This is a genomic window from Streptomyces sp. NPDC017529 (genome assembly GCF_044329785.1).
In the GTDB taxonomy this organism is placed as follows: Bacteria; Actinomycetota; Actinomycetes; order Streptomycetales; family Streptomycetaceae; genus Streptomyces.
Map to the genome: position 1 here is coordinate 318,140 of NZ_JBIRJY010000003.1, position 200,523 is coordinate 518,662.

At 72.5% G+C, this 200,523-nt stretch carries 158 protein-coding genes, 5 tRNA genes and 1 pseudogene (1 of these 164 running past the window's edge); 59 read left to right on the forward strand and 105 right to left on the reverse strand.

Going from position 1 to position 200,523, the window contains the following annotated elements; translation table 11 throughout:
• Together ACH4K4_RS08780 and ACH4K4_RS08785 are read right to left on the reverse strand one after the other, a co-directional pair.
• On the reverse strand, positions 1 to 829 hold the 5' portion of the coding sequence (locus ACH4K4_RS08780) for an enolase C-terminal domain-like protein (protein WP_398165810.1). 515 nt of this gene lie to the left of the window's left edge; the window shows 829 of its 1,344 coding nt (coding positions 1–829); its start codon is at positions 827 to 829; its stop codon lies beyond the left edge, outside the window.
• 34 nt (positions 830 to 863) lie between these two features.
• Positions 864 to 1,538, reverse strand: coding sequence for a flavin reductase family protein (locus ACH4K4_RS08785; RefSeq protein WP_398165812.1), 675 nt, complete (start codon positions 1,536 to 1,538; stop codon positions 864 to 866).
• A 172-nt stretch (positions 1,539 to 1,710) separates the two neighbouring features.
• On the opposite strand from ACH4K4_RS08785, the gene ACH4K4_RS08790 reads away from it, so the two are divergent.
• Positions 1,711 to 2,505 (forward strand): HAD family acid phosphatase, encoded by a 795-nt coding sequence (locus tag ACH4K4_RS08790; RefSeq protein ID WP_398165814.1) that lies wholly within the window; start codon positions 1,711 to 1,713, stop codon positions 2,503 to 2,505.
• A 24-nt stretch (positions 2,506 to 2,529) separates the two neighbouring features.
• On the opposite strand, the gene ACH4K4_RS08795 is transcribed toward ACH4K4_RS08790, so the two are convergent.
• From ACH4K4_RS08795 to ACH4K4_RS08805, 3 genes are all read right to left on the reverse strand, one after another.
• Complete coding sequence (locus ACH4K4_RS08795; RefSeq protein ID WP_398165815.1) at positions 2,530 to 3,435, reverse strand: ribonuclease Z; 906 nt, start codon at positions 3,433 to 3,435, stop codon at positions 2,530 to 2,532.
• A gap of 22 nt (positions 3,436 to 3,457) precedes the next feature.
• Positions 3,458 to 3,814 (reverse strand): histidine triad nucleotide-binding protein, encoded by a 357-nt coding sequence (locus tag ACH4K4_RS08800; protein WP_398165816.1) that lies wholly within the window; start codon positions 3,812 to 3,814, stop codon positions 3,458 to 3,460.
• A 222-nt stretch (positions 3,815 to 4,036) separates the two neighbouring features.
• A complete protein-coding gene (locus ACH4K4_RS08805; RefSeq protein ID WP_398165817.1) occupies positions 4,037 to 4,768 on the reverse strand; it encodes a hypothetical protein in 732 nt (243 codons plus the stop codon).
• Positions 4,769 to 5,019: 251 nt separating this feature from the next.
• Between ACH4K4_RS08805 and ACH4K4_RS08810 the strand changes: the two genes are divergently transcribed.
• A complete protein-coding gene (locus tag ACH4K4_RS08810) occupies positions 5,020 to 5,448 on the forward strand; it encodes an OsmC family protein (protein ID WP_398165819.1) in 429 nt (142 codons plus the stop codon).
• Between the two features lie 113 nt (positions 5,449 to 5,561).
• Here the strand turns inward: ACH4K4_RS08810 and ACH4K4_RS08815 are convergent, their stop codons facing one another.
• The 4 genes from ACH4K4_RS08815 to hrcA form a co-directional block, all read right to left on the reverse strand.
• Positions 5,562 to 6,305: a 16S rRNA (uracil(1498)-N(3))-methyltransferase gene (locus tag ACH4K4_RS08815; protein WP_398165821.1), complete on the reverse strand. Its 744-nt coding sequence runs from the start codon at positions 6,303 to 6,305 to the stop codon at positions 5,562 to 5,564.
• Positions 6,302 to 7,459 (reverse strand): nitronate monooxygenase, encoded by a 1,158-nt coding sequence (locus ACH4K4_RS08820; RefSeq protein ID WP_398165822.1) that lies wholly within the window; start codon positions 7,457 to 7,459, stop codon positions 6,302 to 6,304. Before ACH4K4_RS08820 ends, ACH4K4_RS08815 begins: the two co-directional genes overlap by 4 nt.
• A 156-nt stretch (positions 7,460 to 7,615) precedes the next feature.
• The gene (gene dnaJ, locus ACH4K4_RS08825) at positions 7,616 to 8,752 is read right to left on the reverse strand and encodes a molecular chaperone DnaJ (protein ID WP_398165823.1); all 1,137 of its coding nucleotides are present in this window, start codon (positions 8,750 to 8,752) and stop codon (positions 7,616 to 7,618) included.
• Positions 8,753 to 9,769 carry a heat-inducible transcriptional repressor HrcA gene (gene hrcA / locus ACH4K4_RS08830; protein WP_398165825.1) on the reverse strand — a complete coding sequence of 339 codons (1,017 nt, stop codon included), beginning with the start codon at positions 9,767 to 9,769 and terminating at the stop codon, positions 8,753 to 8,755. It abuts the gene before it with no gap.
• Between the two features lie 251 nt (positions 9,770 to 10,020).
• Between hrcA and ACH4K4_RS08835 the strand changes: the two genes are divergently transcribed.
• A complete protein-coding gene (locus ACH4K4_RS08835; protein WP_398165826.1) occupies positions 10,021 to 10,755 on the forward strand; it encodes an MBL fold metallo-hydrolase in 735 nt (244 codons plus the stop codon).
• 28 nt (positions 10,756 to 10,783) lie between these two features.
• Positions 10,784 to 11,611 carry a DUF3097 domain-containing protein gene (locus ACH4K4_RS08840; RefSeq protein ID WP_398165828.1) on the forward strand — a complete coding sequence of 276 codons (828 nt, stop codon included), beginning with the start codon at positions 10,784 to 10,786 and terminating at the stop codon, positions 11,609 to 11,611.
• A 15-nt stretch (positions 11,612 to 11,626) separates the two neighbouring features.
• Here ACH4K4_RS08840 and ACH4K4_RS08845 read toward each other — a convergent pair whose 3' ends face one another.
• From ACH4K4_RS08845 to ACH4K4_RS08865, 5 genes and pseudogenes are all read right to left on the reverse strand, one after another.
• Positions 11,627 to 12,217 (reverse strand): Uma2 family endonuclease, encoded by a 591-nt coding sequence (locus ACH4K4_RS08845; RefSeq protein WP_398165829.1) that lies wholly within the window; start codon positions 12,215 to 12,217, stop codon positions 11,627 to 11,629.
• Positions 12,218 to 12,337: 120 nt separating this feature from the next.
• A complete protein-coding gene (locus ACH4K4_RS08850) occupies positions 12,338 to 12,544 on the reverse strand; it encodes a hypothetical protein (RefSeq protein ID WP_398166331.1) in 207 nt (68 codons plus the stop codon).
• An 82-nt stretch (positions 12,545 to 12,626) separates the two neighbouring features.
• Positions 12,627 to 12,929, reverse strand: a pseudogene (locus ACH4K4_RS08855) (Uma2 family endonuclease); the annotation flags it as partial.
• Between the two features lie 112 nt (positions 12,930 to 13,041).
• Positions 13,042 to 14,274, reverse strand: coding sequence for a radical SAM family heme chaperone HemW (gene hemW, locus ACH4K4_RS08860; RefSeq protein WP_398165831.1), 1,233 nt, complete (start codon positions 14,272 to 14,274; stop codon positions 13,042 to 13,044).
• Between the two features lie 55 nt (positions 14,275 to 14,329).
• Entirely contained in the window at positions 14,330 to 16,324 is a 1,995-nt protein-coding gene (locus ACH4K4_RS08865) for a SpoIIE family protein phosphatase (protein WP_398165833.1), read from the reverse strand.
• 296 nt (positions 16,325 to 16,620) lie between these two features.
• Between ACH4K4_RS08865 and ACH4K4_RS08870 the strand changes: the two genes are divergently transcribed.
• Both ACH4K4_RS08870 and ACH4K4_RS08875 read left to right on the forward strand, forming a co-directional pair.
• Positions 16,621 to 20,757, forward strand: coding sequence for a HAMP domain-containing protein (locus ACH4K4_RS08870; protein WP_398165835.1), 4,137 nt, complete (start codon positions 16,621 to 16,623; stop codon positions 20,755 to 20,757).
• Positions 20,754 to 21,353: a two-component system response regulator gene (locus tag ACH4K4_RS08875; RefSeq protein WP_398165837.1), complete on the forward strand. Its 600-nt coding sequence runs from the start codon at positions 20,754 to 20,756 to the stop codon at positions 21,351 to 21,353. Before ACH4K4_RS08870 ends, ACH4K4_RS08875 begins: the two co-directional genes overlap by 4 nt.
• Positions 21,354 to 21,449: 96 nt before the next feature.
• Here ACH4K4_RS08875 and ACH4K4_RS08880 read toward each other — a convergent pair whose 3' ends face one another.
• The 3 genes from ACH4K4_RS08880 to lepA all read right to left on the reverse strand — a co-directional run bounded on the left by ACH4K4_RS08880 (position 21,450) and on the right by lepA (position 26,109).
• The gene (locus ACH4K4_RS08880; RefSeq protein WP_398165838.1) at positions 21,450 to 23,339 is read right to left on the reverse strand and encodes an AMP-dependent synthetase/ligase; all 1,890 of its coding nucleotides are present in this window, start codon (positions 23,337 to 23,339) and stop codon (positions 21,450 to 21,452) included.
• Positions 23,340 to 23,674: 335 nt separating this feature from the next.
• Entirely contained in the window at positions 23,675 to 23,962 is a 288-nt protein-coding gene (locus tag ACH4K4_RS08885; RefSeq protein WP_398165839.1) for a hypothetical protein, read from the reverse strand.
• Between the two features lie 278 nt (positions 23,963 to 24,240).
• Positions 24,241 to 26,109 (reverse strand): translation elongation factor 4, encoded by a 1,869-nt coding sequence (gene lepA, locus ACH4K4_RS08890; RefSeq protein ID WP_398165840.1) that lies wholly within the window; start codon positions 26,107 to 26,109, stop codon positions 24,241 to 24,243.
• Between the two features lie 192 nt (positions 26,110 to 26,301).
• On the opposite strand from lepA, the gene rpsT reads away from it, so the two are divergent.
• Both rpsT and ACH4K4_RS08900 read left to right on the forward strand, forming a co-directional pair.
• Entirely contained in the window at positions 26,302 to 26,568 is a 267-nt protein-coding gene (gene rpsT / locus ACH4K4_RS08895; protein ID WP_398165841.1) for a 30S ribosomal protein S20, read from the forward strand.
• A 377-nt stretch (positions 26,569 to 26,945) separates the two neighbouring features.
• Positions 26,946 to 27,896 (forward strand): hypothetical protein, encoded by a 951-nt coding sequence (locus ACH4K4_RS08900; protein ID WP_398165842.1) that lies wholly within the window; start codon positions 26,946 to 26,948, stop codon positions 27,894 to 27,896.
• A 25-nt stretch (positions 27,897 to 27,921) separates the two neighbouring features.
• On the opposite strand, the gene holA is transcribed toward ACH4K4_RS08900, so the two are convergent.
• Positions 27,922 to 28,905 carry a DNA polymerase III subunit delta gene (gene holA, locus ACH4K4_RS08905; protein ID WP_398165843.1) on the reverse strand — a complete coding sequence of 328 codons (984 nt, stop codon included), beginning with the start codon at positions 28,903 to 28,905 and terminating at the stop codon, positions 27,922 to 27,924.
• 72 nt (positions 28,906 to 28,977) lie between these two features.
• Here holA and ACH4K4_RS08910 point away from each other — a divergent pair, with 72 nt between their 5' ends.
• Positions 28,978 to 29,223 (forward strand): hypothetical protein, encoded by a 246-nt coding sequence (locus ACH4K4_RS08910; RefSeq protein WP_398165844.1) that lies wholly within the window; start codon positions 28,978 to 28,980, stop codon positions 29,221 to 29,223.
• 19 nt (positions 29,224 to 29,242) lie between these two features.
• Here ACH4K4_RS08910 and ACH4K4_RS08915 read toward each other — a convergent pair whose 3' ends face one another.
• A complete protein-coding gene (locus tag ACH4K4_RS08915; RefSeq protein ID WP_398166300.1) occupies positions 29,243 to 30,037 on the reverse strand; it encodes an arylamine N-acetyltransferase in 795 nt (264 codons plus the stop codon).
• Between the two features lie 140 nt (positions 30,038 to 30,177).
• On the reverse strand, positions 30,178 to 30,663 hold the full coding sequence (locus ACH4K4_RS08920; RefSeq protein ID WP_398165845.1) for an RrF2 family transcriptional regulator: 486 nt from the start codon (positions 30,661 to 30,663) through the stop codon (positions 30,178 to 30,180).
• A gap of 181 nt (positions 30,664 to 30,844) precedes the next feature.
• Here ACH4K4_RS08920 and ACH4K4_RS08925 point away from each other — a divergent pair, with 181 nt between their 5' ends.
• Positions 30,845 to 32,410, forward strand: coding sequence for a PstS family phosphate ABC transporter substrate-binding protein (locus ACH4K4_RS08925; protein ID WP_398165847.1), 1,566 nt, complete (start codon positions 30,845 to 30,847; stop codon positions 32,408 to 32,410).
• Here the strand turns inward: ACH4K4_RS08925 and ACH4K4_RS08930 are convergent.
• From ACH4K4_RS08930 to leuS, 5 genes are all read right to left on the reverse strand, one after another.
• The gene (locus ACH4K4_RS08930) at positions 32,313 to 34,901 is read right to left on the reverse strand and encodes a ComEC/Rec2 family competence protein (protein ID WP_398165848.1); all 2,589 of its coding nucleotides are present in this window, start codon (positions 34,899 to 34,901) and stop codon (positions 32,313 to 32,315) included. The two genes, ACH4K4_RS08925 and ACH4K4_RS08930, sit on opposite strands and share 98 nt — an antisense overlap.
• Positions 34,898 to 35,833 carry a helix-hairpin-helix domain-containing protein gene (locus tag ACH4K4_RS08935; RefSeq protein ID WP_398165849.1) on the reverse strand — a complete coding sequence of 312 codons (936 nt, stop codon included), beginning with the start codon at positions 35,831 to 35,833 and terminating at the stop codon, positions 34,898 to 34,900. The genes ACH4K4_RS08930 and ACH4K4_RS08935 overlap by 4 nt, the downstream gene beginning before the upstream one ends.
• 367 nt (positions 35,834 to 36,200) lie before the next feature.
• Complete coding sequence (locus tag ACH4K4_RS08940; RefSeq protein ID WP_398165851.1) at positions 36,201 to 37,046, reverse strand: DegV family protein; 846 nt, start codon at positions 37,044 to 37,046, stop codon at positions 36,201 to 36,203.
• Positions 37,047 to 37,219: 173 nt separating this feature from the next.
• Complete coding sequence (locus ACH4K4_RS08945) at positions 37,220 to 37,963, reverse strand: hypothetical protein (protein WP_398165852.1); 744 nt, start codon at positions 37,961 to 37,963, stop codon at positions 37,220 to 37,222.
• A gap of 168 nt (positions 37,964 to 38,131) precedes the next feature.
• Positions 38,132 to 41,005, reverse strand: coding sequence for a leucine--tRNA ligase (gene leuS / locus ACH4K4_RS08950; protein ID WP_398165854.1), 2,874 nt, complete (start codon positions 41,003 to 41,005; stop codon positions 38,132 to 38,134).
• A 377-nt stretch (positions 41,006 to 41,382) separates the two neighbouring features.
• On the opposite strand from leuS, the gene ACH4K4_RS08955 reads away from it, so the two are divergent.
• Positions 41,383 to 42,327 (forward strand): hypothetical protein, encoded by a 945-nt coding sequence (locus ACH4K4_RS08955; protein WP_398165856.1) that lies wholly within the window; start codon positions 41,383 to 41,385, stop codon positions 42,325 to 42,327.
• On the forward strand, positions 42,324 to 43,856 hold the full coding sequence (locus ACH4K4_RS08960) for an NADH-ubiquinone oxidoreductase-F iron-sulfur binding region domain-containing protein (protein ID WP_398165858.1): 1,533 nt from the start codon (positions 42,324 to 42,326) through the stop codon (positions 43,854 to 43,856). Before ACH4K4_RS08955 ends, ACH4K4_RS08960 begins: the two co-directional genes overlap by 4 nt.
• 117 nt (positions 43,857 to 43,973) lie before the next feature.
• Here ACH4K4_RS08960 and ACH4K4_RS08965 read toward each other — a convergent pair.
• Positions 43,974 to 44,046, reverse strand: a tRNA-Ala gene (locus ACH4K4_RS08965).
• A 164-nt stretch (positions 44,047 to 44,210) separates the two neighbouring features.
• Here ACH4K4_RS08965 and ACH4K4_RS08970 point away from each other — a divergent pair.
• On the forward strand, positions 44,211 to 45,515 hold the full coding sequence (locus ACH4K4_RS08970) for a glycosyltransferase 87 family protein (RefSeq protein WP_398165859.1): 1,305 nt from the start codon (positions 44,211 to 44,213) through the stop codon (positions 45,513 to 45,515).
• Positions 45,516 to 45,579: 64 nt separating this feature from the next.
• On the opposite strand, the gene ACH4K4_RS08975 is transcribed toward ACH4K4_RS08970, so the two are convergent.
• The 9 genes from ACH4K4_RS08975 to ACH4K4_RS09015 all read right to left on the reverse strand — a co-directional run bounded on the left by ACH4K4_RS08975 (position 45,580) and on the right by ACH4K4_RS09015 (position 50,716).
• Positions 45,580 to 45,813, reverse strand: coding sequence for a hypothetical protein (locus ACH4K4_RS08975; RefSeq protein ID WP_360122434.1), 234 nt, complete (start codon positions 45,811 to 45,813; stop codon positions 45,580 to 45,582).
• A gap of 3 nt (positions 45,814 to 45,816) precedes the next feature.
• Positions 45,817 to 46,050, reverse strand: a complete 234-nt coding sequence (locus ACH4K4_RS08980; RefSeq protein ID WP_398165861.1) for a hypothetical protein — start codon at positions 46,048 to 46,050, stop codon at positions 45,817 to 45,819.
• A gap of 160 nt (positions 46,051 to 46,210) precedes the next feature.
• Positions 46,211 to 46,283: transfer RNA gene (locus ACH4K4_RS08985), tRNA-Ala, on the reverse strand.
• A gap of 128 nt (positions 46,284 to 46,411) precedes the next feature.
• Positions 46,412 to 47,065, reverse strand: a complete 654-nt coding sequence (locus tag ACH4K4_RS08990) for a histidine phosphatase family protein (RefSeq protein ID WP_398166302.1) — start codon at positions 47,063 to 47,065, stop codon at positions 46,412 to 46,414.
• On the reverse strand, positions 47,062 to 47,496 hold the full coding sequence (gene rsfS, locus ACH4K4_RS08995; protein ID WP_360123266.1) for a ribosome silencing factor: 435 nt from the start codon (positions 47,494 to 47,496) through the stop codon (positions 47,062 to 47,064). Before rsfS ends, ACH4K4_RS08990 begins: the two co-directional genes overlap by 4 nt.
• A 155-nt stretch (positions 47,497 to 47,651) precedes the next feature.
• Positions 47,652 to 49,472, reverse strand: coding sequence for an LCP family protein (locus ACH4K4_RS09000; RefSeq protein WP_398165863.1), 1,821 nt, complete (start codon positions 49,470 to 49,472; stop codon positions 47,652 to 47,654).
• Positions 49,473 to 49,532: 60 nt separating this feature from the next.
• Entirely contained in the window at positions 49,533 to 50,162 is a 630-nt protein-coding gene (gene nadD, locus ACH4K4_RS09005) for a nicotinate-nucleotide adenylyltransferase (RefSeq protein WP_360122442.1), read from the reverse strand.
• Positions 50,163 to 50,214: 52 nt separating this feature from the next.
• Entirely contained in the window at positions 50,215 to 50,391 is a 177-nt protein-coding gene (locus tag ACH4K4_RS09010) for a hypothetical protein (RefSeq protein ID WP_398166333.1), read from the reverse strand.
• Positions 50,392 to 50,548: 157 nt separating this feature from the next.
• Complete coding sequence (locus tag ACH4K4_RS09015) at positions 50,549 to 50,716, reverse strand: hypothetical protein (protein WP_398165864.1); 168 nt, start codon at positions 50,714 to 50,716, stop codon at positions 50,549 to 50,551.
• A 139-nt stretch (positions 50,717 to 50,855) separates the two neighbouring features.
• Between ACH4K4_RS09015 and ACH4K4_RS09020 the strand changes: the two genes are divergently transcribed.
• The gene (locus ACH4K4_RS09020) at positions 50,856 to 51,968 is read left to right on the forward strand and encodes a M48 family metallopeptidase (protein ID WP_398165866.1); all 1,113 of its coding nucleotides are present in this window, start codon (positions 50,856 to 50,858) and stop codon (positions 51,966 to 51,968) included.
• Here ACH4K4_RS09020 and ACH4K4_RS09025 read toward each other — a convergent pair.
• The 13 genes from ACH4K4_RS09025 to ACH4K4_RS09085 all read right to left on the reverse strand — a co-directional run bounded on the left by ACH4K4_RS09025 (position 51,931) and on the right by ACH4K4_RS09085 (position 69,904).
• Positions 51,931 to 53,031, reverse strand: coding sequence for a hypothetical protein (locus ACH4K4_RS09025; RefSeq protein WP_398165868.1), 1,101 nt, complete (start codon positions 53,029 to 53,031; stop codon positions 51,931 to 51,933). The two genes, ACH4K4_RS09020 and ACH4K4_RS09025, sit on opposite strands and share 38 nt — an antisense overlap.
• Before the next feature lie 127 nt (positions 53,032 to 53,158).
• Entirely contained in the window at positions 53,159 to 53,782 is a 624-nt protein-coding gene (locus tag ACH4K4_RS09030) for a hypothetical protein (RefSeq protein WP_398165870.1), read from the reverse strand.
• 83 nt (positions 53,783 to 53,865) lie between these two features.
• Positions 53,866 to 55,134: a glutamate-5-semialdehyde dehydrogenase gene (locus ACH4K4_RS09035; protein ID WP_398165872.1), complete on the reverse strand. Its 1,269-nt coding sequence runs from the start codon at positions 55,132 to 55,134 to the stop codon at positions 53,866 to 53,868.
• 153 nt (positions 55,135 to 55,287) lie between these two features.
• Positions 55,288 to 55,791 carry a hypothetical protein gene (locus ACH4K4_RS09040; protein WP_398165874.1) on the reverse strand — a complete coding sequence of 168 codons (504 nt, stop codon included), beginning with the start codon at positions 55,789 to 55,791 and terminating at the stop codon, positions 55,288 to 55,290.
• Between the two features lie 354 nt (positions 55,792 to 56,145).
• Complete coding sequence (gene proB, locus ACH4K4_RS09045; RefSeq protein WP_398166304.1) at positions 56,146 to 57,243, reverse strand: glutamate 5-kinase; 1,098 nt, start codon at positions 57,241 to 57,243, stop codon at positions 56,146 to 56,148.
• A gap of 214 nt (positions 57,244 to 57,457) precedes the next feature.
• The gene (obgE, locus tag ACH4K4_RS09050) at positions 57,458 to 58,894 is read right to left on the reverse strand and encodes a GTPase ObgE (protein WP_398165876.1); all 1,437 of its coding nucleotides are present in this window, start codon (positions 58,892 to 58,894) and stop codon (positions 57,458 to 57,460) included.
• Between the two features lie 141 nt (positions 58,895 to 59,035).
• Complete coding sequence (gene rpmA, locus ACH4K4_RS09055; protein ID WP_398165878.1) at positions 59,036 to 59,293, reverse strand: 50S ribosomal protein L27; 258 nt, start codon at positions 59,291 to 59,293, stop codon at positions 59,036 to 59,038.
• Between the two features lie 14 nt (positions 59,294 to 59,307).
• Entirely contained in the window at positions 59,308 to 59,628 is a 321-nt protein-coding gene (gene rplU / locus ACH4K4_RS09060; RefSeq protein ID WP_360122475.1) for a 50S ribosomal protein L21, read from the reverse strand.
• A gap of 226 nt (positions 59,629 to 59,854) precedes the next feature.
• Positions 59,855 to 63,811 carry a ribonuclease E/G gene (locus ACH4K4_RS09065; RefSeq protein ID WP_398165880.1) on the reverse strand — a complete coding sequence of 1,319 codons (3,957 nt, stop codon included), beginning with the start codon at positions 63,809 to 63,811 and terminating at the stop codon, positions 59,855 to 59,857.
• 250 nt (positions 63,812 to 64,061) lie between these two features.
• Positions 64,062 to 64,805 carry a TIGR03936 family radical SAM-associated protein gene (locus ACH4K4_RS09070; RefSeq protein ID WP_398165882.1) on the reverse strand — a complete coding sequence of 248 codons (744 nt, stop codon included), beginning with the start codon at positions 64,803 to 64,805 and terminating at the stop codon, positions 64,062 to 64,064.
• A 78-nt stretch (positions 64,806 to 64,883) separates the two neighbouring features.
• Entirely contained in the window at positions 64,884 to 66,068 is a 1,185-nt protein-coding gene (locus ACH4K4_RS09075) for a hypothetical protein (protein WP_398165883.1), read from the reverse strand.
• Between the two features lie 106 nt (positions 66,069 to 66,174).
• Positions 66,175 to 68,100: a TIGR03960 family B12-binding radical SAM protein gene (locus tag ACH4K4_RS09080; RefSeq protein ID WP_398165885.1), complete on the reverse strand. Its 1,926-nt coding sequence runs from the start codon at positions 68,098 to 68,100 to the stop codon at positions 66,175 to 66,177.
• 145 nt (positions 68,101 to 68,245) lie between these two features.
• Positions 68,246 to 69,904: a CHAD domain-containing protein gene (locus ACH4K4_RS09085; RefSeq protein WP_398165887.1), complete on the reverse strand. Its 1,659-nt coding sequence runs from the start codon at positions 69,902 to 69,904 to the stop codon at positions 68,246 to 68,248.
• A gap of 293 nt (positions 69,905 to 70,197) precedes the next feature.
• Here ACH4K4_RS09085 and ACH4K4_RS09090 point away from each other — a divergent pair, with 293 nt between their 5' ends.
• From ACH4K4_RS09090 to ACH4K4_RS09100, 3 genes are all read left to right on the forward strand, one after another.
• A complete protein-coding gene (locus ACH4K4_RS09090; protein WP_398165889.1) occupies positions 70,198 to 71,580 on the forward strand; it encodes a family 2B encapsulin nanocompartment shell protein in 1,383 nt (460 codons plus the stop codon).
• Entirely contained in the window at positions 71,567 to 73,306 is a 1,740-nt protein-coding gene (locus ACH4K4_RS09095) for a SufS family cysteine desulfurase (protein ID WP_398165891.1), read from the forward strand. The genes ACH4K4_RS09090 and ACH4K4_RS09095 overlap by 14 nt, the downstream gene beginning before the upstream one ends.
• Before the next feature lie 131 nt (positions 73,307 to 73,437).
• On the forward strand, positions 73,438 to 73,905 hold the full coding sequence (locus ACH4K4_RS09100; protein WP_398165893.1) for a hypothetical protein: 468 nt from the start codon (positions 73,438 to 73,440) through the stop codon (positions 73,903 to 73,905).
• A 10-nt stretch (positions 73,906 to 73,915) separates the two neighbouring features.
• Here ACH4K4_RS09100 and rodA read toward each other — a convergent pair whose 3' ends face one another.
• From rodA to ACH4K4_RS09145, 9 genes are all read right to left on the reverse strand, one after another.
• On the reverse strand, positions 73,916 to 75,124 hold the full coding sequence (rodA, locus tag ACH4K4_RS09105; protein WP_398165894.1) for a rod shape-determining protein RodA: 1,209 nt from the start codon (positions 75,122 to 75,124) through the stop codon (positions 73,916 to 73,918).
• On the reverse strand, positions 75,121 to 77,262 hold the full coding sequence (gene mrdA, locus ACH4K4_RS09110) for a penicillin-binding protein 2 (RefSeq protein WP_398165896.1): 2,142 nt from the start codon (positions 77,260 to 77,262) through the stop codon (positions 75,121 to 75,123). Before mrdA ends, rodA begins: the two co-directional genes overlap by 4 nt.
• On the reverse strand, positions 77,259 to 77,978 hold the full coding sequence (gene mreD / locus ACH4K4_RS09115; RefSeq protein WP_398165897.1) for a rod shape-determining protein MreD: 720 nt from the start codon (positions 77,976 to 77,978) through the stop codon (positions 77,259 to 77,261). Before mreD ends, mrdA begins: the two co-directional genes overlap by 4 nt.
• Positions 77,979 to 77,981: 3 nt before the next feature.
• Positions 77,982 to 78,914: a rod shape-determining protein MreC gene (gene mreC, locus ACH4K4_RS09120; protein WP_398165898.1), complete on the reverse strand. Its 933-nt coding sequence runs from the start codon at positions 78,912 to 78,914 to the stop codon at positions 77,982 to 77,984.
• A 175-nt stretch (positions 78,915 to 79,089) separates the two neighbouring features.
• Positions 79,090 to 80,109 carry a rod shape-determining protein gene (locus tag ACH4K4_RS09125; RefSeq protein WP_003985182.1) on the reverse strand — a complete coding sequence of 340 codons (1,020 nt, stop codon included), beginning with the start codon at positions 80,107 to 80,109 and terminating at the stop codon, positions 79,090 to 79,092.
• Positions 80,110 to 80,399: 290 nt separating this feature from the next.
• Entirely contained in the window at positions 80,400 to 80,813 is a 414-nt protein-coding gene (ndk, locus tag ACH4K4_RS09130) for a nucleoside-diphosphate kinase (RefSeq protein ID WP_398165899.1), read from the reverse strand.
• Between the two features lie 224 nt (positions 80,814 to 81,037).
• Positions 81,038 to 81,397 carry a DUF4233 domain-containing protein gene (locus ACH4K4_RS09135; protein ID WP_398165901.1) on the reverse strand — a complete coding sequence of 120 codons (360 nt, stop codon included), beginning with the start codon at positions 81,395 to 81,397 and terminating at the stop codon, positions 81,038 to 81,040.
• Positions 81,398 to 81,399: 2 nt separating this feature from the next.
• The gene (locus tag ACH4K4_RS09140; RefSeq protein ID WP_398165902.1) at positions 81,400 to 82,938 is read right to left on the reverse strand and encodes a bifunctional folylpolyglutamate synthase/dihydrofolate synthase; all 1,539 of its coding nucleotides are present in this window, start codon (positions 82,936 to 82,938) and stop codon (positions 81,400 to 81,402) included.
• A gap of 59 nt (positions 82,939 to 82,997) precedes the next feature.
• Positions 82,998 to 84,446, reverse strand: coding sequence for a peptidoglycan D,D-transpeptidase FtsI family protein (locus ACH4K4_RS09145; protein ID WP_398165904.1), 1,449 nt, complete (start codon positions 84,444 to 84,446; stop codon positions 82,998 to 83,000).
• Positions 84,447 to 84,733: 287 nt separating this feature from the next.
• Between ACH4K4_RS09145 and ACH4K4_RS09150 the strand changes: the two genes are divergently transcribed.
• Positions 84,734 to 85,936, forward strand: coding sequence for a hypothetical protein (locus tag ACH4K4_RS09150; RefSeq protein WP_398166305.1), 1,203 nt, complete (start codon positions 84,734 to 84,736; stop codon positions 85,934 to 85,936).
• Here the strand turns inward: ACH4K4_RS09150 and ACH4K4_RS09155 are convergent.
• Positions 85,902 to 88,541 carry a valine--tRNA ligase gene (locus ACH4K4_RS09155; protein ID WP_398165906.1) on the reverse strand — a complete coding sequence of 880 codons (2,640 nt, stop codon included), beginning with the start codon at positions 88,539 to 88,541 and terminating at the stop codon, positions 85,902 to 85,904. The two genes, ACH4K4_RS09150 and ACH4K4_RS09155, sit on opposite strands and share 35 nt — an antisense overlap.
• A gap of 159 nt (positions 88,542 to 88,700) precedes the next feature.
• Here ACH4K4_RS09155 and ACH4K4_RS09160 point away from each other — a divergent pair, with 159 nt between their 5' ends.
• Positions 88,701 to 89,597 carry a hypothetical protein gene (locus ACH4K4_RS09160; RefSeq protein ID WP_398165907.1) on the forward strand — a complete coding sequence of 299 codons (897 nt, stop codon included), beginning with the start codon at positions 88,701 to 88,703 and terminating at the stop codon, positions 89,595 to 89,597.
• A 96-nt stretch (positions 89,598 to 89,693) separates the two neighbouring features.
• Here the strand turns inward: ACH4K4_RS09160 and clpX are convergent, their stop codons facing one another.
• The 5 genes from clpX to ACH4K4_RS09185 all read right to left on the reverse strand — a co-directional run bounded on the left by clpX (position 89,694) and on the right by ACH4K4_RS09185 (position 94,579).
• Positions 89,694 to 90,983, reverse strand: a complete 1,290-nt coding sequence (clpX, locus tag ACH4K4_RS09165; RefSeq protein ID WP_030020546.1) for an ATP-dependent Clp protease ATP-binding subunit ClpX — start codon at positions 90,981 to 90,983, stop codon at positions 89,694 to 89,696.
• A gap of 162 nt (positions 90,984 to 91,145) precedes the next feature.
• Positions 91,146 to 91,829 carry an ATP-dependent Clp protease proteolytic subunit gene (locus ACH4K4_RS09170; protein WP_398166306.1) on the reverse strand — a complete coding sequence of 228 codons (684 nt, stop codon included), beginning with the start codon at positions 91,827 to 91,829 and terminating at the stop codon, positions 91,146 to 91,148.
• Between the two features lie 68 nt (positions 91,830 to 91,897).
• The gene (locus tag ACH4K4_RS09175; protein WP_030643979.1) at positions 91,898 to 92,500 is read right to left on the reverse strand and encodes an ATP-dependent Clp protease proteolytic subunit; all 603 of its coding nucleotides are present in this window, start codon (positions 92,498 to 92,500) and stop codon (positions 91,898 to 91,900) included.
• Between the two features lie 324 nt (positions 92,501 to 92,824).
• Entirely contained in the window at positions 92,825 to 94,213 is a 1,389-nt protein-coding gene (gene tig, locus ACH4K4_RS09180) for a trigger factor (protein ID WP_398165909.1), read from the reverse strand.
• Between the two features lie 289 nt (positions 94,214 to 94,502).
• A tRNA-Pro gene (locus ACH4K4_RS09185) sits at positions 94,503 to 94,579 on the reverse strand.
• 169 nt (positions 94,580 to 94,748) lie between these two features.
• Between ACH4K4_RS09185 and ACH4K4_RS09190 the strand changes: the two genes are divergently transcribed.
• Together ACH4K4_RS09190 and ACH4K4_RS09195 are read left to right on the forward strand one after the other, a co-directional pair.
• Positions 94,749 to 94,822 (forward strand) — tRNA-Gly (locus ACH4K4_RS09190).
• Between the two features lie 225 nt (positions 94,823 to 95,047).
• Positions 95,048 to 95,425: an arsenate reductase family protein gene (locus tag ACH4K4_RS09195; protein ID WP_398165910.1), complete on the forward strand. Its 378-nt coding sequence runs from the start codon at positions 95,048 to 95,050 to the stop codon at positions 95,423 to 95,425.
• A gap of 44 nt (positions 95,426 to 95,469) precedes the next feature.
• Here the strand turns inward: ACH4K4_RS09195 and ACH4K4_RS09200 are convergent, their stop codons facing one another.
• A complete protein-coding gene (locus ACH4K4_RS09200) occupies positions 95,470 to 95,664 on the reverse strand; it encodes a hypothetical protein (RefSeq protein ID WP_398165912.1) in 195 nt (64 codons plus the stop codon).
• Positions 95,665 to 96,948: 1,284 nt separating this feature from the next.
• Here ACH4K4_RS09200 and ACH4K4_RS09205 point away from each other — a divergent pair.
• Positions 96,949 to 98,148: a cation:proton antiporter gene (locus tag ACH4K4_RS09205; RefSeq protein ID WP_398165913.1), complete on the forward strand. Its 1,200-nt coding sequence runs from the start codon at positions 96,949 to 96,951 to the stop codon at positions 98,146 to 98,148.
• Between the two features lie 32 nt (positions 98,149 to 98,180).
• Here the strand turns inward: ACH4K4_RS09205 and ACH4K4_RS09210 are convergent, their stop codons facing one another.
• On the reverse strand, positions 98,181 to 99,323 hold the full coding sequence (locus tag ACH4K4_RS09210; protein WP_398165915.1) for a PP2C family protein-serine/threonine phosphatase: 1,143 nt from the start codon (positions 99,321 to 99,323) through the stop codon (positions 98,181 to 98,183).
• 127 nt (positions 99,324 to 99,450) lie between these two features.
• Between ACH4K4_RS09210 and ACH4K4_RS09215 the strand changes: the two genes are divergently transcribed.
• Positions 99,451 to 100,680 carry a GNAT family N-acetyltransferase gene (locus ACH4K4_RS09215; RefSeq protein ID WP_398165917.1) on the forward strand — a complete coding sequence of 410 codons (1,230 nt, stop codon included), beginning with the start codon at positions 99,451 to 99,453 and terminating at the stop codon, positions 100,678 to 100,680.
• Positions 100,681 to 100,701: 21 nt separating this feature from the next.
• On the opposite strand, the gene ACH4K4_RS09220 is transcribed toward ACH4K4_RS09215, so the two are convergent.
• Together ACH4K4_RS09220 and ACH4K4_RS09225 are read right to left on the reverse strand one after the other, a co-directional pair.
• The gene (locus ACH4K4_RS09220) at positions 100,702 to 101,511 is read right to left on the reverse strand and encodes an Fpg/Nei family DNA glycosylase (RefSeq protein WP_398165918.1); all 810 of its coding nucleotides are present in this window, start codon (positions 101,509 to 101,511) and stop codon (positions 100,702 to 100,704) included.
• Positions 101,512 to 101,588: 77 nt separating this feature from the next.
• The gene (locus ACH4K4_RS09225) at positions 101,589 to 102,077 is read right to left on the reverse strand and encodes a ribose-5-phosphate isomerase (protein WP_398165920.1); all 489 of its coding nucleotides are present in this window, start codon (positions 102,075 to 102,077) and stop codon (positions 101,589 to 101,591) included.
• A gap of 204 nt (positions 102,078 to 102,281) precedes the next feature.
• Here ACH4K4_RS09225 and ACH4K4_RS09230 point away from each other — a divergent pair, with 204 nt between their 5' ends.
• Complete coding sequence (locus ACH4K4_RS09230) at positions 102,282 to 103,778, forward strand: amino acid permease (protein WP_398165922.1); 1,497 nt, start codon at positions 102,282 to 102,284, stop codon at positions 103,776 to 103,778.
• On the opposite strand, the gene ACH4K4_RS09235 is transcribed toward ACH4K4_RS09230, so the two are convergent.
• Positions 103,739 to 105,286: a protein kinase gene (locus ACH4K4_RS09235; protein ID WP_398165923.1), complete on the reverse strand. Its 1,548-nt coding sequence runs from the start codon at positions 105,284 to 105,286 to the stop codon at positions 103,739 to 103,741. The genes ACH4K4_RS09230 and ACH4K4_RS09235 overlap by 40 nt on opposite strands.
• Before the next feature lie 166 nt (positions 105,287 to 105,452).
• Between ACH4K4_RS09235 and ACH4K4_RS09240 the strand changes: the two genes are divergently transcribed.
• A complete protein-coding gene (locus ACH4K4_RS09240; protein WP_398165924.1) occupies positions 105,453 to 106,208 on the forward strand; it encodes a hypothetical protein in 756 nt (251 codons plus the stop codon).
• Positions 106,209 to 106,311: 103 nt separating this feature from the next.
• On the opposite strand, the gene ACH4K4_RS09245 is transcribed toward ACH4K4_RS09240, so the two are convergent.
• Positions 106,312 to 106,911, reverse strand: a complete 600-nt coding sequence (locus ACH4K4_RS09245; protein WP_398165925.1) for a biotin transporter BioY — start codon at positions 106,909 to 106,911, stop codon at positions 106,312 to 106,314.
• A gap of 311 nt (positions 106,912 to 107,222) precedes the next feature.
• Here ACH4K4_RS09245 and ACH4K4_RS09250 point away from each other — a divergent pair, with 311 nt between their 5' ends.
• The 3 genes from ACH4K4_RS09250 (at position 107,223) to ACH4K4_RS09260 (ending at position 111,214) form a co-directional block, all read left to right on the forward strand.
• On the forward strand, positions 107,223 to 108,635 hold the full coding sequence (locus tag ACH4K4_RS09250) for an amino acid permease (RefSeq protein WP_398165927.1): 1,413 nt from the start codon (positions 107,223 to 107,225) through the stop codon (positions 108,633 to 108,635).
• A gap of 240 nt (positions 108,636 to 108,875) precedes the next feature.
• Positions 108,876 to 110,354 carry an amino acid permease gene (locus ACH4K4_RS09255; RefSeq protein ID WP_398165928.1) on the forward strand — a complete coding sequence of 493 codons (1,479 nt, stop codon included), beginning with the start codon at positions 108,876 to 108,878 and terminating at the stop codon, positions 110,352 to 110,354.
• Positions 110,355 to 110,572: 218 nt separating this feature from the next.
• Positions 110,573 to 111,214 carry a superoxide dismutase gene (locus ACH4K4_RS09260; RefSeq protein WP_398165930.1) on the forward strand — a complete coding sequence of 214 codons (642 nt, stop codon included), beginning with the start codon at positions 110,573 to 110,575 and terminating at the stop codon, positions 111,212 to 111,214.
• A 149-nt stretch (positions 111,215 to 111,363) separates the two neighbouring features.
• Here the strand turns inward: ACH4K4_RS09260 and ACH4K4_RS09265 are convergent, their stop codons facing one another.
• Positions 111,364 to 112,020, reverse strand: a complete 657-nt coding sequence (locus ACH4K4_RS09265) for a DsbA family protein (RefSeq protein WP_398165931.1) — start codon at positions 112,018 to 112,020, stop codon at positions 111,364 to 111,366.
• Positions 112,021 to 112,122: 102 nt separating this feature from the next.
• On the opposite strand from ACH4K4_RS09265, the gene pepN (ACH4K4_RS09270) reads away from it, so the two are divergent.
• Positions 112,123 to 114,705 (forward strand): aminopeptidase N, encoded by a 2,583-nt coding sequence (pepN, locus tag ACH4K4_RS09270; protein ID WP_398165933.1) that lies wholly within the window; start codon positions 112,123 to 112,125, stop codon positions 114,703 to 114,705.
• A 178-nt stretch (positions 114,706 to 114,883) separates the two neighbouring features.
• Entirely contained in the window at positions 114,884 to 115,930 is a 1,047-nt protein-coding gene (locus ACH4K4_RS09275) for a hypothetical protein (protein WP_398165935.1), read from the forward strand.
• A gap of 35 nt (positions 115,931 to 115,965) precedes the next feature.
• Here ACH4K4_RS09275 and ACH4K4_RS09280 read toward each other — a convergent pair whose 3' ends face one another.
• Entirely contained in the window at positions 115,966 to 117,717 is a 1,752-nt protein-coding gene (locus ACH4K4_RS09280; protein ID WP_398165936.1) for a TIGR03767 family metallophosphoesterase, read from the reverse strand.
• 378 nt (positions 117,718 to 118,095) lie between these two features.
• Here ACH4K4_RS09280 and ACH4K4_RS09285 point away from each other — a divergent pair, with 378 nt between their 5' ends.
• Both ACH4K4_RS09285 and ACH4K4_RS09290 read left to right on the forward strand, forming a co-directional pair.
• On the forward strand, positions 118,096 to 121,425 hold the full coding sequence (locus tag ACH4K4_RS09285) for a S8 family serine peptidase (protein WP_398165938.1): 3,330 nt from the start codon (positions 118,096 to 118,098) through the stop codon (positions 121,423 to 121,425).
• A gap of 83 nt (positions 121,426 to 121,508) precedes the next feature.
• A complete protein-coding gene (locus ACH4K4_RS09290; protein ID WP_398165940.1) occupies positions 121,509 to 122,540 on the forward strand; it encodes an aspartate-semialdehyde dehydrogenase in 1,032 nt (343 codons plus the stop codon).
• 71 nt (positions 122,541 to 122,611) lie between these two features.
• Here the strand turns inward: ACH4K4_RS09290 and ACH4K4_RS09295 are convergent, their stop codons facing one another.
• Together ACH4K4_RS09295 and ACH4K4_RS09300 are read right to left on the reverse strand one after the other, a co-directional pair.
• Complete coding sequence (locus ACH4K4_RS09295; RefSeq protein ID WP_398165942.1) at positions 122,612 to 123,133, reverse strand: DUF1203 domain-containing protein; 522 nt, start codon at positions 123,131 to 123,133, stop codon at positions 122,612 to 122,614.
• 65 nt (positions 123,134 to 123,198) lie between these two features.
• Entirely contained in the window at positions 123,199 to 123,789 is a 591-nt protein-coding gene (locus ACH4K4_RS09300) for a Uma2 family endonuclease (RefSeq protein WP_398165944.1), read from the reverse strand.
• Positions 123,790 to 123,925: 136 nt separating this feature from the next.
• Between ACH4K4_RS09300 and pepN (ACH4K4_RS09305) the strand changes: the two genes are divergently transcribed.
• Positions 123,926 to 126,502 carry an aminopeptidase N gene (gene pepN, locus ACH4K4_RS09305; RefSeq protein WP_398165946.1) on the forward strand — a complete coding sequence of 859 codons (2,577 nt, stop codon included), beginning with the start codon at positions 123,926 to 123,928 and terminating at the stop codon, positions 126,500 to 126,502.
• Between the two features lie 170 nt (positions 126,503 to 126,672).
• Here pepN (ACH4K4_RS09305) and alc read toward each other — a convergent pair whose 3' ends face one another.
• The 7 genes from alc to ACH4K4_RS09340 all read right to left on the reverse strand — a co-directional run bounded on the left by alc (position 126,673) and on the right by ACH4K4_RS09340 (position 134,734).
• Positions 126,673 to 127,830: an allantoicase gene (gene alc / locus ACH4K4_RS09310; RefSeq protein ID WP_398165948.1), complete on the reverse strand. Its 1,158-nt coding sequence runs from the start codon at positions 127,828 to 127,830 to the stop codon at positions 126,673 to 126,675.
• Between the two features lie 117 nt (positions 127,831 to 127,947).
• Positions 127,948 to 128,913: a LysR family transcriptional regulator gene (locus tag ACH4K4_RS09315; protein WP_398165949.1), complete on the reverse strand. Its 966-nt coding sequence runs from the start codon at positions 128,911 to 128,913 to the stop codon at positions 127,948 to 127,950.
• Positions 128,914 to 128,948: 35 nt separating this feature from the next.
• Positions 128,949 to 129,923, reverse strand: a complete 975-nt coding sequence (locus tag ACH4K4_RS09320) for an acyl-ACP desaturase (protein WP_398165951.1) — start codon at positions 129,921 to 129,923, stop codon at positions 128,949 to 128,951.
• A 181-nt stretch (positions 129,924 to 130,104) separates the two neighbouring features.
• On the reverse strand, positions 130,105 to 130,347 hold the full coding sequence (locus ACH4K4_RS09325) for a hypothetical protein (RefSeq protein ID WP_398165952.1): 243 nt from the start codon (positions 130,345 to 130,347) through the stop codon (positions 130,105 to 130,107).
• A gap of 80 nt (positions 130,348 to 130,427) precedes the next feature.
• On the reverse strand, positions 130,428 to 132,134 hold the full coding sequence (locus tag ACH4K4_RS09330) for an alpha-L-fucosidase (protein WP_398165953.1): 1,707 nt from the start codon (positions 132,132 to 132,134) through the stop codon (positions 130,428 to 130,430).
• A gap of 138 nt (positions 132,135 to 132,272) precedes the next feature.
• Positions 132,273 to 134,432 carry a 4-alpha-glucanotransferase gene (gene malQ / locus ACH4K4_RS09335; RefSeq protein ID WP_398165954.1) on the reverse strand — a complete coding sequence of 720 codons (2,160 nt, stop codon included), beginning with the start codon at positions 134,430 to 134,432 and terminating at the stop codon, positions 132,273 to 132,275.
• Positions 134,432 to 134,734, reverse strand: coding sequence for a hypothetical protein (locus ACH4K4_RS09340; RefSeq protein WP_398165956.1), 303 nt, complete (start codon positions 134,732 to 134,734; stop codon positions 134,432 to 134,434). The genes malQ and ACH4K4_RS09340 overlap by 1 nt, the downstream gene beginning before the upstream one ends.
• Positions 134,735 to 135,467: 733 nt before the next feature.
• Between ACH4K4_RS09340 and ACH4K4_RS09345 the strand changes: the two genes are divergently transcribed.
• On the forward strand, positions 135,468 to 138,623 hold the full coding sequence (locus ACH4K4_RS09345; protein WP_398166307.1) for a beta-N-acetylglucosaminidase domain-containing protein: 3,156 nt from the start codon (positions 135,468 to 135,470) through the stop codon (positions 138,621 to 138,623).
• A 137-nt stretch (positions 138,624 to 138,760) separates the two neighbouring features.
• On the opposite strand, the gene ACH4K4_RS09350 is transcribed toward ACH4K4_RS09345, so the two are convergent.
• Positions 138,761 to 139,297 carry an HNH endonuclease gene (locus ACH4K4_RS09350; RefSeq protein ID WP_398165958.1) on the reverse strand — a complete coding sequence of 179 codons (537 nt, stop codon included), beginning with the start codon at positions 139,295 to 139,297 and terminating at the stop codon, positions 138,761 to 138,763.
• Between the two features lie 276 nt (positions 139,298 to 139,573).
• Between ACH4K4_RS09350 and ACH4K4_RS09355 the strand changes: the two genes are divergently transcribed.
• The 5 genes from ACH4K4_RS09355 to ACH4K4_RS09375 all read left to right on the forward strand — a co-directional run bounded on the left by ACH4K4_RS09355 (position 139,574) and on the right by ACH4K4_RS09375 (position 145,140).
• Positions 139,574 to 140,644, forward strand: a complete 1,071-nt coding sequence (locus ACH4K4_RS09355) for a mechanosensitive ion channel domain-containing protein (protein WP_398165959.1) — start codon at positions 139,574 to 139,576, stop codon at positions 140,642 to 140,644.
• Between the two features lie 79 nt (positions 140,645 to 140,723).
• Positions 140,724 to 141,260: a (2Fe-2S)-binding protein gene (locus ACH4K4_RS09360; protein ID WP_398166309.1), complete on the forward strand. Its 537-nt coding sequence runs from the start codon at positions 140,724 to 140,726 to the stop codon at positions 141,258 to 141,260.
• Complete coding sequence (locus ACH4K4_RS09365) at positions 141,257 to 142,273, forward strand: FAD binding domain-containing protein (protein ID WP_398165960.1); 1,017 nt, start codon at positions 141,257 to 141,259, stop codon at positions 142,271 to 142,273. The genes ACH4K4_RS09360 and ACH4K4_RS09365 overlap by 4 nt, the downstream gene beginning before the upstream one ends.
• A complete protein-coding gene (locus ACH4K4_RS09370; protein ID WP_398165962.1) occupies positions 142,270 to 144,420 on the forward strand; it encodes a xanthine dehydrogenase family protein molybdopterin-binding subunit in 2,151 nt (716 codons plus the stop codon). Before ACH4K4_RS09365 ends, ACH4K4_RS09370 begins: the two co-directional genes overlap by 4 nt.
• Positions 144,421 to 144,507: 87 nt before the next feature.
• Positions 144,508 to 145,140 carry an SUKH-4 family immunity protein gene (locus tag ACH4K4_RS09375; RefSeq protein ID WP_398165964.1) on the forward strand — a complete coding sequence of 211 codons (633 nt, stop codon included), beginning with the start codon at positions 144,508 to 144,510 and terminating at the stop codon, positions 145,138 to 145,140.
• Here ACH4K4_RS09375 and ACH4K4_RS09380 read toward each other — a convergent pair.
• Both ACH4K4_RS09380 and ACH4K4_RS09385 read right to left on the reverse strand, forming a co-directional pair.
• Positions 145,134 to 145,331 carry a DUF397 domain-containing protein gene (locus ACH4K4_RS09380; protein ID WP_398165965.1) on the reverse strand — a complete coding sequence of 66 codons (198 nt, stop codon included), beginning with the start codon at positions 145,329 to 145,331 and terminating at the stop codon, positions 145,134 to 145,136. The two genes, ACH4K4_RS09375 and ACH4K4_RS09380, sit on opposite strands and share 7 nt — an antisense overlap.
• Positions 145,328 to 146,212 carry a helix-turn-helix domain-containing protein gene (locus tag ACH4K4_RS09385; protein WP_398165967.1) on the reverse strand — a complete coding sequence of 295 codons (885 nt, stop codon included), beginning with the start codon at positions 146,210 to 146,212 and terminating at the stop codon, positions 145,328 to 145,330. The genes ACH4K4_RS09380 and ACH4K4_RS09385 overlap by 4 nt, the downstream gene beginning before the upstream one ends.
• Positions 146,213 to 146,368: 156 nt before the next feature.
• Here ACH4K4_RS09385 and ACH4K4_RS09390 point away from each other — a divergent pair, with 156 nt between their 5' ends.
• From ACH4K4_RS09390 to ACH4K4_RS09455, 14 genes are all read left to right on the forward strand, one after another.
• Complete coding sequence (locus ACH4K4_RS09390) at positions 146,369 to 146,800, forward strand: ATP-binding protein (RefSeq protein ID WP_398165969.1); 432 nt, start codon at positions 146,369 to 146,371, stop codon at positions 146,798 to 146,800.
• A 131-nt stretch (positions 146,801 to 146,931) separates the two neighbouring features.
• Positions 146,932 to 148,071, forward strand: coding sequence for an ROK family transcriptional regulator (locus tag ACH4K4_RS09395; protein ID WP_398165971.1), 1,140 nt, complete (start codon positions 146,932 to 146,934; stop codon positions 148,069 to 148,071).
• Positions 148,072 to 148,175: 104 nt separating this feature from the next.
• Positions 148,176 to 149,516: an ABC transporter substrate-binding protein gene (locus tag ACH4K4_RS09400; RefSeq protein ID WP_398165973.1), complete on the forward strand. Its 1,341-nt coding sequence runs from the start codon at positions 148,176 to 148,178 to the stop codon at positions 149,514 to 149,516.
• Positions 149,517 to 149,528: 12 nt separating this feature from the next.
• Complete coding sequence (locus ACH4K4_RS09405; protein WP_398165975.1) at positions 149,529 to 150,479, forward strand: carbohydrate ABC transporter permease; 951 nt, start codon at positions 149,529 to 149,531, stop codon at positions 150,477 to 150,479.
• A 6-nt stretch (positions 150,480 to 150,485) separates the two neighbouring features.
• A complete protein-coding gene (locus ACH4K4_RS09410; RefSeq protein ID WP_398165976.1) occupies positions 150,486 to 151,394 on the forward strand; it encodes a carbohydrate ABC transporter permease in 909 nt (302 codons plus the stop codon).
• A gap of 7 nt (positions 151,395 to 151,401) precedes the next feature.
• The gene (locus ACH4K4_RS09415) at positions 151,402 to 152,688 is read left to right on the forward strand and encodes a 6-phospho-beta-glucosidase (protein ID WP_398165978.1); all 1,287 of its coding nucleotides are present in this window, start codon (positions 151,402 to 151,404) and stop codon (positions 152,686 to 152,688) included.
• 47 nt (positions 152,689 to 152,735) lie between these two features.
• On the forward strand, positions 152,736 to 153,701 hold the full coding sequence (locus tag ACH4K4_RS09420) for an N-acetylglucosamine kinase (protein ID WP_398166311.1): 966 nt from the start codon (positions 152,736 to 152,738) through the stop codon (positions 153,699 to 153,701).
• Between the two features lie 326 nt (positions 153,702 to 154,027).
• Positions 154,028 to 155,473 (forward strand): hypothetical protein, encoded by a 1,446-nt coding sequence (locus ACH4K4_RS09425; protein WP_398165979.1) that lies wholly within the window; start codon positions 154,028 to 154,030, stop codon positions 155,471 to 155,473.
• A 20-nt stretch (positions 155,474 to 155,493) separates the two neighbouring features.
• The gene (locus tag ACH4K4_RS09430; protein ID WP_398165980.1) at positions 155,494 to 156,489 is read left to right on the forward strand and encodes a glutamate ABC transporter substrate-binding protein; all 996 of its coding nucleotides are present in this window, start codon (positions 155,494 to 155,496) and stop codon (positions 156,487 to 156,489) included.
• A 257-nt stretch (positions 156,490 to 156,746) separates the two neighbouring features.
• On the forward strand, positions 156,747 to 158,093 hold the full coding sequence (locus tag ACH4K4_RS09435; RefSeq protein ID WP_398165981.1) for a hypothetical protein: 1,347 nt from the start codon (positions 156,747 to 156,749) through the stop codon (positions 158,091 to 158,093).
• Positions 158,090 to 160,978 (forward strand): tetratricopeptide repeat protein, encoded by a 2,889-nt coding sequence (locus tag ACH4K4_RS09440; RefSeq protein WP_398165982.1) that lies wholly within the window; start codon positions 158,090 to 158,092, stop codon positions 160,976 to 160,978. The genes ACH4K4_RS09435 and ACH4K4_RS09440 overlap by 4 nt, the downstream gene beginning before the upstream one ends.
• Position 160,979: 1 nt before the next feature.
• Positions 160,980 to 162,746, forward strand: a complete 1,767-nt coding sequence (locus ACH4K4_RS09445; protein WP_398165983.1) for a protein phosphatase 2C domain-containing protein — start codon at positions 160,980 to 160,982, stop codon at positions 162,744 to 162,746.
• Positions 162,747 to 162,944: 198 nt separating this feature from the next.
• Positions 162,945 to 164,327, forward strand: a complete 1,383-nt coding sequence (locus tag ACH4K4_RS09450; RefSeq protein ID WP_398165985.1) for a VWA domain-containing protein — start codon at positions 162,945 to 162,947, stop codon at positions 164,325 to 164,327.
• 51 nt (positions 164,328 to 164,378) lie between these two features.
• Positions 164,379 to 166,208, forward strand: coding sequence for an FHA domain-containing protein (locus ACH4K4_RS09455; protein ID WP_398165986.1), 1,830 nt, complete (start codon positions 164,379 to 164,381; stop codon positions 166,206 to 166,208).
• A 15-nt stretch (positions 166,209 to 166,223) separates the two neighbouring features.
• On the opposite strand, the gene ACH4K4_RS09460 is transcribed toward ACH4K4_RS09455, so the two are convergent.
• Positions 166,224 to 167,321 carry a methyltransferase domain-containing protein gene (locus ACH4K4_RS09460; RefSeq protein WP_398165988.1) on the reverse strand — a complete coding sequence of 366 codons (1,098 nt, stop codon included), beginning with the start codon at positions 167,319 to 167,321 and terminating at the stop codon, positions 166,224 to 166,226.
• Between the two features lie 74 nt (positions 167,322 to 167,395).
• Here ACH4K4_RS09460 and ACH4K4_RS09465 point away from each other — a divergent pair, with 74 nt between their 5' ends.
• Positions 167,396 to 167,800, forward strand: coding sequence for a globin (locus ACH4K4_RS09465; RefSeq protein WP_360122701.1), 405 nt, complete (start codon positions 167,396 to 167,398; stop codon positions 167,798 to 167,800).
• 48 nt (positions 167,801 to 167,848) lie between these two features.
• On the opposite strand, the gene ACH4K4_RS09470 is transcribed toward ACH4K4_RS09465, so the two are convergent.
• The 7 genes from ACH4K4_RS09470 to ACH4K4_RS09500 all read right to left on the reverse strand — a co-directional run bounded on the left by ACH4K4_RS09470 (position 167,849) and on the right by ACH4K4_RS09500 (position 177,403).
• A complete protein-coding gene (locus ACH4K4_RS09470) occupies positions 167,849 to 168,625 on the reverse strand; it encodes a hypothetical protein (RefSeq protein ID WP_398165989.1) in 777 nt (258 codons plus the stop codon).
• Positions 168,622 to 169,026: an acyl-CoA thioesterase gene (locus ACH4K4_RS09475; RefSeq protein WP_398166312.1), complete on the reverse strand. Its 405-nt coding sequence runs from the start codon at positions 169,024 to 169,026 to the stop codon at positions 168,622 to 168,624. The genes ACH4K4_RS09470 and ACH4K4_RS09475 overlap by 4 nt, the downstream gene beginning before the upstream one ends.
• 42 nt (positions 169,027 to 169,068) lie before the next feature.
• Positions 169,069 to 170,733: an energy-dependent translational throttle protein EttA gene (gene ettA / locus ACH4K4_RS09480; protein ID WP_398165991.1), complete on the reverse strand. Its 1,665-nt coding sequence runs from the start codon at positions 170,731 to 170,733 to the stop codon at positions 169,069 to 169,071.
• Between the two features lie 278 nt (positions 170,734 to 171,011).
• Complete coding sequence (locus ACH4K4_RS09485) at positions 171,012 to 172,427, reverse strand: LAETG motif-containing sortase-dependent surface protein (protein ID WP_398165993.1); 1,416 nt, start codon at positions 172,425 to 172,427, stop codon at positions 171,012 to 171,014.
• A 323-nt stretch (positions 172,428 to 172,750) separates the two neighbouring features.
• Positions 172,751 to 173,281 carry a single-stranded DNA-binding protein gene (locus ACH4K4_RS09490; protein WP_398165995.1) on the reverse strand — a complete coding sequence of 177 codons (531 nt, stop codon included), beginning with the start codon at positions 173,279 to 173,281 and terminating at the stop codon, positions 172,751 to 172,753.
• Between the two features lie 178 nt (positions 173,282 to 173,459).
• Positions 173,460 to 175,694: a GTPase gene (locus ACH4K4_RS09495; protein WP_398165996.1), complete on the reverse strand. Its 2,235-nt coding sequence runs from the start codon at positions 175,692 to 175,694 to the stop codon at positions 173,460 to 173,462.
• Positions 175,691 to 177,403, reverse strand: a complete 1,713-nt coding sequence (locus ACH4K4_RS09500; RefSeq protein WP_398166314.1) for a dynamin family protein — start codon at positions 177,401 to 177,403, stop codon at positions 175,691 to 175,693. Before ACH4K4_RS09500 ends, ACH4K4_RS09495 begins: the two co-directional genes overlap by 4 nt.
• A 312-nt stretch (positions 177,404 to 177,715) precedes the next feature.
• On the opposite strand from ACH4K4_RS09500, the gene ACH4K4_RS09505 reads away from it, so the two are divergent.
• Positions 177,716 to 177,788, forward strand: a tRNA-Arg gene (locus ACH4K4_RS09505).
• Positions 177,789 to 177,832: 44 nt separating this feature from the next.
• Here ACH4K4_RS09505 and ACH4K4_RS09510 read toward each other — a convergent pair.
• On the reverse strand, positions 177,833 to 178,447 hold the full coding sequence (locus tag ACH4K4_RS09510) for a DUF1707 domain-containing protein (protein WP_398165998.1): 615 nt from the start codon (positions 178,445 to 178,447) through the stop codon (positions 177,833 to 177,835).
• Positions 178,448 to 178,754: 307 nt separating this feature from the next.
• On the opposite strand from ACH4K4_RS09510, the gene ACH4K4_RS09515 reads away from it, so the two are divergent.
• Positions 178,755 to 179,987: an acyltransferase family protein gene (locus tag ACH4K4_RS09515; RefSeq protein ID WP_398166316.1), complete on the forward strand. Its 1,233-nt coding sequence runs from the start codon at positions 178,755 to 178,757 to the stop codon at positions 179,985 to 179,987.
• Positions 179,988 to 180,116: 129 nt separating this feature from the next.
• On the opposite strand, the gene ACH4K4_RS09520 is transcribed toward ACH4K4_RS09515, so the two are convergent.
• The 7 genes from ACH4K4_RS09520 to ACH4K4_RS09550 form a co-directional block, all read right to left on the reverse strand.
• Positions 180,117 to 180,326, reverse strand: coding sequence for an MbtH family protein (locus tag ACH4K4_RS09520; RefSeq protein WP_398165999.1), 210 nt, complete (start codon positions 180,324 to 180,326; stop codon positions 180,117 to 180,119).
• A 140-nt stretch (positions 180,327 to 180,466) separates the two neighbouring features.
• Positions 180,467 to 183,358, reverse strand: a complete 2,892-nt coding sequence (locus tag ACH4K4_RS09525; protein ID WP_398166000.1) for an FtsX-like permease family protein — start codon at positions 183,356 to 183,358, stop codon at positions 180,467 to 180,469.
• 5 nt (positions 183,359 to 183,363) lie between these two features.
• Positions 183,364 to 184,203, reverse strand: coding sequence for an ABC transporter ATP-binding protein (locus tag ACH4K4_RS09530; protein ID WP_398166318.1), 840 nt, complete (start codon positions 184,201 to 184,203; stop codon positions 183,364 to 183,366).
• 228 nt (positions 184,204 to 184,431) lie between these two features.
• Positions 184,432 to 185,055: a GTP-binding protein gene (locus ACH4K4_RS09535; protein ID WP_398166002.1), complete on the reverse strand. Its 624-nt coding sequence runs from the start codon at positions 185,053 to 185,055 to the stop codon at positions 184,432 to 184,434.
• Complete coding sequence (locus tag ACH4K4_RS09540) at positions 185,036 to 185,398, reverse strand: DUF742 domain-containing protein (RefSeq protein WP_398166004.1); 363 nt, start codon at positions 185,396 to 185,398, stop codon at positions 185,036 to 185,038. Before ACH4K4_RS09540 ends, ACH4K4_RS09535 begins: the two co-directional genes overlap by 20 nt.
• Before the next feature lie 73 nt (positions 185,399 to 185,471).
• The gene (locus tag ACH4K4_RS09545; protein WP_360122739.1) at positions 185,472 to 185,879 is read right to left on the reverse strand and encodes a roadblock/LC7 domain-containing protein; all 408 of its coding nucleotides are present in this window, start codon (positions 185,877 to 185,879) and stop codon (positions 185,472 to 185,474) included.
• Between the two features lie 2 nt (positions 185,880 to 185,881).
• Complete coding sequence (locus ACH4K4_RS09550; RefSeq protein WP_398166006.1) at positions 185,882 to 187,702, reverse strand: sensor histidine kinase; 1,821 nt, start codon at positions 187,700 to 187,702, stop codon at positions 185,882 to 185,884.
• A 411-nt stretch (positions 187,703 to 188,113) separates the two neighbouring features.
• Here ACH4K4_RS09550 and ACH4K4_RS09555 point away from each other — a divergent pair, with 411 nt between their 5' ends.
• Positions 188,114 to 188,728: a TetR/AcrR family transcriptional regulator C-terminal domain-containing protein gene (locus tag ACH4K4_RS09555; RefSeq protein ID WP_398166007.1), complete on the forward strand. Its 615-nt coding sequence runs from the start codon at positions 188,114 to 188,116 to the stop codon at positions 188,726 to 188,728.
• A gap of 201 nt (positions 188,729 to 188,929) precedes the next feature.
• On the opposite strand, the gene ACH4K4_RS09560 is transcribed toward ACH4K4_RS09555, so the two are convergent.
• Both ACH4K4_RS09560 and ACH4K4_RS09565 read right to left on the reverse strand, forming a co-directional pair.
• A complete protein-coding gene (locus tag ACH4K4_RS09560) occupies positions 188,930 to 190,009 on the reverse strand; it encodes a rod shape-determining protein (RefSeq protein ID WP_398166009.1) in 1,080 nt (359 codons plus the stop codon).
• A 205-nt stretch (positions 190,010 to 190,214) separates the two neighbouring features.
• Complete coding sequence (locus ACH4K4_RS09565; RefSeq protein ID WP_398166011.1) at positions 190,215 to 192,386, reverse strand: FUSC family protein; 2,172 nt, start codon at positions 192,384 to 192,386, stop codon at positions 190,215 to 190,217.
• A gap of 404 nt (positions 192,387 to 192,790) precedes the next feature.
• Here ACH4K4_RS09565 and ACH4K4_RS09570 point away from each other — a divergent pair, with 404 nt between their 5' ends.
• Complete coding sequence (locus tag ACH4K4_RS09570; protein ID WP_398166013.1) at positions 192,791 to 193,807, forward strand: alpha/beta hydrolase; 1,017 nt, start codon at positions 192,791 to 192,793, stop codon at positions 193,805 to 193,807.
• A 49-nt stretch (positions 193,808 to 193,856) separates the two neighbouring features.
• Here the strand turns inward: ACH4K4_RS09570 and ACH4K4_RS09575 are convergent, their stop codons facing one another.
• From ACH4K4_RS09575 to ACH4K4_RS09585, 3 genes are all read right to left on the reverse strand, one after another.
• The gene (locus ACH4K4_RS09575; RefSeq protein WP_398166014.1) at positions 193,857 to 194,342 is read right to left on the reverse strand and encodes a hypothetical protein; all 486 of its coding nucleotides are present in this window, start codon (positions 194,340 to 194,342) and stop codon (positions 193,857 to 193,859) included.
• Positions 194,343 to 194,510: 168 nt separating this feature from the next.
• Entirely contained in the window at positions 194,511 to 195,311 is an 801-nt protein-coding gene (locus tag ACH4K4_RS09580) for an ABC transporter permease (RefSeq protein ID WP_398166320.1), read from the reverse strand.
• A 116-nt stretch (positions 195,312 to 195,427) separates the two neighbouring features.
• Entirely contained in the window at positions 195,428 to 198,277 is a 2,850-nt protein-coding gene (locus tag ACH4K4_RS09585; RefSeq protein ID WP_398166015.1) for an alpha/beta fold hydrolase, read from the reverse strand.
• 210 nt (positions 198,278 to 198,487) lie between these two features.
• Between ACH4K4_RS09585 and ACH4K4_RS09590 the strand changes: the two genes are divergently transcribed.
• Entirely contained in the window at positions 198,488 to 199,723 is a 1,236-nt protein-coding gene (locus ACH4K4_RS09590) for a styrene monooxygenase/indole monooxygenase family protein (protein WP_398166017.1), read from the forward strand.
• A gap of 60 nt (positions 199,724 to 199,783) precedes the next feature.
• Here ACH4K4_RS09590 and ACH4K4_RS09595 read toward each other — a convergent pair whose 3' ends face one another.
• Entirely contained in the window at positions 199,784 to 200,263 is a 480-nt protein-coding gene (locus tag ACH4K4_RS09595; RefSeq protein ID WP_398166018.1) for a GNAT family N-acetyltransferase, read from the reverse strand.
• Positions 200,264 to 200,523: the final 260 nt, after the last annotated feature.

The following is a 200,523-nucleotide window of genomic DNA, read 5'->3' on the forward strand; positions in this document are numbered from 1 at the left end:
GGGCGGTGGTGGCGGCGGGGTCCTCCAGGTATTCGAGAACGTCCCGCAGTTCGTGGGCGACCTTCAGGGATGTCGCGACGCTCCAGGCGCCGTTGGGGTCCAGGCGCAGGGGGTGGCCGGGGAAGGCCGCGGCCAGGGCCCGCACCGCGGCGATCTCCTGTGCGGGCTCGAAGACCCCGCCCTTGAGCTTGAAGGAGCCGAAGCCGTACGTGTCGCGGAAGCGGCGGGCCTGGGCCACGATGCCGGGCGGGTCGAGCGCCGCGCCCCAGTCGTCGGGTTCGCCGCGGCCGCCGGGGTGCCCGGCCCAGCGGTAGAAGAGATAGGCGCTGTAGTCGACACGGTCGCGGACCTTGCCGCCGAGCAGGGCGTGCACGGGCAGGCCGGCGAGCCGGCCCCACGCGTCCAGGAAGGCGACCTCGAAGCCCGAAAGCACGGACAGCCGCAGCTTGTCGGCGGTCTGTACGCCGCGCAGGCCGCCCGCGCCGACGTCCCCGGCCCCGGTCGCGGCCGGGGAATCCCCGCAGACCTCGGCCGCGAGCCGCGGCAGCGCGTTCAGGTCCGTGACCGGGCGGCCGGTCAGCGCGTCGGCCAGGGGGCGGGCGAGGTCGAGGTACTTCGTGTCGCCGTAGGTCTCGCCGAGGCCGGTCGCGCCGCCCGCCGTGGTCACTTCGACGATCAGGCGGGGCGTGTAGGGCTGGTGGACGCCTTGGGTGTTCAGCAGCGGCGGGTCGGCCACGAGGACCGGGGTGAGGCGGATGGCGGTGACGGCGGTGGAGGCTGCGGCCTCACGCGACGCTCCTGTCTGTGTATGTAGACATGATCCGTCCATGGGAACGGAGCGTAGGGACGCGGGGCGACGGGCGTCAATGGGCAGCCGCCGCGGGACCGTCACCGCCGCGGGGCGTCCGGGTGCGGTACGAGTGGCCCAGTTCCGGACCGAGCCCGAAGTAGTGGCGGAAGTTGTAGACGAGCGGGCTCCAGGCGGCGGGATCGATGTGATCGGTACCGGGCACGACGATGCGCGAGTCGGCGTGGACCGTGCACACGGCGGCCTCGACGATGACGAAGTCGCCGGAGAGGTCCGGCCGCACCCGCTCGGCGCGGGCCTCCAACTGGAGCGGGCATTCGGCGACGCGCGGCGGGCGTACCAGGCGGGACGGCGTAGCGGTCAGGCCGGCCGCGGCGAACTTGTCCGGCTCGTAGCGGCAGCCCGCGGGCTTGCCCGGGGGCACCGGGTCCCGGCCGGTGAGCGGTGCCAGCCGCTCCACCGCCGGCCACAGGCCGGGGGCGGGCAGGCTGAGCACCAGGCCGGGGCGGCTGGCGAGGTTGCGCGCCGTCTGCCCTTCGCGGCCCAGCCCGAGCACGACCGTCTGCCCGAGCGCCCAGGCGGAGGAGACGGGGGCGAGGTTGGCCGAGCCGTCCTCGTTCTCCGTCGACAGGAGGGCCACCGGTGTCCCGAAGTACAGGACGCTCGGCGCGATCTCCAGGTGGGTGGCGGCCGTCTCCGTGCGCGTGCCGCCGGCAGGTGCTGTGTTCATGGCGGGGAGCCTAGAAGCCGGTCTTTTCGGCGGAGGCCGAAGCGATCACGCGGGACGGAATCAATCATTCCGGCCCCAGCCTTTACCAACCGTTGAATCTTCGCGCGTAGATGACCGCGTAAACGCTCTGTTAAACCTAGGTGGCCCCCACCGGTTCACCTAGGAGCAGCACATGCGCCACCCCCTCCTCTCCCGCCGCCGGGTCCGCCTCGGCGCCGCGGCCGTCACGGCGGTCGTCGCCGGCACCGCGGCCTTCGGCGTCGGCCAGGCCACCGCCGAGCACTCCGTGCCGCGCACGGACAAGGAGATCCCCAACCTCACCCAGGTGCAGGACCGGATCAAGGCGTACTACGGCGACACGGTGACCGCGGACGGGCAGCACTACGCCTCGCCGAACAGCAACTACGCCAAGCAGGTGCGCGGCATAACCGACTCGGCCCGGCGCTACCTGGCCAAGGCCGCCGACAAGCACCACCACGGCAAGAAGCCCGCCATCGTCCTGGACATGGACGACACCACGCTGCTGACGTACAACTACGAGCTCCAGGTCGGCTTCCACCACACCGAGGCGGCCCAGGACAAGTACCTGGCGAGCACCGACATGAAGCCGGTCTTCGGCATGGACCGCCTCGTCAACTGGGCGCACGGCAAGGGGTACGAGGTCTTCTTCGTCACCGGCCGCAAGGAGGCGCAGCGCGAGTGGAGCGTGCGCAACCTGAAGAACGTGGGCTACGGCGTCCCGCTCGACCGCTCCCACGTCTACCTCAAGGACAAGAAGAACCCGCCCGCCTACCTGCCGTGCGGCGCCAACTGCTCCACCGTCGAGTTCAAGTCGGGCACCCGCAAGCACATCGAGTCGCGGGGCTACGACATCGTCGCCAACTTCGGCGACCAGTACAGCGACCTGAACGGCGGCTACGGCGACAAGACGTTCAAGCTGCCCAACCCGATGTACTTCCTGCCCTGACCCGCCGAAGGGGCGTGCGCGTCCTCAGGTGCGCTTGGGCACCGGGACGCGCATCAGGTCGCGGGCGATGGTCAGTTCGCCCGCGAAACCGGCCGCGCGCGCCTGTCGCTCGAATTCCGCGGGGTCCGAGTAGCGCTGGGAGAAGTGGGTGAGGACCAGGTGGCGTACGCCCGCTTCGGCGGCGGCACGCGCCGCCTGGCCCGCCGTCAGGTGCCCGTGGTCCGCCGCGAGCCGCACGTCCTCGTCGAGGAACGTCGACTCGATGACGAGCAGGTCACAGCCCTCGGCGAGCGCGTGCACCCCGTCGCACAGGCGGGTGTCCATGACGAACGCGAAGCGCTGGCCGCGCCGGACCTCGCTGACGTCGTCGAGGGTGACACCGTTCAGTTCCCCGTCGCGCTGGAGCCTGCCGACGTCCGGCCCCGCGATGCCGTGCGCGGCGAGCCGCTCCGGCAGCATCCGGCGCCCGTCCGGCTCGACCAGGCGGTAGCCGTACGACTCGACCGGGTGGGAGAGCTTGCGCGCCTCCAGGACGTACGACGGGGTACGGGCCAGCACCCCGTCTGCGGCCACCGGCTCCTCGGCCAGCTCGACCGTCTCGCGGTAGGCGGTGGCGTACCGCAGCCGGTCGAAGAAGCGCCGACCGCTCGCCGGGTAGTGCGCGGTGACCGGATGCGGCACCCGGTCCAGGTTGATGCGCTGGATGACCCCGGCGAGCCCGAGCGAGTGGTCGCCGTGGAAGTGCGTGACACAGATCCGGTTGAGGTCGTGCGCGGCGACCCCGGCGCGCAGCATTTGGCGCTGCGTCCCCTCGCCGGGGTCGAACATGATGCCCTCGCCGTCCCAGCGCAGCAGGTAGCCGTTGTGGTTGCGGTGCCGGGTGGGCACCTGGCTGGCGGTGCCGAGGACGACGAGTTCGCGTACGGACAAGGTGCCGTGACTCCCGACCCGGTCAGACCAGGCGCTGGAGGTCGCGGCCGCCCAGGACGTGCGCATGGGCGTGGAAGACGGTCTGGCCCGCGCCGGGGCCGGTGTTGAAGACGATCCGGTAGCCGGTCGAGTCGACCTTCTCGTCGGCGGCCACGGCGGCCGCCTCGCTCAGCACCTCGCCGGCGATCCGCGGCTCGGCGGCGGCCAGCTCGCCCGCGTTCGGGTAGTGCACCTTGGGGATCACCAGGACGTGCGTCGGCGCCTGCGGGCTGATGTCCCTGAAGGCGACGGTCGTCTCGGTCTCCCGCACGATCGTCGCGGGCACCTCGCCGGCCACAATCTTGCAGAACAGGCAGTCGGCCTGCGGTTCTCCCGCCACCGGTGGGCTCCTCCCGGGTCGTCGGCCGGTACGCGGCGGCTCGGTGTCCAGAGCCGGCCCGTACCGCGCCGTGTCGCGTCACCATCACGTCTACGGGTCCGGATGTTACCGGGCCGCCCGCGCGGGGCGGGGCGGCGGCCGGTCCGGAGGCCGGTGACGGCGGTGTGCGCGGCCGACGGGAGACGGCCGGGGGTGGTCGGGAGGGGGTCGGCTGGCGGTCGGCTAGTGGTCGGCGGCCCAGGTGTGCTGCTGGTCGCCGGAGTGCTGGTCCTGGTTGCCGTCCTGGCCGTCGTGGCCGCCGTCGTCGTGGCCGTGGCCGTCGTTGCCCTGCCCGTCGTGTCCCTGCCCGTCGTCCGAACAGGTGTCGCTGGGCGACGGGTCCGGATCGGGGTCGGGGTCGGGATCCGGGGTCGCCGTGACGGTGACCGTCACGGGCGGCGTGCCCGGCGGCTCGCCGGTCGGGTGACCGCTGCTGGGCGGTTGGACCGTGTGCGTGACCGTCGGGCGCGGATTGCCGGTCGGCTCGTCCGCGGCACAGTTGCCGAGCACGCCCACCTGGAAGACGACCTGCCCGGCGACACGCGCGGTCAGCGAGCCCCGTACGCAGCGCCCGTCGACCTCGGAGGTGACCCGGCCGGTGATGGTGATCTTGCTGCCCCGGGCGGTCTGGCCCTGGCAGTCGACGGTGGCGACCGACTTCTGCCGCGCCGTGGCCGTCGGGTTCACCGTCGCCCGCTGGTCGCCTTGCAGCGTCGCCGTACAGCTCAGCCAGCTCACGTTCACGCCGGCGCTCTCCAGCGCCTGCGTCCCCGCCTGGTCGGTGGTGATGGCGATCGACGCGGTGTTCAGCCCGCCGACCGGCTCGCACGCGGACACCGCGACGACCGCCGCGCCCGCGGCACCCACCGCCGCCAGCAGCCTGCCGCGCCGGCCCCCGCCGAGCCGGGTCCCCACGCGCGGCGCCCGCCCGGTCCGTACGTGCCGCATCCGCCCGTGCCCTGCGTCTCGTAAGCGCCCCATGGCCCTCATGCCCGGCAGCTTCCCACCGCCGCACGCGGACCGACAGTCCCGGCTCGGCCAGTGTGCGCGGCGGCCCGCGCGGACCGCCGCGTTCCGCCCGTACGCGTCCCGCCGCGGGCACCGCCGACTTCACTAAGCTGATCCCCACAGGCCGTCATTTCGCCCACCACCAGGAGTTATCCGCCATGGCAACCACCCGCACCGCGAACACCCACTGGGAAGGCAACCTGCTGGAGGGCAAGGGCAGCGTCGCCCTGGCATCCTCCAACGTCGGCACGTTCGACGTGAACTGGCCGGCCCGCGCCGAGCAGCCGAACGGCGTCACCAGCCCGGAGGAGCTGATCGCGGCGGCCCACTCGTCCTGCTACTCGATGGCCTTCTCGCACGGCCTCGCGGGCAAGGGCTACACCGTCGAGGCACTGGACACCCAGGCCGACGTGACCTTCCAGCCGGGCGAGGGCATCACCGGCATCGTGCTGACCGTCAAGGCCAGCGTGCCGGGCCTCTCCGAGGCGGACTTCCAGGCCGCGGCCGAGGACGCCAAGAAGAACTGCCCGGTGAGCCAGGCGCTGGCCGGCGTCAAGAACATCACCCTGAACGCCGAGCTGGTCTGAGCCTTCGGGGGCCCTTGGAGGGCCTCCGGGGTCCTTTCAGGAACCTTCAGGGCAAGAAACGGCGGCCCGCGACGCCAGACGCCGCGGGCCGCCACCCGAACCGGACTTCGCCGTCAGCTCCAACGCCCCGTACGGCCCAACAGCAGCGCCGTGGCCGCCGTACCCGCCGTGGACGTCCGCAGCACGCTCCAGCCGAGCCGGTACGCCTTGGCGCCCGCCTCCTCGAAGGCCGCCAACTCCTCCGGGGACACTCCGCCTTCGGGCCCGACCACGAGCACGATCCGCCCGCTGCCCGGCAGTTCGGCGGAGGCCAGCGGCGCACTCCCCGCGTCCCGGTCCTCGTGCAGCACGCCGGCGAAGTCCGCCTCCGCGAGCAGCGCCGCCACCCGCTTGGTCGACATCAGGTCGGTGACCTCGGGGAACCGCAGCCGGCGCGCCTGCTTGCCCGCCTCGCGGGCCGTGTTGCGCCACTTGGCGAGGGACTTCGCGGCCCGCTCGCCCTTCCACTGCGTGATGCACCGCGACGCGGCCCACGGAACGATGCCGTCCACACCGGTCTCCGTCATGGTCTCCACGGCGAGTTCGCCACGGTCGCCCTTGGGCAGCGCCTGCACGACGGTGATACGCGGGGCGGGCTCCGGCTCGGTCTGCGCACCGGTCACCTCGACGACGAGCCGGTCCTTGCCCTCGGCGGCCCGCACCACGCCCACCGCGCCGCTGCCGCGCCCGTCGGTCAGCACCACGTCCTCGCCCGCGCGCAGCCGGCGCACGGAGACCGCGTGCCGGCCTTCCGGCCCGTCCAGCACGGTCTCGCCCAGCCCGGGAACGCTTTCGACGAGGAACACCGGCGCCGTCACAGCGCACCTCCCAGCTCGCCCGGGAACCCGTGCCCGGCCTGATGGCCCTGCTCTTCCCGCGGACCCGCGTCGGGCGTGCCCCCGGAGGCCAATCCGGCACGCGCCGCGTCCAGTTCGGCCATCAGCACCTCGACCAGCTGCGCGGCCGGCAGCTGCCGCGCCATCCGGTGCCCCTGCCCCGCCCACAGGGCCATGCCCTGCGCGTCGCCGGTCCTGGCGGCTGCCTTGCGCAGGCCCGAGGTGAGGTGGTGCACGGCCGGATACGCGGCGGGGGCGTACGGGCCGTGCTCACGAAGGAAACGGTTCACCAGACCGCGGGCCGGACGCCCGGAGAAGGCCCTGGTCAACTCCGTACGGGTGAACAGGGGGTTGGTCATCGCCTGCTTGTGCAGGTCGTTGGCGCCCGACTCCGGAGTGACCAGGAACGCCGTACCGAGCTGCGCCATGGACGCGCCCGCCGCCAGCACCGCGGCGATCTGCGAGCCGCGCATCAGGCCGCCCGCCGCGACGACCGGTATCTGCACCGCCTCGCGGACCTGCGCGACCAGCGACAGCAGCCCGAGCCCGGCACCGGTGCCGTCGGCGTGCGGGTCGTCGCGGTGGGTGCCCTGGTGGCCGCCGGCCTCGACGCCCTGCACACAGACCGCGTCCGCGCCGGACCACTGCGCGGCCTGCGCCTCGGCCGCCGTGGTGGCGGTGACGATCGTGTACGTACCGACCTTGGCGAACCCGTCGAGGACCTCACGGGACGGACAGCCGAAGTGGAACGAGACGACCGGCACCGGGTCCTCCCGCAGGATGGCCAGCTTCGCCTCGTACCCGTCGTCGGCGCCGCCGTACGGATCGACGTCGTCCAACGGCGTTTCGTACCAGGCCGCCTCGCCCGCGAGCTGCTCGCGGTAGACCTCGACGGCCACGTTGTCGGCGAGCGAGGGCTGCGGCATGAAGAGGTTCACGCCGAAGGGCCGGTCGGTCAGCCCGCGCAGCTGCTTGATCTCTTGATACATGCCGTCCGCCGTCTTGTACCCGGCGGCCAGGAAACCGAGCCCGCCGGCTCCTGAGACGGCGGCGACCAGCTCCGGGCGGGCGACACCGCCTGCCATGGGGGCCTGCACGATCGGATAGCGACAGAGATCGGTCAGCGCTGTGGGCATGCCCACATCGTGTCACGCCGACCGCGGGGGGCCGAACCGGGGCCGGACGCGCCAAGATCAAACACGTCCGGCGATCAGGGCACTTCGGACGGAACGCCGAACGGCGGCCGGACCGAGGAGCCCGACCGCCGTTCGCCTGATACCACTACCGGGCGCCTAACGCCCGTTGAACGCGTCCTTCAACCGCGAGAACAGCCCCTGCTGCCCGGGCTGGAACTGGCCTGTCGGGCGTTCCTCGCCGCGCAGCTTGGCGAGCCGCCGCAGCAGCTCCTCCTGCTCCGCGTCCAGCTTCGACGGCGTGATGACCTCCACGTGCACGATGAGGTCGCCGCGCCCGTTGCCGCGCAGGTGCGTGACGCCGCGCCCGTGCAGCGGGATCGACTGGCCGGACTGCGTGCCCGGCCGGATGTCGATCTCCTCTATGCCGTCCAGCGTCTCCAGCGGGCACTTCGTGCCCAGCGCCGCCGCCGTCATGGGGATGGTGACCGTGCAGTGCAGGTCGTCGCCGCGCCGCTGGAAGGTCGGGTGCGGCAGTTCGTGGATCTCCACGTACAGGTCGCCGGCCGGACCGCCGCCCGGGCCGACCTCGCCCTCGCCCGCGAGCTGGATGCGGGTGCCGTTGTCCACACCTGCCGGGATCTTGACCGTCAGCGTGCGGCGCGACCGGATGCGGCCGTCGCCGGCGCACTCCGGGCACGGGGTCGGCACGACCGTACCGAACCCCTGGCACTGCGGGCACGGCCGCGAGGTCATGACCTGGCCCAGGAAGGACCGGGTGACCTGCGAGACCTCGCCGCGGCCGCGGCACATGTCACAGGTCTGCGCCGAGGTGCCCGGCGCCGCGCCCTCACCCGAACAGGTCGTACAGACGACCGCCGTGTCCACCTGGATGTCCTTGGTGGTCCCGAAGGCCGCCTCGTCCAGTTCGACGTCCAGCCGGATCATGGCGTCCTGGCCGCGCCGCGTACGGGACCGCGGTCCGCGCTGCGACGCCGTGCCGAAGAACGCGTCCATGATGTCGGAGAAGTTGCCGAAGCCCGCGCCGAAGCCGCCGGCCCCGCCGCCGCCACCCGCCTGCGAGAGGGGGTCGCCGCCGAGGTCGTAGACCTGCTTCTTCTGCGGATCCGACAACACCTCGTAAGCGGCGTTGATCTCCTTGAACCGCTCCTGGGTCTTGGGATCCGGGTTCACATCCGGGTGCAGCTCGCGGGCCAGCCGCCGGAAAGCCTTCTTGATCTCGTCCTGCGAGGCATCGCGTCGTACGCCCAGGACCGCGTAATAGTCCGTGGCCACTTACGACTCCGCCAGGATCTGTCCGACGTAACGTGCCACTGCGCGTACCGCTCCCATCGTTCCGGGGTAGTCCATGCGGGTCGGTCCGACCACGCCGAGTTTGGCGACTGCCTCGTCGCCCGAACCGTAGCCGACCGCGACGACCGATGTGGACGTCAGGCCCTCATGAGCATTCTCATGCCCGATGCGTACGGTCATGCCGGAGTCCTTGGCCTCCCCGAGCAGTTTGAGGAGCACCACCTGCTCCTCAAGGGCCTCCAGCACCGGCCGGATGGTCAGTGGGAAGTCGTGCCCGAAGCGCGTGAGATTGGCGGTACCGCCGATCATCAGCCGCTCTTCGGTCTCCTCCACGAGAGTTTCCAGCAAGACCGACAGGACTGTCGAGACCGTCCCCCGGTCCTCCTGCTCGAAGGACTCCGGAAGATCCTGCACGAGCTGCGGCACATCCGTGAAACGCCGGCCCACCACACGGCTGTTCAACCGCGCGCGCAGGTCCGCCACGGAAGTCTCCCCGAACGGCGCCGGGCAGTCCACCATGCGCTGCTCGACGCGACCGGTGTCCGTGATCAGGACCAGCATCAGCCGGGCCGGGGCCAGCGACAGCAGCTCCACATGGCGCACCGTGGACCGCGTCAGCGACGGGTACTGCACGACGGCGACCTGCCGCGTCAGCTGCGCCAGCAGCCGTACCGTGCGCCCCACCACGTCGTCCAGGTCGACGGCGCCGTCCAGGAAGTTCTGGATGGCCCGCCGCTCGGGGCTGGAAAGCGGCTTGACGCCCGCCAGCTTGTCGACGAAGAGGCGGTAGCCCTTGTCCGTCGGGATGCGTCCCGCGCTCGTGTGCGGCTGGGCGATGAAACCCTCGTCCTCCAGCGCCGCCATGTCGTTGCGGACCGTGGCGGGCGAGACACCGAGCTGGTGCCGCTGGGTCAGCGCCTTGGAGCCGACCGGCTCCTCGGTGCCGACATAGTCCTGGACGATGGCGCGCAGCACCTCGAGCCTGCGTTCACTGAGCATCGCGCACACCTCCAGTCCGGCCGTTCCACCGGCGCGCGGCCGGGTTCTTCCGGGTCGTCTTCCCTGGCACTCATCAGGTCCGAGTGCCAGACCCTGACCAAGTGTACGGCCGGGTCACCTGGGCAGGGCAAGGGCGGAGGTACCGGAACCGTGCTCCCGGCGCATACGAAAGACGTACCGCGGACGTAGCCGGGCAGCCGGGAACCCCGGCCCGGCGGGCAACGCTATCGCGATGCGGCTAGCGTCTCGGTATGCGTACGACATGGGAGGAAGCCGGGTGGGAACGGCTCGGCACGGGCGTCGGACGCCGCCGGATGCCCGGCTGGGACGAGACGGTCGGCGCCGTCGTCGGCTCCACGGGCGTGCTGATCGTCGACACCGGCGCGACGATCCGCGACGGGGCCGAGCTGCGCCGGCAACTGCGCGCCATCGCGGGCCGGGAAGTGACCCACGTCGCACTGACCCACCCCCACTTCGATCACGTCCTGGGCACCGCGGCCTTCGCCGGAGTCCAGGTCTACGGCGCCGCGGGCCTCGACGAATACCTGCCGCGCGCCCAGGACGACCTGCGGCGCAGCGCCGTCTCGTACGGCGTGGACCCGGACGCCGCCGCGGAGGCCGCCGACGTCCTCGTCCACCCGCACCACCTCGTCTCCGGCGAACGCGCCCTCGACCTCGGGGACCGCCAGGTCCTCCTCGCCAACGCCGGCCCCGGCCACACCGCGTACGACCTGGTGGCCGTCGTCCCCGGCACCCACGGCTCACCCGACGTCGTCTTCTGCGGCGACCTGGTCGAAGAGTCCGGCGAGCCGCAGGCGGGCACCGACGCCGTGCCCTCCCGGTGGCCGGCCGCACTGGACCGGCTGCTGGCCCTCGGCGGGGAGGACGCGGTGTACGTACCCGGGCACGGGGCCGCCGTGGATGCCCGATTTGTCCGTGACCAACGCGACGCACTCAGCCGTCGCTTCGGCGTGTCGCGCCACTGACCGGCCATCCCTTCTTATCGTCTGTCCAATGCGCAGCAGACAGTACGGACCGGACCTCACCCCGCCGTGGAAGAAGCAGCAGCCGGCCCCCGAGGTCGCGGCGGAGCCGGACCTCGTCGTCGAAGAAGCCGTCACCGGATTCTGCGGCGCGGTCGTCCGCTGCGAGAAGACCGCCGAAGGCCCGACCGTCACCCTCGAAGACCGCTTCGGCAAACACCGGGTCTTCCCGATGACCCCGCGCGGCTTCCTCCTGGACGGCAAGGCCGTCACCCTCGTACGGCCCGCCGCCCGCCCGGCCACCCGCGGACCGGCCCGCACCGCCTCCGGCTCCCTCGCCGTCCCCGGCGCCCGCGCCCGCGTCGCCCGCGCCGGGCGCATCTATGTGGAAGGCCGCCACGACGCCGAGCTGGTGGAACGCGTCTGGGGCGACGACCTGCGCATCGAGGGCGTCGTCGTCGAATACCTCGAAGGCGTCGACGACCTCCCGGCCATCGTCCGCTCCTTCTCCCCCGGCCCGGACGCCCGCCTCGGCGTCCTCGTCGACCACCTCGTCCCCGGCTCGAAGGAGTCCCGCATCGCGGCCTCGGTCACCGACCAGGACGTCCTGGTCGTCGGCCATCCGTACATCGACGTCTGGGAAGCGGTGAAGCCGTCCTCGGTCGGCATCCCGGCCTGGCCGTCCGTCCCCCGCGGCCAGGACTGGAAGACGGGCGTGTGCCGGGCTTTGGGCTGGCCGGAGAACACGGGCGCGGCCTGGCAGCACATCCTCTCCCACGTCCACTCCTACAAGGAGCTGGAGCCGGCGCTGCTGGGGCGGGTGGAGGAATTGATCGACTTTGTTACGGCGCCGGGGTGAGGTGCGTCGGTTTCGTTACGGGTGGGAGTGGGGTTTGGCGTCGGGGAGCTTCCTGAACCTGTCGGTGCCCAGCTCGACGCCGAGCAGGTCCAGCGGCACGGGATCGCCGAACTTGGTGATGCGCTGCACCGCGTAATCGGCGTCCTCGCCGCTGCCGACCGGCTCGGTGAGCAGGACGCACTGGCCCATGACGGGGTCGATGATCAGGTAGGCGGGGATCTTGCCGGCGGCGTAGATGTTGCGCTTCAGCCCGTAGTCACGGTCGACGCTTGTCTTGGAGACGACTTCGACGAGCAGGGTGATCACCTCGGTCGGCATGAGCCGCCCGGACTCCGGACCGGCGTCGATCTCCAGGACCACGAGGTCGGGCTGAGGCTCACTGATCTCTTCGAGGATGCCGACGTCCTGGGTCTGCAGACGCTCCCAGCGGTCACTCGGGATCTGATCCTGGACATTCTGGACGATCCGGTTGTGGACCATGTCAGGCCCGGCCATCATCACAATTTCCCCCCGCAGGAGCTCCGTCTTGAATCCCTCGGGAACCTCAAGTTCCTCGAAGAAAGCGACGAGGGGGTGAGTGGTCGGTCGGTCATCCACAGCCGTCATCTCCGTGGTCCTCCGCTTCACGCCGTCGCCATGAGTACGACAGCAGGCTAGGCAGCAGCGTAGGCCGGTCCGCGTGGCAAGCGCATGATTCACCCTGGTGAGTGATCAGCGCACGTCAGGTCAGCGCGGCCGACGATAACGCCTGATGCCGGGGAGTGTCGGGAACTCGCTGGTATCCAGCGTGACATCCAGCAGCTTCAGGGGCACGGCCTCGCCGAACTTGCTGATCCGCTCGACCCGGTAGTCGGCGTTCTCGCCCTCGCCGTACGGTTCGGTGAGCAGGCGGCACTCGGCCACCGTCGGATCGATGATCAGGTAGGCGGGCACCTTGCCCGCCGCGTAGACGGAACCGCTTGACGCGGTAATCGTGGTCGACGCTGGACCGGGAAACGACCTCCAAGAGGAAGGTCACCACCTCTGCCGGGATCAGGCGGCCCGGCCCCGCGAAGGCGTCCCGCGGCAGTACCACCAGGTCGGGCTGTGGCTCACTGGTCTCCAGCGGGAACGAGACGTCTTGTGTCTGCTTACGCTGCCAACGCCGGTACGGAATGTGGTCCGCCACGGACTCGACGATGTCGTTGTGGACCCAGTCGGGCCCCGCCGTCATCACGATGTCCCCTCTGAGAAGCTCCGCTTTGTACCCCTCCGGAACTTCCAGTCGACGGAAGATCTCGGTGGCATCGGTGATCAGCCGGTCATCCACAGCGGTCATCCACAGCGGTCATCTCCGTGGTCCTCCACATCCGCCGCGTACGTTGGCGGCAGCCGATGGACAGGGTAGGCAGTTGTCCGGGACTACGGCGGGCATTCACCCCGTCGAGTGATCAGTCCACCAGATCCCGCACCACCGCGTCCGCCAGCAACCGCCCCCGCAAGGTCAGGACGGCCCGGCCGGCCTCGTACGGGCCGGGCTCCAGGAGGCCGTCGGACAGAGCGCGGGCCGCGGCCTTCGCGCCGGCCGGGGCGAGGAGGGAGAGCGGGCAGCCGGCCGCGAGGCGGAGTTCGAGGAGGATGCGTTCGACGCGGCGGTCCTCGTCGGAGAGGAGTTCGCGGCCCGCGCCGGGTGACCGGCCTTCGCCGAGCGCCTGCGCGTACGCCCCCGGGTGCTTCACGTTCCACCACCGCACGCCGCCGACGTGGCTGTGCGCGCCGGGACCCGCGCCCCACCAGTCCGCGCCCGTCCAGTACAGCTCGTTGTGGCGGCAGCGGCCCGCCTCCGTCGTGGCCCAGTTGGAGACCTCGTACCACTGGAAGCCGGCCGCTGACATCGCCTCCTCGGTGATCAGATAGCGGTCCGCGTGCACGTCGTCGTCGGTCATCGGGACCTCGCCGCGCCGGATCCGGCGGGCCAGCTGGGTGCCCTCCTCGACGATCAGCGCGTACGCGGAGACGTGGTCGGGCGCCGCGCCGAGCGCCGCGTCCAGCGTGGCCCGCCAGTCGTCGTCGGACTCGCCGGGCGTGCCGTAGATCAGGTCGAGGTTGACGTGCTCGAAGCCCGCCGCGCGCGCCTCGGCGACGCACGCTTCGGGGCGGCCCGGTGTATGCGTACGGTCCAGGATCTTCAGGACGTGCTGCCGGGCGCTCTGCATGCCGAAGGAGATCCGGTTGAAGCCGGCCTCCCGGAGTTCGGCGAGGTAGCGCGGGTCGACGGACTCCGGGTTGGCCTCGGTGGTGATCTCCGCGCCGTCCGCCAGCCCGAACTCGTCACGGATCGCGGCAAGCATCCGCCCGAGGCCGGCGGCGGGGAGCAGGGTGGGCGTGCCGCCGCCGACGAACACCGTCTCGACCGGCCGCGGGTCGTCGCCCAGTACCTTGCGCGCCAGCCGGATCTCCTCGGCGACGGTGTCCGCGTAGTTCTCCCGCGAGGCGAGCGCGCCGCCCGAGCCGCGCAGTTCGGTGGCCGTGTACGTGTTGAAGTCGCAGTAGCCGCAGCGCGTCGCGCAGTACGGCACGTGCAGGTAGAACCCGAGGGGCCGGGCGGCGGCGCCGGTCAGGGCGTGACCGGGCAGCGCCCCGTCCTCGGGCATGGGCTCACCATCGGGGAGTGCGGAAGGCATGCCTTCCATTGTCCGGCATGCGGCGGGAACCGCGGGCGGCCCCGGGCCGGGCCCGCTAGCGGGCCCGTGTCGCCTGGAGGACCAGCAGTGCCAGGTCGTCGTCGGGCGGCGTGGCCGCGAACGTGTGGACCGCCTGCCGGATGTGTTCGGCGATGGCGGCGGCTCCCAGGCCGGTGCAGGTGGCGAGGTGGCCGGCCAGGCCGTCATCGTCGTCGAACAGCCGGTCGCCGGAGCGCCGCTCGGTCACTCCGTCGGTGACGCACAGCAGTGTCTCGCCGGGTGCCAGGTCGAAGGTCTCGCTCTCGTACGAGGTCTCCTCCACCACGCCGAGCAGCATCTGCGGCGCCGCGGCGGTCCGTACCGTGCCGTCCGCGCCCAGGACCAGCGGCAGCGGGTGGCCGGCGCTGGCCAGGGTGCACCGGGCGCCCGCCGTGCCGTCGGTGTTCGGGACGAGTTCGCCGTAGAGGAGGGACAGGAAGCGGGTCTGTTCGCCTTCGTCGCGCAGTTCGACGGAGGGTTCCAGCACGCTGCCGGCGGCGGCGATGGCCGCGGTGACGGCCGCCACCGAGTCGGCCGCCTCGCGCGCCATGGTCTTGTTGAGGCGGTCGAGCACCTCGCCGACGCCGAATCCGTCGCGTGCGAGCAGCCGCAGGACGGGGCGGGCCAGGCCGGTGACCGCGGCGGCTTCCGGGCCGCTGCCGCAGACGTCGCCGAGGGCGAAGCACCAGCGTCCGTCGCCGGCCGCGAACAGGTCCCAGAAGTCGCCGCCGGCTCCGGCGCCCGCGCGCGGTTCGTAGACCACGGAGGACTCCAGGCCGGGGACGACGGGGCGGCCCCTGGGGAGCAGGCGGCGTTGCAGGACCTGGCTGATCCGTTCCTGGTTGCGGTAGGCGCGGGCGGTGGCGACGGCGCGGGCGACCCTGCGGGCCAGGTCCTCCATCAGGCCGACGACCTCGTCGGGGAAGCGCATCAGCCCGGCGCGGCCGATCAGCAGTGCGCCCTGGCTGCCGCCGGCGACCAGCGGGCAGGCCAGCGCGGCGCCGCCGGGTCCGTACCCGCTCGGCTCTTGGGGCCAAGGCCAGGGCACCGCGCCGCCCGCGGTGTCCGTCTGCGGGGCGGGCAGTACGGGCGGGTCCTTCTCCAGGGCCATGCGCAGCCCGTCGATGCGGCTCTCGCTGGAGTGCCAGACACGGGCGAGCCGCGGTGCTTCGCCCGCGCCGTCCCGGCCGCCGTGCAGCCACACCGCGCACCAGTCGGCGAGGCGCGGTACGACCAGCTGGGCGGCGAGCAGCGCCACCTGTTCCTCGTCGAGCTGTCCGGACAGCAGGTCGGACGCCTCGGCGAGGAAGGACAGGGCGCCGTGGTTGATCCAGTCGGCGTCGGAGCGCCGGGTGGCCGGGCGCCGGGGCGCGGGGGCCAGCAGTTCGGCGGCGCGGAGGCCGTGCTGGAGGTCGATGTCGTCGCGGGAGAAGCGGGCGGCGGGCCCGTACTCCGGGTGTGCGGTGCCGGGCAGGAGCCGGAACCACACGGTCTTGCGGTCGCGCCGGTAGGTGATGCCCCAGGAATCGGCGACCGCGCCGACCAGTTGCAGGCCGTGGCCCCTGCTGTCGGACGGCGAGGCCGCCTGGCGTCCGCGTACGGCGCGCGCCGGGTGGTGGTCGGACACCTCGACGACCACCGCGGCCCGCGTGCCGTCGTGCTCCAGGCGGCACACCAGCTCGACGGCCGTGCCCGCGTGCACCACGACGTTGGTGACCAGCTCGCTGACCAGCAGGACGGCCTCGTCGGTGAGGCGGTCGCCGAGTTCGCCGGCGCCGGGCAGGGACCGGGTGCGCCAGTCGGCGAGGGCGGTCCGTACGAACCGGCGCGCGGCCGCGACGGCCTGCGGGCTGCCGGGCAGGCTGGAGCGGTGGACGTTGTCCCGTCCGTCGCGCGCCGGCCCGGCGGGCGTGCTCCCGGGTCCCTCGGCAGGCGTGCTCCCGGATCCCTCGACGGCCGCCGGGGGCTCGCCCGGACCCCTGCCGCCGGCTGTGTCCGCGTCACGAGCCACCGGCCCGCCCCCTTCGGAAAATCCGCCGGAAAGTGTCTCGCGGGTTCTGCCCGAAGCCGCTTCGGAGACCGGATCCGGGTCCGTGCCGGGGCCGGCTTCGGTGGAAGCCTCCGCGGGAGCCGTCGCCCCGCCGGGCGCGCCGCGGCCGGTAGAGGCTGCCGCCGCGTCCCTGTCTGACGAAGTTGTCGTTCTCATTGAGCAACTCCCGAGCAGTTCCGCAATAGCGCCGAATACGCCACTCCCAGAGTGACAGACTGAGCGCACCCATAAGCACCGAGTTACTGAAGTGGGGAGACATGGCGGTCGATTCGGCAGTGCCCCGAGTGTCTCTGGAACCGGGTGGTGGTCAGGTGCGCGTGGCTGATCTCCGCCCACTTCTGACCGCCTTGACCTCGATGTCGGCCGGGGATTTCCGTACCCGACTCCCGGTGGCGCAGGAAGGCGTCCTGGCGGAGCTCTCCGCGGCCTTCAACCAGATAGCGGCCCGCAACCAGCACCTGTCCGACGAGTTGTTACGCCTGCGCTCGGAGGTCGTACGCCAGGGCAGGCTGGACGAACGGATGTCCGCCAGCCCAGGGCCCGGCACCTGGGCCACCTCCGTACAGGCCGCCAACGCCATCATCGACGCGCTGGTCATCCCCACGACCCAGGCCACCCAGGTGCTGGACGCGGTGGCGGGCGGCGACCTGACCCTGCGGGTGGACCTGCACGACGGCAACCGCCCGCTGCGCGGCGACCGCCGGCGGCTGGGCCGGGCGGTGAACCGGATGGTGGACCAGCTGTCGCTGTTCACCGGCGAGGTGACCCGGGTGGCCCGCGAGTCCGGTACGGAAGGCCGGCTCGGCGGGCGCGCCAAGGTGGCCGGGCTGTCCGGGAGCTGGCGCGATGTGACCGAGGCGGTCAACACCATGGCGGCCAGGCTGACCGCCCAGGTGCGCGACATCGCGCTGGTGACGACGGCGGTGGCGCGCGGCGACCTGACCCGGCAGGTGACGGTCGAGGCGGCCGGCGAGCTGCTGGAGCTGAAGCTGACCGTCAACACGATGGTCGACCAGCTCTCCGCCTTCGCCGACGAGGTCACCCGCGTCGCCCGCGAGGTCGGCACGGAGGGGCAGCTGGGCGGGCGGGCCCAGGTGCGCGGCGTGTCGGGCGTCTGGAAGGACCTCACCGACAACGTCAACTTCATGGCGTCCAACCTGACCAGCCAGGTGCGCAACATCGCCCAGGTGACCACGGCGGTGGCCAACGGCGACCTCAGCCAGAAGATCACGGTGGACGCGCGCGGCGAGATCCTCCAGCTGAAGCTGACCGTCAACACGATGGTCGACCAGCTGTCCGCCTTCGCCGACGAGGTCACCCGCGTCGCCCGCGAGGTCGGCACCGAGGGGCGGCTCGGCGGGCGGGCGCACGTACGCGGCGTGTCGGGCGTCTGGAAGGACCTCACCGACAACGTCAACTTCATGGCCGACAACCTCACCTCCCAGGTGCGCAACATCGCCCTGGTGGCGACGGCGGTCGCGGAGGGCGACCTGGGGCGGAAGATCACGGTCGAGGCGAAGGGCGAGATCCTGGAGGTGAAGTCGACGATCAACACGATGGTCGACCAGCTGTCCGCCTTCGCCGACGAGGTCACCCGCGTCGCCCGCGAGGTCGGCACCGAGGGCAACCTCGGCGGTCAGGCGCAGGTCCGCGGCGCCTCCGGCGTCTGGAAGGACCTCACCGACAACGTCAACTTCATGGCGTCCAACCTCACCTCCCAGGTGCGCAACATCGCGCAGGTGACCACGGCGGTGGCCGACGGCGACCTGTCGAAGAAGATCACGGTCGACGCGCGCGGCGAGATCCTGGAGCTGAAGGACACCGTCAACTCGATGGTGGAGCAGCTGCGGGCGTTCGCCGATGAGGTCACCCGCGTCGCCCGCGAGGTCGGCACGGAGGGCAACCTCGGCGGCCGGGCGCAGGTCCGCGGCGCCTCCGGCGTCTGGAAGGACCTCACCGACAACGTCAACTTCATGGCGTCCAACCTGACCACGCAGGTGCGCAACATCGCGCTGGTCGCCACCGCCGTCGCCCAGGGCGACCTGTCCAAGAAGATCGACGTGGACGCGCGCGGCGAGATCCTGGAGCTGAAGACGACGCTCAACACGATGGTCGACACCTTGTCGTCGTTCGCGTCCGAGGTCACGCGCGTCGCGCGCGAGGTCGGCAGCGAAGGGCGGCTCGGCGGCCAGGCCCGGGTCGAGGGCGTGTACGGCACCTGGAAACGGCTGACGACGAACGTCAACGAGCTGGCGTCGAACCTCACCACCCAGGTGCGGGCCATCGCCGAGGTGGCCTCCGCGGTGGCCGCCGGCGACATGACCCGTAACGTCACGGTCGAGACCCAGGGCGAGGTCGCCGAGCTGCGCGACAACATCAACCTGATGGTCTCCAACCTCCGCGAGACCACCCGCGCCAAGGACTGGCTGGAGTCGAACCTCGCGCGGCTGGCGGGCCTGATGCAGGGCCACCGGGACCTGATGGAGGTCGCCGACCTGATCCTGCGGGAGCTGACGCCGCTGGTGAACGCCCAGTACGGCGCCTTCTTCCTGGCCGACACCGACCGCGACGACCTTCAGCTGGCCTTCATCGCCGGGTACGGGTCGTCCCTGGACACCACGATCGACACGCCCGGCTCCATGGACCACGGGCTGGTGCGGCAGGCCGCCCTGGAGAAGAAGCGCATCCTGGTGGAGGAGGCACCGCCCGACTACATCAAGATCAATTCCGGGCTGGGTGAGGCCAATCCGGCGACCGTCGTCATCATCCCGGTGCTCTTCGAGGACCAGACGCTGGGCGTCATCGAGCTGGCGTCCTTCTCCCGCTTCTCCGACGTGCACCTGGCGTTCTTCGACCAGTTCGTGAACACGATCGGCGTGGCCATCAACACCATCGTCGCCAACTCCCGTACCGAGTCCCTGCTCGGCGAGTCGCAGCGGCTGGCCCGCCAGCTCCAGGAGCGTACCGACGAGCTCCAGCGACGGCAGGCCGAGCTCCAGCGCTCGAACGAGGAGCTGGAGGAGAAGGCCGCGCTGCTGGCCAGCTCGTCCCAGTACAAGTCCGAGTTCCTCGCGAACATGTCGCACGAACTGCGCAACCCGCTGAACTCGCTGCTCATCCTCGCCCGGCTGCTCGCCGACAACCCGGACGGGCACCTGAACGAGCAGGAGGTGCAGTTCGCGATCACGATCCACCGGTCGGGGTCCGACCTGCTCCAGCTGATCAACGACATCCTGGACCTGTCCAAGATCGAAGCGGGCCGGATGGACGTCCGCCCCAAGCGGCTGCCGCTGATCAAACTGCTCAACTACGTCCACGACACCTTCCGGCCCATGACCCTCGACCGCGGGCTGGCCTTCGAGGTGTCGGTGAGCGAGAACGTGCCCAAGGAGCTGTTCTCCGACGAGCAGCGCCTCCAGCAGGTGCTGCGCAACCTGCTCTCGAACGCGGTGAAGTTCACCGCGTCCGGCAAGATCGACCTGCGCGTGGACCGGGCCGACGGCGACGGCTCGATCGCCTTCACCGTCACCGACACCGGCATCGGCATCGCGCCGGAGAAACTGCCCGTCATCTTCGAGGCGTTCCAGCAGGCCGACGGCACCACCAACCGCAAGTACGGCGGTACGGGCCTGGGCCTGTCGATCAGCCGGGAGATCGCGGGGCTGCTCGGCGGCCGGATCACCGCGAGCAGCCGGCCCGGCATCGGCAGCGTCTTCACCCTTCACGTCCCGGTCGAGTGCCCCGGGTACGGGGACCCGATGGACGGCCCGGCAGGCGTCGGCGAGCAGCGCCCGGAAGGCGCGCTGCAGCTGGCGAAGACGCCCCGGCACCACCCGCGCTCCGGGCCGCCCGCCCCGCGCGACGAGGCCCCGTGGCCGACCACCACCCGCCTGGAGGACTGGGTGAACGGCCCCACGGGCGCGCTGCTGTCCGGCTGCCAGGTCCTGGTCGTCGACGACGACATCCGCAACGTCTTCGCACTGACGAATGTGCTGAGCCGGGTCGGCATGCGGGTGCTCTACGCCGAACACGGCCGGGAGGGCATCGAGATGCTGGAAAAGAATCCCGGTATCAACCTGATCCTGATGGACATCATGATGCCGGAGATGGACGGCTACGAAACCATTCGCGCGATCCGGCGCACGCCCCGTTTCGCGAAACTGCCCGTCATCGTCCTCACTGCGAAAGCGATGCCCGGCGACCGCGAGAAGTCCCTGGAGAGCGGAGCCAACGAGTACGTCCCGAAACCCGTCGACGTCGACCGCCTGCTGTCCGTGACCGTCGATCTCCTGTCCCAGCACGGCTCAGGCACGCCGGCCCTGGGCGGTGAACCAGGTAAGCAAGACCCCGACGCGACCTCCCAGAGGTCCCAAGGCACCGAAGGCCCATCATGACCCATGCAACCGATATCGGCGCTGCGGCCGGAACCGACGACCGGGCAGGCATTCTTCTCGTCGACGACATGGAGGACAACCTCGCAGCCCTCGAAGCGGTCCTCGGGTCGCTCGGCGAGCCCCTGGTGCGGGCCCGCTCCGGGGAGGAGGCGATGAAAGCACTGCTGCGCCAGGAATTCGCGGTCGTCCTGCTGGACATTCTCATGCCCGGAATGGACGGCTTCGAAACCGCGTCCAACATCAAGCGTCTCGACCAGACGAAAGACATTCCGATCATTTTCCTGACCGGGACCGACAGCGATTCCGGTTTCGCCTTCCGGGGCTATTCGACCGGCGCGGCGGACTATCTCACCAAGCCGTTCGACCCCTGGGTGCTGCGCGCCAAGGTGAACGTCTTTCTCGATCTGCACAGAAAGAACCGGCAGCTGCGCCGGCTGATAAAGCAGGACCACGCCCGTATGGCGGAGTTGGCGGACCGTATTTCCGAGATCGAACGGCAGCTTTCCGGCAGCGACCGGCCCGGCGAGCGGGACCTGGGCCCGAGCGTGGCACGCATGGCGGAATCGGTACGGGCGCTGGGACGCGGTCGACCGTGACGCGCCCATCGCGTGTGCAACGAGTGCGGGCCACGGGCGCGGTCGGTACGGCCGCCGGACCGCCGGCGGCCGTACCGACTACGCCCGTGGCGTCCGTCACGCCTCGCGCGCGCCCTCGTACATCTCCTCCAGCAGGTCCTTGAAGGCCCGCTCCACCACCGGCCGCTTGACCTTGAGGCTCGGCGTCACTTCGCCGTGCTCGATGTCCAGGTCGCGCGGCAGCAGCCGGAACTTGCGGATCTGCTGCCAGCGCTGGAGCCCCTCGTTGACCCGCTCCACATAGCCCTCGATCAGCTCGCGGGTCCGCGCCGCGCCCACGACCTCGGCGTACGTCATGCCCTTGAGGCCGTGCTCGGCGGCCCAGCCCATGATCGTCGGCTCGTCGAGGGCGATCAGCGCGGTGCAGAAGTTCCGGTTGGCGCCGTGCACCAGCACGTTGGAGACGAACGGGCAGACCGCCTTGAACTGCCCCTCGACCTCGGCCGGTGCGATGTACTTGCCGCCGGATGTCTTGATCAGGTCCTTCTTGCGGTCGGTGATCCGCAGATAGCCGTCCGGGGACAGTTCGCCGATGTCGCCGGTGTGGAACCAGCCGTCCGACTCCAGCACCTCGGCCGTCTTCTCCGGCAGCCCGTGGTAGCCCTCCATGATGCCGGGCCCGCGCAGCAGCACCTCGCCGTCCTCGGCGATCCGCACCTCCGTGCCGGGCAGCGGCTTGCCGACCGTGCCGGTGCGGTACGCCTCGCCCGGGTTCACGAAGCTGGCCGCGCTGGACTCGGTGAGCCCGTACCCCTCCAGGATGTGGATGCCGGCGCCGGCGAAGAAGTAGCCGATCTCGGGAGCGAGGGCGGCGGAGCCGGAGACCGCGGCGCGCAGCCGGCCGCCGAAGGCCTCGCGCAGCTTGGCGTACACCAGCGCGTCGGCGATCTTGTGCTTGGCGGCGAGCGCGAAGGGGACGGAGGCGTTGCCGGTGCGGCGGAAGTTCTCCTGGGAGGCCTTGGCGTACTCCCGCGCCACGCCCGCCGCCCACTGGAAGATCTTGTACTTCGCGGCGCCGCCCTCCCGGGCCTTGGACACCACACCGTTGTAGACCTTCTCGAAGATCCGCGGTACGGCCGCCATGTAGGTCGGCCGCACCACCGGCAGATTCTCGATGATCTTGTCGACCCGGCCGTCCACCGCGATCACATGCCCGACGGAGATCTGCCCGGCGGTCAGCACCTTCCCGAAGACGTGCGCCAGCGGCAGCCACAGGTACTGCACGTCGTCCTCGGTGACCAGACCGGTGGCCTGGATCGCCCGCGCCATGTACGACCAGCAGTCGTGCGGCAGCCGTACGCCCTTGGGCCGGCCGGTGGTGCCGGAGGTGTAGATCAGTGTGGCCAGCTGGTCGGCGCGCAGCGCACCGACCCGCTCCCTGACGCAGTCCGGGTTCTTCTCCAGGTGGGCCGCGCCGCGCTTCTCCAGCTCGGCGAGGGAGAGCACCCAGTCCTCCGGATCACCCTCGGCGGACTGCGCGGCGGCCTCGTCGATGACGACGACGTGCGCCAGCTGAGGCAGCTCGGCGCGCTTCTCGCGGGCCTTGGCGAGCTGGGCCGCGTCCTCGGCGATCAGCACCCGGCTGCCGGAGTCGGCGAGGATGTACGCCGTCTCGTCGGCGTTGGTGCTGGGGTAGACGGTGGTGGTGGCCGCGCCGGAACACAGCACGCCGAGGTCGGCGAGGATCCACTCGACGCGCGTACTGGACGCGAGCGCCACCCGCTCCTCGGGCCGCACGCCCAGCGACATCAGCCCGGCCGCCACCGCGTACACCCGCCGGGCGGCATCGGCCCAGCTCAGCACCTTCCAGTCGTCGGGTCCCCGGCCACTGGCGGACGGCACCGGGTAGCGGTACGCCTCGTGGTCGGGGGTGGCTGCGACGCGCTCCAGGAAGAGGGTCGCCACGGAAGGTGGCCGGTTCTCGATCAGCGTCTGGGTGTCCGTCACGGCATCCTCCGGGGCCCGCTACGTTGCTGGTGACTCGCGAGTAACCTTCGAGCAGTGATCAGACTAGAGCGCGTGGGGCCATGGCGTAAGGGGCTGCGCCCGACTGGTTCAGGATGTGACCAGTGCGATGAATGCGCCGTACATATTTCGGCCGCTGCGGGGTGAACCGGAGGCAGCGGAGCACGGTGGACAACGGTGATGCCAGCCGTTTTCCCGTGCCGGGGGGGCCGGGCCCGGGTGCGGTGCGCAAGCCGTTACGGCACCGGTTCCGATCGGGGAAAGACGCGCCGCCGCCCGCGTTCCGGTAGGCGGGACCGCGGGCGGAGGGCGGTGGGTCAGCGGCGCAGCGAAGCGGACTGGATGCCGATGCCCGATGCGTTGGGCGCGTTCACCGCGGCCGAGTCGCCGACCAGCGCGCCGGTCTGCTCGTCGCCCCGCAGCGCACCGTTGATCTTCTTCAGCTCGCCGCCGAGCGTGGTGACGGCCCGGTGCGTATCGCCGACCGTTCCCGTGAGCCCGCTCCTGAACTTGTCCGCCCCCGTCTGATCGGCGAACGCGGGTGCGGCGATGCCCACGGACAGCGCGGCACCGGCCAGGAGCGCGGCGGCCTGGGTGTACTTCATGTGTGTCCCTTTCTGGCGCGGCCTCCACGGCGGCACGGCACTCATGCCGCCCGGACGCCCCCTGGGCCGCCCGGAACACCGCTGCCACCCACGTCAACGGCGCGGGGCGCATCCCGGCAACCGCCTGGCCGCCGATATTTCCGGCCGACCGCCCGGATGCCGCCCGGATGCCGTACGGAAGGCGCACGGCACGTCGAAAGGCGTACGGCACGCGCCTACGCGAACCGGGCGCCCACCCCGAGGGGTGGACGCCCGGTCGGCGACGGCAGGGACCAGGGCTACTTCTTGCCCTTGGAGTCACCGTCGGAGTCGGAGGACAGCACGGCGATGAAGGCCTCCTGGGGAACCTCCACGCTGCCGACCATCTTCATCCGCTTCTTGCCTTCCTTCTGCTTCTCCAGCAGCTTCCGCTTACGGGAGATGTCACCGCCGTAGCACTTGGCGAGCACGTCCTTGCGGATCGCGCGGACCGTCTCACGGGCGATGACCCGGCTGCCGATGGCGGCCTGGATCGGCACCTCGAAGCTCTGCCGCGGGATCAGCTCGCGCAGCTTGGCGACCAGCCGCACGCCGTACGCGTACGCCTTGTCCTTGTGGCAGATCGCGGAGAACGCGTCGACCTTGTCGCCGTGCAGCAGGATGTCGACCTTGACCAGGTCGGCGGCCTGCTCGCCGGTGGGCTCGTAGTCCAGCGAGGCGTAGCCGCGGGTCTTGGACTTGAGCTGGTCGAAGAAGTCGAAGACGACCTCGGCGAGCGGGAGGGTGTAGCGGATCTCGACCCGGTCCTCGGAGAGGTAGTCCATGCCGAGCAGGTTGCCGCGGCGGGTCTGGCACAGCTCCATGATGGCGCCGATGAACTCGCTGGGCGCCAGGATGGTGGCCCGTACGACCGGCTCGTGGACCTTGTCGATCTTGCCGGTCGGGAACTCGCTCGGGTTGGTGACCTCGTGCTCGGCCCCGTCCTCCATGTCCACGCGGTAGACCACGTTGGGGGCGGTGGCGATCAGGTCGAGGCCGAACTCGCGCTCCAGGCGCTCGCGGATGACCTCCAGGTGCAGCAGGCCCAGGAAGCCGACGCGGAAGCCGAAGCCGAGGGCCGCGGAGGTCTCCGGCTCGTAGACCAGCGCGGCGTCGTTGAGCTGGAGCTTGTCCAGGGCGTCGCGCAGCTCCGGGTAGTCGGAGCCGTCGAGCGGGTACAGACCGGAGAAGACCATCGGCTTCGGGTCCTTGTAGCCGCCCAGCGGCTCGTCGGCACCCTTGCTGAGCTGGGTGATGGTGTCGCCGACCTTGGACTGGCGGACGTCCTTCACGCCGGTGATCAGATAGCCGACCTCGCCCACGGACAGGCCGTCGGCGGCCTTCATCTCCGGCGAGTTCGTGCCGATCTCCAGCAGCTCGTGGGCGGCGCCGGTGGACATCATCTTGATGCGCTCGCGCTTGCTGAGCGTGCCGTCGACGACCTTCACGTACGTCACGACGCCGCGGTAGGCGTCGTAGACCGAGTCGAAGATCATCGCGCGGGCGGGAGCGTCCTTGACGCCGACCGGGGCCGGGACGTCGCGGACGACCTTGTCGAGCAGCTCGGGGACGCCGACGCCGGTCTTGGCGGAGACCTTCAGGACGTCCTCGGGCTCGCAGCCGACGAGGTTGGCCAGCTCCTTGGCGAACTTCTCGGGCTGCGCGGCCGGCAGGTCGATCTTGTTGAGCACCGGGATGATCACGAGGTCGTGCTCCATCGCCAGGTACAGGTTGGCGAGGGTCTGGGCCTCGATGCCCTGGGCGGCGTCGACGAGGAGGATGCAGCCCTCGCACGCCGCGAGGGAGCGCGACACCTCGTACGTGAAGTCGACGTGGCCCGGGGTGTCGATCATGTTGAGGATGCGGGTCGCGCCGGCGTCCTCGTCGGTCGGCGCCCAGGGCAGCCGGACGGCCTGGGACTTGATCGTGATGCCGCGCTCGCGCTCGATGTCCATGCGGTCGAGGTACTGCGCGCGCATCTGCCGCTGGTCGACGACGCCGGTCAGCTGGAGCATCCGGTCGGCGAGCGTGGACTTGCCGTGGTCGATGTGCGCGATGATGCAAAAGTTACGGAGGAGAGCCGGGTCGGTACGGCTCGGCTCCGGCACGTTCGTAGGGGTCGCGGGCACGCAGGGTCCATTCAGAGAACGCGGGTAGGCGGGACTCGGTTGTTTTTCGTCTCCCCCATGGTCCCATGCGCGGCGGCTCTGGTCCGGTTTGGGAGGCCGTGAAGCCTGCTGGTAGCCTGGTCCACTGCGCTTTGTGCCCTCTCTCGTGCGAGGCGCGACTCGAAAATCCAACGAACCTGAAAAGGCTCTTTCGTGGCGAACATCAAGTCCCAGATGAAGCGGATCAAGACCAACGAGAAGGCTCGTCAGCGCAACAAGGCTGTCAAGTCCCAGCTCAAGACCGCGATCCGTCGTACCCGCGAGGCCGTGGAGGCCGGTGACCTGCAGAAGGCCACCACCGCCGTCGTCGAGGCGGGCAAGAAGCTCGACAAGGCCGTCAGCAAGGGTGTCATCCACAAGAACGCCGCCGCCAACAAGAAGTCGGCGCTGGCCAAGAAGGTCGCCGGCCTCAAGGGCTGACCTCTTCTCGACGCTTCACTGCCGGTGAGGATCCAGCGGCCCCTCTCTCCGCTCCTTCCGGTGCACCACCGCGCCGCACACGGCCTGCGTTCGCCACGCGGGTGCGGCGCACACACAGCTTGAGACTCAGGACCTCACGGTCACCCTTCCCCAGGGTGACGTGGGGTTCTTTGTCGTTCGACGCGGGGTTCTCCGTCGTTCGACGCGGGGTTCTCCTCGTTCGGGGCTTGGGCCCACGGAAAGGGACCGGCCCTGGGGGCGCACTGACGGCATCGGGGGCGCGTGTGCCGTAGCGGGGTGGTGCCGGTCGTGGTGAAGGCGTGACGTGGGGAACTTTTCGGCCGTGGTCGCCGTTCCGGTCGGCTACGCTGCCGCGCATGTCGATTCCGGGGGATCAGCACAATCCCTACGCACAGCCCCAGCAGCCCGCTCCCGCCCAGCCGCCCTCTCCCCCGCCGTCACCGTCCACCGCCCAGCAGGGGCCGGGCCCGGGGCCGTACGGGCCGGGGGTGCCGCAGCAGAATCCGTACGCCCAGGCTCCCGGCGCGGGTGGCGCCTACGGGTACCCGGCGCCGGGCGGGCCGCAGCAGCCGGGGGCGGCGCCCGGACCCGGCGGGTTCGACGGCGCCGGTGGCCCGGGCGGTCCGGACGGCAGGGGTGCGGGGCACTGGCTCTGGGCCTTCGGCGGGGCCGTCGCCGCGTCGGCCATGGGCGGCGCGGTGCTCTTCGCCGCCGGCGCCTTCGGGGACGCGCGGCCCGATCCCGACCTGGCGGGCTACTCGTACACGTCCGACCTGTGCCATCAGACCTCGTTCACGCCGTTCGAGAGCTCGAACTACAAGATCAAACCGGCCGGCGGTTCCGCTTCCGGCTCGTCGGGCACCGCCGCGCAGAACCCGCAGTACAGCGGCGTCCAGCAGGGCTCCCTGGACTCGATGTGGTGCAACGCCGAGCTGAAGCCGTCGGACGCGAGCAGCAGCGACTACTCCTCGACCTGGGTCTACAGCACGGCCACCCTGCACAAGAAGACCGACCCGTCGGCGGAGTTCGCGGACAGCTACCGCGCGTACGAGAGCCAACGCAGCTCGATCGCGTACAAGGTCACGTCGGTGCCGGGCATCGGCGACGAGGCGTACCTGGTCAACCGGACCGACGACAGCAGCGGCGCGTACGTGATCCTCGGCGTCCGCGACGGCTGGGCGACGTACCAGATCACCTGGTCGAGCTACACCTCCCGCAGCGGCTCGGCGAAGCCGCCGACGACCGAACAGGTCTCCGGGATGCTCAAGACCAGCGCTACGGAGACGCTGCGGAAACTGCGGGGATGAGGGGATGGAGGGGGCGGCGGACCGGTCAGCGGGAGCGGGCCGCGCGGGCGATGGTGACGACGGCCTTTTCGAGCGCGTACTCGGGATCGTCGCCGCCGCCCTTGACGCCCGCGTCGGCCTCGGCCACCGCGCGCAGCGCCGTGGCGACGCCATCCGCCGACCAGCCCCGCATCTGCTGCCGCACCCGGTCGATCTTCCACGGCGGCATGCCCAGCTCACGGGCGAGATCGCCGGGGCGGGCGCCGCGCGGCGCGGAGGCCAGCTTGCCGATGGCGCGGACGCCCTGGGCCAGCGCGCTGGTGATCATGACGGGGGCGACGCCCGTCGACATGGCCCAGCGCAGCGCCTCCAGAGCCTCGGCGGCCCGGCCCTCCACGGCCCGGTCCGCGACGGTGAAGCTGGACGCCTCGGCCCGGCCGCGGTAGTAGCGGCCGACGATGGCGTCGTCGATGGTGCCCTCGATGTCGGCGACCAGCTGCGAACAGGCCGAGGCCAGCTCGCGCAGATCGCTGCCGATCGCGTCGACCAGCGCCTGGCACGCCTCGGGGGTGGCGGACCGCCCCGCCGTACGGAACTCGCCACGCACGAACGCGAGGCGGTCCGCGGGCTTGGTCATCTTGGCGCAGGCGATCTCCCGCGCACCCGCCTTGCGTGCGGCGTCGAGCAGGCCCTTGCCCTTGGCACCGCCGGCGTGCAGCAGCACGAGGGTGATCTCCTCGGCCGGGGCGCCGAGGTACTTCTTGACGTCCTTGATCGTGTCGGCGGACAGGTCCTGGGAATTGCGGACCACCACGACCTTGCGCTCGGCGAACAGCGAAGGGCTGGTCAGCTCGGCCAGCGTGCCGGGCTGGAGCTGGTCGGGGGTGAGATCCCGCACATCGGTGTCCGCGTCGGCGGCCCGGGCCGCCGCCACCACCTGCTGCACGGCGCGGTCCAGGAGCAGGTCCTCCTGGCCCACGGCGAGCGTGAGCGGTGCGAGCGGGTCGTCGTTTGCTGTCTTCCTGGCCATCGCGCTACAGCATCCCACGGCCCACTGACAGCGGAGTTCGGTCCCCGGCCCCTTCTGCCGGACAATGATCCGGTGAGCGATGTACGACATGTCCTGGTGCTGCCCGACCGCGACTGTGCGGAGGAGGTCGCCGAAGCGCTGGCCGAGCGCTTCGGCGTCGCGGAGGAACCCCAGCTCGTACGGGACGCCCTGGCCGGCGAGGACGACGCGGAGGACGCCCAGTGGCTGGTGGTCGTCGAGGACCCGACGGGCCGCTACGACCCCGAGCAGCTGGACGCCCTGGCCGACGAGTACGAGGGCTGGCTGGAGGCCGAGTAGCGCCTGTCAACGGCGCCCGTCAGCAGCGCGGCGCCGGTATCCGGTCCAAGGTGATGCCGAAGTGGCTGCGGTAGGCGGGCAGCACCTCGTCCTCGGTCAGCTCCCGTTCGTCGCGGCCGCCGTCGGCGCCCGTGGTCACGAGCGTACGGCCGGAGAGCGTGACGCGCCCGTGCTCCGTCAGCCGGGAGCAGACCAGGGACCGGGTGAAGGGCGACTCCGGCGAGGTGCGGTGGTACCAGCTGCTCGCCTCGAAGTCGGCCAGTGCGCGTGGACGCGCTTCCAGCCGGTACTGCGGCCGTCCGTCCCGCAGCACGTCGAGATCGCCGTCGGCGGTCTCCTCGATACGGAACACCCCGGCCGGGTCCGGCTGTTCGGCGCGGCTGCCGAGGCGCAACGGGTGGTGGCTGTTCCGGCCGAAGCCGATGTCGGCGAGCCACGGCCCGTCCTGGCCGTCGGCGGTGTGCACGCGCAGCGCGAGGTGGTCGTACGGGATGCCGGGCCCGTCCGGTCCGAAGACCCGGGCGGCGAGGAGTTCGACCCGGTAGCCGAGGGCGCGCAGGAGGGCGGCGAAGGCTCCGTTGAGTTCGTAGCAGAAGCCGCCGCGCGAGGCCCCCACGATCTTGTCCACCAGCGTCTTGTAGTCGAGGACCACGTCTTCGCCGAGGTGTACGGACAGGTTCTCGAAGGGGACGGCCCGCAGGTGCCGCAGGTGCAGGTCGCGCAGCGCCGCGGCGTCGGGCACGGCCGGGCGGGTGGCACCGATGCGCCGGAGGTAGGCGTCGGTACGCGCCCGGCCGAGCGGCTCGGCACGCATCCGCTCGGCGTCCGAGGGCCGGGCGTCGGGCACTTCGCCGCCGGGCGGAGGCGCCGATTGGGGCTGTTGGCGTGCTTGTGGGGTTTGTTGGGGCTGTTGGGGCGGCTGATGCTGTTGGGTCCGCGGTTGCTCGGGGGCCATCAGGTGCCCGTCCTCTCGGTCGTGAACCAGCGGCGGGTGCGGTCCGCCGCCGATGCCGGGGCGCCGGCCAGGAGGTCGGCGACGGTCTGCTGGGCGAGCTCGCGGCGCCAGGCCAGCTCGGCCTTGCGCATCGCGGTGGAGATGCCGCAGGGGCCGCGGAAGTCCCGCGCGGGCGCTGCCGAGCCGGAGCCCTGGCGGCGGATCTCCGTACAGCGGAAGGCGTCCTCGGTGCCCTCGATGGCGGCGACGACGTCCATCAGCGTGATCCGCTCGGGGGGCCTGGCCAGCCGGAAGCCGCCCCGGGCGCCGGGGGTCGAGGTCAGGACGCCGGCCCGGGCCAGGGCCTGGAGGCGCTTGTTCAGGTAGGCCGGGGGCAGGTCGAACGAGGCGGCCAGCCTGGCTGTCGGCACCGGTCGGTCGTCGCCGACCCAGGCCAGGGTCACACAGCAGTGCAGGGCCCACTCGACGCCCTCGCTCATCCTCATATTTCTGGAGTTTACAGATCCTGATTCCAGGGCCGCGCCGCCGTCGCGGGCCCGCTTCCGGCACGGGCCGTGCGGACGGCGGATGAACCTCTGGTGACGGAACGCCGAAGCCGTCCCGGGCAGCCCCCCGTGTCCCTACATTGCAGGCATTCCGCCGTCCGATCAGCTGTGCGAGGTAGCCGTGACCCTGCCGGACACCGAGACGCTCCTCGCCGCGGCCGGGCTCCTCGCCACGGCCGCGCTCTGGGCGGTGGAACGGTTTCTGCCCGGCCGCAAGCGCATCGGCTACCGCGTCCAGATGGACACCGCGATCGGGATGAACCCCCGGGACGCCCACAGTCTCGTGCAGCTGCGGCTGCTCCGCCGGGACCAGGAGATCACCGATGCCACGCTGGCGCTGCTGCGGTTCGAGAACGACGGCGGCAAGGACATCGTGCGCCAGGACTACCAGGAGCCGCTGACGGTCGAGTTCACCGGGCGCACGGTCATCGGCGTGGAGGTGCCGGACGCCAACCCGCCGGACCTCGTGGGCATGCTGACCCGCAACGGCGGCGGCCTCCGGCACAGCGGAGGCCGCCTCGTCGTGCCCAAGGTGCCGCTGAACAAGCGCAATCACTTCAAGCTGCTGGTGCTGCTGTCGGCGGACGACGACAGCGGCGGCAGCGGCAGTGACGGCGGTGGCAGCGGCGGCGACGGCTCGAACGGTGGCGCCGGAGGCCGCCGTTCGCACGACGTCGTCGTCGGCGGGTTCATCAGCGGCGGGCGGATCCGGCGCAACACGCAGCGCTGGGGCCCGCGCAAGCTGAGCCTCGGTCTCGGAGGCGTGTGCATCATCCTCGTCGGCCTGCTGGGCGGGCTGCTGCTGAACGGGCATCCGGCGACGGCGGGCGGGGAGTGCGCGACCGGGCGGCTGACCGTCGACGGCTCCTCCGCCTTCGCGCCACCGATGCGGGAGATCGCCCAGCAGTACGAGGCGCGCTGCCGGGGCGCCGAGATCGTCGTGGCGGAGAGCGGCAGCCTCGCCGGGCTGGGGCGGCTGAGCAAGGCGGGGAAGGCCGCGCCGGGCGGCAACCCGGCCTTCCTCGCCGTCTCGGACGTGGCCGCGCCGTCCATCTACCAGGAACTGACGGGCCGGCCCGTCGGGATCGTCCTGCTCGGTCTCGTCGTGAACGAGCGGACCGGTGTCGACAACCTCACCTCCGAACAGGTCCGCGGCATCTACGACGGCCGGTACACCAACTGGAAGCAGCTCGGCGGCAAGGACCTGCCGGTCCGTATCGTCGGCCGGGACGCGGCCTCGGGCACCCGGCGGGCGTTCGAGACGTCCGTGCTGCGCGGCTCGGAGCCGGGCACGGTGTCTTCGTACGACTGCAGCGGCAAGGACCGGGACGCGGCGGCACGCGTCACGCGCTGCGAGGTGAACAGCACCGGCAGCCTGCTGGACGCGGTCGGCCGCGTGCCGGGCGCGATCGGATACGCGGAGGTGTACGCGGCGGCCAAGCACCCGCGGGTGACGGGTGTCCGGCTGAACGGGCGCGAGCCCGACATCGAGTGGGGTGGACAACGCGACTATCCCTTCTGGACGGTGGAGTACCTCTACGCGTACGGGCAGCCCGAGGACGGCTCCCTCGCGGCGAAATTCCGGGTGTTCACGGACTCCGACACGGCGAAGAACGTCCTGCGGAAGTACCGGCACGTGCCCTGCGCCGACCAGTCGGGCGTCCCGGCCTCCGCCTGCCGCCCCTGACGGTGGTGGTGAGCCGGTCCCGGCCGCCCACCACCGCGATGGCGCCGTCGGTATCCGTACGCAACACCCTGGCCCCCTGGGAACGCAGCGCCTGGACGGTACGCGGCGCCGGATGGCCGTACGGATTGCCGGCGCCGCAGCTGATCAGGGCGACGCGCGGCGCCAGGCGGCGTATCAGCTCCGGGTCCTGGTAGGCGGAACCGTGGTGAGCGACCTTGAGAACGTCGACGGCGGACAATTCGGGATGTTGCGTCAACAGGGCTTGCTGAGCGGCCGGTTCGAGGTCGCCGAGGAGGAGGAAGGTCAGGCCGGCGATGCGCAGCAGCAGCGTGACGCTGGCGTCGTTGGGGCCCTCGACGGCACGGGACGCGTAGCCGGTGTGGTGGGGGCCGGGTGCGGGTGGCCAGAGGACTTGCCAGGTCAGCGCGCCGGCACTGCGCTGCTCTCCCGGCGCCGAACCGGTCACCGGAACGCCCGCTGCCGCTGCCGCGCGGTACACGAAGGCGGCCTGGCCGAAGGGCTCCTGAAGGGTCGTGGTCTCGATGGCGCCGACCGAACGGCCGCGCAGCACACCGGGCAGCCCGCTGACGTGGTCGGCGTGGAAGTGCGTCAGGACGAGGAGCGGGATCCGGCGTACCCCCAGGTCGGTCAGGCAGCGGTCGATGGCGGCCGGCTCCGGGCCGGTGTCCACGACCAGGGCCGTGCTGTCCCCGGCGGCGATCACCAAGCCGTCACCCTGCCCCACGTCGCACGCCACCGCGCGCCAGCCCGGGGGCGGCCAGCCGGTGATGACGCGGGCGACCGGGGCCGGCCGCAGCACGGCCAGAAGCAGCGCCAGCACGCCGAACACGCACAGCCAGGGCCGGCGCGGCAGCCGGCGGCCGACCAGGACGAGTGCCACCGTGACGGCCGCGAGCAGCAGCGCGCCGCCCCAGCCGCCCGGCCAGCCGAACTCCGCGCCGGGCAGCCCCGCTCCCGTGCGGGCCACACCGGCGATCCACTCGGTGGGCCAGCTCGCGCACCATGCGAGGGCGTGCGCGAGGGGCGGGACGAACGGCGCGGTGGCGAGCGCCGCGAAGCCCAGGACGGTGGCCGGGGCCACGGCCAGCTCGGCCAGCAGGTTGCAGGGGACGGCCACCAGGCCGACGCGGGCGGCGAGCATCACGACGACGGGCGCGCAGACCGCCTGTGCCGCGGCCGCCGCGGCCAGCATCTCGGCGATGCGGGGCGGCACCCCGCGGCGTTGCAGGGCGGCGCTCCAGCGCGGGGCGAGGGTGAGCAGGGCGCCGGTGGCCAGGACGGAGAGCAGGAAGCCGTAACTGCGGGCCAGCCAGGGGTCGTGGAGCACGAGGACCAGGACCGCGGCGGCGAGCGCGGGGACGAGGGAACGGCGGCGTCCCGTACCGATCGCGAGCAGGGTGATCAGGCCGCAGGCGGCGGCACGCAGCACGCTGGGGTCGGGGCGGCAGACGATGACGAAGGCGAGCGCGATCGAGCCGCCCACGAGGGCGGTGGTGCGCAGGGAGAGGCCCAGGAGGGGCGCCAGGCCGCGGCGTTCGGCCCGTACGGCGAGGTGGGGCGGGCCGATGAGCAGCACCAGGAGGATGGTCAGGTTGCTGCCGGAGACGGCGAGCAGGTGGGTCAGGTCGGTGGCGCGGAAGGCGTCGTCGAGGTCGGGCGGTACGCGCGAGGTGTCGCCGACCACCAGGCCCGGCAGGAGGGCGCGGGCGTCGGGGCTCAGGCCGTCGGTGGCCTCGCGGAGGCCCGCCCGCAGGCCGCCCGCGAGCCGTTGCGGGGCGTCGGGCGGACCCACCACGTGCGGGCCGGCGCCGGCGGTCACCCGCAGGACCGCGGCGACCCGGTCGGACGACAGGGCGGACGGCGCCGCGCGGGCCGCGATACGGACGCGGGTCGAGGGCAGGAGCCGCTGCCAGGCAGGGAGCTTCTTCGCCCGTTGCACGACGACCAGGACAGGGGTGCGGACAGCGGTGACCGCGCCGTCCGGGGCGGTGACGCGCACGGCATCGGCGGGGAACACGAGGGCGGCGGGGGCCTGTTGGGCGCCACGCACCCGTGGTCGGGTCAGGCGCGGGTCACCGGTCAGCTCCACCTCGGCCGTGACCTTGGCGTACCCGTGCGCCAGGCCCGGCAGGGGGCCGCGCCGTACGTCCGCCGCGTGCAGCGCCGCCGACGCGGCCCCCGCGGCGGCGCTCAGCAGCACCGCGGCGAGGGCGACCAGCACCCCGGCGGTCCGCCGGTCCGGACGCCGGGCCGCGCCGAGCGCCACGAGCGCCGCCAGGGCGCCGGCCACCGCGCAGCCCGCCGCCACCGCACCGCCGGACCATCCCAGCGCGAGCGCCGCCGCTCCCCACGCCGCGAGCGCGGGCCCCGCCAGGCGGAGATCGACGGCCGTGCCCTCCGGGCGCGGGTCGGCGGCGCCGTACGGCGAGGAGGCCGCGGCGTGGACGGCGGCGCGGCGGGCGGTGGTCATGGCTGGACCAGGGGCCGCAGGTCGGCGAAGCGGCGGTCGCCGATGCCGTTGACGTCACGGAGCTGGTCCACAGAGGTGAAGCCGCCGTGCGCGGTGCGGTACTCGATGATGTGCCGGGCCAGGACGGGGCCGACACCGGGCAGGCCGTCGAGCTGTTCCAGGGTCGCGGAGTTCAGGCTTACAGGAGCGGCGGCTCCGGCGCCCGCGCCACCAGGCGTTCCGGCACCCCCGGAGGATGCGCCAGAGCCCGCTCCGGCTGCCGCACCCGGCGCCGCCTGTCCGGGCGCCGGCGCGCCCACGACGATCTGCTCGCCGTCGGCCAGCAGCCGCGCCCGGTTCAGCCCGCGGGTGTCCGCGCCGTCCACGACGCCGCCCGCCGCCCGCAGCGCGTCGGCGACCCGGGCGCCCGGTGGCAGCCGGTGGATGCCGGGGTGGTGCACCTTTCCGACGACGTCGACCACGAGGAGCCTTCCGGCAGACGTCGGCGGCGGCCCGCCGGACGTCGGCGCGGGTGCCCGCGGCTGCGGAGCGGGGGCCGGGCCCGGGGCCGCGGTCGGCGCGGTGTGGGCCGCCGGGGCTCGTACGGGCTGGGGCCGCGCCGACCAGAAGTGGTGGGCCGCGAAGGCCGCCGCCACCACGAGCACCACGACGAGCGCGACGAGCGCCTTCGGGTCGGTCGCGCATCTCGACTGCACCCACAGCGGCAGCCGTTCCCGCACGGCGAGCCGTAAGCGGGCAGCAGGCCCGGGGCCCGGGTCCCCCGCAGGACCCCCCGCAAGACCAGCCGGCACGTCCGCATCCGGCTCGCGCGCGGACGACTCTCCCGCACCCGTCTCGCCCGCGTCCGGCACGTCCGCGTCCGGCACGTCCGCGTCCGGCACGTCCGCGCCCGGCGGCCCCCGGAACAGCGCCTCGGCCCGCGCACGCGCCATCGCAGCGGTCTCGGCCCGCCGGGCGGCCCGCCCCCGCACCTTGGGCCGCACGCCCTCCCGGCCGCCCGAGCCGAAGTCAGGGTCCGAGCGGGGATCGGAGTAGAGGGTGGAGTGGGGGGTGGAGTGGGGGCGGGGGAAGAGGCCGGAGGTAGGGCCTGAGGTGGGGCCGGGATCAGGTCCGCCGGGAGTGGCAGGGCCAGGATTTTCGGTTACGGAGAGTGATTTCTGCGTCATGCCCCACGACGTTAGGCACCTCGCGCGAATTCCGCTGCGAGCCGTCAATTCCCGTGGAAAACCCGCCGGTTGTGGATATCCGCGTCACCCGAAGGAGGCCCTCCGCACCCTCGCGACCGTACTCCCCCTCCCCCTAACGCGGCGATACCACCGCTCCCAGCAACCCCGGCCCCGTATGCGCGCCGATCACCGCCCCCACCTCGCTCACGTGCAGTTCGACCAGCCCGGGTACCCGTTCCCGCAGCCGCTGGGCCAGTGCGTCCGCCCGCTCGGCCGCCGCGAGGTGGTGCACGGCGATGTCCACCGGCCCCTCCCCCGCCCGGTCCGCGGCGATCTCTTCCAGCCTGGCGATCGCCTTCGACGCCGTGCGGACCTTCTCCAGGAGTTCGATCCGGCCCTCGTCGAGCTTGAGCAGCGGTTTGACGGCCAGCGCCGAGCCCAGCAGCGCCTGGGCCGCCCCGATCCGACCGCCCCGCCGCAGGTAATCGAGAGTGTCGACGTAGAAGTAGGCGGACGTCTGCTCGGCGCGCTTCTCCGCCGCGGCGACCGCCTCGTCCAGATTGCCGCCGGCCTCCGCCGCCTCGGCCGCCGCCAGGGCGCAGAAGCCCAGCGCCATCGCGACCATGCCGGTGTCCACGACGCGCACCGGCACGGGAGCCCCCTTGGCCGCCAGCACCGCCGCGTCGTACGTACCGGAGAACTCCGAGGACAAGTGCAGGGAGACGATGCTCTGCGCGCCCGCTTCCGCGATGTCCTCGTAAGCGGCGGCGAAGGTCTCCGGGCTGGGCCGCGAAGTCGTCACGGAGCTGCGCTTCTGGAGCGCCTGGGCGACCGATCTCGCCGAGATCTCGGTGCCCTCCTCCAGGGCCTGGTCCCCGAGGACGACGGTCAGCGGCACCGCCGTGATCCGGTGGTGCTCCAGTGCCGCCCGCGGCAGGTAGGCCGTTGAATCGGTGACGATCGCGACATGGCGGGACATGACTGGGAGGTTATCCGGGGATCCGGGCGCCCGACAGTGCGGGCCCCTTTCAAGATCCCATAGGAATGGTCAAAGGTGTGCCGTGAGCAGCCGCCCGGCCCGTAACCGCCCGGCCCCTCACCGCCCCGCCCGTCACCGCCCGGCCCTCTGGCCGGCTCCTGCTCTCGTCGCCCTCAGGTCGTCCGCTCCGTACGCGGCGCCTTCTGCCAGGGGTACGCGGGCTGCGTACGCGCGTCCCGCGCCGTGATGGCGGGAGTCTCCTCCTCGGCCGGCCCCCACCCGGCAGACGCCGCGGGCGAGCCACCGGACGCGGTGGACGCACCGGCCCCGGACGCCCCCGCCTCCGGGGCCTTGAGGCGGTCCTCCAGCGGCTCCTTCGCCCAGTGCCGCAGCGCGCCGGCCTCCATGTCGATCTGCTCGCCCAGCGCCGCCAGGTCGTCGTCGGCGAACTGCCGGGCGCGGTCCCTGGCCGCCCACCGCAGCGACTCGGCGGAGTGCGTGATGCGCTCCGTGCGCTCCCGCAGCTCCGGCAGCCGGGCCGTGACGCTGGTCTTGTCGGGCTCCCGCTCCAGCCGCTTCAGCTCGTCGTCCAGCTCGTGGCCGTGGGCGCTGAGCCGCTCGAAGAGCCCCAGGGCCTCCTTCAGCGAGGCGTCATCGGCAGCGCCGGCGTGCAGCACGTCCTGGGTGGCCCGCATCGACGTGCGCAGCGACAGCCGCAGCTGTGCCAGCTCCCCTGCGACGCCCGGCTGGGTGAGCTGCCGGGCCTTGAGGGTGGTGTCCTCGACGGTCCGGCGCGCCTGCGCCATCCCGCGGTCCACGCCGCGCTTGGCCGCCTTGACGGCCTTGACCGTGACGAAGACGCCGGCCGCGACGAACAGCAGGAAGAGGAGCCCGAAGATCGCGGCGACGGCTTCCATGGTTTCTCCTCGTCGTGACGACGCATGGTGGCGATGGCGCCGGGGGCCCGGCTCTTCCACCGTAAACGCAGCGGGCAGGTCGGGGGTTCCCTTCGAACCCCCAACCTGCCCGTAGTGGTCATCCCTTAGCCACGCCCCGCGAAGGGCTCAGGCCGCGGAAACGGTGTCTCACGCGGGAACGATGTTCACCAGCTTCGGCGCCCGCACGATCACCTTGCGGATGCCCGCGCCGCCCAGCGCCGCCACGACCGCCGGGTCGGCCAGCGCCGCCGCCTCCAGGTCCGCGTCGGTGACCGACGGGGAGACCTCCAGGCGCGCCTTGACCTTGCCCTTGATCTGCACGACGCAGGTCACGGTCTCGTCGACCACGTACGCCGGGTCGGCGACGGGGAAGTCGCGGTGGACCACGGAGTCGGTGTGGCCCAGCTTGCGCCACAGCTCCTCGGCGATGTGCGGGGCCAGCGGCGCGACCAGCAGCACCAGGCGCTCGGCCACCGAGCGCGCGACCGGGCCGCCCGCCTTGGTCAGGTGGTTGTTCAGCTCCGTCACCTTGGCGATGGCGGTGTTGAAGCGCAGGTTGGCCAGGTCCTGGCCGACGCCGTCGATCGCCTTGTGCAGCGCGCGCAGCGTGTCCTCGTCGGGCTCCGCGTCGACGACGGTGACCTCGCCGGTCGCCTCGTCCACGACGTTGCGCCACAGCCGCTGCAGCAGGCGGTACTGGCCGACCACGGCGCGGGTGTCCCACGGCCGCGAGACGTCCAGCGGGCCCATCGCCATCTCGTACAGGCGCAGCGTGTCCGCGCCGTACTCCGCGCAGATCTCGTCCGGCGTGACGGCGTTCTTCAGGGACTTGCCCATCTTGCCCAGGACGCGGCTGACCTTCTCACCCTGGTAGTAGAACGCGCCGTCGCGCTCTTCCACCTCGGCGGCCGGTACGGCGATCCCGCGGCTGTCCCGGTAGACGAACGCCTGGATCATGCCCTGGTTGTAGAGCTTGTGGAACGGCTCCGAGGAGCTGATGTGGCCCAGGTCGTGCAGCATCTTGGACCAGAAACGCGCGTACAGCAGGTGCAGTACGGCGTGCTCCTGGCCGCCCACGTACAGGTCGACGCCGCCGGTCGGCTGGCCCTCGCGCGGGCCCATCCAGTACTGCTCGATCTCCGGGTCGACCAGCGCCCGGTCGTTGCCCGGGTCGGTGTAGCGCAGCTCGTACCAGCAGGAACCCGCCCAGTTGGGCATGGTGTTGGTCTCGCGGCGGTACTTCTTCGGGCCGTCGCCCAGGTCCAGCTCGACGTTGACCCAGTCCTCGTTGCGGGACAGCGGGGTCTCGGGCTGGGTGTCGGCGTCGTCCGGGTCGAAGGTGCGCGGCGAGTAGTCGTCGACCTCGGGCAGTTCCAGCGGCAGCATCGAGTCGGGCAGCGCGTGCGCGACGCCGTCCTCGTCGTAGACGATCGGGAACGGCTCGCCCCAGTAGCGCTGCCGGCTGAACAGCCAGTCGCGCAGCCGGAAGTTGACGGTGCCCTCGCCGATGCCCTCGGCCGCCAGCCACTCGGTGATCTTCACCTTGGCGTCCGGGACGGTCAGGCCGTCCAGCGAGATGTCCGCGCCGGACGAGTTGACCAGCTTCGCTTCGTACGAGTCGAAGGCGTCGTCCCAGGTGGCGGGGTCCTGGCCGCGGTCGTCCGACGGCTCGACCACGCAGCGCATGGGCAGCTCGAAGGCCCGCGCGAAGGCGAAGTCGCGGCTGTCGTGCGCCGGGACGGCCATGATCGCGCCGGTGCCGTAGCCCATCAGCACGTAGTCGGCGATGAAGACCGGGACGCGCTCGCCGCTGACCGGGTTGGTCGCGTACGCGCCGGTGAAGACGCCGGTCTTGTCCTTGGCCTCGGCCTGCCGCTCGACGTCCGACTTGGCCGCGGCCTGCTTGCGGTACGCGGCGACGGCCTCGGCCGGGGTGCCGTACCCACCGGTCCAGACCTCGTGGGTGCCCTCGGGCCAGACGTCCGGGACGATCGAACGCTCGCCGGAGACCAGCTCGTGCTCGGGCGCCAGCACCATGTAGGTGGCGCCGAACAGCGTGTCCTGGCGGGTGGTGAAGACGGTGATCTTGTCGTCGCCCACGGGGAAGTCGACGCGGGCGCCCTCGGAGCGGCCGATCCAGTTGCGCTGCTGCAGCTTGATGGCGTCCGGCCAGTCCAGCCCGTCCAGGTCCTCCAGCAGGCGGTCCGCGTAGGCGGTGATGCGCATGTTCCACTGGCGCAGCTTGGCCTTGAAGACCGGGTAGTTGCCGCGCTCGGACCGGCCGTCGGCGGTGACCTCCTCGTTGGCCAGCACGGTGCCCAGCCCGGGGCACCAGTTGACCGGCGCGTCCGAGGCGTACGCCAGGCGGTACTCGCCCAGGACCTCGGCGCGCTCGGCGGCGCTCAGCGCGCTCCAGGGGCGGCCGTCCGGAGTCTCGCGCTCCCCGGCCTCGAACTGCGCCACCAGCTCCGCGATGGGGCGGGCCTTCTTCGCGTCGGTGTCGTACCAGGAGTTGAAGACCTGGACGAAGATCCACTGCGTCCACTTGTGGTACGCCGGGTCGATCGTCTCGATCGAGCGACGCCGGTCGTGGCCCAGGCCCAGCCTGCGCAGCTGGCGCCGCATGTTGACGATGTTGGCCTCGGTGGAGACCCGCGGGTGCGTGCCGGTCTGCACGGCGTACTGCTCGGCGGGCAGGCCGAAGGCGTCGAAGCCCAGGGTGTGCAGCACGTTGTGGCCGGTCATCCGCAGATGACGGGCGTAGACGTCGGTCGCGATGAAGCCCAGCGGGTGGCCCACGTGCAGGCCGGCGCCCGAGGGGTACGGGAACATGTCCATGACGAACTTCTTGGGCTTGGCCACCAGCTCCGGGTCACCCGCCAGGTCGCCCTTCGGGTTCGGGGCCTCGTACGTCCCCTCGGCCTCCCAGAAGTCCTGCCAGCGCGCCTCGATGTCGGCGGCCAGCGCTGCCGTATAGCGGTGCGGCGCTGCCACCTCGGCAGCCGAAGTCGTCTCGCTCATCGTCCTCAAAGCTCCATCGGTCGTCTCTGCCTGCGGCACCTGCGAAAACTGCGAATCCTGCGGAAACAAAAAGACCCCTCGCACAGGAGGGGACGCCGCGCCGATGCCGACCGGAAGCTCACCGGTCGGTACTGGTCAGCGCGGCCCGCTAAGCAGAAGGCGTACGGCACGCATGGCGTCAGGGTACCGCAGGGGGCGCCGGGCCCGCTTGGAGTACCGCCCCGGGGCCCGGGGGCCGCACCCCGGCGACGGCGGGCTCCGGGAGGCGCGCGGCCCGCGTGACGGGCCGACGACCGACGGTAGCAGCGCGCCGCCCCGCGTCACCCGGCTTACGGAAAGCCCGCCTCCCCGGCCCCGTGCCCCCCTACTTTTCCCGCATGCGACCCCACCGCAAGAGCCGCACCCCCGGATCGCGCCTCCCCGGCTTACCCCGCCCGGGACTGTGGCGCCGCCGCGCGAGCCCCTCGGACCGGGTCCCCGGCCCACGCCGTCCCGGCCCCCCGGTCACGGTCCGGGGCCCGCGCCGCTGGCGCCGCCCCGCCCTCGCCGCCGGAGCCGCCACCGCCCTGGCCCTCACCCTGCTCGCCGGCACCGGCCCCCTGCGCGGCTTCCTCGACTTCACGGGCGGCGTGCTGACCCTCGTCTCCCTCACGGCCGCCGTCGTCTGGGGCCTGGTCGCGGCGGGCCGGACGGTCCTGCTGCCCCGCAGCCGGCTGCTCGCCCAGGGCGTCCACCGGGCCGTGGCCACCGCCTCGCTCGGCTTCCTGGTCCTGCACATCGCGGTCAAGACCGCCGAGGGGCACGCCCGCGCCCTGAACGCGCTGCTCCCTTTCTCCGGCACGCCCGCCCCCGACGCGTCCGTGCTGATCGGTTTCGGCGCGGTGGCCGGGTATCTGATGGTGCTGGCCGCCGCGACCGGCGCACTGCGCAGCGCGTTCGCCGGGAAGGGGCGCGCTTCCGAACGTTGGCGCGCCCTGCACGCCTGTGCGTACCCGGCCTGGTGCCTGGCGCTCCTCCACGGCCTCAAGTCGGGGCGCAGCCCTTCGGGCTGGGTCACCGCCGGGTACGCGCTGTGCCTGGTGGCCGTCGCCGCCGCCCTCCTGGCCCGCGCCTTCCTCCCCCGCGTACTGCGCGCGCGGCTGCGCGCCCGTACTGCCGCGCCCCCGCCCGCCGCGCCCCCGGGGCCGCCGCTTCCGAGCCCGCCGCCCCTGGAGAGCGGGCCGCCCCCTTACGGAAGGCACGCCTTCCATCCCGGCTCGCACGCCCTCCACCCCGCCTCGCACGCGCTCCGCCCCGCCTCGCCCGGCCGGCCCCGCCCGTGACCGGCCCGCTCCCCGACGTACCGCCCGTGTACGTCCTCGGCCTGCCCCGGCTGACCGCGGGCTTCGACCAGGCCGAACGGCTCGACCGCCGCGCACACCTGCTCGCCCACGGCTCGCCGCCGGCCCTCCCCGGACACCGGCTGGCCGAACTGGCGGACGCCATCGCGCTGCGCGGCCGCGGCGGCGCCGGCTTCCCGCTCGCACGGAAGCTGGAGGCGGTGGCCCACCACGCGCGGCGCTCGGGCGTCCGGCCCGCGGTCGTCGTGAACGGCTGCGAGGGCGAGCCCGCCTGCCGCAAGGACACCGTCCTGCTGTGTCGCGCGCCACACCTCGTCCTGGACGGCGCGCTGCTCGCCGCCGACGCCCTCGGCGCCCGCACCCTGGTCGTCGGCGTGACCAAGGACACGGCCGAGACGTCCGTACGGGACGCGCTGGCCGAACGCGGGCTGAGCGACCGCCGGCGCGGGCGGTCGCTGCGCGCCCGGCTCGTGCGCGTACCGGAACGGCTGGTCTCCGGCGAGGCGTCCGCGCTGATCCGGGCGGCCGAGGGCGGCCCCGCGCTGCCGCCGGGGCGGCGCGTGCGGGCCGCCGAGTCCGGGCTCGGCGGTGCGCCCACGCTCTTCTCCAACGCCGAGACGTTCGCCCAACTCGCCGTCGCGGCCCGGCTGGGCGCGCACCGGTACGCCTCCACGGGGGCGCCCCACGAGCCCGGCACCCTGCTCCTGACCGTGTCCGGCGCGGTGCCCTCCCCCGCCGTCGTCGAGGCGCCGAGCGGGGTGCCGCTTCCGTACGTCCTCCAGGTGTGCGCCGCCGACCCGGCTCCCGGCGGCGTCCTGGTGGGCGGCTACCACGGCGCCTGGCTGGACGCGCCGACCGCGTACGGGGCGGTCGTCACCCGCGAAGCGCTCGCGGCCCTCGGCGGGGCGCTCGGCGCCGGCGCGGTGCTGCCGGTGCCCGCCGGCAGCTGCCCGCTGGGCGAGACCCTGCGCGTGGCGCACTGGTTGGCGGCCGAGTCGTCGGGACAGTGCGGACCGTGCCGGCTCGGCCTGCCCGCGCTGGCCGGCGCGCTGGCGGCCACCCTGTCGGGCGGCGGCCAGGAGACGCTGGAAGCGGTACGGCGCGCCGCGCAGGCCGTGCGCGGGCGCGGCGCGTGCAAACACCCGGACGGTGCCGCGCGGTTCGTGCTCTCCGCGCTGGACGCCTTCGCCGACGACCTCGCCGCGCACGCCCTGGGCGGCTGCGGGCGGGAGACCGCCGGTGTGCTGCCGCTCCCGGCCCCGGAAGCGGCCGACGCGGCCGAGGGCACGGGCGCCGGGAACCCGCCGGCCGCCGCGGACCGGCTGGCGGTGGACTGGACCCTGTGCGAGGGCCACGGGCTGTGCGCGAAGCTGCTCCCGGAGGCCGTACGCCTCGACCCCGACGGCTATCCGGTGATCTCGGACACCGTGCTCCCGGGGCGGCTGCGCGGCCGTGCCCAACGGGCCGTACGCCGCTGCCCCGCACTCGCCCTCAGGCTGGAGAAGTCCTGAACTGGAAAAGCCCTGATCCAAAGAAGCCCCGAGCTGGAGAAGTTCTGGCGGCCGCAATGCGAAGATCCCGCCCGGTCGCATCGACCGGACGGGATCCCGTGGACATCAGTCCTTCTGTGGAGCTAAGGAGAATTGAACTCCTGACCTCCTGCATGCCATGCAGGCGCTCTACCAACTGAGCTATAGCCCCTTGCTGTGTTCCGCTTCGGTTTCCTTCCGGCTCCCCGCTGCGGCATCGCCTACATTACACGGACCTCCCCGCCTTCTGCCAAATCGATTGCGGGCGGCCTCCTGGGGAGGGCGCGATGTACTGTCGGCGAGCCGTGCCCGATTCGTCCTGGGGAGCCGTACGCCGTGACCGCGCTGGAGCTGGAAGAGTCCGCTGCACCCCGCGGCCCCGCCCCGCTGAAGAGCCTCGCCCGCCGCCGTCCCGTACTGCTGGCGGTGATCGGCTGCCTGGTCTCCTTCGCCGCCTTCTGGACCGCGCAGCGGCTGGCCCACGTGACGATGATCGACCTCATGGTCTACCGCGCCGAGGGCTGGACCGCGCGCAACGGCGAAGACCTCTACGACATGGTGGCGACCTCGGCGAACCTGCCCAACACCTACCCGCCCTTCGCCGCGCTGCTGTTCACGCCGCTGACACTGGTCGGCGTACCGGAGATGCGCACGCTCGCCACGCTCGGCAACCTCCTGCTGATGGTCGCCGTCGTACACCTCGGCCTGCGGCTCGCCGGCCGCCCCCAGCGCGTTCCGCCGCTCGCCGCCGCGCTGTCCGTGGCCGCGCTGCTGGTCTGGTGCGAGCCGGTGTGGACGACGCTGCGCTACGGGCAGATCAACCTGCTGCTGGCCGTGCTGGTCCTATGGGACCTGACCCGCAAGGACACCAACCGGTGGGCCGGCGTCGGCATCGGCCTGGCGGCCGGCATCAAGCTCACCCCGGCCCTGTTCGCCGTCTTCCTCGCGCTGGCCGGGCTCGTACGGGCCTGGCAGCGGCTGCGGGCGGGCGCGGGGCCGCGGGCGGCGTGGAACCCCTGGCTGCGGCAGGCCGCCGTCGCCTGCCTGACCTTCCTGGGCACCGTGGTGCTGTCGGCGCTCGTCCTGCCGCACGACTCCCGGCGCTTCTGGACGGAGATCATCTTCGCCGCCGACCGGGTCGGCGAGGTGGAGATCACCGCCAACCAGTCGCTGCGCGGCGCGCTGGCCCGGCTGCTGCACACCCACGACCCCGGCCTGTGGTGGCTGGTGGCCGCGGCCGCCGTGGCGGTCTGCGGACTGGCCGTCGCGGTCGCCGCGCTGCTGCGCGGCCGCCGGGCCTGGGCCGCCGTCGCCTGCGCGGTGACCGCCCTGCTGGTCAGCCCGATCTCCTGGTCGCACCACTGGGTGTGGGGCGTGCCGATGCTGGTCCTGCTCGGCTCGGAGGCCATCGGCCGCGGCGGCTTCGGCAGCCGGGCCGGCAAGCGGTGGTGGGCGGGGACGCTCGCGATGGGCCTCCTCTTCTGTTCGTTCGCGCTGTGGTTCGTGCCGCACCGCTACCACCAACACGAGGAACTGCACCAGAACGGCGGCCAGATGCTGCTTTCCGGGATCTACCCGATCGCCGGCCTGGCCTTCCTGGCGCTGACCGCGGTCCTGCTGCGGCGCGAGCACACGGAGTAGACGGGCCGTCAGGCCCGGTCGCGGGAAGGGGCGTCGCGGGGAGCCGGGGCGCGGGGAGCCGGGCTCAGGCGGTCGCGAAGGAATAGAAACGCTTCAGCGTGCAGTGCTCGTCCAGCAGCCGGCCGTAGATCGGCTCACCGTCGAGTTCGCGGTACGTCTCGATCGGGTCGCCTTTTATGACGAGGGCCCGCGCGCACTCCTCGCACCAGTACTGGTAGTCGGAGTTGACCGGCTCCATGTCCCGGACGATCGGCGTCCCGCTGCCGCACCAGTCGCATTTCCTGCTGTGAGCGCCCATCCGTCAGCTCCAGCTGTGGCCGCAGGCCGTGCAGACGAACGAGATGCCGCCGTTGTCGCCCAGCACCTGCGCCACGTGGGGCGAACCGCAGGAAGGGCACTGGAGCACGGCGCCGGCCGTGCCGTGCGCTTCGAGGCGGGCGAGGCGGGGCGCGGCTTCCGGCAGCGGGGCGGCACCCCGCACCGGGGAGGGGGCATCGAGAAGGCCGTCGACCTCCTCCATGATGCTCGTGGGCATCGCGTTTTCTCCTCCCCTGCCGGCGCCGTCCGAATTCTGCCACGGACCGCCGACCGGGTCAGTCCCGCCGCCGTACCGGTTCCGGTATCCGGCGGCACCCGCAGGACCAGGTAACAAATGATCCCGCCCCCCAGTGTGGGAGACGGGATCATCCGAGGTGTGGAGCTAAGGAGAATTGAACTCCTGACCTCCTGCATGCCATGCAGGCGCTCTACCAACTGAGCTATAGCCCCGGGTCTTGTTCCGCTCCTCCGGGGTTTTCCCCGGCGGCGCCGCGAACAAGAAGAACTTTAGCCTGCGACCTGCCCAGATGTGAAATCCGGTCCCTCCGGCACCCCGGCGGGGCGGTCCGCGGGGCCGCTCAGTCGTCGTCGCCGAGCACCGGCTCCGGCAGCGTCCCGGCGTTGTGCTCCGTCAGGCGCCAGCCGCGGGCGCCCTCGCCGAGCACGGACCAGCAGCAGTTCGACAGGCCGCCCAGGCCCTCCCAGTGGTGGGACTCCAGGCCCAGCAGCCGCCCGATGGTCGTACGGATCGTGCCGCCGTGGCTGACGACGACCAGGATGCCGCCGTCGGGGAGCTTGTCGGCGTAGCGCTCGACGACCGGGGCCGCGCGGTCGGCGACCTCGGTCTCCAGCTCGCCGCCGCCGCGCCGTACGGGCTCGCCGCGCTTCCACGCCGCGTACTGCTCGCCGTACTGCGCCACGATCTCCTCGTGGGTCAGGCCCTGCCAGGAGCCCGCGTACGTCTCGCGCAGCGCCTCGTCGTACGTCACCTCCAGGCCGGTGACGGCGGCCAGCTCACGCGCCGTGGCGGCGGCCCGCCGCAGGTCGGAGGCGATGATCGCGTCCGGCTTCAGGGCCGCGAGCAGCCGGGCGGCGCGCCGCGCCTGCGCCACGCCCTCGTCGGTCAGCTCGATGTCCGTGGAGCCCTGGAAGCGGCGCTCCAGGTTCCAGGCGGTCTGTCCGTGCCGCCACAGGACTATGCGGCGGCCCCTGCCGCTCGTCGTGCCGTTCAGCTCAGGTCTCCGTCCTGCTCGGCGGCGGTGGCCTCGGCGTGGGCAGCGGCCTTGCCGCGGGTGGCCTTGGCCTCCTCGGGAAGGTCCAGCTCCGGGCAGTCCTTCCAGAGGCGCTCCAGGGCGTAGAACACGCGCTCTTCGCTGTGCTGGACGTGGACGACGATGTCGACGTAGTCGAGCAGCACCCAGCGGGCCTCGCGGTCGCCCTCGCGGCGCACCGGCTTGGCGCCCAGGTCCTTGTTCAGCCGCTCCTCGATCTCGTCGACGATCGACTTGACCTGGCGGTCGTTGGGGGCCGAGGCCAGCAGGAAGGCGTCGGTGATGGAGAGCACGTCGCTGACGTCGTACGCGATGATGTCGTGCGCGAGCTTGTCGGCGGCCGCCAGCGAGGCGGCCTGGATGAGCTCGATGGAGCGGTCGGTGGCGGTCACAATCCAGCTTTCGGGATCGGCGGTCAGGTACTCACCAAGGGTCTCACGGACCGCCGACACTGCCCGCGGGCTTTTCGGTAGGCCCCAGGTCGACGCTCTGACCAGGGGCGGGGCCGGGCCGGGCGCGCTGGTTCGCGGCTGCGGCCCGGCACCCCTCAGCCCTTGTAGTCCTGGCCCAGGACCACCGTCAGGTCCGCGTTCGCGGCGCCCTTGCCCTGCTTGACCGCGCCGGCCGGCAGTCCCAGCGTCTTCGCGGCCTCCTCGGCCTTCGCCTTCTGGGCCGCGTCCGCGTACGTCACCTCGGAGGTGGGCCTGGCCGCCGCGGCGGTGCCGCCGTCGACGAACGAGTAGCCGCCGTTGACCAGGGCGATCCGCGCCTTCTGGGCCGCGTCCTTCTTGCCGGTGGCGTTCTGGACGCTGATCCGCGGGGTCGAGCCGGGGTCGGTCTTCTTGACCGTGCCGCCCAGCACCTCCTTGACCACGTTCGCGGACGCCTGCGGGCTGAGCGTGCCGTCCTGCTGCACCGGCAGCAGCGTGGTCCCGTAGGCGCCGGCCTTCGCCAGCTCGGCGCGCTGGGCGAGCGAGCTGCCGAGCTGCGCCTCGGTGAGCGGCGGGTCCAGCACCTGGAGCAGCGACTTCACGGTGGCCGTGGCGCCGTCCACGTCGCTGGAGACCTTCTTGAGCGTGGCCTGCATGACCTGCCCGAAGCGCTCCAGCTGCTTGGTCTGCGCCTCGCCGGCCCCCTGGTAGGTGGCGTAGGCGACGGCCGCCTGGCCGTTGAGCTCCTGCGCCTTGCCCTGCTTGACCAGGGGGTTGTCGTCCTGCTTGGCGCCGGGGACGGTGGCGTCGGTGTCCACGGTGATGCCGCCGGTCGTCTCGACCAGGTTTTCCAGGTACGGGGTGTCCAGCCGCCAGCTGGCCTTGATGTCGGCGCCGAGCAGCGTGTTCAGGGCCTCCCTGGTGGGGTCGATGCCCTGGTCCTTGACGGACTTGGCGAGCGTGGTGGCGCCGCCGTCCTCGGTGGAGACCGCGAGGTTGTTGGGCAGGAGGACGGTGGTGCCCTTGTGGGTGCTCTCGTTGTCCACGAGAAGGGCGGTGCTGGTGTTGCCCTTGGGGTCCTTCAGGTGCACGACGAGCACATCGCGCTTCTGCCCCGCGCCCCCGGCCTCCTTGCCCGCCTCGGCGCCCGCGAGGCCCGGCAGTTTGCCCGCCCACCACAGGTAGCCGATGCCGCCGAGCAGCAGCAGGACCAGCAGCACGATCAGCATGACCTTGCGGCTGCGGCCGCGCCGCTTGGCCTCCTCGCGCCGCTCGGTGCGGCTCTCGGTGAACTTCAGCCAGTCGATGACGTCTTCGGTTTCCTCGGCCGGCTCCTCGATGAACGAGAACTGCTCGGTGCGGTAGTCCGTGCCGCCGCCCGCAGCCGGTCCGGAGCCCGGGGAAGCCTCGGAGCCCCGGGACGGTGCCCGGTCCCCGGTGTCCGGCGCCCCGCCGCGCGGCGCCTGCTGCTGCCCGTACTGCTGGTGCTCCGGCTCCTGGTAGGGCACCTGCTCGTACGAGGGCTGCGCCGACTGCTGCGGGATCCACCCCTGCTGCTGTTGCTGTTGCTGTTGCTGTTGCTGTTGCTGTTGCGGCGGCATGCCGTGCTGCTGCGGCGGCTGCTGCTGCGTGTACGGGTCGTACTGCTGCTGGGTGTACTGCGTCTGCTGCGGAATCTGCTGCTGGCCGTACGGGTCGTACTCGTACCCCTGGTGTCCGGCGCCGGGCTGGCCCTGCTGTCCGCCGTACGGGTCGTAAGGCGCCTGCCCGGCGTACGGGTCGTAGCCGACCGGCTGCCCGTACTGGTCGTAGGTGACCTGCTGCGGCGCCTCCTGGTACACCGGCTGCCCGTAGGCGTCGTAGGTGTACTCCGGCTGCCCCTGCCGCTCGTGGGCATACGGGTCCTGCGGCACGTACGGGTCCTGTCGGTCGTTCACCGGTGCCCCTTTCCGTCAGCCCCGTCGGCGGTCGTCGTCAGCGGCCGTCTTCAGCAGATGTCAGCGGCCGTCGTGGCCGGCCGGGTCCTCGCGGTACAGGTGGCGCTTGTCGATGTAGCGCACGACACCGTCCGGCACGAGGTACCAGACCGGATCCCCCTGGGCGACGCGCGCCCGGCAGCCGGTCGAGGAGATGGCCAGCGCCGGCACCTCGACCAGGGACACCGCACCTTCGGGGAGCCCGGGGTCCGCCAGTATGTGCCCGGGCCTGGTCACCCCGATGAAGTGGGCGAGCGAGAACAGTTCCGGCGCGTCGTGCCAGGTCAGGATCTGACCGAGCGCGTCGGCGCCGGTGATGAAGAAGAGATCCGCGTCACGGTGCAGGGCGTGCAGCTCCCGCAGCGTGTCGATGGTGTACGTCTTGCCGCCGCGGTCGATGTCGATGCGGCTGACGGAGAACTGCGGATTGGACGCGGTGGCGATGACCGTCATCAGGTAGCGGTCCTCGGCCGGCGACACCGTCTTGTGGCTCTTCTGCCACGGCTGGCCCGTGGGTACGAAAACGACCTCGTCGAGGTGGAACTGGCTGGCCACCTCGCTGGCGGCGACCAGGTGTCCGTGATGGATCGGATCGAAAGTTCCGCCCATCACTCCGAGCCGCCGCTTCACGGGCCCTGTCTGCTCTCCCATGCGTGCAGACCCTACTGGGCCGCGCGGGGTGCCGGGGTCCAGGTTCCCGCGCTCAGCGGTCGCGGTTGAAGCGGGTGGTGATCCAGAGCAGGAGAAGCAGGGCAATCAGGGCGCCGCCGCCCGTGACGAACGGGTTGAGGCTTTCGTGGTTGCCGCCCTTCTGACCGCCTTCGGCGAGGGTGACCAGGTGCTGTGCGGTGGTGTGCAGGCTCATCGTCGGCAGGACCAATCCGGGATGGGAACGGACAGAGACTTCCGCCACATCGTATGCGTGAGCCCGTCCGACTCTCACGCCGACTCCGCCGGGAGGGCGCCCGCCGCCCCGCGGCGGCGGTCACGGCCGGGCACCGGAAGCGGACGGAACGCCTCCGGACCGGGCCCGCGGATCAGTCCCGGTCGTCGTCGCCGCCCTTGCCGTAATTGCGCAGCAGCACCCACGCGAGGAACGCCGCGCCCAGCACGCCGACGATGAGGACGGTACGCAGGATCCATCCCGGGCCGTCGGTCTTCGAGGTCTCCGCCGCGGCGGCGAGCAGCACGCTCGTGTTCGGCATGGCTGATGCGCTCCCTTTGTACGGGCATGTGGGCATGTGCGGCCCCGGTGCGCTCGCCAGCGTACGCCTGAGCATCCAAATGGCTGTCAGCGGCGTCCTCTAGTCTGAATCACACGCAGTCGAACAGGGGGAGGCCCCAATGACGGAGAGCCCAGGCGGCAGCGAGCGCGTACCGAGCCGGGACCGCAGGCGGTTCCCGGGGATCTCTTCCCGCGCCTACGAGCACCCCGCGGACCGCTCCGCGCTCGTGGCCCTGCGCAAGCTGAGCGGGTTCGACACCGTCTTCAAGACGCTGAGCGGCCTGCTGCCGGAGCGCAGCCTGCGGCTGCTGTTCCTGTCGGACTCGGTGCGGGTCGGCGACCAGCAGTTCGCGCACCTGAACGACATGCTGCGGGACGCCTGTTACATCCTGGATCTGGAGAAGGTCCCGCCGATGTACGTCAACCAGGACCCGGTGCCGAACGCCATGTGCATCGGCCTGGACGAGCCGATCATCGTCCTGACCACCGGCCTCGTCGAGCTGCTCGACGAGGAGGAGATGCGTGCGGTCATCGGCCACGAGGTCGGCCACGCGCTGTCCGGCCACGCCGTGTACCGCACGATCCTGCTGTTCCTGACGAACCTGGCGCTCAAGGTCGCCTGGATCCCGCTCGGCAACGTCGCGATCATGGCGATAGTGACGGCGCTGCGCGAGTGGTTCCGCAAGTCGGAGCTGTCGGCGGACCGGGCAGGGCTGCTGGTCGGGCAGGACCTCCAGGCCTCCATGCGCGGCCTGATGAAGCTGGCCGGCGGCAACCACCTGCACGAGATGAACGTGGACGCGTTCCTCAAGCAGGCCGAGGAGTACGAGGCGGGCGGCGACCTGCGCGACTCCGTGCTGAAGATCCTGAACATGCTGCCGCGCAGCCACCCGTTCACCACCGTGCGGGCGGCCGAGCTGAAGAAGTGGGCGGCCAGCCGCGACTACCAGCGCATCATGGACGGCCACTACCCGCGCAGGGACGAGGACAAGGACACCTCGGTCTCGGACTCCTTCCGCGAGTCCGCCGCGCACTACGCGGAGTCGGTGCGCAACAGCAAGGACCCGCTGATGGGCCTGGTGCGCGACATAGCCGGCGGCGCGGGGGACCTCGGCGGCAAGCTGCGCGACACGGTCTTCCGCGGCGGTTCGCGGCCGGGCGGTGGCACGGGCGGCGCCAACGGGTCGGACGGTGCTAACGGGCCGGAGGGACCTGGTCCGGCGGGGAAGTAGCCGCCAGCTTCCCGCACAACCCCGTGTTCGACCGGCCGCGGGCGTACGGGTCGGTGCCCTGCGGCCCGTCGCCCGAGGCGCGCTGCCCGGCGAGCAGCGGGCGCAGCACGCCCGCCGCGTCGGCGGAGCAGGACATCGGCCCCGCCTGGAGGTTGCTCTCCAGCACCTCCAGGCGGTGTTCGTCCAGGTCGTCGCGCCGGATGCGGAAGCTCATCTCGCGGCGGACGGTGAACAGCGAGGCGGCCGGGGCCTGTTGGGCCTCGCCGCTCTTGGCGGTGGCCGGGCGCAGCGCGTAGGCGAAGGTGAAGTCGGCGCTCACCTCCAGGGCGTCCGGGCCGACCTCGGCGACCGAAAGGGTGCCGCTGACCCGCACGTTGGGGTCGGCCAGCGCCACCTGGGCCGGGTCGAAGCGGAGCAGCCAGCCGGTGGCGGCGTGCCGCCCGTCGTCGGCCGGGTGCGCCAGGCTCCGGTCGAACTGGTCGAGTTGGCTGGGGGTCAGGAGCAGGCCCACCGGCCGTACGGACCCTCCCGTCAGGGTGGCCGGGTCGATCGAGGAGCGGACCAGGTAGTCCTTGGCGAGGGACAGGGCGGAGACGACCTGGCCCTCGGAGAAGTGCTCGGTCCGTTCGACGGTGGGCAGGTTGACGCCCGCCGCGCCGATCCGGTACTGCGCGGCGGGGCTGCGCGCGAAGAGGTCGGCCGGTTTCCCGCCCGGTACGGCACCGGTCGGCGCCAGCGGTACGACCGTGGCCCTGAGCGGCTCGGCCGCCACCGGTTCGGGCGGCTTGTACGGATGGCGGATGCCCAGGTAGATCGCGGTGCCGAAGGCGATCACGATCAGTACGGCGAGGAGGACGGCCTGCCGGGCGCCGCCGAGCCGCGCCCAGGCGTGCCGGGACCGTACGGCCCGTGCGTGGTCGCCCATGCGCTCCCTCGCGGAGTACTCCTGAAGACGTGCAGCCCGTACGAACGATTCGTCGAAGACGACGGATCGGTATTCGTCCTCCCCGCCTCCCGCGGCGCCCTCGGGGGTCCCTTCGGGAGGGTCACCAGCACCGGCCATACCACAAGAGTAGGTCCGGGGAGCCGTCGGTAAACGCGCTGGTACGGGACAAGTTGCGGGTACTTTTTCGGAGCCGCGCCACCCACTTGCCGCGAAACGGGGCGCACCGACCGGCGCACGGAAGCGGTCAGCGGGCGCGCGGCGTGGCCGCCGCGGGCGGCGGCTCCGACTCGACGGACGCGGACGCCGACGGCGGGACGCTGGACCGGGCGGGCGGCACGCCGTCCACGCCGCTGGTCGCGGGCGGTGGTGCCGGGTCCTGGGGGCGTCCGCCGGACGCGCCGTGGTAGACCGCGGAGAAGGCGAGCGCGACCAGGCCGATGCCCATGACGACGGCGAGCAGCCAGGCCACCGGGCGGTGCCAGCGGAGGCTGCCGCGGTACGGGCGCAGGGCACCGCCGTAGGGCCCGTACGGGCCATGGGAGCCGTACGCGTTGGGGTCGGCGCCGTATCCGCGGCCGAACCTGCGGCCGGCGGCGCGGCCCGGTACGTCCGGCGCGGAGTCGTCGGTGCCGTCCGGATCGGTGCCGTACCCGGGGCGGGCGCGGGCCGCGTCGGCTTCGGCGCGGGCCTGTGCGGCGGCCAGCATCCGCTCCACCGCGGTCGGTTCGTGGAAGCGCGCGGCCCGCACGAAGTCCTCGTCGAAGGCCACGGAGGCGAAGTCCTCGTCCGCTGCCCCGTGGCTCGGCTGGCTGTGCTCGTCGGGCTCCTCGCCGTCCGGGAACGGCTTGCCCCCCACGTCGTCCGGCACTCGTCCAGACTAACCCCGGCCGCCCGATCCGGGCAGGGAGTAGGGGAATTCGGCCGCGGCCCGCGGTCGCGGGCCGCGGTTGCTCAGCGCGTGTGCCCGTCCCCCGTGACGACGTACTTCGTCGAGGTCAGCTCCGGCAGGCCCATCGGCCCCCGGGCGTGCAGCTTCTGCGTCGAGATGCCGATCTCGGCACCGAATCCGAACTGGCTGCCGTCCGTGAAGCGGGTGGAGGCGTTGACCGCGACCGTGGTGGAGTCGACGAGCTGGGTGAAGCGGCGGGCCGCGGCCTGCGAGGTGGTGACGATCGCCTCGGTGTGACCGGAGGACCAGCGCCGGATGTGCGCGACCGCCGCGTCCAGGTCCTGCACGACGGCCGCCGCGATGTCGTACGAGAGGTACTCGGCCGCCCAGTCCTCGTCCGTGGCGGGCGCGACCAGGCCGGGCCCGGCCTGCTGCCAGGCCGTGTCGCCGTGCACGACCACCCCGGCCTGGGTCAGCGCCTCCAGGGCCCGCGGCAGGAACGTCTCGGCGATGCCGGCGTGCACCAGGACCGTTTCGGCGGCGTTGCACACGCTCGGCCGCTGCGCCTTGGAGTTGATCAGGATGTCCAGGGCCATGTCGATGTCGGCGTGCTCGTCCACGTAGACGTGGCAGTTTCCGGTGCCGGTCTCGATCACCGGGACGGTGGACTCCTCCACGACCGTACGGATCAGCGAGGCGCCGCCGCGCGGGATCAGCACGTCGACCAGGCCGCGCGCCCGCATCAGCTCGCGCACCGAGTCCCGGCTCTCCCCCGGCACCAGCTGGACGGCGTCGGCAGGCAGCCCGACGCTCGCCACCGCGTCCCGCAGGACCTCCACGAGCGCGCTGTTGGAGGCGTAGGCGGAGGACGAGCCGCGCAGCAGTACCGCGTTGCCCGCCTTCAGGCACAGCGCCGCGGCGTCCACGGTCACGTTCGGCCGCGCCTCGTAGATGATCCCGACGACGCCCAGCGGCACGCGTACCTGCCGCAGGTCCAGGCCGTTGGGCAGCGTCGAACCGCGCACCACCTCGCCCACCGGGTCGGGCAGCGCCACCACGTCGCGGACGTCGGCGGCCATCGCCGTGACCCGCTCGGGGGTCAGCGTGAGCCGGTCCACGAGGGACTCGCCGGTGCCCGCGGCCCTGGCCTTGGCGATGTCCCCGGCGTTGGCGGCGACGATTTCCTCCGTGCGGGCCACCAGGGCGTCGGCGATGGCGAGCAGCGCGCCGTCGCGCGCCGTGCGCGGCTGCGGCGCCAGGACGGCCGCCGCTTCCTTGGCGCGCCGGGCGGTCTCGATGACGGGTGAGGAGTGCGCTGAGTCGCTGGTCATGGCGGAAAGCCTAACCGGGCGGCGGGCCGCGGCCGCGCCGCGTTCCGACCCGCGGGACGCCGGCCCACCGGTACGGGCCCGCCGGGGCCCGTACGCGGACTCCTCAGGACGGGTGCCGCCCGCACCGGCTCAGCACGGCGCGCCCCGGCCGGTTCAGTACGGGTGCACTCCCACCGGCGAGGCGGGCGGCGGACCGTACCCCTCCGCGACGCGCTGGTGGTACGTCTCCCGGCCGATGACCTCCAAGCCGACGATCTCCCACGGCGGCAGTCCGGCCGTGGAACGGTGCTCGCCCCACAGGCGCAGCGCGACCGCCGCCGCGTCGTGCAGGTCCCGGGCCTCTTCCCAGTAGCGGATCTCGGCGTGGTCGTTCGCGTAGCGGCTGGTCAGCAGGAAGGGGTGGTCGTGCGCGAGCTGTTCGAGCGCCCGCCGGACCTCCTGCAAGGGGGCTTCGGCCCCCGAGACGCTGAGGGTGACGTGCCAGAGCCGCGACGCCTCGTGCCGGTCCGCCGCCGGCCGCTCGTGCACCGCCCCGCCCGGCCCCGCACGGTCCTCGGACCCGGCCCCGGTCCCGCCGGCCGGCCCCGCGGTCCCGACGCTGGTCAGTGTGCGCTCCGCCATCCCTCGGGACAGCGCCCCTGGGCGCCCTCGTCTCACCGGCGGCCTCCTGTTATGCGTATCGCTCCGCTCGCGCGGGGGCGGAGCCGATCGGTGCTGTCTGCCTTCGCTGGTGCCGGAACGCTGCCGGACGCGCCGCCGCGTGCGGGCCGCTCCGGGGCACCGCGGGTCGCGCTGCTCCGGGCCCCTGGCCGCGGGCGGCGCCCGGCAGTGGTCCGGCACTGCTGTGGTGTGGCGCGCGCTCGCGCGCCGCGGACGGCGCTCCCCTGACGGCGTCCCCGCAACAAAGTTGACCAGTCCGCGGGCCGTCGCGGGGCCGTTTTCGAGAAGGTCTCCGTGGAAAGGCTGGTCTTTGGACCTTTCTCCCCGCTTGTTTTCTGGTTGTGACGGCCGTCAGTGGTGCAATACGACCAGATCGTCGCGGTGCACGACCTCGCGCTCGTACGCGGGGCCCAGCTCGCGGGCGAGGTCCCGGGTGGAGCGGCCGATCAGCCGCGGCACCTCCCGCGCGTCGAAGTTGACCAGGCCGCGCGCGACGGCCCGGCCTGCGGTGTCCCGCAGTTCGACCGGGTCGCCCGCGCTGAACTCCCCTTCGACCGCGGCGATGCCCGCCGGCAGCAGCGAGGAGTGCCGTTCGACCACCGCCTGGACGGCCCCGTCGTCCAGGACGAGCGCGCCGCGCGGCGTGGAGGCGTGTGCCAGCCACAGCAGCCGGTCGGCGGAGCGGCGCCCGGTGCGCAGGAAGTGGGTGCCGGTGGGGCCGCCGGACAGGGCGTCGGCGGCGTGTACGGCGGAGGTCAGCACGACCGGGATGCCGGCCGCGGCGGCGATCCGGGCCGCCTCGACCTTGGTGACCATGCCGCCGGTGCCGACGCCCGCGCGGCCCGCGCTGCCGATCGAGACGCCCTCCAGGTCGCCGGGGCCGCGTACCTCGGCTATGCGGGAGGTGCCGGGGGTGCTGGGGTCGCCGTCGTAGAGACCGTCCACGTCCGAGAGGAGCACGAGCAGGTCGGCCCGGACGAGGTGGGCGACCAGAGCGGCCAGCCGGTCGTTGTCGCCGAAGCGGATCTCGTCGGTGGCGACGGTGTCGTTCTCGTTGACGATCGGCACGGCGCCCATGGCCAGCAGCTGGTCCAGCGTGCGGAAGGCGTTGCGGTAGTGGGCGCGGCGGCTGGTGTCGTCGGAGGTCAGCAGGACCTGGCCGACGCGGCGCCCGTAGCGCGCGAAGGAGGCGGTGTAGCGGGCGACCAGCAGGCCCTGGCCGACGCTGGCGGCGGCCTGCTGCCGGGCCAGGTCGCGGGGCCGCCTGTCCAGGCCCAGCGGTGCCAGGCCGGCCGCGATGGCGCCGGAGGAGACCAGCACGATCTCCTTGTCCTGGTGCTTGGCCAGCACGTCCACCAGTGCGTCCACCCGGTCCGCGTCCAGGCCGCCGCTCGCCGTGGTCAGCGAGGACGAACCGACCTTGACCACGATCCTGCGGGCGTCCGTCACGTCCTGCCTTGCGCCTGCCACCTGCGTACCCCTGTGCTCGCCTGTCACCGCCGCGTACGGGAGATTCCGTACGGGTGTTTCCGTACGCCCGCAAATCTACGGCAGCGGGGCGGCCCGGCGCCCGGCGGAACCCCGTGCGGGCTGCCGGGAGGCCCCGGCAACGCGGCAGGCCCCCGGTGCTCCCGGGGGCCTGCCGCGTACGTGTAGCCGTGCGTCAGAACGGGCGGAAGTCCTCGTACTCGCCTTCCGCCTCGTCGCGGGCCGCCTCGCGGTCCCGGCGGCGCTGCGCGGCGGGGCGCGGCGCCTCCATGCGGTGGTCCTCACCGCGGCGGCCGAGCATCTCCGCGCCCGCCGCCATCATCGGCTCCCAGTCGAAGACGACCGCGTTGTCCTCGGGGCCGATCGCGATGCCGTCGCCGGCGTGCGCGCCGACCTTGCGCAGCTCGTCCTCGACGCCGAGGCGGTTGAGCCGGTCGGCGAGGTAGCCGACGGCCTCGTCGTTGTTGAAGTCGGTCTGGCGCACCCAGCGTTCGGGCTTCTCGCCACGGACGCGGAAGAAGCCCTCGCCCTCCGGGGTGACCGTGAAGCCCGCGTCGTCCACGGCCTTCGGGCGGATGACGATGCGGGTGGCCTCCTGGACGGGCTTGGCGGCGCGGGCCTCGGCGACGATGCCGGCCAGCGCGTACGACAGCTCCTTCAGGCCGGTACGGGCGACGGCCGAGACCTCGAAGACGCGGTAGCCGCGCTCCTCCAGGTCGGGGCGGATCATGTCGGCCAGGTCCTGCCCGTCCGGGATGTCGATCTTGTTGAGGACGACCACCCGCGGCCGGTTGTCCAGGCCGCCGTACTGCGCCAGCTCCGCCTCGATGACGTCGAGGTCGGAGACCGGGTCGCGGTCGGACTCCAGGGTCGCGGTGTCCAGGACGTGCACGAGCACCTCGCAGCGCTCCACGTGCCGCAGGAACTCCAGGCCGAGGCCCTTGCCCTGGCTGGCGCCGGGGATCAGGCCCGGCACGTCCGCGATGGTGTAGACGGTCGAACCGGCCGTCACCACACCGAGGTTGGGCACCAGGGTGGTGAACGGGTAGTCGGCGATCTTCGGCTTGGCGGCCGAGAGCACCGAGATGAGCGAGGACTTGCCGGCGCTCGGGTAGCCGACCAGCGCGACGTCCGCGACGGTCTTGAGCTCCAGCACGATGTCCCGGGCCTCGCCGGGCTCGCCGAGCAGCGCGAAGCCGGGGGCCTTGCGGCGGGCGGAGGCCAGCGCGGCGTTGCCGAGGCCGCCGCGGCCGCCCTGGCCCGCGACGAAGGTGGTGCCCTGGCCGACCATGTCGGCGAGCACGTTGCCCGCGCGGTCCAGGACGACGGTGCCGTCCGGGACCGGCAGCACCAGGTCCTGGCCGTTCTTGCCGGCGCGGTGGTCGCCGGCGCCCGGCTGGCCGTTGGTGGCCTTGCGGTGCGGGTGGTGGTGGTATTCGAGGAGCGTGGTGACGTCCTGGTCGACGACCAGGATCACATCGCCGCCGCGGCCGCCGTTGCCGCCGTCCGGGCCGCCGAGCGGCTTGAACTTCTCGCGCATGACGGAGGCCACGCCGTGGCCTCCGTTACCCGCGGCGACATGCAGCTCGACGCGGTCCACGAAGGTGGTCATGGTGGGGTGCCTCCAGATACGACGGGAATGTCTCTGTACTAACACGCCAAGGGCGGACCGGCCTTCCCGCGTACTGCGGGGAGAGGCGGTCCGCCCTCGGAGTGGTGCTGCCGAGCTATCGCTCGATGCTGAGGAAGTGGGTCACTCAGCGATCGGGACGATGTTCACGACCTTGCGGCCACGGTTGGTGCCGAACTGCACCGCGCCCGCAGCCAGGGCGAACAGGGTGTCGTCGCCGCCGCGGCCGACGCCCGTGCCCGGGTGGAAGTGGGTGCCGCGCTGGCGGACCAGGATCTCACCGGCGTTGACGGCCTGACCGCCGAAGCGCTTCACGCCGAGCCGCTGAGCATTGGAATCGCGACCGTTCCGAGTGGACGATGCGCCCTTCTTGTGTGCCATGTCTCCTCAGTCCCTTACTTCGCCGGAGCGTCGATGCCGGTGATTTTCAGCGCGGTGTGCAGCTGGCGGTGGCCGATCCGCTTCTTGTAACCGGTCTTGTTCTTGTACTTCTGGATCCGGATCTTGTCGCCCTTGTGGTGGTCGACAACCTCGGCCTGGACCTTCACGCCGGCCAGGACCCACGGGTCGCTGGTGACCGCGTCACCGTCGACGACCAGCAGCGTGGAGAGCTCGACGGAGTCGCCGACCTTGCTGGTGGAAATGCGGTCTACCTCGATGACGTCGCCGACAGCAACCTTCTGCTGACGGCCGCCGGTGCGCACGATCGCGTACACGCGGAACTCTCTCTCGCTAGGAACGGGACCTCTGATGCCAGCCGCTCACACGGGTTCGTGACGATCCCGTGGAATCCGAGGGACGAGCGGCCTCTCCCGGCGGGCCGGGAGGTGTTTGCTCAGTGGTTTGGCGTACTTACACACGCCGATGGCCAAGGTTACGGGGCCTTGACCAGGGGGTCAAACCGGCCCCGGGCCGCGTACGGCCCGGGGACACGGTCCGGCCTCAGTCCTCCGTCGAAGCCGACACCGACGAGGCCGGGGCCTGCTCGGCGGCGGCGGTCTTCTTGGCCGCCGCCTTCTTCGTCGTGGCCTTCTTCGTGGTGGTCTTCTTCGCCGTGGCCTTCTTGGCGGTGGTGGTCTTCTTCGCCGCCGTCTTCTTGGCCGTGGCCGTCTTCTTCGCCGCCGTCTTCTTGGCGGGCGCCTTCTTGGCCGTCTTCTTCGCCGCGGTCTTCTTGGCGGGCGCCTCCTCGGCGGCCTCCTCGGCGACCGGCGCCGCCCCGGCGTCGTCGGCGGGCACCTCGGCAGCGGCCTCGGCGACCGGTTCGGCGACGGGCTCGGCGGCCGGCTCCGGCGCGGCCTCCGCCACCGGGGCGCTCGCCTCGGCAGCGGCCTGCTCCGCGTCCTCGGCGGGCTTGGGCGAGCCCGCGGGCGCGGACGCCTTACGGGTCGCACGGCGGCGCGGACGGGCCGGCGCGGGCTCGGCGGCCGGCTCCGGTGCCGCGACGGGCTCCGGCTCGGCGGCCGGCTCCGGTGCCGCGACGGGCTCCGGCTCGGCGGCCGGCGCGGGCTCGGCGGCCTCCACCACGATCGCGGCGGCCTCGGACGCCTTGGGCGCGCCCGCCGGGGCGGACACCTTGCGGCTGGCGCGACGGCGGCCACGGCCGCGTACGCCACCGGCCGCCGCCTCGGCCTCCGCCGGGCTGCCGAACCACTCGTCGGTGTCGGCCACCGCGGGCTGCAGCTCGGCCTCGGTCACCGCGACCGGCTCCAGCTCCGGGTGCTCGTGCTCGTCGTGGTGCTGGTGGTCGAGTTGCGCGCCGTTGCCGGCCGCGCCGGACTTGCCCTTCTTCTTGCGCTTGCCGCCGCCACCGCCGCCGACCGAGGACGGCTGGTCCATGTGGACGATGACGCCGCGGCCGTTGCAGTGCACGCACGGCTCGGAGAAGGACTCCAGCAGGCCCTGGCCGACCCGCTTACGGGTCATCTGGACCAGGCCCAGCGAGGTGACCTCGGCGACCTGGTGCTTCGTACGGTCGCGGCCCAGGCACTCCAGCATCCGCCGCAGCACCAGGTCCCGGTTGGACTCCAGCACCATGTCGATGAAGTCGATGACGACGATGCCGCCCAGGTCGCGCAGCCGCAGCTGGCGCACGATCTCCTCGGCCGCCTCCAGGTTGTTCCTGGTCACGGTCTCTTCGAGGTTGCCGCCCTGGCCGGTGAACTTTCCGGTGTTGACGTCGATGACGACCATGGCCTCGGTCTTGTCGATCACCAGCGAACCGCCGGAGGGCAGCCAGACCTTGCGGTCCAGCGCCTTCATCAGCTGCTCGTCGATGCGGTACGTCGCGAAGACGTCGACGTCCGAGGTCCACTTCTGGAGGCGGTCGGCCAGGTCCGGCGCGACGTGCGCGACATAGCCGTGGATGGTCTCCCACGCCTCTTCGCCGCTGACGATGACCTTCGAGAAGTCCTCGTTGAAGATGTCGCGGACGACCCGGACGGTCATGTCCGGCTCGCCGTACAGCAGGCTCGGCGAGCTGGTGGAGCCCGCCTTGGCCTTCTTCTGGATCTCCTCCCACTGCGCCTGCAGGCGCTCCACGTCGCGGCGCAGCTCGTCCTCGCTGGCGCCCTCGGCGGCGGTACGGACGATGACGCCCGCGTCCTCGGGGACGATCTTCTTGAGGATCTGCTTCAGGCGCGACCGCTCGGTGTCCGGCAGCTTGCGGCTGATGCCGGTCATCGAGCCCTCGGGCACGTAGACCAGGTAACGGCCCGGCAGCGAGACCTGGCTGGTCAGGCGGGCGCCCTTGTGGCCGATCGGGTCCTTGGTGACCTGCACCAGCACGGACTGGCCGGACTTCAGCGCGGTCTCGATGCGGCGCGGCCCGTTGGCCATGCCGAGCGCCTCGAAGTTGACCTCGCCCGCGTACAGCACGGCGTTGCGGCCCTTGCCGATGTCGACGAAGGCGGCCTCCATCGACGGCAGGACGTTCTGCACCTTGCCGAGGTAGACGTTGCCGACGTACGACGTCGACTGCTCCTTGTTGACGAAGTGCTCGACGAGCACGTTGTCCTCAAGGACGCCGATCTGGGTGCGCTCGCCGCTCTGGCGGACGACCATGACGCGCTCGACGGCCTCGCGGCGCGCCAGGAACTCCGCCTCGGTGATGATCGGCACCCGGCGGCGGCCCTGCTCGCGGCCCTCGCGGCGGCGCTGCTTCTTGGCCTCCAGGCGGGTCGAGCCCTTGATGGACTGGACCTCGTCGGACGGCTCGTCCTTCTTGCGGGGCTCGCGGACCTTGACGACCGTACGCTCCGGGTCGTCGCCGCCCTGCGGGGCGTCCCCGTCACCGAGGTCGCCGCTGCGACGGCGGCGGCGACGGCGCCGGCGGCTGCTGCTGGAGCCGCCGCCCTGCTGGTCGTCGTCCTCGTCGGCGGACGCGGCCTGCTCGGCCGGCTCCTCCGCCGCTTCCTGCTGCCCGGCGTCGGACTGCTGGTCCTCGCCGGCCTGCTCGTCGCTGCCGTCCGCGGCCTCGCCACGGCGACGGCGGCGGCCGCCGCGACGGCGGCGGCGGGACGGGCGGTCGCCCGACTCCTCGTCGCCCTGCGCGGCCTCGCCGCGCTCGTCCTCGGTGTCGTCCTCGTCGTCGTCCTGGATGTCCTGGGTGTCCTGGACGTCCTGGACGGGCTGCTGCTCGGCGGCGGGCTGCTGCTCGGGCTCGGCGGCGCCCCGGCGGCGACGGCGGCGGCCGCCGGCCGCGGGCTGCTCGTCCTGCTCGGCGGCGGGCTCCTCGGCGGCCTGCTGCTCGGCGGCGGCGGCCGCCGCCGCGGCAGCGGTCTCCGGCGTCTGGAACATGGGCTCGGTGAAGACCGGCGCCTGGAAGACGGCGGTCGGCGGGCGCCGGTCGCGGCGGCGGCCACCGCGGGCCGGCTCCTCCGGCGCGGGCGCTTCCTCGGTACGCGCCTCGGCGGCGGGCTGCTCCTGCTGCGCGGGCTCGGCGGCGCGCTCGCCACGGCGGCGGGCGCGGCGGCGCGGCGCGTCACCGGAGCCGGACTCGGCGGCGGGCTCGGCCGGCTTCTCGGCGGCCTCCTCGGCTTCGCCGGTCTGCGGGGAGCCCGCGGGGGCGGTCGCCTTGCGGGTGGCGCGGCGGCGGGAGCGGGCGGGCTTGGTGTCCTCGGCCGGCGCGGCGGGCGCCGCCTCCGGGGCCTCGGCGGTCCCGGCGGCCGCCTCGTCCGCCTCCTCGTCCTCGATCACGGCCTCCGCCGGCGCCTGCGCGCTCTGCGGCTCGGCGGCGCCCTGCGGCTCGGCGGCGCCCTGCGGCGAACCGGCCGGGGCCGTGGCCTTGCGAGTGGCGCGGCGGCGGGAGCGGGCGGGCTTGGCGTCCTCGGACGCGGCCGGCTGCTCCGGCGCCGCGGGCTGCTCGGACACGGCGGCGGGCGCGGCGTCCTCGTCGGCGGCCTGCGGCGCGGCTGCCTCCGGCGCCTCGGCGGCCGGGGATCCGGCCGGTGCGGAGGCACGGCGGGTGGCGCGGCGGCGGGGCCGGGCGCGGGGCGCCTCGTCCTCGGCGGCCTGCGGCTCTTCCGGGGCCTGCGGGTCGGCCTGTGCGGCGGCCGGCGCCTCGGCGGCGGGCTGCGCGGCCTCGGCCGGCTGCGGTGCGCCGGCGGGCGCGGTGGCCTTGCGGGTGGCGCGGCGGCGCGTACGGGCGGGCTTGGCGTCCTCGCCGGTCACGACCGTGGAGGCGGCGCCGTCAGCGTCCTGCGCGGCGCTCGCGGCCGTACCGCTGTCCGCGGGCACCGCGCTCTCGGCGGGCGCGTCCGTCGTCGCGGTGACCGGCGGTCCGGCGGGCCGCGAGGCGGCGCGGCGACGGCGGCGCGGCGGCAGCGTGTCGCTGGGGGTACTGCCCTCGGAAGTCTGTTCCGAAGGGCCGCTGGGTTCGTTGGGCTCAATGGGTTCGAGCATGCGGGCGGTTCTCCCGTCACGCTCCCGGGCGCCACGCCTGGATCCGGACGCGGCCCGCGTGAAATGCGCGGTGCCGCGCTCCGGGGCGCGGGCGCCGCACGGGAGCTGTCGTCTCGCTCGCCGGGCCCGGCTGTCGGGGACCGGCGAAAGTCTCCTGGTCAGTGCGTCTGCCGGACCGGGGTGGCTCCCTGGTTGATCGGCGACGCGACGACGGCGGTCCTACGCAGGACCGTCCGGCGCCTCGCGGCACTCAGCCGGCGGCCGTAGTCGAGCCGGCCTCGGCAGCATCGCGGTCGGGCGCGAGCGGGTCGGTCACCGCGCCGGTCTCCTCATCGAGCAGCCCCTGCGCCAGCCTGGTCACCGCTGCGGGGACCGGCGGCGCCAGGTCGGCCGCAGCTCGGAGGCCGGACAGGACGTCGTCGGGTCGTACGGCAGGTGTCAAATGCCGAACAACCAGCCGCAGTATCGCACAGGCTTTGCCGTCCGGCCTATCGCCCTCGGGGGCGGCGGCTTCGAGGCGGGCGACCGCGGCCCGCGCGTCGAAGGTCCGCATGCCGTTCTTCGTACGGCGTTCGACCTGCACCTCCTCCGCGGCGAGGAAGAGCTCCACGGCGCGCGCCGCGTCGGCGGGCTCGACCCCGTCGAGCCGCAGCTCCCACACCGAGGCCTGGAGCCGGTCGGCGAGCCCGGAGGTGTGGGCCTCCACCGCGTCGGTGATGTCCAGACCGGTCGGCAGCGACTCGTTCAGCAGCTCTTTGAGCGGTGCCGGATCGCGGCGCTCGGTGAGCTGGATCTCCAGGTACTCGGCCTCGCTGCCGGTACCGGTCGGCGCGGCGTTGGCGTACGACACCTTGGGGTGCGGGGTGAAGCCCGCCGAATAGGCCATGGGGACCTCGGCGCGGCGCAGCGCCCGCTCGAAAGCGCGCTGGAAGTCGCGGTGGCTGGTGAACCGGAGGCGGCCGCGCTTGGTGTAGCGCAGTCGGATGCGCTGCACCGCCGGTGCGGGCGGCGGGCCTTCGGGCTGTCGCTTGCCCAGTGTTACTTCTCCTTGGTGTGAGGGCGCTGCCGGACGTCACCCCCGCGGAGGCGGGGACACGTCGCGCCCGGACGTCTTACCTAGAGTACGTGCCCGCGGTGCCGCCGGTTCCCGCCGGGGCTCCGGCACCGCGGGGCGCTCCGGCCGCCGCGGCGCCCCGAACAGCGCCCGCCGGATCTCCGCGCGGGTCTGCCGGACGGAGAGCCGGGCGGCGCCCAGCGCCCGGCGTACGGACCGGCCCGCCTCCCGCGCCGCGCCGCGCACCGGGCGCCACAGGCCGTCGCGGACGGCGTGGCCGACGGGCGTGAGGACCGTGCGGTACGCCCAGCGGAACGGCTCGACGAAGACCCACCGCAGGAGTGTGCCGAGGAACCGGCCGACGGCCCGGGAGAGGTACCCGGCCACCCGCCAGCAGTGCGCGAACGCGGCGCCGGTCTCGCGCGCCACGACCGTCACGGCGGTGCCGACCGCCCGGCCCACGGGAGCCAGGACGTAGCGCCACACCGCGACGGCCGGCGCGACGACCGTCCACCGTACGAGCGCGGCCACGGCGGCCCCGATGCCGCGGGCCGTCCAGGCGATACCGCGCCCGACCGGTGCCAGTATGTGCCGGTGGAACCACCGGGCGGGCAGCACGATCAGGTGACGGCCGAGCCAGGCCAGCCCCGCGCCCAGTCCGCGCACCAGCCGGGCGAAGCCACCGCCGAGCCACCTGAAGGTGTGGCCGGCCGGAGTGAGGACCCAGCGGTGGAACCAGAGCGCCGGCGCCACGATCAGGTGGCGCACCAGCCAGGCCACGGCCACCCCGGTCGCCACACCGGCCGGCACCAGCACGTACCTCCAGAGGGCAGCCCAAGGCCAGTAGAAGAGCGCCTTGGCCAGCCAGGCCAGCGCCGTGCCGAAGGCCCGCGCGGTCCAGGCGATGCCGTGCCCGACCGGGGTGAGGAGCCAGCGGTACACCCAGGCCAGCGGCGCGACGACCAGGACGTGCCCCAACCAGGACAGCCCGCGCCGTACGGGACGCAGTACGCCGCGGTGCAGCGCCCGTCCGCAGGCGGCGAGCGCGTCCCACACCATGCGCACCGGCACCACGAGCACCAGTACGACGATGCGCACGGGCAGCCGGACCAGCCGCGTCAGGCAGCCCTCCCCCGGTTCGTGGCGATCGGGCACCCGGCGGCGCTCCGGCTCCTTGGACAGCGAAGGCCCGGTGGGCTCCATACGGCTTTCTCCCCCTCGCGCCCGTTATGGGCACGGTCGTACACGTGCCACGGCCCGGCCTCCGCGTCACCGCGGAGACCGGGCCGTGGTACGTACCGGAACGTGCTTACTTGACGACCGTCAACGGCAACAGCTTCTTGCCCGTGGGGCCGATCTGGATGCTGGTGTCCATCTGCGGGCACACGCCGCAGTCGAAGCACGGCGTCCAGCGGCAGTCCTCGACCTCGGTTTCGTCGAGGGCGTCCTGCCAGTCCTCCCAGAGCCAGTCCTTGTCCAGGCCGGAGTCGAGGTGGTCCCAGGGCAGGACCTCCTCGTAGGTGCGCTCGCGGGTGGTGTACCAATCGACGTCCACGCCGTACTCCGGCAGCGTCTCCTCGGCGGCCTTCATCCAGCGGTCGTACGAGAAGTGCTCGCGCCAGCCGTCGAAGCGGCCGCCGCCCTCGTAGACGGCGCGGATGACGGCGCCGACGCGGCGGTCGCCGCGCGAGAGCAGGCCCTCGACGATGCCGGGCTTGCCGTCGTGGTAGCGGAAGCCGATGGAGCGGCCGTACTTCTTGTCGCCGCGGATCTTGTCGCGCAGCTTCTCCAGCCGCGCGTCGGTCTCCTCGGCGGACAGCTGCGGCGCCCACTGGAACGGCGTGTGCGGCTTGGGCACGAAGCCGCCGATGGAGACGGTGCAGCGGATGTCGTTGGAGTTGGCGACCTGGCGGCCCTTGGCGATGACGTTGACCGCCATGTCGCCGATCTGGAGGACGTCCTCGTCGGTCTCGGTGGGCAGGCCGCACATGAAGTACAGCTTCACCTGCCGCCAGCCGTTGCCGTAGGCCGTGGCGACCGTACGGATCAGGTCCTCTTCCGAGACCATCTTGTTGATGACCTTGCGCATGCGTTCGCTGCCGCCCTCGGGGGCGAAGGTCAGTCCCGAGCGACGGCCGTTGCGCGTCAGCTCGTTGGCAAGATCGACGTTGAAGGCGTCGACGCGGGTCGACGGCAGCGACAGGCCGATCTTGTCTTCCTCGTACCGGTCGGCGAGCCCCTTGGCGATGTCGCCGATCTCGGTGTGGTCCGCGGAGGACAGCGACAGCAGGCCGACCTCCTCGAATCCCGTGGCTTTGAGGCCCTTGTCCACCATCTCGCCGATGCCGGTGATGCTTCGCTCCCGCACGGGGCGCGTGATCATGCCGGCCTGGCAGAAACGGCAGCCGCGGGTGCAGCCACGGAAGATCTCGACCGACATCCGTTCGTGGACGGTCTCGGCCAGGGGGACGAGCGGTTGCTTCGGGTAGGGCCACTCGTCCAGGTCCATGACGGTGTGCTTGGACACCCGCCACGGGACGCCGGAGCGGTTCGGCACGACGCGCGAGATGCGCCCGTCGGCCAGGTACTCCACGTCGTAGAACTTGGGGACGTACACGCTGCCGGTCTTCGCGAGGCGGAACAGCAGCTCGTCGCGCCCGCCGGGACGGCCCTCGGCCTTCCAGGCGCGGATGATGTCGGTGATCTCCAGCACGGCCTGCTCGCCGTCACCGATCACCGCGCAGTCCAGGAAGTCGGCGATCGGCTCCGGGTTGAAGGCCGCGTGGCCGCCCGCGAGGATCAGCGGGTGGTCCTCCGTACGGTCCTTGGCCTCGATCGGGATGCCCGAGAGGTCCAGGGCGGTGAGCAGGTTGGTGTAGCCCAGCTCGGTGGAGAAGGAGACGCCGAGTACGTCGAAGGCGCTGACCGGGCGGTGCGCGTCGACGGTGAACTGCGGCACCTTGTGCTCGCGCATCAGCGCTTCGAGGTCCGGCCACACGCTGTACGTGCGCTCGGCGAGCACGCCCTCGCGCTCGTTGAGGACCTCGTAAAGGATCATGACGCCCTGGTTGGGCAGCCCGACCTCGTAGGCGTCCGGGTACATGAGCGACCAGCGCACATCGCAGCTGTCCCAGTCTTTGACGGTGGAGTTGAGCTCTCCACCGACGTACTGGATGGGCTTCTGGACATGCGGGAGAAGCGCTTCCAGGCGCGGGAAGACCGTCTCGACAGGCATCGCGGCGTCTTTCATGAGCTGGCAGGGGTGACCATCCAGCGTACCCCGGGAAAGCGGCCCTGTTGACGGGCACCGCCCTGATGGGCAAGGGGTGACGGCGCCGGGACGGTGGGTCACCGGGCCGGGCGGCCCGCGCCCCGGGGCGTCATCCGCGCAGTTTCCTGCGGTGCGCCGGCTTCGACGCCTTGCGCCACACCTCGGGCAGCTCCCGCTCGCGGGCGGCCGCCGCCGCTTCCTCCCGCCCGTAGAGCAGGCCGAAGCTGAACCCGCCCTCGCCCGCCCCGTGCGCCTGTACGGCAAGATCGCGCAGCGCCTCCCGTGCCACCACGCTGTCCTGGTGATCGCCGAGCAGCTGTTGCACCTTCTTCATGCGCTTGGCGAACTTCTCCGCCGGGCCGCCCAGCGCCGGCGTCGCCGCCTCCGCCGCGTACCGCACCCGCTTGGCGGCCTTGCGGGCGCCGTGCAGCGCCTCGTCGCGCGCCGGCCCGGCCGGGGCCTCCAGGGCGGCCGCCATCCGCCCGGCGAGCCGCCGGTAGTCCTTGAGCACGGCCTTCGCCATCGGCTTCGCCGGCGGCCTGGCGGCGGCCGGGCGCAGCGGCGGGTCCGCCACGAGCGCGTGCAGGCTCTCCAGCAGTGCCAGGTGGCGCGGCCCGTCCAGCACCGCGATCAGCGCCTGCCGCGAGCCGAGCCGCCGGCGCTGCGACCACAGGCGCAGCCGCGCGGCCACCGGGCCGATCCGCAGCTCCCTTGGCAGGTCCGCGAGCCCGGCGCGCAGCCGGTCCACCAGCACCTCGCGGTCCCGGTCGACGCCCAACTCCGCCGCCAGCCATTTGAGTTCACCGCCGACGGGATCGGTCGCCGAGCGGTCGAGCAGTGCGTCGTAGGAGCGGAACGCGCTGCGCAGGCGGCGGGTGGCGACGCGCATCCGGTGCACCGAGTCGGGCAGGTCGCGGCGGACGGCGGGGTCCAGTTCGGTGATGGTCCGTACCTGCTCGCCGACGTAGGCGAGGACGACGTCACCGGCCGTGCGGGGTTCATCGCGGGGCTTGCGGGATGTGCCGGGCTTGCGGGACCTGCCGGCTTGCGCGCGGGTGATCCCTTCCCGCGTGGGCTCTTCGTGCGTGGCCGCTTCGTGCGTGGTCTCGGCCAGGGCGCGGGCCAGCTTGGACTCCGAGCCGGCGGGGCGTACGCCCGCGGCCGCGAAGACCTCCTCGACCGCGTCCAGGAGCCCGGGGGCCCCGTCCCCCACCAGTTCCACCTCTATCTCGCGCCACCGGACGCCGACGGTCGTGCGGCCCGGCCCGTCCGGCCGGCCACCGCCGTCCGCCCGGCCTCCAGTGCCCGCCCGGTCTTCGGTGTCCGCGCCGTCCACCCGGTGCGCCACCACCTCGTCCACCGCCACCTCGGCGAGCGGCGTGCCCCGGGCGTCCTCCAGGACCCGCAACGTGCGCCGGGTCCGCAGGTGCACGAGCGGCGCCAGGCGCGCGCCGCGCACCCGCGAGCGCACCAGGGCCGCGAGCTTGTGCGGCAGCCGGTCGGCCAGGGGCATCCGCACCTCGTCCCGTACGCCGGGCGCGACCGGCAGTTTCAGGTGCCAGCCCGCGTCGCCGCCGCCGGTCCGCCGCCGCAGGGTGATGCCGTCGGCGGCGAGCCGTTGGTCGGGGGTGTCGTAGTAAGTGGCGGACAGGACGACGGTGCCCTGTTCCGCGATGGCCGCGACCCCGGCGACGCCGGTCAGGTCGGGCAGCCGGGTGCTGTCGTCGGCCTCGTACTTCCGCTCGATTTCCCGCACGGTGTCCGCCATGGATCGAATCTAGCCGCGTATGGGGCTGTGAGGCAGTGCTCCGCAGGCCGTTCGCCGGACGCCGTGTGGCGCGGCGACGGGGTTCCGGGCTGGCCACGGGGCACCCCGTCAAAATCCGTTCATGCCTGCACGAACACTGGCTAATGCCGGATAGCTCCTTTCCGGCCGGTTGCGGAAATACGCCGTCTTGCCGTCGGCAGTTGCCGCTCGGACGATCGGTCCCTCATCCCGTGCGGACCGCGGCGGCCAGGAGGGCCGCGGTGCGTCCGCGCGCCCTTTCCCATGGAGGAGCGATGACCACTCCCAACGGCCGCCAGAGCCTCAGTCCCGATGCGGCACGGCAACTCGCCACCGCCACCAAGACCACGCCCCAGATGCGCGGCATCACCCCGCGCTACCTGCTGCGCGCCCTGCCCTGGGTGGACGTCGAGGCCGGCGTCTACCGCGTCAACCGCCGCCGTACCTTCATCCTCGGCGACGACCGGATCAGCACCTTCTCCGAGGGCGACAGCCACCGCATCGTCCCCGAGGACCTCAGGGAACTGCCGTTCCTGCGGCAGGCCGACGAGGGACAGCTGCGCGAGCTGGCCGAGGCCTGCGACGAAGTCACCTTCGAGGCCGGCCAGTTACTGTGCTCCGAGGGCGACAACGCCGACCGGCTCTGGGTGCTCGTACGCGGCCGCGCCGAGAAGCGGGTGACCGGCCGCTACGGCGAGGACGCGCTGCTGGAGATCGTCGGCGACGGCCAGTTCTTCGACCTGGAGGCCTGGGCCAAGGGCGAGTCGCAGCCGTACCGGGTGCGCACGCTGACCCCCGGTGTCGCGCTGTGCATCAGCCGCGCCAAGCTGGCCGAACTGGCCGAGCGCGACGAGTCGTTGCGCACCTCGATGGAGTCCTACTGTTCCGGCGAGATGCCGACGCCGGGCGCCGAGGCGCCGGTCGACCTGGCCTCCGGGCACGTCGGCGAGCCGGTGCTGCCGGGCACGTACGTGGAGTACGAGGACACGCCGCGCGAGTACCACATGAGCCTCGCCCAGACCGTGCTGCGCGTGCACACCCGCGTCGCCGACCTCTACAACCAGCCCATCGACCAGACCCGCGCGCAGAGCAACCTGACCGTCCACGCGCTGCGTGAGCGGCAGGAGTCGATGATGCTCAACCACCCGGAGTTCGGCCTGTTCAACCAGGTCGCCCCGGGCATGCGGGTGCAGCCGCGCACCGGCGCGCCGACCCCGGACGACCTGGACGAGCTGCTGGCCAAGGTGTGGAAGCAGCCCGCGTACTTCCTCGCGCACCCCCGTGCCATCGCCGCGTTCGGCCGCGAATGTACCCGCCGGGGTGTGCCCCCGGTGACCGACACCCGGTTCGGCAGTCCGCTGCTGACCTGGCGAGGCGTGCCGCTGCTCCCGTCCGACAAGGTGGCGATCAACGGCGCGGGCACGACGGAGATCCTGCTGATGCGGGTGGGCGAGGCCGAGCAGGGCGTGGTGGGCCTGCGCCCGAGTTCGGTACCCGACGAGGCCGAACCGGGCCTGTCGATACGGAACATGGGCGTCGACCAGAAGGCGATCACCTCGTACCTGGTCACGGCCTACTTCAACACGGCCGTCCTGGTGGAGGACGCCCTCGCCGTACTCCAGAACGTCGAGGTGTCCAAGTACCATGACTACTCCTGACGTCACGGGGCTCGCGGCGCCGCTGAGCGACCTCCTGGGCACGGGGACGAAGGACACCGAGACCGGCGTGGCCGGTACGCCCGGCACGGCCGCCGACCAGGTGGCAGCGGCTCCGGCCGCCGGCACGAGTACGGGCGTGGCGCCTGCCACGGGCGCGGCTCCGGGCGCGGGGGCGACCGTCGTACCGGCCGCCGCGATGGCGGGTCTGCCGGGCATGGCCCCGGCACCGAGCGCGGGTTCCGCCGAGGGCGGCGCGGCGCCGACCGCCGTTCCCGGCCAGGCCTCCGCCCTGAGCGGCGCGCTGCCGGTCACCGTTCCCGGCCAAGTGACCGCGCTGACCGGCGCGGTGCCGACCACCGTTCCCGGCACCAGCACCGTACCGGCACCGGTCCCTGCCGAAGCACCGGCCGCGAGCGCGGCCCCCGCCGAAGCACCGGCCGCCACCACGGCGGCCGTCCCGACGGCCACCGCCCCGCCTTCCGCCCTCCAGTTCCCCGGCACCCAACGCGGCGCCTTCTCCCCCGAGATGGCGCGCCGGGACTTCCCGATCCTGCACCGGCTGGTCAACGGCCATCCGCTCGTCTGGCTCGACAACGGCGCCACCACCCAGAAGCCGCGCCAGGTGATCGAGGCCGTGACGGCCTTCTACGGTTCGGCCAACTCCAACATCCACCGCGGCGCCCACACCATGGCCCGCGACGCCACCGCCCTGTACGAGGCGGGCCGGGCCGCCGTCGCGGACTTCCTGGGCGCCCCGTCCCCCGAAGAGATCGTCTTCGTGCGCGGCACCACCGAGGCGATCAACCTCGTCGCGCAGACCTGGGGCCGGGCCAACCTGGGCCCGGGGGACGACATCCTCGTCCCCGTGCTGGAGCACCACTCCGACATCGTCCCCTGGCAGCAGCTCGCCGCCGAGACGCACGCCCGGGTGGTGCCGGTGCCGCTGCTGCCGGACGGGCAGATCGACCAGTTCGCCTACTCCGACCTGCTCTCCACCCGCACCCGGCTGGTGGCCGTCAGCCATGCCTCCAACGTGCTCGGCACCGTCCCTCCGGTGGCGGAGATGACGGCGCTGGCCCACCGTTACGGCGCCAAGGTGCTGGTGGACGGCGCGCAGGCAGTGGCCCACTTCCCGGTCGACGTACAGGCCATGGACGCCGACTTCTACGCCTTCTCCGGTCACAAGCTGTTCGCGCCCACCGGCATCGGCGCGCTGTACGCCAAGCCCGAACTGCTGGCGTCGATGGCGCCGTGGCAGGGCGGCGGCAACATGATCGAATCCGTTTCCTTCGACCGCACGACGTTCGCGCCCGCACCGCACACCTTCGAGGCCGGCACCGGCCACATCTCGGGCGTGGTCGGGCTGCTCGCCGCCCTCGACTGGCTGTCCGGCTTCGACCACGAGGCCGTCGCCGCGTACGAGGCCGACCTGCTCGCCTACGCCCGCCAGGCCCTGGCCGCCGTGCCCGGACTGCGACTGCTGGGCGACGCCCCGGACCGCATCGCGGTGCTGTCCTTCACCCTCGCGGGCCACGAACCGACGGCTGTCGCGCAGGCCCTGGACGAGTTCGGCATCGCCGTCCGCTCAGGTCACCACTGTGCCCAGCCGGCCCTGGCCCACTACGGCCTCGACAGCGCCGTACGCGCTTCCCTCGCCCTCTACAACACCCCCGAGGAGGTGGACCGGCTGGCGGCCTCCCTGCTGCACATCCAGCAGGCTTCCTGACGCACACGCCCACGGGCGCCCGCCCCGCCACGGGAGCGGGCGCTCCGCCGTGACCGGACCCCGCCCCACTCCGGCCCCCGCCGCTCGGTACAGTGCGGTCTTCGGTTCGCGCAGTCATGGCAGGGGGAACGATGCTCGCGCATCTGACGGACACGGCACGGCAATTGGCCGCTGTGCTGTGGCAGGAATACACGGTCTACCGGGACCGGACGGGCGGTGTGGTCATACGGGGCGAGCACGTCCAGCGGTGGATCAGCCTGTCCGCCACCGGCACGCGCGACGAGGTGCTCATACGGGTGGGGCGCATCCTCGACGGCGGTACGAGCGCGCCCGCGCGGGCCGAGACGGTGCGGCAGCTGTCCAGCGGTACGGGCGAACTGGCCGCCGCCTGCCGTCGGCTACTGGCCGACATGGCGGCCGACGCGGCCGTACCGGCGGCCCCGTACGCGCCGCGGCCCGTCCGGCCGCAGCAGCGGCCGGTACGCAAGAAAGCGAAGGCGAGGGTCGCCCTGTGGGTGCTGCTCGCCACCGTGGCGAGCGGCGCGGTGCTCGCCGCCCTCGTCGCCTACAGCTCCTACAGCGCCGCGGCCGGCCACTGAGGAGCCCCGGTCAGGCCGACACCGGCCGTTGCGCGTGGATGGACTGGAGCAGCCCTATCGCGATCCAGACCGCGAACATGGACGTGCCGCCGTACGAGACGAACGGCAGCGGCAGCCCGGTGACGGGCATGATGCCGAGCGTCATGCCGATGTTCTCGAACGCCTGGAAGGAGAACCAGGCGATGCAGCCCGCGGCGACGATCGTGCTGTACAGCTCGCTGGCCTCGCGCGCGATGCGGCAGGCGCGCCACAGGACGACGCCCAACAGGACGATGATCAGACCGGCACCGAGGAAGCCGAGTTCCTCGCCGGCGACGGTGAAGATGAAGTCGGTCTGCTGTTCCGGCACGAACTGGCCGGTGGTCTGGCTGCCCTGGAAGAGGCCGGAGCCGGTCAGCCCGCCGCCGCCGATCGCGATGCGCGCCTGGTTGGTGTTGTAGCCGACGCCCGCCGGGTCCAGGCTCGGGTTGGCGAAGGCGGCGAACCGGGCGATCTGGTAGTCGTCCAGCAGGCCCAGCTGCCAGACGGCCACGCAGCCGATGACGCCGGTGCCCAGCAGCCCGAGGACCCACCGGTTGGAGGCTCCGGAGGCGAGCAGTACGCCGAGGATGATGGCGCCGAGGACCATGACCGAGCCGAGGTCGGGCATCAGCATGATGATGGCGACGGGGACGGCGGCCAGGCCGAGGGCCTGGACGACGGTGCGGTGGTCGGGGTGCGGGCGGTCGCCCGCGTCGACCCGGCCCGCCAGGATCACCGCCATCCCCAGCGTGATCGTGATCTTGGCGAACTCGGCGGGCTGAAGGGAGAGCCCGCCGGGGATGGCCAGCCAGGAGCGGGAGCCGTTGATCGTGGCACCCAGCGGGGTGAGGACGAGCAGGGCCAGCACCAGCGAGAGGCCGTACAGGATCGGTACGGCCCCGCGCAGGGTGCGGTGGCCGAGCCAGATGGCGCCGGCCGCCAGGGTCAGCCCGATGCCGGTGTTGAGCAGGTGGCGCAGCAGGAAGCCGTACTCGTCGCCGTGGTTGAGTTCGGTGCGGTTGCGGGTGGCGGAGAAGACCAGCACCGCGCCGATCAGGGACAGGGCCATGGCGGACAGCAGCATGACCCAGTCCAGCCGCCGCAGGACCGAGTCGCGCGCGGTCAGCTTGCCCCAGGCGCCGCGGTCGGGGCTGTAGCGGCGCACGGTGAAGCGGCCGGCGGCGGACGAGCCGGTCACCGCTCCCGCCTCCCCGCCGCCGCGGTCGGCTGCGGCGCGGCGGCGGGCTTGAGGGGCTGCGCCTGGATCGTGCCGTCGCCCAGGATCCTGGGCAGCCCGGTCTGCGGCTTGGGCAGCAGCGCCGCCTTCTCGTCGATCTTGCCCTTGTCGTCCACCCCGTAGAGCGCGTTGTAGATCTTGCGGACGGCGGGCCCCGCCGACCCCGAGCCCGTACCGCCCTGGGAGATGGTCATGACGATCGTGTAGTCCTTGGTGTACGTGGCGAACCAGCCCGTCGTCTGCTTGCCGTGGACCTCGGCCGTACCGGTCTTGGCGTGCATCGGGATCTTGTCCTGCGGCCAGCCCTGGAAGCGCCAGGCGGCGGTGCCGCGGGTGGCGACGCCGGCCAGCGCGCCGTCGATCTGGGCCAGGGTCTTGGCCGTCACCGGCAGCTTTCCGTGCGACTTGGGCTCGATGGTCTCGATGTGCTTGCCGTCGGGGCTGACGATGGCCTTGCCCACGGTCGGGTTGTAGAGGGTACCGCCGTTGGCGATCGCGGCGTAGATCGTCGCCATCTGGATCGGGGTGACCTGGGTGTCGCCCTGGCCGATGGAGTAGTTGACGGAGTCACCCGCGCGCATCTTCATGCCGGACTCGCAGTTCTCCTTGGCGATCTTGGAGACGTAGTCGTCGCCGGTCTTGCCCTGCTTGCACCAGCTGTCCTTGTTGGCCTCCCAGTACCGCTTCTTCCACTCGCGGTCCGGGACGCGGCCGGTGACCTCGTTGGGGAGGTCGATGCCGGTCTCCTTGCCGAGGCCGAACTGGTGTGCCGTCTTGTAGAACCAGTCCGCCGGGTTCCTGGGCTTGTTGCCGCCGTCCTTCTGCCACTGCTGGTAGGCGAGGCTGTAGAAGACGGTGTCGCAGGAGACCTCCAGCGCCCGGCCGAGGTTGATCGGGCCGTAGCCCTTGGACTCGAAGTTCTTGAACTGCTGGTTGCCGATGTAGAAGGCGCTGGAGCAGTTGTAGTTGCTGTCGAAGTCGTAGCCGGCGTTGACCGCGGCCGAGGCGGAGATGACCTTGAAGATCGAGCCGGGCGCCGACTGGCCCTGGATCGCGCGGTTGAGCAGCGGGTAGTTGGAGTCCTTGCCGGTCAGCCGCGCGTAGTCCTTGCCGGAGATGCCGCCGACCCAGGCGTTGGGGTCGTAGGACGGGTTGGAGGCCATGGAGACGACCCGGCCGGTCTTGTTCTCCATGACGACCACGGCGCCCGCGTCGGCCTTGTAGTTGGTGCCGGTGTTCTTGTCGTGTGTGTCGCGGGCGTCCTTCATCGCCTGGGCGAGTTCCTTCTCCGCTATGGCCTGGACGCGCGCGTCTATGCTCGTGACGACGTTGGAGCCGGGGACCGCCTTGTCGCTCTTGGCCTTGCCGATGACCCGGCCGAGGTTGTCGACCTCGTAGCGCGTCACGCCGGCCTTGCCGCGCAGGGCACTGTCGTAGGTGCGCTCCAGCCCGGAGCGGCCGATCTGGTCCGAGCGCAGCAGCGGCGAGCGGGTGTTCTTGGCCTTCTGGATCTCCTCGTCGGTGACCGGTGAGAGGTAGCCGAGGACCTGGGCGGTCTCGGCCTGGCCGGGCGCGGCGTAGCGGCGTACGGCGGTGGGCTCGGCGGAGATGCCGGGGAAGTCCTCGGAGCGCTCGCGGATCTGGAGGGCCTGCTGGGTGGTGGCCTCGTCGGTGATCGGGATGGGCTGGAAGGGCGAGCCGTTCCAGCAGGGCTGCGGGGTCTTGGCGTCGCAGAGCCGGACCTTGTTGCGGATCTCCTGCTCCGTCATGCCCAGCACCTTGGCGAGCCGGCCGAGCACGGCCTTGCCGTCGTCCTTCATCTTCAGCAGGTCGGTGCGGCTGGCGGAGACGACCAGGCGGGTCTGGTTGTCGGCGAGCGGGATGCCGCGGGCGTCGAGGATGGAGCCGCGGGTGGCCGGGTCGACGACCTGCTGGACGTGGTTGTTGCGGGCCTCGTCGGCGTATTCGCGGCCGTTGCGGATCTGGAGGTACCACAGCCGGCCGCCGAGCGTGAGCAGCAGCGAGAAGACCAGGATCTGGATGGCGACCAGGCGGATCCTGACGCGTGAGGTGCGGCCGGTCTCCGGAATGTTGGTCACAGTCGCTTGACCCCCTTGATGCGTCCTGCCTTGTTACGGGCCGGCCTGCCGAGCAGCCCGCCGCGCTGGCCGCCGATCCGGGTCTGCTTGGACGGGAGGGTGGTGCGCATCGAGCGGCTCGCCTTCAGGCCGGTGCCGGAGCCGAGCCAGCCGTAGGCGCTGCGGCCCTTGCCGGAGCCGCCCTGGCCGCCCGCGGCGTCCGCGGCCAGCGGATCGTGCTCCGTCCTGCGGGCCAGGGCCATGACCAGCGGTACGACGAACGGGGCGAGCAGCAGGTCGTAGAGCGTGGCGGTGAACAGCAGCCCGACCAGGCCCACATGGCGGGCGGCGGAGTCGCCCACCAGCGAGCCCACGCCGGCGTACAGCAGCGTCGAGCCGAGGGCGGCGCCCACCACGACGACCAGCGGCATGGTCGCCGAGCGGTGCTGCCCGGAGTCGGGTTTGGTCAGCCCGGCGACGTACCCGATGACGCAGAGCACCAGCGCGTACCGGCCGATGGCGTGGTCGGAGGGCGGCGCCAGATCGGCGAGCAGCCCGGCCCCGAAGCCGAGCAGGGCGCCGCTGACGTGCCCGTAGACGAGGGCGAGGCCGAGGACGACCAGGAGCAGCAGGTCCGGTGTGGCGCCGGGCAGCTGGAGCCGCGCCAGCACGCAGACCTGGACCAGCAGGGCCACGACCACCAGCGCGGCCGAGAGCAGGATCCTCTTGATGCGCATCGGTCAGCTCCTGGGGGAGGCGCTCGCGGTGGGGGTGGCCGTGACGGTGACCGTCGGCGTCGGCTTGGGCTTGGCGGGCTTGGCCGGCAGGACCGTGTCGCGCGGGTCCTCGCGGGGCGCCTGCACCACGACGCCGACGACGTCCAGCTGGGAGAAGCCGACGAACGGGCGTACCTGGAGGGACCGGGTCAGGTCGCCGTTGGACGGATCGACCTTGACGACCCGTCCGACCGGGACGCCGGGCACGAACGGCTTGTCGGCGCTGGAGCCGAAGGTGACGAGGCGGTCGCCGTTCTTCACCTCGGCCTTGCCGTTGAGGAGCTGCACCCGCAGCGAGTCGCCGCCCTGGCCGGTGGCGAAGCCGATCTCGTTGGTCTTCTCCATGCGGGTGCCGACGGTGAAGTCCGGGTCGTTGGCGAGCAGGACGGTGGCGGTGGTGTTGCCGACGGTGGTGACCCGGCCGACCAGGCCGTCCCCGTTGAGGACCGTCATGTCGCGGGCGATGCCGTCCTGGGAGCCGGCGTCGATGGTGACGGTCCAGGAGAAGCCCTGCGCGGCGCCGATGGCGATGACCTGGGCGCCCTTGATGCCGTACTGGCCGGTGCCGGCGGTCTTGAGCATCTTGTCCAGCTCGGCGGCACGGTTGCGGTTGCGGTCGGAGGAGCCCAGCTTGGCCTTGAGGGCGGCGTTCTCCCGCTCCAGGGCGCTGATACGGGTGTGCCGCTCGCCGGAGTCCCGTACCGCGCCGACGGCGTTGCCCACCGGGTCGACGACCGTGGCGATGCCGCTCTCGACCGGCCCGAAGACCGCGGCGGCGGCCTGCCGGGCACCGGCGAGCGGGGACCGTTCGCCGCCGCGGATGTCCACCGTGATCAGCGCGAACGCGATCGCGACCAGCAGCACCAGTAGCAGCCGGCTCTCTCGTGTGTCCCTCACGTGCGGCGGCCGTGTCCTTCCTCGTAGGACCGGCCGGCTGCGGGCCCGCGCCGGTCGCGCTGGGGAGTGCGTTGTGCCTTTATACGCAGTGCTCGCCTGTTGGGGCGTGGTGCCTGTATATCAACGATCCGCCGTACGGACGATCAGCCGCCCGTACGGCGGAATGTCGGGTTCCTCAGCGGCGCGGCTGGGAGTCCAGGACCTGCTGGAGCGCCTCGAACTCCTCGACGCACTTGCCGCTGCCGAGGGCCACGGAGTCGAGCGGGTCCTCGGCGATGTGGATCGGCATGCCGGTCTCGCGGCGCAGGCGCTCGTCGAGTCCGCGGAGCAGGGCGCCGCCGCCGGTGAGCACGATGCCGCGGTCCATCACGTCGCCGGAGAGCTCCGGCGGGCACTTGTCGAGCGTCGTCTTGACCGCGTCGACAATGGAGTTGACCGGTTCCTCGATGGCCTTGCGCACTTCGGCCGCCGAGATGACGACGGTCTTGGGCAGTCCCGAGACCAGGTCCCGGCCGCGGATCTCGGTGTGCTCGTCCTGTTCGAGGTCGTACGCCGAACCGATGGTGATCTTGATGCTCTCGGCGGTGCGCTCGCCCAGCAGGAGGCTGTACTCCTTCTTGATGTGCTGGATGATCGCGTTGTCCAGCTCGTCGCCGGCCACCCGGATCGACTGGGCCGTGACGATGCCGCCGAGCGAGATCACGGCGACCTCGGTGGTGCCGCCGCCGATGTCCACGACCATGTTGCCGGTGGCCTCGTGGACCGGGAGCCCGGAGCCGATCGCGGCGGCCATCGGCTCTTCGATGATGTGCACCTGGCGGGCGCCGGCCTGGGTGGACGCCTCGATGACCGCGCGGCGCTCGACCCCGGTGATACCGGAGGGGACACAGACGACGACGCGCGGACGGGCGAGATAGCGACGCTTGTGGATCTTGAGGATGAAGTAGCGGAGCATCCGCTCGGTGATCTCGAAGTCGGCGATCACGCCGTCCTTCAAGGGACGCACCGCGACGATGTTGCCGGGAGTGCGGCCGATCATCTTCTTCGCCTCGGCGCCCACGGCGAGGATGCCGCCGGTGTTGGTGTTGATGGCCACGACCGACGGCTCGTTGAGGACGATCCCACGACCCCTGACGTACACCAGCGTGTTGGCGGTCCCGAGGTCGACAGCCATGTCACGGCCGATGAACGACATGTTGTTCCCCATGAGGATACGTCTGGCCTTCCCAACTGGAGCGAATGCTTACTTGAGGTCGGCAGGTGTGGTGCGCCGGGGCGCGGAAGCTCCATCGTAGTCACGAAGTCCCCACCGCTCGAACGCGGTGCGGGGTTCCTTCGCCATTGTCAGCGGAACACGTACCCGCCCCCCTTAATGGTGACGTCGTGTCGCGCTGATGCGTTCCCCCGTTCGGAGAGCGTATGCCGCGGGGCGACCGGCGGTTTCGCGGTCGCCCCAGGTCATCGAGGGTCGGGGCGGACCGGGGGTCAGCCCAGACCCGGGAAGAAAATCTTGATCTCCCGTTCGGCGGACTCCTCGGAGTCCGAGGCGTGGACGAGGTTCTCCCGGGTGATGGTCCCGAAGTCCCCGCGGATCGAACCGGCGGGCGCCTTGATCGGGTCGGTCGGGCCGGCCAGCGCCCGTACGCCCTCGATCACCCGCTCGCCCTCGACGACCAGGCTGACCACCGGGCCCGACGACATGAACTGCACCAACGGCTCGTAGAAGTCCCGGCCGACGTGCTCGGCGTAGTGCTGCTCCAGGATCGCGCGGTCCAGCGTACGCAGCTCCAGCGCGCTGATCGTCCAGCCCGCCTTCTTCTCGATACGGCCGAGAATCTCACCGACCAGGCCGCGGCGGACCGCGTCGGGCTTGAGAAGGACGAGCGTGCGCTGGCTCACGGAGGGGCTCCTTGCGATACGGACGACATCGGCAGGTGCCCTGAGGCTACATGGGTGACGGCGTTGGGCTGTACGCGGTACCGGGGGCGAATCACCTGATCCGGACGGGTGGTGCGGCCGGACGGGTGAACGGGTGCGGGCGGATTCCGCACGCGCGTGCGCAGCTGCCCGGAAAAGACGTCCGGGCCGGGTGCGTCCGCACCCGGCCCGGTTCGTTCCGGTCTCTACGCCACGCCCGGCCGCGGGCCCTCCTCGGCCTGCGCCGCCCAGCGGGCCTTCGCCTCGTCGATCTTGCGGCCGAAGTGCACCGAGGCCCACCACAGGGCGGCGAAGACCGCGCCGAGGAAGAACATCGTCGTCACCACGAAGCCGCTGGCGATCAGCGCGGCCTGTAGGACCCAGCCGAGCTGCACACCGCCGGGGCGGGTGAGCACACCGCACAGCAGGACACACAGCAGCATGGCGACGCCGCTGACCGTCCAGACCGTGGCCGTGGAGTGCCCCGAGGTCTGCATCGCGACCAGTCCCGCGAAACCGATCACGAAGAACTCGCCGATCAGCGTGCTCGCACACAGCGTGCGCATGGTCAGTTCCTTCCCAGGAGCAGCCGGGCCTCGCCGACCGTGATCACGGAGCCGGTGACCAGCACGCCCGCTCCGGAGTACTCGCCCTCCTCCTCGGCGAGGGTGATCGCCGCCTCCAGCGCGTCGTCGAGCCGGGGCTCGACCTGTACGCGCTCGGCGCCGAAGACCTCCACCGCGACGGCCGCCAGCTCGTCCGGGTCCATGGCGCGGTGGCTGGAGTTACGGCTCACCACGACCTCGGCGAAGATCGGCTCGAAGGCTTCGAGCACCCCCCGCACGTCCTTGTCCGCGCTCGCGCCGACCACGCCGACGAGTCGGCTGAAACCGAACGCCTCGGTGACCGCCTCGGCCGCGGCCCGCGCGCCCGCCGGGTTGTGCGCCGCGTCCAGGATGACGGTCGGGCTGCTCCGTACGACCTCCAGGCGGCCGGGGGAGGCCACCGAGGCGAAGGCGGAGCGGATGGTGTCGATGTCCAGGGTGCGGGCGTGCTCGGAGCCGATGCCGAAGAACGCCTCCACCGCGGCCAGTGCCACCGCGGCGTTGTGCGCCTGGTGGGCGCCGTACAGCGGCAGGAAGATCTCCTCGTACTCGCCGCCCAGGCCGCGCAGCGTCAGCAGCTGGCCGCCGACCGCGACCTCGCGGCTGAGGACGCCGAACTCCATGCCCTCGCGGGCGACCGTGGCGTCCACCTCGACCGCGTGCTTGAGCATCACCGACGCCGCGTCCACCGGCTGCTGCGCCAGGACGACGGTCGCGTCCTTCTTGATGATCCCGGACTTCTCGCCCGCGATCTTCTCGGGCGTATCGCCGAGGCGGTCGGTGTGGTCCAGCGAGATGGGCGTGACGACGGCGACGTCCCCGTCGATCACGTTCGTCGCGTCCCAGGTGCCGCCCATGCCGACCTCGACGACCGCGACGTCCACCGGGGCGTCCGCGAAGGCCGCGTACGCCATCGCCGTCAGCACCTCGAAGAACGACAGGCGGTACTCCTGCCGGGCGTCGACCATCTCCACGTAGGGGGCGATGTCCTGGTACGTCTCGATGAAGCGCTCGGCCGAGATGGGGGCGCCGTCCAGGCTGATCCGCTCGGTCACCGACTGCACGTGCGGGCTGGTGTACCGGCCGGTGCGCAGGTCGAACGCGGTCAGCAGGGCCTCGATCATGCGGGCGGTGCTGGTCTTGCCATTGGTGCCGGTGATGTGGATGGACGGATAGGCGCGCTGCGGCGAGCCCAGCACGTCCATCAGCGCCTCGATGCGCTGCACCGACGGGTCCAGCTTGGTCTCGCCCCAGCGGCCGGCCAGCTCGGCCTCCACCTCGCGCAGCGCGCGGTCCACCTCGGGGTCGGCGGGACGGGCGGGAATGCCGTCCCCCTGAGGCGGGCCCGCCTGCGCGCGCAGGGTACGGCTGCCGGCCTCGATCACGGCAAGGTCGGGGTCCCGGTCGGTCTCGGCCTCCACCATCTCCTCGAAGGGGTCGGCCTGGCCGTCCGGGCCGGGGATCGGGTCGGGGTCGTCGTTCTGGGGGCGGTCGTCGCTCACGGGACCCAGTCTACGAGCCACCACCGACACCGGCGGGCGGCGGCCTGCGGCCGGGGCCGCTACGACAGCGCCGCCTTCATCATCGCCTTCGCCACCGGGCCCGCCAGGCCGCCGCCCGAGATCTCGCTGCGGGCCGCGTCGCTGTCCTCGACCATGACCGCGACGGCCACCTGGTGGCCGTCGCCGTCCTTGGCGTAGGAGACGAACCAGGCGTACGGGGTGCCCTGGTTGTCCACGCCGTGCTGGGCGGTGCCGGTCTTGCCGCCGACCGTCAGGCCGTCGATCTTGGCCTTGGAGCCGGTGCCCTCGTCGACGACGGTCTGCATGGACGACTGGAGCTGCTCGGCGGTGCGCTGCGAGACGGCCTTGCCGTACTTCTCCGGCTCGTACTGCTGGAGCGTGTTGCCGCCGCCGTCGGTGAGCTTGTCCACCATCTGCGGCGTCTGGAGGTCGCCGCCGTTGGCGATGGCCGCGGAGACCATCGCCATCTGGAGCGGCGTCGCGGTGTCGTCGAACTGGCCGATGCCGGACAGCGCGGTCTGCGCCTTGTCCATGCCCTTCGGGTAGAGGCTCTTGCCGGCCCTGACAGGCGTGTCCAGCTTGCCGTCGTTGAAGCCGAACTTCTCGGCCTGCGCGCGGACCTTGTCCTGGCCCAGGTCGGCGGCCATCTTGGCGAAGACGGTGTTGCAGGAGTACTGGAGCGCGGTGCGGATGGTCGCGTTCTTGCAGGGGGCGGAGGCGCTCTCGTTCTTCAGCGTGGTGCGCGTGTTGGGGAGGACGTACGGGTCGGGGCTGTCGGTGGCCTCGTCGACGGACGAGTAGAGGCCGTTCTCCAGGGCGGCGGCCGCGACGACCAGCTTGAAGGTGGAGCCGGGCGGCAGCGGCTGGCGCAGCGCCCGGTTGATCTCGGGGTGGTTCTTGTCGGCCGACAGGTCCTGCCACGCCTTCTGGTCGCCGCTGCCGGAGCCGGCGAACTTGCCCGGGTCGTAGGACGGGGTGCTGACCATGCCGAGGATCTTGCCGGTGGCCGGGTCGAGGGCGACGGCGGCGCCGGTCTTGCCGCCGAGCGCCTCGTATCCGGCCTGCTGCACCTTGGAGTCGATGGTGGTGGCGACGTCGCCGCCCTTGGGGCGCTGGCGGGTCAGCGCGTCGCCCGGGTTCTGCAGGCGGCTGTCGGAGCCGTCGAGGAGGTCCCCGTACAGGCTCTCCAGCTGGTTGCTGCCGAAGATCTGCGAGGTGAAGCCGGTGACGGGGGCGTAGAGCGGGCCGTTCTTGTACGTGCGCTTGTTCTTGAGGGTGCCGTCGGTGGCGGCGGAGCCAGTGACCGGCTGCCCGTCGACGAGGATGTTGCCCAGCGGGTTCGCGTACTTGGCTATGGATACGCGTGGATTGTGCGGATCGTCCGAGAAGGTGGACGCCTTGGCGCCCTGCAGCCAGGTGACCCACGCCAGCAGCGCGAGTATCAGCAGGATGCAGAAGACCGAGACACGGCGCAGGGGCTTGTTCATGGGTGGCGCGGCTCCTCGTCGGTGGACGGCGCGTGCGGCTGGATACGTACGCTTCGCTCCCGTTTGCGGGCCCATGCTCCACCGTCTCGATGAGAGCCCGATGAGAAAGCGGTACGGGCCGCTCCACCGTGACGCACGCCTCTGATCGCCGCTCCGGGGCAACGCACCACCCCCCTCCCGTCCTCTTCACCGGCGGGCTCTGTGAGCCTTGACCGAGCCGAAGATCGTAAAAGACCGATCGTCAGAGACCGGAAGAGGGAAGCCGCGTGCCGGCAATCAGTCAGCGGATGCACCTGGTGCTGCTCTCCGCGTGGACCGTGCTGTGGTTCGTCGTGGTCGAGCCGAACGGGGGGTTCTCCTGGCACTACCTGCGCACCGGCGGCGAGCTGATCTACCAGGGCTCCTCCGGAGACGGCACCGGCGGCCTCAACCTCTACGCCCACCACCCCGAACTCCAGATGGGCCCCATCAGCTTCCTGGTGGCCGGCCTGTTCAACCCGTTCCCCGAGCACACCGGGCAGTTCCTGGCCGCGGCCCTGATGTCGCTGCTCGGCCTGGTGATCGTGGTGCTGGCGGGCCGCAGCGCCGCCTGGCACTTCCTGGGCACCGGCACCAACCACCAGCGGCTGCGGCAGCGCGTCCTGATAGCCGGCCTGGCGTTCATCCCGATGTGGATCGAGGTCTCGGTCCGCTTCGGGCACCTGGACGACGTGCTCGCGCTGTTCTTCACCGCCCTGGCCGTACGGGCGGTGACCCGCGGCAACGCCGCGCTGACCGGTGTCTTCCTGGCCCTCGCGATGGACTCCAAACCGACGGCGCTGGCCTTCGTACCGCTGCTGCTCGCGCTCCCGAGGGAGAAGTGGCTGCGCGCGGGGCTGTGGCTGGCGGGTCTGGTCGCGGTCGCCTGGCTGCCGTTCTTCATCGGTGACATCCATTCGTTCTCGGCGGCCAAGTTCGCCATCCCCAACCATCCGGCCTCCGCGCTGCGCTGGCTGGGCGTGGCCGATCCGGAGACGCCCGGCTGGGACCGGCCCGCGCAGTTCGCGCTGGGCCTGCTGCTGGGCTGCCTGGCGGTGTGGCGGGGGCGCTGGGCCGCCGTCGTCCTGCTCGGCGCCAACGCGCGCATCGTCCTGGACCCCAGCGTCTACACGTACTACACCGCGTCCGTGCTGCTCGGCACGCTGCTGTGGGACGTCATCGGGCAGCGCCGGCTGGTGCCGTGGTGGAGCTGGCTGGCACTGCTGGTCCTGTACGGCAGCGTCTTCGTGGTGCCCGACGACTCGGCGCGCGGCCTGATCCGCCTGGCCTTCGTCGCGGTGTCGACGGCGTACGTCCTGCTCTGGCCGGTGCGGGAACGCGGCGACCGGCGCGGCTCCGGACGGCGCAGGCCCCCCGCCCGTAAGGACGAGGGGCCTGCGGAGAGCTACGCGCCGGGGACCGCCCCGGCGCCCGGCGTCACGCCTTGGGCAGGGCCGCCAGCTGCGCGCTGATGCGCACGATGTCGGCCTCGGCCGTCTCCAGCCGCGTACGGATCTTGGCAACGACGTGCTCCGGGGCCTTGCCCAGGAACGCCTCGTTGCCCAGCTTCCCGTTGGCCTGCGCCTTCTCCTTCTCGGCGGCGGCCAGGTCCTTCGACAGCCGCTTGCGCTCGGCCTCGACGTCGATGGCGCCCGACAGGTCCAGCGTCACCGTCGCGCCCGCGACCGGCAGGGAGGCGGTGGCGGTGAAGTCCTCGCCCGCGGGCTGGAGGCGCAGCAGCGAGCGCATCGCGGCCTCGTGGGCGGCGAGCCGTGTACCGGCCAGGTCCAGCCGGGCCGGGACCTTCTGGCCGGGCTGCAGGCCCTGGTCGGACCGGAAGCGGCGGACCTCGGTGACGACCTGCTGGACCGTCTCGATCTCCCGCTCGGCGGCCGCGTCGCGGAAGCCGCTGTCGGCGGGCCACTCGGCGATCACCAGGGACTCGCGGCCGGTCAGCGTCGTCCACAGGGTCTCCGTGACGAACGGGACGACCGGGTGCAGCAGGCGCAGCGTGACGTCCAGGACCTCGCCGAGGACCCGGCGCGAGACGTCGGCGGCCGGGCCGCCCGCCATGAACGTGGTCTTGGACAGCTCGACGTACCAGTCGAAGACCTCGTCCCAGGCGAAGTGGAAGAGGGAGTCCGACAGCTTGGCGAACTGGTAGTCGTCGTAGTACGCGTCCACCTCGGCGACGACCGTGTTGAGCCGGGAGAGGATCCACCGGTCGGTCGCCGACAGCTGTTCGGCCGGGGGCAGCTCGCCCTCGACCGTCGCGCCGTTCATCAGCGCGAAGCGGGTGGCGTTCCAGATCTTGTTGGCGAAGTTGCGCGAGCCCTGGACCCAGTCCTCGCCGATCGGCACGTCGGTACCGGGGTTGGCGCCGCGGGCCAGGGTGAAGCGGACGGCGTCCGAGCCGTACTTGTCCATCCAGTCCAGCGGGTTGACCGCGTTGCCGAAGGACTTCGACATCTTCTTGCCGCGCTCGTCGCGGACCATGCCGTGCAGGGCGATGGTCTTGAACGGCGGGGTGCCGTCCATCGCGTACAGGCCGAACATCATCATCCGGGCGACCCAGAAGAAGAGGATGTCGTAGCCGGTGACCAGGACCGAGTTCGGGTAGAACTTCTCGACGCTCGGGGTCTTCTCCGGCCAGCCGAGCGTGGAGAACGGCCACAGGCCGGACGAGAACCAGGTGTCCAGGACGTCCGTGTCCTGCGTCCAGCCCTCGCCGGTGGGGGCCTCGTCGTCCGGTCCGACGCAGACGACCTCGCCGTTCGGGCCGTACCAGACCGGGATGCGGTGGCCCCACCACAGCTGGCGCGAGATGCACCAGTCGTGGAGGTTGTCGACCCAGCCGAAGTAGCGGGACTCCATCTCCTTGGGGTGGATGTCCACCTTGCCGTCGCGGACCGCGTCACCGGCGGCCTTGGCGAGCGGGCCGACCTTGACCCACCACTGCATGGACAGCCGGGGCTCGATGGTCGTCTTGCAGCGCGAGCAGTGGCCGACCGAGTGGGTGTACGGGCGCTTCTCGGCCACGACGCGGCCCTCGGCGCGCAGCGCGGCGACGATCGCGGAACGGGCCTCGAAGCGGTCCAGGCCCTCGAAGGGGCCGTGCGCGGTGATCACGCCGCGCTCGTCCAGCACCGCCAGGTTGGGCAGGTCGTGCCGGCGGCCGATCTCGAAGTCGTTCGGGTCGTGGGCCGGGGTGACCTTGACCGCGCCGGTGCCGAACTCCGGGTCGACGTGCTCGTCGGCGACGACCGGGATGCGGCGGCCGGTGAGCGGCAGCTCGATCTCCGTGCCGACCAGGTGGCGGTAGCGCTCGTCGTCGGGGTGGACCGCGACGGCGGTGTCGCCGAGCATCGTCTCGGCGCGGGTGGTGGCCACGACAATGCTCGCGTCGCCCTCGCCGTACCGGATCGAGACCAGCTCGCCGTCGTCGTCCTGGTACTCCACCTCGATGTCGGAGATGGCGGTCAGGCAGCGCGGGCACCAGTTGATGATGCGCTCGGCGCGGTAGATCAGCTCGTCGTCGTAGAGCCGCTTGAAGATCGTCTGGACGGCCTTGGACAGGCCCTCGTCCATCGTGAACCGCTCACGCGACCAGGCGACGCCGTCGCCCAGGCGCTTCATCTGCCCGGAGATCTGCCCGCCGGACTCGCCCTTCCAGCGCCACACCCGCTCGACGAACGCCTCCCGGCCCAGGTCGTGGCGCGAGGCGCCCTCCTTGGCCAGCTCGCGCTCGACGACGTTCTGGGTGGCGATGCCCGCGTGGTCCATGCCGGGCTGCCACAGCGTCTCGTAGCCCTGCATCCGCTTACGGCGGGTGAGGGCGTCGATCAGGGTGTGCTCGAAGGCGTGCCCGAGGTGGAGCGAGCCGGTGACGTTCGGCGGGGGGATGACGATCGTGTACGGCGGCTTCTCGCTCTTCTCGTCCGCCTCGAAGTACCCCCGCTCTACCCAGCGCTCGTACAGCGGCCCCTCTACCTCGGCCGGCGCGTACTGGGTCGGCAGTTCAGTGGGGCTGCTGTTCGGCCCGCCGTTTTGGGGGCTCTGCTGAGTGTTCGCGGTCACGACGCTCAGTGTACGGGCGTGGATGTCGCGGTCTCGAATCGGTTTGGCCCCCGGGGCTCCGGCAGGCCGTCGCGTCGTACAGGATGTCGGCAACGCACGCGATCAACGGTTACCGGCGCCATCGGACGCCGTCGGATGTACACGAGGGGAACCCGCTCCATGAGCTTCCACCAGCCGCCTCCCGGCCCGTACGGCCAGCCGCCCCAGCAGCCCGGCCCGTACGCCTACCCCCAGCAGGGCGGCCCGGTCCCCCCTCAGCAGCCCTACGGCTATCCGCAGCAGGCCCAGGCGCCCTACGGGCACCCGCAGCAGCCTCAGCCGCCGTACGGACAGCAGCCGCAGTACGGGCAGCAGGCTCCTTACGGACAGGGCCCGCAGGGCGGCAAGGGCAAGGGCACGAAGATCGTCCTCAGCGTGCTGGCGGTGGCGGTCGTGGCGGGCATCGGCGTGGGCGCGTACTTCGCGTTCGGTCCGGGCGGTGACGTGAAGCCTTACACGATGGAGTTCCCGGAAAAGCTCCCCGGGAACGACGCCGGCAGAGCAGACTTCGGCAAGGTCGCGGGCAAGGACGAGAAGAAGGACGTGTCCAACGACACGAAGACCAAGGCTCTCAGCATCACCGAGGGCACGGGCGTCTCCGCCAGTTACATGAACGCCGAGAAGCAGCAACTGACCATCAACGGCACCTACGGCAAGGTCGCCGACCCGAAGAGCGCGGTGAACAAGCTCTTCGCCGACCTGGAGAAGCAGACGCAGGAGTTGCAGTCCAAGGGCGGCGGGAAGATGGAAACGCTCACTCCGGTGACGGAGTACTCCCCCAGCGGGTTCGACGGCGCGGTCCTGAAGTGCAAGTCGACGAAGTACTCGGTCGAGACGGACGTCCTCGACTCCGCGACCACGACCACCGTGTGCATCTGGGGAGACTCCAGCGCGGTGACCGCGGTCATCAACACGGCGGTGGACGCCCGCACCCAGACCACCGGTGTGGCCAGGACGGCCCCGCAACTGGCCGAGTGGACCCAGGAAATCCGCGACGCCGTCCGCCGCGAGAAGTAGCCACGGCCGGGAGAAGCAGCCACAAGGGGCCGCCCCGCGACCGGTGGTCGCGGGGCGGCCCCTTGTGTCAGCCGTCCGTGCGGGGGGAACGGACGGCTACGCGCTCTTCTCGTGGTGCTCGCCCGACTCGCCGCCGCGGTTGCGCGGCACCAGCGTCGGGTTCACGTTCGAGTGCACGACCTCTTCGGTGATGACGACCCGCGCCACGTCCTTGCGCGACGGGACCTCGTACATCACCGACTGCAGGACCTCTTCCATGATGGCGCGCAGGCCGCGCGCGCCGGTGCCGCGCAGGATGGCCTGGTCGGCGATGGCCTCCAGCGCCGGGCGGTCGAAGTCCAGCTCCACGCCGTCCAGTTCGAACAGGCGCTGGTACTGCTTGACCAGTGCGTTGCGCGGCTCCAGGAGGATCTGCAGGAGCGCCTCGCGGTCCAGGTTGTGCACCGAGGTCAGGACGGGCAGCCGGCCGATGAACTCCGGGATCATCCCGAACTTCACCAAGTCCTCCGGCATGACGTCCTGGAGCTGGTCCTTGGACTCGATCTCCCGCTTGGAGCGGATGTTGGCGCCGAAGCCGATGCCCTTGGCACCGGACCTGGCCTCGATGATCTTCTCCAGGCCCGCGAACGCGCCGCCCACGATGAACAGCACGTTCGTCGTGTCGATCTGGATGAACTCCTGGTGCGGGTGCTTGCGTCCGCCCTGCGGGGGCACCGAGGCGGTGGTGCCCTCCAGGATCTTCAGCAGGGCCTGCTGGACGCCCTCGCCGGAGACGTCACGGGTGATCGACGGGTTTTCGCTCTTCCGGGCGACCTTGTCGATCTCGTCGATGTAGATGATGCCGGTCTCGGCCTTCTTGATGTCGAAGTCCGCGGCCTGGATCAGCTTGAGGAGGATGTTCTCCACGTCCTCGCCGACATAGCCGGCCTCCGTCAGCGCCGTCGCGTCGGCGAAGGCGAACGGGACGTTGAGCATCCGGGCGAGCGTCTGCGCGAGCAGGGTCTTGCCGGAGCCGGTGGGGCCGAGCAGCAGGATGTTGGACTTGCCGAGCTCGATGCCGTCGTCGCCGCCGCGCGCGCCACCGTTCTCACCCGCCTGGACCCGCTTGTAGTGGTTGTAGACGGCTACCGAGAGCGCCTTCTTGGCGGGCTCCTGGCCTACGACGTAGCTCTCCAGGAACTCGTAGATCTCCCGGGGCTTGGGCAGTTCCTCCCAGCGGACCTCGGAGGTCTCGGCGAGCTCCTCCTCGATGATCTCGTTGCAGAGGTCGATGCACTCGTCGCAGATGTACACACCAGGTCCCGCGATGAGCTTCTTCACCTGCTTCTGACTCTTCCCGCAGAACGAGCACTTGAGCAGGTCGCCGCCGTCACCGATGCGTGCCACGAGGTGCTTCCCCTTCGCCTGGGATCCGCATTGCTCCGCGGACCCGGGTGCTTGCCTATCGACGGTACCTTGCCGGGCCCCCCGTACGGGCCCCCCTTGGACCGACTCGGTCAACCCGGTCCAAGGGGGCGTGTCTCCGGCTCACTTCGCGACGGGTCGCGATCAGACCGAGGCGGCCGTCTTACGGGTCGAGACGATCTGGTCGACCAGACCGTACGCCAGGGACTCCTCGGCGGTCAGGATCTTGTCGCGCTCGATGTCGTCACGGATCTTCTCGATCGGCGTGGTCGAGTGCTTGGCCAGCATGTCCTCCAGCTGCGTACGCATCCGGAGGATTTCGTTGGCGGCGATCTCCAGGTCGGACACCTGGCCGCGGCCGGTCTCGCTGTACGGCTGGTGGATCAGCACCCGGGCGTTGGGCAGCGCCATCCGCTTGCCGGGGGTGCCGGCGGCGAGCAGCACGGCCGCGGCGGAGGCCGCCTGGCCCATGCAGACCGTCTGGACGTCGGGCTTGACGAACTGCATCGTGTCGTAGATCGCGGTCAGCGCCGTGAAGGAGCCGCCGGGCGAGTTGATGTAGATCGAGATGTCCCGGTCGGGGTCCATCGACTCCAGGCACAGCAGCTGCGCCATGACGTCGTTGGCCGACGCGTCGTCGATCTGCACGCCGAGGAAGATCACGCGCTCTTCGAAGAGCTTCGCGTACGGGTCGTACTCGCGCACGCCCTGCGAGGTGCGCTCGACGAAGCGCGGCACGATGTAGCGGGACTCGGCGGGCTGGCCCTGGAACTCTGCCTGCGGGGCGTCGTGGCGCTCGTAGAGGCTACGGCCGGAGAAGTTGTTCATCTGGAGGTTCACCGTCCTGGTGGCGGTCAAAGGGGCTGGAGTCGGCTGCGTGGCGAGTCGTCCGGGGCTCAGGCCCCGGTGCCGCCTCCGCCCGGAACGCCGGCCGCCGTGGTCATGACGTCGTCGATGAGGCCGTACGCCTTGGCCTCCTGCGGGTCGAACCAGCGGTCCCGGTCGGAGTCGCGGGTGATCTGCTCGACGGTCTGACCGGTGTGCTGGGCGGTCAGCTCGGCCATGCGCTTCTTGGTGTGCAGCAGCCGCTCGGCGTGGATCTTGATGTCCGACGCGGAGCCCGCCAGGCCCGCGGAGGGCTGGTGGATGAGGATCTCGGCGTTCGGCAGCGCGAAGCGCTTGCCCGGGGTGCCGGCGCTCAGCAGGAACTGGCCCATCGAAGCGGCGAGGCCCATGGCGATGGTGACCACGTCGTTCTTGATGTACTGCATGGTGTCGTAGATCGCCATGCCGGCCGAGATCGAGCCGCCCGGGCTGTTGATGTAAAGGAAGATGTCCTTGTCCGGGTCAGCGGCGAGGAGCAGCAGCTGCGCGGTGATCTTGTTGGCGATGTCGTCGTCGACCGGCTGGCCGAGGAAGATGATCCGCTCGCCGAGCAGCCGGTTGTAGACCTGGTCGCCGAGGCCACCGAAGGTCGGCTCAGCGGCGGCGGAAGGCATCGGGATCGTCACGTGTCCACCTGCTCGTTGTCGGACGGCCCAGGGCCGTCTCAGCGTCGTCTTCTGGGGCGGGGGGAGGGCGCGGCGTGCTCCGCCGGCGCCGTTTCGGCTACTCCCCTGCCCTCGTATCTACGGACCCTAACGCGCTGGTCGGCGGGCGCCATCCCGCATTGTCAACTGTTCGCTGTGAGCGCAGGCTCACGGGGCGCCCGCGGGCCCGGATGACATACGGGTCCGAACACGCGGGCGTGCGCGTTCGGACCCGTACGTACTACTGGTGCTGCGTGGCGGCCGGAGCCGCCGGGCCGCCGGAGCGGCCGGGGATCAGCCCTCGGACTTCTCCGCCTTCTCGGCGTCGGTGCCCTCGGCCTCGGAGGCCTCGACGGTCTCGGCCGTCTCGTCCTCGTCGTCCAGGTCCACGACCTCGCCGTTGGTGTCCTTGACCGTGGCGGCCTCGACGACGACCGCGAGGGCCTTGCCGCGGGCGACCTCGCCGACGAGCATCGGCACCTGGCCGCCCTCGACGACGGCCTGCGCGAACTGGTCGGGGGACATGCCGGAGGACTGCGCGCGGCGCATGAGGTGCTCGGTGAGCTCCTCCTGGCTGACGTTCAGCTTCTCCTTGTTGACCAGCTCGTCCAGGACGAACTGGGTCTTGATGCCCTTCTCCGCCTGCTCCTTGGTCTCGGCGTCGAACTCTTCCTCGGTCTTGCCCTGGATCTCCAGGTACTTCGCGAGGTCCAGGCCCATCTGGGCGAGCTGGTGGTTGACCAGGTTGTGCTTGCGGGTCTCGATCTCGTCCGCGAGCAGCTTCTCCGGCATCGGGACCTCGACCAGCTTCAGCAGCTCGTCGAGGACCTTCTCCTGCGCCTGGGTGGCCTGGTCGTACTTCTTCATCTGGCCGAGGCGCTTGGCGCTGTCGGCACGCAGCTCCTCCAGCGTGTCGAACTCGCTCGCCAGCTGCGCGAAGTCGTCGTCCAGCGCGGGCAGCTCACGGGCGGCCACGGCGGTGACGTCGACCTTGACCTCGGCCTCCTTGCCGGCGGCCGAGCCGCCCTTCAGCTCGGAGGTGAAGGTGGCGGACTCGCCGGCCTTCAGGCCCTTGACGGCCTCGTCGATGCCGTCCAGCAGCTCGCCGGAGCCGACGGTGTAGCTGACGCCCTGGGCGACGCCGTCCTCCAGGACCTCGCCCTCGACCTTGGCCTCCAGGTCGACGGTGAGCACGTCGCCGTCCTCGGCGGCGCGCTCGACCGGGGAGGTCGAGGCGAAGCGCTCGCGCAGCTGCTCGACGGACTTGTCGACGTCCTCGTCCGACACCTCGATGGCGTCGACCTCGACCTCGATGCCGGAGTAGTCCGGGATCTCCAGGGCCGGGCGGATGTCGACCTCGGCGGTGAAGGCCAGCAGCTCGCCGTCCTTCAGCTCGGTGATGTCGACCTCGGGCTGGCCGAGGACGTTCAGCTCACCCTCGTTGACCGCCTCGGTGTAGAACTTCGGGAGCGCGTCGTTGACGGCTTCCTCAAGCACGGCGCCGCGACCGAACCGCTGGTCGATGACTCGGGCCGGGATCTTGCCCTGGCGGAAGCCCTTCACCGTGACCTGCTGGTTGATCTTCTTGTACGCCGCGTCGAGGCTGGGCTTGAGCTCCTCGAAGGGCACCTCGACAGTGAGCCGAACCCGGGTCGGGTTCAGGGTCTCCACGGCGCTCTTCACGGTTCGGTCTCCTTGGGGCTGACTTCTGGGGTTCTGCTTGAGATCTGCCGGCGCCTGGAGCCCAGGCGCCCTGCGGACCGCGCCCGGGAGAAAGACACACGGGCACGCAGCTTGCATAGTAACCGCAAGCGGGTTGGCACCCGCAATGTGATCTTGATCGGCCCTTTACGGACCCGGCCGGCGGCGGCCGCGCACGCCCCTCGGGCGGCCCGCGAGAACCCCGGGAACGCCGGGCGGCCGGCCGCGCGAACGCGCCGGGCGCCGTACGGCTGACCGGGAAGAACATGACTGGTCGGGGTGGCCGGATTCGAACCGACGACCTTCCGCTCCCAAAGCGGACGCGCTACCAAGCTGCGCCACACCCCGTCGGTGCGACACGTAGGGTACATGGCCGCGGACGGAACGGCTGCCCGATATCCGTAGGGCGGCCCCCGGCGCGGGGCGCGGCGGCCGAAGATCGGGGCGGGGTGTGCGGCGGGCCCCGGCGACCCGCTACGATGCACAGCGTGCCGCGGTCACCCGACCGGCGGCGCACGCGGGCGTAGCTCAATGGTAGAGCCCCAGTCTTCCAAACTGGCTACGCGGGTTCGATTCCCGTCGCCCGCTCCAGATGGTTCAGAGCCAGGTCAGAGATCCTTCTCGACCTGGCTCTGAGTGTTTTCCGGGACAGGGGCCGGCCGATGGCCGGAAGACGGTACGTCGCCCGAAGCGGTACCGGGCGCTGAAGCGGCAGGCGCGGGCCGCGGCCCGCCCGGCACAGCCGCAAACCGACGGTTCTTGTCATCTCCTGACCAACTCCGACCACTCCCCGGCGCGCCTCACTAAGGTGGCGGCATGGAGATCTGGCTCAATCCCGCGTGTTCCAAGTGCCGTTCCGCCGTGGACCTGCTCGATGCGGAGGGGGCGCGCTACACCGTGCGCCGGTACCTCGAACAGCCGCCGACCGCGGCGGAGTTGCGGGAGGTGCTGGCCCGGCTGGGGCTGGAGCCCTGGGACATCACGCGTACGCAGGAGGCCGAGGCCGAGGAGCTGGGGCTCGCCGGGTGGGAGCGCACGGACGCCGCGCGCGACCGGTGGATCGAGGCGCTGGCCGCGCGGCCGCGGCTGATCCAGCGGCCGATCATCACGGCGGACGACGGCACCGCGCTGGTGGGACGCAGCGAGGAGGCCGTAAGGGAGGCGGTCGCGCGGAGCGGACGCGACGACCGCTGACACAGGTCGGGGCCCGTGCGCCGTGGGCGCGGGGAGCGCGGGCCCTAGAAGCTGATGTTGTTGATCGTTTGGGCCACCGAGTTCAGGAATCTGTTGATGGACGGGGCGATGCCCGTGGACGCGAGGAAGAAGCCGAAGAGGATGGCGACGAGCGCCGGCCCCGCCTTGATCGACTTGCCGCGTATCAACACGATCAGAATGATCCCCAACAGCAGCACGACGGACAGGGAAAGAGCCACAACTGATCACACCCTCGGTCGGAACGCCTGGCCGGCCCCGGAAGTGTGCAGCCGCGCACACCCCCGCTCGGCACCATCGTGCCACCAACTCCCTGCCCAGTGGAGGCGGGTGGCGAATCATCGGCCAAGCCTTTGCCCGGACGCCGGACGGCCGTGATCCGGACGGCGCCCGGACTGCGGTTACCGGCGCCGGAATTCGGCCCCCGGCCGGGTTTCCCGTGGCGGCCTGATCTCGCCGCGGCGCGTGGCCGGAAGGCGTCGCATCCGTTAACCGCCCCCTGCGCGCACGTGAATTCGGTCGGCGCGGCCGCAAACGGTCGCCGCACGGATCGAGGGACAAACCGCCCGTGAAGCGGACATCACCGCCGCGACTGCCGCCGGGCACATGCCTTCCATAGGCGGATGTCGTATGCCGAACCGGGCATGAACCGCTCCCCCGGAAAATGCCCGTACCTTTACCGGGATCACCCGCCGAGCGACGCCGGGACAGGAACTCTCAGCACATTCCCCGTTCCTTTTGCATTTCCCGGGCGAGGTTTTATGCAATGTGCCGTCCACCACCAGGGTGCGGCAGGTATTTCCCGCCGCACCTCCCCTACGACGCGTGTCTTCCCCGGCCTCCGGCGCCGCGGGCACGTGCGCGCCGGCCCCTGCGACGGGCGCCCCGGAGCCGGGGAGGCGGCCCGCCGCGACGGCCGGACGCGACGCCTTCTTCGGCAATGCGAAGTGTCTGGCGATCGCCCTGGTCGCCATGGGGCATTCGCGGGAGCCGCCGACCGGACGGAGCCGCAGTGCGGCGGCGCTCCACCTGGCGGTCCACGCCTTCCGCACGCCGGCGTTCATCGCCACCCCCGGTAATTTCTCGCGGGGTTTCGATCTGCGTGAGACCGGCCGCAACGGGCGCTCCAGTTTCTGCCGTTCTTCGCGGTGAAGCCGGCGACGGCGTGGACCTTCAGGGAGAACCCGCACTGACGCTTTTCGGGCGGTCCGGTCGCCCGTATGGCCGTACGGAGCTGGGGTGAACCTGGGCCATGAGGGCCGCCGGTGGCCGGGCGGCGGGGAAAAACCCGGGCAGGGCTCTCGTCGGGGGCCCGGGAAGGGCCCGGCGACGGGTCGGAGAGGGAGCGGTCGGAGAGCGGGCAGGCCGGCGGTCCGGACGGGCGAAGAAGCCCGAAAAGTCGTTTGGTAAACTAACCATTAACGCTTTCTTGACTCCCCCTTGACCGAACACCGTCCGGCCGAACCTCTGGAGGAGCCATCGGACACGCAGAAACCCTCCTCGCGATGGGCGGGGCCTTCCTGGCCGCCGCCGTCCTCGCCCGCCTGGGCAGCCGCATCGGGCTCCCCACCATCCCCTTGTTCATCCTGGCCGGCATACTGCTCGGCCCGCACACCCCCGGCATCTCGCTGGTCGACGACCCGCACGAGCTGGAGATGCTCTCCCTGCTCGGCCTGGTGCTGCTGCTCTTCTACCTCGGCCTCGAATTCCACATGGACGACCTCAAAGAGGGCGGCCGGAAGATGGCCGTCGCCGGGGCCGCCTATCTGGCGCTGAACGTCGGCGCCGGCCTCGTCTTCGGCTTCCTGGTCGGCTGGGGCACCTCCGAGGCGCTCGTACTGGCCGGGGTGCTCGGCATCTCCTCGTCGGCGATCGTCACCAAGGTCCTCATGGACACCGGCCGCCTGGGCAACCCCGAGACCAAGCCGATCCTCGGCATCATCGTGGTCGAGGACATCTTCCTCGCGCTCTACCTGGCCGCCCTCCAGCCGGTGATCTCCGGTGCCGACTCGATGGCCTCGGCCGCCCTCGACGCGGGCAAGGCGTTCGGCTTCCTGCTGCTGCTCGCCGTGATCGCCCGCTGGGGCACGCGGGTGATCGGCAAGCTGATCGCCACCAGGGACAACGAGCTGCTGGTCATCTCCTTCCTCGGCGCCGCCGTCTTCGTGGCGGGCGTCTCGGAGTGGTTCGGCGTCGCGGACGCGATCGGCGCCTTCATGGTCGGCCTGATGCTCGGCAGCACCAGCTCCGGCAAGCGGATCATGGAGCTGGTGCATCCGCTGCGGGACGCCTTCGGCGCGATCTTCTTCTTCGCCTTCGGGCTCTCCATCGACCCCGGCGACCTGCCGTCGGTGGTGTGGCCGGTGCTGGTCGCGGTGGCGCTGACGCTGGTGATGAACGTGGTCGCCGGGCTGGTCGCCGCCCGCATCTACGGGTTCGGGCCGCGCCCGGCCGCGAACATCGCCACCGCGCTGCTCGCCCGCGGCGAGTTCGCGCTGATCCTGGCGACGATGGCGGCGGGCGCCGGGCTGGACGAGCGGCTGGCGCCGTTCATCGCCGGATACGTGCTGATCCTGGCCGTACTGGGGCCGCTGGCCGCCGGGCGCGCCGCGTGGCTGGCGCGGATGCTGCCGGGCGGCGGCCGGGCGCCGGACGCCCCGGCCGGCGGCGCCGAGCCCGCGCCCTCGGCCGCCGGGCGGGGGTGAACCTCACGGCCGCCGCGGGCCCACCGTACGGTTCAGTCGCGGCAGATCAGCAGCAGCGCGCGGTCGTCGTTGACGTCCTTGGCCACGGCTTCGATCAGATGCCAGGCCGCGCCGGCGAAGCCGCAGGCCACATAGCGGTCGGCTTCGCCGGTCAGCCGGTCGATGCCCTCCGCGATGTCCCGGTCGGCGGCCTCCACCAGACCGTCCGTGAAGAGCATCAGCACGTCCCCCGGGCGCAGCGTCCCCTTGACCGGGTCGAACTGCGCCCCGTCGTACACCCCGAGCAGCGGCCCCTCCGCCGCCTTCTCCTCCCAGCGGCCGGTGCCGGCCGAGAGCTGGAGGGCGGGCAGGTGCCCGGCGGACAGCAGTTCGTAGTCGCCGGACTCCAGGTCCAGGACGAGGTGGATGGAGGTGGCGAAGCCCTCGTCCCAGTCCTGGCGCAGCAGGTAGCCGTTGGCGGCGGGCAGGAAGCCGTGCGGCGGCAGCGAGCCGAGCAGGCCGCCGAAGGCGCCGGACAGCAGCAGCGCGCGGGAGGCGGCGTCCATGCCCTTGCCGGACACGTCGGTCAGCACGACTTCGAGGATCTTGCCGTCGTGCGTGCGGGAGGCGACGACGAAGTCGCCGGAGAAGGACTGCCCGCCGGCCGGCCGCAGCGCCATCTCGCGGTGCCAGCCGGCCGGCAGTTTGGGCAGCTTGCTCTGGACGCGGATACGTTCGCGCAGGTCGAACAGCATCGTGCCGCCGCGCCGCCACGGCACGCCGACCCGGCTGCGGAACTGCGCGATCAGCAGTCCGGACAGGCCGACGGCGGCGACCACCAGGACCGTACCGGGGGTGATCCGGTCGCGCCCCTGGTCGTACGGGCCCAGCAGGGACGCCTCGACGATCAGGGCGGCGGCGGAGGTGCCGTACAGGGCGAGCAGGTTGGCCGGGCGCAGCAGCAGTCCGCCGGCGATGACCGGCAGGACCAGGGCGGTGGGCGCGATCCAGTCGGGCCGCCAGATGGTGCCGCAGGCGATGGCGGGAATGGCGATCAGGAGGGCCACCAGGGCGATCCAGTCGGAGCCGTCGCCGCGGAAGTAGTCGACCCCGGCCTTGCGCACGCCGATGCGGACCCGGTGCATCGCCTTGCGCCACCGGGCCGTCAGGGAATCCGCTCCCGTGCTGCTCGCCATTGTTCTGGGACCTTATCCACCCGTTCGGCGGCGCGTCGATTCGCGGCACGCCGCCTGGCGCAATCGCCAGGAATCGGCGTTCGAAAAGCGGTCGCGCTGGCGGAAGGCCGCCTGCTACCCATGGCACATGACGACAGAGTTACGGCAGCTGTGTCCGGACGACTGGGCCGACTGGTACGGGAGGCTGGAGCGCGCGTTCGGCGGCCCTCCCGAAGCGGCCGACGAACGTGAGCTGTGGCGGCGGCTCGGCGAGCCGGAACGCTGCATGGACGTGCGGGACGGCGGCGAGACCGTCGGCACGGCGGGCGCGTACTCCTTCCGGCTGGTGGTGCCCGGCGGGGCCGTGCTGCCGGCGGCCGGCGTGACGCTGGTCAGCGTGCAGCCGACGCACCGGCGGCGCGGAATCCTGCGCGACATGATGCGCCACCAGCTCGCCGACGTGCGGGCCCGGCGCGAGCCGCTGGCCGTGCTGACCGCCTCCGAACCGGCGATCTACGGACGGTTCGGGTACGGCACCGCGTCCGAGGCGGTGAGCCTGTCGCTCGACACGCTGCGGCTGTCCGTCGCCGTGCCGGCGGGCGCCGAGGACGTACGGCTGCGGCTGGTCGGCCCGGAGGAGGGGCTGGCGGACTGCGAGAAGGTGTACGAGCGGCTGGTCACCGGCCGTCCCGGGATGCTCGTTCGGCAGCCGGGCTGGGAGCGGCTGCCGCTGCTCGACCCGGAGGCCGACCGGGACGGGGCGGGGCCGCTGCTGTGCGTGCTGGCCGAGGTGGCCGGCCGGGTGCGCGGCTACGCGCGCTACGCCGTCAAGGCGGCCTGGGACGGCGGCGGCCCGGACGGGACCGTGGTCGTGCGGGACGTCGAGGCGCTGGACCCGGTCGTCTACGCGGCGCTGTGGCGCTACCTGTTCGGCATCGACCTGACGTCGAAGCTGACGGCGCGCAACCGGCCCGCCGACGACCCCCTGCTGCATCTGGTCGACGACATGCGGCGCTGCCGGATCGCGGTGCGCGAGTCGCTGTTCGTGCGGCTGGTGGAGGTCGGCGAGGCGCTCGCCGCGCGGACGTACGCGACGCCGCTGGACGTGGTCCTCGACGTGGCGGACCCGTTCTGCCCGTGGAGCGAGGGCCGGTGGCGGCTCACCGGCGACGAGAAGGGCGCCTCCTGCGAGCTGACCACGGACGCGGCCGACCTGGCGCTGTCCGTCAGGGAGTTGGGCGCGGCCTACCTGGGCGGCTTCACGCTGGCGGCGCTGGCCGGGGCGGGGCGGGTGCGCGAACTGCGGCCCGGGGCGCTGCGGGAGGCGTCGGTGGCGTTCGGGACGCAGCTCAAGCCCTGGCTGCCGCACGGGTTCTGAGGGCGGGCCGGGGCGCGGGACCTACTTCGGCTGGCAGGTGGGGCACCAGAAGAGGTTGCGGTTGGCGAGGTTCGCGGTGTGGATCTCGGAGCGGCAGATGTGGCACGCCTGGCGGGCCCGGCGGTAGACGTAGACCTCGCCGCCGTGGTCGTCGACGCGCGGCGGGCGGCCCATGGCCTCGGGGAGGTGTTCGTCGCGGACCGTGTCGATGCGGTTGTGCCGGACGCCCTCGCGCATGAGGACGACCAGGTCCGCCCAGATCGCGTCCCATTCGGACCGGTGTAGATCGCGGCCTGCGCGGTACGGGTCGATGCCGTGCCGGAAAAGGACCTCGGCGCGGTAGACGTTGCCGACGCCCGCGATCACCTTCTGGTCCATCAGCAGCGCGGCGACGGACGTACGGCTGCGCGAGATCCGGTCCCACGCCCGCTCGCCGTCGTCCTCGGCGCGCAGCGGGTCGGGGCCGAGCCGGTCGTGTATCGCCTGCTTCTCGGCGTCGGTGATCAGCGCGCAGGTGGTGGGCCCGCGCAGGTCCGCGTGGGCCGTGTCGTTGGCCAGCCGCAGCCGTACGGTATCGGTGGGCGGCGGCGCCGGGGCGTCACCGAAGGCCAGCTTGCCGAAGAGCCCGAGGTGGATGTGGATCCAGCCGGCGGGCCCGAAGCCGAGGAAGAGGTGCTTGCCGTGCGCCTCGGCGGTGGCCATGACCTGGCCGTCGAGCAGCGCCGCGCCGTCGGAGAACTTGCCCTGGGGGCTGCTCACCCGGACGGGCGCGCCCTCGAAGAGCGCACGGTGGTCCAGCGCGAGGCGGTGGATCGTGTGCCCCTCGGGCATGGGTCGGTGCCTCCTCGGCGAGGTGGGACGGCGTCCGCCCGCGCCGGCGGGGGCGCGGGCGGTACGGGTGGGTGGGCTCAGCCCTGCTGCGGGTGGTGGGCCGGGATGTCCGGCAGCTCGCCGGTGGTCTCGTAGCGGGAGAGCATCTCGATGCGGCGGGTGTGCCGCTCCTCGTCGGAGTACGGCGTGGCCAGGAACGCCTCGACGAACTTCGTCGCCTCGTCCCGGGTGTGCATCCGGCCGCCGACCGAGATCACGTTGGCGTTGTTGTGCTCCCGGCCCAGCTTGGCGGTCTCCTCGCTCCAGGCCAGCACCGCCCGTACGCCCTTGACCTTGTTGGCGGCGATCTGCTCGCCGTTGCCCGAGCCGCCGATGACGATGCCCAGGCTGTCCGGGTCGGCCGCGGTCCGCTCGGCGGCGCGCAGGCAGAACGGCGGGTAGTCGTCCACGGCGTCGTAGATGTGCGGGCCGCAGTCCACGGGCTCGTGGCCGTGGGCCTTGAGCCAGTCGACGAGGTGGTTCTTCAGTTCGAAACCGGCATGGTCGGAGCCGAGATACACGCGCATGTCCCGAGTGTTGCACGTGAGTGTGGCCTGCCGGGCCCGGGGTAGGTGTCGCCGGGCCCTCCTGCCGCCATACGTGCGGTGTACACGCGGTGACGTGCGGAAATGAGATCCACGCAACGATCCGGATTCAGATCTTCCAAAACGGCCGTTAACGCAGTTCTAATGCGGGGACTCGACACCGAGAACCACAGAAGGACGGTGCACATGGGCGCGCATCCGCCGACCATGAACGCGGGCAAGGCGGCCGGCGACCCCGGCAGCCCCGGCGGAGGCCAGTCTCCCGGCGGTCTTCAGGCAGGTCTCAAGAACCGCCATCTGTCGATGATCGCCATCGGCGGCGTGATCGGCGCGGGCCTGTTCGTGGGCTCCGGCGCGGGCATCGCGGCCGCCGGGCCCGGCATCCTGATCTCGTACGCGCTGACCGGCCTGCTGGTCGTCCTGGTGATGCGGATGCTGGGCGAGATGGCCGCCGCCTCCCCCACCTCCGGCTCGTTCTCCGCGTACGCGGACCGGGCGCTGGGCCGCTGGGCGGGCTTCACCATCGGCTGGCTGTACTGGTTCTTCTGGTCGGTCGTGCTGGCCGTCGAGGCGACCGCCGCCGCCGGGATCCTCACCGGCTGGGTCCCCGCCGTCCCGCAGTGGGCGTGGGCGCTGCTGGTGATGATGGTGCTGACCGGCACCAACCTGATCTCCGTCGGCTCGTTCGGCGAGTTCGAGTTCTGGTTCGCCGGGATCAAGGTCGTGGCGATCGTGGTCTTCATCGTGGTCGGCGCGCTGGCGATCTTCGGGCTGCCGCCCGGCGACCACGCGGTGGGCCTGGCGAACCTGACCGGCCACGGCGGGTTCCTGCCGAACGGGCCCGGCGCGATCCTCTCCGGCATGCTGCTGGTGGTCTTCTCCTTCATGGGCAGCGAGATCGTCACCCTGGCGGCGAGCGAGTCGCCCAACCCGGTGCAGGCCGTCCGCAAGGCCGTCAACAGCGTCATCTGGCGGATCGCGCTCTTCTACCTCGGCTCGATCGCGGTGATCGTGACGCTGCTGCCGTGGGACGACCCGGCGCTCGACAAGAGCCCGTACGTGGCCGTGCTCAAGTCGCTGGACATCCCGGCGGCCGGCACCGTCATGGACGTCGTGGTGCTCACCGCCGTGCTGTCCTGCCTGAACTCCGGCCTCTACACGGCCTCCCGGATGGCGTTCTCGCTCGGTGAGCGCGGCGACGCGCCGAAGTCCTTCGCCCGGGTGAACAAGGGCGGCGTCCCGGCGACCGCCATCTGGGCGTCGGTGGCCTTCGGCTTCGTCGCGACGATCTTCAGCTACACCTCGAAGGACACCGTCTTCGAGTTCCTGCTGAACTCCTCCGGCGCGGTGGCGCTCTTCGTCTGGCTGGTCATCTGCTTCTCCCAGCTGCGGATGCGCAAGGTCATCGAGCGGGACATGCCGGAGCGGCTGACCGTGCGGATGTGGCTGTACCCGTACCTGACGTACGCGACGATCGCGCTGATCCTCTTCGTCGTCGGCTACATGTTCTACAACCCCGACGGGCGCAAGCAGATGGTGCTGTCGGTGGTCGCGGCCGCGGTCGTGCTGGTCGTCGGGCTGGTGCTGGACCGGCGGCGGCGTGCCGCGGGCGGCGCCGGTGCCGTGGACGGCGGCCCCGAAGGTCAGGCGGACGTGCGGAAGGACTCCTTGACCCGCTCGTAAGCACGCAGGGCGGCGGCCTCGGCGGAATCCAGGTACCAGAGGTTGAGCTGACAGGTCCGGCCCCCGGTACGGAAGCCGAGCTGCCGCCCGTGCGCCGGTTTGCCGTCGCGGGTGTAGGCGAACTCCCAGACGACGGCGGGGTACCCCTGGAAGGTGGTGCGCCCCAACCGGATCCTGCGGTAGCCCGGCACGTCGTGCTGCTGCGCCTCGTACTGCTGCCAGACGGTCAGCAGGTCGCCGCCGGAGGACGGGTCCTGCCGGGCCGAGATCAGGGTGGAGCCGTCCTTCGTGCTGTACGTGACGTGGCTGGTGGATTCCTCGGTGCGGTTCCAGCCCGCGGGCGGCACCCAGCTGAAGCCGTTCTCGGCACGGCGGGGGCCGGACGTCGCCGCCGGGCCGCCGCCGGCGGTGCCCGTACCGGTGCTCGCGCTGGTGGCCGGGCTGCTGCCGGCTCCCGCCCCGGTCGCACCGCCGGGGCCCGCGCCCTGCGTCGCGACGAGGATCACCACGACCGCGACGGCCGACGCGAGGACGCCACCGGCGGCGAGCAGGGCGTGGCGTGTGCGGCGGGGACGGGCGGGCGGGGCCGCGGGAGCGGACGGGGGTGCCGGGTCGGGGCCGGGGGCCGTACGGGCCTCGGGGGCTGCGACGGGAACCGCCCGTTCCGGTGCCGCGGCCGGTGCCGGGTCGGCCACCGTGGGCGTACGGACGTCCACGACCTCCGCCGAGTTCACCGGTGCCGTCGGGTTCGCCGCCGCGGCCCGGCGGACCAGCGGATCGAGGCTCGCCTCGACCTCGTCGAGCGTGGGACGCGCCTCGGGCGCCTTGTCCAGCAGGGCGGTCAGCACCTCCCGCAGCGGGCCGGCGACGGGCGGAATGGCGGGCTCCTCGTGCAGCACCGCGTGCAGGGTGGCGAGCGTCGTGGCGCGGGCGAACGGCGACTGCCCGGCCACCGCGGCGCACAGGGTGGCGCCCAGCGACCACAGGTCCGAGGGCGGCCCCTGCTCCCGGCCCGCCACCCGCTCGGGCGCCATGTAGTCGGGGGAGCCGATGAGCAGCCCGGCCATGGTCAGCGCGGCGGCGTCCTGCATCGCCGCGATGCCGAAGTCGGTCAGCACGACCTCGCCCCGGTCCCCGAGCAGGACGTTGCCCGGCTTGATGTCCCGGTGCAGTACGCCCACCGCGTGCACCTCGCGCAGGGCGCGGGCCAGGCCGGTGCCGACCCGGGCCGCGGCGGCCGGGTCCAGCGGGCCGTCCTGGGCGAGGATCCGCTCCAGGGACCGGGCCTCGACCAGCTGCATCACGATCCACAGCCGGTCCCCCTCCTCGGCCACGTCGTGGATGCGCACCACGTTCGGGTGGTCGATTCGGGCGGTGGCGCGCGCCTCGCGCAGACTGCGCTCGCGCTGCACCACGGTCTCTTCGCCGGCACGTTCGTCGATACGTATTTCCTTGACGGCGACCGGCCGGTCGAGAATTTCGTCGCGGGCGCGCCAAACCCGTCCCATTCCGCCGCGTCCGATCAATTCCAGCAGGCGGTAGCGGCCGGCCGCCAAACACCCGGGCCCCACCTCGCTCGCATTCCCCACCATGCCCAGCCCCCACAGCACCCGCGGAATCTTGTGGTACCCATCAAATACCTCGGCAGAGGACGGGGAAAAGGGGGGTTCGAGAATGTACACAACTCGGCAGGGAAAGCGTGCGCTCGTGGTGGCCGCCCTGGCGGCCGCGCTGGCGCTGCCGGCCGGTTCGGCGGCTCTCGCGGCCGAACCAGTACCCGGCAGCAGCGAGGGCGGCAAAGCCGGCCCGAGCGCGCCGGCCGGTTACCGGGTCGGCACCGAGCTGCCGGAGCGTATTTCCGTCAGCAACAGCACCGGGGAGACCAAGCTGACCGCCAAGGTCACCAACAAGGGGGCCACCGGCACCGGCGCCGTCCGGCTGACGGTCGCCGGTTTCCAGGGGCTGACGGTCAAGAACGTGGCGGGGTGCACGAAGGTGCCCGAGTCCCGGCTGCCGGAGGGCGCGAACAGCGCGTACTCCTGCGCCATCGGTTCCTTGGCGAGCGGAAAGAGCAAGTCTTTCGACGTCACCGCGCATTTCGACCTGAAAAAGCAGGGGCAGATCTGCCTGCCGGTGACACTGGGAAACACGGAAACACTGTTGTGGCAGCAGGGGCCGGTCAATTTCGGGACCACCAAGCCGGTGCCCGACGCGCCTGACACCCCGCTGATGCTGAACACCGTGAACGTGCCGGCCGGCGCGTCGTCCGCCTCGCCCGGCCCGTCGGAGTCCGGGTCCACGGCTCCCGCGGAGCGGCTGCCCGAGACGGGCAGCCCGTCGGTGCTGCCGCTGGCGGTCGCCGCCGCGGCGCTGCTGGTCCTCGGCGGGGCCGGGGTGTGGTTCACCACCCGCAGGGCGACCCACAGGTAAGCACGGGCCGTACGCCTGCGGAACGCGGCCGGGCCCCGCACCGCCACGCGAGGTGGTGGTACGGGGCCCGGTCCGGTTCCGTACGGAGGGACGGCGCGCGGCGTCAGCCGCGGCGGCCGAGCAGCTTCCAGGCCGTGGGCAGCGCGCCCATCGCCAGGGCGGCCTTGAGGGCGTCGCCGATCAGGAAGGGGACCACGCCGGCCGCGACCGCCTGGCCGAAGGACATGCCGGTGCTCAGGGCCAGGACGGGCACGCCGATCGCGTAGATCAGGGCGGTGCCGGCCGCCATCGTGCCGGCCGTGCGCAGCGCGCCGCGGTCGCCGCCGCGGCGGGCCAGCGCGCCCACCACGGTCGCGGCGAGCAGCATGCCGAGGACGTAGCCGAAGGTGGCGCCGCCCGCGCCGGAGGCGCCGTTCGCGAACCACGGCAGGCCCGCCATGCCGAGCAGCGCGTACAGGGCCAGCGACAGGAAGCCGCGGCCCGCGCCGAGCGAGGCGCCCACGAGGAGCGCGGCGAACGTCTGGCCGGTGACCGGGACCGGGGAGCCGGGGACCGGGACGGCGATCTGCGCGGCGATGCCGGTGAGCGCGGCGCCGCCGGCGACCAGCGCGGCGTCGCGGACACGGGCGCGGGTGGCGCCCGCCGCGGGCAGCAGATCGGCGAGGACCGTACCCGGCCTGGTGGTTGCGTCGGCAGTGCTCATCGGAACTCCGCGGGTGTGAGGTGAGGCGGGGACAGACTAGGGACGCGATGACGTTAGTCCAGCGCCCCCGGGCCGATCATCGTGTGGCGGCGACAAAGGCGCAATGGTGTCCTTGGAAGGTTCCGAACAACGTCCGGACCTTCAAGGTGTCCGGGCCCGTCAGCGGTCTTCGCAGGTCACGTGATGCTCATCACGGCGGGCTCCCCGGACGGGCGTGCATTTTGTGGTAGCGAGCGGCGGGCGGGGAAACTGGGGGGACAACGCGGGACCCTGTGGGGATCCCCCAAAGACCTTTGCGAGAGTACGAGCCCATGCACGACGCACCCACCGCCACCGGAACGCCACCGCCGGCCGACGGCGCCGGCGGGCGAGAACCGCTGTCCACCGGGCTCAAGCAGCGCCACCTGACCATGCTGGGCCTGGGCGGGGTGATCGGCGCGGGCCTGTTCGTGGGCTCCGGCGCGGGCATCGCGGTGGCCGGTCCCGGCATCGTGCTGTCGTATCTGATCGCGGGCGCGCTGGCCATGCTGATCATGCGGATGCTGGGCGAGATGTCCTCGGCGATGCCCGCTTCCGGCGCCTTCTCGGTGCACGCGGAGCGCGCGCTCGGCCGCTGGGCGGGCTTCAGCGTGGGCTGGCTGTACTGGTTCCTGCTGGTGGTGGTGCTGGCGGTGGAGGCCACCGGCGCGGCGCAGATCGCCAACGGCTGGGTGCCCGCCGTCCCCCAGTGGGGCTGGGTGCTGATCTTCATGCTGGTCTTCACGGCGGCCAACCTGGCCGCGGTGAAGAGCTTCGGCGAGTTCGAGTTCTGGTTCGCGACGCTGAAGGTCGCCGCGATCGTGCTGTTCCTGGTGCTCAGCCTGCTCGCAATCTTCGGCGTACTGCCGGACACCGACCCGGTCGGGCTGGCGAACCTGACGGGCCAGGGCGGCTTCCTGCCCAACGGCTGGCAGGGCGTGGTCTCCGGTGTCCTCGCCGTCGCCTTCGCCTTCGGCGGCCTGGAGGTCGTCACCATCGCCGCGGCCGAGTCCGACGACCCGGCGCGCAACGTGGCGCGCGCGGTACGCAGCGCGGTGTGGCGCATCCTCTTCTTCTACGTGGGCTCGATGCTGGTCATCGTGACCCTGTTGCCCTGGTCCTCGATGCAGCCGGGCAAGAGCCCTTACGTCGCGGTGCTGGACAGCATCGGTGTGCCGGGCGCGGGCCAGATCATGAACGTGGTGGTCTTCGTGGCGCTGCTGTCCGCGCTCAACGCGAATCTCTACGGTTCGTCGCGGATGGTCTTCTCGCTGGCCGAGCGGGGCGAGGCGCCGCGCTCGCTGCTGAAGGTGACGGGCGGCGGGGTGCCGCGCCGGGCCGTGCTGTCCTCGGTGGCCTTCGGCTTCGTGTCGGTGCTGCTCAACCTGCTGTGGCCGGACACGGTCTTCCTCTACATGCTGAACGCGGTCGGCGCGGTGCTGCTGTTCGTCTGGGGCCTGATCGCGGTCTCGCAGCTGCGGCTGCGGCGGCAGATCGAGCGCACCGCGCCGGAGAAGCTGACCCTGCGGATGTGGGGGTTCCCCTATCTGACCTGGGTCGCGCTGGCGGCCATGGCGGCGGTGCTGGTGCTGATGCTGACCGACGACGGGGCCCGGCCGCAGTTGCTGTGGTCGGCCGCGGCGACCGGCGCGGTGCTGGTGGTCGCGGGCGTACGGGAGCTGCGGACGCGGCGCTCCGGCGGCTGACGGGCGCCCGTCGCGCCTCCACGGGGCAGCGCGGCAGGCCGGAATCGGCCGCCCCGCTTCCGCCCCGGAAACACCCTGGGTCACGACGCACAACGGCGTGAATACGACTGGTCACGATCACGTCTGAATACCGAACAACTGCTGCACGACTGTTGCCCTCAGCGGACACCGACACTCAAACTGAGCGCGTTTTCCGACGATCGTCTCGCTCCGCTCTCACTTAACGGGACAGGTACGACCATGAATCGGACACCTTCGTCCACCACGCCCGAGCGCGAGCGCACCGGCCAGGCTTCGGGCCCGGACGGCACCGGCGCCGCGGCGGGCCCCGAGTCCGGCGCCCCGTTGTCCAACGGGCTCAAACAGCGGCATCTGTCGATGATCGCCCTCGGCGGCGTGATCGGCGCCGGGCTGTTCGTCGGCTCCAAGGAAGGCATCGCGGCGGCCGGCCCCTCGATCGTGCTCGCCTACGCCGTCTCGGGCTGCCTGGTGATGCTCGTGATGCGGATGCTCGGCGAGATGGCGGCGGCCCGCCCCGCCTCCGGCTCGTTCTCCGTGCACGCCGGGCGCTCGATCGGCCCGTGGGCGGGCTTCACCACCGGCTGGATGTTCACCGCGCAGCTCTGTGTGGCGGTGGCCGCCGAGGCGATCGGCGCCGCCGGGATCATGACCGGCTGGTTCCCGGACACGCAGCCCTGGATGTGGGTGCTGCTGTTCATGGTGGTCTTCTGCGGCGCGAACCTGGCCGCGGTCAGCAACTTCGGCGAGTTCGAGTTCTGGTTCGCCGCCCTGAAGATCACCGCGATCGGCATCTTCCTCGTCCTGGGCCTGCTCGCCATCTTCGGCGTGCTGCCCGGCACCGCCGCCCCCGGCGCCGCCCACCTGACCGGCGACGGCGGCTTCCTGCCCAACGGCTCGGACGGCCTGGTGATCGGCCTGCTGGCGTCCGTGTTCGCCTACGGCGGCCTGGAGACCGTGACGATCGCCGCGGCCGAGTCCAAGGACCCGGTGCGCGGCGTGGCCCGCGCCGTGCGGACGGCGATGTGGCGCATCGCGCTGTTCTACGTCGGCTCGATGGCGGTCATCGTGACCGTCATCCCGTGGGACAACGCGGACATCGCGAAGAACGGCCCGTACGTCGCGGTGCTGGACTACCTGCACATTCCCGCGGCCGGCCAGATCATGAACGTCGTCATCCTGATCGCCCTGCTGTCCGCGATGAACGCCAACATCTACGGCTCCTCCCGGATGGCGCACTCCCTCTCCGCCCGCGGCCAGGGCCCGCGCTTCCTGCGCACGGTCAGCGGCGGCGTGCCGCGCCGCGCGGTGGTCCTGTGCTCCGCCTTCGGCTTCCTCGCGGTGCTGTTCAGCTACTGGTGGCCGGAGACCGTCTTCCAGTGGCTGCTCAACATGGTCGGCGCGGCGATCCTGGTGGTGTGGGGCTTCATCGCCGTCGCGCAGCTGCGGATGCGCCGCCGGCTGGAGCGCGAGGAGCCGGGGAAGCTGGTCGTGCGGATGTGGCTCTTCCCCTTCCTGACGTGGGTGGCGCTGGCCGGTGTGGTCGCGGTGCTGCTGCTGATGCTGCGGGACGAGAACCAGCGCGTCCAGCTGTACTTCACCGGCGGATTCGCGGTGGTACTCGTCGCCGTCGGCCTCGTCAAGCAGCGAATGGCGCGTCAAAAGGCGGCGGAGCACGGCACGATGACACCATCGCAGTAAGGCTTACCTAACTGAATTCGCCGTAGTGCGGTAAGCCTTACCTCACTAAAGCGGCCGCTCTTTTCGGAGGCGGTGCCGGACCTCGGACCGAGGTCGGGCACCGCCTCCTTCTTTTGGCCCAGACCCCGCCCCACGGCGGTTTCGTGATCAGTCATGCTGGTAGCGTGCAGTTGCAAGTCGATTGCAATTAAAGGTCGTAAGCAGCTGGAGGGCTCGACATGGCCACCTACAATCTTCCGGAACTTCCGTACGACTACGCGGCGCTCGAACCCGTCATCAGCCCCGAGATCATCGAGCTGCACCACGACAAGCACCACGCCGCCTACGTCAAGGGCGCCAACGACACCCTGGAGCAGCTCGCCGAGGCGCGCGACAAGGACCAGTGGGGCTCGATCAACGGCCTGGAGAAGAACCTCGCGTTCCACCTCTCCGGCCACATCCTGCACAGCATCTACTGGCACAACATGACCGGTGACGGCGGCGGCGAGCCGCTGGACAAGGACGGCGTGGGCGAGCTGGCGGACGCCATCGCCGAGAACTTCGGCTCCTTCGCCAAGTTCAAGGCCCAGCTGACCAAGGCCGCGGCCACCACCCAGGGCTCCGGCTGGGGCGTGCTCGCCTACGAGCCGATCACCGGCCGCCTCATCGTCGAGCAGATCTACGACCACCAGGGCAACGTCGGCCAGGGCTCCGTCCCGATCCTGGTCTTCGACGCCTGGGAGCACGCCTTCTACCTCCAGTACAAGAACCAGAAGGTGGACTTCATCGAGGCGATGTGGCGCGTCGTCAACTGGCAGGACGTCGCCAAGCGCTACGCGGCCGCCAAGGAGCGCGCCAACGTCCTGCTGATCGCTCCCTGATCTCCGGGACACCCGATGGGCGTCCTGCCTCGTGATCGTCTTCTCAACCTTCACCCGGCAGGCGGATAACGGAACGGCCCCCGCGAGGACAGGACTCACGGGGGCCGTTCTGTATGCGCCGGCGCTTCCGCGCCCGGCGGCGCGCCGGCTCAGCCGAAGACCGGCCCTTGCGTCCGCGTCCGCTTGATCTCGAAGAAGCCCGGGATGGACGCGACCATCAGCGTGCCGTCCCACAGCTTCGCGGCCTCCTCGCCCTTGGGCGCGGGAGTGACGACCGGCCCGAAGAAGGCGATCTGCGCGCCGTCGGAGCCGGGGACGGCGATGACCGGGGTGCCGACCTCCTGGCCCACCAGGTCGATGCCCGCCTGGTGCGAGGCGCGCAGCTCCTTGTCGTACGCGTCGGTGTCCGCGGCGTCGGCCAGCTCCGCCGGCAGCCCGGCCTCCTCCAGGGCGGCCGTGATCGTCTCCTTCGTGCGCGGCAGGCCCTGGTTGTGGAAGCGGGTGCCGAGCGCGGTGTAGAGGCGGGCGAGCGCCTCGGGGCCGTGCTGCTGCTCGGCGGCGGTGCACACCCGCACCGGGCCCCACACCACGCCGCCGGGGCGGTTCTTCTCGCGGTACTCCTCCGGCAGCTCGTCGAGCTTGTCCTCGTTCAGCACGCCGAGGCTCATCACGTGCCAGCGCACCTCGACCGGGCGCACCTTCTCCACCTCCAGCATCCAGCGGGAGGTCAGCCAGGCCCACGGACACGACGGGTCGAACCAGAAGTCGGCCGGGGTCTTCGCGGTGCCTGCGGCGTTCTCGGACATCGTCTCTCCTTCTGGAGCGGTTCGGTGGACGCTTCAACCGACCGGCGGCGTGCCATGATTCCCAGTGTTCGATACACGAGACGAGGACGAGGGAGTCGCGTCGTGCCCGGTGAGAATCTGTCCCGAGACGAGGCCCGGGAGCGGGCCGGCCTGCTGAGCGTCGACGGGTACGAGGTGGCGCTGGACCTGCGCTCCGCGACCGGGGAGGGCGAGGCGGCGCGGACCTTCGGCTCGCGCACCACCGTGCGCTTCCGGTGCGCCAGGCCCGGCGCCGCCTCCTTCGCCGACCTCGTGGCACCGTCCGTCACCGCCGTCACCCTCAATGGCCGCGAGCTGGACCCGTCCGAGGTCTTCGACGGCACCCGGGTCGCGCTGGCGGACCTGGCGGCGGAGAACACCCTCGTCGTCGACGCGCGGTGCGCGTACAGCCGGACGGGCGAGGGCCTGCACCGCTTCGTCGACCCCGAGGACGGCGAGGTCTACCTCTACACGCAGTACGAGCCGGCCGACGCGCGCCGGGTCTTCGCCAACTTCGAACAACCCGACCTGAAGGCTCCGTTCCGCTTCGAGGTGACCGCACCCGCGGACTGGGTGGTGCTCAGCAACGGCGCCCAGGTGGGCGAGCCCGTGGACGGCACGTACCGGTTCGCCGAGACGCGGCCGATCCCGACGTACATCACGGCCGTCGTCGCCGGCCCGTACCACTACGTCTCGGACACCTACCGGCGCACCCTCGACGACGGCACGGAGCTGGAGATCCCGCTCGGCGCGCTGTGCCGCAAGGGGCTGTCGCGGCACTTCGACCCCGCCGACATCTTCACCGTCACCAAGCAGGGCCTGGACTTCTTCCACGACCACTTCGACTACCCGTACCCCTTCGGGAAGTACGACCAGGCGTTCGTGCCGGAGTACAACATCGGCGCGATGGAGAACCCGGGCTGCGTCACCTTCCGCGAGGAGTTCGTCTTCCGCGGCAAGGTGACCGACGCGTCCTACGAGCGCCGGGCCAACGTCATCCTCCACGAGATGGCGCACATGTGGTTCGGCGACCTGGTCACCATGCAGTGGTGGGACGACCTGTGGCTCAAGGAGTCGTTCGCCGACTTCATGGGCGCGCTGTCGCTGGTGGAGGCGACCCGCTTCACCAACGGCTGGATCACCTTCGCCAACAGCCGCAAGGCCTGGGCGTACCGCGCCGACCAGCTCCCCTCCACCCACCCGGTCACGGCCGACATCCGTGACCTGGAGGACGCCAAGCTCAACTTCGACGGCATCACGTACGCCAAGGGCGCGGCCGTCCTCAAGCAGCTGGTGGCGTACGTCGGGCGGGACGCGTTCCTGGAGGGCGCGCGGCGCTACTTCAAGCGGCACGCCTACGGCAACACGCGCCTGAACGACCTGCTGTCCGTCCTGGAGGAGACCTCGGGACGCGACCTGGCCGCCTGGTCGCGCGCCTGGCTGGAGACGGCGGGCGCCAACGCGCTCACACCGCAGGCGACATACGACGCCGAGGGCCGGATCACCGAGCTGAGCGTCCTCCAGGAGGCGACCCCCACGCACCCCGAACTGCGCCCGCACCGGGTGGCCGTGGGGCTGTACCGGCGGGAGAACGCGGACGGCGCGCTGGTGCGCTACGCCCGCGCCGAACTGGACGTCACCGGGCCGCGCACGGTGGTCACCGAGCTGACCGGCGCCGACCGCCCGGAGCTGGTCCTGGTCAACGACGACGACCTGACGTACTGCAAGGTCCGCTTCGACGAGCGGTCGCTGGCGACGCTGCGCGGCCACCTCGGCGAGCTGACCGACCCGCTCGCGCGGGCGCTGTGCTGGTCGGCGCTGTGGGGCCTGACCCGCGACGGGCTGATGCCCGCCCGCGACTACCTCGGCCTCGTACTGCGCTTCGCGGGCCGCGAGTCGGACATCGGCGTGCTCCAGTCGCTGCACGCGCAGGCGCGCTACGCGCTCACCCACTACACGGCGGCGGACCACCGCGACCAGGCCGCGCGGGAGCTGGCGCAGGGCGCGCTGCACGAACTGCGGCTGGCCGGGCCCGGCAGCGGGCACCAGCTGTCCTGGGCGCGGTTCTTCTCCTCGGTGGCCACCACGGCGGCCGACTTCCAGCTGCTCCAGGGCCTGCTGGACGGCACCGCGAAGATCGACGGCCTGGAGGTGGACCAGGAGCTGCGGTGGACGTTCCTGGAGCCGCTGGCCGCGCACGGCGCCGCCGACCGGGCCGCCGCCGACGCCGAACTGCGGCGCGACAACACCGCCTCCGGCCGCCGCCACCACGTACGCTGCCTGGCCGCCCGGCCCTCGGCCGAGGTCAACGCGCGCGCGTGGGCGGACGTGGTGGAGTCCGACGAGCTGTCCAACGCCCTGGTCGAGGCGACGATCTCCGGCCTCGTCCAGCCGTCGCAGCGGGAGCTGCTGGCCCCGTACGCGCCGAAGTACTTCGACGCCATCGAGCGCGTCTGGCGCGAGCGGTCGATCGAGATCGGGATGGCCGTGGTCCGGGGGCTGTTCCCCATCCTCCAGGGCGACCAGGAGACGCTGGACGCGGCGGACGCCTGGCTGACCGGGCACGCCGGGGCCCCGCCCGCGCTGCGGCGGCTGGTGTCGGAGTCGCGTGACGACCTGGCGCGGGCCCTGCGCGCACAGACCTGCGACGCGCAGGCCGCGCGGTAGCCGGGCCGTCCGTGCGGGCACCCGGCCAGGCGTACGGGTGCCCGCTCAGCCCGGCCCCGGCCCGAACCGGTCGTTTTCGGCAGTCGAACTCCCGTACTTTAGTGCGGCGTTGTCCGGATTTGTCGACGGGCGTGTAACAGGCGTTAGGAGGCGGCGCGGCAGCGGGAATGGCCCGGGCATGAACCACACTTCCCCAACCTCCGGCGGGGAGTCCCCCACCCCGCTCTCCCCCCGTACCCTCCACAGCCGCAACGGCGCCGGGCCGCGCGTGCTGACCAGCCGGCAACTGCGCGAGCACGGCATCGGCGCGGCGGAGGCCGCCGAGCGGTGCCGCCCCGGCGGCCCGTGGCAGCAGGTGCTGCCGGGCGTGCACCTGCTCCACCCCGGCCCGCCCACCAGCGAGGAGCGGCTGCACGCCGTCCTGCTGTACGCGGCGAGCCGGGTCCCCGACGTGCCCGCGCAGGGCGGCGGCGCGCCCGCGGAGGAGGCGATGATCACCGGGCTGGCGGCGCTGGCCCTGCACCGCTTCTCGGCCGCTCCCCCGCTGCTCTCGCTGGACCGCATCCAGGTGCTGGTGGCGCGCACCCGGCGGCTGCGCACGACCGGCTTCGCGCAGGTCGTCCGTACGCCGGTCATGCCGGTGCCGCAGCGGGTCACCGGTGTGCCGGTGGCCCCCGTCCCCCGGGCCCTGGCGGACGCCGTCGGCGGGCTCACGGACGCCTGCACGGTCCGCCGGCTGCTGACCGAGGCGGTGCGCGGCGGCCACTGCGAGGCGACGGCGGTGGTGCGGGAGCTGAGCCAGGCGCGGCTGCTGAACCAGCCGCACGTGGTGGACGCGGTGGACGCGCTGCTGGCCGAGGGCCGTGCGATGGCCGAGGGCCGGCTGTACGAACTGGTGCGGGAGTACGGCCTGCCCGACCCGCTGTGGAACGTGGACCTGCGGCTGCCCGGCGGTCCGCACCTGGGCGGGGTGGACGCGTACTGGCCCGAGCAGGCGGTGGCCGTGGAGATCGACGCGCGGGCGCCGCGCCCGGAGGAGGACGAACTCTGGTCGCAGCACGCCCGCAAGCGCGAGCACTTGGAACAGCTGGGCCTCACCGTCGTCCACGTCACCCCGCGCAAGCTGCGTGACGCGCCCGAGCAGCAGGCCGCGGTGCTCCGCACGGCTCTGATGGCGGCTGAGGACCAGGACCCGGGGGCGTACGTGGTGGTGCTGCCGCGCTAGGGGAGTGGCCCCGCAGGAACACCTGCGCACACGGCTCAGTGCCGCTTCAGCAGCAGCTCGGTGTTGCGGTCGCCCGGATTCCCGGCGAGATCGCCGCGCGCCCCGGGGGCGTTGCAGGACAGCTCGCGGTAGAGCGCGGCCAGGCCCCGCTGCGAAAGGTCGCCGGCGTCCGCGCGGTGCGGCGCGCGGGACTCCACGAGCGTGGTGAACAGGGACAGCGTGCCGTCGCGGTTGTCCGTCACCTCGACGACCCGGGCCAGCTGGGGGAAGTCGATGTGCGAGGCGGTGGTGACCTCCCAGAAGGTGCCGTGCGGGGTGATGGCGTTCCGGTGGCTGTGGCCGTTGATCCAGGCCAGCACGTTGCGGTGCCGGGCGAGCAGGGCCACCAGTTCCGCGCCGCCGTGCCGCCGCTCGGCCGGCCGGGAGGGGTCCGGGCGGGTGTTGTCCATGGAGTCGCCGGTGTGGTGGCTGAAGACGAGGACGTTCTCGTGGCGGTGCGTCCGCAGGGCCCGGTCGAGCCAGCGCAGCTGCCCCGAGCCGATCGAGCCGGTGTGGTGGCCGCCGGGGTCGGTGGTGTCGAGACTGACGCCCACCACGTCCTCCGCGATACGGAACGTGTAGTACAGCCGGTCGGCGGCGAGGTCGGCAGCGGTGTAGCCGTGGCCGTGCGGTCCGGGACCGGTGTACGCGGGGTCCAGGTGGGCGCGCAGGTACTCGGCGCGGGTGAAGGGGACGCGGCGCTCGTCCGGGGTGACGGAGCGCGCCCGTCTCCCGTGCGCCGCCAGCAGCCGCCCGAACTCCCGCCGCTCGGCGCCGGATCCGCCGCGCACCGCCCGGTAGGCCCGGATCGCCTCGTCGGGCGGCAGCACTTCCAGCTTGCGCGCGCCGGTGGCGACCTCGGCGAGAAACGGGTCGTCGGGGGCGCAGCAGCCGCCCGGCAGCGAGTCGTGGTTGCCGACGGTCGAGTACCAGGGCAGGTGCAGGCCGGGGCTGGTGACCGTACGGGTCGCCGCCTCCAGGAAGCCCGGCACGCCGGGGAACCCGCGCAGCTTGTCCGCGTCGCGCAACGCGCTGTCCGGCTGCCAGTAGAGCGGGTGGCCGCTGTTCTGCACGCCTTCGTAGTGCCGGGGGTCGCCGGAGTTGGGGGTGATCCGCCCGCCGCTCATCGCGGTCAGGAACCAGTCCAGTTCGATGCGGGAGTTGTTGTCCGTGTTGTCGCCGGTGGTCATCGCGAAGGACAGCGGCGCGCCGGTGGCGGGCCCGCCGGGCAGGCTGTTGATCCGCTCGACGAGCGAGACGGCCCCGGCGACCGACAGCGCCTCCTGCGGCCGCCAGGCGCCCGCGGCCCGTACCCGCAGGTACTCGTGCCGCAGCGGGTTCTGCACATCGACCACGTGCAGGTCGGTGAGCTGCACGAAGGACGCCAGGACGGTGCGCCGGCCGGCCCGCCCCGGCCGCGCGTCGGCGAGTTCGCACCGTACGACGCGGTCCCAGCCGGGACCCTCGGCGAGCCTGCGGTACCCGGCCGTGCCGAGTGGGGTGGACACCGAGGCGAGGGTGGTGCCCTCGGTATAGGGCACCGGGGGCACGGGCAGCGGAGCGATGGGTTCCGGTGCGACGAGGGGCGGGGCGGGACTGTCCGGCGCGGCGGTCGGTGCGGCGTCGGTCCCGTAGGCCAGCGCGAGGGCGGTGGTCGCGCCGACGGCACCGGCGGTGGCGAGGAAGGCGCGGCGGTGCACGTCGGGGGCGGTGGGGGCGGTGGGGGCGGCGGACCGTGTACGGGGCATGGGCGAGCTCCCTGGTACGGACGGGCAGCGGCGGGGGCAGCGCGGAACCCCCGCAACTGCTCCCCTCACCAGGGAGCGTTGGCAGCCGTAATGGACCTCGGGTGAACCGTGCGGCAACGCCGTCCGCCGATCGCCGGACAGGGATCACAGCGGCCGGCGATGGTTACCGGGCCCTCGGGCCAGGGGCGGGCCGAGGTCACCGGAGGTTCATTTCACGGGGTAGGCGGGCGGCCCGGAGCGGCCGGGCGCCGGACACACAGCCCGCGCCAATGTTCACAACCTTGTGATCACAGGCCTCCCCAAACACCGTCCCCTTACGTCATATTGAACGGTCATACAGGTCCGATTTCCGGACCCTTCACCTTGAAGAGGTGTGCCATGACCCCCGACACCCCCCGTCCGGCCGCCGGCCGGGCCAGACGCACGGCCCGGCTCGCGGCCGTCGCGGCCGTAGCGGTCGCGACCGCGGCCGGGCCCGTACTGGCTGCCGGACCCGCCCTCGCGGCGGACGGCGACGACGCCCGAATATCCGCCGGCGCCGCGTCCGTGCCGAAGCCCTCGCGGGACAAGCTCGGTTCGCAGGACGCCGAGCTGCTCGCCAAGGCCAAGGCGGGCGGCGCCCGGTTCGTCTCGATGATGCTGGCCACCGCGCCCGGCGCCACCGAGCAGGCGGCCGCCGGGCTGGACTCCCTGAAGGGCGCCTCCGTCGGGCGTACGGACGACAAGCTCGGCTACGTACGGGCCACCGTGCCCACCGCCCAGGCCGACGCCGCCGTCGCCCGGATGCAGAAACTGTCGTCCGTGCACGCCATCGACCTCCGGCAGGAGATCAAGCTCCCGGACCCGCGGCCCGGCGCCGGCAGCAGTGCCAAGGGCAAGCCGCAGGCCGGAAGTTACCCGGCGCCCGGCAAGGACACCCCGGCGAAGAACCCCTACCAGCCGGCCTTCGAGACCGGCGCGGTGGACTTCGTCCGTGACCACCCCAAGGCCGACGGCCGCGGCGTGACCATCGGCATCCTCGACTCCGGCGTGGACCTGGCGCACCCCGCGCTCCAGAAGACCACCACCGGCGAGCGCAAGATCGTCGACTGGGTGACCGCGACCGACCCGGTCGGCGACGGCGACCAGACCTGGCGCCCGATGACCACCGCCGTCTCCGGCCCCTCCTTCACTTACAACGGCCGGACCTACAAGGCGCCCGAAGGCTCGTACCGCATCAGCACCTTCGCCGAGGCCGCCACCACCGGCGGCGACATGAAGGGCGACCTGAACCGCGACGGGGACACCACCGACCGCTGGGGCGTGCTGTACGACCCGGCCGCCGGCACGGTCCGGGTGGACCTGAACGACAACGGCGACTTCACCGACGACGCCCCCATGAAGCCGTACAAGGACGGCTTCGACGTCGCCTACTTCGGCACCGACAAGCCGGACACCCCGATCGCCGAGCGCATCCCCTTCACGGTGGAGATCCGCAAGGACGTCCCGATGGACCCGCTCGGCGGGGACTGGGCGGGCAAGAAGGCCGACTTCGTCAACATCGGCGTCGTCGAGTCGGAGCACGGCACGCACGTCGCGGGCATCACCGCGGCGAACGGCCTGTTCGGCGGGAAGATGAACGGCGCGGCGCCCGGCGCCAAGCTGGTCTCCTCGCGCGCCTGCACCTGGAGCGGCGGCTGCACCAACATCGCGCTCACCGAGGGCATGATCGACCTCGTCACCAAGCGCGGTGTCGACATCGTCAACATGTCGATCGGCGGCCTGCCCGCGCTGAACGACGGCAACAACGCGCGCGCCGAGCTGTACACCCGGCTGATCGACACCTACGGCGTCCAGCTGGTCATCTCGGCGGGCAACAGCGGCCCCGGCGCCAACACCATCGGCGACCCCGGCCTGGCCGACAAGGTCGTCAGCGTCGGCGCGTCCGTCTCGAAGGAGACCTGGGCGGCCAACTACGGCTCGGCCGTGACGCGCAAGTACGCCATGCTCCCGTTCTCCTCCCGCGGCCCGCGCGAGGACGGCGGCTTCACCCCGGTCATCACCGCGCCCGGCGCCTCCGTCAACACCATCCCCACCTGGGAGCCCGGCGGCCCCACCGCCGAGGCGGGCTACCAGCTGCCGCCCGGCTACGCCATGCTCCAGGGCACCTCGATGGCCGCACCGCAGGCCACCGGCGCCTCGGCCCTGCTGCTGTCCGCCGCGAAGCAGCAGCGCGTCGCGCTGCCCCCGGCGAAGCTGCGCACCGCGCTGACCTCGACCGCCAAGCAGATCAAGGGCTTCCAGTCGTACGAGCAGGGTGCCGGCCTGATGGACATCCGCGCCGCCTGGTCCGCGATCCGTGACGGCGCCGCCGCCCATGAGTACACCGTCCGCGCCCCCGTGAAGACGGCCCTGTCCGACTACCTGAAGACGCCGGGCTACGGCACCGGCCTCTACGACCGCGAGGGCGGCCTCAAGGTCCGGCAGTCACGCACGTACGAGGTGACCCTCACCCGCACCACCGGACCCGACCGTCCCGTCCGCCACGAGCTGGACCTGATCAACAACGACGGCACCTTCGACCTGCCGGACGAGGACGGCGCGGTCTGGCTGCCGCTGAACCAGCCGGTGACCGTCGAGATCACCGCCAGGCCCCGCACCGCCGGCATCCACAGCGTCACCCTGGACCTGGACGACCCGCGCACCGAGGGCGTGGACCGCAAGATCCTCGCCACTGTCGTGGCCGCCGAACCGCTGGCCGCGCCCACCCACGCGCTCGCCGCGTCCGGCACCGTCCAGCGCAACGCCACCACCTCCCACTTCATCACCGTCCCCAAGGGCGCCAAGGCCCTTGAGGTCTCGATGAGCGGGCTCGCCGCCGGCAGTCAGACGCGCTGGATCGCCCTCACCCCGCAGGGCGTCCCGGCCGACCCGACCGGCACCCCCAACTGCTACCCGAACTACCCCAACCCCGCCAACACCTGCGACCCGACGCGGCGCACCTACAAGAACCCCGCGCCCGGCGTCTGGGAGCTCGAAGTCGAGTCGCGGCGCACCTCGCCGCTGCTGGACAACCCCTACACGGTCACCGCGTCCGCGCTGGGCGTCACCTTCGACCCGGCCGTCCGCGTCCTGCCGGAGGCCAAGGCCGGCACCCCGGGCCCGGTGACGTGGAAGGTCGCCAACGCCTTCGCCGCCGTCGAGGGCACCCTCAAGGGCAGCGAGCTGGGCTCGTCCCGCACCGAACGCCCGACGGTCAAGGAGGGCACGTCGCAGCGGTACGAGGTCGTCGTGGGCGACGGCGTGTCCCGCCTGGACGCCGCGATCGGCGCGCCCGCCGACACCAAGGCCGACCTCGACCTGAGCGTCCTGCTCGGCGGCAAGGTCGTCGCGTCGTCGGCGACCGGCAGCTCGGACGAGGCGGTCAGCATCGCCAAGCCCGCGCCCGGCACGTACACCGTCGTCGTGGACGGCTTCGCGGTCCCCGCCGGCAGCACCGCCTACGACTACCGTGATGTGTATTACTCCCCCGCGCTCGGCAGCCTCAAGACGGACGAATCGAAACAGGTGAAGCTGGGTAGCGGCACATCGACGCAGGTCACGGCCGAGGTATCGGTCGCGGGACCAGCTCCCGAAGGACGCGCCTTCTTCGGGGAGGCCCGGCTGCTGACCGCTTCCGGAACGGTCGCGGGCAGTGGCAGCGTGCGCATCGAAAAGGTCGTGTCGTGACGGCCTGAGATAGTGGACAGTAACGGGGCGGGTGCCCCAGCCGGCACCCGTTCCGCTGCTGTACGTACCGAACAAGGAGTGCCATGAGGATCGGAATCGTCGGAGCCACCGGTCAGGTCGGCGGCGTGATGCGGGGCATTCTCGCCGAGCGGAACTTCCCGGTGGAGCAGCTGCGACTGTTCGCCTCGGCCCGCTCCGCCGGGCGTACGCTCCCCTGGCAGGACACCGAGATCACGATCGAGGACGCGGCCACCGCGGACTACTCCGGCCTGGACATCGTGCTCTTCTCCGCCGGCGGCGCGACCTCCAAGGCGCTGGCCCCCAAGGTCGCCGACGCGGGCCCGGTCGTGATCGACAACTCCTCCGCCTGGCGGATGGACCCCGACGTCCCGCTGATCGTCTCCGAGGTCAACCCGCAGGCGATCTCCGAGCGCCGCAAGGGCATCATCGCCAACCCGAACTGCACGACCATGGCCGCCATGCCGGTGCTGCGCCCGCTGCACGCCGAGGCCGGGCTGACCGCGCTGGTCGTCGCCACCTACCAGGCGGTGTCCGGCAGCGGCCTGGCGGGCGTCGCCGAGCTGGACGAGCAGGTACGCAAGGCCGTCGAGCAGGACGCCACCAAGCTCACCCACGACGGCTCGGCCATCGACTTCCCCGAGCCGGACAAGTACGTCCGCCCGATCGCCTTCAACGTGCTGCCGATGGCCGGCTCCATCGTCGACGACGGTCTGAACGAGACCGACGAGGAGCAGAAGCTCCGCAACGAGAGCCGCAAGATCCTGGAGATCCCGGGCCTGAAGGTCTCCGGCACCTGCGTGCGCGTCCCGGTCTTCAGCGGCCACTCGCTCCAGGTCAACGCCCGTTTCGAGCGCGAGATCTCTCCCGAGCGCGCCAACGAGCTGCTGGCCGGCGCCCCCGGCGTCGCCCTCTCGCACGTGCCCACCCCGCTCCAGGCCGCCGGCCAGGACGCGTCCTACGTGGGCCGCATCCGCAGGGACGAAACGGTCGACCACGGCCTGTCCCTGTTCCTGTCCAACGACAACCTGCGCAAGGGCGCGGCCCTCAACGCGGTCCAGATCGCGGAGCTGGTCGCGGCGGAACTGCGCGGCTGAGACGTTTCCGCAGATGCCGAGGGCCCGTACGGATCTTCCGTACGGGCCCCGAGGCATATCCGTGCGTACGGCTACGGCCGCCGCGCCTCGAAGTGGAAGCACCCGTATTCGAGGGCGCGCACGTGCACCAGCACCACGTCCGGCTCGACGAACGCCTCCGCGAAGGCCGCGTCGAACCCGGCCTCCGCATCCTCCGGGATCTCGAAGAACCGCCCGCCCACGATGTGCCCGTCCGCGTCGTACCGCCGCAGCGTCCGCAGCGCCCCCGGCCGCGCGAAGGGGTATCCCGTGCGGTTGCCGTCCGGCCCGCCGCACTCCCCGGCATGGATGAACACCGGTCCGCACTCGTCGTAAGCCCCCGGCCGCACCCGCCGCTCCTCGGCCCACCGCCGAAGCGGCGCGTACGAGACGAGCGCGACCCGCTCGCCTTCCCTGATGGGCCGCAGACAGCAGCGCAGCGGGCTGCCCACGCTGTCCACGTGATCGTTCGCGCTCCCGGCGGCGAATGCCTCCATGACCCGCCCGGAGTCGTCCGAGACGCGCAGTTCCTTGAGGGCCGCTTCGGGGATGGGGAGAGGTGGGTACGTCGTCATACGTACAGGGTGGGCGTGCATCCGGCCCGTTTCCGGCGGGAATCGGACGTGGAGGTGGGGCGGGCCTACGGCAGCTTGGGCGGGTACGGCTTGAACCGCGTGGTGTCGACCGCGAACGAGAACGGCTCGGGCAGCGGCACCGGGTCGCCGAACCGGTACGGGTCCACCCGGCGGTAGCTCAGGTGGTCCGGCTCCGAGTACAGCTCGATCATGCACTCGTTGGGGTCGATGAGCAGGTAGAGCGGGATGCGGCTCATCGCGTACCAGAAGCGCTTCTTGATGTAGTCGCTGTCCCGGTCGGAGGAGACGACTTCCACGACGAGGTCGACGCGGTCGGCGGGGAGGGGGTTCGGGTTGTTGCGGACCGCTTCCTCGGTGGTGATCGTGAGATCGGCCTTGGGCTCGAAACTGGAAATTTCGGAGACGAGCGCCTGCTCGGGCAGCACCATCCTCCCCTCGCTGATCATCTGCGCGGTGAGCAGAGCAACGATGTAGTTGTGGAACGGTGCTGCCGACGCCTGCATAACGATCTTTCCGTCGATGAGCTCGATCTTGAGCTGATCCAGCTCGGGGATCTTCTCCAGAAAGCGCAGCAGCTCGTGGCCCTTCTCGGCCCGCATGATGTCCTCAACAGTGTCGTGATGCATCAGGGTCATCGCGGCGCCTCCTTTCAGCCGGAGCGTAAGGTCGGCGGCCGCTCTGGAACGCACGATATCCGCCGTTGCCCTCTATCGGGTGATCCCGCGCCGCGTGGAAGGATGGCCCAAAGTCCGAAGCGAAGGAGATGAACGGGTGCCTGGCACGAATCTGACCCGCGACGAGGCGCAGCAGCGGGCGCGGCTGATCAGCGTGGACGCGTACGAGATCGATCTGGACCTCTCCGGCGCGCAGGAGGCGGGCGAGGGCGGCACCTACCGGTCGGTGACCACGGTGCGGTTCGACGTCGCCGAGGCGGGTGCGGAATCGTTCATCGACCTGGTGGCGCCGACCGTGCGCGAGGTGGTGCTCAACGGTGAGCCCCTGGACCCCGGCACGGTGTTCCAGGACTCCCGGATCGCGCTGCCGGGGCTGCGGGAGGGCCGCAACGAGCTGACGGTCGTCGCGGACTGCGCGTACACCAACACCGGCGAGGGGCTGCACCGCTTCGTCGACCCGGTCGACCAGCAGGCCTACCTCTACACGCAGTTCGAGGTGCCGGACGCCCGCCGGGTGTTCGCCAGCTTCGAGCAGCCGGACCTGAAGGCGACGTTCGCCTTCACCGTGAAGGCCCCCGAGGGCTGGAAGGTGATCTCCAACTCGCCGGCGCCCGAACCGCGGGACAACGTGTGGCACTTCGCCCCCACGCCGCGGATCTCCACGTACATCACCGCGCTGATCGCCGGCCCGTACCACAGCGTGCACAGCACCTGGGAGGGCGAGGGGCGCTCGGTGCCGCTGGGCATCTACTGCCGTCCGTCGCTGGCCGAGCACCTCGACGCGGACGCGATCTTCGAGGTCACCCGGCAGGGCTTCGACTGGTTCGAGGAGCAGTTCGACTACGCGTACCCGTTCGCCAAGTACGACCAGCTGTTCGTGCCGGAGTTCAACGCGGGCGCGATGGAGAACGCGGGCGCGGTGACCATCCGCGACCAGTACGTGTTCCGCTCGAAGGTGACGGACGCCGCGTACGAGGCGCGTGCCGAGACCATCCTGCACGAGCTGGCGCACATGTGGTTCGGCGACCTGGTCACCATGGAGTGGTGGAACGACCTGTGGCTGAACGAGTCGTTCGCCACGTACACCTCCATCGCCTGCCAGGCGGCGGCGCCCGGCAGCCGGTGGCCGCACGCCTGGACCACGTTCGCCAACTCCATGAAGACCTGGGCGTACCGGCAGGACCAGCTGCCCTCCACGCACCCGATCATGGCCGAGATCCGCGACCTGGACGACGTCCTGGTCAACTTCGACGGCATCACGTACGCGAAGGGCGCGTCCGTCCTCAAGCAGCTCGTCGCGTACGTCGGCAGGGACGAGTTCTTCCAGGGCGTCCAGGCGTACTTCAAGGCGCACGCCTTCAAGAACACCCGCCTGTCCGACCTGCTCGGCGCGCTGGAGGAGACCAGCGGGCGGGACCTGAAGACCTGGTCGAAGGCGTGGCTGGAGACGGCCGGCATCAACATCCTGCGCCCGGAGCTCCAGGTCGCCGAGGACGGCACGGTCACCTCCTTCGCCGTGCGCCAGGAAGCCCCCGCGCTGCCGGCCGGCGCCAAGGGCGAGCCGGTGCTGCGGCCGCACCGCATCGCGATCGGCTGCTACGACCTGAAGGACGGCAAGCTGGTCCGTACGAACCGGATCGAGCTGGACGTGGACGGCGAGCGCACCGAGGTGCCGTTCCCGGAGAACACGCCCCGCCCGGCCGTCATCCTCCTCAACGACGACGACCTGTCGTACGCCAAGGTCCGCCTGGACGAGGACTCCCTGCGGGTCGTCACCGAGCACCTGGGCGACTTCACCGAGTCGCTGCCGCGCGCGCTGAGCTGGGCGTCGGCGTGGGACATGACGCGGGACGGCGAGCTGCCCACCCGCGAGTACCTGGAACTGGTGCTGTCGGGCATCACCAAGGAGTCCGACATCGGCGTCGTGCAGTCGCTGCACCGGCAGGTGAAGCTGGCCCTGGACCTGTACGCGGCCCCGGACTGGCGGGAGACCGGCCTCGCGAAGTGGACCGAGGCGGCGCTGGAGCAGCTGCGGGCCGCGGCCCCCGGCAGCGACCACCAGCTGGCCTGGGCCCGCGCGTTCGCCGCCGCGGCCCGTACCGACGCACAGCTGAACCTGCTCCAGAGCCTGCTGGACGGCACGCAGGAGATCCCGGGCCTGGCCGTGGACACCGAGCTGCGCTGGTCGCTGGTGCAGCGGCTGGCCGCGACCGGCCGCGCCGACGAGAAGGTCATCGAGGCGGAGCTGGAGCGCGACCGGACCTCGGCGGGCGAGCGGCACGCCGCGGCGGCACGGGCGTCCCGGCCGACCGCCGAGGCGAAGGCGGAGGCCTGGGCCTCGGTCGTGGAGAGCGACAAGCTCCCCAACGCGGTGCAGGAAGCGGTCATCGGCGGCTTCGTCCAGACCGACCAGCGGGAACTGCTGGCCCCGTACGCGGAGAAGTACTTCGCCGAGGTCAAGGGCGTCTGGGACGCGCGCAGCCACGAGATGGCGCAGCAGATCGCGGTCGGCATGTACCCGGCCCTCCAGGTCTCGCAGGAGACCCTGGACGCGACCGACGCCTGGCTCGCCTCGGCCGCTCCGAGCGCGGCCCTGCGCCGCCTGGTGACGGAGTCCCGCTCCGGCATCGAACGCGCCCTGAAGGCCCAGCGCGCGGACGCGGCAGCGGCGTGACGGCCGTGCGGCGCTGAGGAATGGCGAGACGCCCCGGGCCGGTCGGCCCGGGGCGTCTCGCTCCCCCACATGGTGACGCCCGGCAGGCGGGCGCATAGTGTGCTGCCGCCTGCCGGGCGGGGTGGTGGCGCGCGGTCGGCCCCCCTCCGGCCGGCCCCGCGCGGGGTGTGTCAGCCGTTCAGGTCGTCGAAGCGGCGGACCAGTCCGGCGCGGCCCTCGTCGGTGAGGTCGCCGTACAGGCGCAGCCGGGCGAGGCCGCCGTCGGGGAAGACGTCCAGCCGTACGTGGGTGGCGGTCACCGTGCGCGGGAGCGCGAAGCGGTGCGGGGTGTCGGGCTGGAGCCTGGTCTGCGGCAGGATCTCGAACCAGGCGTCGGCGTCGGCCGGGTCGGCGGTCTGCGCGTCGCATCCGTAGAGCGCCGCCCAGCCCGCCGCGTTGCCCTTCAGGTACGCGGTGTCGAGTTCGACGGCGCGTATCTCGCCCTGTGCGGCGAGGCGGAACCGTACCCAGTCGTTGGTGTCGCGGACGCGGCGGCGGCGGTTCTCCCAGCCGTCATCCATCTTGCGGGACAGGTCGGGCTGGATGAGCTGCGCGGGCGAGGAGTAGAAGCGGTCGGAGGCGTCCTCTACGGTGCCGCCGTTCAGGACGGACAGCAGGTCGACGGTGCCGAGCACGTCCAGCCAGGCCGGGTCGGGCACGACCTCGCCGTGCACCCGCAGCCGGGCGATGCCGCCGTCGGGGTGCTGCTTGAGCCGCAGGTGGGTGAAGCGGCGTTCGGCGGTGACCTCGAAGCCGTTGGCGGCGTGGCCGCGTACCGGCGTGCGCGGGACGATCTCCTCCCACTTCACGCCGTCGGCGAGCAGGTCCTCGGGTCCGGGGCTGCCGGGGACCGAGGTGGCCTCGACGGTGATCTGCTGCGGGTAGTTGCCGCGGAAGTGGGCGGTGTCGACGATGACGCCGCGGACGACGCCGGGGGCGGCGAGGCGGATCAGCGCCCAGTCGTGCTCGTCGTCGGTGGGGAAGGGGTGCGCGCCGTCGGCCCCGCGCCGCCGCCGGGTCTCCCAGCCGTCCATGATCTTGCCCTTGTGGCCGAAGCGCTCCGGGTCGAACACCGCGGGTCCCGGCTTGAGCAGGTTCTCGCGCTCGGCGAAGAACTCGTCGTTCGCGGCGATGACGCCGGCGCCGAAGCGGCGGTCGGCGAGGTCGACGAGCGAGGTGAAGGGGAAGTCGCCGCCGCGGTAGTCCGCGTAGGGGTCGCCGCCGCCGTAGGGCGCGGCGTCGTTGGCGTGCGGGTCGGTGGAGGAGGCAACGGCCGGGGTGGTGGTCATCTCTGCCCTTCGGTGAGGGGGTGACGCGGTCTCCTCGACGATTGCAGGAACGATTACTCCAGGTCTATCGAAAGTTTCTGGAGGTCACGTTCAGGCGAACTGAATGGTGGGGTGGGTTCAGCGGGCCGCTTCGTCCGGCGGTACGGCTGCCCCCGCGGCCACCCGCCGGAGCCCGGCCAGCACCCGCGCCAGGCCCGGCGCCTCCTCCGCCCCACGCCGTACCGCCGCCACCACGTGCCGCCGCGGCTGGTCGGCCCGGAGCACCCGTACCGCCACCGCGGCGGCGCCCCCCTCGCCCCCCACGGGCCCGGACCGGCCCCGTACGCCCGACATCGCCATCCGCGGCACCAGCGCGACCCCCATGCCCGCGCCCACCATGGCGAGGATCGCGTCCCAGTCGGCCGCGGCGTGCGCCCGCTCCGGTACGAACCCGGCGTGCTCGCACGCGGTGGTGGTGATCTGCGACCAGGGGCCGCTGCTCCCGAAGATCCACTGCTCGTCCGCCAAGTCGGCCAGCCGCAGCCCCGGCTCGCCGGCCAGCGGGTGCCCGGCGGGCAGCGCCACGTCCAGCGGGTCGGCCAGCAGCGAGAACCGCGCGAACTTCGGGTCGCGGGGCGTCGGCGCGTGCGCGGCCAGCGAGAGCGCGAGGTCGACGCTGCCCTCCGCCAGCAGCTCGTACGCCTCCGCCGCCTCCGCCTCCCGCACGGACACGGCGAGGCCGGGGTGCGAGCGGCGCAGCTCCTGTACCGCGGGGACCACCAGCGCGGGGATCGCGGTGGAGAACGCGCCGACCCGCACCTCGCCCGCCTCGCCCTGGAGGTAGCCGAGCAGCTCGGCGTCCGCGCGCTCCAGCTGCGCGAAGACGGCTTCGGCGTGCCGCAGGACCAGCTGTGCGGCGTCCGTCAGGCGGACGCGCCGGCCGTGGGCCTCCAGGAGTGTCACCCCGAGCTGTCTGGCCAGCCCGGTCAGCTGCTGCGAGACCGCCGAGGGCGTCAGGTGCAGCGCTTCGGCGGCCGCGGTGACCGTGCCCAGCTCGTGGAGGGTGCGCAGGATGCGCAGCTTCTTGATGTCCCAGTCGGCCATGCGGGCAGCGTACGCAGCCGTACGGCCGGGCCTCGCTAGCCCCTCGCCGCGCGGCGGGCCTCCCGGGCCTCCAGCCGCTCGTCGAATTTGCGCGCCTGGTCGTCCAGCCCGCCCATGAACAGCCCCAGTTCCTCCTGGGCGCGCAGCCCGGCCGGGCCGAGGCCGCCGATCTCCATGACCTTCAGGAAGCGCAGCACCGGCTGGAGCACGTCGTCGTGGTGGATGCGCAGGTTGTAGATGCGCCCCAGCGCCATCCTGGCCGCGGCGCGCTCGAAGCCGGGCATGCCGTGTCCGGGCATGCGGAAGCCCGTGACGACGTCCCGTACGGCGCACATGGTCTGGTCGGGCGCGAGCTCGAAGGCGGCGCCGAGGAGGTTCCGGTAGAAGACCATGTGGAGGTTCTCGTCGGTGGCGATGCGCGCCAGCATCCGGTCGCAGACCGGGTCGCCGGAGTGGTGGCCGGTGTTGCGGTGCGAGATGCGGGTCGCCAGCTCCTGGAAGGCGACGTACGCCACCGAGTGCAGCATGCTGTGCGCGTTGTCGGACTCGAAGCCCGCCGACATGTGCGCCATGCGGAACCGCTCCAGCTCGACCGGGTCCACGGCCCGGCTGGTGAGCAGGTAGTCCCGCATGACGATGCCGTGCCGGCCCTCCTCCGCGGTCCAGCGGTGCACCCAGGTGCCCCAGGCGCCGTCCCGCCCGAAGAGGGAGGCGATCTCGTGGTGGTAGCTGGGCAGGTTGTCCTCGGTCAGCAGGTTCACCACCAGGGCGATCCGTCCGATGCCGGACACCTTGGACTGCTCGGGGGCCCAGGGCTCGCCGCCCATGACGCCGTCGAAGTTCCGGCCGTCGCTCCACGGCACGTACTCGTGCGGCATCCACTCCTTGGCGACCTTCAGGTGCCGGTTGAGTTCCTTCTCGACGACCTCTTCGAGTGCGTACAGCAGCCGGGCGTCGCTCCATGCGGCCTGGCCGCGCTGGGTGGCATGGCGGTCGGGGGCGATGGTCAAGAGAGCTCCTGGGGGACGGGGGTACCTACGGCTCCGTAGGTTACGCCATCGTAGGTTAGGCCCGTGTGAAGGCGACCTCCAGACGGAATGCAGCCTTTAGGCGCCGGAACGCAAAAAAGGGCGTCCGCAGGTTCTCGCGAACCTGCGGACGCCCTTTTCGAGGCGTCAGGAGTGCCCTGGATCAGCCCTTGGACTGCTTGCGGGACTTGTCACCGGCCATGACCAGGCCGGCGATGACCAGGAACAGGACGACGGGAGCGGCGACATAGAGGCCGAGCGTCTGGACGACACTCAGGCCCGGACCCGGGTCGTCACCATCGTCGCGGGTGAGCGCGAACGCGGGGGACGACATCAGCAGCAGCAGCGCGGTGCCGGCCGTGACGGTTCCGGCGCGCAGGGCGTTCTTCTTGACCAGATTGCTCACGAGGTCAACGTATCGGACGCCGTTCACCCCCGCGCGCCCGGGGTCGCCTTACGGCTGACGCGGGCCGGGTCGGGGCCGGGTCAGCGCCGGGACAGGTGGGCGGTGACCGGCTTCAGGCGCGGGGCGGCGCGCGCCGCGAGGACCCGTACGCGTACGGCGTCGGCGGTCACCGGCGCGGGCAGGGCCAGGATCCGCCGGTGCCCGACGGTCGTCCCCTCCGCGATCCGCCGCCACGCCCCGCCGGTCCGCGCCTCGACGGCGAACCGTTCCACCCGCTGCCCGAACCGCAGGTCCTCGCCCAGCCCGACCCGGTCGAACGGGACGCCTCCGGGCCGCGCGCCCGGCACCCCTTCCAGGACGTTCCTGCCGTACGTGTCCCGCACGGCCCGCCCGAAGGCGGCGAGGGAGGACACGTCGGCCGCCGCGATCCGGCCGCCGCGCCCCGGCGGCACGTTGAGCAGCAGCGACGCGTTGCGGCCCACGCTCTTCTCGTACAGGTCCACGAGCTGCTCCGGCGTCTTGGGCCGCTCCCAGGGATGGTGGAACCAGCCCGTCCGCAGGGAGACGTCCGCCTCCGCCGGGTACCACTGGAGGTACTTGGTGGCGGGCGCCAGCAGCTTGGCGCGCGACCCGATGTCGGCGTCGGTGGAGTCGTTGGGCAGACCGCCGGAGAGGACCGACCAGGGGTCGACGGCGGACGGGGTGACACTCCACTCCGTCTCGCGGGCCACGCCCTTCTCGTTGCCGACCCAGCGCACGCCCTGCGGCCCCTGGAAGACGACCGTGCGCGGCGAGAGGCGGCGGATCGTCTCGAACCACTGCCGCACGTCGTACTTCTGGGTGATGCCGGCGCCCGCCCACGGGTTCGCGCCGTCCAGCCACAGTTCCTCGACGGGGCCGTACTGGGTGAGCAGTTCGTAGACCTGGTTGAGGTAGTACGCGTCATAGTCGTCGGCCCGGACGGTGAAGGAGGGCAGCCGGCCGTCCCGTACGGCGTCGGCGCGGTCGTCTCCGGGGACGAGGGTGGGGAGGGTGCGCTCGGTGACCGCGCTGCCGTTGCCGAAGCGGCCCAGCCCGGCGGGCGCCCGGCCGCGGTCCTCCAGGGCGACGCGCTCGGGCAGGCTCAGCGGCCTGCCCTCCGCTTGCTTGCGCCGGACCTCCTCGACCCAGCGCGCGTGCCAGGCGTGCGGCAGTTCGGCGCCGTCGGACGGGGAGAGATAGAGGCCGACCTTGAGCCCGGCCTTGCGGGCGGCCCGTACGTACGCGCCGACGACGTCCGGCTGCCCTGGGCTCGCCCGTACGGTGTGCGGGGTGTAGCGGCTGGGGTGGAGCACGAAGCCGTCGTGGTGCTTGGCGGTGAGCATGACCTGCTCGGCGCCCGCCGCCTTGTAGGCGCGCATCCACTGGTCCACGTCGATACGCGGGGGAGCGAACCACTTCGGGTCCTCGGTTCCCGACCCCCACTCGCGGCCGGTGAAGGTGTTCATGCCGAAGTGCGTGAACGCGGTGACCTCGCGCTGCTGCCAGGCGAGTTGGGCCGCGGTCGGCACGATGTGTGCGGCCTTCTCGATGATCCGGGCCGGGGTGTCGCACGGCTGGACGGCCATCTGGGACGCGGGGCGCACGGGGCCTTGGCAGGGGCTCGCGGCGGTCCGGTGAGCGGGCGCGTGCTCCCGTCCGCCGGCGGTGGCCTGGGGCGGGGCGAGCGGGGTGAGCGGGGTGAGAGCGGCGGCGACGGTGAACGCGAACACGGTACGGAGGCGACAGCGCCGGCCTCGTCTCGCCATGGTTCCTCTTGCCACGGTTCTTCTTGCCATGGTCCCCTCCAGCTCCCCGACCGCGATGGGGCGGATCTCTTGGACGGCGTCCACGGCATGCTGCCGTACGGCCCCGGCGACCGGAAGACCGGCGGCCGCCCCTCCCCGCTACGGTCGCGGCGCGCCCAGCTCGCGCATCAGCGCGTGCAGTCGCGGCGAAGCGGCGATCTCTTCCAGCGTCAGCGGGCGGCCTTCCGCATCGGCGACCGGAAGCCGCCAGTTGGGGTATTCATCCGACGTCCCCGGCAGGTTCTGCGGACGCCGGTCCCCCACCGCGTCCGGCAGCCACACCCCGACCATGCGGGCCGGCGTCCGCAGCAGGTAGCGGTGCAGCGCCTTGACGGCGCCCTCCTCGTTCGCCTGCCCCTCGGGCAGCAGCCCGAGCCGGCCCAGCAGCTCCAGCCACTCTCCGACCTCGACGGCCTCCGCCGCCCGCTCGTCCTGGAGCGGGCGGTCCAGCAGGCCGAGACGGTCGCGGAGTTCGGCGTGCTGCCCCGTCAGCCTGGCCGCCGTACTGGGCAGGTCGTGCGTGGTGACGGTGGCCAGGCAGTCGGCGCGCCAGGAATCCGGCGGCAGCGGCCGGGCCGCCGCGTCGGTGTAGTCCCGCTCGAACCACAGCACCGAGGTACCGAGCACGCCCCGCTCGGCCAGCTCCGTGCGCACCACCGGCTCGACGGTCCCCAGGTCCTCGCCGATGACGGCGGCGCCCGCGCGGTGCGCCTCCAGGGCCAGGACGGACAGCATCGCCTCGGCGTCGTACCGCACGTACGCGCCCTCGGTCGGCGGCCGGCCCTCCGGCACCCACCACAGCCGGAACAGGCCCATGACGTGGTCGATGCGCAGCGCGCCCGCGTTCCGCAGCAGGCCGTGCAGCAGGCCGCGGTACGGGGCGTAGCCCTGGGCGGCCAGCGCGTCCGGGCGCCAGGGCGGCAGGCCCCAGTCCTGGCCGCGGGAGTTGAAGGCGTCGGGCGGCGCGCCGACGGACATGCCGGCCGCGAAGGCGTCGCGCTGGGCCCAGGTGTCGGAGCCGGAGGGGTGCACGCCGACGGCCAGGTCGTGCACCAGCCCGATGTCCATCCCGGCCTCGCGGGCGGCGCGCTGGGCGGCGGCGAGCTGCTGGTCGGTGTACCAGGCGAGCCGGCTGTGGAAGTCGATCCGGTCCAGCAGGCTGCCGCGCATCCGTGCCGTACGGGCCGAACGCGGGTCGTCCAGGCCGGCGGGCCAGGAGCGCCAGTCGGGCCCGTACCGCTCGGCCAGCGCGCACCAGGTGGCGTGGTCCTCCAGGCCCGCGCCCTGACCGGCGAGGAAGTCGCAGTAGGCGGCGCGGCGGCCGGGGCCCAGCGGCACCTTCCAGAGCAGCTCCAGCGCCTGCTTCTTCAGGTCCCACACGGCGTCCCGGTCGATCAGCGCGCCCTCGCCGAGCACCCTCTCGCGCAGCTTCCCGGCCGCCGCGAGCAGTTCCCCCGCCCGGGTACGGGCGGCGCCCTCCAGGAGGCCGAACTCCGGGATGTCCTCGATCCGCAGGTGGACGGGGTCGGGAAAGCGGCGTGAGGAGGGCCGGTACGGCGAGGGGTCGGTGGGCGCTCCGGGGACGGCGGCGTGCAGCGGGTTGATCTGTACGAAGCCGGTGCCGAGGGCGCGTCCCGACCAGGCGGCCAGCTCGGCGAGGTCGCCCAGGTCGCCCATGCCCCAGGAGCGGGCGGAGAGCAGGGAGTAGAGCTGCACCATGAAGCCGTGGGTGCGGCCGGGCGGCGCGGGCATCCGGTCGGGGGCGACGATCAGGTGGGCGCGGGCGGAGCGGCCGTCGGGCGTGTGGGCGCGCAGGGTGTGGACGCCCAGGGGCAGGCGGCCCACGTAGCCGCGCGGCTCCGCCGTCCGGGGACGGTGGCGGCCGGGGGCCCGGCGGGCGTCGCGCGCGTCGCCGGCGGGCGGCCGGTACGCGTAGTCCGGGCGGCCCGAGGGGTCGAGGCCCCAGTCGAGCACCTCGCCGGGACCGGTCTCCACCCGCAGGGCGGTGCCGTCGGGCAGCCGGGACAGGTCCGGCGGGCGCCCGGGGCGCACCACGACGGTGGGCGGGAGCAGGGCACGGGCGGCTCCGTGCTCGTACGTCTCCAGGGCGGCGCGTACGGCGTGCGGGGTCGAGGCGTCGACGCCGAGCGCGGCGAGCACGGCGACGACGGTGTCGTCACCGACGTGGACGGTTCGCCCCGGCGCGGGCTCGTAGGAGGTGCAGACGCCGTGCAGGCGGGCGAGCCGCGGTCGGCCCATCAGACCTCCATGGACTCCGTGCCCAGGCCGGCCGCGGTGGGCTCGCTGGTCAGCGGCAGCTCGGCGGCGATCGGGGACTCACTGGTCAGCGGCGCGGCGTCGGCGAGCGGGGGCTCGCTGGTCAGGGGCGGTTCGCAGAAGCAGAACGAGCCGGATCCGTTCAGGCCGGAGTCCGGGTCGGACACCCCGTCGAACAGATCCGGCTCGGCAGGTCCGGCCGAATCGGAGGGTTTGACGCGCTCTGCGGGGTACTCGGGGGCGGAGGACAGGGCGTCGAGGAGGAGCTGAGCGGACGCGGCCACGGCGGGCCTCCCGTTCGTCGGTAGTGGGACACGACCTGCCCTACCCACTCCGGGCGGTGGCAGACGTACTCATTCAACCAACGTGTGCCAGGTCACACATCCCTCGTGCAGGCGATTTGCCGGTGGCGGACGGGTGGTAGCGCAGGGATGCCCCTCAAACGGGCGTTCCGGAGGAAGTCCTTCGGGGTGATCCCGCAAGCCGTTCCCGCCCACGGCGGCCCGCGCGTTCCCCCTGGTCCGCATGCCCGCCGTCCTGCCCGAGCCCGCTCCGCCACAGCGCGCGCCGGGCTCCCCCGCGTATCACCGCACCTGCCGCGACACGCCGGTCACACAGGGCAAACCCGGCACTTCGCCGACTGCCGTTGACACCCTCACCGCTCGAATGGTGGGCTCACTGCCGAAGGCTTGTCCGGCGGGGTTCCACGGGGTTCGAGGCCCCCGCCGGCAGTCGGCTCAGGGGCGCGGCCGCGGGGGCGGCCGGGCAATCGGCCGTCCGGTGTGACACCGGTCGGCCCGTGAGTTGGACGACGGGGACTGAGGAGAGACCGTGCGAGTCCGGAGCGGCATTCGGGACGCCGGAAGGGTCGGCAGGCAGGGCGGGACGACGGGCGCGGCCGGGGACGGGCACGCGCGGGCGGGCGCCGGCGGGCGCCCGGACACGGCCGGGGCCGGCGACGGCACGGCCCCGGGCATCGCGTACCTGAACGGCCCCACCAGCATCGGCACCGGCAGCATCGGCCGCCTCGGCACCGCCCGGGCCGGGGCCCGCGCGCGCGTCGCAGGGGCCACCGCCCTCGCCGCCGCCGTCATCGGCGGGCTGCTCGGGGCCGCCACCCCGGTCAACGCGGCGCCCGCCGACCCGGTCGTCGGCACCCCCGACCTCCCCGGGCAGGCCGGCGGCACCGGCCGTACCGCCTCCGCCGGGCAGCCACCCGCCGTGTGGCCGCGCCCGCAGTCGATGCGGTCGCTCGGCACGCCCGTACCGCTGGGCGACGAGGCCGTCCTCGTCGCGGCCGCCGACACCGACCCGTACGCTCTGGACGCGCTGCGCGGCCTGCTGCGCGACGCCGGCGTCCGCACCGTACGCGAGGCCGCCCCGGACCAGCCGCCGCCCGCCGGAGGCCCGGTGTTCCGCGTCGGCGGCCGGGACGCCGACGCGGCGCTGCGGGCCCTGGGCGCGCCCGCCCGCGGAGATCTGCCGTCCGGCGGCTACCGCCTCGCGGCCGGCGAGGCCGCGGGCCGGGACACCGTCGCCCTGGACGGCGTCGGCCCGGACGGCCTCTTCCACGCCGTGCAGACCCTGCGCCAGCTCGTCGCGGAACGCGCCAAGGGCGACGGCGGCGGCAAGGAGCTGGCCGCGGTGGCCGTACGGGACTGGCCCGGCACCGCCGTACGCGGCATGACCGAGGGGTTCTTCGGCCAGCCCTGGACCCGGCAGCAGCGCCTGGACCAGCTCGACTTCATGGGCCGTACGAAGCAGAACCGCTACCTGTACGCGCCCGGCGACGACCCGTATCGCCAGTTCCGGTGGCGCGACCCCTACCCGGCCGCGCAGCGCGACGACTTCCGCGCGCTGGCCGAGCGGGCCCGCGCCAACCACGTGACGCTGGGCTGGGCGGTCTCCCCCGGCCAGGCCATGTGCATGTCCTCCGAGGACGATCTCAAGGCGCTGCGCCGCAAGGTGGACGCGATGTGGGCGCTGGGCGTGCGCGCCTTCCAGCTCCAGTTCCAGGACGTCAGCTACAGCGAGTGGCACTGCGACGCGGACGCCGACACGTTCGGCTCGGGCCCGGAGGCCGCCGCCAAGGCCCACGCCAAGGTGGCGGACGCGCTCGCCGAGCACCTCGCCGAGAAGTACCCCGGGGCGGCGCCGCTGTCGCTCATGCCCACCGAGTACTACCAGGACGGCTCGACCGCCTACCGCGAGGCGCTCGCCGCCGCGCTGTCCGACCGCGTCGAGGTCGCGTGGACCGGGGTCGGCGTCGTGCCCCGCACCATCACCGGCGGCGAACTGGCCGAGGCCCGCGCGGTGTTCGGCCACCCGGTGGTCACGATGGACAACTACCCGGTCAACGACTACGCGCAGGACCGTATCTTCCTCGGCCCCTACACCGGCCGCGAACCCGCCGTCGCCACCGGCTCCACCGGGCTGCTCGCCAACGCCATGGCCCAGCCCACCGCGTCCCGCATCGCGCTGTTCACGGCCGCCGACTTCGCCTGGAACCCGCGCGGCTACCGGCCCGGCGCCTCATGGGAGGCCGCCGTCACCGACCTGTCCGGCGGCGACGCGGACTCCCGCGCCGCCCTGTACGCGCTGGCCGGCAACGACGCCTCCTCGGTCCTCGCCACCGACGAGTCCGCGTACCTCAAGCCCCTGATCGAGGCGTTCTGGAAGACCCGCGCCGCCGCCACCAACGGCGGCGACCCCGGCGACGACGAGCGGTACGCCAAGGCCGCCGCCCGGCTGCGGGCCGCCTTCCACACGATGAGCGGCGCGCCGGAACGGCTCTCCGCCGGACTGGCCGCAGAAGTACGTCCCTGGGCGCGCCAGTTGGCGCGGTACGGCTCGGCGGGCGAGCGGGCCGTCGACATGCTGGTGGCGCAGGCCCGCGGGGACGGTTCGGCCGCCTGGACCGCGCAGCGTGCCGTGCAGGACCTGCACAAGAAAATCAAGAAGAGTCCGGTGACGGTCGGCAAGGGCGTCCTCGGCCCCTTCCTCGACCGCGCGATGACCGAGTCCGACGCCTGGACCGGCGCCCGCTCCGACACGCCGCCGCCCGACGAGGGCGCCCACCCCACCTCGCTGTCCGTCCCCTTCGGCCGCACCCGCGCGCTGACCGCGGTCACCGCGCTCACCGAACCGAGCCCGTCCTCGGCCGCCGTCTCCGTGGAGGCGCACGTCCCCGGCGAGGGCTGGCGCCGCCTCGGCGGCCTCTCCGAGACCGGCTGGACCCAGTCGGAAGCCCGCGGCCTGAAGGCCGACGCGATCCGGCTGGCCTGGAAGGACGGCGCCACCGCGCCGTCCGTGCACTCCTTCACCCCGTGGTTCGCCGACACCCCGGCGGCCGGCCTGGAGCTCTCCCACGACGCGATCGACGCCGAGACCGGCGGCACGGTCTCCGTCGACGCGCGGATCTTCTCCCGCCGCCCCGCCGACGTGGAGGGCAAGCTCACGGCCGAGGCCCCCAAGGGCTTCACCGTACGGGCGCCGGAGCACGTCACCGCGCCGCGCGGCGGCACGGCCACCGCGCGCGTCCAGGTCACGGTCCCCAAGGACGCCCCGTCCGGCACGTACCGGATCCCGGTGACCTACGGCGACCAGAAGCGGACGCTGACCGTCCGCACCTATCCGCCCACCGCCGGCCCCGACCTGGCACGCGGCGCCGCGGCCACGTCCTCCGGCGACGAGACCCCCGACTTCCCGGCCTCGGCCGCCACCGACGGCGACCCGAAGACCCGTTGGTCCTCGCCCGCCCGGGACGACGCCTGGCTCCGGTTCGAACTGCCGCGCCCGGTCCGCCTGGGCCGCCTGGTCCTCGACTGGCAGGACGCGCACGCCGCCGCCTACCGCGTCCAGGTCTCCGCTGACGGCGTCACATGGCGCACGGCGGCCACCGTCACCGACAGCAAGGGCGGCCGCGAAACGGTCCGCATGGACGCGAAGGACGCCCGTTTCGTCCGTATCCAGGGCGACAAGCGCGCGACCCGCTTCGGGTACTCGCTGTGGGGCGTGGAGGCGTATGCGGTGAAGGGCTCGGAAAAGCCGGCACCGCCCGCGCAGCCGCCCGGCGGCTCCCGCCCCGGCACGCCCGCCCGGCCGGGCTCCACGGGGGACGCCCTGAAGGGGGCTCCGACGGCTGCCGGGACGTGGACGGCCGGCGACCGCTGAGAGGCGCGCGTACAGAAGACACGACACGCGTACAGAAGGCGCACGTACGGGATTCGGGTCGCGGCCCGGCGGGGGCCGGGCCCGGGTCCGGTCTCCGCCCGGACCCGGCCGGTCACTCCCCACGCGAAAACCCGGACCTATGCCGATACGGCATCGATCCGGGCCAGCGCGTCATCCGCCCCGTACGGCTGCAGATATGGCAGCCACCGGGGATCCCTATGCCCGGTGCCGATGATCCGCCAGGCCAGGCCCGACGGCGGCGCGGGCTGGTGCCGCAACCGCCAGCCGATCTCGGCGACATGCCGGTCGGCCTTGACGTGGTTGCAGCGGCGGCACGCGGCCACGACGTTCTCCCACGTGTGCTGGCCGCCCCGGCTGCGCGGCACGACGTGGTCGACGCTGGTTGCGACGCCACCGCAGTACATGCACCGGCCGCCGTCCCGGGCGAAAAGGGCACGGCGGGTCAGGGGGACGGGACCGCGAAAAGGCACCCGCACGAACCGCTTGAGGCGGACCACACTCGGGGCGGGCATCACACGGGTCGCGCTGTGCATCAGGGCGCCGGACTCCTCAAGGCTCACGGCCTTTTCGTTGAGGACGAGGATGAGCGCGCGGCGGAGCGGTACGACGCCGAGCGGCTCGTACGACGCGTTGAGGACCAGGACATACGGCACGGGTGCCTCCTTGTACGCCGGCGGCGCGTGGCTTGCGCCGGGACGATCTCCCCACAGTGTCCCCCGGTGCCTGGTCGGAGCGCCACCATCACCGCGTAACGGGCCCGAGGTGTTTTCGACCACACACCTTTACTTCCCCCCAAACAGGCCCGTAATTGATCCGGTCACTCTCGAACACCGGCGCGGACCGCCCCCGTTGCCCCGTTAGTGTGGTTGGTCTGCCCGGGCCACGGTGGTACCGACCCGGGTCTGCTGTCCCACACGGAGGTTCCTGCTGTGTCCTGGTCCGTTTCACCAGCCGCCGCGTCGCCCGGCCCGTACCGCCGGGCGTCGCTCGACGACGCCACGGAGAAGGCCACCAACGCCGCCGGATGGGTGGAGGAGAACTGGGCGACCTGGCTCACGTCCGGTCTGCAGATCGCGCTGATCATCGTCATCGCGGTGATCCTGCGGCATGTGATCCGGCGCACCATCACCAAGCTCATAGAGCGGATGAACCGCACCGCGACCGCCGCCCAAGGCACCGCGCTGGGCGGGCTCCTGGTCAACGCCGAACGCCGCCGCCAGCGCTCCGAGGCCATCGGCTCGGTGCTCCGCAGCGTCGCGTCCTTCGTCATCATGGGCACCGCGGCCCTGACGGTGCTGTCCGTCCTCAAAATCAACCTGGCCCCGCTGCTGGCCAGCGCCGGTGTCGCGGGCGTCGCCATCGGCTTCGGCGCCCGCAACCTCGTCACCGACTTCCTCTCCGGCGTCTTCATGATCCTGGAGGACCAGTACGGCGTCGGCGACGAGATCGACGCGGGCGTGGCCACCGGCACGGTCGTCGAGGTCGGCCTGCGCGTGACCAAGCTGCGCGGCCCCAACGGCGCCATCTGGTACATCCGCAACGGCGAGGTCAAGCGCATCGGCAACCTCAGCCAGGGCTGGTCCACCGCCGCGGTGGACGTCATGATCGCCCCCGACCAGGACCTGGACCGCGCCCGCGAGATCATCACCGCCGTCGGCGAGGAGATGTCCAAGGCCGAACCCTGGAACGAACAGCTCTGGGAGCCGGTCGAGATCCTCGGCCTGAGCGAGGTCCACCTCGACTCCGTCACGATCGGCGTCTCCGCCAAGACCATGCCCGGCAAGGCCCCGGGCGTCGAACGCGAACTCCGCTGGCGCATCAAGAAGGCCCTGGACGCCGAGGGCATCACCCTCGCCCCCCCCCCCCTCCCCGTGACCTCCGAGGAGCCCCCGGCCCCCGATCCCGCCGCCTCCTTCTCCGCTCCCTCGGCCCTCGCCAGCCCGACGTCCCCGCAGTCGCTGGCGACCACACCGATCCCGCCGCCGAACCTGTCGAAGTAGCGCGGCCCGCCCGCGGCCCACCGCCCCGTCACCTGTATGCAGTCGTTTACAGCGCCCTCTCCGGGTGACTCGCCTGACCATGGAGACCGAGATCAGGTTGCGCGTCGACGGGCGGGCGTACGAGCTGGTGGTGGACACGCGTACCACCGTGCTCGACGCGTTGCGGGAGCGGCTGGGGATCACCAGCCCCAAGAAGGGGTGCGATCACGGGCAGTGCGGGTCGTGCACCGTGCTGCTCGACGGGCGGCGGGCCACGACCTGTCTCGCCCTGGCCGTGGCGCACGACGGTGCGGAGATCACCACGGCCGAGGGGCTGGGCGAGGGTGGCGAACCGCACCCCGTGCAGCAGGCCTTCGTGGACCACGACGCGCTCCAGTGCGGGTACTGCACGCCGGGTCAGGTGTGTTCGGCGGTGGGCGTGCTGAGGGAGGCCGCGCAGGGGTGGCCGAGCGCGGTCACCCCCGTGGGCGCGGAGGAGGACGTCGCGCTCGGTCACGACGAGATCGCCGAGCGGATGAGCGGCAATCTGTGCCGCTGCGGGGCGTATGTGAACATCGTTCCGGCCGTCGCGGCCGCTGCCGAGGCCGCTGCCGAGGCCGAGGGAGCGCACCGGTGAAGCCGTTCCGGTACGAGCGTGCCACCGACGCGGCCGGGGCCGTCGCCACCGTGGCGGCGCACCCCGGGGCCGCGTTCCTGGGCGCCGGCACCAACCTCGTCGACCACCTGAAGCTCGGCATCACCGCTCCCGACCTGCTGGTCGACGTCACACGGCTGCCCCTGGACCAGGTGGAGGAGCTGCCGGACGGCGGGCTCCGGGCGGGGGCGAACGTCCGCAACGCCGACCTGGCCGCCCACCCGGCCGTACGCTCGCGCTACCCCGTGCTCTCCCAGGCCCTGCTGTCCGGGGCGTCCGGGCAGCTCCGCAACCTCGCGACCACCGGCGGCAACCTCCTCCAGCGCACCCGCTGCGCCTACTTCCAGGACCCGTCCACGCCCTGCAACAAGCGCGCCCCGGGCTCCGGCTGCGCGGCGCTCGAAGGGTGGACCCGCTACCACGCCGTTCTCGGCGCCTCCTCGCACTGCGTGGCCGTGCACCCCTCCGACATGGCGGTGGCGATGGCCGCCCTGGACGCCGTGGTCGTGACCCTGGGCCCGGACGGCGAGCGCCGGATCCCGGTCACCGAGTTCCACCGGCTGCCCGGTGACGCGCCGCACCGGGACACGGTCCTGCGGCACGGCGAACTGATCACCGCCGTCGAGCTGCCCGCCCTGCCGTACGCGGCCCGTTCCCGCTACCGCAAGGTGCGCGACCGCGCCTCGTACGCCTTCGCGCTGGTCTCCGTGGCGGTGGCCCTGGACCTGGAGGACGACGGGCGGACCGTACGGGAGGCGCGGATCGCGCTGGGCGGGGTCGCGCACAAGCCGTGGCGGGCCGAGCGCGCCGAGCGGGCCCTGCGCGGGCTCCCGGCCACCGAGGAGAGCTGCCGTACGGCCGCCGACGCCGAGACGGCGGACGCCCATCCGCTGCGGGACAACGCGTTCAAGGTCCCGCTGGTGCGCAACACGCTGGTCGCCGTCGTACGCGACCTGGTGACGGAGACGCCGGGCGGCCTGGGAGGGTCACGATGACGAACACGTCCGAGAGCCGGGCGCCGAGCCCTTCGCAGACCCCGGGCGCGTCGCGCGCCGTCGGCGCGGACCTGGAGCGCGCGGACGCCAGGGACAAGGTCCTCGGGAGGGCCCCGTACGCCTTCGAGCACCCGGTGGAACGTCCCTGCTACGCGCACGCGGTCCTGTCCTCCGTACCCCGCGGCCGCGTCACGGCCGTCGACACCGAGGCCGCGCGGCAGGTGGACGGCGTCATCACCGTGCTGACGCACGAGAACGCCGAGCGGCTGGCCTCCACCGAGGACGCGGAGCTGGCGATCCTGCAAAGCGCCGAGGTGGCGTTCCGCGGGCAGATCGTGGGGGCGGTGGTCGCCGAGACGCCGGAGGCCGCGCGGCACGCCGCCTCACTCGTACGGATCACGTACGCCACCGAGCCGCACGAGTCCGAACTGGATCCGGACGAGAACGAGCTGTACCGGCCGGAGTCGGCCAACGGTGGTGCGGACACGGACAGCGAACTGGGCGACCTGGATGCCGCCATGGCGGCGGCAGCGGCGGAGCCCGGCGCGGTGACGCTGGACGAGACGTACATGACGGCGATGACCCACTGCAACCCGATGGAACCGCACGCGACGATCGCCGTCTGGCAGGGCGACGAACTGACGCTGTACGACTCCAGCCAGAGCGTGCACGGGCACCGCGACACCCTGGCCGAGGTCTTCGGCCTCGACCCGGCCCGGGTCCACATGATCTGCCCGTACGTCGGCGGCGGCTTCGGTTCGAAAGGCGAGCCGCACGCCCACGCCGTACTGGCGGCGCTGGCCGCCCGGGAGGTGTCGGGACGGGCCGTGAAGTTCGCCCTGACCCGGCAGCAGATGTTCACCCTCGTCGGCTACCGCACCCCGACGTACCAGCGGGTACGGCTCGCGGCCGGCGCCGACGGGCGGCTGACCGGCATCGGCATGGACGCCGTCGAGCAGACCTCGCGCATCAAGGAGTTCGCGGAGCAGTCCGCCAACCCGACGCGGACCATGTACGCGGCACCGCACCGCCGGACCACCCACCGCCTGGCCGCGCTCGACGTGCCGGTGCCGTCCTGGATGCGGGCGCCCGGCGAGTGCCCCGGCATGTTCGGGCCCGAGGTCGCCATGGACGAACTCGCCGAGCGCCTCGGCATCGACCCCGTCGAACTGCGCATCCGCAACGACGCGCCGGTGGACCCGGAGTCGGGCAAACCCTTCTCCAGCCGCAACCTGGTCGCCTGCCTGCGCGAAGGCGCCCGCCGGTTCGGCTGGCAGGAGCGCGACCCGCGCCCGGGGACACGACGGGACGGCCGCTGGCTGGTCGGTACGGGCGTCGCCTCGTCCGCCTACCCGGTCAACCGCGTGCCGGGCTCGGTCGCCGCGGTCCACTACGAGGGCGACGGCCGCTACCGGGTGGACATCGGCGCCGCCGACCTGGGCACCGGCGCCTGGACGGTGCTGGCCCAGATCGCCGCCGACGCGCTGGACGTCCCCCTCGACGCCGTCGCACTGCGCATCGGCGACACCGCGCTCCCGAAGGCGACCGTCGCGGGCGGCTCCTCCGGCACGGCGATGTGGGGCTCGGCGATCGTGGCGGCGGCGCAGACGTTCCGCAAACGCCACGGGCACGACCCCGCGCCCGGCGACCACGCCCAGTCCGAAACACCCGCCAACCCGCACGCCGAACGCTTCGCGATGCACGCGTTCGGCGCCCAGTTCGCCGAGGTACGGGTGGACGCCGACACCGGCGAGATCCGCGTACCGCGCCTCCTCGGCGTCTTCGCCGCCGGCCGCATCGTCAACCCGCGCACCGCCCGCTCCCAGCTGGTCGGCGGCATGACCATGGGCCTGTCCATGGCCCTCCACGAGGAAACCGTCACGGACCCGCGCTACGGCCTCCTCGTCAACCACGACCTGGCGAACTACCACGTCACGGCCAACGCGGACGTACAGCGCATCGAAGCCCACTGGATCGACGAGGACGACCCGTACGTCAACCCGCTGGGCGCCAAGGGCATCGGCGAAATCGGCATCACGGGCACCGCGGCAGCCATCGCCAACGCGGTACGGCACGCGACGGGCGTACGAGTGCGAGAGGTGCCGGTCACATTGGACAAGGTGCTGGAGGGGTTGCCGGGGAGGTGAACTCCGCGCGGGCGGTCGATTGTCAGTGCCGTGCGGTTCACTGGTCACAGCAGACGGAGCGATGACAGCAGTTACGGGGGCTGACCGATGAGCGAGACCGTGCAGGCGGCGCAGCGGCAGAAGAACCACGGCGACATGGGCCGGGAGACGCTGCTGGCGGCGGCCCAGGCACCGACGGCGGAGTGGCTGGAGTCGATATTCGGCACGGAGTCACTGTGGCGCCCGACGGAGGGCGAACTCCCCGAGCACTTGACGGACGAGGAAAGCCGCACGTTCCTCACAGAGATCGGATTCCCCGCTGTCCACCTGGACTTCATCGACTTCAACTCCACCGGCCTGGCGAAGGCGGGCCCGTGGGCGGAGGACCCGGACGAACTGTTCGGCAACCGCTACCCGGACGACGACTCCCCGCCGAAATCGTACGCGTACGGCATGGGTGATGCGCTGGGGTACAGCCTGATGCTGCTGGGCGACACCGGAAGCATCGCCCTGTACGACCCCAACGGCTGGGACCACGCGCGGGGATACGCCGGGCACGTCATCGACAGCCTCCCCCTGCTCGCCGGCGCACTGGGACTGCTCGCCTCATACGAGAACCACCTCTTCGGAGACACCCCGGAAACGGCACTGCGCGAGGTCCGGACCCTGATCGACGAACTCGAACCGATCGAGGACTCCCGCTTCTGGGAGGAGATATTCGAGCGGCTGGAGGATCAGTAGCGGGCGCCCTTGACGACCGCGACGAAGGCCGCCCAGGAGGACGCGGGGAAGAGGAGGTACGGCCCGTCCGTGCGCTTGCTGTCCCGCACGGGCACGGCGGACCCGGCTGGTAGGCCGTCGGCTATCTCCAGGCATTCGTCCTGGCCGCCGCTGTACGTGCTCTTGCGCCACGTGACGTACTCGAAGTTCACGCTGGGTGCTCCTTGGCGATGTGCTTGATCCGGGCTACCGACTCTGCCGGTGAGAGTGCAGACGTACGGGCGTCGGCGAACAGCTCCCGGTAGCGCGCCACCTCTGGCTCCCGTTCGAGCCACATGGCGCCGGTGGGGTTCTCTGCTCGTACGACGTCCAGCGCTGACACCTGCGGAAAACTCAGCAGCAAATACGGTCCGAACATACCTGCGTGCGCGCCCCGGGAAAACGGCAAGACCTGGACCGTGACGTTCGGTTCCTCGGCGATGGCCACGAGATGTTCGAGCTGGGCCCGCATCACTTCCGGGCCACCGACCTGCTGATGCAGCACGCCTTCGGTCACCACGGCCCACATGGTGAGCCTCGGTGCGTGCGTAAGCCGCTCTTGGCGAGCCAGCCGGACTTGGACGAACTGCTCGATTTCTTCCGGGGACTGCCACGCCCTGGACGCCACGGTCACGGCGCGCACGTAAGCGGGCGTCTGCAGGAGCCCCGGTACGAGTTGGCATTGGAAGGTCTTGATGGTGTCGGAGACGGCCTCCAGCGCGATGTAGTCGCGGTAGGTGTCCGCCAGGACCTGCCCGTACTGATTCCACCAACCTTCCCGGCGCCGCCGGTTGGCGGTGCGCGCCAAGGTGGTGAGGCGATTGAGCGTGTCCGCGTCTTGCACGCCGTAGGTGTCCAGCAGCGCCACGAGGTCCGGGGTACGCAGTGGCACCCGACCGTTCTCGATGCGGCTGATCTTGCCTTTCGTGCAGTCCAGGGCTTCAGCGACCACGGCGGTGGACAAGCCCGCCGCTTCGCGGAAACCGCGTAGCTCTTCGCCCAGTTGGCGCCCTAGAACAGTCGATGGGCGATTCGCCGGTCCCTGCACTGTCATTTCGGCCTCCCTGTGGCTGAGGCAAGTGTGGACGGTCAACTTCGCCTGACTCAACAGGGATTCACTCTTTCGTGGACGCATTCAACGTTGCACAGGTCTCTGTTGCGGGTGCAGTCTGCTGAGCATCCGTCCTCGCACCCTTCAAGGGGTTTCGCCATGACCGAGATGTCACTCCGCGCTGCCCAGGTCAGCCACCTTTTTCCCCGCCACCGCCGTAGCCCCGGCCAGGCTCGCCAGGCGTTCCGTGGGTGGGCCGCCGGGCAGGGGCTCGGGGCCGCGGCCGTCGAGGCCGGGGAACTGGTGGTCGGTGAGCTGGCCGCCAATGCGGTGCTCGCCGCTACCGGGCCGGGGCGGCGGATCGAGGTGCGGTTCGCGCTGGGGGACGGGACGCTGCGGGTCGAGGTGTCGGATGCGGGGGACGGTGCGCCCGCGGTTCGGGCGCCGGGGTCGCTCGACGAGCACGGCAGGGGCATGGTGCTGGTCGATGCGTTGGCGGAGGACTGGGGTGTGCGGGCCCGGCACGGGGTGGGTAAGACCGTCTGGGCCGTGTTCGAAGTCGTTGGTCCGGACCCATTGACGCCGTGCTGACGGGGCGCTTACGTTCCTGTGCACCGATTGGAAACTTTCCTAACAGATCCGCGGGTCGCGCAGCGAGAGGTGGGGCGGGCTTCATGGGCACAGGGCAGGGGGCTCCTGGGACGCCGCGGGTGTTGCGGGCCATGAACGACCGGGCCGCGCTCGACCTGCTCGTAGCGCGGGGGCCGTTGACGCGTACGCAGATCGGCGGGCTGACCGGGCTGTCCAAGCCCACCGCGTCGCAGCTGCTCGCGCGGCTGGAGGCGGCCGGGCTGGTGCGGACGACGGGGAACGTGACCGGGCGCCCGGGACCGAACGCCCAGTTGTACGAGGTGAATCCGGACGCCGCGTACGTGGCCGCGCTCGCCGTCGACCGGGGCGGGATCTCCGCCGCGGTCGCCGACGTCACCGGGCAGGTGCTCGGTGAGGAGCGGGTCGGTACGGACGCCGTGGACGAGAGCGCGCCGCGCCGGACGGCGCAGCTGGTCGCCTCGGCGGTGGACGGCGCGCTGGCCAAGGCGGGGCTGGGGCGGGAGCGGCTGCACGGGGCGGTGATCGGGACGCCGGGCGCGCTCGACCCGCAGACCGGGGTGCTGCGGTACGCGCCGCATCTGCCCGGCTGGCACGCGCGGGAGCTCAAGGACGAGCTGGCCGGGGTGCTGGGCGTACCGATCGTGATCGAGAACGACGTGAACCTGGCGGCCGTCGCCGAGCAACACGACGGCGCCGCGCGGGGTTACGAGGACTTCGTGTTGGTGTGGGCCGACGAAGGGGTCGGCGCGGCCATCGTGCTGGGCGGTCGGTTCCTGCGCGGGGCGACGGGGGGCGCGGGGGAAATCGGCTACATGCCGCTGCCGGGTGCCCCGCTCGCGCGCGGCGGCGATCGCGACGCGGCCCGGCCGGACGGCGGCGGGGGCTTCCAGCGTCTCGTCGGCTCGCCGAGTGTGGTGGAGCTGGCGCGGGAGCGCGGGGTGACGGGGGCCCGGACCGTTGACGAGGCGCTGGCCGACGACGGGGTGCGCGCCGAGGTGGCGCGGCGCCTGACGACCGGCCTGGCCGCCGTGATCGCCGTGGTGGACCCCCGGCTGGTGGTGCTCTCCGGCGAGGTCGCCCAGGCGGGCGGCGAGGCCCTGCGGGCGCTGGTCGAGGAGGAGTTCGCGGGGCTCGTACTGCCCCGGCCGGAGCTTCGGATCAGCGATATCCAGGGGAACCCGATTCTCATCGGCGCGTTGCAGACAGCGCTCGCCGAGGCTCGTGACGCCGTGTTCGACACGGCGCGATGACACGCATTCGTATCTTCGCCATTCATACCGACGGGCGAGAGCGCCGTACGCGCCGGCCGTCCTGTCCTCTTCCGTCCGCACCTCCGCCGTAAAGGAAGTCCGCCATGCCGCGTCCGCGCATGCGCATATGCCTGTCAGCGGCGCTCGCCGGGGCAGGCCTGGTTCTCTCGGGCTGTGCCAATCCGAGCGTCGGGAGCGATCGCGACGACCCGACCGAGCCCGTCACGCTGAAGTTCTGGCACGGCTGGTCCAATCCGGCCGAGGTGAAGGCGATCGACGACAGCATCGCCCGGTTCGAGAAGCTGCATCCGAACATCACGGTGAAGACGGTCAACAACGTCACGGACGCGACGGTGAACCAGGCCCTGCGCGCGGGCGGCGACAACGCTCCGGACGTGGTGTCGTCGTTCACCACGAACAACGTGGGGCAGTACTGCTCGTCCGGTATGTGGGTGAATCTCGATCCCTTCATGAAGAAGACGGGGGTGGAAAAGGGGAAGGTTTTTCCCAAGACGTTTCTGGATTACACGAGTTACCAAGGCAATCAGTGCGCCTTGCCGCTGCTCGCCGATGCGTACGGGCTGTACTACAACAAGGACGCGTTCAAGGAGGCCGGTATCGAGCGGCCGCCGCGCACCATGTCCGAGTTCAAGCGGGACGCGGCCAAGCTCACCAAGCGCAGGCCCGACGGATCGTACGAGCGCGCCGGGTTCGTGCCCAACTTCCGGCTGTACCAGAACAGCCCGGACCGGCTGTTCGCGCAGTGGGGCCCGCAGTACTTCGACGGGAAGGGCAAGGCGCGGCTGGCGAAGGACCCGCACACCAAGGAGTTCTTCGCCACGCAGCGGGATTTGCTCGACGCGCAGGGCGGTTACGCCGCGCTGGAGAAGTTCCGTACACGGTTCGGTGACGAGATGTCGCCGCAGAGTTCCTTCATGTCGCAGAAGGCGGCGATGCATCTGGACGGCGAGTGGCGCGGACTGATGCTGAAGGAGGGGAAGGCGAAGTTCGACTGGGGCGTGGCGCCGTTGCCGGTGCCGGACGACCAGGCGGACACGTACGGCCGGGGCTTCCTGACCGGTACGGTCGCGGGCATCGCGCACAGCAGCAAGCACCAGAACGCGGCGTGGGAGCTGGTCAGGTTCCTGACGGTGGACACGGACCAGGTGGTGCGGTTCGCCAATGCCATTCACAACGTGCCGTCGACGTTCGCGGCGCTGAAGTCGCCGGAGCTGGACGCCGATCCTTCGTTCCGTACGTTCATCGACATCGCGCGGAACCGGCACAGCACGGCTCTGCCGCCTTCCGTGAACGGCAACCAGTATGTGGTCTCGCTACAGGATTTCTCGTACGACGTCGAGGCCGGGAAAGTCCCGGATCTCGACAAGGGACTGCGTGAACTCGATGCCCGGATAGACGCCGACAATCTCCAGTCCGAGAACTGACGGAGCCCCGCCATGTCCCTCGTCAAAGCCCCCGAGCTGCGCCGCAAGCACATCCGCCGGCGGCTGCGGACGCTCGGTTTCCTCTCCCCTTGGCTGGTCGGTTTCAGCGTCTTCTTCGGCTATCCGCTCCTCGCCACCGTGTATTTCTCGTTCATGCACTACAACCAGATCCGGCCGCCGTCGTTCGTCGGCCTGCGGAACTGGAAGTACGCCTTCGAGCAGATGCCGCTGTTCGGCCCCGCGCTGTGGAACACGCTGTGGCTGGTCGTGGTGATGGTCGCGCTGCGCGTGGTCTTCGGCCTCGGCGTCGGCCTGCTCGTCACGCAGATCAAGTCGGGTGTCGGCTTCTTCCGTACCGCCTTCTACCTGCCGTATCTCGCGCCGCCGGTCGCCGCGACGGTCGCCTTCGTCTTCCTGCTCAACCCCGGCACCGGGCCGGTCAACGGCATCCTGGAGGCGGTCGGCATCCCGGCGCCCGGCTGGTTCAACGACGCGGCGTGGGCCAAGCCGTCGCTGGTCGTGCTCTCCCTGTGGGGCATCGGCGACCTGATGGTGATCTTCATGGCGGCGCTGCTGGACGTGCCGCGCGAGCAGTACGAGGCGGCCGAGCTGGACGGGGCCGGCGCCTGGTCGAAATTCCGGTACGTGACGTGGCCGTCCATCACGCCGATCGTGCTGTTCGCGGTCGTCACCGGGGTCGTACAGACCATGCAGTACTACACGCAGGCGCTGGTCGCGGGGAAACTGGCCTCCGGGGTGAACGTGGGTCCCGGCACGGTCATCCAGCCCGGCTACCCCGACCACTCCACCATCACCGTGCCGCAGCTCGTCTACTCGCTCGGCTTCCAGAACTTCAACACCGGCGCGGCGTGCGTGCTCTCGCTCGTGCTCTTCGCCATCGCCATGGCCGTGACCACCCTGCTGATGCGCAAGCGCGCCGGCCTGCTCTCGGCGGAGGACTGAACCGACATGACCACGACGACCTTGAGGGCGGGCACCGCGCCGGCCCGTACCGGCTCCACCGACCGGGGGCCCGCGGCGGCGCGGGCCCGCCGCAAGCGGCTGCTGCACTGGATCGCCGTGCACACCGTCGCCGTCGCGGCCGCGCTGTTCTTCGTCCTGCCGTTCGTGTTCGTCTTCCTGACCTCCGTCATGAGCGACGACCAGGCGATGAGCGGCGAGCTGTGGCCGCACGAATGGAACTGGTCGAATTACGCGACGGTCTTCTCCACCCCGGGTTTCCTGGACTGGTGGCGGAATTCGCTGATGTACGCCGGGCTGGGCACGCTGTTCACCGTCTGCTCGGCGGTCCCGGTGGCGTACGCGCTCGCCAAGTTCCGTTTCCGCGGGCGCCGTACGACGATGCTGCTGGTGATTTCGACGATGATGCTGCCACCACAGGTCATCGTGATCCCCATGTATCTGGTGTGGGCGCAGCAACTGCACCTGTCCGGTTCCCTGTGGCCGCTGATCATCCCGATGGCGTTCGGCGACGCGTACTCCGTCTTCCTGCTGCGGCAGTTCCTGCTGACCATTCCGCAGGAGTACATCGAGTCGGCGAAGGTGGACGGCTGCGGCGAGATCCGTACCCTCCTGCGCATCGTCGTGCCGATGGCGAAGCCGGGTATCGCGGCGATCGCGCTGTTCCAGTTCTTCTACTGCTGGAACGACTACTTCGGGCCGCAGATCTACGCCGCGCAGAATCCCGCCGCCTGGACGCTGAGTTACGGACTCGAATCGTTCAAGAGCGCGCACAACGTCAACTGGAATCTGACCATGGCCGCGACCCTGCTCGTCATGGCCCCCGTCATCATCGTCTTCTTCTTCGCGCAGAAAGCGTTCGTCGAAGGCGTCACGCTCACCGGAGTGAAGGGCTGATCGATTCATGCTGTCGTCCGCCGGGGGAACGCCCCCGCCCCTCAAGATCGCAGTGGTCGGCGGAGGTTCGACCTACACCCCCGAACTCGTCGACGGCTTCGCGCGGCTGCGGGACGTGCTGCCGCTGGCGGAGCTGGTCCTCGTCGACCCGGCGGCCGACCGGCTGGAGCTGGTCGGCGGCCTGGCGCGGCGGATCTTCGCCCGGCAGGGGCACCCGGGCCGGGTGACGTGGACCTCCGACGTCGACGCCGGCGTGGACGGCGCGGACGCGGTCCTGCTCCAGCTGCGCGTCGGCGGGCAGGCGGCCCGCAACGAGGACGAGACGTGGCCGCTGGACTGCGGCTGCGTCGGCCAGGAGACCACCGGTGCGGGCGGGCTCGCCAAGGCGCTGCGCACCGTACCGGTCGTCCTGGACATCGCGGAGCGCATCCGCCGCCGCAACCCCGACGCCTGGATCGTGGACTTCACCAACCCGGTCGGCATCGTCACCCGCGCGCTGCTCTCGCACGGCCACAAGGCCGTCGGCCTGTGCAACGTGGCCATCGGCTTCCAGCGGAAGTTCGCCAACCTGCTCGGGGTCACGCCCGACCGGATCGAGCTGGAACACGTCGGGCTGAACCACCTGACGTGGGAGCGGGCCGTACGGCTGGACGGCGAGGACGTGCTCCCCCGGCTGCTCGCCGGGCACGGCGCGGCCATCGCCGCCGACCTGCACATGCCGCGCGCGCTGCTGGACCGGCTCGGCGTCGTGCCGTCGTACTACCTGCGCTACTTCTACCAGCACGACGAGGTGGTGGCGGAGCTGCGGAGCAGGCCGTCGCGGGCGGCGGAGGTCGCGGCCATCGAGAAGCAGCTGCTGGAGATGTACGGCGACCCGTCGCTGGACGAGAAGCCGGAGCTGCTGGGCAAGCGGGGCGGCGCGTTCTACTCGGAGGCGGCGGTGGCGCTGACCTCCGCGCTGCTGGGCGACACCGGTGCCGTGCAGGTCGTGAACACGCTGAACAACGGAACGCTGCCGTTCCTGCCCGACGACGCGGTGATCGAGGTGCCGGCGACGGTGGGCGCGGGCGGGGCGGCACCGCTGCCCGTACGGCCGCTGGAACCGCTGTACTCGGGGCTGGTCGCCAACGTGACGGCGTACGAGCACCTCGCGCTGGAAGCGGCCCTCAAGGGCGGCCGCGACCGCGTCTTCGAGGCGCTGCTCGCCCACCCCCTCATCGGCCAGATCGCCTACGCGGACCGGCTGACCGACGCGCTGATCGCGCACAACCGGGAGCACCTCACGTGGCTCTGAGCCCGGCCCACGGGGGCGGTCCGGGGCCCGCGGCCCGCGCCGGAGACATGGCGCTCGCCGTCGACGCGGGCAACAGCAAGACCGACGTGGCGCTGGTCGGCGCGGACGGGACGGTGCTGGCGACGGCCCGCGGCGGCGGATTCCAGCCGCCGCTGGTCGGGGTGGCACGGGCGGTCGGCGACCTGGCGGTGCTGGTGGACGCGGTACGGGAACGGGCGGGCGTCACCGGCCCGGTGGGGCAGGTGGCGGCCTACCTGGCCAACGCCGACCTCCCGGCCGAGGAGGACGCGCTGGCGGCGGAGATCACGTCGTACGGCTGGGCCCCCGCGGTCACCGTCGCCAACGACACCTTCGCCCTGCTGCGCGCGGGGCTGCCCGACACCGGCGACCCGGTCGGCGTCGCGGTGGTGTGCGGCGCCGGCACCAACTGCGCGGGCCTGGGGCACGACGGCCGCACCGCCCGGTTCCCGTCCATCGGACGGATATCCGGCGACTGGGGCGGCGGCGGGCACCTGGCCGAGGAGACGCTGTGGTGGGCGGCGCGGGCCGACGACGGCCGCGGCGAACCGAGCGCGCTGGCCCGTGAGGTGCCCGCCTACTTCGGGCTGGCGACGATGCCGGAGCTGATCGAAGCGCTCCACCTCAAGCGCATCCCGCACGAGCGGCGTTACGGGCTGACGCCGCTGCTGTTCGCGGTGGCCGCGTCCGGCGACGCGGTCGCGCGGGCCTTGGTGGCCCGGCAGGCGGAGGAGATCGCGCTGATGGCGTCGGTGGCGCTGAAACGGCTGGACCTGCTGGACGAGGAGGTCCCGGTGGTCCTCGGCGGCGGCGTCCTGGCGGCCCGGCACCCGCTCCTCCACGACCAGGTGACCCGCCTGCTGTCGGAACGCGCACCGAAGGCGCTGCCGCAGGTGGTCACGGAACCGCCGGTCCTGGGAGCGGCCCTGCACGCCCTGGACCGGGCCGGGGCGGCGGCGGAGGCCTACGCGCGCCTGCGGGGGCAGTTCGGGTAGGCGGCACGGCCGGCTCGGTAGGCGGCACAGTCGGCTCGGTAGGCGGCACAGCCGGCGCCAAGGTCCCGGCTCCTCGTCCGGGTGCCGGAAACCCGTACAGTCGTGCCCTTTTCGGGAACCGTGCCCGGCGGGGGCGCGTGGTGGAGGGCGGGGGAACACGGATGCCGTCGGGCGGGAGGATTCGACGCGGCCCGATCCGCACATGATCCAGGCAATAACGGTGTGGTTGTCAGTCCCTGCGGCCATACTGACTGCTGGCCGTGCATCTGTTCCCGTGCGCCCGTCGCGCGGGGCCGGGCCGCCGTCCGCGACCAGGGGGAGGTTCCGTGTCCAACCCGCAGACCGGCACTGCGCCGCCGCCGTCGTCACCGGCCGGCCGCTCCCCCGTGCCCGGTTCCGCGGCCTCCGGTACGGGCTCCGCGCCCGCCGCCCGGCGGCGTACGGCCTGGGCCGACGGCGTGGACCAGTTGCGGGCCGCCGCCACCACCGAGCCCGGCCGGCTGCGCATCATCGGAGCCGTACTGGCCCTGCTGGTCCTGGCGTTCGGGGCCGCCACCGCCTGGCAGGTCGGCGACCGGGCCGCGGCCGCGCGCGACGTGGTGGAGCGCAGCCAGCCGCTGAGCGCCGACGCCGCGGACATCTACCGCTCGCTCGCCGACGCCGACACCACCGCGGCCGGCGGCTTCCTGGCCGGCGGCAAGGAGACCCAGGCCACCCGCGACCGGTACGAATCCGACATCGCGATGGCCGCCCGCCTGCTGGCCAAGGCCTCCTCGAACACCCGCGGTTCGGTCGCCGCCGCCCGCCAGATAGAGAAGCTCAACAGCCAACTCCCCCGGTACACCGGACTGATCGAGACAGCCCGCACCAACAACCGGCAGGGCCTGCCCCTCGGCGGCGCCTACCTGCGCTACGCCAACGCGCAGATGCGCGACGAACTCCTCCCGGCCGCCCGCGGCTTGTACGTGGCCGAGACGGCCCGGCTCGGCGAGGACTACGACTCCGCGAAGACGTGGCCGTGGCTCGCGCTCGCCGCCGGCCTGGTCGCGCTCGGCGCGCTCGGCTGGGCCCAGCGGCGCAATTACCGCCGGACGAACCGCGTCTTCGACCGCGGGCTGCTGGCCGCCACGGCCGCCGCGGCCGTCGTCCTGCTGTGGCTGGTGGCCGGCCACGCCGTGGCGCGCTCGAACCTGACCACGTCCTACGAGAACGGTGCCAAGTCGCTGAAGCTCCTCAACGAGGCGCGCATCGACGCCCTCCAGGCACGCGGCGACGAGAACCTGACCCTGGTCGCGCGCGGTGCCGTGGTGACCAAGGACCAGCAGGACTTCTACGAGGTCGGCTACCGCTCCGGCATGAAGGACCTGGCGGGCCCCGGCACGAGCGGCGCGGCGGCGGCGGACAGCAAGCTGGGCGCGGCCCTGGCGCTCGCGGACGACGAGGCGGGCCGGCGCCCCGTGCGGGAGGCGGTCGCGACCGTACGGGAGTGGCAGTCGCGGCACGCCGCCGCCCGCGCCGCCGACGACCAGGGCGACTACGACCGGGCGCTGGAGAAGGTGATCGGGCCCGAGGGGGCGACCGGCCAGTCCTTCGACCGGGTGAACGACCGGCTGGCCACGGCGCTGGAGCACGAGCAGCGGGAATTCCGGCAGGCGGCCGACGCCGGGCGCGGGGCACTGGCCGGGCTGGCGGCCGGCGCCGCCGTCCTGGCCGTGCTGGCCGCCACGGGCGCGGTGCTGGGTATCGGGCGCAGGCTTTCGGAGTACCGGTGATGGGGCCTGGTGATGGGGACATGACGAAGCGCGCGAGGGGTCTGCGCAACCTGCGGGCCGTGCTGGCCCCGGTGACGGCCGGAGTGTGCGTGATGGCGGCGGCGGCCGCGGTCCTCGTCCCCGTCCTGAGCGACGGCGGTGACGGCCGTACGCCCGGACGCGCGTCCCAAGGGACGGCGAGCGCGCGTGCCGACGCCACCGCCGCGGACTGCACGCCCGCCAACGCCGCCGCCAGCCTGCGGCCCTCCGCCGACGACGGCCCGGCGGTGGACCGGATCAAGGCGCGCGGGCGGCTGATCGTCGGCGTCGACCAGAACACGTACCGCTGGGGCTACCGCAATCCGGCCACCGGCGACCTGGAGGGCTTCGACATCGACCTGGTGCGGGCCATCGCCGAGGACGTCCTCGGCGCCAACCCGAAGATCACCTTCCTGGCGATCCCCACCAACCAGCGCATCCCCTCCCTCCAGAAGCGCACGGTCGACCTGGTCGTACGGACCATGACGATCAACTGCGCCCGCAAGCGCCAGGTGGCCTTCTCCACGGCCTACTTCGAGGCCGGCCAGCAGGTGCTGGCGCCCAGGAACTCGTCGGTCGAGGCGTTCGACGACACGCTCAAGGGCAAGCGCGTCTGTACGGCGGCCGGTTCGACCGGGGAGGCCAAGCTGGCCGAGCAGCGGCACGGCGCCGAGGTCGTGACCGTACCGAACCAGCTCGACTGCCTGGTGCGGCTCCAGCTCGGCGAGGCCGACGCGGTCGTGACGGACAGCGCCCTGGCCGCGGCCCAGGCCGCGCAGGACCCGACGGTGGAGCTGAAGGGCAAGCCGTTCACCGACGAGTCGTACGGCGTGGCGGTCAACCGCGCCGACACCGACCTGGTGCGGCGGGTCAACAAGGTGCTGGAGGACTACCGCAGCGGCGGCAGCGGAAGCCGGTGGATGGCCGCGTACAAGAAGTGGCTCCAGGCGGACCTGCCGGGCATATCCGAGGCGCCCGAGCCCCAGTACAGCGACTGACCCGGTGCGGCCGCCCGCACCGTGGGTACCGCGGGCCGGCGGCCGAAGGGCCCGCCGGAACCAGGTGTTCGCCCGCCGGCCGCGCAACTATGGAAGGAGGACCGCGGAAAGCAGGGCCGCAGGGAGGGGGCAGGGGACGGCACAGTGGAGGGGGCCGCCACGGCGCCGGGGCGCGCCACCGCCGCGCCACAGCACCACGACAGCCGTGACGACCGTGACAACCGCCGCGCACCACACGCACATTGGAGAGGTGATCGATGGGGGTCCCTGGACCCGTCCCCGGCTCCCCGGGGAGGCCCGAAGACCCGGTGATGGGCCGGGAGGAGGTGGACCGCGCCCTGGGGCGGCTCGGTGCCGAGTACGAGGCGATCGAGACGTCGCTGCTCGCCCTGCAGGACCACGCGGGGCGCCGGCTCCTGGAAGGCGCCGCGCTCACCGGCATCACCAAGGACCGCTGGGCCGCCACCGAACAGTCCGTCACCGTCCTGTGGGCACACTTCGACGCGTATACGGAAACGCTCACGACCGCTCGCGCGCTGCGCGCGCGCCGCCGCTGGCCGTCCCCCGACGACCTGGCCGAACTGACCGAGCTGCTCCGCGGCAGCCGCGTCACGGTGTCCGGCGCCGCCGTCGGCGGCGCCACGGCGGGGTCCGGCGGGCCCGCCCGGCTGAGCGAGCAGTTCAGCCTGGAGGAACTGGTCGAGCGGATGAACGGCCTGTACGCGGCGGCGCTGGACGTCATCGTCGCCGCCGACGCCGTCTGGTCCGCGCTGCCCGCACGCATAGACCTGCTCGCCGCCGAGCTGCGGCGCACGCTCTCCCTGGCGCGTTCGGTGGGCGTGCGCCCCGGCGAACACCCGGCCGGCGACGACCTGGAGCGGATCACGTACGAGCTGACGCAGCTGCGCGCCCAGGTGGTGTCCGACCCACTGGCCTTCTGGGTCCCGGACGCCGACCGCAGCGCGGCACCGGGCGGCGGCCGCCCGGACACCGCCCGCTACGACCGGGCGGCGCGCGCCCTGGAGGACATCCGGCGGGAGATCGAAGCGGTGCTGGACGTACGGCAGGACGCCGAGCGCCGCCTGATGCGGCTGCGCGACGTGCTCTCCCGCGCGGACCGTACGCTCACCGAGGCGCGGCAGGCCCGCGGCGAGGTGCTCGCGAAGATCGCCGCCTCCGAGGTGCCCGCCGTCAGCGGCCCGCCCACGGCGCTGCACGAACAGCTCGGCACCGCCGCCGAGTACCGCAGGCACGCCCAGTGGCACCGCCTCTCGCCGCTGCTGGACAGCCTGGAGCAGCGCGCCGAGGACGAACTGCACCGGGCCCGCGAGTCGTTGACGGCGGTCACGGCCCCGCTGGCGGTACGTGCCGAACTGCGCGGGCGCCTGGACGCGTACAAGGCGAAGGCCGCGCGGCTCGGCCTGGCCGAGGACCCGCTGCCGGCCGAGCGGTACGACGTCGCGCGCCGGATGCTGTGGAGCGCGCCGTGCGACCTGCGGGCGGCCGAGCAGGCGGTGCTGCGCTACCAGCAGGCGGTGGCCGAGGCGCTGCTGCCGCAGCAGCCGGACGGCGGGCCCGCGGACGGACCACAGGGGGAAGCATGAGCGAGGAGCGGACCGGCGGCCCGTGCCAGCGGCGGGACTGCCCTGGCACATACGAGGACGTCGGCGGCGGCGAACTGTACTGCGACACGTGCGGGCTGGCGCCGGTCGTCTCGCCGGACGGGATGGTGGGGCCGTCCAGCACGGGCGTGACGGCGGCGCGGCGGGGCGCGGGGTCCGGCGGGTCCGGCTCGGCTGCCGGGTCCGGCGGCGCACCCGGAAGCCGTGCCCCGGCGTCCGGAGGGCCCGCTTCCGGGGGTTCCGCCGGCGGCCGCGGCTCCGGCTCCGGAGGCCGTACCTCCGCCTCGGCCCGCTCCTCGACCTCGCGGCGCTCCGTCTCCGGCCGCCTCTCCCGCTCCCTGCCCGGTGCCGCGACCCGCGCGATGTCCGTATCGGTGCGCGGCAGCTCGGGCCGCGGCACCGGCTCGGGAGCCGCGCGCGGGCGGCTGGGGGCGGGGCTGGTGTCGGTGCCGGAGGTGCCGCGTCCCGATCCGCGCCACGCCGTCCTGGAGAACCCGGAGGTGCCCGAGCGCAAGCGGTTCTGCAGCCGCGGCGACTGCGGGGCTCCCGTGGGACGGGCGCGCGGCGACCGGCCGGGCCGTACGGAAGGTTTCTGCACCAAGTGCGGCCACCCGTACAGCTTTGTGCCCAAGCTGCGCCCCGGCGACGTGGTGCACGGCAGCTACGAGGTCGTCGGCTGCCTGGCGCACGGCGGCCTGGGCTGGATCTACCTGGCGATCGACCGCGCGGTCTCCGACCGCTGGGTGGTGCTCAAGGGCCTGCTCGACACCGGCGACGAGGAGGCGCTGGCGGCGGCCGCGTCCGAACGCCGCTTCCTCGCCGAGATCGAACACTCCAACATCGTCCGGATCTACAACTTCGTCGAGCACCTGGACCGCACGACGGGCAGCCTGGACGGCTACATCGTCATGGAGTACGTCGGCGGCAAGTCCCTCAAGGACATCGCCAACGAACGCCGCACGCCGAACGGGCGCCGCGACCCGCTGCCGGTCGCGCAGGCGTGCGCGTACGGCATCGAGGCCCTGGAGGCGCTCGGCCATCTGCACAGCCGCAACCTCCTGTACTGCGACTTCAAGGTCGACAACGCGATCCAGCAGCACGACCAGCTCAAGCTGATCGACATGGGCGCGGTCCGCAGGATGGACGACGACGAGAGCGCCATCTACGGCACGATCGGCTACCAGGCGCCCGAGGTCGCCGAGCTGGGCCCGTCCGTCGCCTCCGACCTGTACACGGTCGCGCGCACCCTGGCCGTGCTCACCTTCGACTTCCAGGGCTACACCAACGTCTTCGTGGACTCCCTGCCCGACCCCGACAACATCGAGGTCTTCCGAACGTACGAGTCCTTCTACCGCCTCCTGGTGCGGGCCACCGACCCCGACCCGGCCCGGCGGTTCTCCTCGGCGGAGGAGATGGCCGAGCAGCTGACGGGCGTGCTGCGGGAGGTCGTGGCACTCCAGACGGGCGAGCAGCGGCCGGCGCTGTCCACGCTGTTCGGGCCCGAGCTGCGCGTCGTGGACACGGACGTGGTGGCGCGCGCCGAGGGCGACACGTCGCTGCTGGGGGGCCGCCCGGTGGCCGCCGGGCGGCGCCGCACGGGGCGGCTCCGCACCGGGCGCGGGGCACGGGCGGGCCGGGGCACCGGCAAGGCGGTGATCGGTCCGGCCACCGGGATCGGCGCGCCGGGCGGCATCGGCGGAACGTCTCGTTCCGGTGATCCGGGCGGCGTCGCGGGGCCGGTCGCGGCCCCGGCCGGCACGGGCACGCACCCCGCCGCCCCCGCCCAGGTCGCCTACGAAGTCACGTCCGGCACGGGCCCGGACCCGGCGGCCGGGCCCGCTCCCGTACCGGCCGCCGGGGTGCGCGGCGCGCCCGCGCTGCGCCCGCTCGACACCGGCCTCGCCGTACTCGCCCTGCCCGTACCGCGCGTCGACCCCGCCGACCCCAACGCGGGGTTCCTGGCCGGGCTGCTGGCCGCCGCGCCCGCCGAACTGCTCGGCGCGCTGCGCGCGGCACCCGCCGACACCATAGAGACCCGGCTGCGCGAGCTGCGCGCACACCTGGAGATGGGCGACGGCGAGGCGGCCCTGCGCGAACTGCGCGCCATAGAAGCCGAACCCGACCAGGAGTGGTCGGGTGACTGGCGGGTGGTCTGGTACCGGGGGCTGGTGGCCCTGACCAACGGCGACCAGGAGACGGCGGCACTGTCCTTCGACGCGATGTACGACGCCTTCCCCGGCGAGCCCGCGCCGAAGCTGGCGCTCGGCGTCTGCGCGGAGGCGCTGGGCCAGTTGGACAACGCGGCGGAGTACTACCGGCTGGTGTGGGCCTGCGACCACGGCTATGTGAGCGCGGCGTTCGGGCTGGCCCGGGTGCGGCTGGCGGACGGCGACCGGTCCGGCGCGGTGGCCGCCCTGGAATCCGTACCGGAATCCTCCATTCACTACACCGCCGCGCGCATCGCGGCGGTCCGCGCCCGGCTGCGGCAGCGCTCCGCGCTGGACCCCCTGCTGGCGGACCTGCGGGCGGCGGCCGGGCAGGTCGAGCGGCTGACGGAGTCCGGTCTCGACGCCGAGCGCCGGGAACAACTGACGACCGAAGTACTGGGCTGTGCCCTGGACTGGGTACTCTCCGGTAGCCGAGGTGCCGGGCAGCGTGCCGGCACGGCGCCGCCCGGCGCTCCGGACCCCGGTACCGGCGGCACCGCCGGCCGGCCCGTGCTGCTCGGCAGCGCGCTGGACGAACGCGGCCTGCGCTTCGGCCTGGAGCGGTCGTTCAGACTGCTCGCTCGGCTGGCGCAGCGCGGCGAGGAAAGGATCGAGCTGGTGGAACGGGCCAACCGCTTCCGCCCCAGGACGTGGGTGTGACATGGGTGTGACAGGGCCGTCCCGGTGTGCGAGCTGCGACGAGCCGCTCGAACCAGGGGACAACTACTGCGGTTTCTGCGGCGCCGACGTCGTGGTCCCCGCCGGGCCCGGCGGGGCCGGTGACCGCCCCACCGTCCCGCTGGGCGGCGCTCCGGGCCACGCGGCCTACCCGCCGCCGCCCGGCGCGGTGCCCCCGGCGGGACCGGTGACCCTGCCCGCGCCGTTCCTGATGCCGCAGGCCCGGCCGGCCCCGCCGTACGGGCCGGACGCCGCGTACGGCGCCGGGGCCGGACAGCACGGCGGGCCCGCGTACGCGCCGGGCGCCACGCACCCGGCCGACCCCGCGCGCGTCCCGCACGCCCCCGTGCCGGCGCCGGGTTACGCTCCCGGAGGGCCGCAGGCCGACGCCCCGTCCCGGATACCGCATACGGAGGCGAGCGTTCCGCCGTCGCCCCACCGCGGTTCCGGCGCGGACGGCACCCCGGCCATGGGCGGCGCGTCGCCCGATGGCGCCGCCGGCCCGTACGGAGGCCGCGGCGAGGGGCCCGCCCCGCACGGCGGCACCCCGGATCCCCGCGTCGTCGGCTACGACGTCGCCGCCCAGGCAGCGGAGCGCACCATGAACATGAACGAGTCAGGCTCCCCGAGCCCCGAAGAGCGCGGCGGGCCGGCCGGCCCCGCGGACCCCGCGCAGCCGACGGGACCCGCGCAGCCGACGGAGCGGCCGGCAGCCCCCGCGGGCCCGCCGCCCCCCGCTCCCCCATCCCCCGGTGCCACCACCGAGCCCACCGCTCCCGTAAACACCACGCCCCCCGCCTCCCCCGAGCACCAGACCCCTGCCCAGGGCACCCGGCTCTGTGCGGCCTGCCACGCGGGCGCGGTCGCCGGGGACGGCTACTGCGAGAACTGCGGCCACGCCCAGCCCCGCGAGCGCGACCACATGGAGCAGGAGCTGCCGGGCGTGGCGGCGGTCAGCGACCGCGGCCACCGCCACCACCGCAACGAGGACTTCTTCGCGGTCGCCGGCGGGACACTGCCCGACGGATCGCCCGCCGTGCTCGCCGTGGTCTGCGACGGCGTCTCCTCCGCCACCCGCCCCGACGACGCGTCCGCCGCCGCTTCCGGCACCGCGGCCCGGTCCCTGCTGGCCGCCCTGCCCGGCGGCACCCACCCGCAGCGGGCGATGCACGACGCGATCATCGCCGCCGCCAAGGCCGTCAACGCCCTGGCCGCCGAACCCCGGCAGGCCCAGCAGCACGACCCGTACCGCCAGCAGAACGCCCCCGCCTGCACCATCGTCGGCACGGTGGTCGGCGGCGGGCTGCTCGTCGTCGGCTGGGTCGGCGACAGCCGCGCGTACTGGATCCCCGACGACCGCAGCGCGGCCCCCGTCCGCCTCACCGAGGACGACTCCTGGGCGGCGCAGATGGTCGCCAACAACCTGATGTCCGAGGCCGAGGCGTACGCGGACGACCGCGCGCACGCCATCACGGGCTGGCTCGGCGCGGACGCCTACGAACTGGAGCCGCACACCGCTTCCTTCAAGCCCGACGGACCGGGTGTAGTGGTGGTGTGCACGGACGGGCTGTGGAACTACGCCGAAGCCGCCGCGCAGCTGGCGGCGGTGCTGCCGGCCGACGCCCACGCCCGGCCGCTGCACAGCGCACGCACTCTGGTCGCCCACGCGCTCGCCGGCGGGGGCCACGACAACGTAACGGTGGCGGTGGTGCCGTTCCCGGCGCCCCGGGGGCGGGCAGGATCGGCCTGAGCACCCACGGCCGGCAGCCCGCTGCCGGCCATCCGCCGACTCACGAGCATCTCCCGCACCTCACGAACCGTCCGACCACCGGGAGCACGGCGCCAACGGGGGGATGACCACCGGAACTTCCGCCCGCCCATGTGTCTCTTCACCGCTTCGAGGGCTCCGCGGCGGAGCCTCGCACGGCGGAACGAAGGAGCGGAACAGATGGCCGATTTCGCCAAGTCCAGCGTGCCGCGGTTCTCCGCCGAGGTGTACCAGAACGAGTACCTGCCGGAGGACGGGCGCGAGGTGAACGCCATCGTGACCGTCACCGCGACGGGCGGCGGCACCAGCGGCGGCCTGCCGCTGCCCGCCGCCGCTACGGACCCGGGAGCGCCGGGGGCCGCGCGCGGTCCCCGGGACTCCGGAGCCGCCCGGCACGCGGGTGTCGTGATCATGGTGGACTGCTCCGGTTCGATGGACTACCCGCCCACCAAGATGCGCAACGCGCGCGACGCGACGGCCGCCGCCATCGACACCGTGCGCGACGGCGTCGCCTTCGCGGTGGTCGCCGGTACGCACCAGGCCGCCGAGGTCTACCCCGGCGGCGGTCGGCTGGCCACCGCGGGTCCCGCCACCCGCGCCCACGCCAAGGCGGCGCTGCGCAAGCTGAGCGCGGGCGGCGGCACCGCCATCGGCACCTGGCTGCGGCTGGCCGACCGGCTGCTGACCGAGGCGGACGTCGGCATCCGGCACGGCATCCTGCTCACCGACGGGCGCAACGAACACGAGTCACCCGGTGACCTGCGCGCCACGCTCGACGCCTGCGCCGGGCGCTTCACGTGCGACGCCCGGGGCGTCGGTACGGACTGGGAGGTCGAAGAGGTCACCGGCATCGCCTCCGCGCTGCTCGGCACGGCCGACATCGTGGCCGACCCGGCCGGGCTGGCCGCCGACTTCACGCGGATGATGGAGGCCGCGATGGGCAAAGAGGTGGCGGACGTCGGTCTGCGGCTGTGGACACCGCAAGGGGCACACGTCGCATTCGTGAAGCAAGTGGCGCCGACGGTGGCCGACTTGACCGCACGACGCACGGAAACCGGCCCGCGCACCGGCGACTATCCGACAGGTTCATGGGGCGACGAGTCCCGCGACTACCACATTTGCGTACGCGTTCCGGCGGCCGGCGTCGGCCAGGAGATGCTGGCCGCGCGGGTCTCGCTCGTCCTCCCGGAGCCCGGCGGGGACGCCGTACGGACGCTGGCCCAGGGTCTCGTACGGGCGGTCTGGACGGACGATATGGCCGCTTCTACGTCTATTAATCCCCAGGTTGCCCACTACACGGGGCAGGCCGAACTAGCCCAGGTCATCCGACAAGGGCTGGATGCCCGCAAGTCGGGCGATGCGGGCGGCGCCACCGCCAAGCTGGGGCGGGCCGTACAACTGGCGAGCGCCTCCGGGAACGAGGAGACTGCGAAACTGCTTGCGAAGGTGGTGGACGTCGTCGATGCGGCGACCGGTACTGTGCGACTGAAGGCGAAGGTCACGGAGGCGGACGAGATGACGCTCGAAACGCGCTCGACCAAGACAGTTCGCGTCAAGAAATAACAATCCAGACGTACTACCGAACAAAATCGGTACTGAGGGGGAAGATCCGACATGCCGACCTGCCCGAACGGCCATCAGTCGGTGGCCGAAGACTGGTGCGAGGTGTGCGGCCACCGGATGGCGGGCGCTGTTCCCCCGCCGCCCTCCCTGCCCGCGGGATTCCTCAACACACCGCCGCCCGGCCAGCAGGCTCCGCCGCCTCCGGCCCCGCAGGGCGGACCCGGTCCCCAGGGCGGCCCCGGTGAGGCGGGCGGCCCCGGCGGCCCCGGCGCTTCCCAGGGCGGGCAGGGCTTCCCCGGCCAGCACCCGGCGCCGCAGGGTCCGGCAGGTCAAGGCCCGGGTCCGGTAGGCCAGGGTCCGGCAGGTCAAGGTCCGGCAGGTCAAGGTCCGACAGGTCAGCCTGGTCCGCCGCCGCCTCCCGCGCCCGGCCCCGGTCCGCAGGGCGGACAGGGTCAGGGTGGCCAGGGCGGTTACGGATTCCCGCCGCCACCCCCTCAGGGCCCCTGCCCGCAGGCTCCGGCACCCGGCCCCGGTCGGCCGGGCCAGACCGGTCAGACGGGCCAGCCGGAACTGTGCCCGCAGTGCCGTACCCCGCGCGAGGCGATGGCACCGTTCTGCGAGGAGTGCCGCTACAACTTCTTGACGCACTCGGCGACCTCGTACGCCCCGCCGCCGCCCGGCCCGCAGGGCGGACCGGGTCCCCAGGGCGGCCAGGGCGGCTACGGCTTCCCGCCACCGCAGCAGGGCCCGCCGACCCCGCCGCAGCAGTACGAGTACCAGGGCTCCCGCCCGTCGCAGATCAACCGCCCCGCCGAGCCGCTCTCCCCCGAGCAGTCCGGCCAGTTCGGCCAGCCCGCTCCCTTCGGTCAGCCTGCTCCCTTCGGGCAGCCCGCTCAGGGCGGCCAGCAGGCGCCGGGCCCGCAGCAGGGCGGCCCTGGCCGACCTGGGCAGCCCGGTCCCCACACACAGCAGCCCGGCCAGCACCCCGGACAGCAGCCCGGACCCCAGGGCGCGCCCGTAGGCCAGCCCAGCCCGCCGGCCCGGTCCGCCGACGACGACTGGCCGCTGCCCCCGCCCAACTCCCAGACCCCGCCCCCGCCGCCCGCACAGCCGGGCCCGCAGGGCGGCCCGGACAACAGCCAGGGCGGCCAGGGCGGTTACGGCTTCCCGCCACCGCAGCAGGGCCCGCCGCCCCCGCAGCAGCAGCCGGGTCCGTACGAACCGCAGCAGCCTCCCCAACAACAGCCGCCGCAAGCTCCGTACGAGCAGCAGCAGGCCCCGTTCGAGCCGCAGCAGGCCGCACAGCCGGCTCCGCCGCAGGCTCCGTTCGAGCCGCAGCAGCAGCCCGGCCCGTTCGGGCAGCCGCCCCAGCCCCCGCAGCAGCCGGGTCCGCACCAGCAGCCGCAGCCCGAGCAGCAGTGGAACCAGCCCGCCCCGGGCCCCGCCGCCCCGCCCGGACCGCCGCCCGTCGTCGGTGACGGCTGGGTCGTGGCGATCGCCCCGGACCGCGAGTACTTCATGGCCATGATGGGCCGCAGCGGCCCGGAGGCGGCCGGCCTGAACCTGCCCGCCTACTCCCCCGAGCAGCAGGTACCGCTCACCGGCGGCCAGATCGCCATCGGCCGCCGCCGGCACAGCACGGGCGAGTCCCCCGACATCGACCTGGGCCGCCCGCCGGAGGACCCGGGCGTCTCGCACCAGCACGCCCTCCTGGTGCAACAGCCCGACGGCAGCTGGGCCGTGGTCGACCAGAACTCCACCAACGGCACCACCGTCAACCTCGCCGAGGACCCGATCCAGCCCTACGTCCCCGTCCCCCTCCACGAGGGCGACCGCGTCCACGTGGGCGCCTGGACCACGATGACGGTACGCAGGGCCTGACCCGCGACGGGCCGTTCAGCTCTCGGCGCCGGTCAGCGGCCAGCTGTGCGGCCCGTCGGGAGTGTCGAGCCAAGCCCGCTGGCCGGTGGCGTCCACGGTGACGCCGAAACGTTCCCGGCGCGGGCGGTCCTCCTGCCGCCAGAGGTCGTGGGTCTCGCGCGGTGTGAGGCTCGCCGCGGTCAGGGCCCAGAGGAAGTGGAAGCGCTCGTCACGGAGGACTTCGCGCGGCAGGCCGTGGCGGGCGTCCCGGTGCCCGCCACCGGAGGCGGAACGGGGCTCGGGCTCCTCACCGGGCTCCTCGGCGGCGTCCTCCTGGGCCCGTAGCGGTACGAAGTAGGCCGGTGTGGCCAGGAAGCGGCCCTCGGCGCGGCCCGCCGCCGGGTCGGTCACGCGGAGCGCGATCAGGCCGGTGGCCAACGGCGCGAGGATCAGCGCCCCCGGGGTGGACTGCGCGATCCAGGCCGGTGGGACGGCCGAGAGCGCGCAGGTCGCGATGGTGCGGTCGTACGGCGCGCGCTCCGGGCAGCCGAGGGCTCCGTCGCCGGTCACCACGGCGGGGCGGTAGCCCGAAGCGGCCAGGCGTTCCCGTGCCGGGCCGGTGATCTCCTCGTCCAGGTCGACGGTCGTCACGCGCTCCGCGCCGAGCCGGTGCGCCATCAGGGCCGCGTTGTAGCCGGTGCCCGTACCGATCTCCAGGACGCGGCAGCCTGTCCCGCCAGTGCCCGTACCGTGGCCGGGGCCCGGTTCCTCTTCCTCCGCCTCCTCGACCCGCAGCTCCTCCAGCATCATGGCCATCAGCGAGGGCTGGCTGCTGGAGGAGACCAGCTCGCCGTCCCGCATACAGGTCGCCAGCGGCCCGTCCGTGTAGACGCCGTCCAGCCAGCGCGCCCGCTGCCGCGGGTCGGGATCGGTGCCGGAGAGCCGCTGGTAGCCGCGGGGTGTGGCCACGAAGAAGTACGGCACGAAGAGGTGCCGCGGCACCTCTTCGAACGCGGCCCGCCACCGCGGATCGCCGAGGTGGCCGCTCGCCCTGATCTGCCGGACCAGCTCGGCGCGCGCGGCGTCCGCCTCCCCTGCGGGGACGCCCGCCGGCCAGGACTGTGTACCGCTCATGTCTCCACTGTCCTACGACGAAGGTCCTCGGCCGAGTCGTCCGGCACCATCGAGTCGTCTGACACCATGGACGGGTGAACAAGATTCCGCGCGGCACGCTTCAGGAACAGACTTTTTACGAGCAGGTCGGCGGCGAGCCGACCTTCCGCCGCCTGGTGCACCGTTTCTACCAGGGCGTGGCCGAGGACCCGCTGCTGCGGCCGATGTACCCGGAGGAGGACCTCGGGCCGGCCGAGGAGCGGCTCGTGCTCTTCCTCATGCAGTACTGGGGCGGGCCCCGCACGTACAGCGAAGGCCGGGGCCACCCGCGGCTGCGCATGCGGCACGCGCCCTTCACGGTGGACCGCGCCGCCCACGACGCCTGGCTCCGGCACATGCGGGACGCGGTGGACTCCCTGGAGCTGTCCCCCGAACACGAGACGCAGCTGTGGAACTACATGACGTACGCCGCGGCGTCGATGATCAACACGGCTGACTGAGGGCCGAAAGCCCATGGGCGGCCCTTGGGCCGTCAGGGGGAAGAGGCCTCAGGCGGGCGTCACCGGCAGCGCCGACGGCCCGCCCGTACGGACCGCGACCGAGCCGTACGGTGTCCGCAGCCGCAGCCAGCCGCCCGCGGCCAGCAGGGTCAGCGTCGGCTGAGCCGCCAGCGCGGTCCCCGAAGGAGGCTGCCCCGGGCCCGCCGGCGTACCGTGGCCGGCCGGCGCCCCGGCGCGGGCGGGCCGCAGGAAGCCCAGGGACTGCGCGGCGTGCGCGGCCCTGAGCGGCAGGTGGGTGTCGCCCAGCGTGCGGGACCAGATCTCGCGGCCGATGCGGTCGCGCTCGGCGCGTGTGCGGCGCTCCGCCGTCAGGGCCTCGTCGCGGGCCCGGAACTCGGCGACGGCCAGGGCGACGGTCCTGCCGAGCGCCTGGGGCGACGGCAGCCCCGGGACCTGCTGCCAGCCGCCGCGCGGCGGCAGCACACCGGCCCACGGCGGCCCGGTCACGGCGGCGGGCAGCGCCAGGCTGTCCGCCGACTCGTCGATGCCTTCGAGGAGGTCACCGGCCGAGACGGTCAGGTCCAGGCCGGTATCGGAGGCGCCCCCGGCGGAGGAAGCGGTCTGGGCCGGGCCCGGCACGGTCGGTGCCAGCCGGGCCGTACGGACCGCCAGCACCTCGAACGACGGCGGGCGCCCGAACACCGCGAGCACGCCGCTGCCGGCCTGCAACCGCACCGCCGCGGCACGGTCGTAGTGGATCAGCCGGGCCAGGAAGGCGGCGAGGTCCGCCGCCTCCCCGGCATCGGCCAGGCGCAACGCCGTCATGCGGCGACGGCCCCCTCCGGCCGCTTGGCGCCGTCCGCATCGTCCAGGTACTCCGTGAGGAAGGACTTCTCCTCCTCGGTGATGCGGCGGGGCCGCTGCGCGTCGAGGTCGTAGGGGACGACGACGGTCGAGGCGCGGACGTACACCGTCTCCTCGTCCTTGATCTCGTAGGCGATCGTCATCGACGCGGCGCCTATCTTCGTCACCCACGACTCGACGGTCACCGGCGCGTGCCGGTGCACCAGCGGCCGTACGTAGTCGATCTCGTGGCGGGCCACGACGGACCCGCCGGAGAAGGCCGTGCTGCCCTCGCCCGGCGCCAGCCGCCACATGAAGTCGATCCGCGCCTCTTCCAGGTAGCGGACGAACACGGCGTTGTTGACATGGCCGAAGGCGTCCATGTCGGACCAGCGCAGCGGGCAGGAGTAGGAATGTCGCACGGCTCAGCCCCGGGTGAGCTTCTTGTACGTGGCGCGGTGCGGACGGGCCGCGTCCGGGCCGAGGCGCTCGACCTTGTTCTTCTCGTACGACTCGAAGTTGCCCTCGAACCAGAACCACTTGGAGTCGCCCTCGTACGCCAGGATGTGCGTGGCGACGCGGTCCAGGAACCAGCGGTCGTGGGAGACGACCACGGCGCAGCCGGGGAACTCCAGCAGCGCGTTCTCCAGCGAGGACAGGGTCTCGACGTCGAGGTCGTTGGTCGGCTCGTCGAGGAGCAGCAGGTTGCCGCCCTGCTTGAGGGTCAGCGCCAGGTTCAGGCGGTTGCGCTCACCACCGGACAGCACGCCGGCCGGCTTCTGCTGGTCCGGGCCCTTGAAGCCGAACGCCGACACGTAGGCGCGGGACGGCATCTCGACGTGGCCGACGTTGATGTAGTCCAGCTCGTCGGAGACGACGGCCCACAGGGTCTTCTTGGGGTCGATGTTCGAGCGGTTCTGGTCGACGTAGGAGATCTTGACCGTCTCGCCGACCTTGATCTGGCCGGAGTCCGGCTCTTCCAGGCCCTGGATCATCTTGAACAGCGTGGTCTTGCCGGCGCCGTTGGGGCCGATGACACCGACGATGCCGTTGCGCGGGAGGGTGAAGGAGAGGTCGTCGATGAGGACCTTCTCGCCGAACGCCTTGTTCAGGTGCTCGACCTCGACCACGACGTTGCCCAGGCGCGGGCCCGGCGGGATCTGGATCTCCTCGAAGTCCAGCTTCCGGGTCTTCTCGGCCTCGGCCGCCATCTCCTCGTAGCGGGTCAGGCGGGACTTGGACTTGGCCTGGCGGCCCTTGGCGTTGGAGCGGACCCACTCCAGCTCTTCCTTCAGACGCTTCGCGCGCTTGGCGTCCTTCTGGCCCTCGACCTTCAGGCGGGCGGCCTTCTTGTCCAGGTACGTGGAGTAGTTGCCCTCGTAGGCGATCGCGCGGCCGCGGTCGAGCTCCAGGATCCACTCGGCCACGTTGTCGAGGAAGTACCGGTCGTGGGTGACGGCGACGACGGTGCCGGCGTACTTGGCGAGGTGCTGCTCCAGCCACTGCACGGACTCGGCGTCCAGGTGGTTGGTGGGCTCGTCGAGGAGCAGCAGGTCGGGGGCCTCCAGCAGGAGCTTGCACAGCGCGACGCGGCGGCGCTCACCACCGGAGAGGTTGGTGACGGCCCAGTCGCCGGGCGGGCAGCCCAGCGCGTCCATGGCCTGCTCCAGCTGGGTGTCCAGGTCCCACGCGTTGGCGTGGTCCAGGTCCTCCTGGAGCTTGCCCATCTCCTCCATCAGCGCGTCGGAGTAGTCGGTCGCCATCAGCTCGGCGACCTCGTTGAAGCGCCTGAGCTTGTCCATGATCTCGCGGGCGCCGTCCTGGACGTTCTCCAGGACCGTCTTGGTCTCGTCCAGCGGCGGCTCCTGGAGGAGCATCCCGACGGAGAAGCCCGGGGTCAGGAACGCGTCGCCGTTCGACGGCTGCTCAAGACCGGCCATGATCTTCAGCACCGTCGACTTGCCGGCGCCGTTGGGACCCACGACACCGATCTTCGCGCCAGGCAGGAAGCTCAGCGTCACGTCGTCAAGGATGACCTTGTCGCCGTGCGCCTTGCGCGTCTTGCGCATCGTGTAGATGTACTCAGCCAAGAGAAACCGTCCGGCAGTCTGGATCTGTCATGGTCAATGCGGCTCCGCCGCGTGGGCCGATGAGCGGCTCCGCCGCGCGAGGGCAGATACACCCCATCTTGCCGTACGGCCAGCCCGCGATGGAAACGAGTACCTCACAGCCCGGTGAACGGGCCCCGCGCCGGGAACGACGCGCGCCCTCCGTGACCGGCGAGCGGAGTGCCCGGTCACGGAGGGCGGCGAGGGTCGTGCGTTCGGTCACCGGACGGGCGGGGCCGCCCGCCCGGTCACCTCGGTTACTACTGGCTGACGCCCGCCTTCTTCTTGCGGAGGAAGAAGACCGCGCCGCCACCGACCACGACCAGCGCGACCGCGACGCCCGCGATCACCGGGGTGGCGCTGCTGGAGCCGGTCTCGGCGAGGTCGCCGCCGTTGCCGCCGGTGCTGCCCGAGCTGGTGCCGCCGGCCGAGGCCGGGCTGGGCTGCGGGGCGGGCTTGCCGGTGCCGGTGCCGGCGGTCTTGCAGTCGAGGACCCCGGTGAAGGTCTTCTTGAAGCCGCCCTCACCGTTGATCGTGATCTCGTACGCCTGGTCCTCGGCGACCGGGACCGTGATCGTCTCGGACTTGCCCGGCGCGATCACGTGCCCCTTGCCGGAGAGCTGGAAGCGGAACGGCGCGTCGCCCTTGTTGGTCGCCGTGACGTCCACGCCGCCCTTGGAGCAGTTCTTCTCCGCGGTGACGGCCGGGGCCGCGCCCTGCTTCTTCCAGGAGGCGGTGGCGGTCGCGGTCGCGGTGGACTCGCTGGAGCCGGCCAGGATCATGGTCTGGCTCTTGATGCTGCCGACGCTGCCGGTGAAGGCCCGGCCGACCGAGATCTTCGTGGCGGCCTGGGCGGTCAGCGAGGCGGAGCCGTCCTTGGTGCCCGCGGGCACGTCGAAGAAGAGCTTGGTGCCGTTGGCCGCCTTGGTGACGGGCTTGCCGTCGGCGCCGACCACCTTGACGCCGGCGGGGGTACCGGCGGCCGGGGAGACGGTCACGCTGTTGGCGTTGGTGCGGACGGTGACCGGGCCGAGCTTGCTGCCGGACTTGCCGGAGACGGCCGGCGGGTCCAGCTTCAGCGACGCCTCGGGCTCGGTGAGGCTCCCGCCCTGCCGATTGGCTTCCTTCTCCAGGTAGTCGGCGAGCTTCTCGGCCGCGGGGTCGAGGGCCTCGACGTCAGCCTTGTCGGAGAAGCGCCAGATGGCGACCTGCGTACCGGCGGCAGCGGTCTTCTCGCTCAGGCTCCCGGCGCCGGCCTTCTGGGCGAGCGTGGGCAGGTCGTTCACCTGGGGGAACGAGTTCTGCAGAATCCAGCGAATCTTGCCGGCGTCCTGGTTGTTGTGCAGCGACGACGCGCTCCAGGGCACTTCCTGGTACTTCGCCTGCTGCTGCGTCGGCGTCTTGATGTCGATGCAGTACGTCTGGAGGGCGCCGCCGCCCTCGACGGTCATCTCGAAGAGCCCGGCGCCGATCCGCTGGTCGCGGCCGTTGTCGTGCAGCACCGCCTGGTCGTAGGTCTTCAGACCGCCGAGTGTGGCGCTGGCGCCCCCGTGGACGGGCGCCGCGTCGTCCGCCGCCGCCGGACCGGCGGTGGCTATCGCGCCTGCGGCGACCAGTCCGGACGCCAGGACCGCGGCGGCAAGGCGGGCAGCACCCCGCCCCTTCACTGAAATCATGAATTTCCCCTCTGGGCGAGGCGGGATCGATAGGGGAGATGCCTCGCCGGAATGAACCCAAAGAACTCAACAGCCGAATACATCAGCCCCCGTGAGTACTCGTGAGTACCCGACGGATCCTAGAGAGCGGGCGCAACAGGGTCCCCCGTAATACCGTCCCATAAGCGATCCGAATCGCAATCGTTACCGTCTACACCCCACCTGACCTGGCATTATCGACAAATCTCCGGGACTTTCCGGGCACTGCCGCCTTCTCCGGCGTATCGCCCGGGAAGGCTTGGTCCGGGACCGCGAGCGGGCGGTTGGCACGTGGTTATGGAGCGTCAGGGGACGACCCGCGCAGGGGAGTCGGACGCGGTCTCCGCCGGGGCCGCGGAGTGCGGTGCCGACCAGTCGGGTTCGTCCGGCGTGCCGTCCGGCGGAGCCGGTTCCCGCGGTCCCGGCGGGGCCGCCGGGCCGGCCGGTGGCACCAGGTCCGTACGGGCCCGGACGACCCGTCGGAAGGCGGAGGTGCCGCGGGACATGTCGTGGCCGACCGCCAAGGCGTCCACCTCGACCGACACCCGCCGCCGGCCCTTCTCCTCGGGATGCTCCCGGTCCCACACCTTCATCCGGCCGTGCACGATCAGCGGTTCGCCGCACGACACCGAAGCGGCGACGTGGTCCGCGAGCGCCCGCCAGGCGCGGACGGTGTAGAAGCTCGCTTCCCCGTCGACCCAGCAGTCGCGCTCCCTGTCCCAGCGCCGCGAGGACGTCGCCAGGCGGAACCGCACCGCCGACGCGCCCGCCGCCGTCTGCCGGTGCTCCACCGCCGTCGCGGCGTTGCCCACCAGCGTCACCATCGTCTCGTACATCGTCGTCGCCTCCCCCGTCGCGGGCCCCCGGCGGGCCCTTCGGTCCCGTCACGGACCGTTGCCTGTCGCTCCCATGCTGCACGGATCCGCCGGAGCGCGCCGGGGCCTGTGCATTACCACCGAGTTGTGGACAACTCCGTCACCCGCAAGGGGGTGCCACCCGTGCCACCCACCCCTCTCACAGCCCCGCCGCAACCGTGTACTGCTCCCGCACCTCCCGGTAACGGAGCAGTTCGGCGGCCACCGGTTCCAGCACCGCGGCCCGCCCGCAGCCCGCCGCCGCCGTACGCAGCCGGCGCTCCGCCTCCTGCCCGTACCGGCGCGCCGGACCGCGCCCCGCCACGCCGCACACCCACGCCAGAGCCGGGCCGCCCACCGTCCCGACGGCTGCCACCAGCAGCGCGGCCAGCCACTCCCCCGGCTCGGCCGCGCCCGTCACCACGGCCAACAGCCACAGCACGCCGACGACCTGCGAGGCGGTCAGCAGCCCCTGCGCCACCGCGGCCGCCCGCCACCACCGCGGCCGTACCTGCGGACCGGCCCGCAAGGCCCCCTCGGAGACCGCCGCCGCCCGGTCCAACGCCTCCGGCAAATCCTCCGCGCCCCGCACCGCCGCCTCGCGCACCGCCTGGGCCCAGGGCGCCGGCAGCCCTTCCGAGGCCTCGGCCGCCACCGCCCGTACGGCCTGTTCCACCAGCGGCCGTGCCGCCGCCCGCGCGTCCACCGGCACCCAGCCGCTCACCGTGTGGTAACCGGCCTCCGAGCCGGCGCCCGCCTCGCCGCCGGCGTCCGCCTCCGTACACGCGTCGCGGTGCCACAGCCGCGACCTTCCCGTGCGCCCCGGGCTGGTACGCCCGCTCCCCGGACGCCTCGCCCGGCCGCGCCCCGCCCGCCGGCCGCGCAGCCGCAGCCACGGCGTGCCGCAGGACCGGTCCGCGTGCCGCAGCCAGTCGCGTTCCGCCGCGCTGCCCATGGCACCGGCGCCGACCGCCTCGGCGAGCCACTCCTCGAACTCCTCGCGGGCCGGTCCCGTCAGCCCGTACCGCCCGTCCGCCACGTACGCGGGCCACAGCCGTTCCGCCGCCGCGTCCACGTCCGCGGTCAGCCGCCGGTCCGCCGCGCCGCGCTCCGCGACGAACTGCCGGAGCGCCTCCTCCAGTTCACCGACCCCCTCGCCCGTGGCCGCCGACAGCGCCAGTACGGTCGCCCCCGGCTCCCCGTGCTCGCCCAGGGCCAGCCCGTCCTCGTCCAGCAGGCGGCGCAGGTCGTCGACGACCTGTACGGCGGCGTCCCCCGGCAGCCGGTCCACCTGGTTGAGCACGACGAACGTGACCTCGGCATGGCCCGCCAGCGGCCGCAGATACCTTTCGTGCAGCACCGCGTCCGCGTACTTCTCCGGGTCGACCACCCAGATCACCGCGTCCACCAGTGCCAGCATCCGGTCGACCTGCTCACGGTGCCCGGCGGCGGCCGAGTCGTGGTCGGGCAGGTCCAGGAGGACGAGTCCGGGCAGGGCGGCCGAGCCCGCCGCCGGCACGTGGCGGCGCCGCGACGCCACTCCCAGCCGGTCCAGCAGCTCGTCGGCGCCCGGCTGCCCGCAGGCCCACACGCAGGCCACCGGCTCGGCGGTCGTCGGCCGGCGCGCCGCCACGTCCGAACGCTCCGCCCCCACGAGCGCGTTGAACAGCGACGACTTGCCGCTGCCGGTGGCTCCCGCGACGGCGACGACGGTGTGCTCGCCGGACAGGCGGTACCGCTCGTCCGCCGCGTCCAGCACCCGCCCCGCCTCGGCCAGCGTGGTCCCGTCCAGCCGCGTCCTGGACAGCCCGATCAGCTCCCGCAGGGCGTCCAGCCGGGGGCGCAGCCCCTCCCCCGCGGACCGCCGCGCCTTGGGAGGCGCGCACTCGCTCTCCCGCGTTTCCTGGAGGCGCCCTTTTCGGCCCCGCGGCTCCTGCAAGGGCTCCCCCGGCTCCTGGAGGACGGCCAGTACGGCTTCGAGTTCGCTGTCCCCCTCGTCCTCCCACTCCTGCCACTCACGCTGCTGGTGCCACTCGTCCTGCTCCAGCCACTGATCACGCTGTTCCCACTCGTCCCACTTCTGCCACGCCTCCCGCTTCGGCGACGCGTCCTCGCGCGGCTCCGCCTCCCGCGCGCGGGCACGGCGCCGCCCGGCGGCCGACCTCGGCGCGCCGCCGTCCTTCGCACGGCGCGCGATCAGCCCGTCGTCCCAGGAGCCGAGCGCCCCGCCCGCACGTGCGTCCGGCTCCGCCGCGGCCGCCTCCGCGGCCGGCTCCGCGGCCGGCTCCGCGCCCGGTTCCGGCCCGCCTCCCGCCACCGCCTTCACGCCCTCGTCGCCCCCGCCGTCCCTGACGTCCTCGGCTTCCCCGTCCGTACGCCCTTCGGGAGCAGTCACCGCGTCACCTTCTCCTTCTGCAGTCGGGACAGCGCGGCGATCAGCGCGGCCTGGTGGTCCGGCCGCACCCCCAGCGACTCCAGCGGCGCCACGCGCCGCTCCCGTTCGCCGTCCAACGCGCGCTGAAGGTACGTGTCGAGCAGCCGGCCGCCCCGGTCGCGCAGCCGTACCGCGTTGTGCGCCCCCATCAGGTCGGCGAGGGCCTCGCCCGCCATACGGGCCCGCCGGCCGCCCAGCAGCGTGGTGGCCAGCAGCGCCGCCGCCTCCTCCGGGTCGGCCGCGGCGCGCGCCCGCTCACCGGCCCGCGCGCGGCCGCCCCGTACCGCGCGCCCCTCCCGTACGCCCTCCTCCGCCAGTTCCTCCAGGCACCGCCGCCACCGCCGTACGACCACGCCCAGGCGGGCGGCCGAGGCCGCCGTGTCCACGGCCTCCGTCAGGGCCGCGTCCGCCGCCGCGGGGTCCCGGCGCCACTGCTCGGCGGCCCGCTCGTCCGCCTGCTCCACGGCGCAGCGCAGCAAGGAGGTGAGCCCTTCGGTGAGCGCGTCCAGCAGTTCGTCGTGGCGGCCGCCGAGTTCGTGGTCCCGCCAGTGGGCCCGCGCGTCCCCGGCCAGCACCTCGCCCTGCTCGACCTCCCGCCGCACCCGCGCCGCGGCCTCCTCGTACGCCTGCTCGATCCGGTCGGCCAGCCGCAGCGTGGCGGCGTGCTGGGCAGCGGAGGCGCCGGCGAGGGCGGGCATGCGGCAGCGCAGCGAGGCGATGATCCCGGCCGTGGTGCGGGCCGCCGCCGCGTCCCGTACCGCGGAGTCCTCGGCGTGCCGCTCCAGCCAGCGCCGCAGCGCCGCCACCGCCGTGGCGGGCAGCAGCCCGCTGCCGCCGCCGGCCGACTCGGGCAGTTCGGGAATGGTGAAGCGGGGTACGTCACCGAGCCCGGCACGGCTCAGCAGCGCCGCGTACCGCGCCGAGATGTCGGTGGCGATCTGGTGTGGCACCCGGTCGAGCACGGTCACGAGCGTGACGTCGTACTCCTTGGCCGTCCGCAGCAGGTGCCACGGCACCGCGTCCGCGTACCGGGCGGCGGTGGTGACCAGGACCCATACGTCGGCCGCGCAGATCAGCTCGGCGGCCAGCTCCCGGTTGCGCGCGACGAGGGAGTCGATGTCCGGGGCGTCCAGCAGGGCCAGTCCGCTCGGCAGCGCCGCGTCCGTCTCGATCCGCAGCGGCGCCACACCCGCCGCACCCGTCACTCTGCCCCCGGCCTCGCCGTCCCCTTCGTCCTCATACGGGTACTCGCGTTCGCACGCGTCGTCGTACCCGTCCGGGCCATCGGGGCCGTCCTGCTCGGGCACCCACACCCGCGTGAACTGCGGCAGTACGCGCCGGCCCGCGAACCAGTGGTGATCGTCCGGATGGCAGACGAGCACCGGCGTACGCGTGGTCGGCCGCAGCACCCCGGCCTCGGTGACGCGCCGGCCCACCAGTGAGTTGACGAGGGTGGACTTGCCCGCTCCGGTCGATCCGCCGACGACCGCGAGCAGCGGGGCCTGAGGAGCGCGCAGCCGGGGCATCACATAGTCGTCGAGCTGGTCCAGCAACTCGGAGCGGGTCCGCCGGGCGCGGGCGGCGCCGGGCAGTGGCAGCGGGAAGCGCGCGGCGTCGACGCGGTCGCGCAGCGCGGACAGAACGTCAAGGAGCCGAGGTTGTACGTCCAAGGTTGCCACACGTGCAGAATGCCCAATTTTGTTGGGTTTTTGAAGCGTATAGCCCCTCGTGCGCGCCGCAGAAATCTACACAGAACGGGATCAGCGACGCATGAGGCAGCCGCGATCAGAGGGGCTCAGGCATAACGAGTGCACAACACCCGACGCGTGAGGCGCCAAAACCGGTGCAGAATTCGTACCTGCCTGCGATTATCGGGACCGCTTCACCGAACCTCCACAACGTGCCACGGAGGTGAAGCAACCGGGACGAGGCACACGGAGCCCTATCCTTGTCGGCGGCCCGTGATCCACGCCCACCACCTGGCCCCCGTAGCTCAGTGGATAGAGCAGGTGCCTTCTAAGCACTTGGCCGCAGGTTCGAGTCCTGCCGGGGGCGCACTTCTTCCGCCGCTGACGGCCCTCCCCGGGGGAGGGCCTTTGTCATGACGTGCCCCGGCTCGTTCGGTCGCGCTTGAGTTGGCGGCGTTCGCGGGCGCTGGGGTGGCGGACGACCACGCCGGCCATGCCGGCGGTGCCGGTGAGGCGGATCAGCGGGGTGCCCGGGAGGCGCTCGGGGGTGGTCTTGTCCTTGACGGTGCCCATGCCGGTGGCGACGCCGTCGGTGTCCGCGGCCCAGCCCTCCGGTAGGACGACCGTGACCCCGGCCATCTCGCCGTGCACCTCCACCTCGACCTCGGGGAGGCGGCATTCGGCGCGGGTGAAGTCGAGCCGGACGCCGCCCATGCCGCCGTGCGCGGTGACGTGCGCGGGCACCTGCCAGCGTCCCGTACGCGCCACGCCGTGGAAACCGCCCCTGAGGACCAGGGGTTCGCCCGGCCCGAGCAGGGTCGCACCCGTAGGCAGGTCGGCGGTGAGCGGCGCCAAGTCGGCGAAGGTCTTGGCGGTCAGCGCCTGTTCCAGCCTGGTGTCCAGCTCGGCGAGGTCGATGCGGCCCTCGGCCGCCGCCTCCCGCAGCTGTTCCACCACGGCTTCCCGGTCGGAATGGGAGGCACGTAGTTCGCCCCAGGCGGCAGGGTCCGGCGACTTGGCGGTCATACGGACGATGATACGAACTCCGGGGCGCCGCCGGGCCGGTTGAGACCGGCCCGGCCGAGACGCGCGGCCGCTCGACCCGGCGGGCGCTGGGGGTGGCACCCCGAGCCGCAGGGGGTCAGCACCACCGCGATCGGGGCGTTGGCCTGACTGTGCCCTCCCCCTTCTCGCAGAAGCATTGAGGCAGTCGGCGATCGCCGTCATGACGGCCTCCGGCCGGCCCGTGGCACACCCGCGGCCCGGTCGTGCGCGAGGAGAGGAATGCTGCCATGTGGCGTGCTGCGGGAAGCGTGGGGACCCGATCGTGAGCCTGGACGAACGGCCGCGCGCCCTCGCCCCACGACCCGCCCTTGAGGGCAGCCGCGAACCGGTCCGGCGCGACCGTGCCATCGACGGGCTGCGGGCCCTGGCCCTGCTGGCCGTACCGACCGGCCACTGGCTCGTCGGCGGCCTCGTCCGCGACACCGGAGGCGCGCTGCACAACGCCAGCCCGCTGTCCGCGTTCGCCCCTCTGGCGCCGATCACCTGGGTGCTCCAGATGCTGGGCATCTTCTTCCTCGTCGGCGGCCACGCCTCCGTGCTGTCCTTCCGGCGCGCCGCCGAGCGGGGCGTATCCCCGGGCGACTGGCTGCGCGGCCGACTGGCCCGGCTGCTACGGCCCGCCGTCGGCGTCACCGCCGTCTGGGCCGTGCTCGCCGCCGTGCTGTACGCGGCCGGAGTGCCCGTCACGACGCTGCACATGGCCGCGACCCTGGTCGTCCAACCGCTGTGGTTCGTGGCCGTGTACGCCGTGGTGACGGCGCTGACGCCGTACTGCGTGGCGGCCGCGCGGCGGCTCGGCGGCTGGGCGGCGGCACCGCTCGCGGCGGTCGTCGCCGTCGTGGACTTCCTGCGCTACGGCCCGTTCGCCGACTCCGTCCCGTACTGGGCCACCCTGGTGAGCCTGCTCCCGGGCTGGCTGTTCGGCTACCAACTGGGCGTCTCGTGGGGCGAGAAGCGGCTCGGCCGGCGCGGCGCCCGGCTGCTCCTCGCCGGCGGCGTGGCGCTCTTCGCGCTGCTGCTCCTCGTCTTCCACTACCCGGCGAGCCTGGTCGGCGTCCCTGGGCAGGACCGTACGAACTCCCACCCGCCGTCCATGCTGGTGATCGCGCTGGCCGCGGCGCAGTCCGGCGCGGCGATCCTGCTGCGCGACAGGATCGCGGCCCTGCTGCGGCGGCCCGCGCTGTGGGCGCCGGTCACCGCCGTCAACCAGTCCGCGATGACGATCCTGTGCTGGCACCAGACCGCCATGCTGGCGATCGCCGTACCGGCCTCGTTCCTCCCCGTGCCGGTGGCCGGCCTGACCACCGCGCCGGACTTCGCCGCCTGGATGGCGACCCGGCTGCCGTGGCTGCCGCTCTTCGCCGTCACACTCGTGCTCGTGGCGCGGGTGACGCGGCGGCTGGAGCTGCCGTGGACCGGCGTGTCGCGGGGGTGCCGCATAGGAGCGGGGGTGCTGGCGGTGGGATTCGCGGCGTTCGCGCTGCGGATGGTGGTGGTCTGACGTCGGTCCGCCAAGGGCGGCGTACAGGGCGAGGCACCCGCTCCGGGAAGGAGCGGGTGCCTTTTCGTGAGGCGAGTGCCTTCTCCGTGCGGCGATTGCCTTTTACCTGGTCGGCTCGGGCCTCCCGGGTCAGTCCGCCATCGCCTCCGCGAGGCTGCGGGGCCGCATGTCGGTCCAGTGCTCCTCGACGTAGTCCAGGCACGCCTGGCGGCTGTCCGGCCCGAAAGCGCGCTGCCAGCCGGCCGGGATCTCCGCGAACGTCGGCCACAGCGAGTGCTGGTTCTCGTCGTTCGTGAGGACCTGGTACTGCGCCTCCGGGTCTTCGAAGGGGTTCGTCATGCGGGTGGCCTCTCGGTGAGGGAGTTACCGGTGGAGATTCGGATTATGCGGGAGGCGGGGGCCTCGGCGCAGCGCGGAGGGGGCCGGCGGGCCCGGCCGAAACCGGGACCCGCCGGCCCCCTCCCCTCGTCGCCGCCGTCTCACCTTCGCGCGGCGACCGCCGGATTCCGCGTCCGCAGGGCGAATTCCAGCGGCAGCAAGGTCCCCGCCGTGACCGTCACCGCCACCGCCGCCACGACCAGCCCCGCCTGGCCGAGCGGCAGGTACGGCAGTCCGCCGGTCAGGGACAGGCTCAGGGCGGTCAGCGGGATCGCCGCGACCACCGTGCCGACCACCAGGCCCGCCAGCGCCACGACGGCCGCCTCGATCCGCAGCATCCGCCGGACCTGGCGCCGCCCCGCGCCCACCAGGCGGAGCAGCAGGACCTCCCGGCGGCGGCCGATCATGACGAGGGTGAGGGTGCTGAGTACGGCGATGGCCGTGAAGCCGCCGATCACGCTCACCGCGACCACGGTGATCACCTGGCCGATGCCCTGGTCCTCGGGTCGCAGTTGCTCGCCCGCCGGGTCCGGCACGACGCGCGCGCCGACCGCGGAGCCGGCCAATACCCGCCGCACCTCTTCCCGTACCCGCTCCGGATCAACGCCTGTGCCCGTTCCGGAACCGAGGCTCAGCAGGGCGCGGGTATACAGGGGCGCGGCCATGTGGGGCGCCAGTTCGTCGGAGGCGAGCAGGAAGTCGCCGAGCGCCGCCGAGCGTTCGTAGATCGCGGCCACCCGCAGCGGTACGGCCGCGCCGTCGCCGTACCGCAGCGTGACGACGGACCCGATGCCGAGCCCCAGCGCCCGCGCCCGGTCCTGGCCCACCGCGACCGTGCCACGGCCCAGCTTCGCCGTATCGCCCTCGGTCACGCCCGGATCCAGTACGCGCGGCAGCGCCGCGGGGTCGGCCGCCAGGACCGGCAGCCGCTCCAGCCGGGTGTCGCCGAGCTGCTCGCGCAACAGCACGACCGTGCTGTGCAGCACCCCCGTCGACGCCGCCACCCCGGGCACCCGCCGGATCCCGCGCACCGTCTCCTCCGTGATGCCCGGCCCGTCGGTGGTGACCGCCAGGTCCGCGCGCACCGCGTCCACGCCCTGCCGGCCGCCGTGCCGGTCCATGGTCGCGCCCGCCGACAGCTGGACCGCGACGAAGGCCACCATCAGCACGATCGGGGTGATCGCGGCGCCCAGCCGGCGCGAGTCGGCCCGCGCCGCCGCCGCGGCCAGGTAGCCGCCCGCGCCGCCCAGGCGCCGCGCGGGCACGCCGAGCACCCGTAGGGCGCCGCGCGCGATCCAGGGGCCGAGCAGCGCGCAGCCGATCACCAGGGTGACCGTCGCGCTGCTGGCGGCCATGGCGGCCGTCTCGCCGGACTGGAGCACCGCCGTGCCGGCCGCCGACACGCCCGCGAACATCAGCACCAGGCCGGTGACGGTCCGGCCGCGGCCGGGCTGCTCCGGCTCGCGCTGCGCCTCTCCCATCGCCTGGGCGGGACGCACCCGCGCCGTACGCCGGCAGGCCAGCGCGCCGGTGAGCCACGCCATCAGTACGGTCAGGCCTGCGGTGGCCAGGGGCGTCGCGTACAGCCACCAGGGCGTGGGCAGTTCGAGGCCGGGCGGTACGGCGTCGCGGCTGCGCAGCAGGCCGAGCAGCAACCCGTACACCGGCACCGCGCCGAGCGCGCCGAGCGCGGCGGCGGCCATGGCGACCGTACGGACCTCCCGGCTGACCGCCGCGCGCAGTTGCCGTGGCGTGGCGCCGACCGCGCGCAGCAGCGCCAGCTCGCGGGTGCGCTGGTGCACCGCCTGGGCGATCGTGCCGGCGACCACCAGTACGGCGATCATCACGACCAGCGCGCAGACCGACGCCAGCAGTTGGAGCATGCCCCAGCGGCTGGGGGCGGCTGTGAGGAACTCCGGCTCGCCGCGGTCGTCGCCGGTCAGCACGCGAAGTCCGGGGTTGTCCTCCTTGTCGCGCTGGCCGGCGGTGGCGCTGCGGGCCGGCTCGGGGCGGTCCAGCGCTTCGCGCACCCCGGCGTGGATCCGCTCGACGCTCACTCCGGGCGCGGCGAGCACGCCGACGGCGTCGGTGGTTTCAGGGTGGCCTGCCAACTGCCGCTCGCGCTGGTCGGTGAAGAAGACGGCGCCCTGGTGGCCCAGGCCGGTGCGGTCGCCCTGCCTCTCGGGGGCCGCGATGCCCGAGACCCGGTACGTGGCGGGGGCGCCGAGCGATTGCAGCGTGATCTCGTCGCCCACGCCCACGCCCGCGCGATCGGCCAGGAAACCGTCCAGGACCACCTGCCCGGGGCCGCCGGGAGCGCGTCCAGCGCGCAGCGTGAACGGAGCGAGGGCGGCGGCCTGCCAGGAATGGCCGTACACCGGCGAGCCGTCGGGGCCGGAGACGGAGGCGGGAGGAACGGAGGCGGGAGGGGTGGAGGCGGTGCCAGGGACAGTAGCGGTACCGGAAGCGGTGGTGGTGCCGAGAGCAGTGGCGGTGCTGCGCGCCGCGATCGCGACCGGGAAGGCGTCGTCCGCGATCGCGGCCCGTACGCCCGGGACGGCGGCGATCCTGGCCAGCGCCGAGCGCGGCACCCGCACCCGTTCCGTCAGGTCCGCCGACAGCGTCCCGGGCTCGCTGCCCCAGGGCCGCGCCGTGTGGCGCGTGGTCTGGTCGCCGGTGACGACCGCGGCGGCGCCCGCGTAGCGCTCCACCCGGGCGTGCCCGGCCACCGCGGACAGCGTGGCGAGCACGAAGCCGCCGAGCACCAGCGAGGTGAGCACCAGCACCGCGAACACCGCGGCCCACGCCTTGCGGTGCAGCTTCAGCGAGCGGGCGGCGAGGAACCGGGCGGCACGGCGGGTACGCGCCGGGCCGTCCCGCGTATCAGAGGGTGATGTTCCGTTTTCTGTGGGGCCGCCGGGGCCCCCGAGCGATCTCGGGGCGGCAGCCTGCGCGGGCTCCGGGCCGCGCGTACTGCTGCTGTGCTGCGCCACGGAGCTCACCACTTCCCCAGCTGCGCCATCGCCCGCGTCACGCTGTCGGGATCCGGCCGGTCCAGCAGGCTGACGATCCGGCCCGCGTCGATGAACAGCGCCCGGTCCGTCCAGGAAGCGGCCACCGGGTCGTGGGTGACCATCACGACCGTGTGGCCCGCGCGGTCCACCGCGTCGCGCAGCAGAGCCAGTACGCCGGCGGCGGTGACCGGGTCGAGGGCGCCGGTCGGCTCGTCCGCGAAGATCACCGCGGGGTCGGTGACCAGCGCGCGGGCGATGGCCACACGCTGCTGCTGCCCGCCGGAGAGCAGCAGCGGGGAATCGTCGGCCCGGTCCGCCAGCCCCACCGCGTCCAGGACGCGCAGCGCGCGCTGCCGTACGTCCGTACTGCCCGGTGCTTCACCGCCCAGCAGCAGCGGCAGCGTCGCGTTCTCCACGACCGAGAGCGACGGCACCAGGTTGAGCGCCTGGAAGACAAAACCGACGCGCTCGCGTCTGAGCCGGGTCAGCGCGGCCTCGCCGAGCCGGGACAGATCGGTGCCGTCGATCCGTACCGTCCCCGACGTCGGCCGGTCCAGCCCGGCGGCGCACTGGAGGAAGGTCGTCTTGCCGGAGCCGGAGCGGCCCATGACGGCCAGGAAGGAGCCGCGTCGGACCGTGACGCTGACGTCGTCCAGCGCGGCCACGGTCCCGGCGCCCCGGCGGTAGCTCCGGGTGACCGACTCCAGGGTCAACGCGGCGCCGGGGTCGGTGTCCCGGACCGCCGTGCCGCCGGACACCGCGGTGTCCGGCGCCGTTCCGTCCGCCACCGCCGCCGTGCCGCGTCCCCGCGGTCGAAGCCTGATCATCCCTGCGTCCTCCGGCCTTCTTGCCCGTCTTTTGCCTGTTCGGACGCTACGGGCGGGGTGCGGCGGCAACGAGCCGGTCCGCACCCCTTTCAAAGGACGGTCAGTGACACCACCGGGGTGGGGCCAGCCCTACCCCGGGCGGCCGGGACGGGCACCATGGCGCGGGACGGGCCCCGGAGGGCGGGGCGGCCCCCGGAAAGCGGAGGGGAGCCGTTGGGCGGTCGGTCAGTGCACCGCGAGGGAGTGCAAGTACCGCATCAACGTCATCAGGACGTCGCGGCTGGAGGTACGCAGCCGGGCGTCGCAGTCGACGATCGGCACCTCCGGCGGCAGGTCCAGGGCGCCCCTGATCTCCTCGATCGGGTGGACGGGAGCGTCGGGGAAGGAGTTGATCGCGACGACGAAGGGGACCCCGCGCTCCTCCAGGCGTCCGATGACGTCGAAGCTGACCTCCAGGCGGCGGGTGTCGATGAGGACCACCGCGCCCAGCGCGCCGTCGAACAGCCCGTTCCACAGGAACCAGAAACGCTGCTGGCCCGGCGTACCGAACAGGTACAGCACCAGTTCGTCGTTGAGGCTGATGCGCCCGAAGTCCATCGCCACGGTCGTCGAGGTCTTGCGCTCGACGCCGACGGTGTCGTCCACGCCGACACCGGCCTGCGTCATCGTCTCCTCGGTGGTCAGCGGCCGGATCTCGCTCACCGCCCCCACCAGGGTCGTCTTGCCGACCCCGAAACCGCCCACGATCACCACCTTGACCGCGGCGGCGGCCGTCTCGGGCAGTTCGTCCTCGCTCCGCGGCCCCTGGGCGGGGTGCTCGACGAGCGTCTCAGAGCTTTTGAAGTCCATGGATCACCGCCTCAATAAGGGAACGGTCGGGAAGTTGGGCCGGCGGTACGGGCGCGCGCGCCACCACCCGCCCGTCGGCCAGCAGGTCACCGAGCAGGACGGTGACCACGCTGACCGGCAACTGCATGTAGGCGGAGAGTTCCGCCACGGACAGCGGGGAATGGCACAGCCGTACGATCGACGCCTGCTCCGGCTGCATTCCCGGCCTCGGTCCGGATTTCGCCACGATCAGCGTGACCAGGTCGAGGGAGGCGGTGTGCCCGGACGAGCCACTGCGCCCGCCGGTGATCACATAGAGCCGCTCGGGGCTCTGGTCCTCCCAGTCCTGGTCCGCTCCGCTCATGCCGGAGCCCCGCTTCGCCCCACCGTGCCCCCGTGTGGTCCGTGCTGCCTGCCGGTCCGTGCGCCCCGCCCGCTCATGCGTCCTGTCCGTCGTGGCGTGGCGGGCTGCTGAGGTGCTCGCCGATGCGGGCCACCAGGTCCCGCATCCGCTGGCCTATCAGCCCGGCGTCCACGCCCTCATCGGCCAGGACGGCCAGGTAAGCGCCGGCGCCCGCCGCCATCAAGTAGAAGAAGCCACCGTCCAGTTCGATCACGACCATGCGCATCCGGCCGTCGCTGTGCGGGAACTCGGCGGACACCGCGCCCGCCAGGCTCTGCAGGCCCGCGCACGCCGCCGCCAGCCGGTCGGCGGTATCGGTGTCCGTTCCGTACTGGGCCATGCGCAGGCCGTCCGAGGACAGCACGACCACGTGACGGGTCTGCGGAACGCTCTCCGCGAGGTCCTTGAGCATCCAGTCCATGTTGGGCCGGTGCTGAATCATGGCTACTCACTCTTTTCCGACGGCTCGTCACTCTTCTCACTGGCTGCACTTGCGGCACTGACTGACGTCCCCGTACCGGCCGCGGTGCCCGGCCGGCCGTCCCAGTCGGCGTTGCGCTCCGGCCGGCCGGGCCGGTCGGCGGACTGCGCCTGCCGGCTCGACTGGTTCGACCACCCCGACTGGCTCGACTGTCCCTGCTGACCCGACTGTTCCTGCTGGCCCTGCTGACTCGACTGGCTTTCGCCGGACAGGCCGCTTTGGAACGCGGCGAGCCACATGCCGGGCTGCACCGGCGCGGCATCGGCCGGCCCGGCGGCCGGGGAGGTGGTGGCGGGGGCCGCGGGTGCCGCGGAAGCCGCCGGCGGTACGGGCGCGGTGGCGCGGGACTTGCGGCGGCGCTGCGGCAGCCCGTTGGGAGTCCGCTCGGTCACGAGAGGGAGGTCATCCTGGGTCTCCTCCCGGAACTCGTCCCGGAGCTGCGGCGGCACGGACGCGGCGGGAGCCACGGAGGCCGCGGGTATGGACGGGGCGGGCGGGGCCGGCGATACGGCCGGGGGCGCCGCGGCGTGCCGGGGACCGGTCGCCGCCGGGGCCGCGGCCACGCTCCGGCGCTCCGTACGGGCCGTACGCGGACCCGAGGACGCGCCGATGCCGTGCGCACGGCCGGTCGCCGCCGCGGTCGTGATCAGTTCCTGCGGAACGATCAGCACCGCCCGCACGCCGCCATACGCCGAAGGCCGCAGCGACACCTGGAAGTTGTACGCCTGCGCCAGCCGGCCGACCACCGCGAGGCCCAGCCGCGGAGTCTCCCCCAGGTCGTTGACGTCGATGCCCTGCTGCGCCTGCTGAAGCATCCGCTCGGCCCGCTTGCGGGCCTCCTCGCTCATGCTGACGCCGCCGTCCTCGATCTCCACGGCGATACCGGACTGCACCTCCACGGCGGTCAGGTGCACACGGGTCTGCGGCGGGGAGTAGCGGGTGGCGTTGTCGAGCAGTTCGGCGAGGGCGTGGATCAGCGGCTCGACGGCGGTGCCGACGACCGCGACCTCCGACACGGAGTGCAACTCGACGCGCTGGTAGTCGATGATCCGCGACATCGCACCACGCAACACGCTGAACAGCGGAACCGCACGGCTCCACTGACGGCCCGGACGCGCGCCACCGAGCACGGCGATGGAGTCGGCGAGGCGGCCGATCAGGGCCGTACCGTGGTCCAGCCGCAGCAGATCACCGAAGACCTCGGGGGACTGACCGTGCCGGTCCTCCATGTCCCGCAGTTCTTGCGCCTGTTGGTGGACGATCGCCTGCACGCGGCGGGCGATGTTCACGAACGCGCGCTGCGCGGACTCGCGCAGATCCTCCTCGGCGACGACGGCGTCGAGAACGGAACGCAACACGGCCTGGTGCGCCGCCGTGAACTCCGGCGTCAGCCCCGCCGCACGCGCCTGCCGCAATACCTGCTCGGTGATCGCCTCGTGCACGTCCTCGGGGAACTCGCCCCGCCCGAGCCGGGCCACCACCTCCGGCAGCAGCTCCTCGGCCAGTCGGACGGTCTCGGCCTCCTGCCGGGCCAGCGCGGCCTGCTGCGCGTCCGCCTGCGCCCGCAACGCGGCGAGCGCCCGGCCGCGGCGGGTGACCTCGGCGGTGACCAGCGCGACCGCCATGGTGGCGACCGAACCGATCCACACCACCGGCGTACTCGCCTGCGCGGGGACCATCGCCGCGGCGACGGCCGCGGCCACGGCGGTCGCCGCGGCGGGCAGTATCCACGCGAGAACCGAGCCGGGACGCGGCCCCCCGGGCGACGATCCTTCCGGAACCATCTGCACCCTAAAACCCTCAAAACATCGATAGATCAAGGACGTCTAGCGGGCCCCAGCTCCCCGTACGGCACCGCCACAGAGGTCACCTGCGGTAACTACCTTCATACACTGGGCCGGAAGTAGCATAACCGCCTTTGATCAAGGACTGACGTCAGGTCACCACTCTTTAACCAAGCCTGGATCGGGGGCTTCCGGAGGGGTCGGCCGGAGCGCTGCGGGGCGACGGACGAGGCCAAGGCGATGGGGGGGGGCGGACCGGAGCGGTCCGGCGAGAACGGGCCGGATCAATGCGGTGAGAGTGTCCACTCTCACCCCCGTGATTTCAGTATTCGGGCAGCTCGATGTCTGCCGACATGTCCTCGCCCTGCCGGAGCATCGCCGCCCAGTGCCTGCGGATCGTTCAGCAGGCCGTTGCGTGCGTCGATCGCCTCCTGGGTCGGCGGTGCCAGGAATTCACCGGCCTGGCGGCCGCCCTCCTGGCACCGCGTGACGAACGGGCTGGTCGCCCTCATGATCGACACTGCGATGGGCGAGCCGCCCGCGCTGCGCGCCGACGCGGGGTGGCGGGCCGCACTGCGCGAGTGGGCCGAGCGGTTGTCGGCGGTCCTTCACCGGCACCCCTGGCTGCTGACGGCGACGGTGGGCCCCCGGTTCATGGGCCCCAACGAACTCGGCTGGACGGAGAGCGCCCTCGCCGCGCTCGCGGACACCGGTCTGGACGGGGCCGAACAACTGGACGCGGTGGTCCTGGTGAACGGACATGTCCGGACTCTTGCCCAGGTCGCGGTGTCCATGGGAGTGGGCAGTGCGCGGGCGAAGGGGCCCGAGCAGGTGATGAGCGCGGCGTTGAACGAACTTCTCGTCGGCCGTTCCGAGCGCTATCCGGCACTCGCCGCCGCCGTCGCGTCCTCGGCGACCGGCGACGCGCGCGACCAGGCGCTGGAATTCGGCCTGGAGCGCATCTTCGACGGGCTGGAGAGCTTTGTCTCCCGCCGGGCGGCGCAGGTTTCCGCGACCGAGTCCTGAGCCGGCCGCGAAGGAGGCGCACGGTCGGCGCCGGCGTCTTCACCCGTCGCGGAGGCTACCGCGCGTCGGCGTATCCGGCGCCTCTCGGGCGGGAAGCCGCCCTGTGGGCTGTGCGGGCGGGGAGCCGCCCGGCCCCTGGGGGACGGCGGGAGCGGTCCGTACCCGTACGGCCGCGTCCCTCGCCCGTTCACCCCGCCGCGATCAGAGCCGTACGGCCTTTCGCGGCTGTTCCATCGCGCCGGTCAAAAGGCCCTGTAGCGAGGCGAATTCGTCGACGCACCGGCCCGTGCCGTTGACCACGCAGTCCAGCGGGTCGTCGGCGACGACCACCGGTACGCCCATTTCCTGGCGCAGCCGCTGGCTGAGGCCACGCAGCAGTGCGCCACCGCCGGTGAGGGCGATGCCGCGCTCGATGATGTCCCCGGAGAGCTCGGGCGGGCACTCGTCGAGGGTGCGGTGCACGGCCCGGACGATCGCGTCGACCGGTTCGGCGAGCGCCGAGCGGATCTCCTCTTCGGTGATCTCCTGGATGCGGGGCAGTCCGCTCACGTGGTCGCGGCCGCGGACGGTGTAGGTGGTGCGGCGATCGGGCTCGCCCTCCTCGTCGACGTCGACCGGGGTCCAGGCCGCGGAGCCGATGGCGATCTTGATGTCCTCGGCGGTGCGCTCGCCGATCGCCAGCGAGTGCTTCTTCTTGACGTACGACATGATCGCCGCGTCCAGCGCGTCGCCCGCGACCCGTACGGACTGGGCGGTGACGATGCCGCCCATGGAGACCACGGCCACCTCGGTCGTGCCGCCGCCGATGTCCACCACCATGCAGCCGACCGGCTCGGCGACCGGCAGGCCGGCCCCGATCGCCGCCGCCATCGGCTCCTCGATCAGGTGCACCTCGCGGGCGCCGGCGCCGCGCGCCGAGTCGATGACGGCGCGCCGCTCGACGCCCGTGATCCCGGAGGGTACGCAGATGACGACGCGCGGCCGGGAGAAGCGGCGGGTGGGCAGGGCCTTCTTCATCAGGGCGCGCAGCATCTGCTCGGCCGCGTCGAAGTCGGCGATCACGCCTTCCTGGAGGGGGCGCATCGCGGTGATGCCGGACGGTGTGCGGCCGATGGTGCGCTTGGCCTCCGAGCCCACGGCGATCACCTCGCCGGACGCGTTGACCGCGACCACGGACGGCTCGTTCAGGACGACGCCCTTGCCGCGTGAGTAGACCAGGGTGTTGGCGGTTCCCAGGTCGATGCCTATGTCGTACGTACCGGACGAAGTGCTGGACGCCATGGGAGGTTCGCTTGCTCTCTCTCGACTGGACGACAGGGCCCCGTGCGCAGGGCCCTCGAACATCGCGCCCCGGGGTGGCACTGGTGGCTCGCGGAACCGGGCGAGGAGGTCAGGCTCGTCTGGCTCGTCAAGCTCGCCAATGGCGCCATTTGCGGGCAATTATCAAGACTACAGGCGACGCCTAATGGTTCCTGGTCCGCACGGTTCAGCGCGTTCCCGGCGTGTCCGCAGCGCTCGGCTCGCTGGGTGTACGCGGTGGCCCCGCGCCTTTGGCCCGGGCTTCACGTGCCGCCCTGTTCCTGCCGCCGGGGCCGCGCGACAGTGCCTGGGCCAGGTCGTCGAGCGCGTCGAGGAGCAGGTCGGCGCCGCGCAGCGCGACGCCGGGGGACTCGGACCGCGCCGCCCACTCCTCCCATGCGCCGCGCAGTGTGCTCCAGTCCAGCTCGCGCCGCTCCCGTACGGCCGCGACCGCGCGCTCCAGGGACCCGCGCAGCTCTTCCGTGAACGCCTGGGCGCCCCGCGAAGGTTCCGCCTCCCGGTCCGGAAGGTGCGCTTCCAGGATCATCGTCACCCGGCCCATCGTGGCCAGGGCCGACTGCGCCGACCCGGCCGCGCGCAGCGACAGCCCGCGGTGGCGCACCGGCTCCTTCTCGGCGCGCGATTCGCTCTCCTCCCAGGCGGCGCGGGCCGCGCGGGCGTCCAGCAGGGCTTCGCGGACCTGCCGGGGGCGGCGTTCGGCCGGCCGCGCGTAGATGTCGAACACGGCCACCGAGTACCGCCCGTTGGCCTCCAGCCACTGGGCCAGCCGCTCGCGCAGGCGCGGTGTCTCCCAGGCGGGGAAGAGGGCGTAGGACAGCATGGCCAGCAGGCCGCCGATCAGGGTGAGGACGACGCGTTCCTGGACGGTCTGTTCCCAGCCGGCGCCCGCGACGCCGAGGAGGAAGACGACGTACGCGGCGACACACGCCGAGGTCACCGACACCCCCGTACGCATCAGCAGGTACATCGCCAGGACGCAGACGACGGCCAGCGCGGCGCTGACGTACGGGTTCGGGTGGGTGAGGCCCGTGATCGTGCCGCCCACCGCGACGCCGACGAGGGTGCCGGCGAACCGCGCGACGCCGCGCGAGTACGTCTGCCCGAAGTCGGGCCGCATCACCATCACCGAGGCCAGCGACGCCCAGTAGCCGTGTCCGAAGGGCAGTGCCTGGCCGAGGAGGTAGCCGGCCGAGGCGACCGCGCTGACGCGTAGCGCGTGCCGGAAGATGTGGGACGACCAGCGGAGCTCGCGGCGTACCGCGCGCAGGGCCACCGGCACCAGCTTCGGCACGCTGGGGCGCAGCAGGTGCCCGCGCTCCTCCTCGGTGGTGGGCCGGGTGGCCCGCACGGGCTCGTCGGTGAACTCGACGGCGTCGGCGAGCAGGGAGATCAGCCGCAGCGCGGAACGGCGGGCGGCGCCGGTCAGCCGCGGGCCGTCGCCGTCCTGCGGCATTTCGAGGGTGGCCATGGCCTCGGGCGGCAGCCGTACGGGCTTGCCGTGCCGGATGGCGGTCGCGACGGCGTCCAGGACGGTGGCGGCCGCACCGAGCAGTTCGCGGGCCCGGTCGCGTTCGGGACCTTCGACCGGGACGCCGACGACCGGGTCGGCGAGTGACGCCAGTACCGGCCTGACCTGCTCGGCGAGCGCCCGCGGGCCGTGCAGCTGTACCGGCCTGCGCTTGGCCTGACGCGGGGTCACGGCGGAGGCGAGGCGCGCGTCCATCAGCGGTTGCGGGTCGAAGGGGGCGACCGGGTCGTGCCGCAGCCGGCGCGCGTAGTCCGCCTCGGCGGCGAGCGCGTCGGCGAGGGCGTCGCGCTGCGCTCCCCAGGGCCGTACGGGGAACAGCACGATCAGGGCGGCCTGGACGAGTCCGCCGAACGCGATGATGGCCGCGTGCTCCAGTGCGCCGAGGACGGAGGTCGGCAGCGTCACGGTGACGAGCATGACCGAGACGGTCTGCGTGCCGACCAACCCGGACACCGGCCCGACCGACCAGGCCATGCCTGCCAGGAAGGTCCACACGGCCAGCAGGGCCAGGAAGCCGGCGATGTGCGCGGCGGCGAGGTAGCCGAGGAAGGTGGAGACCGACAGGCCGCCCGCGACGGCGAGCGCGAGGACGGGGCGCGGGCGCCAGCTGCGCTGGAAGGTGGCGATGCCGGCGGCGAACGCGCCGAAGGCGGACGAGACGGCGAGGGCGGGGCTGCCGAGATAGAGGCAGAGCCCGATGACGATCGCGACGCCGACCGAGCCGCGGATCGCGATGAAGGGGGTGAGCTTGGCCCGCTCGATGGTCAGCCCGGAGCGGGCGGTCTCCTTGAGAGCTCGCGACCAGGTCATGCTCCAGAGAATACGGATGCGGGAGCACCGAACCGGAATGATCGGCGCCGGTTCGCGGACGGGTTGCGGGGGAGGGGGCGGGGCGGGAGGAATGGGGGACGCGGCGAGGGGAAGGGGTTCGGCGGACCGTCCGGGGGTGCGCGGGCCGGGGCCCGCACGCGGCCGGTACGCGGTCTCCGCCACCCGGTTCCGGTCCCCTTCCGGGTTCCGGGGCGATTCACCGTGAAAATCACGGTAAAGCCGGTTTCCGTTGCGGGTAAACCGCACTGGTCACAGCCCTGCGGGCCCGGACCGGCCGCCGCGTGCGGGCAATGCGACAGCCGAAAGGGGAAACCCCGGCCCCGGTCGCTCCCTCTTGCTGGCCAGCCGGGGGTTCCCGGCCCGCTCGACAAGGAGAAGGACCCGTGCGCAAAGCCCTCACCCCGGTGGTCGTGCTGACCACGCTGGCCGCCCTCGCCGCCACCGCCGGCTGCGGCAAGGGCGATTCCGGCGACGCCCCGGTGCGCTTCGGCGACGCGAACGGATCCGGTTCGCAGGGCGCCACGCACCCGGGCAAGGGCTCGCTCGCCCGGATGCCCACCAACCCGGTCAGCTTCAAGGAACAGCGCAAGGTCGGCGGCGCGGGCGGCGACACCCCGATCGGCGTGGCCACGTACCACGGCCCCAAGTCCGGGTTCACCGGAAAGGTGTGGGTCTGGGCGCCGCCGGAGTACTACGAGAAGCAGAACGCGAACAAGGGCTTCCCGGTGCTGATGGCGCTGCCCGGCGCCGAGGGCTACCCCGTCAACTACTGGATCGGCGGCGACCTCAAGCTGGAGGAGAACCTCGCGCAGTGGTCCAAGGAGGGCAAGAGCCTGCCGTTCATCGTGGTGATGCCGGTGCTCAACCCGAACGCCAAGCAGTACTACGACGCCAGCGACATCCCCGGCCAGCCGAAGATGGGCACCTGGCTGAACGAGGACGTCCCCGACTTCGTCCGGCAGAACTTCCGTACGCTCAAGAGCCGGGACGGCTGGGCGGTCATGGGCTCCTCTTCCGGCGGGTTCGCCGCGCTGAAGAACGTCCTCCAGCACCCCGAGACCTTCAAGGCCGCGATACCGAGCGGGCCGGACATCGTGCCCGACTCGCCGCTGTGGCGGGGGCACGCCAAGGAGCAGCGCGAGAACAATCCCGAGGTGCTGGCGAAGCGGCTGATCGCCAAGGGCGGACCCGAGGTCTACCTCGGCTTCCAGGACGGCTCCAAGGAATCGACGATCGTGCCGAAGGTCAAGAAGTTCATCGCGCAGTACGGCCGGGGGCCGGTGAAGACGCGAATGCAGCTGGTGGCCGGCGGCATGCACGGCGCCGACACGTACGTGAAGGCCATGGACGAGGGCACGATCCAGTGGATCAGCAAGCACATGCAGGGCCCGGCGGAGTAGCGGCCTGTGCGTCAAGCGCGCCGCCCGCGCCGTGCCCTGCCCGTGAGCCTCACGCCGAGCAGGCGACGTCCAGCAGTTCGATGGGCCGGGTGGCGTCCAGGTCCACGTAGGCGGTGAAGTGTTCCGTGCGGTTTCCACTCCAGTACGTGGTGATGGTCGCCCAGCCGACCCGGGCGGACTGCGCGGTGGTCACCTTGCCGACCGAGATGTTGCGCGGCGTGTTCTGCGCGCACAGCAGCAGGTCGTAGTCGGGCGTCTCGGCGGCCTTCTTCTTGAGTTCGGCGGAGACCTGGTGCTCGCGCTGCCAGGCGTTCGGGCCGTGCTTCCCGTAGAAGGAGGTGAGGAAGCGGCGGATCTCCTCGGCGGTGTAACGGTTGTTCGGGTCGGTACGGACGGACGGCCCGGACTGCTGCTGTACGGAGGCCTCCGACGCGGCGGTCACCGGTGTGGCGACCGCGGTGGCGGTCAGGGTGAGGCCGAGAGCGACGGCGGCCGCGGTGGCGATGGCGGAGGTGCGCGAAACGTGACGGAGCATGAGATGTCCTCGACTTCCGACTTCTGTCCTATGTGCGCATTGCCGGTGTGTACCGACTGAGACAACCGGCACCGCCGCATGGTTGCAGCGCGCCGCGCCACGTCACTCCCCCGGAGCAACCGGCCCTCCCCCGTCCCGAGCGCGACGGCGCCGTCTCCTGGCGACCTTCTAGGACACGATGTCCTTCTTCCCGAACCCGCGGAACGCCAGCGCGAACAGCACCAGCGCGTACGCCACCGAGACCGCCGCGCCCTGGATCATGCCCGTGGCGTCGAGCTGGGGCTGGAGTGCGTCGGCCCAGGCGAACTGCCAGTGGGCCGGGAGGAAGTCGCGCCACTGGTCCAGGGCCGTGACCTGGTCCAGCACGTTGCCGACGATGGTCAGGCCGACCGCGCCGCCGACCGCGCCCAGCGGCGCGTCGGTCACCGTGGACAGCCAGAAGGCGAGCGCCGCCGTGACCAGCTGGCTGACGAAGACGTACGCGACGGCAAGCCCGAGCCGCGGCAGCGCGTCGCCCGCGGACAGCGCGCCTCCGGTGGGCAGTTGGAGCGGCCCCCATCCGTACGCGGCCGTGCCCACGGCGAGGGCGACCAGCGGCAGCAGCACCATGGCCGCCGCGCTGAAGACCAGCGCGACGGTGAGCTTGCTGAGCAGCAGCCGGGTACGCGGGACCGGCGCCGCCAGCAGGTAGCGCAGCGAGGACCAGCTCGCCTCCGAAGCCACCGTGTCGCCGCAGAACAGCGCCACCGGGACGACCAGCAGGAAGCCGGCGGAGACGAACAGGGTGGTCGCGGTGAAGTTGGCGCCGGAGGCGGTCGCGGTGTCCATCAGGGTCACCCGGTTGCTGCGCCCGCCCGGGTCGCCGCCGATCGCGAAGGCCGCGACCAGGACGAACGGGAGCACCGCGAGGATCGCTGCGATGACGAGGGTGCGGCGCCGCCTGAGCTGGCGCAGCGCCTCGACACGCAGCGGGAGGGTGCGGTGTGGGCGGTAGCCGGGGGCGTGCGGCGCGCCGGGTACGGACGAGCCCGCGGGCCCGCCGGGGAGCGCGGGCCCGCCGCTGGTGCCGGAATCGGTGACGGCGGTCACCGGTCACCTCCGATCATGGTGAGGAAGGCGTCCTCAAGGCGCCGGTGGGGGCCGATGCGGGCCACCGGAATTTCCAGCCTGAGCAGTTCGGGCAGCAGCTCGGGGGTGCTGGTCGTGCCGTCGAGCGTGACGAGGAGGCCCTCGTCGGCCCGCGCGGCCGAGGCCACCCCGGGCAGCGCGGCGACCTTCTCCAGGAGGACGTCGGACGGTGGCTCGCCGCCCGCCACGCCGACGAGCAGGGTGTCGCCGGAGCCGACGATGTCGGCGACCGGGCCGGCCTGGACGAGCTGTCCGCGGTCCATGACGACCAGATGCGTACAGGTCTGTTCGACCTCGGCCAGCAGATGGCTGGAGACGATCACGGTACGGCCGCCGGCCGCGTACCGGATCATCACGTCCCGCATCTCGCGGATCTGCGGCGGGTCGAGTCCGTTGGTCGGCTCGTCCAGGATGAGCAGGTCCGGCAGGCCCAGCATGGCCTGCGCGATGGCGAGGCGCTGCCGCATGCCCTGCGAGTACGTGCGTACGGCGCGCTGCAGCGCGTCGCCCAGCCCGGCGATCTCCAGCGCCTCGTCGATGTGCGCGTCCTCGGCCGGGCGGCCGGTGGCCTGCCAGTACAGGTCCAGGTTGGCGCGCCCGGACAGGTGCGGGAGGAAGCCGGCGCCCTCGACGAACGCGCCGACCCGCGACAGCACCGGTGCGCCCGGCCGGATCGCGTGCCCGAAGACGCGGATCTCGCCGGCGTCCGGCCCGATGAGGCCCATGAGCATGCGCAGGGTGGTGGTCTTGCCCGCGCCGTTCGGACCGAGGAGGCCGAGCACCTGGCCCTTCTCGACGCGGAAGGAGAGGTCCCGTACGGCGTACCGGTCGGCGGACTTGGCGTACCGCTTGCTCAGGCCGGTGATCTGCAGCGGCACGTCCGCCAGGTCCGGGTCGGGGGCGCTGGCCGCGGACCGCCGCCGGCCGACGAGCAGCAGGAGTACGGCGATCACCGCGCCCGCCGCGGGCAGTGCCCAGGTCCAGGCGGGCAGCGGGGCCGCGGCGCTCTTGACGGCGGGCGCGGTCGGCACGCTCAGGACGCCGCCGCCTTCGAGCGAGGCGGTGTACATCGCGGGCTCGACGGGCGAGGCGTACGCGAGGTCCGTCGAGGAGAGCACCAGGCGCAGCCGGTGGCCCGCGGCGAACTCGTGGTCGATGGCGGGCATCCGCAGTGTGACGCTCCTGCCGTCCCCGGCGCCGGTGACGCGATACGGCTCGGCGAGCCCGGCGGGCAGCACCGGCCGGCTGCTGCCGTTCGGCCCGATGTCGTACACCTTGGCGAAGACGACCGCTTCGCCGCTGGTGGAGCGGAGCCGTACGCGGGCGGTCGGCGCGCCGGTGACGCGCAGCGGGTCGCCGAGCGGCGGCGAGTCGAAGTGGGCGAACTGGCCCGGGGAATCGAGGGAGAGTCCGGCGCCGACGCTGGAGAGGCTGTTGAGGGCGCCCACGCCGGGCACCGTGGAGATGGACGGCGGGCTCGCCCCCGCCGGGTTGCTGAAGCGCTGCTCGCGTCCGGTCAGGCGGACGGGGCGCGGGTCGTTGTCCAGGCCGGGGTAGCTGCCGCCGCTCGCGCCGCGCAGGCGGGCGGCGCCGTTGGTGGAGTCCACGGCCCCGCCGCGGCTGACGCGGAAGGCGGGTCCGGTGTCCGTGTCCTCGTCGTTCTTCAGGTAGCGGTCGAACCAGGCTTTCGTACGGTCCAGGAGGCGGCCGGTCTCGCGGTCGCCGCCGTCGTGGCCGCCGGCGAGCCAGTCGACGGAGACGGGTGCGCCGTTCTTGCGGATCGCGCGCTGCATCTGGTCGGCCTGGCCGAGCGTGAACAGCGAATCGGTTCTGCCCTGCATGATCAGGGTCGGTACCTTGATGCGGTCGGCGACGGCGGAGGGGCTGCGCTTTTCGAGGAGTTCGCGGGCCGCGTCGTCGGGCTTGCCGGAGACGGCGATCCGCTCGTACATCTCGCACAGTTGCCGTTCGAAGCGGCCGCAGCCGTCGGCGGCGTCGCGGGCCGCGGACTCGGCGGCCTCCCGCGCCGCGGACTCGCCGCCGGGAGCGGACCGCCCGCTGCCGCCGGTGCCCGGTCCGGCGCCGCTGCCGCCGTCGTTGTCCCGGGTGCTGTCGCCGTCGCTGCCGCCGACGCGGCTGTCCGCACCGGCCGCGCCCGCCGAGCCGGTCGAGAAGAACATGCCGGCCCACAGCTTCTTGAAGACGCCGTTGGGGAAGAGCGCGTCGGCCAGGTTCCAGTAGGTGATCTGCGGGGCGATGGCGTCCACCCGCTTGTCGTACCCGGCCGCGAGCAGCGCGACCGCGCCCCCGTACGAGCCGCCGGCCACGCCGACCCGCGGGTCGCCCGCCCCGTCGAGCCGCACCTCGGGGCGCTTCGCCAGCCAGTCGATCAGCCGGCGGACGTCGGCCACCTCCCGCTCCGGGGCGTTGAGACCGATCTTCCCGGTGGACTTGCCGAAGCCGCGCGCCGACCAGGTCAGTACGGCGTACCCGTCGCGCGCCAGCCGCTCGGCCTGCTCGCGCATGGCGTCCTTGCTGCCGCCGAAGCCGTGTCCGAGGAGGACGGCGGGGCGGGGGCCGGTGCCGCCCGCGGTGAAGAAGGAGGTGTCGACGCGCACCTCGTCCTGGCCGGCCGTACCGCTGCCGTCCGGGCCTCCGGAGTTCTCCGGCATGCCGAACACCCGGTCCTCGCGGTGCACGGGCGGCGGCCCGTCCGCGGCGGCCGCCGCCCACGTGCCACCCCCGGCGAGCACGGCCAGCGCGGCCACCGTCGCGTACAGCCGCCGTCCGCGGAATCGGAAAGTCATACGGTGAATCCTAAGTACGCCGCGCGGCGGCCCACCGGCACGCCGGTGCGAACCCGCGCACCTCCCCCGGCAGTACATACGCCGCCCCGCATACCGCGCCCGCAGTACGCGCCACGCGCCCATGCGTCCCGGGCCCCTCTGTACACCGCACACCCCCGCCGCTACAAAAGACGATGTGGGGCGGGCCGGATCGGCCCAGGGGAGGCCGCAATGCGCAGGATCGCCATCGTCGGTGCGGGGCAGGCGGGGCTGCATCTCGCCCTCGCGCTGTCGGCCGCCGAGTACGACGTCACGTTGGTCACCGACCGTACGGCCCAGGAGGTACGCGCGGGGCGGGTGATGTCGACACAGCTGCTGTTCGGCCCGGCGCGGCACCTGGAGCGGGACGCCGGACTGAACCTGTGGGACGCCACCGCCCCCGGCGTGAGCGCGCTGCGGCTGACGGTGTGGGACCCGCCCGGCAAGTCGGCGCTGACGTTCACGGGACGGTTCGACGAGCCGCCGCACTCCGTGGACCAGCGGGTGAAGATGGCCGGCTGGCTCGGCCTGTACGAGGCGAGGGGCGGCCGCGTCCGGTACGCGTGCGCCACACCCGGCTCGCTGCCCGAGCTGGCCGCCGGGCACGACCTGACGATCGTCGCCTCCGGCCGCGGCGACCTCACCCGGCTCTTCGCCCGCAACCCGCTGTACTGTCCCTTCGACCGCCCGCAGCGCACGCTGGCCTGCGTCTACGTGCACGGCATCGCGGCACCGGCCGATCACCCGGAGCCACAGGCGCGGGCCAACGTGGTGGCCGGGGCCGGCGAGGTGTTCGTGCTGCCGGCGCTGACGACGGGCGGGCCGTGCGGCATCGTGCTGTTCGAGGCGCTGCCGGGCGGGCCGTTCGACTGCTGGCTCGACCAGCCCTCGCCGGACGGCTGCGTGACCCGCGCGCTCGGACTGCTGCGCACCTACGCGCCCGGGGAGTACGAACTGTGCAGGGACGCCCGGCCGACGGACGCGGGCGCGACGCTGTACGGCGCGATCACGCCGACCGTCCGGCACCCGGTGGCCGAGGTCGCGCCGGGCACGTATGTGCTGGGGATGGCGGACACGGTCGTGACCAACGACCCGGTCACGGGCCAGGGTGCGAACAACGCGGCCCGGAGCGCGGCGGTCTACCTGGACGCGATCCTGGAGCGTGGTGACGGGCCCTTCGACCCGGAGTGGATGCAGACGGCCTTCGACACCTACTGGCAGCATGCCCGGCAGGTCACCGAGTTCACCAACCTGATGCTGGAGCCGCCGCCGCAGCACGTGCAGCGTCTGCTGGCGGCCGCCGCCGAACACCCGGCGGTGGCACACCGTTTCGTCAACGGCTATGCCGACCCGGCGGACTACCACGCATGGCTGATGACGGCGGCCCAGGCGGACGCGTACCTGACCGCTGCCGGGGCCGCCAACTGACGTCCCGGCGCCCCGGATCCGGTGCGGAGTGTGTCCGGTTGGGGGGCCGGACACCTGCTCTCAGCCCCTGCCGCCCTGTTCCAGCGCCAGCGTGAAACGTTTCTTGTCCTTGCGGGTCGCGCCGAACCGGTCGTAGAAGCGGATCGCGCCCGCGTTCCAGTCGGGCGTGTTCCACTGCATCTCGGCCACGCCCAGCGCCTTGCCTTCGGCGATGACGGCCTCGACGAGCAGCGCGCCCAGCCCGAGGCCGCGGTGCTCGGCCCTCAGGTAGAGGCAGTCCAGTTGCAGGTAGTCGCGGCCCTGCCAGGTGTCGAAGGCCGTCGAGCAGGTGGCGTACCCGGCGAGTTCGCCGCCGGGCAGCTCGGCGACCAGGCAGCGCAGCCGGGACGGGTGCGGCCCCGACAGCGCGTCGGCGAGTCGCGCCTCCAGGTCCGCCGCGGGCGGCGCGGCCCGCTCGTAAGCGGCGTGCTCGGCGGCCAGCGCGACCACGTCCGCCAGGTCCGTGCGCACCGCGTGCCGGATGACCGGGGGCCCTGTCATGGGGCACCCGCCGCGGCCCGTGTCGTCATGACGGCACCTGTGATCTGTAGTTCGTCAGTCATATGCAGCATCATGCGTCATCGGGCCGAAACGGTTCCCCGGATTACGGCGGGTTTTCCGTGACGGAGGCGGGCGGTGGGGGGGGGGGGGGGGGGGGGCCCCCCCCCCCCCCCCCCCCCCCCCCGGGGGGGGGGGGGGGGCCCCCGGTGGGGGGGCCCGCCGGGCGGGGCGGCCCCCCCGGGGTGGAGGCCCAGTCCCCG

Bases quoted from the DNA above. Each gene is read 5' to 3' on its own strand.
- ACH4K4_RS08785 (WP_398165812.1), bottom strand. From the start codon at position 1,538: ATGAACACAGCACCTGCCGGCGGCACGCGCACGGAGACGGCCGCCACC.
- ACH4K4_RS08790 (WP_398165814.1), top strand. From the start codon at position 1,711: ATGCGCCACCCCCTCCTCTCCCGCCGCCGGGTCCGCCTCGGCGCCGCG.
- ACH4K4_RS08810 (WP_398165819.1), top strand. From the start codon at position 5,020: ATGGCAACCACCCGCACCGCGAACACCCACTGGGAAGGCAACCTGCTG.
- ACH4K4_RS08820 (WP_398165822.1), bottom strand. From the start codon at position 7,459: ATGCCCACAGCGCTGACCGATCTCTGTCGCTATCCGATCGTGCAGGCC.
- hrcA (WP_398165825.1), bottom strand. From the start codon at position 9,769: ATGCTCAGTGAACGCAGGCTCGAGGTGCTGCGCGCCATCGTCCAGGAC.
- ACH4K4_RS08835 (WP_398165826.1), top strand. From the start codon at position 10,021: ATGCGTACGACATGGGAGGAAGCCGGGTGGGAACGGCTCGGCACGGGC.
- ACH4K4_RS08840 (WP_398165828.1), top strand. From the start codon at position 10,784: ATGCGCAGCAGACAGTACGGACCGGACCTCACCCCGCCGTGGAAGAAG.
- ACH4K4_RS08845 (WP_398165829.1), bottom strand. From the start codon at position 12,217: ATGACGGCTGTGGATGACCGACCGACCACTCACCCCCTCGTCGCTTTC.
- hemW (WP_398165831.1), bottom strand. From the start codon at position 14,274: ATGCCTTCCGCACTCCCCGATGGTGAGCCCATGCCCGAGGACGGGGCG.
- ACH4K4_RS08870 (WP_398165835.1), top strand. From the start codon at position 16,621: ATGGCGGTCGATTCGGCAGTGCCCCGAGTGTCTCTGGAACCGGGTGGT.
- ACH4K4_RS08875 (WP_398165837.1), top strand. From the start codon at position 20,754: ATGACCCATGCAACCGATATCGGCGCTGCGGCCGGAACCGACGACCGG.
- ACH4K4_RS08885 (WP_398165839.1), bottom strand. From the start codon at position 23,962: ATGAAGTACACCCAGGCCGCCGCGCTCCTGGCCGGTGCCGCGCTGTCC.
- ACH4K4_RS08900 (WP_398165842.1), top strand. From the start codon at position 26,946: ATGTCGATTCCGGGGGATCAGCACAATCCCTACGCACAGCCCCAGCAG.
- holA (WP_398165843.1), bottom strand. From the start codon at position 28,905: ATGGCCAGGAAGACAGCAAACGACGACCCGCTCGCACCGCTCACGCTC.
- ACH4K4_RS08915 (WP_398166300.1), bottom strand. From the start codon at position 30,037: ATGCGTGCCGAGCCGCTCGGCCGGGCGCGTACCGACGCCTACCTCCGG.
- ACH4K4_RS08920 (WP_398165845.1), bottom strand. From the start codon at position 30,663: ATGAGGATGAGCGAGGGCGTCGAGTGGGCCCTGCACTGCTGTGTGACC.
- ACH4K4_RS08930 (WP_398165848.1), bottom strand. From the start codon at position 34,901: ATGACCACCGCCCGCCGCGCCGCCGTCCACGCCGCGGCCTCCTCGCCG.
- ACH4K4_RS08935 (WP_398165849.1), bottom strand. From the start codon at position 35,833: ATGGCGCGTGCGCGGGCCGAGGCGCTGTTCCGGGGGCCGCCGGGCGCG.
- ACH4K4_RS08940 (WP_398165851.1), bottom strand. From the start codon at position 37,046: ATGTCCCGCCATGTCGCGATCGTCACCGATTCAACGGCCTACCTGCCG.
- ACH4K4_RS08945 (WP_398165852.1), bottom strand. From the start codon at position 37,963: ATGGAAGCCGTCGCCGCGATCTTCGGGCTCCTCTTCCTGCTGTTCGTC.
- leuS (WP_398165854.1), bottom strand. From the start codon at position 41,005: ATGAGCGAGACGACTTCGGCTGCCGAGGTGGCAGCGCCGCACCGCTAT.
- ACH4K4_RS08955 (WP_398165856.1), top strand. From the start codon at position 41,383: ATGCGACCCCACCGCAAGAGCCGCACCCCCGGATCGCGCCTCCCCGGC.
- ACH4K4_RS08975 (WP_360122434.1), bottom strand. From the start codon at position 45,813: ATGGGCGCTCACAGCAGGAAATGCGACTGGTGCGGCAGCGGGACGCCG.
- ACH4K4_RS08980 (WP_398165861.1), bottom strand. From the start codon at position 46,050: ATGCCCACGAGCATCATGGAGGAGGTCGACGGCCTTCTCGATGCCCCC.
- nadD (WP_360122442.1), bottom strand. From the start codon at position 50,162: ATGGGAGAGCAGACAGGGCCCGTGAAGCGGCGGCTCGGAGTGATGGGC.
- ACH4K4_RS09015 (WP_398165864.1), bottom strand. From the start codon at position 50,716: ATGCCGAACACGAGCGTGCTGCTCGCCGCCGCGGCGGAGACCTCGAAG.
- ACH4K4_RS09020 (WP_398165866.1), top strand. From the start codon at position 50,856: ATGACGGAGAGCCCAGGCGGCAGCGAGCGCGTACCGAGCCGGGACCGC.
- ACH4K4_RS09025 (WP_398165868.1), bottom strand. From the start codon at position 53,031: ATGGCCGGTGCTGGTGACCCTCCCGAAGGGACCCCCGAGGGCGCCGCG.
- ACH4K4_RS09035 (WP_398165872.1), bottom strand. From the start codon at position 55,134: ATGACCAGCGACTCAGCGCACTCCTCACCCGTCATCGAGACCGCCCGG.
- obgE (WP_398165876.1), bottom strand. From the start codon at position 58,894: ATGACCACCTTCGTGGACCGCGTCGAGCTGCATGTCGCCGCGGGTAAC.
- rpmA (WP_398165878.1), bottom strand. From the start codon at position 59,293: ATGGCACACAAGAAGGGCGCATCGTCCACTCGGAACGGTCGCGATTCC.
- ACH4K4_RS09065 (WP_398165880.1), bottom strand. From the start codon at position 63,811: ATGCTCGAACCCATTGAGCCCAACGAACCCAGCGGCCCTTCGGAACAG.
- ACH4K4_RS09075 (WP_398165883.1), bottom strand. From the start codon at position 66,068: ATGGAGCCCACCGGGCCTTCGCTGTCCAAGGAGCCGGAGCGCCGCCGG.
- ACH4K4_RS09080 (WP_398165885.1), bottom strand. From the start codon at position 68,100: ATGCCTGTCGAGACGGTCTTCCCGCGCCTGGAAGCGCTTCTCCCGCAT.
- ACH4K4_RS09085 (WP_398165887.1), bottom strand. From the start codon at position 69,904: ATGGCGGACACCGTGCGGGAAATCGAGCGGAAGTACGAGGCCGACGAC.
- ACH4K4_RS09090 (WP_398165889.1), top strand. From the start codon at position 70,198: ATGACCACTCCCAACGGCCGCCAGAGCCTCAGTCCCGATGCGGCACGG.
- ACH4K4_RS09095 (WP_398165891.1), top strand. From the start codon at position 71,567: ATGACTACTCCTGACGTCACGGGGCTCGCGGCGCCGCTGAGCGACCTC.
- ACH4K4_RS09100 (WP_398165893.1), top strand. From the start codon at position 73,438: ATGCTCGCGCATCTGACGGACACGGCACGGCAATTGGCCGCTGTGCTG.
- mreD (WP_398165897.1), bottom strand. From the start codon at position 77,978: ATGCGCATCAAGAGGATCCTGCTCTCGGCCGCGCTGGTGGTCGTGGCC.
- ACH4K4_RS09125 (WP_003985182.1), bottom strand. From the start codon at position 80,109: ATGTCGTTCATCGGCCGTGACATGGCTGTCGACCTCGGGACCGCCAAC.
- ACH4K4_RS09135 (WP_398165901.1), bottom strand. From the start codon at position 81,397: ATGCGCACGCTGTGTGCGAGCACGCTGATCGGCGAGTTCTTCGTGATC.
- ACH4K4_RS09145 (WP_398165904.1), bottom strand. From the start codon at position 84,446: ATGAACAAGCCCCTGCGCCGTGTCTCGGTCTTCTGCATCCTGCTGATA.
- ACH4K4_RS09150 (WP_398166305.1), top strand. From the start codon at position 84,734: ATGCACCTGGTGCTGCTCTCCGCGTGGACCGTGCTGTGGTTCGTCGTG.
- ACH4K4_RS09160 (WP_398165907.1), top strand. From the start codon at position 88,701: ATGAGCTTCCACCAGCCGCCTCCCGGCCCGTACGGCCAGCCGCCCCAG.
- ACH4K4_RS09170 (WP_398166306.1), bottom strand. From the start codon at position 91,829: ATGAACAACTTCTCCGGCCGTAGCCTCTACGAGCGCCACGACGCCCCG.
- ACH4K4_RS09175 (WP_030643979.1), bottom strand. From the start codon at position 92,500: ATGCCTTCCGCCGCCGCTGAGCCGACCTTCGGTGGCCTCGGCGACCAG.
- ACH4K4_RS09195 (WP_398165910.1), top strand. From the start codon at position 95,048: ATGGAGATCTGGCTCAATCCCGCGTGTTCCAAGTGCCGTTCCGCCGTG.
- ACH4K4_RS09205 (WP_398165913.1), top strand. From the start codon at position 96,949: ATGGGCGGGGCCTTCCTGGCCGCCGCCGTCCTCGCCCGCCTGGGCAGC.
- ACH4K4_RS09210 (WP_398165915.1), bottom strand. From the start codon at position 99,323: ATGGCGAGCAGCACGGGAGCGGATTCCCTGACGGCCCGGTGGCGCAAG.
- ACH4K4_RS09215 (WP_398165917.1), top strand. From the start codon at position 99,451: ATGACGACAGAGTTACGGCAGCTGTGTCCGGACGACTGGGCCGACTGG.
- ACH4K4_RS09220 (WP_398165918.1), bottom strand. From the start codon at position 101,511: ATGCCCGAGGGGCACACGATCCACCGCCTCGCGCTGGACCACCGTGCG.
- ACH4K4_RS09225 (WP_398165920.1), bottom strand. From the start codon at position 102,077: ATGCGCGTGTATCTCGGCTCCGACCATGCCGGTTTCGAACTGAAGAAC.
- ACH4K4_RS09230 (WP_398165922.1), top strand. From the start codon at position 102,282: ATGGGCGCGCATCCGCCGACCATGAACGCGGGCAAGGCGGCCGGCGAC.
- ACH4K4_RS09235 (WP_398165923.1), bottom strand. From the start codon at position 105,286: ATGGGACGGGTTTGGCGCGCCCGCGACGAAATTCTCGACCGGCCGGTC.
- ACH4K4_RS09240 (WP_398165924.1), top strand. From the start codon at position 105,453: ATGTACACAACTCGGCAGGGAAAGCGTGCGCTCGTGGTGGCCGCCCTG.
- ACH4K4_RS09245 (WP_398165925.1), bottom strand. From the start codon at position 106,911: ATGAGCACTGCCGACGCAACCACCAGGCCGGGTACGGTCCTCGCCGAT.
- ACH4K4_RS09250 (WP_398165927.1), top strand. From the start codon at position 107,223: ATGCACGACGCACCCACCGCCACCGGAACGCCACCGCCGGCCGACGGC.
- ACH4K4_RS09255 (WP_398165928.1), top strand. From the start codon at position 108,876: ATGAATCGGACACCTTCGTCCACCACGCCCGAGCGCGAGCGCACCGGC.
- ACH4K4_RS09260 (WP_398165930.1), top strand. From the start codon at position 110,573: ATGGCCACCTACAATCTTCCGGAACTTCCGTACGACTACGCGGCGCTC.
- ACH4K4_RS09265 (WP_398165931.1), bottom strand. From the start codon at position 112,020: ATGTCCGAGAACGCCGCAGGCACCGCGAAGACCCCGGCCGACTTCTGG.
- ACH4K4_RS09275 (WP_398165935.1), top strand. From the start codon at position 114,884: ATGAACCACACTTCCCCAACCTCCGGCGGGGAGTCCCCCACCCCGCTC.
- ACH4K4_RS09280 (WP_398165936.1), bottom strand. From the start codon at position 117,717: ATGCCCCGTACACGGTCCGCCGCCCCCACCGCCCCCACCGCCCCCGAC.
- ACH4K4_RS09285 (WP_398165938.1), top strand. From the start codon at position 118,096: ATGACCCCCGACACCCCCCGTCCGGCCGCCGGCCGGGCCAGACGCACG.
- ACH4K4_RS09290 (WP_398165940.1), top strand. From the start codon at position 121,509: ATGAGGATCGGAATCGTCGGAGCCACCGGTCAGGTCGGCGGCGTGATG.
- ACH4K4_RS09295 (WP_398165942.1), bottom strand. From the start codon at position 123,133: ATGACGACGTACCCACCTCTCCCCATCCCCGAAGCGGCCCTCAAGGAA.
- ACH4K4_RS09300 (WP_398165944.1), bottom strand. From the start codon at position 123,789: ATGACCCTGATGCATCACGACACTGTTGAGGACATCATGCGGGCCGAG.
- alc (WP_398165948.1), bottom strand. From the start codon at position 127,830: ATGACCACCACCCCGGCCGTTGCCTCCTCCACCGACCCGCACGCCAAC.
- ACH4K4_RS09315 (WP_398165949.1), bottom strand. From the start codon at position 128,913: ATGGCCGACTGGGACATCAAGAAGCTGCGCATCCTGCGCACCCTCCAC.
- ACH4K4_RS09330 (WP_398165953.1), bottom strand. From the start codon at position 132,134: ATGGCGAGACGAGGCCGGCGCTGTCGCCTCCGTACCGTGTTCGCGTTC.
- malQ (WP_398165954.1), bottom strand. From the start codon at position 134,432: ATGGGCCGACCGCGGCTCGCCCGCCTGCACGGCGTCTGCACCTCCTAC.
- ACH4K4_RS09360 (WP_398166309.1), top strand. From the start codon at position 140,724: ATGGAGACCGAGATCAGGTTGCGCGTCGACGGGCGGGCGTACGAGCTG.
- ACH4K4_RS09370 (WP_398165962.1), top strand. From the start codon at position 142,270: ATGACGAACACGTCCGAGAGCCGGGCGCCGAGCCCTTCGCAGACCCCG.
- ACH4K4_RS09375 (WP_398165964.1), top strand. From the start codon at position 144,508: ATGAGCGAGACCGTGCAGGCGGCGCAGCGGCAGAAGAACCACGGCGAC.
- ACH4K4_RS09385 (WP_398165967.1), bottom strand. From the start codon at position 146,212: ATGACAGTGCAGGGACCGGCGAATCGCCCATCGACTGTTCTAGGGCGC.
- ACH4K4_RS09390 (WP_398165969.1), top strand. From the start codon at position 146,369: ATGACCGAGATGTCACTCCGCGCTGCCCAGGTCAGCCACCTTTTTCCC.
- ACH4K4_RS09395 (WP_398165971.1), top strand. From the start codon at position 146,932: ATGAACGACCGGGCCGCGCTCGACCTGCTCGTAGCGCGGGGGCCGTTG.
- ACH4K4_RS09400 (WP_398165973.1), top strand. From the start codon at position 148,176: ATGCCGCGTCCGCGCATGCGCATATGCCTGTCAGCGGCGCTCGCCGGG.
- ACH4K4_RS09405 (WP_398165975.1), top strand. From the start codon at position 149,529: ATGTCCCTCGTCAAAGCCCCCGAGCTGCGCCGCAAGCACATCCGCCGG.
- ACH4K4_RS09410 (WP_398165976.1), top strand. From the start codon at position 150,486: ATGACCACGACGACCTTGAGGGCGGGCACCGCGCCGGCCCGTACCGGC.
- ACH4K4_RS09415 (WP_398165978.1), top strand. From the start codon at position 151,402: ATGCTGTCGTCCGCCGGGGGAACGCCCCCGCCCCTCAAGATCGCAGTG.
- ACH4K4_RS09420 (WP_398166311.1), top strand. From the start codon at position 152,736: ATGGCGCTCGCCGTCGACGCGGGCAACAGCAAGACCGACGTGGCGCTG.
- ACH4K4_RS09430 (WP_398165980.1), top strand. From the start codon at position 155,494: ATGACGAAGCGCGCGAGGGGTCTGCGCAACCTGCGGGCCGTGCTGGCC.
- ACH4K4_RS09435 (WP_398165981.1), top strand. From the start codon at position 156,747: ATGGGGGTCCCTGGACCCGTCCCCGGCTCCCCGGGGAGGCCCGAAGAC.
- ACH4K4_RS09440 (WP_398165982.1), top strand. From the start codon at position 158,090: ATGAGCGAGGAGCGGACCGGCGGCCCGTGCCAGCGGCGGGACTGCCCT.
- ACH4K4_RS09445 (WP_398165983.1), top strand. From the start codon at position 160,980: ATGGGTGTGACAGGGCCGTCCCGGTGTGCGAGCTGCGACGAGCCGCTC.
- ACH4K4_RS09450 (WP_398165985.1), top strand. From the start codon at position 162,945: ATGGCCGATTTCGCCAAGTCCAGCGTGCCGCGGTTCTCCGCCGAGGTG.
- ACH4K4_RS09455 (WP_398165986.1), top strand. From the start codon at position 164,379: ATGCCGACCTGCCCGAACGGCCATCAGTCGGTGGCCGAAGACTGGTGC.
- ACH4K4_RS09460 (WP_398165988.1), bottom strand. From the start codon at position 167,321: ATGAGCGGTACACAGTCCTGGCCGGCGGGCGTCCCCGCAGGGGAGGCG.
- ACH4K4_RS09470 (WP_398165989.1), bottom strand. From the start codon at position 168,625: ATGACGGCGTTGCGCCTGGCCGATGCCGGGGAGGCGGCGGACCTCGCC.
- ACH4K4_RS09475 (WP_398166312.1), bottom strand. From the start codon at position 169,026: ATGGACGCCTTCGGCCATGTCAACAACGCCGTGTTCGTCCGCTACCTG.
- ACH4K4_RS09485 (WP_398165993.1), bottom strand. From the start codon at position 172,427: ATGATTTCAGTGAAGGGGCGGGGTGCTGCCCGCCTTGCCGCCGCGGTC.
- ACH4K4_RS09490 (WP_398165995.1), bottom strand. From the start codon at position 173,281: ATGTACGAGACGATGGTGACGCTGGTGGGCAACGCCGCGACGGCGGTG.
- ACH4K4_RS09510 (WP_398165998.1), bottom strand. From the start codon at position 178,447: ATGACCGCCAAGTCGCCGGACCCTGCCGCCTGGGGCGAACTACGTGCC.
- ACH4K4_RS09520 (WP_398165999.1), bottom strand. From the start codon at position 180,326: ATGACGAACCCCTTCGAAGACCCGGAGGCGCAGTACCAGGTCCTCACG.
- ACH4K4_RS09535 (WP_398166002.1), bottom strand. From the start codon at position 185,055: ATGGACTTCAAAAGCTCTGAGACGCTCGTCGAGCACCCCGCCCAGGGG.
- ACH4K4_RS09540 (WP_398166004.1), bottom strand. From the start codon at position 185,398: ATGAGCGGAGCGGACCAGGACTGGGAGGACCAGAGCCCCGAGCGGCTC.
- ACH4K4_RS09545 (WP_360122739.1), bottom strand. From the start codon at position 185,879: ATGATTCAGCACCGGCCCAACATGGACTGGATGCTCAAGGACCTCGCG.
- ACH4K4_RS09550 (WP_398166006.1), bottom strand. From the start codon at position 187,702: ATGGTTCCGGAAGGATCGTCGCCCGGGGGGCCGCGTCCCGGCTCGGTT.
- ACH4K4_RS09560 (WP_398166009.1), bottom strand. From the start codon at position 190,009: ATGGCGTCCAGCACTTCGTCCGGTACGTACGACATAGGCATCGACCTG.
- ACH4K4_RS09565 (WP_398166011.1), bottom strand. From the start codon at position 192,386: ATGACCTGGTCGCGAGCTCTCAAGGAGACCGCCCGCTCCGGGCTGACC.
- ACH4K4_RS09575 (WP_398166014.1), bottom strand. From the start codon at position 194,342: ATGCTCCGTCACGTTTCGCGCACCTCCGCCATCGCCACCGCGGCCGCC.
- ACH4K4_RS09585 (WP_398166015.1), bottom strand. From the start codon at position 198,277: ATGACTTTCCGATTCCGCGGACGGCGGCTGTACGCGACGGTGGCCGCG.
- ACH4K4_RS09590 (WP_398166017.1), top strand. From the start codon at position 198,488: ATGCGCAGGATCGCCATCGTCGGTGCGGGGCAGGCGGGGCTGCATCTC.
- ACH4K4_RS09595 (WP_398166018.1), bottom strand. From the start codon at position 200,263: ATGACAGGGCCCCCGGTCATCCGGCACGCGGTGCGCACGGACCTGGCG.